Here is a 215,420-nt window from a genome sequence, read left to right as displayed (position 1 = left end):
CCTCGGATGACACTCGGCTGGGACAGCCCCGCCGAACGCATGACACAGTTACTCACCGTCTAGCAGCAGTGTTGCAACCACCGCTAGAAACCGCCTCCCCAAGGGGGGCGTCCCCATCCCAGTCTACCGGCGGGGGTCGGCGAAAACTGTGGTCGAGGCCGCGGGAGGCCGAGTTGTCCACAGGGGAGTCGAGTTGTGGATAAGTCGGGGGTTCAGGCGGAGGTGGCGGAGGGGCCGGGCGTCGGCGGCACTAACCTGGGGGGCGTGAACAGCAGCAACAGCAGCACGGAACCCCCCCGCTTCGAGCCGGTCTCCGATGCCGACCGGGAGATCATCAAGGAGCAGCTCCGGCGGCCGCCGCGTGCGTTGCGGGCCGTGGCGGCGCGGTGTCCGAGCGGGCACCCGTCGGTGGTGCAGACGAGCCCGCGGCTCGAGAACGGCACCCCGTTCCCCACGCTCTACTACTTGACGTGCCCGCGGCTGACGTCGCTCGTCGGCACGCTGGAGGCGTCCGGCGTGATGAAGGAGATGACCGCGCGGCTCGAGACCGACCCGGAGCTCGCCGCGGCGTACCTGCGCACGCACGAGACCTACCTGGCCGAGCGCGACGCCATCGAGTCCCTCGGCACGCAGGTCACCGCCGGCGGCATGCCGGGGCGCGTGAAGTGCCTCCACGTCCACCTCGCCCACACCCTCGCCGCAGGCCCGGGCGTCAACCCCTTCGGCGACGAGACCCTCGCCTGGCTCCACACCCAGGGCTGGCCCTCGGGCGAGTGCGCCGCTGCCGAAGAGGAGTAACGCGCCCGTCTCGTGTGCAGATAGTCCAGACAGGCGGGCAGTTACTGCATCTGTGGGTTCCCGTTCGGGTGGCCCGCCGCCAAGCTGAGTACGGAATCTTCACACGACGTAGGCAACCATCGGGCTCATCACCGGGTGACCCCGAGGAGGGTTCGGACCATGCGGGCGCCACGCGGACTCGGGCACATCGCCCGAAAGCTCCGCAATGGAACCCACGGCGACGCCCCTCGCGATGAGGCTTCGGCCGCAGTCGAGGCGAGCGATGGGGACGGTCGCGGCCACGACCTCGGCGAGGAATCTTCCATGACAGAGACCGCCGGCCAGGGCTCGACCGAGCCGGCCGCCGGCAAGGCTCCGGCCGACGAGATCACGGGCCAGGCCGACAGTTCGGCCGAGGAAGCCCAGTCAGAGCTGGGCGCTGCCGAACACGCCGCGATCGCAGACGTGGACGATGAAGAACCACCGGGTGAGGAGGGCCGCGAAGACGCCGTAGACGCAGTCGCGCGCACCCTGCGCGAGGCGAATGGCCCGGACGACGCCGCCGACAACAACGAGCACCCGGCAGATCACGAAGGTGCGCCGGGCCCGGGGAACGCCGCCGAGGCCGAAGATCTGGCTCGGATCGCTGGACGCGAATCGGATGTGCCAGGCGATGACGCCCCAGAGGGCAGCGCCCAAGCCGGAACGGCCGAACTTAAGACGGCAGACGAGGCCGAGGCGCAAGAGCCTTGGACCGAAGCCGCCGAAGATGCCGCCGCAGCAGCCGACGAAGCTGAAGTGCGAGTCGAAGCCGCTGAGGCTGTGCGAGCCGACGAAGGGCAACGAAGGCAGGCCGAGGAGGGTGAAGGTGGCGCGGCTGAAGCCGACGCGCGCGGTGAAGCTGCGGCCCAGGCTGAAGGAGTTGGGGCCGAGAGCGCTGGGGAGGGCGGAGCGGCCCAGGCTGAAGCGGGCGAGATTGACGAAGCGCACACCGAGGTAGCCGGCGGAACCGAGGTCGTGACGCCCGGCGCCGAGCCAGAAGTGCAGGTCGGTGTGGCTCAGACCGGAGCAGGCGAAGTCGCCGAAGCTGGTGGAGAAGGCGAAGTTGGTGCCGCTGCCGAGGTCGGCGAAGGAGCCGAAGCCGGTGGAGAAGACGGAGCCGGAGCCGCTGCCGAAGTAAGCGAAGCGGGCGAAGCAGAAGCAGCTGAGGCTGAGGCCGAGGCTGAAGAAGGCCAAGACAGACCCCGCCGCTGGTCACGGCCGGATCAAGCCCCACCGAGGCGCAGCCCGAGAGCGCTGCGGATCGCGACGAGGAAAGCCCGGTACCGCGGCCGAAAGGTCACCGCAAAGCACCGGAACGCGTTCTCCGTCTCCGTCGGGATCCTGGCGGTCGTGCCGGCGATCGCCGCAACGCTGGCCATCGGGGCGTGGACGGCCGGCCTGCCGACGGCCCACACCAAGGACGTAGCCCTCGAGCAGGGTTACGACCCCCAGAACCCCCAGGTGGAAAAGGTCGCCGTCGACGGCAGCCTGCCCGACTCCCCCGTCCCGCTGCCGTTGCCGGCGTACGAGTTGCCCAACGGGCCCCTTGGGATCCCGACCACCGCCTTGGCCGCGTATCACAACGCGGCCGACATCCTGGCCCACGAGCAGCCGAACTGCCACATCGACTGGGCGCTGGTCGCCAGCATCGGGCGGATCGAGTCCAACCACGCGCGGGGTGGGTACGTCGACGCGGCGGGCACGGCGCTCGAGCCGATCCTCGGCCCGGAGCTCAACGGGACCGGGCCCTTCGCGGCGATCCCGGACACCGACGGCGGCGTGCTGGACCACGACACCGTCTGGGATCGCGCGGTGGGGCCGGCGCAGTTCATCCCCGCGACGTGGCGCGAGTACGCGTCGGACGGGAACGGCGACGGCACCGCCGACCCGGAGAACCTGTTCGACGCCTCGCTCGCCACGGCGCGTTACCTGTGCTCCGGCGGCCTGGACGTCGCGAACCCGGACCAGCTGCGCACGGCGATCTACCGCTACAACAACTCCGACGTCTACGTGAACACCGTCATCCTCTGGGCCGAGGCTTACCGCAACGGCGTCGCGCCGCTGCCGGACAGTCAGATTCCCGTCGGGGCGCCCAACGCGGGCGTGAACCCGGCGCCGCCGGCTGTGCCGCCGCCACCGGTGTCCGGTAAGCCGCCGAGCGGGCCGCCGCAGATGTCGTTGCCGCCGAGTGGAAGCACAAGCAGCAGCACGTCGACGGACACCGCCACCACCACCAGCACCACGCCGACCTGCGAAACCAGCACGACGGCCGACAGCACGCCGGTGACCACACCAGACAGCCTGAGCAGCAGCCCCAGCAGCAGCCCAAGTCTTCCCCCGTGCGGTGAGCCCAGCTCGACGGCGCCCGGGGACAGCAACTCCGCACCACCGAGCCCAACAGGCGACTCCCCGTCCCCCTGACCTGCACCCAGTAAGGTCGACGCCATGCCTCGTGTAGCCGCGATCGACTGTGGGACCAACTCCATCCGCCTGCTCGTCGCCGAGCTGACGCCGCGCCACGACGGCACGGTGGACCTGCGCGACCTGCACCGCGAGATGCGCATCGTGCGCCTCGGCCAGGGCGTCGACGCCACCGGGCGCCTGGCTCCGGAAGCGCTGGAGCGGACGCGAAAAGCCCTCGCCGACTACACGATCGCGGCGCGGCGCAAGGGCGTCGAAAAAATAAGGATGGTCGCCACCTCCGCCACGAGGGACGCCAGCAATCGCGACGAGTTCTTCGCCATGACGCGCGAGACGCTCGGCGTCGAGGCCGAAGTGATCAGCGGCGACGAGGAAGCGCGGCTGTCCTTCACCGGCGCGGTCGGGGAGCAGGACCCGGACGATGGTCCCTTCTTGGTCGTCGACGTCGGCGGCGGCTCGACCGAGCTCGTCCTCGGCATGTGGGACGGGCAGCGCGCTGAGGTGCTCGCGGCCAAGTCCGTGGACATCGGCTGCGTCCGCATCACCGAGCGCGACCTCAAGGGTGATCCGCCCACCGACGAAGAAATCGCCCGGGCGAAAACCACCGCCGAGACCATCCTCACCGAGGCCTTCGACGTCGTCGACGTGGCCAAGGCCAAGACCTGGATCGGGGTCGCCGGCACGGTGACCACGTTGTCAGCGGTCGCCCAGGAGCTGCCCGAGTACGACTCCGAGCGAACGCACCTGTCGAAGCTCTCCCACGCCGAGATCGACCGCCTCGCGACGAGCCTGCTGGCGGCCGACCGGGCCACCCGCGCGGCCAACCCCGTGATCCATCCGGGCAGGGTGGACGTGATCGGCGGGGGTGCGGTGATCGTGCAGGTGCTGGCCGAGCAGCTCGCGAAACGCGGTGGTCCGGACCAGCTGATCGTGAGCGAACACGACATCCTCGACGGAATCGCGCTGTCCCTCGCCTGAGCGGAGCAGCGCAGACACACGCGGTGATCAACAAGACCTTGGTCGTGCTCTGCCCGGGTGAGCGACAAGGTTGTCACTCTTTTGCAACCGAGCGATCTGGTTACAAACCGCCAATAGCCCGATAACCTCCATCTCACTTTTCGGGAACATGAGATGGAGGGGAACGATGCGGCGTTCACGCAGGCTCTGGGGAGCCGCCGCGGTGGTGACAACCTTGTCATTGGTCCTGGCCGCGTGTGGTGGTGGCTCCAGCAGTAGCGGGTCGTCCGGCGAGGTGGATCCCAACGGGACCTTCACCGTCTACGGCACCGAGCCGCAGAACACGCTGATCCCCACGAACACCAACGAGCTGGGTGGCTCGAAGGCCGTCGACGCGATGTTCGCCGAGCTGGTCGCGTTCAAGGGTGACAACGCGCAGCCCTACAACCAGATGGCCGAGTCGATCACCACGACCGACTCCAAGGTCTTCGACATCAAGATCAAGCAGGGCTGGAAGTTCCACGACGGCACCGAGGTCAAGGCGAAGAACTTCGTCGACGCCTGGAACTACGGCGCCTACTCGCCCAACGGCCAGATCAACAGCACGTTCTTCGAGAACATCCAGGGCTACGACGACGTCCACCCGGCCGACGACAACGCCAAGCCGACCACGGACAAGATGTCCGGCCTGGTCGTGAAGGGCGACTACGAGTTCCAGGTGACGCTGAAGGCGCCGTTCTCGGTCTTCGCCACCAAGATCGGCTACACGGCCTTCGCGCCGCTGCCCGACGTGTTCTTCAAGGACCCCAAGGCTTTCGCGCAGCACCCGATCGGCAACGGCCCGATGAAGTTCGTCAGCCGCACGCCGAACGTCGACATCAAGCTGACGCGCAACGACGACTACAAGGGCCAGGACAAGGTCAAGTTCAAGGACCTGGACATCAAGATCTACGCGAGCCAGGAAACCGCGTACCAGGACCTGCTGAGCAACAAGCTCGATTTCATCGAGACGCTCCCACCCAGTGCCCTGGCCGGCAGCAAGTACAAGACCGACCTCAAGGACAACCTGGTCGTCGGTCACCTGCTCGGCATCAGCACCATCGCCGTGCCGTACTACGTGCCCGGCTACGACAACCTCGACCTGCGCAAGGCCATCTCCATGGCGATCGACCGCGCGCAGATCACCAAGACCGTCATGAACGACACCTACGTGCCGGCCGACGGCTACGTCTCGCAGGGCATCGAGGGCTACCGCCCGGCCGTGTGCGAGTTCTGCAAGTTCGACCCGACGGCGGCCAAGGCGGCGTTCGCGAAGTCCGGCTTCAAGGGCAAGCTCACCATCGCCTCCAACGCCGACGGTGGCCGCAAGGAGCCGCTGGTGGCCGCGTGCAACAGCATCAAGAACGTGCTCGGCGTCGAGTGCGACTTCGTGCCGGCCACGGACTTCGGCCAATGGCGCAGCATCGTGACGGGCCACAAGCTGACCGGCATGGGCCGTTCGGACTGGTCGGCCGACTACCCGTCGATCGAGGACTTCCTGAACCCGATCTACCGCTCGGGTGCCTCGTCGAACGACTCGGTCTACTCCAACCCGGCCGTCGACCAGCTCCTGGAGCAGGCCGACTCCACGCCGGACAAGGACGCCGCGATCAAGATCTACCAGCAGGCCGAGGACGCCATCGCCAAGGACCTGCCCTCGATCCCGGTCTGGGACGAGAAGGGTGTGGCCGCGAAGTCCAAGCACACAAAGACCGTGACGCTCGACTTCCGCCGCCGCGCCGACTACTCGTCGGTCGAGGTCACCAAGTGACGCGCTGAGAAGACGTCCCACCACCAAGGCCGCCGCGGACCGTCTCAAAAGGACGGTCCGCGGCTCGCCCGGCGCGCACTCCTAGGAACTGACGCATGATTCGCTACGTCCTGCGACGCCTGCTCCAGCTGATCCCGGTGTTCTTCGGAACGACCTTCCTGATCTACGTGCTGGTGTGGGCCGTCCCGGGTGATCCCTTCTCCGGCAAGTGCGGTCAGACGGCCTGCCCCCAGGCCTACGTCGACCTGATGACCGAGAAGTTCCACCTGAACGACAACCTGATCCTCCAGTACCTCAAGTACCTCGGCAGCCTGTTCACGGGCGACTGGGGCGAGACCTTCAACGGCACCTCCGTCGGCGAGCTGATCGCCACCTCCTACCCGATCACGCTGCGCCTGGCGCTCGTCGCGGTGCTCATCGAGGCCGTGATCGGCCTGACCGCGGGCGTGCTGACCGGCCTGCGCGGCAAGGGTTTCCTCGACAACCTCGTGCTCGTCTCCACCACGTTCCTCATCTCGCTGCCGGTGTTCGTCACCGCGATCGTGCTGCAGCTCGTGCTGGGCACCGAGCTCGGCATCATCGACACGAGCGTGTCGGACAACCCGGGCTTCGGTGAGCTGATCGTGCCCGGCATCGCGCTGGGCAGCCTCTCGATGGCCTACGTCGCGCGGCTCACGAGAACGTCGATCGCGGAGAACCGCCACGCCGACTACATCCGCACGGCCATCGCAAAGGGCCAGCCCAACAGCCGCGTGGTCGGCGTGCACCTGCTGCGCAACTCGGTGATCCCGGTGCTGACGTTCCTCGGCACCGACCTGGGTGCGCTGATGGGCGGCGCGATCGTGACCGAGGGCGTGTTCAACATCAACGGCCTCGGCGGGCTCATCTTCCGCGGCATCCAGAACCGCGAGAGCGCCACCGTCGTGGGCGTCGTGGTGCTGCTCGTGCTCGTGTACCTGCTGATGAGCCTGATCGTGGACCTGCTCTACGCCGTTCTCGACCCGAGGATCCGCTATGACTGACCCCAACCTCGTCGGAGGCACGGCTGTCGACGCGGCGGAGCTGTCGCGCATCGACGACTCCGCGACCGAGACGAAGAAGCCCCGCAGCCTGTGGGGCGACGCCTGGCGCCAGCTGCGCCGCAAGCCGGCGTTCGTGATCTCCGCGGTGATCATCGTGTTCATCGTGCTCATCGCGGTCGCGCCGGGCCTGTTCACGCACGTCGACCCCGGGGCCGGCGACCTGACGAAGGCCAACCAGGGCCCGTCGGCCGACGCCTGGTTCGGCTACGACAACCAGGGTTACGACGTCTACGCCCGCACGATCTACGGCGCCCGCGCGTCGCTGCTGGTCGGCGTGTTCGCAACGATCCTGACCGTGGTCTTCGGCTCGCTCGTCGGCATCCTCGCGGGCTACTACGGCCGCCTGATCGACAGCCTGCTCTCACGGCTCGGCGACATCTTCGCCGGCCTGCCGTTCGTGCTCGGCGCGATCGTCATCCTCACGACGTTCAACGCGCCCGGCTCCAACCCCGGCGCCGTAACGATCATCGTGCAGGTGGTCTGCTCCATCGCGGTGCTGACCTGGCCGGTCGCCATGCGCATCATGCGCTCGGCGACGCTGGTCGCGAAGCAGCTCGACTACGTGAAAGCCGCTCGTGCGCTCGGCGCCAGCACGCCGCGCATCGTGTTCCGGCACCTGCTGCCCAACACACTCGCGCCGGTGCTGGTCTACGCCACCATCGCGCTCGGCGCGGCCATCGGCGCCGAGGCGACGCTCGCGTACCTCGGCATCGGCGTGCGGCCGCCGGTGATCTCGTGGGGCGTGATGATCAGCGACTCGCGCGACTACTTCCGGGCCGACCCGCACATGCTCTTGTTCCCCGGTGCGTTCGTCACCATCACCGTGCTCGCGTTCGTGATGCTCGGTGACGGGATCCGCGACGCGCTCGACCCGAAGTCGAGGTAGCGGCCGATGACCGATACACGCAACGATCTGCTGCTCGAGGTCGAAGACCTCCAGGTGGAGTTCCGCACTTCCGACGGCGTCGCCAACGTGCTCAACGGCGTGAGCTACTCCGTGCACGCCGGCGAAACCCTTGCGGTGCTGGGTGAATCCGGCTCCGGCAAGAGCGTGACCGCACAGACCATCATGGGCATCCTCGACATGCCGCCCGGCGTGATCACCGGCGGTTCGATCCGCTACCGCGGTGAGGACCTGCTCACGGCCACGCCCGAGCGGCGGCGCGAGCTGCGCGGCACCGAGATCGCGATGATTTTCCAGGACGCGCTCTCGGCGCTGAACCCCGTGTTCACCGTGGGGTTCCAGATCGAAGAACAGCTGCGCGTGCGCCAGGGGATGTCCAAACAGGACGCCCGCAAGCGCGCGATCGAGCTGCTGGACCTGGTGCGCATCCCGGCCGCCGCGCGGCGGGTGAAGGACTACCCGCACCAGTTCTCGGGCGGCATGCGCCAGCGCGCGATGATCGCGATGTCGCTGGCACTCGACCCCGTGCTGCTGATCGCGGACGAGCCGACCACGGCTCTCGACGTGACCGTGCAGGCCCAGATCATGGACCTGCTGGGCGAGATCCAGCGCGAACGGCAGATGGGGCTGGTCCTCATCACCCACGACCTGGGTGTGGTCGCGGAGGTCGCCGACCGGATCGCCGTGATGTACGCGGGCCGGATCGTGGAGCAGGCCGACGTGCACGAGCTGTTCAAGTCACCGGGTCACCCGTACACGGCGGCGCTGATGGACTCGTTGCCGCGCCTGGATCTCAAGGGTCAGACGCTGGAGACGATCAAGGGGCTGCCGCCGAGCCTGCTCCACATCCCTTCGGGCTGCCCGTTCCACCCGCGGTGCAAGCGGGCGGAGCAACGCTGTTCGGAGGAACGGCCGTCGTTGCACAGCCTCGGTTTCGGCCGGGTCAGTGCGTGTCACTTCGCCGAAGAGGTGGTGGAAAGCCGTGTCTGAGCCGATTCTCAGCGTCCAGGAGCTGGTGAAGCACTTCCCGGTGCGCCAGGGCGTGCTGTTCAAGCGCACGGTCGGGCACGTCAAGGCCGTCGACGGCGTCTCGTTCGACCTGGCGCCGGGCGAGACGCTCGGCGTGGTGGGCGAGTCGGGCTGCGGCAAGTCGACGCTCGCGCAGGTGCTGATGCGCCTGGAGGAGCCGACCGCGGGCGGCGCGACGTTCGAGGGCCGCGACATCTTCAAGCTGCGCGGCGGCGAGCTGCGGCGGCTGCGGCGCGAGATCCAGATCGTGCTGCAGGACCCGTACACGTCGCTGAACCCGCGGATGACGGTCGGCGACATCGTCGGCGAGCCGTTCGAGATCCACACCGAGGTGGCGCCGAAGGGTTCGCGCGCGCAGAAGGTGCGTGAGCTGCTGGAGGTGGTGGGGCTCAACCCCGAGCACCTCAACCGCTACCCGCACCAGTTCTCGGGCGGGCAGCGCCAGCGCATCGGCATCGCGCGGGCGCTCGCGCTGCGGCCGAAGGTGATCATCTGCGACGAGCCGGTGTCCGCTTTGGACGTCTCCATCCAGGCGCAGGTGATGAACCTGCTCGGCGACCTGCAGACGGAGTTCGGGCTGTCGTACGTGTTCATCGCGCACGACCTGTCCGTGGTACGCCACCTCGCCACGCGGGTGGCCGTGATGTACCTGGGCAAGATCGTGGAGATCGGGACCGAGGACGAGATCTACGAGCGGCCCTCGCACCCGTACACGCAGGCGCTGCTCTCGGCCGTGCCCGTGGCCGACCCGGAGGTGCGCGGGCAGCGGCAGATCATCCGGCTCGAGGGCGACCCGCCGAGCCCGCTCGACCCGCCGTCGGGCTGCCGGTTCCGCACACGGTGCTGGAAGGCGCAGGACATCTGCGCCACGGAGGTGCCGGAGCTGTCGCCGCGCACCGACGGTCACCTCTCGGCGTGCCACTTCGCGGAAGCCCGGTCCGTGGTGCCCTGACTTTAGTCGGGTTCCTCCTCCTGACGATTGCTGCGACGTGTGTCCGGTATGTACGTTGCAGTGTCGGTTTTCGCGTTGGAGGAGGACTCGTGAAAAGACCCAGACTGCTTCTCGCCGTGTTGGCGGTACCCCTGCTCGGTGCGGCTTCCTTCGTACCCGTCGCGTCGGCAGGGGTGTCCGGCCCGGTCACGGAGTTCACGGTGCTGGCGCGTTCGGACGTCGGCGCCGCCGTGGCCGCGGTCGAGGCCGCCGGTGGGACGGTGGTGGCCCGCAACGACGCCGTCGGGCTGATCACGGCTTCGGCGCCGGCTTCGGGCTTCGTGGCGCGGGTGTCTTCCAGCAGCGCGGTGTTCGGCGCGGCCCGGTCGAAGGCGATCGGGTCGGCGCCGCGGGACGGCAAGAAGGTGAAGCACGACGCGGTCGAGAAGGAGGGCCGGGGCAAGGCTTCCGGTGCCAAGCGTGGTGCTTCCGGTACAGACCCGCTGGACGACCAGCTCTGGAGCCTGAAGTCCACCCGGTCGGACCTCGCGCGCACAGTGCAGCCCGGTGACAAGCGCGTGAAGGTCGGCATCATCGACACCGGCGTCGACGCCAGTCACCCGGACATCGCACCGAACTTCGACCGCGCCGACTCGCGCAACTTCACGCGCGACATCGTCGCCGACGTCAACGGCGCGGTGGTGGACGGCCCGTGCGAGTACCGCGGCTGCGTCGACGCGATAGACCACGACGACAACGGCCACGGCACCCACGTCGCCGGCACGATCGGCGCGGCGGTGAACGGCTTCGGCGTCTCGGGCGTCGCGCCGGGCGTCTCGCTGGTGAACATCCGCGCCGGCCAGGACTCGGGCTTCTTCTTCCTGCAGCCGACTGTCGACGCGTTGACCTACGCCGGTGACGCGGGCATCGACGTGGTGAACATGAGCTTCTACACCGACCCGTGGCTCTACAACTGCCGCGCGAACCCGGCCGACTCCGCCGAGGAGCAGGCCGAGCAGCGAACCGTCATCGAGGCAACCACGCGGGCGCTGAACTACGCGCACCGCAAGGGCGTCTCGATGGTCGTCGCCCTCGGCAACGAGCACACGGACCTCGGCGCGCCGTTGCCCGACGCGACCAGCCCGGACTACCCGAGCACCTCGGCGCACCCGCGTCAGATCGACAACGCGTCCTGTCTGACCATGCCGACGGAAGGCCCGCACACGATCGGTGTCGGCGCTTTCGGTCCCTCGCAGGCGAAGGCGGACTACTCCAATTACGGGACCGAGCAGATCTCGGTTTCGGCGCCGGGTGGGTATTACCGGGACGGCTTCGGGACGCCTTGGTTCCAGAAGGTGGAGAACGAGATCCTGTCGGCTTACCCGCGCAACGTGGCCGTGGCCGAGGGGAACGTCGACGCGGCCGGCAACGTGACTGCGGCCGGGGCCGCCGCGGGTGTGCAGAAGGCCGTCGCTCGTGACGGGCGGGTCGGCTACTACCAGTGGCTGCAGGGGACTTCGATGGCGACGCCGCACGCTGCCGGCGTGGCGGCGTTGATTGTTTCCGAGTACGGGAAGAAGTCGGGTTCTGGCTTCGGTATGGACCCCGATGCTGTGCAGCGCGTCTTGGAGGGGACGGCTTCGCCGGTCGCGTGCCCGGTGCCGCGGACGGTGGACTACCTGGACGAGGGCCGGGACGAGTCGTTCACGGCTACGTGCACGGGGAATGCTTCGTTCAACGGTTTTTACGGACATGGTGCTGTGGATGCTTATGCGGCTGTGCCGCATGGGGCCAAGTACGTGAAGCAGTAGTTCTCGCGGTTGACGGCCCTGTGTCAAGGTTTTCGCGCCTTGACACAGGGCTGTTTCGCGCCAAGTGGTGAATCGCGAATGGGGGCATTGACACCGCAAACCGGCGCGCCCAACGATGGAGGCGGCGCGTCGAGTGCCGCGCCTTGGGGGTGGGGACTGTGCGTTGTGGTGGGTGGACCAAGGCGGCCGTGGCCGCGGCCGGGATGGTCGTAGCAGGGCTCCTGGCCGGGGCCGGGGCGGCGAACGCCGCGACGACCGTGCCGATTTCCGCGCCCGGCGGGTACGCGAGTGATCCGTCGAGTACGCCGGCCACCGGGAAGCACACGCGGGCGCTCGGGGCGGCGGTCACGGTGCCGGCCGGGGAGACGCGGTACGTCAGCAGCAAGCTGAACGTGGACGACGCCGCGCAGGTCACGGAAGTTTCGCACCTCGTGTACTGCCGGCGGCCTGGGCAGACGGTGAACGCGGCGCAGCTCGTGAGCGGGCAGAACGTGCTCGCGAACACCGCGACGACGTTGCTCACCCGCGGATTCGTCACGGCGCCGGCGGACAGTGCGCTCACCTGTTCGGTGTATGCGCAGTTCGTGAACCACGCGGCGAACGTCAGCGGGCAGATCTCGGTGCTCGCCTCCTCGTACCTGCAGGACGTCGACGGGCCCATCGCGGCCGTGAAGCAGACGTTCAACGGCAAGGTGCTGGTGAACTCCTCGGCGACCGCGAACTCCGTGTCGTTCACCGCGCCCGCCGGGGCGACGGTCGTGCAGGCGATCGGGGACGTGAACATCACCGTCTGCTACAACGCGGACAACGGCCTCTGCAAACGTTCGGCCGGCGCGCGGATGGACGGCGCGAACTCGCTGGTGGGTACGCAGCTCGTGGTGAACCAGCTCGATGCGAACGGCAACCCCTGCAACACCACGACCAACGGACCGCTGGCGGGCGTGACCGTGACGAACACCGTCCACCACTTCAAGATCAACACCTGGGTGACGAACGTCCCGATCGTCGCGACGTGCTCGCGGAACTTCGTGGTGTACACCAGGGTCACGGCCAACGCAGCGCACAACTCGTTCCTCATCGAGGCCAACAACGAGAGCGTCGGCGCGGCTTTCGTGCCCTGAGCCGAGCGCTGCGGCGACCGGCGGGCGGTTGCACACTGGCGGTATGCGCATCGGCATCGGTATTCCCAACACCATTCCCGGCACCGACGCCCGGCTGCTGCTCGACTGGGCGCGGCGGGCGGAGGCTCGCGGGTTCGCTTTCGTGTCCACGATCGGGCGCGTCGCGTACCCGTCGTGGGATTCGTTGACCGCATTGGCCGGCGTCGCGGGGGCGACCACGGAGATCGGGCTGCTGACGAACGCCGTGCTGGGGCCGACGTACCCGGACGCCGTGCTGGCGAAGGTGGCCGGAACCGTGGCGGCGCTGTCGGGTGGGCGGTTGACGCTCGGCCTCGGCGTCGGCGCGCGGGAGTCGGACTACCTCCCGGTGGGGCTGGATTTCGCTTCACGAGGCGCGGCTTTCGATCGGCAGCTCGGTTACCTGACGCGCGCGTGGCAGGGCGCGCCAGTTGAAGCCGGCGACTTCGACGGCGAGCAGCGCCCCGTGGTCGGCGACGTGCCGGGCATCCCGCTCCTCATCGGCGGGCACAGCAAACGCGCGGTCCGCCGCACGGTCGAACACGCTGCCGGCTGGACCGGCGCCGGCGGCGGCCCGGCGCGCGCCGAGCCGACCGTGAAGGAAATCCGGGCCGCGTGGTCCGCCGCCGGCCGGCTTGGCGAACCGCGGTTGCTGGGCCTGGCGTACTTCTCGACATCTGCTGCCGACCGTGGTGACGACTACCTGCGCTCCTATTACGCCTACGCGGGCCCGCACGCCACCACGATCGCCGAGGGCGCCGTCCGTACGCCGGACCGCATCAGGGCGATCGTGCGGGAGTTCGAGTCGGCGGGCCTGAACGAACTGACCTTCACGCCGACCGTCGCGGAGGTGGAGGAGGTCGACCGGTTGGCCGATCTTGTCCTGTGACCCCCCGAGCGCGACCGTGCGCCCACGAAAGCGGGTCGAAGCCGACTGCACGAACTCGCCACTCTGAATCCGAACACCGGCCGGATCGGTGATCGGCAAGCGCTGCGGCACCTGGCGGTTCTGGATCAAGAACCGCCGTGGGACCTGCGGTTGGCGTTGATCTGCTCGCGGTTGGCCATCGCCCACTCCGCGAGGGCCATGACCCGCGGAACGAGCGTCCGGCCGAGTTCGGTGAGGGCATACTCGACGCGTGGCGGGACCTCCGCGTAGGCGGTGCGCGTGACCAGGCCGTCTTCTACCAGGTGCTTGAGCGTCAGGGTGAGCATTCGCTGGGAGACGCCGGTGACGGCCGTGTGCAGATCGCCGAACCGGAGGGGGCCGGTGCGCAGTGTGCCGATCACGAGCAGGCTCCACTTGTCGCCGATGCGGTCCAGGACCTCGCGGACCGCGCCGCCGTCGGGGATTTCCGGTGTGATCTTCGCCATGCGCGGGACTCCTTTCCTGGACACATACATCGATGTGCCTTTTGCAGCCGGCCCCCGTTGCGCCGACTATCCAGCGACAACGGGCAGCGGAATGGGGAATTCGGTGAACATCGCACTGTGGGTCGTCCAGGGTCTGCTCGCGGCGGTCTATCTCGCCGCCGGAGGGCTCAAGGCCGTGCGGCCGCGGGAGCGGCTGGCGGCGTCGGGAAACCTCGACTGGATGAAGGACGCGTCGGACGTCGGGGTGAAGGCGGTCGGCCTGGTGGAGATCCTCGGCGCGTTCGGGGTGGTCCTGCCGTGGCTGACGGGGATCGCCTCGGTCCTCACCCCGGTCGCCGCGGTCGGGCTGGTGGTGGTGCAGGTCGGGGCGCTTCGGGTGCACGTGGTGCGCGACGAGCGACGGCCGTTGCCCGCCAATGTGATCCTGCTGCTGCTCGCCGCCTTCGTGGCGGTCGGCCGCTTTCCGGGCTGAGAAAAGCGTGGGGCACGGCCGAAAGTGACCGTGCCCCACTACAGCGGCTACCGGTTCGAAGCCGACTTCACGAACTTCCCCAGATCCTTCGACTGCTGGATCCGCGTCGGTTCGTGCACGTACATCATGTGCCCGGCCGGGTAGTAGGCCGTCTCGATGTTGTCGCGCAGTTCGTCCGGGATCTGCAGGTGGGCGAGCACGTGCTCACTCGCGAAGTACGCCGTGGCGCCGTCGTAGTGACCGAACGCGACGTGGACCTTCAAGTGCGGGTTCGCGCGCATGGCGGCGCTCACGGAGTCCACGACGGACACGAACCGGCCCTCGAAGTCCTTGTACGACCACGCCTTGAAGACATCGCCGGACAGGATCTCGTACGGCAGGTCGTTCTGGTACCCGAGCTCGTCGCGGATGAAGTGGTTGAAGCCCGCCGAGTACGCGCCGATGATGCGCGAGATCGACGCGTCGTCGCTCATGTGCTCGCGGCCGCCGTCGACCTCCCACGTGGTGAACCGGCCGTCCATGCGCCCGACGAGCAGGCCGCGGTCGCGCAGGAGTTCCGTGAAGAAGCGCACGTGCTCGATCCGCAGGTTGACTCGGTCCACATAGGACTCCGAAAGCCCCGTCAGTGAAGCCAGCGTGGCCACGGTCTCCGCGCGGTCCTGAGTGGACAGCCGCGCACCTCGCGCCAGGGCCCACGGCAGTTCCTTGGCGGCGAAGTCCTCGGCGTCGGCCAGGACGTCGTCAAGGGGACGATCGCCGTGGAAGCCGTGGTAGTGCGCGATGGCCGCGTAGGTGGGCACGTAGAGCGAGTACGGCAGGTCGTTGCCCTCGTGGAAGCGCAGCGTGCCCATGTCGAGCACGGACGAGATGAGCAACAGGCCGTTGAGGTACAGGCCGTAGCGGTCCTGCAGGTGTCCAGCCAGCGCGGCCGCCCGCAGCGTGCCGTAGGACTCGCCGGCGAGGAACTTCGGCGACAGCCAGCGTCCGTTGCGCGAGATCCACAGCCGGATGATCTCGGCGACCGACTCGATGTCGCCCTGGAACCCGGTGTAGTCCTTCGACTCGCCGCCCTCGGTCACGCGCGAGTAGCCCGTGGAGACCGGGTCGATGAACACGAGGTCGCTGTGCTGGAGCAGGGTCTCGCTGTTGTCCTCGAGGCCGTACGGGGGCGCGACCAGAGCGTCGACGTCACCCGAGAGCACCCGCCGCGGGCCCAGCAGGCCCATGTGCAGCCAGATGCTGGACGAGCCGGGGCCACCGTTGAACGCGAACGTGACCGGGCGCGAGCCCGGCTCGGCGTCGTCGAGCGTGTAGGCGGTGAGGAACACCTCGGCCTTGGGCTTGAGGCCCTCCGACTTCCCGTCCTTCAGCACCTCCTGGCGCAGCACCACGCGCCCGGCCTGCGCGGTGTAGGCCAGTTTGCGGCGTTTGACCGTGAGCGTGTGGTGCGTGGTCACAAGGTCGTCGACGGGCTCCGGCGGCTTCTCCGCCGTGGCCGGCTTTTCGGGGGTCTCTTCGGTGGTGTCCGACATGGATCCAACTTAGCCAACCGTGCTGGGGAAGGCTGTGGAAAGCTGGCGCAATGCGCTGGCCCGCCACGATTCCCGAGGCCCGCGAGGTCCAGGATGCGCTCCGCGGCCGCGTGGACCTCACCGACGCCTGCCCGGCGCCGGCGACGGTGACCGGCCTCGACGTCGCCTACGATCCAGCCGGCACGCGCATCGCCGCCGCCGCGGTCACGCTGGCCCTCGACGACCTGCGCGTGGTCGAGGAACGCGTGATCACGGGCGAGGTCACCTTCCCGTACGAACCGGGCCTGTTCGCCTTCCGCGAGCTGCCGCCGCTGCTCGACGCCATCGCGGCGCTCGCGCACCCGCCCGAGGTGTTCGCGTGCGACGGCCACGGCCTCGCCCACCCGCGGCGCTTCGGCCTCGCGTGCCACCTCGGCGTGCTCACGGGGACCCCGGCGTTCGGCGTCGGCAAGACGCGGCTCGTCGGCACGCACGAGGAGCCCGGCCCGGAACCCGGCGACACCGTGCCGCTGCTGGACGGCGACGAGCAGCTCGGCGCCGTCGTGCGCACGAGGCCTGGTGTGAAACCGGTTTACGTGTCCGCGGGGCACCTGATCAGCCTCGACCACGCCTGCCGGCTGACGCTCGCGTTGACCCCGCGCTACCGCCTGCCCGAGACGACGCGCGCGGCCGACCACCTGTGCCGCGCGGCTCTGGCCGGCCGCTGATGGACACCCTCGCGGAGCTCGACGCCGCCGTCACCGGGTGCCGCGCGTGCCCGCGGCTGGTGGCGTGGCGCGAAAAGGTGGCGGTCACCAAGCGGGCCGCCTTCCTCGACGACGAGTACTGGGCCAGGCCCGTGCCCGGCTTCGGGCCGGCGGACGCGGCGCTGGCCGTGGTCGGGCTCGCGCCCTCGGCGCACGGCGGCAACCGCACCGGGCGGATGTTCACCGGCGACCCGTCGGGCGACTTCCTGTTCCGCGTGCTGCACGAGGTGGGGCTGGCGTCGCAGCCCACGTCCACCGACAAGCACGACGGCCTCACCCTCCGCGGCACCCGCCTCGTCTCACCCGTCCGCTGCGCGCCGCCCGAGAACAAGCCGACGCCTGCCGAGCGCGACACCTGCCGCCACTGGCTCGCCGACGAGCTGAGGCTGCTGCGCCCGACCTTGAAGGCCGTCGTGGTGCTCGGCGCATTCGGCTGGCAGGCACTGCTGCCGGTGCTCGCCGAGGCGGGGTGGCCGGTGCCGGCGCCGCGGCCGGCGTTCGGGCACGGGACCGTCGTCGAGCTCGGTGACCTACAGCTGCACGGCTGTTACCACGTGTCACCCCGTAATGTCCAGACGGGCCGTGTGACTCACGCGATGGTGTGTGACGTGTTCGCCTCCGCGGCCAGGGCCGCCGGCCTCTTCTGAATCGTTACCGCCTGCATGGCGATGCTGGTCACAGCAGGGCGGGGTACCCGAGCGATACGGCTCGGCAAGTGCGACTATGGAGTCATGGCTGCTAAGTCGGAACCGACTCGGATCCTCATCCTCGGTGGTGGTTACGTCGGCCTGTACACGGCGTACGGGCTCCAGAAGATGCTGCGCGCCAACGAGGCCTCCGTGACCGTCGTTGACCCTCAGCCGCACATGACCTACGCGCCCTTCCTGCCCGAGGCGGCGGCCGGCGCGATCGAACCCCGTCACGTGGTGGTGCCCCTGCGCCGCGTGCTCAAGCGCTGCCACGTGCTCACCGCGCGCGTGACGAAGATCGAGAACGAGCGCAAGGCCGTCACGGTCGAGGCCGCCGACGGCCACATCGAGACGCTGAACTACGACGTGCTCGTGGTCGCGCTCGGCGCCGTCGCCCGCATCCTCCCGATCCCGGGCCTGGCGGAGCAGGGCATCGCCTTCAAGACCATCGGCGAGGCCATCTACCTGCGCAACCACATCATGACCAAGCTCGACGAGGCGGCCAGCACGCTCGACCCCGAGCTGCGCAAGCGCCTGCTGACCTTCACGGTCGTCGGCGGCGGCTTCGCCGGCATCGAGGCGCTGGCCGAGCTCGAAGACATGACCCGGTTCGCGGTGGACAACTACTACCCGAACATCAAGCCCGCCGACATCCGCTGGGTGCTCGTCGAGGCCGCCGGGCGGATCCTGCCCGAGGTGCGCGAGACGCTCGGCGTGTACACGGTGCAGCAGCTGGAGAAGCGCGGCATCGAGGTCTACCTGTCGACGGCGGCGAAGTCGTTCGAAAACGGTCACGTCGTGCTCTCGGACGGCACCGAGTTCGACACCGATACGCTCATCTGGACGGCCGGCGTGAAGGCCAACCCGGTGCTCGCCGACTCCGACCTGCCGCTCGACAAGCGCGGCCGCGTCGAGGCCACCGCCGCGATGCAGGTCGTGGGCCACCCCGAGGTGTGGACGGCGGGCGACAACGCCGCGATCCCCGACCTCTCGCGAACCGAGCAGGACCCGACGGCCACGTGCCCGCCCAACGCGCAGCACGCCGTGCGCCAGGCGACGCTGCTGGCCAAGAACATCATCAAGGTCCTGCGCGGCGGCCAGCCGAAGGACTACTTCCACAAGAACCTCGGTGCGGTCGCCAGCCTCGGCCTGCACAAGGGTGTCGCCGACGCGCTGAACCTGAAGATCAAGGGCTTCCCGGCCTGGCTCTTCCACCGCGCGTACCACCTCAAGGCGATGCCGACGTGGAACCGCAAGACCCGCATCCTGTTCGACTGGATGCTCGGCGGCCTGTTCCGCCGTGAGGTGATTTCGCTCGGGCAGATCAACAACCCGAAGGAAGAGTTCGCCCGGGTTTCGAAGGGCTGAGTTGGTTTTCCGCTGAAGCCGGACCTCCTGTCGGGAGGTCCGGCTTCTGGCGTTTTCGGTTACTGGACGAGGCGGTAGCGGGCCATCATGCAGTCGTCTTCATGGTCGAGGATGTGGCAGTGCCAGACGTAGCCCTGGAGGTCCATGTCCATGTCGTGCTCGGCCATCGTCATGCCGGACATCGCGTGCCGGGCCGGGGTGAACGTCGCGTCCGGGTCGAAGCCGAGTTCGTCGGCCGTCGGGAAGTGCACGAGGAAGCGCGTGACGGTGTTCTGCGGGCAGTTCACGGTGTCCTTCGGCCCCGCCTCCCAAGGCGCGGGCGGCTGGGGTGCGCCGAGGAGGAACTCGTCCGGCGGCGGCGCCCACTCCGTGTGCATCGGCGGGCGCGGGTTCGCCAGTGAGTAGGCGACCGGGTCGAACATCTGTCGGTTGAGCAGGTGCAGGTTCACCAGGTGCAGGTGCACGGGGTGGTCCTCGACGGTGAGGTTCACGACCTCCCACAGCTCCGTGGTTCCCTGGCGTGGCAGTGCGATCGGATCGTCCTCGAAGCAGAGGTTGTTGAGCGACATGCCGACCGGCGGCCAGCGCGTGAGCTTGAGGTCCTGGGTGAGCGTGACGACGCGGCGGCGGTCGGGTGCCGACGGCTTTTTCGTGACGCGCAGCCGAGTCGGCAGCGCCTGCCGGTGACCTTTCGCGCCCGTGCTGGTGAAACGCACGACGTCGGGCAACGGCTGCGCACCCGTGACGAGGGCGATGAGCGCGGCTTCGCGTTGGTCGTTGACGAGGTCGACGTGTTCGCCTTTTTCGAGGTCCGAGAAGTCGACCACGAGGTCGGCGCGCTCGCCGGGGGTGAGGCGGACGTCGGTGGTGACGACGGGGGCGTCGAGCAGGCCGGCGTCGTTGCCGATCACGTGGAAGGGGCGGCGGTCGCGGAAGAACAGGTGGTAGGAGCGGAAGTTCGATGCGTTGAGCACCCGGAACCGGTACTGGCCGCGGGCGACGTTCGTGTACGGCGAGACCTTGCCGTTGACCGTCATGCGGTCGCCGATCTGGCCGCCGTCTCAGTGACCCTGCGGGACGAGGGTGAGGGTGCGGTAGTTGAGCGAGCCGTCGGCGTGGAAGCGGCGGTCGGCCAGGATCAGCGGTAATTCGAACTCGCCGCTGGGCAGGTGCCACGCGTTGGTGCGGTCGCCGGTGTCGCCTTCGTCGCGCAGGAGGTACATGCCGGCGAGCCCCGCGTGGACGTTCAGGCGCGTGAGGCCCATGCCGTGGTCGTGGTACCAGAGGCCGGCGGCCGGCTGGCGGTTTTCGTGGCGGTAGGTGCGGTGCTCGCCGGGGAGGAAGACGTCCATCGGGTGGCCGTCCATCTCGGGCGGCGTGACGGCGCCGTGCAGGTGGACCGAAGTGTGGGGTTTGGTGCGGCTTTCCTCGGACGCGCCGTCGAGGGTCGAGTCGACGTCTTCCGCGAAGAGGTGCCGGCCGAGCTTGTTGTCGAACGTCAGCTCGAGGCGCTGGTTCGCGTGGGCCTCGATGGTGGGCCCGAGGTACTCGGCGCCGCCGTAGGACCAGGTGGGCGCGGGGGCGAGGTCGCGGTGGAAGCGGTGGGTGGACTCGGCCATGGCGAGGCGGTGGTCGCCGCGGATGGTCTGCGGGATCGGGAGCTCGTCGACGTAGGGCGGGAGGTCGGGCGAGGGGAAGGTGCGGAGGTCTGCGTCGGTTTGGGGTCTGGCTGCTCTGGTCGGGATTGCCGCGGTCGCTGCGGTGGCCGCGGTCGCTTTGAACAGCCGTCGACGGGAGATGCCTTCTGCCATGGGAGGTTCCTGTCCAAGTGATAGTGAGCTATCAGTTGGTAGTGTAGGGCATGCCCCCGCAGCCGCTGCGTGCCGACGCCGCCCGCAACGCCCGCCGCATCATCGACGCGGCCTACTCGGTCTTCGCCGCCGGCGGCGTCACCGTGCCGATGGAGGAGATCGCCGCCGCGGCCGGCGTCGGGGTCGCGACGTTGTACCGGCGGTTCCCGCACAAGCAGGACCTGGTGCGGGCGGTGCTGGAGGCGCGGTTCGACGAGGTGATCGTGCCGGTGCTGTCTCGCGCTGCTTCGGCGGCTCCGCGCGACGGTGTTTATCTCGCGTTGGAAGCCGCAGTGAGTTTGGCGGCGGTTGAGCAGCCGTTGTTCGCCGGGGCCAACAACTTGGGTGCGTTGACGATGGATCTGGCCTGGCGCTTCTTCTCGCCGGTGGCCGCACTGGTGGCCGCCGGCCAGGCCTCGGGGGTGTTCCGCGCGGACCTGGTGGCGGACGATGTCCCGCGCCTGGTGTTGATGCTGGTGGGGACGTTGCCGTCGTTCCCCGCCGACGCTTCGGAGGGGTGGCGGCGGTATCTGGACCTGCTGATGGATGCGCTCTCGCCGCTGGGCGCCTCGGGGCTGTCGCCGGCGTCCGCTGTGGCGGATCACACGCCGCGCATCTGACGGGCCGCGAGGGTCCCGCTAAGGTGTTCGTGCCCCCGTAGCCCAATTGGCAGAGGCAGTCGACTTAAAATCGACCCAGTGCGGGTTCGAACCCCGTCGGGGGCACTTCCGCCTCGCCTGCTCGGCCCGATCGGACCGGGTGGCCGGTCATGGACGCACGGTGACGACGGGGAAGTCCCGCGGCTTCCTCGACGGGACTTCCCCGGTTACCGGATTCGAGGAGAACCTGGCGTTGCGGCGAGCAGGCCTTCAATGAGCTGACCCGGTCGTTCAAGTTGTATTTCGGTCCGAGCGGGCCCTCCCATTCGACGGCGATTCGCAGCGACTGGCCCTGGTAGTCGCTGTTTTCCCAGAGGCACTAGATTTCCGTCGTCCGGTGGCGCCGTCGTTCTCCCATGCGCAGAAGCAGTCGACGTCGCAGTCGGCCCCTTCGCCATGTTCCCAATCGGGTCGGAAGACCTCAGGAATAGTGCGCGCGTGAGTGTCCACTGTGGCCACGAATGACGTCAGGCAATCGGTTCGGGGTCAGGGAAGTATGCCGCTCGCAAAGCCGGCGAAGTGGTGACCCACTCTAGGAGGTCGAAGGGCCACGGCTGGCGAACACCCGGGTAAACGTGTCCAGAAGCTTCCGTGGCCCCGAGATCTTCACCAAGCCGCACTTGATGGCCTGCACCAGCTCCAGGTAGGACGGCAGTTCCTCGGGCTGGAGGGTGATCACGAGGTCCGCGCCGGAGGGGGCGGGGCCGACGCCGGCGTCGAGTTTGCCGTTGGTGACGATGGCGTGGACGGCGAAGTCGGGGGTGTGGATTTCCCAGGCCGCGGTGACGTCGGTGGCGCCGGAGGGGTCGAAGGCGGCGCGGAGTGACGTGGCGAGGGATTCGGGCGTGACGATCTCGCCGGGGCGGGGCTCGCCGAGTTGGGTTGTGCCCCAGCGGCCGAGGGCGTGGATGGCCGGTTCGAGCTCGTGGCCGAGCGGGGTGAGGGCGTAGACGACGCCGCGGCGGGGAGCGGGCGCGATCTGGCGTTCGACGATGCCGGACTGTTCGAACTCTTTCAAGCGCGTGGCCAGCACGTTGGACGGGATGCCGGGCAGGCCGTCGAGGAGATCGGTGTAGCGGCGCGGGTGGATGGCCAGGTCGCGGATGATCAGCAACCCCCAGCGTTCGCCGACGAGCTCCAGGGCTCGCGCGAGGCCGCAGTACTGCCCGAAATCACGCCGTTTCATGTGTTAAGTGTAGCACCGTCCCGGAATGAGACTAGACTCTTCCAAAAAGACTGTCCTTGTAAAAATGAAGTGATCGGATTACCGTCCTCATCGTGGCCACGAAGGGGCCACGCAACCTGAAGGGGAATCAACGATGACTGCTCTGCAGAACGCGACGGTGTGCGTGACGGGCGCGAACGGTGGGCTCGGGTCCGCGTTCGTCCAGGCCGCGCTGGATCGGGGTGCGGCCCGTGTGTATGCGGCTGCCCGCAAGGAGAAGGCGTGGGGTGACGAGCGGGTCGTGACCGTCGACCTGGATCTGACCGACCGGGGCTCGATCGCGCGGGCCGCGGCGAAGCTGGGCGACACCACGATCCTCGTCAACAACGCGGCGATCTTCCCGCACAGCGACCTGCTGACCGCCCCGATCGAGGAGATCGAGGAGGTGTTCGAGGCCAACCTGCTGGGCCCGCTCGTCCTGACCCGCGAGCTGGCGCCGGCGCTGCGCACGGCCAAGGGCGCATTGCTCAACGTGGGGTCGGTGCTGAGCTGGTTCGCCATCGGCAAGGCGCACAGCGTTTCCAAGGCCGGGCTGTGGATGGCCACCAACGCCCTGCGGCTCGAGCTTGCGCCCGCCGGCGTGCAGGTCCTCGGGGCGTTCTTCGGCCCGACCGACACTCCAATGCAGGCCGGCAACGACACCAGCGGTATGAACAAGCCGGCCGACGTCGTCAGCGCGATCTTCGACGCCCTCGAAGCCGGCGAGCACGAGGTGCTCGTCGACGACATGACGAAGAAGGTCCACGCCGGGCTCGCGGCCGACGTCACGGCGCTCTACCCGGCGCTGGCCGGTAGGTGACTATGTCCACTTCAGACAGAAGAGTGCTCGTCACGGGAGCGGCCGGTGGCACTGGAGGGGCCGCCGTCCGCGAGGCCCTGGCGCTGGGGCTGACCGTGCGGGCGATGGTGCGCACGGTCGACGACCGCGCGCGAGCGCTGGCCGAGCAGGGGGCGGAGGTCGTCGCCGGTGACTTCCAGGACATCACCACGCTGCGGCTGGCGCTCGAGGGCACGGACGCCGCGTATTTCGTCCACCCGATGCGGCCGGGCCTGATCCAGGCCACGGTCAATTTCGCTCAGGCGGTGAAGGAAACCGGCGGCCCGGCCGTCCTCAACCTCTCGCAGCGCAACACCAGCCGCGAGTCCACGGGGATCTCGACGCGGGAGACGTTCCTGTCGCAGGAGGTGTTCACCTGGTCCGGTGTGGACGTCGTCCACCTGCGCCCGACGATGTTCCTCGAATGGTTCCTCTACCCGTGGATCCTGCCGAACCTGCGCAAGGGGAAGCTGTGGATGCCCGCGGGGGCGGGCACGTCGTCGATCGTCGGCACCGAGGACCTGGGGCGCGCGATCGCCGCGCTGCTGAAGGAGCCTGGAGTCCACATCGGTCGGACGATTCCGCTGTCCGGCCCGGCTGAGCTCGGCCAGGCGCAGATGGCGGCCGAGCTGTCCGAAGCGCTGGGCCGGGAGATCGTCTACGAGGACTGCGATCTGGACGAGTTCGTGGCCACGATAGCCGCGTTCGGCGTGCCCGGGTACCTGGTCGGGTCGATTCGCGGAATCATGATCGACTACCGCGCCGGACGGCTCGGCGGTGCCGACGACACCATCGAAAAGCTCACCGGGCGGCGGCCGATGTCCGTCGCCGAGTTCGCCCGCAAACACGCCGCCCTGCTGAACGGAGTCGAGTGATGACTGAAGTCGTGAACACTTTCGTCGAGCGGAACCGGAAGTTCGCCGAGACGCGGTTCGATCCCACGTTGATCATGCGGCCGAGCCTGCTGACGAGCGTCATCAGCTGTTTCGACCCGCGGGTCGACCCCGCTGTCGTGCTCGGCGCGGAGCCGGGGGAGATCGGGGTGCTGCGCAACGTCGGCGGACGGGTCACGCCGGACACGATCGAGCAGCTGGTGATGTTGCAGCACGTGGCCGCGGCCGCGGGGGCGGGTCCCGGTGGGTGGAACGTCGTCGTGCTGCAGCACACCGGCTGCGGCATCACCCTGATCCAGGACCGGCCCGGCCTGCTGGCTCCGTACTTCGGGTCGTCTGAGGCCGAGCTGCCCGACGTGGCGGATCCACGGGTGGCGGTGGCTCGTGACGTGGCATTGCTGAGGGCCGAGCCGCGTCTGCCCGGGTATCGGGTGTCGGGTCTTGTTTACGACGTCGGTACCGGTTTGGTGGAAACCGTCGTCGGGCCGTAGGCGACCCTCCACTGTGGACCGGCTGGTGCCGGCTCGTTGACGAACGAGGGTCCGTTGTCAACGAGCCGGCATCTCGGTCAGCAGGTTCGCCGTACTACTTCTTGGCGGCGGCGACCTTCTTGCGCGCCGGGCGCTTGCGGGCCGGCGCGGAGGGCTTGGCGGCTTCGAGCTCGGCCTGCTCGTAGGCGCTCACGACGTCGGACGGGATGCGGCCGCGCTCGGAGATCTGGTAGCCATTTTCGTTGGCCCACGCGCGGATCGTGCGCGAGCGCTCGCGGTCGGCCGGGGTGGCCGCCGTCGGCTGCCCCGCGGCGACGCGCACCTTGCGGCCGCCGGTCTTGCGGCCCACGCCGATGTAGCGCGCGAGCTCGTCCCGCAGGGCGGCGGCGTTGTCGTCGGACAGGTCGATCTCGTAGCTGACACCGTCGAGTCCGAAGGGGACTGTCTGGGTGGCCGGGCTGCCGTCGATGTCGTCCAGCATTTCGACGAGAACCTTCTGGGCCATGAGTGCTCCTTGAAATTGGCGTGCATGCTGACCGTGACCAGGCGCACGAATGTGGCGATCGATTGCGATCGTAGCATCGAATGGTCGGGGAAATGCAGGCGCCGAAACTGTGCGGAAAACTCGAGGTGCGGTCGAGGCGGTGCCGCGGGTCAGGAAACGTCGACGGAAGGTGACCAGAAGGCCTCGAACTGTTCCGTCACACCGTAGTACCGGCCGACGCGAAGCTGGGCCTGGAGCGACGGCCGGCGGTCCACTGTCGGATCGGACTCGGGGTAGCGGGTCGGCTCGAGTTCCTTCCGGTTCCTGCGAGCAAGGTGGCGCGGCGTGCCTTGGTCGGCTGCCGAGTCCTCGCCATATTGGGCGGCCTCCTGCGCGATCAACCGTCGAGTTGTGGAGAGCACGGCCGCTCACATTACTGGTACGCAAACACGTTTCCGCCGAGATTGCCGTCTCAGCCGGACATGACCAGCGCGCAAGCCATTCCGAGGCTCATGCCCGCGCGGGACAACGCGCGGGTGGGGTCCGTGTGCCACGACGGGACCGAGCGGGCGGCGTCGAGGAGGAACCACGCGGCCGCGGCGAAGGTGATGGGTGTCCACCAGCCGTGGCCCATGGCGGGCATGGTGAGCCACGGGCCGTGGTCGGCGGCGGAGTGTGGCATGGCGGTGAGCATGAACAGCATCGTCGCGATGGTGGCGAGGTGGTGCGGGCGCCGGGTCGAGAGGGACCAGCCGAGGATAACGAGCAGCACGGCCTGCCAGCCGGCGGCGGGGATGGGGGCGCCGACGGGAGAGGTCATGGCGATCATCGCGGTGCAGAGGACGAGGTCGGCCACGGAGTCGGCGCGGGTCGGCACCCGGAGCGGCGGAGGGGCGTTGGCGGGCAACGACGAACCGGCGGAGAGTGGTGCCTGGCCACGGTGGACATCCACTGGAGACCCACGCCACTCGGCAGCGTCCGTCGGCGAAGCGGCAACCCCACGCCAAAGGTGCGCCAGTGGCACCCACGTCAGCACGGCGAGCGCTGCCGTCAGCAGCCAGGAGACGGACGCCGGCACGAGAGGGGTTCCTTCCGCCGAAGCGAGCGAAGCGAGTACCCGGTAGACCACGCACAGTCGCGATTCGTGACAACCGACGGGAAATGCCCCCGGACGAGACAGGAATTGTCGAAAACGAAAGGGCGGCCCGGTTGCCCCTCGGGCCCGCCGGCCGTGACCTGCGTCTCAAGGGCGCGCGACGTAAGGCAGCCGACGTGAGCAGGCCACCTGGTGTTCGCGTTGGCTCAAACAGCCGTGAATAGCGTCCGGGGAGCTCGAGAATTCTCCCTGGAAACCTGAATGAGGTAGACCATGCGCGAAAACCAGGTGGGCCCGAACCGACGGTCCTTCCTGCGCAACGCGGGACTCGCCGGCGTCGGCGCCACGGCGCTGGGTGCGCTCGGCGTCGCGCCGGCCGAGGCCGACACCGCGAACGCCGCAAACAGAGGCAGCGGCAGATGGAACCCGGACGGCGAGAGCCTCCAGTTCACCGTCGCCGTGATGCCGGATACCCAGTACCTCTACTGGGGCAGCCAGAACAGCATCAACCCGGAGCCGCAGGAAGCCTCGTTCCGGTACGTGATCGAGAACAGCGGCACGCCGAACAACAACATCGTGTTCATGGCGCACCTCGGTGACGTGACGCAGGACGCCGACGTCACGTCGTTCCAGGCCGTGGACAAGACGTTCAAGATCCTCGACAAGGCGAACGTCGCCTACAGCGTGCTCGCCGGCAACCACGACGTGTCCGGTGACGACACGCGCGGCAACACGCCGTACCTGCAGGCGATGGGCCCGCAGCGGTTCACGGGCCAGAAGTCGTTCGTCGGCTCGGACGCCAGCGGCTACAACACCGCGCACACGTTCCACGCGGCCGGGCGTGACTGGCTGCTGCTGGCCATGGACTGGCGCACGTCGGCGGCCGGGTTCGCCTGGGCGAACCAGGTCATCAAGGCGCACCCGAAGATGCCGGTGATCCTCACCTGCCACGAGATCGTCGCACCGACCTACGGCGACGAGGTGTACCCGTACGAATCGGGCGACCCCGAGAACAACGCCGAGATCACCAGCTACGGCCAGACCGTGTGGGACTCGCTGATCAAGGACAACGACCAGATCTTCCTCACGCTCAACGGCCACTACTGGCCCTCGGGCCGCATCACGAAGAAGAACGCGGCCGGCAACGACGTGCACCTGCACATCACGAACTACCAGAACCGCTACATGAGCGGTGGCGGCATGCTGCGCCTGTACCACTTCGACCTCGAGCGCAACACCATCGACGTCGAGACGATCTCGCCGTGGATCCTCGAGAAGGACCCGGCCAAGCGCAACCGCCTCGAGGTCATGGAGTCGCGGCTGACCACGGCCGTCGACCGGTTCTCGATGCCGTTCGACTTCGAGCAGCGCTTCTCCGGCTTCATCCCGGTGAAGACGCGCGCGGCTCGCGCCGCCAACAAGGTGCTGCTGCCCGGCACGCTCGCGTACTGGCGCTTCGACGGCAACCACGCCGCGCCCGGCAGCCCGGTCACCACGACCCAGAAGGTCAAGGACCTGTCCGGCAACGGCAACGACCTCACGCTGGCCTCGGTGCCCGGCACCGTCCCCGGCGCGCTGACCTGGTCCGACGACCACCACCCGGACCAGCCGGCCCACGCCAGCCTGCGCTTCGTCGGCGGCAAGAACCCGCTGCACGGCGCGTACCTCACCACCGCGGCGAAGGCGGCGCTGAACACCGAGCAGTTCAAGCACGGCTACACGATCGAGACGTTCGTGAAGATCCCGCGCGACTGGGACGGCGGCAACAACGGCAACATGCCGGTGCTGGTCCGCCGCGGCGCGGCCGGCGACGCGGGCAAGCACGGCAAGAACACCGACCCGAAGGAGCCGGTGGCCCAGCTCATGACCACGAACAACGGTCGTGAACTGCAGTTCAACTGCTACCCGCTCAGCCAGACCTACCCGACCACCAACTGGAGCCACGGCATGCCCGAGGACCAGTGGTGGCACCTCGCGGTGGTCAACGACGGGCACCACACCACGGCGTACATCGAGAGCGCGCCGGTGGCCGACAACCCGTCGACCGACTCGGTCGGCATCGCCTCGCTCGGCCTCACCTGGCTGCTCGGCGGCCACGAGTACGGCGGCGCGATCGACAACGTGTTCCACGGCTGGATCGGTGACGTCCGCATCGTGAACCGGGCGCTGCGCCTGGACGAGTTCCTGACCAAGTGATCCACCGGCAGCGGGTGGTCATCAGTGCCCACCCGCTGCCGTCCGCGGTCAGGAACTCCTTGCGGCGGCGAGAAAAGCTCGAATCAAAGCCTGGTCCTTCACGCCGCGGGCGGACTCGACGCCGCTGGAGACGTCCACTCCCCACGGCCGGACGGTGGCGAGGGCGTCGGCCACGTTGTCCGGGGTGAGGCCGCCGGCCAGGAGCCAGTCGCCGTCGGGCGTCTCGGCCGACCAGTCCCAGGTCTCGCCCGAACCCGCGCTGGGGGAGTCGAGCAGGAGCAGGTCCTCGCCGTATTCGCCGACGGCCGGGACCTCGCCGTTCTTCAGTGACGTGGCACGGATCAGCCGCACGGGCAGATCGCGCAACGCCGCGAAGTCGGCCGGCAAGTACCCGGAGCCGTGCAGCTGAACGGCCCGGATCCCGGTCTCGGCCACAGCGTCGCGGACCTCCGGCACCGGCACGCCCTTGAACACGCCGACCGTGAGCACCTCGCCGGGCACACCCGCCGCGAGCTGCGCGGCCTCGGCCCGGGTGACCTGCCTGGGGCTCTCGCACAGCAGGAACCCCACGGCGTCGGCTCCCGCTTCGACCGCGCACGCCACGTCGGCCGCTGTCTTCAGGCCGCAGATCTTCACGAACACGTCCCGACCCTAACCTCCGCCGGCCGGTGACGAGCGGGCATCACGCGCGCACCGGCATCACCGGACGTGACGGATCGGATGCCCGGGCGGCGGCTCGGATGTGACTATGGGTCGACTTCCGCCCGACAAGGAGCTCGCACGATGGTCACGGGTCCGCTCGGCAAGGCCCATCCCGGTGGATACGACGAGGGCCGGCAGCTGTACGGGATGACTGCCGCCTCGATCCGCCGCTGGCGCTGGAAGCGGGCCGCCGCCGTCGCCGGGACCGGTTCGGCCAGGTACGCGAAGATCGGCGATTCCATCAGCGCCGGCCAGGGACTCCAGCCCGCCACGCAGTCGCCGCCGGTGGTGATGGGCGGCATGCTGGCGGCTCGGGGCTTCCCGGTGCGGGGTGCGTCGGTGATCCTGAACCCGCGGACCATGACGGCGGATTCGAGACTGACGTTCACCGGGTCCTGGTCCGAGTTCGCGCCCGGTGCGCTGACGACGTTCGCCTCGTCCGCGACGAGCGGCGGCTCCGTCTCCCTCACCGCCTTCGTCGCGGAGGCCGGCGACTACTTGGCTCGCGTCATCACCACGCAGGACTCGCGCGAGTGCGCGATCGCGATCGACGGTGGCGAACCCGGCCCGGTCCGGCTGAGCGGTGCGGCAGGCCTGGCGACACACCTCGTCGCGCTCCCCAAGCTGGCCGCCGGACGGCACACCGTCACGATCACCGTGGCCGGCGAGGCCGGTGAACTGCGGGTCGGCAGCATCGGGATCGAAGCGCTCGACGGCATCACGATCGGCGACTTCGGCATTTCGATGTCGACGACCACGGACTGGGTCGCCGGTGGTGAGGGGTACTCGGCGCTGAACCACGTGGTGGCCTGGTCGCCGGATCTCGCCCTGATCGCGTTGATGACGAACGACGCCAACGAGCAGACGGCGGTCGCGCCGGACCGGTACGCGGAAAACCTCGAGACGATGGTGTCCGCGCTGGAGAAAACCTGCGACGTGGTCCTCGAGGCGCAGATCCCCGGCGATCCGGCGTGGGTCGACTTGTCCCCGTATCGCGACGCCATGTACGACGTTGCGAACGCACATGGCGTGCCGGTGCTCGACCTCTTCGATCGCTGGGGCAGCTACGCGGCCGCGGCCGGCGCGAGGTTGATGAACGACGCCTTCCACCCGAACGCGGCCGGTGCGGCGGACATCGTCGCGGCGGAGTTCGGTGTGGTTTCGGCTTGAGGGACACGGGTGGGCCGGTGCCGTCGAGATCGACGGCTGCCCCGACGCGCGCGTGCGGCCGCACGCCGCGGGTCCGCGGTCGCTCGGTGACGGCGTCGCGGCGGTGGCTGAGGCGATGGGAAATCGACTGAGGATCAACGACAACCTCGGCAGGCTCGGGGCAAGTTGGATCGCGGAAACTCCGCGGTCACCCGGGAGACCGCCGGGGCCTTGCTCGCACGCAAGGACACCGCCGGCCTGCGCTGCGTACTGCCGGCCGGCAGCCGAGCTGTCGAGTTCTGGACCAGAGATGCGCTCGTGGCCGCTTTGGACTGCAACCCCGAGTGGATGACGACCGCAGGCGCGGATCGACTGATCCAGGAGCTGCACGAGCTCGCGGCCGATGACAAGGCCGGGGTCCGCGACGAGGCCCAGGGAATCCTCTCGCATCCGCGGCCGCGCAAGGAACAGGCCCGAGACTCGGACGAGCAGCTCTGATCCGACACAACAGACAGCCGAGTCCTCATCGGCGGGTCCATCACTGACGGGGTCGCTGTGAGCCGGACGCCAGGGCCGACTCACTCCGGAAGCCACCTCGTTCGCGGAGTGCTCGGACAAGGAGTTCTGCAAGTGCGCCGGCCCTTTTCCTGGCCAAGAACCGCCAGACCGGCTCCCCGCAGGAGTGCCACCGCCGCCGCGGTCTTCGGGTCCGCTGGACAACGGCGAGCGGGGATGTTGTCCTGAGGCACAACGCACCGGGAGGCGGCATGACAGCAGCGCAGCTCGCGGCCGGGCTGGCCGAGGTCTCGCAGCACGTGCTCGCGTCCAGCGGCGATCCCGACGAGGTCACGCAGGCCTGCACGCAGGCGTTGCGCCCGCACCGGCTCGTGGTGCATTCGCGGCGAGCGCGGCTTTCGACCCGGTTGGAGCACCTCTCGGCGGGCCCGATCTCGCTCAACCGCCTGCGCTACGGCGCCGACGTCACGGTCGCTCCCGCCGTGCCCGAAGAGGACAACTTCCTGCTGACGCTGCCCGTCGCCGGGTCCGCGAAGTTCACTTACGGCCGCGACACGGCCGAGCTCGCGCCGGGACGGCCCGCGATCGTCGGGCCGTACCGCGAGTTCAAGCTGGACATCGACAGCGCGTTCGACCAGCTGATCGTGCGGATGGACCGGCGCTGGGTCGAGCGCACGGCCCGCCGGATCCGCGGGGTCGCGACCGCCGGCCCGGTGGACCTCTCGCTGTCGCTGCCGGAGCAACCCGCGTTCCTGTATCGGCTGCTGGAGAGCGTGGTCAGCCTGCCGACGCTGGGGCCGAGCGTCGCGCGGCCGGAGGTGGGGCAGCAGCTGGGTGAGCTGGTGATCGAATCGTTCCTCCTCACGCAGCTGCGCGAGGAGGACGCCGAGCGCGGCCGGGTGCCGTCGGCCCAGGTCAGGCGGGCGATGGAGTACCTGCTCGACCACCTCGCCGAGCCGATCAGCCTGTCGGAAGTCGCGCGGCAGAGCGGGACGAGCCTGCGCAGCCTGCAGGCCGGGTTCCGGCGCGACCTCGACACGACGCCCGGGCAGTGGCTGCGCGGTCAGCGGCTCGAGCGGGCGCGCCGACTGCTCGCGGCCGGTGAGCGGGGGACCACGACGGTGACCGGCGTCGCGGCGGAATGCGGGTACTTCCACCTGGGCGAGTTCGCCGCGCAGTTCAAGACGCGGTTCGGAGTCACGCCGTCGGCCGTGCTGGGCCGCCGCTGAGGGTTTGCGCGAATCCGATGCCCGCGCGTCGCTTCGCCGATAGTCCTTGCCGCTCGCCGACAGCAGCATGTGCCGTACGCACTCAACGGCGAGAACGGAGCGGCGCATGCGATTCGTACTGGCGCACGGAGCGTGGCACTTCGGGGAGCTGTGGGACCCGGTCCGCAAGCACTTGGAGGACGCGGGCCACGAGGTCCACACCCCGACGGCCGGCGGCCTCGGCGAGAACGACGACAAGCACGTCGACCTGCGCGGGGCCGCAGCGCCGATCGTCGACTACATCCGGGAGCACGACCTGACCGACGTGGTGCTGGTCGGGCACAGCTGGGGCGGTTACGTGATCTCCCGCGTGGCGATCGAGCTGCCCGAACGGATGCGGCGGCTCGTCTACTTCGCCGCGTTCGTGCCGGCGCACGGCCGGGCGCTCGTCGACGAGATCCCGCCGCACCTCGTCGCCGCGCTTCAGGCGAGCTACGACGAACGCGCCGACGGCGGTGTCGTGCTGCCGTTCCCCGTGTGGCGCGACGCGTTCTACGGCGACGCCTCGGCGGAGGAGGCCCGGCGCGTGTACGACGTGCTGCGCCCGCAGCCGTGGAGCGCCTTCACCGACCCGGCCGACATGACGGGCTGGGACAAGGTGCCACAGGCGTTCAGCTACCTGGCGCCGTCCGAGGACAACGACATCACGCAGGGCGAGTGGGGCCGGCACCCGCGGCTGTCCAACCGGCTCGTGATGTTCCGGCTGATCGGGATGGAGGGCAGCCACGAGGTGCTGCTGGCGAACCCCGAGCTGACGGCGCGCAAGTTCATCGAGGCGGGGCGGGACTGACCGTCCTTTGAGGAGTGAAGTGACGAGTGAGCTGATTGTGGTCGGTTCCGGTGCGACGTTCTCGATCGCGCCGGAGCGGATCGTTGTCGCGGGTTACACCGCCAAGGACGAGGCCGCTGTGGAGCACCACATCGCGGAGCTCGCGACGATCGGCGTGCCGCGGCCGGCTACCGTACCGGCGTACTACGTGCTTTCGCCTGTGCTGTTGACTACTTCGCCGGTGGTCGAGGTGGGTTCGGCGACGACGTCGGGCGAGGTCGAGCCCGTGGTGATCCGCCACGACGGGCGGTACTACCTCGGCGTCGGCTCCGATCACACGGCCCGGGAGCTCGAACGCGTCGACATCGCGCGGAGCAAGGCCGCGTGCCCGAAGCCGCTCGGCTCGCACGTGGTGGAGCTCGGGCCGGATCTGTCAGTTGTGGACTGGAATGGTCTGGTCGCAGAGTCCAGTGTGGACTCGTCGACGTATCAGAGCGGCAGCGTCGCGACCCTGCGCCACCCGTCGGACACGCTCGGCCGGATGCCGTCCGGACTGGACGACGGTGGCGACCTCGTGCTGTTCTGCGGCACGCTTTCCCTGCTCGGCGGGAAGTTCGTGTACGGCTCGCGCTGGCGCGTCGACCTGCGGCTGCCCCGCGGCGAAACCCTGACCCACGTGTACGAGACCCAGCGAAGGAGGGCTTGATGCGCACCGGATCGCAGTACCTGAGCGCCATCGATGACGGACGTCGCGTCTACCTCGACGGAAAGCGGGTGGACGGCGTGGCCCGCCATCCGGCATTCGCGCCGATCGCGAAGACGGTGTCGGAGCTGTTCGACCTCGCCGCCGACCCCGCGTCCGGCATGACGCGGCCCGGCCCGAACGGCGAGGTGGTGAACCGGCTTTTCACCGCCCCGCGCAGCCGCGAGGACCTCACCGCGTTCCGCGAGGCCGCCACCACGTGGGCGCGCCACACCCACGGCTGGGTGGGCCGCAGCCCGGACCACGTCGGCGCGTTCCTGGCCGCGTTCGCCTCGCACCCGGACGTGTTCGGCGATTACGCGGCCAACGTGACGGCGTTCCAGAAGCGCGTCGTCGAGGAGGACCTGTACCTGTCCTACGCGATCATCCCGCCGCAGGTTTCGCGCGCCACCACGGCGAGCGCGTGGGACGGCGACCTCGTGCAGGTCGGCGTCGCCGAGGAGCGCGCCGACGGCATCGTGGTGCGGGGCGCGCAGATGCTGGCCACGGGCGGGCCGGTCGCCGACGAGATCTTGGTGTCGTGCATCAAGCCGCTGACGCCGGAGGACACGGACTTCGCGCTCAGCTTCGTGCTGCCGGTGGACACTGAGGGCCTGAAGCTCTACTGCCGCCGCCCGTACGCGCCCGCCGCGACCAGCCACTACGACTACCCGCTCACCACGCGCTTCGACGAGACCGACGCCCTGCTGGTCTTCGACGACGTTTTCGTGCCGTGGGACCGCGTGTTCGTCTACCGCGACGTCGCCGGAGTGCGCAACCAGTTCTTCGCGACGGGCGCGCACGTGCTGGGCAACTGGCAGGCGCAGATCCGGTTTTCGGTGAAGCTGCAGTTCCTGGCCGGCCTGGCGCGCAAGGTCGCGGCGGTCAACGGCGTCGACAAGTTCCCCGGCGTCGTGGAGAAACTCGGCGAGCTGGCCAGTCTGGTGTCCCTTGTGGAGTCCGCCGTGCTGGCCGCCGAGTACACCGCCGAGCCCGACTCGGCCGGCCTTTGGCGCCCCGGCAGCCGCGCTCTGTACGGCGCCATGGGCCTGCAGTCGGAGCTGTACCCCCGCGTGCTGGCCATCCTCCGCGACCTCGTCGGCGGTGGTGTGCTGCAGGTCCCCTCCAGCGTCGCCGACATGACCAGCCCGGAGACGCGCGCGGACATCGACCGCTACATCTACAGCCCAGGTACGCCCGCCGCCGACCGCGTGAAACTGTTCAAACTCGCGTGGGACGCCGTCGGCAGCGAGTTCGCCGGCCGCCACCACCAGTACGAGCTGTTCTACGCCGGCGCGCCCTTCGTGGTGAAGGGCTACTCCTTCGGCAACTACGGCTTCGACGGTCCCCTGTCCGAAGTGGGCCGTTTCCTGGCCGGCTACTCCGAGGAGAGCCAGTGAGCAAACCCGAACGCGAATTCTTCCCGGTGACTGAGGTCGACTTCACAACCTGCAAGGGCGACGACCCGCTCATCACCGAACGCGTCCTGTCCACGGACGAGGTCTCTGGCGTGGCCACACGCATCCTGCGGTACGCGCCGGGCGCCGACTCGTCACCGATGGGCGCCCAGGCGCACGACTTCTGGGAGGAGGTCTACATCCTGGAGGGGTCGTTCACCGACCTCACTCTGGGGGAGACCTTCAGCGCCGGGATGTACGCCTGCCGTCCGCCGGGCATGCCGCACGGCCCTTGGCGCACCGAGGAGGGTGTGCTCACCTTCGAGGTTCGTTACCGCGCATGACCACCATGCCCCCTGACTGCACGCCCGGCTCCGGCCCGGTCGACGCGTTGGCGATGCGGACGGCGATGGGCCGGTTTGCGACTGGGGTCGCGGTGGTGACTACCAACGTCGGCGATGTTCCCCACGGGATGACGGTGAATTCGCTGACGTCGGTGTCGCTGTCCCCGCCCTTGGTTCTCGTGTGCCTGACGACCGGTGCGCGCACTACCGAGGCTGTCGTCTCGGCAGACCGCTTCGCGCTGAACGTCCTGTCAACGCGGCAGGAACAACTCGCCCTCCGCTTCGCGCGGCGCGGTGAGGACCACTTTTCGGGTTTGCCGGTGAAGACGGGATCGCATGATGTTCCGGTGATCCCGGATGCGCTGGTGCACCTGGAGTGTTCGGTTCATCGCGCGTTGACGGCTGGTGATCACGAGATTGTGATCGGTGAGGTGGTGAAGGTGTGTTCGCGGGGAGGGGAGCCGTTGGGGTTCCTCGGCGGGCGGTTCAGTGACGTGGTGGACCGGGGGCTCGAGCCGGTGCCTTGGTTCTTCTGAGGCCGGACGGGGTTGGCTGGTGGTGTCTGGCGAATTGATCTACCGTCAGTGGGTGGCGCCGTTTCCGTATCGCACCTTCACGACCTGTGGGTTGGGTGAAGCGCGCCGGTTTGCGTTGTGGGAGCAGCACAACGAGGAGACGTTGGTGCGTCTGGCCTGTCGGACGCTTTCGCAGGAGTCGTTCGCCGGCTGGGAGACCTCGCTGCGGGTCGGCGAGTTCAAAATCGCGAACATCACCGCGACGGCCCACGTCGTGGAGCGCGATCGGCGGCTGATCCGGCGCGACGAGAGCGACCGGGTGGCGCTGTACTTCACCCTGTTCGGCGAAGCGTTCTTCTACCACGGCAAGGGGATCCAGCTGCAGCAGCCGGGCATGCTGCTGGTGTGCGATCTGGACCAGCCGTTCCTGCGCGGATTCGCCAAAGGGCTGCGCGAGTACGTGCTGATGGTCCCGAAACCCACGTTCGAGGAGCTCACCGGCTGCGCCGTGCCATCGGCCCCGATGACCCGCCGGTTCTCGCTCACCGAGACCGCCGGCAGCCCGGCCGCGGAGTTCGCACGCCTCCTGCGTGACGTGCTGGCCGCGCCGGTGCAGGCCGGGCCTGGCACGGAGGCGCGCATCCGCACCTTACTGACAGACCTGGCCGAAGAGCACCGCCGCCCACTGGCGGCCGAGCACCGCCGCCGAGTGCTGGCCCACATCGATGAGCACCTGGCGGACCACGGGCTCACGACCTCGACGGTCGCGGCCGCCGTCGGGCTCAGCAATCGCCAGCTCACGCGCGTGTTCAGTGAGGGCGGTGGCGTCGGCCGGGTGATCCGGGAGCGGCGGCTGCGGTCGGCCTACGAGCAGCTCACCGCTGATCCGGCCGCGCCGATCTCGCGCGTCGCGCACGCGTGCGGGTTCGCGTCCCATGCGCACTTCTCCCGCGCGTTCCGGGAGCGCTACGGCGTGCCGCCCTCGGAGATCCGCGCCGTTTGACCGGGTCGGCCGTCTTCTTGCCCGCCTCGGCCGCGGCACCGGCGCCCACCGCGCGCCGCCGCGATGCTGGTGTTCGGTACCCGAGAGAGGACACCCCATGAGTGAAGCGGTTTCGCCCGGCCAGGCTGGGCTCGAAGAAGGCCTGGTCGAGCAGGTCGTGGCGTCGTTCGCGGACGCGCCGAGCGCGCGGTTGCGCGAGGTGATGACCTCGGTCGTGCGCCACCTGCACGCGATCGTGCGGGAGACGCGGCTGACCGAGCAGGAGTGGAATTCGGCGATCGAGTTTCTCACGCAGGCCGGCCACATCACCGACGATCGCCGCCAGGAGTTCATCATGCTCGGACGTGCTGGGCGTTTCGATGCAGACCGTCGCCGTGAGCAACCAGCTCTTCGGCAACGCGACCGAGGCGACCGTGTTCGGGCCGTTTTACCACGAGGGTTCGCCGGAAGTGCCCAACGGCGGCGACATCGCGGCCGGCGCGCACGGGCAGCCGTGCTGGGTCGAGGGCACGGTCACCGACACCGACGGGAAGCCGCTGCCGGGCGCACGGCTCGAGGTGTGGGAGAACGACGAGGACGGCTATTACGACGTCCAGTACACCGACGACCGTGTGGCCGGGCGCGCCCACGTCTTCGCCGACGAGAACGGCAACTACCGCTTCTGGGCGCTCACGCCGACGCGCTACCCGCTGCCCGTGGACGGTCCCGTCGGCCGACTGCTCGAAGCCGCCGGCCGCTCGCCCTGGCGCGCCGCGCACCTGCACTTCATGGTTACCCACGAGGGCCATCGCCGGCTCGTCACGCACATCTTCGTGCAGGGCGACGACTTGTCCGACGTCGTGTTCGCGGTGCGGGAGTCGCTGGTGCTGCCGTTCGACCAGCAGTCCGTGGGTACGCCGACACCGGACGGGCGCGACCTCGGCGACGCGACTTGGAGCCGCGTGCGATTCGACGTGGTGTTGGCGCCGGAGGAGTAGGCGGGTCCGACCCGGACGGGCACGCCGCCTTCCCGAACCTCCCCGTCGCTCCGGAGATCGGGTGTGCTCGGGCCGGGCCGCTGTCACGGTCATGGGCATGCGATTGCCCTCAGCGAACCGGAAAGCCGTGTGGCGAGTGGCGCTGACCGCCGTCCTCGGCTTGACGCTCGCGGCCGGGAACGCCGGCGCGGCCACGCCCGCTCCTGGGGTGCGATCCTCGACCACGCAGCCGCCGGACGTTGCCGTGCCGCCGCCTGGTTCGGTGTACGCGTCGTGGACCCGCTCGCACGACGAGCTCGCGGCCCTGGTGCCGAGGCCGCGTCCGTCCGATGTGTCCTCGCCGCGGGCCATCGTCACGGCGTTGCACGAGTCGCTGAACGGTCCGAAGGGAACTTGGAACAGTGCTCGGCTGCGCTCACTCGTCGTGCCCAACGCGGTGTTCATGTCGCTGGGGCAAACCGAGGCCGGCGCGACGACGATCAGCAACAACTCACTCGCCGACTTCCTGAAGGCCGTGCAGGACGTGCACAGCCAGTCGGGTTGGTACGAGTACGTCACCAAGATCATCGACGTGTCGACGGTGGCCAAGAAGGGCGGCGACCTGGCGATCGTCCACTACGCCGGCACCGCGTCGACCACGCCCCACGGAAAGCCCGTGGAACTAGGTGAATCCCAGGCTTCTTTGATGTTCGACGGCGTCCGTTGGTGGGTTGTCAGCGACACTTGGTGATGAGCCAGGGAACCTCGGAGGCCTGAGTTCAGATCCCCACCCGGCGACGGTAATAGTCGTGGGCGAGCTCCCGGATCTCGGCCACGACCCGCTCATCTCCGCGGGGGTCGAGGCTGAACGCGAAGTCCCACAGCGCGCCGACCATCTCGATCGCGATCCGGCAGCTCATCGCGTCGACCGGCTCGCCTTTGAACTCCGAGGCCTTCTGCTGCCACAGCTCGGTGAGCGTCTCGCGGTAGTGGGCGTGGATGAGGACGACGTTGTCCGAGGCGTGCCGGTCGAACCACAGCTCGCGTAGGCCCGGCCATTTCGCGAAGTGCTTGCGGTACGAGGTGATGTTGGCGTCGAGCAGGTCGTGGAACGAGTCGTAGTGCTTGCCGTGCACGCGTTCGACGGCGGCGAGCAGGTCTTGCATGTACTGGGCGGCGACGGCGGCGATCACGGAGTCGACGTCGGGGAAGTAGTGGTAGATCGTGGCCGCCGAGGTGCCGGCACCGTCGGCGATGGCGCGCAGCGTGACTTCAGGGCTGTGCGGACCGTGTTGGTCGATGAGTTTCGTGGCCGCTTCGACGATCTTCGCGCGGCGAGCTCGCCCGCGTTCCTGAGGGGGCAGCTGCTGCTGCCACGGCTGCTGCCCGGCGGTCACGCGGCGAGTTTACACAGCTGGAGCGCTTGACACGGCCGCCTTCCGTGACTGAAACTCAAACCCGATTCGAGTTCGAGTATGGAAGGTTGGTGATCAGTGGACGTCTACGAAGCGCTCTACACCACGCGGGTCATGCGGCGGATGAAGCCCGACCCGATCTCGCTGGAGAGCCAGTGCCGCATCCTCGACGCCGCGATCCGGGCGCCCAACGGCGGCAACGCCCAGCCGTGGCGGTTCGTGGTCGTCGACGACCCGGGTTTGAAGACCAAGCTCGCGGACGTCTACGCGCGGTGCCGCGAGCGCGAGTACGCCGACCTCGTGGCTGGTCGGCTCGGTGTACTGAAGTACGAGGAGCGCGACGCGTGGTGGGAAACCATGCGGACGCAGATCAAGCGTTCGGGTGACTACTTCGGGGAGCACTTCGCGGAAACGCCGTTGCTGGTCTTCCTCTTCACGGCCGAAGCGCACTACGGCGCCAACGTGTTCCCGGCGGTGTGGAGTGCGATGCTCGCCGCGCGCGCCGAGGGTATCGGCGGGGTGCTCAGCACGTTGCTGCGGTTCGAGGAGTCCACGGTGTACGAGCTGCTGGGCGTTCCGGCCGGCGAGGGCTGGAGCCTCGGCGCGATGCTGGCGTTCGGCTACCCGCTCGGCCGCTGGGGCGTCGCGGCGAAGCGCCGCCCGGTGCACGAGGTGGCGCGGCGCAACGGCTGGGATGGGGCGTTCGGCGTGGAGGTCCCGGAACCCTTGTGGGCGCCGGAGTCCTGAGGTTTCGCGGGGGTTTTCGGTCGCCAGGGGGGCCTGGTCGTTCGGAGGCAAGCTGTGCGGTTCAGAGCTCTGGTCCTGTCCTTTTTCGCGGTTCTCGTCGACGGGTTCGACACGGCCGCGCTGTCGTTTTCCATCCCCTCGCTGGCGCACGAGTGGCACGCGACGGCCGCGGCGTTCACGCTGGCGATCGTGGCCACGAACGTCGGCACGGTCGTCGGCTACCTCGCGGCCGGCCGGCTGTGCGCCCGCTTCGGCCGGCGGGCCGTGCTGCTGACCGGCGTCGGCCTGTTCGCCGTCGGCACGGTACTGACGGCGATGGTGCTGCCGGCGCACTCCATGGCGTTGCTGGCGGTGATGCGCCTGGTCTCGGGGCTTGGCCTCGGGGCGGTGCTGCCTGCTGCAGTGTCGTTCGCGGTTGAGCATTTCGCTCCGGGGTACCGGTCGCGGGTTTCTGTCGCGGTTACGTTGGGACTTGCCGCGGGGGCCACCCTGGGTGGGTTCTTCGGCGGGAAGCTGATCGCCGGAGTGGGGCCGACGGGTGTCTTCTGGCTCGCCGGCGCGGCGACGGTGCTGGTGTTCGTGGCGATGGTCGTGGGGCTGCCGCCTGCGGTTGCTGTCGCTGTTTCTCCGCGCGGGGCTTCGGTTCTGCGCTTGTTCGGTGTGGAATTGCGTGCGAATACTGGCCTGTTGTGGGCGTACTTGTTTCTGGTGTTCGCCTCGTCGTACACGCTGATCTCCTGGGCGCCGACCCTGCTGACGAGCTACGGGTTCACCCGCACGCAAGCCCCGCTGGGCCTGGCGTTCGTGAGTTTGGGCGGCATCATCGGCGGCTTGGTGCTCATGCCGGTGGCCGCCCGGATCGGGATCATGCGCGCGCTGGTGGTGCTTCCTGCTCTCGGTGTGGCTTTCATGATCGTCGCGGGTATGGCACATCTATCGGGTGTGGCGCTCTTGCTTGTGCTCACCGCCGCCGGCGTCGGGATCATCGCGGGGCACATCGGACAGACGGCGCTCGCTGTTGCGCTGTATGACCTCGACGCTCGAACTACTGGCGTTGGATGGTCCGCGGCGTTGGGCCGTCTTGGCTCGGTCGCGGGCCCGGCGGGCGCCGGGTTGTTGCTGGCGTTGGCCTTGTCGGCCGGCTCGATTCTGCTACTGGCGACAATTCCCGCTTTGGTGGCGATCGGGTGCGCGTTTGTGCTGTGGAGACGGAATCGGGATTCGCAGGTGGTAAGGGCGGCGGCAGAGTCGAGCGTTTGATCGACGTGGCAGGCCGGTTTTCGACTTTTCTGAACCATCTGCCTGCTGCTAGCCGATGCCATCTACCCAGCAGCCGGCGGGTGGCAAAAACCCTCGCTTCTCTCAACTTTTCCCCCGACCTTTCCCCGGCCGGCCCCCGATAAAAGGTAAGGACACGGTTCGGGGTTGCTTGTCAAGGTGCTCTTTCCAGCCTTGGCAAGTGACCCCGAACCGTAGTGACAGGAAACCTCGACTTCACGCGCGCCTGGCTCGACCTGGTCCGGCATACCCACCGCCAAGCCCGGGAGTCCGCACATCGGGTACCGCCCCGCGAAGACCTGCTCGCGTCGATCAGCTGGATCGCCCAGTCCGATCTGGCATCGCGGCGGTGATCCACTCCACCGTGTCCTCTAGCGTCATTTCCTCCCCCAGAACAATCTCGCCCTGCACACCCAGCCGATCATCCGGCAGATACCACTCCAGCATCTCCTCCGGAGTGAACTCGGCAGCCTGAGGTCGAGTCGCCTGTCGGCGGACGGTCTCCGGAAACGGCACGTAACCCGCACCGAGCGCATGCCGGCACATCACATCGATGAGCCCGATGTTCACCCCGCCAGGCACATCACGCTCCCGCAAGACATGGCGGCGGACGACGTCCTGCTGGATCAGTGCGGTGCCGCGGCCCCAGCGGGAGCGCAGGGTGAGGGCGGTTGTGGTCTTGCCCGCGCCGGAGGGGCCGCGGAGGAGGACGAGGCGAGGGGAACCCACGACGAGAGTATGACCGTTCAGACATGGCACGGGCTCGGATCGGCATTGGACGGGTATGGCTCGGCCCGCGACTATGGGTTGACCATCATCGCTGGTCAGAGGCGGTGAAATCGAGGAGGACGTCCGTGGGAACTCCACGCAGCACCTACGCCCCCACCGATCCGCACGCGTTGAAGTTCCGGCGGGCGTTGCGGCACTTCCCGAGTGGCGTGTCGGTGGTGACGGTCGTCGACGGGGACGGCGGGGTGCACGGGATGACGGCGAGTTCGTTCGCGTCGGTGTCGCTGGATCCGCCGTTGTGCGCGGTGAGTGTGAACAAGCCGGGGCGGATGCACCAGCTGCTGCATGGCACGGATGGGCACTTCGGGCTGAGCATCCTGGGCCAGGACCAAGGGGCGATCGCCGATTTCTACGCGCGCCAGCCGTGGAGTGTGGCGGTAGACGTGGAGATGGATCTGCGTCACGGGTGCCCGACGGTGGGTGGTGCGCTGGCGTGGTTCGTGTGCCGGAAGTGGGCCGTGTACGACGGTGGCGACCACACGATTTTCGTCGGCGAGTCGCTGGACTACGGGTCGACGGCGCGGGAGGACCTGCAGCCGCTCGTCTGGCACAAGTCGGCCTACCACGACCTCGGTGACCAGCTCGAACGTCCCCGGGTCACGAAGCAGGGCTGAACCGGCGCGTCACCTGCACGGCCTCGGCCACGAGCTTGTCGATCAGCGCGCTCGCCGACGGGGTGGGTTTGCTGGACGCGGGCATGGTGATGCCGACGCTGTGGCCGATCGGCTCGAGCGACAACGGCAGGCGCGCGATCCCCGGGTCCTCCTCGGTGATCAGGCGCGGCAGCGCGGCCACGACGTCGGTGTCGCGCAGCAGTTGGCGCACGGTGAGGAACGAAGTCGCCTCCACACGGTTGGCGGGCAGGAGCACGTCGTTGTTGTGGAACAGCTCCTCGAGCTCACGCCGCAGCGCCGTCTCCGGGCCGGGCAGGATCCACGGGTATTCGGCGACCGTGGCGAGGTCCACGGTCTTCGCGCCGGCCAGCGGGTGCGAGGCGCGGACCACGAGGACCACGGACTCGTCGTAGAGCTTGCGGCGGAGGAACCCCTCGTCGGAGATCTGCGTGAGCCGCCCGACGATCAGGTCGAGCCGGCCCGCGCTCAGCTCCACCAGCAGCGACTCAGGGGTCCCATCGCGCACGGCCACGGTCAGGTTCGGCCGTTCCGCCTTCAACGCGGCGATGGCCCGCGGGAGCAAGACGTTCGAGCCGAACAGATGCGTCCCCACCACCACGGTGCCGCGTTCGGCGCCCGCCAGCTCCACGACGTGGCGGGCGGCCTGGCGGGCCTGGGCGAGGATCGCGCGCGCGTGCTCGGTGAAGGCTTCGCCGTAGACAGTCGGCGTGAGGCCGCGCGGGCCGCGCTGGAACAGCTCGACCTCCAGGATTTCCTCGAGCTCCCGTAGCCCGCGCGTCGCCACGGGCTGGGTCACGTGCAGCTCGGCGGCCGCGCCGACGATCGTGCCGCGCCGCGCGATGGCGTCGAGCAGCACCAGGTGGCGGAACTTCATCCGGCCGTCGAGCAGTCGCGGCAGCTCACGAGAGGTCATACCGAGCCACTATAGCCATATGCACATATCAACTTAAGACTTTGGCATTTGTCAGGCATAGCTGGAGGTAGCGACGATGAGCAGGGACCACAGCCACGCGGGAAGGCGGACATGACGGTGCTCAAGAGCTTCGTGGACGGGCGGTTCGCCGACAGCGGCGGCGAGCTGTTCGACAAGGTCAGCCCGGTCGACGGGACCCTCGTCGCCCAGGTCGAGGAGGCCGACCAGGCGGTGGTCGACCGCGCGGTGCGCGCCGCGCGGGCCGCGCTCGACGGCGCGTGGGGCCGCACCTCCGACGCCGACCGGGCGCGGGTGCTCAGGAAGATCGCCGACCGCATCGACGAGCGGTTCGACGACCTGCTCGCGGCCGAGGTCGCCGACACCGGCAAACCGCTCGACCTGGCCCGCCGCCTCGACGTCTCGCGCGCCGCCGCCAACTTCCGGGCCGCCGCCGACACGATCGCGTCGGCCGGGCTCGACTCGTTCCTCACCGAAGGCCCGGCCGGGCGCGCGCTGAACTACGCGCTGCGCAAGCCGCTGGGCGTGGTCGCGGTGATCGTGCCGTGGAACCTGCCGCTGTTGCTGCTGACCTGGAAGGTCGCGCCGGCGCTGGCCGCGGGCAACGCCGTGGTGGTGAAGCCGTCGGAGGAGACGCCCTCGAGCGCGACGCTGCTGGCCGAGCTCATCAGCGAGGCCGGTGCGCCCGACGGGGTGTTCAACGTCGTCCACGGTTTCGGCCCCGGTTCGGCGGGCGAGTTCCTCACGAGCCACCCGGGCATCGACGGCGTCACTTTCACCGGCGAATCCCGCACGGGCTCGGCGATCATGCAAGCGGTGGCGCCGCGCGTGCTGCCGGTGTCATTCGAGCTCGGCGGCAAGAACGCGGCCGTGGTGTTCGACGACGCGGACCTCGGCAAAACCGTCGACGGCCTCGCCCGCTCGACGTTCACCAACACCGGCCAGATCTGCCTGTGCACCGAGCGGATCTACGTGCAGCGCGGCATCTTCGACGAGGTCGCCGCCGGGCTCGCCGAACGCGCCGAAGCCCTGCGCTTCGGCCGCCCGGACGATCCGAACACCACCACAGGACCGTTGATCTCGCGCCAGCATCGCGAAAAAGTCCTCTCCTACTACGAGATCGCCGAGCAGGAGGGCGCGAAGCTCCTGGCCGGCGGCGGGATCCCGGACCTCGGCCCCGATCTCGAAGGCGGTGCGTGGGTGCGCCCCGCGGTGTGGACCGGGCTCGGCAACACCCACCGCGTGCTGCGCGAGGAGATCTTCGGCCCGGTCGCGGCCCTCGTGCCGTTCGACACCGAGGACGAGGCGATCCGTCTGGCCAACGACAGCGACTACGGGCTCGCCGCCGCCGTGTGGACCACGGACCTCGAACGCGCCCACCGCGTCGCGGGCGCCATGCGCGTCGGCATGTCGTGGGTCAACACGTGGTACCTGCGCGACCTGCGATCGCCCTTCGGCGGCAACGGGCTTTCGGGCATCGGCCGCGAAGGCGGTGTGCACTCGCTGCACTTCTACACGCAGCCGACCAACGTGTGCGTGGCGCTGTGAACGCCCGGGTCGACGCGGCGATCGACACCGCGGTCTCCCGCCTGCAGCGGGCCGAGCGTGACCGCACGCCCGTGCAGCCGGTGCGCGAATTCCTCGGCGAAGACGACGTCGACGCCGCCTACGAGGTGCAGCGCCGCATCATCTCGGACAAGGTCGCGAGCGGCGCGCGGGTGGTCGGGCGCAAGATCGGGCTGACGTCGGAGGCGGTGCAGCGCCAGCTCGGCGTCGACCGGCCCGACTTCGGCGTGCTGCTCGACGACATGGTGTTCGGCGACCGCGCGGAGATTCCGCTCGACCGCTTCTGCCAGCCGCGCGTCGAAGGCGAGGTCGCGTTCGTCCTCGGCGCCGACCTGCCGAATGGCGCCACGGTGGTCGATGTCCTGCGCGCCACCGACTTCGTGCTGCCCGCGATCGAGATCGTCGACTCGCGCGTGGCCGACTGGAACATCCGGATCACGGACACCGTCGCCGACAACGCGTCCAGCGGCGCTCTGGTGCTGGGCACGCGGCCGGTGAAACTGTCCGAAGTGGACCTCGCCGGGCTTGGCATGGTGCTGGAACATGCCGGCGAGCCGATCTCGACCGGCGTCGGCGCGGCCTGCCTGGGCTCGCCCGCCGTCGCTGTCGCGTGGCTGGCGCAGGAAGTCGCTCGCCGCAGCGAGCCGCTGAGAGCGGGGGAAGTGGTGCTGGCCGGCGCGTGGGGACCGATGGTGCCCGTGACGGCGCCCGGGAGCTACGTGGCCCGGTTCGAAGACATCGGAGAGGTCCGCGTCGGGTTCACCGCCGGGCCGGACGGAGGGAAACGCGCATGAGCACCCCGGTGGCGATCATCGGGTCGGGCAACATCGGCACCGACCTGATGTTCAAGGTGAAACGGCTTTCGAGTGAGCTTGAAGTCGCGGCGATGGTCGGCATCGACGCCGCCTCCGACGGGCTCGCGCGGGCGCGCCGCCTCGGAGTCGCGACGTCGCACGAAGGTGTGGCCGGGCTCGTCGCCATGCCCGAGTTCGCAGACATCCGGCTGGTCTTCGACGCGACCTCGGCCGGCGCGCACCGGCACAACAACGCGGTCCTGAGCGCCCACGGCAAGCAGCTGGTGGACCTCACGCCTGCGGCCGTCGGGCCGTACGTGGTGCCGACCGTGAACCTCGACGAGCACCTCGGCGCACCCAACGTCAACATGGTCACCTGCGGCGGCCAGGCGACGACGCCGGTCGTGGCCGCGGTTTCGGCCGTGGCGCCGGTGGCGTACGCGGAGATCGTGGCGACGATCGCCGCCAAGTCCGCCGGTCCGGGCACGCGGGCGAACATCGACGAGTTCACCGAGACGACCGCGCGGGCGCTGGAAACCGTCGGCGGCGCCGGGCGCGGCAAGGCGATCATCGTGCTCAACCCGGCCGACCCGCCGATCACCATGCGGGACACGGTGTTCTGCCTGGTTGAAGAATCCGAAATGGACGAAGCCGCCGTCAGCGCGTCCGTCGAGGCGATGGTCGCGCGCGTGCAGGACTACGTGCCGGGTTACCGGCTCAAGCAGCGGGTGCAGTTCGACCGGGTCGACGAGCCGTTCCTGCCCGCGCTCGGGCGCCCGTTCTGCGGGGTGAAGGTGGCGGTGTTCCTGGAGGTCTCCGGCGCCGGGCACTACCTGCCGGAGTACGCCGGGAACCTCGACATCATGACCTCGGCCGCGCTGCGGACCGCGGAACGGCTCGTGCAGGTCGCCGCGGAAGGAGCCCTTCGATGACCGGCAAGATCTACGTGCAGGACGTGACGCTGCGCGACGGCATGCACGCCATCGCCCACCGCTACAGCGTCGAGCAGGTGCGCACGATCGCCGCCGCGCTGGACGCGTCGGGCGTGGCGGCCATCGAAGTCGCGCACGGCGACGGCCTGGCCGGGTCGAGCGTGAACTACGGCCACGGCGCGGCCACCGACGCGGGCTGGATCGCCGCGGCCGCCGACGTGGTGAAGAACGCGAAGCTCACCACGCTGCTGCTCCCGGGCGTCGGCACGATCGAAGACCTGCGGGCCGCGCGCGACCTCGGCGTCGGCAGCGTCCGCATCGCCACGCACTGCACCGAGGCCGACATCGCGATCCAGCACATCGGCTGGGCCCGCGACAACGGCATGGACGTCGCCGGGTTCCTGATGCTCAGCCACATGAACTCGCCCGAGGACCTCGCCAAGCAGGCGAAGATCATGGAAGAAGCGGGCGCCCACTGCGTCTACGTCACCGACTCCGGCGGCCGCCTGACCATGCGGGACGTCGCCGAGCGGATCGACGCGTACCGCGAAGTCCTCGACCCGGAAACGCAGATCGGCATCCACGCGCACGAAAACCTGTCGTTGTCGGTGGCCAACAGCGTCACCGCCGTCGAGCACGGTGCCTACCGCGTCGACGCTTCGCTGGCCGGCCAGGGGGCGGGCGCGGGGAACACGCCGATCGAGGCCTTCATCGCCGTCGCCGACCTGCTCGGCTGGGACCACGGCTGTGACCTGTTCGGCCTGCAGGACGCGGCGGAGGACCTCGTCCGTCCACTTCAGACTCGACCGGTGCGCGTGGACCGCGAGACGTTGACACTGGGCTACGCCGGCGTCTACTCCAGCTTCCTCCTCCACGCCGAACGCGTCGCCGGCCGCTACGACCTCGACGTCCGCGCGATCCTCCTCGAAGCCGGCAAGCGGGGCCTCGTCGGCGGCCAGGAGGACATGCTGGTCGACGTCGCGCTCGACCTCGTGGCCACCCGAGAGGCGGCCCCGGCATGATCGAGGACTTCGCGGCGCGGCTCGACCAAGCCGCCACCACCCGCAAGCCATGTGCACAGCTGTCCACGGACCACGAACTGTCGTTGGACGACGCCTACGCCGTCCAACGAGAGCTGGTCGAACGCCGCATCTCCCGAGGTGAGCGCCACTTCGGCGTCAAGCTCGGCTTCACCAGCAAGGCGAAGGCCGCGCAGATGGGCGTCGACGACGTGATCATCGGCCGCCTCACCTCGGGCATGGTCCTTGCCGACGGCGACGAGCTCGATCTGAACACTCTCATCCACCCTCGCGCCGAGCCCGAGGTCGCGTTCCGGCTCAGCCGCGACGTCGAGCCTGGCGAAGTGCCGGGCCCCGACCTCGTGGACGCCGTCGCCCCCGCGATCGAGGTGATCGACTCCCGCTACCGAGACTTCAAGTTCTCCCTTGCCGATGTGGTCGCCGACAACACCTCGGCCGCCGCCGTCGTGCTCGGCCGGTGGCAGCCGCTCGAAGCCGGCCTCGACAACCGCGGCGTGGTGTTCGAAGTGGACGGACGCATCGCCGGCGCCGGCTCGACCGCCGCCATCCTCGGCGACCCGCTGCGTGCCATTCCCGCCGCCGTCCGCATGGCCCAGCGCTACGGCCTCCCGCTCACCGCGGGCACGGTGCTGCTCGCCGGCGCGGCCACCCCGGCGGTGGCTCTCGAAGCCGGCACCCACGTCAGCGCCACCGTCTCCGGCCTCGGCCGGGCCCGCTTCTCCGTCGCAGAACAGGGAGAACCCCGATGACCGAAGCCAAAACGCTTGCGGACAAGGCCAAACCCCGCGGCCGCTTCCCCCACGTGAAACGCGCGGGCGACTTCGTGTTCGTCTCCGGCACGAGCAGCCGCCTGCCGGACAACACGTTCGCCGGCGCCGAGGCCGACGAGTTCGGCACCACGACGCTCGACATCCGCGTGCAGACCGCCGCCGTGCTCGACAACATCGCCGACATCCTGGGCTCCGTCGGCGCGAGCCTCGCCGACGTCGTGCAGGTCACCAGCTACCTGGTCAGCATGAACGACTTCGGTGGCTACAACGAGGTCTACGGCCGCTACTTCGACGAGAACGGCCCGACGCGCACCACCGTCGCCGTGCACCAGTTGCCGCACCCGCACCTGCTCATCGAGATCCAGGCCGTCGCCCACGTGCCGAACGAACGCACCGAAAGGAACTGATCACCGTGACCGACATCAATCCCGTCTTCAACTTCGCCACGTGGGTCTCCGAACACCAGCACCTGCTCAAGCCGCCGGTCAACAACAAGCAGATGTGGGAACGCACGGGTGACTTCATCGTGCAGGTCGTCGGCGGGCCGAACCAGCGCACCGACTTCCACGTCGACCCGTACGAGGAGTGGTTCTACCAGGTCAAGGGCGACATGCACGTCAACGTCATGACCGACAAGGGCCAGCAGACGGTCCACGTGCGCGAGGGCGACATGTGGCTGCTGCCCGGCAACGTGCCACATTCGCCGCAGCGCCCCGAAGCCGGCTCGATCGGTGTCGTGATCGAGCGCGTCCGCGAAGAGGGCACGCTGGAGAAGTTCCAGTGGTACTGCCTCGACTGCGAGCACCTCGTGCACGAGGTCGAACTGCAGGTGCGTGACATCGTGGAGGACCTGCCGCCGGTGTTCGAGCAGTTCTACGACGACGAGTCCCTGCGCAAGTGCGCCAACTGCGGCACGGTGCACCCCGGAAGGTCCGCGCTCTGATGCCACAGGTGATCGACGTCCACACGCACTACGTCCCGCGCGGCTGGCCGCAGCTGGGCGCAGACGGCACGGGTCAGGAGAGCACTCTGCCGTGGCTGCGCGTCGAGAACGAGCGCGAGGCGACCATCATGGTCGGCTCACGCGAGTTCCGGCGTATCCTCGCCAACTGCTGGGACGCCGGCGAGCGGCTGCGCGAGATGGGTGAGGACCAGGTCGACGTGCAGGTCGTCTCGCCGACACCGGTGTTCTTCTCCTACGACCGCACGCCCGCCGAGGCCGTGCGGATCGCGAAGGTCTTCAACGACCTCGCGCTGGAGATCTGCGAGCCGGCCTCCGGACGGCTGCTGCCGTTCTGCCAGGTTCCGTTGCAGGACCCGGATCTCGCGTGCGAGGAGCTCGACCGCTGCCTCGCCGCCGGTCACCGTGGCGTCGAGATCGGCAACCACGTGGGGGATCGCGACCTCGACGACGCCGGCATCGTGATGTTCTTGCAGCACTGCGCGGCCAAGGGCGTGCCGGTGTTCGTGCACCCGTGGGACATGCCGAGCTCGCCGCGGCTGGGCCGCTGGATGTCGCAGTGGCTCACGGGCATGCCCGCGGAGACGCACCTTTCGCTGCTGGCCATGATCCTCGGCGGCGTGTTCGACCAGGTGCCCGAGACGCTCAAGATCTGCTTCGCGCACGGCGGTGGCTCGTTCGCGTTCTGGCTCGGCCGGCTCGAAAACGCCTGGCACGAGCGCCACGACGTGATCGGCGGCTCGGCCAACCCGCCGTCGAGCTACCTCGGCCGGTTCTCCGTGGACAGCGTGGTGTTCGACCCGTCGGCGCTGCGGCTGCTGGTCGACGTCCTCGGCGTCGAGAACATCCTGCTCGGCAGTGACTACCCGTACCCGCTGGGCGAACGGCCGGTGGGCCAGGTGGTGCGAAAGGCACAGTTCCTGTCCGAAGCCGAACGCGACCTTTTGCTCGGCGGCAACGCCGCCCGGTTCCTGTCCCTGCCCGAGGAGGTCACGAGATGACCGCGTACAACTCCTACCTCAGAGCCGACGTGCTGCACACGCTGCAGGAGCCGGTGACCGACCTGGAGGGCGAGCGCTCGTTCCTCGTGGTGTGCCAGGTGCAGGAGCTCTACTTCGGCCTGATCACCACCGAGCTGCGCTTCGCCGCGCAGCACTTCCGCGCCGGCGAGACGCCGTCGGCCGCGGCTGCCCTGCGCCGGGCGGCGGACCACTTCGTGGGGCTCAACGCGTCGTGGAAATCGCTGGAGTGGATGACGGTCGGCGACTTCCTGCCGATCAAGAACGGCCTCGGCTCCGTCCACGGCAAGTCTTCGTCGCTGCAGTCGTGGAAGTACCGCGAGCTGGTGTTCCTGCTCGGCATCCGCCCGCACGCGCTGGCCGACCCGGTGTCGTCGATGCCGGACGAGCACTCGTCACTGCTGACGACCCTGCGCGAGCCGAGCGTCTACGACGAGGCGCTCGCGCTGCTGAACCGGCGTGGACTGTCCATTCCGGACTCAGTCGTGAAGCGTGACCCACAGGAGGAACACGAGTCGCACCCCGACGCGGTGCGCGCGTGGACCATGGTCTTCTACGGCGGCGACCCCGCGCTGGTGGACCTGCGGTTCTGCGGTGAGGCCCTGATGAAGATCGCGGAGGGCTACGCCGAGTACAAGCACCTGCACCTCGTGGCCACGCGCCGCTCGTTCGGCCACCGGCCCGGCTACTACGGCTCCAGCGGCCTCGACTGGCTGGCGCAAACGGCGATCGAGGTGCCGTTCCCCGAGTTGTGGTCCATGGACCCGGAAGATTCCTGACTGGAGAAAACCCTTGTCGGACTTGACGATCCTCGCGCTGTCGGGAAGCCTGCGCAAGGATTCCCTCAACACGCGCCTGCTCACGGCGGTCACGCAGCTCGCGCCGCCCGAGCTCACCTTCGACGTCTTCGGTGACCTGGCGGCGATCCCGCCGTTCAACGAGGACGACGAACACCCGGCCCCGCCCGCCGTCGCGCAGCTGCGACACCGGATCCGCGCGGCCGACGGGGTGCTCATCGCCACCCCTGAGTACAACGCGGCCATGCCCGGTGTGCTCAAGAACGGGCTGGACTGGCTTTCCCGCCCCGTGGACGAAGGTCCGGTGCTGGAATGCAAGCCCGTCGCGATCATCGGCGCTTCGCAAGGGCCGCTGGGCACCATTCGCGCGCAGCTGAACCTGCGCTCGGTGCTGCACAAGATGAACGCCGACGTGGTGGGCCAGCCCGAGTTCGTGTTGCCCCACGCCCACCAGGCCCTCGCCGACGGCGAGCTGCCGGCGGGTTCGCCGTCGACGGCGATCCTCACCGCCGTGGTCGACGGCCTGGTCGACCTGATCGAACACCGGCGCGCCCTGGCCTTACTCGGTCGGTGAAGCGCTTTCCCCGCCCCGCGAACAACCCCGTCCCCCGAACAACCCCCGTCCCCTGAACAACGGAGTTCCCCCATGACCCAGTTGTCCCCGCCGCCCCGGCCGATGAGAAAGAACATCCTCGTCAGCGTCGCCGGTTCGGCCATCGAGTGGTACGACTTCTTCATCTACGCGTCGGCTTCGGCGCTGGTGCTGAACAAACTGTTCTTCCCGTCGGTCGATTCCGTCGCGGGCACGCTGCTCGCGTTCAGCACGTTCGCCGTGGGGTTCCTGATCCGGCCGGTCGGGGCGGCCGTGTTCGGGCACTTCGGTGACAAGTTCGGCCGCAAGCCGGCGCTGGTCACCGCCATGATGATCATGGGTGCGGCCACGACGGCGATCGGCTTGCTGCCGTCGTACGCCACGCTCGGCGTGGCTGCGCCGATCCTGCTCGTGGTGCTGCGCCTTGTCCAGGGCCTGGCGCTGGGCGGGCAGTGGGGTGGTGCGGTGCTGCTGGTGACGGAGAGCGCGCCCGAGGGCAAACGCGGCTTCTACGGCAGCTTCGCGCAGCTCGGGGTGCCGATCGCGTTGATCTTCTCCAACGTGATGTTCCTGATCCTCTCGGCCGCGCTGTCGCAGGACGCGTTCCTGGCGTGGGGCTGGCGGATCCCGTTCCTGCTCAGCATCCTGCTCATCGCCGTGGGGCTCTACGCGCAGTCGCGGGCGTCGGAAACCCACGCGGCGCCTTCCGAGGAGCCGGCACGGCGGCGTGCTCCGCTGATGGAACTGTTGCGCTCGCACCCGAAGCAGATCCTGCTCGCCGCCGGCGCGACCGTGATCAACGGCGGCGCCTACTACCTGCTCACCGTCTACATCCTGTCGTACGCAACGCAGGCGCTCGGTCTTCCGCGCGGCACGATCCTGGTTGCCGTGCTGATCTCCGCCGTCGCCTCGGGGCTCACGATCCCGGCAGCCGCCGCATTGTCCGACCGCATCGGCCGCCGCAAGGTGTTCCTGAGCGGTGCCGTGGGGCTGGCGGTGTGGGGCTTCCCGATGTTCTGGCTCGTGAACACCGGCTCACCCGTGCTGATCACCGTGGCGCTCGTCATCGCGCAGGTCATCTTCAGCCTCACCTACGGCCCGTGTCCGGCTTTGTTCTCCGAGATGTTCGGCGCGAGTGTCCGCTACTCGGGTGTCTCGGTGGGCTACCAGATCGGCGCGGTCGCCGGCGGTGCGCTGGCGCCCATCATCGCGACGTCGTTGTTCGCCGAGTTCCGGACGGCCAACGCGATCGCGTTGTACCTGGCGCTGATGGCCGCCGTGTCGTTCGTGGCGGTGTTCCTGGTGACGGAATCCGTTCGTCGCAAGAGGACAGTCATCACTCCGCTCGCCGCCCCGGTGGACTGACGAGCCGCCGGCGGGCGGCGCGCACACCGCGCCGCCCGCCGGGTCTCAGCTCAAGCGCACCAGGGCGCTGCCCTCGGCGGTCTGCTCGCCGAGCTGGTTGCGCGCGGACAACGCGATCAGTACGTCCCCGTTGTCCCGCACCTCGGTCACCTTGCCACCACACCAGACTGTGTCGCCGAAGATGTCGGGGCGGCGCAGGCGCACGGAGAACTCCCGCAGCGATCCGGCGTCACCCATCCAGTTCAGCACCGGGTGCGCCATCCAGCCGCACTTCTGCGGGCCGTTGTTGTACGCGCCGGGCATGCCGATCTCCTTGGCCACCTCGGGGTCCTGGTGCCCGAGGCTGGGCAGTACGCGCTCGCTGAAGTAGGTGGGGTCGTAGTTGTTCGGCAGCCGCTCCGGCTCCTCCACGGCCCAGGTGCGGTACAGCCAGGACATCTCGGCCGCCTTGTACCCGGGCGAGCCGATGCAGCCGGCGTAGTAGGCCGTCATGGTGATCTGGTCGATCGGCCCCTTCACGACCTCGGGGACCACGTCGCCGACCCGGACTTCGGCCGGGTTGCGTGGTTCCGCGCCCCGGCGTTCCTCCGTGGTCGCCCAGCGGCGGATCTCCTCCAGCTCCTCGTCGCGGTAGACGTGCTTGTCGCGGGCCTGATACGACAGGCCACCGGACGCCGACGCGCGAGGCACGCGGAACGTGCTGGCCAGCGCCTCGGCGAGCAGCACCCCGTCGCTCTCGCGGCGGTACTCGGTGTGCACGCGCTGGATGGCGAACCGGTCGGAGTGGCGGCCACTGTGCACGGTCACCTTGCCGAGCCGGGCCTGGGGCAGGATCCGGTCTCCGCGGCGGATCGTCTCGTGGAACACCCACTCCGTGCCCGCGTAGATCGGCTGCACGCCGGGAAAACCGAGGCCGACGGCGCCGTCGTAGCTGGAGTACAGGAACGTCGGCGGGGCGATCACGTCGCCGTGCGCGCTCGCGGCCGCGTACTGCTCGTCGTGGAACAGCGGGTTGGGGTCGCCGAGGCCCCAGGCGTAGTGGCGGATGGTGTCCAGCGTCGCCTCGTTGTTCCACGGTTCGACGCGGATCTCCTGACCTTCGAGCGCTGCCGCCTCCGACAGCATCTCGTCGGTGATCTCGGTGCTGAACTCAAGACGCGTGGTGGCCATTGGTGCTCGCCCCCTCTTCCTCGAAGTCGTTTTCCCAGGCCGCCCACAGCTTGTAGCCGACCTTGCCCCAGCCCGACACACCCAGCACGAGGAACGCGATCTGCAGCGACTCCCGCAGCTGCTCGGCCGTGAGCCCGGCGCGTTTGGCCGCGCGCAGGTGGTTGATCGCACCGCCGGCATTGCTCACGGCCAGGTCGAACATGACCAGCAGCAGCTCCTTCATCGCGAGCGAGAGCCCGTCGGCGTGCTGGGTGTAGATCCGCTCGCGGATGTCGGTGTAGTCGCCGGCGAACCCCTCGTCCATCGCGAACATCGTCGAGATGGCGGGCGGGATGTTGCCCAGCGACTCCTGGTAGTGCTGCAACCTGTCTTGTGCGGTCATGCTCTTCCCTTCACCCTTCATTTCCGCCCGATCGCGTCGATCGCGCGGACCCCGTCCGCCAGCACGAGCACGGGGTTGAGCTCCACAAAGGACACCGGCTGGTCGGCCAGCGCCGTGAACAAGGTGGTGATCGCGGTGTTGAGCGCCTCGACGTCACTCGCCGCCTGGCCGCGGTAGCCGGACAGGAGCACGCCGAGCCGGGACTCGCGCAGCGTCGCCAGCCGTTGCCCGGCGGGCCAGCCGTGCCAGAGCACGACTTGGTCGTCGAGCAGCTCGGCGTTGACGCCACCCGGCCGGAGCACGGCGGACAGGCCGTACTCCGGGTCGCGCACCACGGCCACCAGCACTTCCTGCCCCGCCCCGACGCCTTGCTGCACCACGACGTCGTCGCCGTGTTCGGCGCACACCTTCGCGACCCGCTCGTACGCCGCCGCCAGGTCGTCCTCGCCGCGCACGACCGCGACGGCGCCGAGCTCGGACCGGTGCGCGATCGTCTGCCCGGCCGCCTTGACCGCGACCGGGTAGCCCCAGCGTCTTGCCGCCTCCGCCGCGGCCTCCCGGTCGGGGGCGGAAACCCAAGGGGCCCAGGGGAAGTCCGCGGGCAGCAAGGTGGCGATGTCCGGCAGGCCGAGGTACCCCGTGAGGTCTTCGGCGGGTTCAGTCGCGGCTTGCGCACCCGCGTCACCGGCCAGCAGGTCCAGCGCTTGCACCGCCCGTTCCGGCGTCGGGACCACGGCCACCCGCGCCGAGGCGAGCCGTGCGAGGAGGGTTTCCGGGATCGGATCATCCTCGCTGAGGTGGCTGAGCACGACCGGACTCGCGGTGGGGGACCGGGCGGTGAGGACCTCGGTCAGCACCTCACGATCGTGCGCGAGGCTCGATTCGACGGCCACGACGACGTCCGATTCCGGCGCTTCGGACAACGTGGCCACCGTCCGCGCGAACGTCTCGGTCTCGCCGAGGAACGGCACGTCCATGGGGTTGTGCAGCTCGACCCGATCGGCCAGCACTTCCCGCAACTGCCGCCGCGTCGCCGTACCCAACGCCGGCAGCGACAACGCCGGCGCCTGCTGCACGCGGTCGGCCAGCACCACCGCCCCCGCTCCCGACACCGACGCGGCGGCGATCCGCGGCCGCGCGGGCAGCTCGCCGACCACCTGCGCGGTCACCAGGCAGTCGGCCAGCTCGGCGATCCCCGGAACCCGCACGAAACCGGCCTGCTTCAGCACCGCGTGGGAGATGTCGCTGGACCCCACCACCCGCCCGGTGTGCCCGCCCGCGGCGAGCTGCCCGAGATCGCTGTCGGCGATCTTGACCAGGAACACCCGTTTACCGGTGCGCGCGATGGCTTCCGTGGCCGCCGGCAGCCAGTCGAGGTCGGTGATGGCTTCGAGGAACAGCCCGACCGTGCGCACGTCGTCGCGGGCCAGGACGCCGACGAGCAGTTCGAGGGCGCCGACATCGAACTCGTCCCCGGTGCTGAACCAGTGCGCGATGCCACCGCCACGGCGCAGGATCGACATGAGCAGCCCGTTGCCGCTCGCACCGCTCTGCGTGATCATCGCGACCGAACCCGCGCGCGCCGGGCCGCGGCCCAGCACGCTCGAGAAGTTCAGGTGCGCGCCGGAAACCACGCTCATCGTGCCCACGCAGTTGGGGCCGATCACGCGCAGCCGCCGGTCGGGCGAGGCCAGGAACCGGTTGAGCTCCTGGCGCGGCGCGCTGTCCGGGCGCTCGAAGCCGCTGCCGATCACGACCGCGATTCGCACACCGCGGCTGTCGAGGTCGTGCAGCGCGCTCGGCACCTGCTCGGCCGGCAGGTTGACGATGGCGGCCTCGGCCGCGTCGACGGGGAGGTCGAGCACGGCCGGCACGGCCGGGTAACCGCCGACGACGGAGTGACGGGGGTTGACGACGAACACGTCACCCGTGAACCCGTAGCGGCTGAGGTAGGCCAGCGGCCGGCCCGCGGGCTTGGCCGGGTCGGCCGACGCGCCGACGACGACCACACTGCGGGGCGCGGTGACGAAGTCGACCAGCGCGCTCCCCGTGGCGAGCTCCGCCATCACGCGGCCCCGGTCACGGTGCCGGTCCACGCGTGCCGCAGCACGCCCAGCACCGCACCGGCGTCGGGAACTCGCTTGGGGTTGAAGAACAAACCACGGTCCTGCATGACTTCCCCGGCCACCCGGTCCAGATCGGGCTCGGCGAGGCCGGTGTCCGCCAGCGTCCGCGGCACACCCGCGCGCCGCTGCACGGTCGCCGCGAGCACGGCCGCGCTGCCCGTCTCCCCGAGCCCTTCGCCGAGCGCCCGGGCCAGGATCGCCTGCTTGGCCTCGGTGTGGTCGTGGTTGTACTCCAGGACGTACGGCAGCATCACGGAGTTCGCGACCCCGTGCGGCACGCCGTACGCGGCGCCGAGCACGTGGCAGACGGCGTGGTGCAGGCCGACCCGCGCGTTGCTGATGACCAAGCCGCCGATGGCCGCGGCAGTGAGCGCATCCTCCAGCAGGTCGACGGGCAGTGGTCCGGTCGCGCCGCCGATCCGGGGCAACGTCTCGGCGAAGCGCCGCGCGCCTTCGGCCGCCAGCGCGTCCGTGAACGGCGACGCGGACTTGGAGTACAGGGCCTCGGCGCAGTGCGCGAGCCCGTTCATGCCGGTGGTCAGGAGCAGCTCGGCCGGTACGTCGGTGAACAGTTCGGGGTCGTACACCACCACGCGCGAGGCGACCTTCTGGTCCCAGAACACGCGCTTGATGCCGCGAGCGTCCGTCGCGCCGCCGCCGGGCGTGACTTCCGCGCCCGACAACGTCGTCGGGATGGTGAGCACGGGGATCTTCGGCTGGTTGAGCTGCACGTGCTTCAACACGTCGGGTGGGGTGAACGTGCTGCACTTGGCCTCGAGCGGAAACCCTTCGGCCAGCAGGATGGAAAGCGCTTTCGCGGTGTCACTCACGCTGCCGCCGCCCACGGCCACCAGCGCGTCGGGCGGGTCGTCGCGCAGCTGCCGCGCCATCGCCTCGGTGTCGGTGATCGGCGCGTGCGGCGCGATCTTGCCGAACTCGTGCCGGACGTCGAAGCCACGCAACGCTTCGCGCGTCGCCTGTCCGGCGGCCGACGCGAGTGAACGCGGGCTGCCGACGAGGCACACCGAACGGGCGGACAGAGCGGCGAGCTCGTCCGGCACCGTCGCGATCGTGCCGGCCCCCACGGTGAGCACCTGCCTTGCCTGGTCGTAACGGAACACGCGGTTCAGCTCCTTTCCCCGGGCCGGTCGGTCCGGAAACGCGCCAATGCGGCTTCGTCGATCTCGAACCCGAAGCCGGGTTCGGCAGGCACCCGCAGCACGCCCTCCCGGATTTCGGGCGGGGTGACCACGAGGTCGCCGTCGAGGTTGAGCAGGTAGGCCAGCTCCGCCGGGTGCTGCGCGGTCACGGGGCTGGCGGCGGCGAACGCGGCGCTGGTGTAGGTGCCGATCGCCGAATCGCCCTGGCTGCCCACGATCGCCTGCGCGCCGACGGCCGCGCAGAACTCGCGGATCCGCGTCGAGGCGCGAATTCCCGTGCGGGCCAGCTTGATGCTGATCATCGTGCAGCGCCGGGCCAGGATCTCGGTGGCGACCTCCCGCGGCGTCGTGCAGCTCTCGTCGCCGAGCACGGGCACGGTCGACTTGGCGACCACGTCGGCGCGGCCGAGCACGTCCTCGGCCGGGCACGGCTCTTCGATCCACGCGAGCCTGTGGTCCTTTGTGGACTCCAGGAAGGTCATCGCGTCGGCCGCGGAGTAGCCGTGGTTGGCGTCGACGTAGATCAACGCGTCGGGGTGCTCTTGGCGCAGCTGCGCAACCAGCCGCACGTCGCGGTCGAGGTCCAGACCGATTTTGACCTTGTAGCTGGTGATGCCGTGCTCCGCGCGCAGCGCCGCGGTCTCGGCCACGACCTCGTCGATCGTGCCCGCGCCGAGGATGGCCGTGCAGCGGACCTCCCGCGCATAGCCGCCGAGCAGCTCGTGGCACGGGACGCCGAGCGTTTTGCCCAGCGCGTCGAACATCGCCAGCTCCACCGCGCCGCGGGCGGTCGGGTTGCCGGCGAGGTGGCGCAGCCGGTGGCCGAGCTCTTCGGTGCCGAGCAGGTCGAGCGACTGCGCGGCCGGGGCGATGACCGTGTCGATCACGTGCGCGATCGACACGGTGGTCTCGCCGTAGATCATCGGCCGGGGGATGGCCTCGGCCAGGCCGACCACACCGTCGGCCGTGCGCACGCGCACGAGCAGGTGCTCGGCGTGGGTCAGCCGGCCCGTCGCGAACTTCACCTCGTGTTTCAGGGGAATCCGGAACGGGATGACGTCGATCGAGGAGATCTTGCTGGTTGTCACCTGTCGCACACCTCCGAGGGAGTTTTCACAGGAACGCGTTCTCGATGACCGAGCGGGTGAGCACCGCGGCGGCCGGGCCCCGCTCGACCTCGCGGCCGAGGTTGAGCACCAGCACGTCGTCGCACAGCTCCCGCACGACGGTGAGGCTCTGCTCGGCGATGACCACGGCCATGTCACCTGTGCGCGCGAGCCGGGTCAGTGACTCGACGAGCCCGCTGACCGCGATCGGGGACAGGCCGAGGGAGGGTTCGTCGAGCAGCAGCACCCTCGGCTGGGACACCACCGCCCGCCCGACGGCCAGCGACTGCTGCTGGCCACCGGAGAGCCGGCCGGCCGCGCGGCGGCGCAGGTCGCGCAGCACGGGGAAGAGCTCGTACGCGAACTCGGTCCGCTCCGCGCGCTTCGCCCGGCCCCGCACTCGCAGGCAGCCTGCGTGCAGGTGCTCTTCCACGGTCAGGTCGCCGAAGAGCTCACGCGACTCGGGGACGAACGCGAGTCCGCGGCGGGCGCGGTCCCACGCCGGCACGCCGGTGAGGTCCTCGTCGCCGAGCCGGATGGTCCCGGCGTGCGGCGTGACGACGCCGGACAAGGCCTTGAGCAGCGTGCTCTTGCCCGCGCCGTTGGCGCCGACGATGCCGAGATACCCACCCGCGGCGACGTCGAAGCAGAGGTCGTGCACGACCGGGATCCGCCCGTACCCGGCGTGGATCCCCTGCGCGGAGAACGTCATCGCAGTGCTCCTTCGGCTCCGGGGCCGATGTAGGCGGCCAGCACGTCCGGGCGCCGCAGCACCTCTTCCGGGCCACCGTCGGCGAGGATCTCGCCCTCGGCCAGCACCACCGTGCGGTCGGCGACCCGCCGGACGAACCCCATGTCGTGCTCGACGAAGATCACCGTCGCGCCCGAGGACCGGACGTAGTCGAGCACGCGGTCGGCCACCATTTCCTTGTCCTCCACGGGCATTCCCGCGCTGATCTCGTCGAGCAGGAGGAGCTCCGGCCGGCTCATCAGCGCGCGGCCGAGGTCCACCAGCCGCCGTTCGGGCGCCGAGAGCAAGTCGACGTTCACCGCGGCCTGGTGCTCGATCTTCAGCTGCGCCAGCACTTCGTGGGCCCGATCGACAAGGTGCTTCTCGTCGGTCAGGAAGCCGCGGCCGCGGAGCACGGCGCCGAGGAACCGGCTGGGTTTTTGCTGACCCGCGAACGCCCCCGTGGCCAGCTGGTCGAGCACCGGCGAGCCGGCCACGAGCCGAGAGTCCTGGAACGTGCGTCCGATGCCGAGCCCGGCCCGCCGCCACGCTCCCACGCGGGTCAAGTCGGCAGAGCCCCGCGTGGTCTGCAAGGTGATCGCGCCGCCGGTCACGGGGACCAGGCCGCTGATCGCGTTGAACAGTGTGGTCTTGCCTGCGCCGTTGGGCCCGACCAGGCCGGTGACCGAGCCGCGCTCCACGGAGAAGCTCACGCCGCCCACCGCGACCAGCCCGCCGAAGCGGACGAGTACGGAGTCGAGGTCGAGGATCGCGTCAGCCACGGCTGCCGCCAGACGAGCGCAGGTTCACCAGCGAGCGCAGCCCACCGGGCCGCAGCACGAGGATCACGAACAGCAGGCCCGCGTTGAGGTAGCTGCCGAAACTGCCGCTGCTGGCCAGGAACTGCTGCACCACCACCATGATCAGCACACCCGTGACCGTGCCCCACACGCTCCCGACGCCGCCGATCACGATCATCGTGAGCAGCAGCAACGTCAGCTCGAGCGTGAAGTTCGTCGGCGTGATGAACGTGAGGACCGCGCCCAGCAGCACGCCGCCGAGCCCGCCGAGCAGGCTGCTGAACGCGAACGCCAGCATCCGCGTCAGGGGCACATTCACGCCCATCGTCGCGGCGGCCTTCTCGTCGGTGCGCACGAGGGCGAATGCGCGGCCGATCTTCGAGCGCGTCATGCGCTGCACCACGATCAGTGCGACCGCCGCGAACACCACGGCGACGAGGTAGGCCTGATCACCGCCGAGGTCGACGAGGATCCCGTTGTCGCCTTGCGTGGGTGGCCACAGCTGGATCGCGAGCAGCGCGGCCTGGGAGAACGCGAGAGTGAGCAGCGCCAGGTACAGATCACGGGTGCGGATGATGGCGACTCCGATGATCGTGCCCGCCACGGTCGCGGCCACGGCGCCGATGATCAGCCCGCCCACGGGGCCGAAGCGAGGCTCGGAAACCGCGTACCCGTAGGCGCCCAGGGCCATGAACGCGTTCTGGCAGAAGGCGAACTGCCCCGCCTGCCCGAGCACGACCGTGTACCCGAGCGCAGACACCAGGTACGCGGCGAACAGGCCCACCACGGTCTGGATGTACCCGCCGCCGACGTCGGCCCACACGGCGACGACCACCGCGACAAGCACGACCCCGGCTGTGGTCCACAGCGAACCGACGTAGCGCTTCTCGCCGGCCGGCGACGTCACCGTGCTGGGTGTCGGAACTCGCAACCGGCCGAGCCACTTCTCCACCGGCAGCGCGGAATCGCGGACGGCGGCCCGCACTCGGCGGGGGACATTGACAGTGGTCATGCGCGTGCTCCGAACAGTCCGGTGGGCCGCGTCAGCAGGATCACGAGCATCACGCCGAGCGACACGAAGGCGCTGTAGCTCGCCCCGATCGACCCTGACACGACCGACTGCACGACCCCGATCAGCACCCCGCCGACGGCGGCGCCCGGCAGGCTGCCGAACCCACCGAGGACCACGGCGGCGAAGCTGTCGAACGTGTACTGCTGCCCGAGGTCCGGGGACAGCAGGTAGGTCGGGAAGATCAGCGCGCCGCTCAGCGCCGCGAGGCCGCCGCCGACGCACCACGCCAGCGTGGAGACCCGCGCCGGGTTCACGCCGACGACCGTGGCGCCGAGACGATTGCTCGCGACCAGCCGCATCCGCAGGCCGGCCGACGTGCCGCGCAGCACCAGCGTGAGCCCGGCGACGAGCACGAGGCTCACCACCATGAGCACCACGTCGCTCGCCGACCAGCCGAGCCCCGGCACGATCGGCGAGCGGCCCGCGTACGGCGTCATCGTCTTGGCCTCGGCCCCGAACGACGACAGGAACAACCCGCCGGCGACCTCGGTGACCGCGATCAGCACGATGATCTGGGCGAGCAGGCTCGCGCCGCGCAAGGGGCGCAACGCGATCTGGTCGACGACCACACCCGAGGCGACGCCCGCGGCGACGGCGCCGAGCATGACCACCCACGCGGGGAACCCGTGCGAGCCGAGTTCCCACGCGACGTAGCCGCCGAGCACCATCTGGCTGCCGTTGGCGAAGTTGACCACACCGGTGGCGCGGTAGACGAGCGTGAAACCGAGAGAGACGAGGGCTAGGGCGAATCCGTTGACGATTCCGGTGCCGAAAGTGGCGGTGGTGACCATCGATCAGTCCTCACTGGGGCCAGGTCAGTTCGCGGTGAGCTGGTTCTGGGTCGTGTCGCTGCCGAAGAACGAGACCTTGCCGCCGGAGATGCCGTAGAAGTTGGTGCAGGAGTTGCCCTTGTGCGAGGTCGTGGAGAACGCGATGGGGCACGGCAGCTCGGGCGTCTTGAACGGCTGCATCGTCTCCAGGCCGGTGACCAGGCCTTCGGGGGTGGTGTCCTTGGCGTTGCGCAGCCCGGCGATGAACGCCTTGGCCGCCGCGTAGGCCTGCACCGTCCACACGATCGGCTCGGTGGTCGGGTGCTCCGCCTTCCACGCCTTCATGAAGTCGGCCGTGCACGGGTCCCCGACGGCACACGCCAGCGGGGTCAGCGCGTAGTACCGCACCTTCGGGTCCGATTTCGCGAGCTGGTCGAGCGAGGTGTTGGACCCGGCGAACGTGACCAGCGGCAGGTAGGTGGCTTGGTGGATCTCGGCGTTGATCACCGCGGCCATCGGCGGCGCGGTGATACCGAGCAGCACGGCGTCGACTCCGGCGTCTTTCAGGCCCTGCACCTGGCTGGTGGCGTCGGTGGCGTTGGCGGCGATCTTCTGCGTGGAGTCGACGGTGAGGCCGTACTTGGCGAGCGCGTCCTTGGCGCCGGACAGCGCGGCGTCGCCGTACGCGTCGGACTCCACCATCATGCCGATCTTCTTGGCGCCCATGGAATGCACGAGCTTCGCGATGCCCGTGGCGACGTCGTTGGAGGAGAACGCCGGGGCGAACGTGTACTTGTTGAGTGGCGAGGTGAGCTGCGGGTTGATGCTGCCCGGTGTGTAGAACGGGGTTTTCGTGCTGCTCGCGACCTGCATGGTCGACAACGCGGTGGGCGTGAAGGCGGGCCCGTAGAGCACGGAGACCTTGTCCTGCGTGATGTACTTGCGCGCCACCGTGACGGCGGTCGCCGGGTCGCTCGCGTCGTCGGCGTAGAGCAGTTCGACGGAGTGGCCGTTGACGCCGTTCTTGGTCAGGTCGGCGAAGGCGAGCTTGGCGGAGTCCTGGTAGACCGCGTCGAACGCGGCGTCGGCCCCGGTGAGACCGAATTGCACGCCGATCTTGATGCTGTCGCTGCTCGATCCGCTCGAGCCGCATGCCGTGAGCACCGAGGCGGCGGCAGCGACGGCGGCCACCAGCGCGAGTTTTCGGTGCCGCCTGGGAAAAGTCATCATCATTCCTCCGCGTCATTGGTTCGGATGATTCGAGACGACGACGCCGGCGGCGGGGACCAGATCCGCAGGAGGCGCACTGTGAGTGCAGATTTTTACTGTCAACTCAGTCCAGTGTCAAGGCTCTCGCCGTTGATCTTTGCGCCGGTCAGTGGCATACATCCTGCTCACGTGGGATGCAACGGTCGTTGCGGGATTGACATCGGGGCCGATTTCGATCTTGGTTGGGGATGGTTGATGTTTTACTGGTTGAACTGAGGGTAAAACTTGTAGAGTGGCGTTTCACCGTCCGATCGAGTTCCGCCAACCCGACCCCCGCCGGCGCAGGAGCGACACATGGCCTCACCCCCCGAGCAGTCCGACGAGCCGCGCAGCACTTCGGAGGGCGTGCACATCGGCTCGAAGCTGCGCGAATGGCGCCACGAGAGCCGGACGACGCTCACGGAGGTGTCCGAGGCGGTCGGGCTTTCCGTCGGCTACATCAGCCAGGTCGAGCGCGGTCGCGCGAACCCGTCGCTGGAAGCGTTGAAGCGGCTGGCCGACGTGCTCGGCCACACCGTCGGCGAGCTGTTCAGCAACGAGGCGCCGCCCGCGAACCCGTTGCGGTACTCGGTTTCCAAGAGCGGGCAGCGCAAACGCATCCAGTACCCGGGCTCCGGGATCATGAACGAGCTGCTCAGCCCCGACCTGCAACACCAGATGGAAGTGGTGTGGGTCGAGGCGCCCGTGGGCGCGACCAGCGGCGGGCACCCGCATTCGCACGTCGGCGAGGAGTGCGGCATCGTGCTGTCCGGCGTGATGATCTTCTGGATCGGCGACGACGAGGTGAAACTCGAAGCGGGCGACGCGATCTACCTCGACTCGACGGTGCCGCATCGGTGGCATGTCGGGGAAGGCGAACCGCTCAAGGCGGTCTGGCTGATCACGCCGCCCACGTTCTAGGCGGGGGCTGCTGGAGTTCTGGCTGGTGCAGGGCTGAGCTCGGTGCGGAGGTCGTACCGGTCTCGGTGTCGGGTGTCTACTGTGGACTTGGTTGCGTGGTTGTCCACAACTCGAGCCCGCTGTGGACAACTGAGCAGATCGGCGGGTTTTGGCGGTGTGGTCCGATAGAATGGGACTAGGGCCGCCCCCGGGAGGGTGGGGGTTTGTCGTCGCGGGGTTGGCGGCTGGCGCTGGGTGGTGCGGGGAGCGGCAGGGCGGTGCTCAGAGCCGGATTCCCGCCCACTGTGCGAATCCGGCGAGTGAATCCGTTGTGCGCCGCTCGGCGGCCACGAGTGCGCGCACGGTCTCCGCGACCGACGGGTGGCGGCGGGTGGCGTTGGGTGCGACTGTGCGGGCGGCGTTCAGCTCGGCGAGTGTCTTCTCTCGGTCGCCGTTCAGCATCCAGGCGCGGGCCATGTCGATGTGGTGGTGCCCGACGCGCTCGGGCCGCCGCGAATCGACCACGGCCACCGTCGCGGCGCGGCGTACGGCCTCGCGGGCGTTGTAGTTCTCCACGGGAACGGCGCACCAGTGCACCACGATGTTGGTCGTGCTGGCATCCACGTTGTAGTACGGCGTCTCGGGCGGCGCGAACTCCTCGGCGAACGCGCGAGCCTCCGACAGGTATTCGTCGGCCTCGTTCGGGTCACCGGCTCGCGCGGCGAGGACGGCAGAGCGCAAGTCGAGCTGGATCGCGACCGCCCGGTCGTCGGCGCCGTCCTCGACGTATCGCCGTGCCCGGTCGAGCAGCCGTAGTCCGGTGCGGTAGTCGCCGTGCTGGAGGTAGCGCGTGCTCCGGTGATAGGCGCTGATGGCGACGCGCAACGGGTCTCCGGTGTTCGGCGCGAGCTGGATGTGGCGCTCGGACGCGATGGCCGCGAGGTCGGCTTGCCGGAAGCGCCCGGCCACCGTGGCCGCCATGCGGTAGGCGTCGTGCAGCGCCGCGCGCGCCAGTTCACCGGCGTGGTCCTGCTCTTCGGCGAGCACGTAGAGGTGGTGAAGCAGGTGCGGCAGCTCCGCGAGTACCTCCGCGTTGCGCAAGGACTGGACCCGAGTCGCCATCGACGCCAAGCGCACCGTGACGGCGCCGAGAGGAATCGGATCACCCTCGGGCCGAGGGTCGTCGTAGGCGTCGAGCGCACCACGCAACTCGGCGACGCCCGCTGATTCCTGGCTCGGCTCTTCGAGCACCTCGTTTTCGCGGGTGCCGTAGAGAGTCGACACCTTGATCCCGAGCACTCGCGCGGCGCCGGCCACAAACGCCGCACTCGGCGGCTTGCTGCCCTGCTCCACCTTCTTGACCAGCGACTGCGAAAAGTTGGTGCGCTGAGCCAACTGCAGCTGGCTCAGGCCCGTTAACTTGCGGGCTGCCTTCAGCCGATCGGCGACGCTGTCGCCCGGAAGCGCGGGCACGTGCATTCGCGGTGCTCCTGCCGTCGGCCGGTGTCCCTTCGGTGTCCCTCCAGCCTACCAATCACTTTTAGCCTAAGGACTGTCACTATCGGCAACAAATCGGACGGAGGCGCGCGCGATGACCGCCCTGATCCAACGATCCGCGCTCGACCAGCTTGACGCCGTCGCCGCGCGACTGGACGAGGTCCGCGTCGCCGAAGGATGGACGCTGCGCGGGGCCGGGCGCGTCCTCGGCATGGCCGCCGGAAACATCCTGGGCCTGCGGGTCCGGGCAGGCACCAGCACCACGCTGCCGCTGCTGGATGCTTACGCAGGTCTGCTCGGCTACGATCTGCACGTGCTGCTCGTCGAGGACGATCCCGGCGTCCGGCGGCCCGGCTGGCGGGAGCGCATGCCCCACGGCGACGTCACCGGCGACGACCTTGCCATGTCCGAGCCGTGGCACCTGCAGCGCCACCTGCACACCCTCCATCGGCAAGCGGGTCTGACTCGCGGCGAGGTCGCCGAAGCTCTGGGCATCGCGGTTCTCGCGTTGTGGCGCTTGGAAACCAACCCCGTCGCGATCGACGCGGCGATGATGAACGTGCTGATGTACGCGCGTTTCTTCGGTTACACCGTGCGTTTGCACCTCGTCGAGCCGTTGGAGATGTCAGCCGTGGGCAAGTGGATAGGCGACGACGGAGCTGTGGTCTACGACGGAAAACCCGTAACCGGTGACGATGAAGACCACCCCGACGTCGAATGAACTCCCGGCTGCCGCGTGCTGACCCCGACCAGTCGCGGCGGCCGGGTTCCAGCCGCTCACCCGTCAGTGCCTGCCCCCGTCGATCGGCGCCCGGAAACGGTGAAGGGGGCGTTCGCGAGGAACGCCCCCTTCATCAAGTCAGCGCAACTCAGTCCGTGCCGGACTCCATCGCGGCACTGTCCAGAAGTTCGACGTCGTCGGTCTTGCCGCGGGAGGCGATGGCCTGGGCGCCGCCCTCGGGCATGGCGCCGATGAGGCCGGTGGAGGCGGCCTGGGCGGCGCCGATGAGGGCCGGGTGGGAGCCGCTGCCGACCATGCCGAGGCCCGCGTACTGCTCGAGCTTCGCGCGGGAGTCGGCGATGTCGAGGTTGCGCATGGTCAGCTGGCCGATGCGGTCGACCGGGCCGAACGCGCTGTCCTCGGTGCGTTCCATCGACAGCTTGTCCGGGTGGTAGCTGAAGGCCGGCCCGGACGTGTCGAGGATCGAGTAGTCCTCGCCGCGCCGCAGGCGCAGCGTGACCTCGCCCGTGATGGCGGTGCCGACCCAGCGCTGCAGCGACTCGCGCAGCATCATGGCCTGCGGGTCGAGCCAGCGGCCCTCGTACATGAGGCGGCCGAGGCGGCGGCCTTCGTTGTGGTAGCTGGCGACGGTGTCCTCGTTGTGGACCGCGTTGACGAGCCGCTCGTACGCCGCGTGCAGCAGCGCCATGCCCGGGGCCTCGTAGATGCCGCGGCTCTTGGCCTCGATGATGCGGTTCTCGATCTGGTCGGACATGCCGAGCCCGTGGCGGCCGCCGATCGCGTTGGCCTCCAGCACGAGGTCGACGGACGTCGCGAACTGCTTGCCGTTGATCGACACCGGCCGGCCGAGCTCGAAGCCGATGGTGACGTCCTCGGGCTCGATCTCGACGCTCGCGTCCCAGAACCGCACGCCCATGATCGGCTCGACGATCTCGATGCCGGTGTCGAGGTGCTCCAGCGACTTGGCCTCGTGGGTGGCGCCCCAGATGTTGGCGTCGGTGGAGTAGGCCTTCTCGGTGCTGTCGCGGTAGGGCAGCCCGTGGGCCACCAGCCACTCCGACATCTCCTTGCGGCCGCCGAGCTCCGTCACGAAGTCCGCGTCGAGCCACGGCTTGTAGATGCGCAGGGCGGGGTTGGCCAGCAGGCCGTAGCGGTAGAACCGCTCGATGTCGTTGCCCTTGTAGGTGGAGCCGTCGCCCCAGATCTGGACGTCGTCTTCGAGCATCGCGCGCACCAGCAGCGTGCCGGTGACCGCCCGGCCGAGCGGCGTGGTGTTGAAGTAGCTGCGGCCGCCGGAACGGATGTGGAACGCGCCGCACGTCAGCGCCGCGAGCCCCTCCTCGACCAGCGCCTCCTTGCAGTCGACCAGCCGCCCGAGCTCCGCGCCGTACGACGTCGCACGCCCCGGCACCGACTCGATGTCGGGCTCGTCGTACTGCCCGATGTCGGCCGTGTAGGTGCACGGCACGGCGCCTTTGTCACGCATCCACGCCACCGCAACGGACGTGTCGAGGCCACCGGAGAACGCGATGCCGACCCGCTCGCCGACGGGAAGGGAAGTGAGCACCTTGGACATGGGTATGATTATGCATCAGGATGTATGACTGTGCATAGTCGGGGCGGGAAGTCGTGACGCAGATCGCTCCGGAGAGCCTCGCGGACCTGGCCCGACACAGAAGACGGGTGCCATCCCCACGAAGAGGATGACATCCGCGGTTGTGGCGAACTCGCAGACATCACGCTGGCGGTTCGCTCGGGCTGAAGGTGCACTCAGGCGAGTGGACTGATCGGCAAGTCGACTCCGCGCCGGGGTTGCGCCGGGTCGGCGGAAGATCGAGGCTCCGCCTGTCCTCAGCAGGCGCCGCTCTTGATGAGAGTCGGTCCTGGTGCGGAATCGGCTCATCGGCGTTGGACGGGGCCGATCCGGCCAGGCGTGGCAACCGGCGCTGCGGGTTACCCGGAAGCGAAGACGGGTGCCACCCCCACGAAGAGGATGGCACCCGTCCTTCAGCACAAACCCTCAGGCCTCACCCACGCGGATCGAACGGAATCCCTGCCGGCAGCGAGGCCGCCAGCAAGTCGTTGTACCGCGCGTCGTTGATCTTGATCGTCGCCGAGCCGAAGTCGGCGGACATGAGCTTGTCGCGCAGGGCCGTGGAGGGGTAGCCGTCGTAGCCGACGAGCGGGGGGTAGCGCCAGTTGTGGTAGTGGTTCTCCGGCGGTTCGTCGTTGTCGTTGGCCAGGCGGAAGAAGTGCGTGCCCAGGCCGTCCTTGTGGTAGACGACCTTCGGGTGCGAGCCGTCGAAGCGGACCTGGGAGCGCGGGTACGTGACCTGGCTGCTGTGCTGCGTGGTGGTCACGAACTCGACCTGGTTGCTCGCCTGGTTGATCCAGGAGATCACGTGCTCCCAGTCGTGGCGGTGGCCGCCGAGACCGCTGCCGGCGACGGCCTGGTCCTTCTCGAAGTAGCTGGCGTAGACCACTGCGCACCAGCCGTTGTTGCACTTCGAGCGGGAGTAGGTCTGGGAGTTGTCGAGGTCGGACTGGTCGTGGCAGCTTCCGTTGACCGCGCCGGTGGTGTTGAGGCCCGGGGCGAGCGTGCCGTCCGGGCCGATGGCCGGCGTGGCGTAGCAGCCGTCGCCGTCGTAGTCGTACGCGGGCGAGAACGACTGGTCGTAGCCGCCGGCGTTCTGGGGGAGGTTGTGCGGGGGATCGGCGTACGCCGCGGCCGCCGGGATCACCAGCGCCAGCACGGTGGCGCCGAGGACCGCACCGAGCCGTTTGAAGGTTCGCATAAAGGTCGACCTTCCGAATGGGGACAGGGCGTTGATCATGCTGGCGCACCCGGCCCCCGGGGAGAAGGAGTTGGACCCGAAAAGCCCGCGACGAAGGTGGGTCGCGGGCCTTTCGGGCCGGTGAACACTCACTCCGCGCGCAGAGATTCCACCTTGGTGACCTGGCGCAGCAGCGGAATCGTGCACGCGGTGACCATGAAGACCGCCGCCACGGCCGCGCCGGCCATGCTCGCGATCAGCCCGACGTCGAGCTTCAGCGGGATGTCCGCGGCCCGCAGGATCGGCAGCGTGAGCCCGGTACCCGACAGAACCGCCAGCACCACGCCGATCAGCACCGGCAGCGCGGTCTGCGCGAACGAGCTGCGGGCCAGCACGCTCAGTGGAACACCTGAAGCTGCCAACGCGGCCAATGCCCGGCGCCGCTCGGTGATCTGCTCAACCGCCAGCATCAGCAGGCTCAGCGCCGCGACCGCGAGCACGAACAGCGACGCCGTGAGCAGTACCGCGCGGATCGTGGCCAGGACCCCGGCCGGTGCGCTCGGCCGCTCGTCCGTGTCCACCACGACGTGCCAGGTCAGATTCGAGACGGCGGCCGCCACGAGGTCGGCCACGGCCGCGGGTGTCCCCTGGCCCGTCACGTACACCCTGGGCAGCCCGGTCGGCTGCGGAAGACCGGCGACCGCTCCTTCGGTGACCAGCAGTGTGTCCTCCAGGCCCCGCGCCGCCGAAGTCGCCGGTACCCGCACCACATCTGCCGGGGCCGTCCACATCGGACCTCCGGAGACCGAGGAGGACGTCGTGAGCCGCACCGGTCCGGTCGGCACCCGCGTGTCGCCGATCGCGAACACGCTTCCGTCCACACAGGACGTTAGCTGCGCCCGCATCGCCAGTGCGGCACACGAACCGACCTCCATGCCGGTCCACTGGTCGCCGGAAACCGCCGACACGCTCCGGATCGTGCCCACCCGCGTCAGCCCGGCCACGCTCGAAACGCGCTGTTGCGCCTCGGCGGCCGTAGCCTCGTCCGCGATCACGCTCACGTGTGCCGCGCCCGGCCACGACGGATCCGTGTTGGCCTCGGTCGCCTCGGCCGCGAGCAGGGAGTTGAGGACGACCTGCAGCAGGATGCTGCCCGCCACTACGACGACCAGCCCCGACACGACCCGGCTCGGCGTACCGCTGTCGAGCTGCAACCGCCGCACGGCGAGCTGCCACGCGGGCGACCCGCCGCGCAGGCGGCCGGCGATCCCCTCGACGATCCACGGCAGCAGCACGGTCACGCCCACCAGTAGGAAGACGGATCCCACGGTGAGCGCGATCAGCACGCTGTCGCTGCCGTGCCCCGGTTCGGTCGCATACGCCGTGCCGATGAGCAGCACCCCCAGGCCGGTGATCACCCAGCGCCACCACATTCGCCGGCGCACCGGTTTGGCCTGGCACACCACACCGAGCGGTTCGACGATCGTGCGCCGCAGCCCGAACAACGCCGCCCCGACGGCCAGCGCGGGCACGAGCACCAGCACCAGGACCGCGAGCGGCCACGGCGGCACGAAGTCCTCGCCGAACACGCGGTAGCCGAACAGGCCGAGAGACCCCAACGTCGGTCGCACCGCGAGGAACAGAGCCACGCCGAGCACCAGGCCGATCGTCGCGCCCAGCAGCGACTCCCCGGCCGCGACCCAGCGGATCTGCCGTGCGTCCACGCCGAGCAGCCGCAGCGCGGCCAGGCGTTGATCGCGTTGCGCCGCACCCATGCGCGACGCCGTGGTCACGAAGATCAGCAGTGGCAGCAGGAGCGCCACCACCACCGGTAGCACCGCGATGAGCAGCGAGGTCGCGACGGCCAGCCGCGGCGGTTGCCCGCCGCCGTAGCCGTAGATCGTCCGCACGTCCGGGCTCGACTTCGCGTCCTCGACCGTGGTGCCGTACCAGGCCGTGATCTCGCCCGCGTCGACGAGCCCGGGTTTGGCGATCGTGCCCGCCGGCGCCGCGGGCATCCGGGCCCGCAGACTGGCGCCGTCCGGGCCGGCGAGCAGGCGCGCGAGCTCGGGCGACACGATGAGCTCGCCGGGCTTCGGCACCGCGTTGAGCCCGGGTGGCACCGGCGCGTGCGGTCCACCGGCCGCGACCGAGCGCAGGTCCACGAAGTGGTTTCCCTGGATCGCCGACCACTTGACGACGTACAGCGGGTCGACGCCGGGCTTCGGCTGCGTGCTCTCCGCGGTCGCGGCCGCGCGGTCCTCCCGCGCGTCGACGACCGAGCTCACCGACGCCGCCGGCAGCAGCACCGCCACCACGAGCCCGATGCCCACCGCCGTCATGGCCAGGCGTAGCAGCGCCTGTCCCGACATCCGGCCGCCCCCGACGGCCAGCCGGAGGCCGAGAAGGAGGTTCGCGATCACTGCGCGAACTCCCGGTCCGCCACGCGCCCGTCGCGCACCACGATCTCGTGGTCCGAGTACGCCGCGACGCGTGCTTCGTGCGTCACGAGCACGACGGCCGCGTTGGTCTGCCGCGCGGCTTCGGTGAACATGCGCATGACCTTCTCGCCGTTGAGCGAGTCGAGCGCGCCCGTCGGCTCATCGGCGAAAACCACCTTCGGCTGGGTCACGAGCGCGCGCGCCACGGCAATGCGCTGCCCCTGCCCGCCCGAGACGTCGCCCGGGCGCTTGTCCGCGACGTCGGACACCTGCAGCCGCTCGAGCCACTCGCGCGCGACGCCCTCGGCCTTGCGCCGCGCGACCTTCGCCAGGCGCAGCGGCAGCGCGACGTTCTCCAGGCACGTCAGCTCCGGCACGAGCTGCCCGAACTGGAAAACGAAGCCGAACTCCGTGCGCCGCAACGCACTGCGCTCGCGGTCACTCATGGCGACGAGGTCGCGGCCGCCGTAGGTGATGGTGCCGGCGTCGGGGCGGACGATGCCGGCGAGGCAGTGCAGCAGCGTCGACTTGCCGGAGCCCGACGGGCCCATGATCGCGAGCACCTCCCCGGCCGCGACGGACACGCCGGCGCCGCGCAGCGCCTGTGTCGGGCCGAACGCCTTCTCCAGGCCATCGGCGACGAGCAGGGGTTCCGTCATGACCGCACCTCGCTCGCCAGTTCGTCGAGGCGCGCGGCCGTGAGCTCGAGCCAGCGCAGGTCGGCTTCGAGGTGGAACAGCGCGTGGTCGCAGATCAGCTGCGTCGCGAGGTCGCCCTCACGCTTGCGGCGTGTGAGCTCGCGCATCATTTCGAGGTGCTTGCTGCGTTGCGCGTCCAGCACGGTCGTGGCGCTGCGTCCGGACAGCAGCGCCAGCACGACCTTGGTGTAGAGCGTGTTCTGCAGGTACGGCTCGGGGTTCTCCGGCGTCGCGAGCCAGTGTTCGACGTCGGTGATGCCGGCGTCGGTGATCGTGTAGCGCTTGCGCTCCGGCCCGTCGCCGGCCTCGACGCCCGCGACCTCCACGAGGCCGTTTTTGAGCAGGCGCGAGAGTGTGGCGTAGACCTGCCCGTAGGCGAGTGGCCGGTCTTGGCCGAACTGTTCGTCGTACGCGCGTTTCAGGTCGTACCCGTGCCGCGGTCCTGGCTCGAGCAAGGCGAGCAGGGTGGTCCCCACTGACATGTCTGGTCCCCTTCGGATGATCGCTATACATCGAGACTATACATTGCGTGTATACGCAGGTGATCGGGGTGTGTCCGATTTGCTCGGTGGCGGTCCGTGAACGGCTTGGTGACGCCCAGGTGGACGACCCTTGCGGTGGTGGGGACCACCGTGGGTGGGCGTGTGAGCTGTCTGTATGCTTCCGCATCGCTTGACTGGGTGGATTCTCACCTGATTGGTGGCCGTCGTGATCGGGGTGTGTTTTCTCACGCGGCTCCGACTTTCTGGTTCGGGCTTGGATGGGAGAACAGATGCAGGTCAGGTCAGGTCTGGTGCGAGGCGGGATCGCGGCTGCCGCCGCGGCCGTCGCGCTGATGGCGGCCGCTCAGGGCGCCACCGCGGACACCGGCACAAAGGCTGAAGACGGCGCGGCTCGTGGGCGTCTCGTCCCGGGCGCGTTCACCAACGGTTTCGGTGTCAACCTGAACGAGAACGGCAAGGACCACTACTACGACACGGTCCTGTTCGGTCTCAAGCTCTCCGACGGCAGCACGCTGAAGCTGTACTGCGTCGAGATCGAGACGAACATCGACGAGCAGCAGGACATGCTCGAGACGCCGTGGGACAAGTACCCGAACCCGGACTCGCCGTTCAACAAGAACAACGCGAAGATCAACTGGGTCCTGCACCACGGCTTCCCGACCGAGGACCTCAAGGGCATCGAGGCCGAGTTGAAGGGCGTCACGCTGCACGACGGCCTGTCACAGGCCGAGGCGATCGCCGCCACGCAGGCCGCCGTCTGGCACTTCAGCGACGGCAAGGAGATCGACCGCGACAAGCCGGTGCAGTTCGGCAACGCGGACAACGGCGCCGACGTGCTCGCGCTGTACGACTACCTCACCGGCAGCGACAACGTCGGCATCGGCCAGCAGCCGAAGCCGTCGCTGAGCATCACCCCGGCCTCGGCCAAGGGCGAAGCCGGTACCAAGATCGGCCCGTTCACCATCGCCACCACCGGTGACATCACCGACCTCACCACGCAGCTGCCCGACGGCGTCAAGCTCGCCGACGCCGACGGCAAGGCCGTGACGGAGGGCGAGGTCAAGGACGGCACCAAGCTGTACCTCGACGTTCCCAAGGACGCCAAGGCCGGCACCGCCGAGCTGGCGCTCAAGGCCGTCGGCCACCTCGACACCGGCCGCCTGTTCGTGGGCGAGAACTACGCCAAGCACCCGGCGCAGTCGCTGATCGTCGCGGAGTCGCAGAAGACCACGGTCGACACCTCGGCCACCGCCACCTGGACCGAAGCCGGCGTCACCCCGCCGACCACCCCGGCGGCGCCCGCCACCACCCCGGCCGCCCCGGCCGGCGGCTCGGCACCCCTGGCCAACACCGGCGTGGACGCCTCGCTGCCCATCGGCATCGGCGCGGCCCTCGTCCTGGCCGGCGGCGCGATGCTGGTGCTGGTGCGCCGTCGTCGTAGCAACGCCTGAGTGTTCTAGCTGAACGAAGAAGCGGGGCCGGTCCATTGTGGACCGGCCCCGCTTTTGTGTGGTCAGGGGATTTTCAGCCGACGATCACTTCGGTGATCGCACCCTCGTTCGCCACCAGGCGCACGCGGTTGTGCCGCATCGCCGCGTGGCGGTCGTGGGCGCCCGGCTGCTGGATGAGGAAACCGTGCCGGGTCAGCTCGATCACGGCCTTGCGGATCGGCAGCCCGACGACGTCGGACGGGCGAAAGTTCGGATCGCGCGGTGGTCCGCCGTCGCGGATGCCCTTGTGGCCCATGGAGCCACGGTACTCAGAGCCGGTCCGCGTCGACGATCGCTTTGGTGAAGTCCGCCGGGGCTTCCTGGGGGACGTTGTGGCCGATGCCGGGCAGGACGCGGTGGTCGTACTTGCCGGTGAACTGCTTGCGGTAGCCCGAGCCGTCGGCGGCGGTGCCGTCGAAGTCGCTGGCGACGGTGATGGTGGGCAGGGCGATCTTGGGGCTTTGCTGGAGCTGGGCTTCGAGCCGGTCGTACTGCGGTTCACCGTGGGCGAGGCCCAGGCGCCAGCGGTAGTTGTGGACCACGATGGCCACGTGGTCCGGGTTGGTGAACGACTGGGCGGTGCGCTGGTAGGTCGCGTCGTCGAAGTCCCACTTCGGGGAGACGGTCTGCCAGATGAGCTTGTTGAACTCGGCGGTGTTACGCGTGTAACCGAGCACCCCACGTTCGGTCGAGAAGTAGTACTGGTACCACCAGCCGAGCTCGGCGGCGGGTGGCAGCGGGTCACGCTGCGTCTTCAGGTTGGTGATCAGGTACCCGCTCACGAGCACCAGCGCCTTGCACCGCTGCGGCCACAGCGCGGCCACCGCGCCGGCCGTGCGCGAGCCCCAGTCGAAGCCGCCGATCACGGCCTTGGGGATCTTCAGCGCGTCCATCAGCGCGATGACGTCGGCGGCGACGGCGGACTGCTGGGCGTTGCGGAACGTCGAACCCGAGCGGAACGTCGTGGTCCCGTAGCCGCGCAGGTACGGCACGATCACGCGGTAGCCCTGAGCCGCCAGCGCGGGCGCGACGTCGACGTAGCTGTGGATGTCGTACGGCCACCCGTGGAGCAGGAGCACCACCGGTCCGTTCGCGGGGCCGGCCTCCGCGTAGCCGATGTTCAGGACACCGGCCCGTACCTGCTTGAGCGGCCCGAAGGACGGGTGCCCAGTGGCCGCCGCAGCCGGAGACGCGACGCCGGCGACCGATGCCGTTGCCACGCCGGCGGCGAGTACCTGCGAAAACTGTCTCCTGCTGATCATCCGAAAACACTCCTGAGCTCGGAACCTTCTTCCGCGTTGTGACGGTAGGCAGTGGCGGGGTGGCTTCGCGCCCGTCAGATGACGCCGTGGGTGTACGTCATCCCTCGCGGCGCAGCGCGGCACCCAGCTCGCCGCGGGCGCTGATGCCGAGCTTCGGGAAGATCCGGTGCAGGTGCGTGCTCACGGTCCGGTGCGACAGGTACAGCCGCTGCCCGATCTCCCGGTTCGTGAGCCCCTCCGCGGCCAGGTGCGCGATGTTCAGCTCGTGCGCCGTGAGGTCGCCCAGCGCGTCCGGCTCGCGGTCCGGCGTCGCCTCGCCCGCGGCGCGCAGCTCGCGAGCGGCCCGATCGCTGGACGCCGTGACGCCCAGTGCGTCGAACGTCTCCCGCGCCGCCCGCAGCACCGGCCGCGACTCCGCCGCCCGGCGACGCCGTCGCAGCCACTCGCCGAACGCGAGCTGCAGCCGTCCGCGTTCGAGCGGCCAGCCCGTGAGATCGGCCTGCAACGCGACGCGGAACAGCTCCTCCGCGTCCTCGTCGGAGGCGAGTACGGCGCGGGCGTAGCGCAGGCCGTGGTGCAGCGCGGGGGACGTCGTCGGGGCCTGTTCGAGCTCGGCGATCAGATCGCGCACCACGTCGGCGCGATCGCAGTGGACGGCCGCCTCCGCCAGCTCGGCGACGACGTAACAGCGCAGCGCCAGCTGGTACGCGGGGTCTGCGGGATCGAAGACGCGCAACAACGCGGCCACGGCGTCCGCGTGCCGGCCCGAGCCGAGGGCGGCCAGACCGCGGGCGAGCTGCACCGTGGCCAGCACCGGCCGCGCGCCCGCCGCGAGGCCCACGCGTTCTGCCTCCGCGGCGAGCTTCTCGGCCAGATCGTGGTCCCCGCGCAACGCGGCGATCTCCGCCTGCACCGCCCTGGCCAGCCCGACCATGTACGGCTGGCGCGTTTCGTGCGCAAGCCGGCCGGCTTCTTCCGCGGCGGGCAACGCGGCCGCCAGATCGCCGAGCCGGGCGTGGCTCCAGGCCTGCACGGCCAGCGCGCGGCTCAGCAACCCGAGCCGGCCTTCGGCGCGGAGACCTGGTTGCGCGGCCAGGGAGAACCGGGCCGCGAGGTCGAACGCGCCCACCTGCAGCGCGGCGCTGCCGAGGAACCGGATCACGGTCGGGTCGGTGGTTCGGTCCACCAGCTCTCGCAACGCGGCCACCACCTGCGCCCCGCGCGCCAGCGGCGTCACGTACGCCGCGATCGCCACCATCCGCGGGTCGGCCGGGTCGACGGGCAGCTCGTCGGCGATCGCGGTGATGCGTTCGCGCGCCAGCGCGCCGGGCTCGATCCAGAAGCAGCGCATGGCGGTGCTCCAGAAGATCCGCATGGCCAGGTCGAGATCACCGTCCCGGGCGACCGTGCCTGCCAGCGTCGCCAGCTCCGACGCTCCGGCGGCGCCTTCGCGGACCCCGTCGTCGAACCCGGTTGGCAGCCAGGTGACCAGGGCTCTTTGTCGTGGCGTGAGCTCCATTGTGGACACCGATGCCAGCAGCCGGTCGACCACGTCACGTCGGCCGGATTCGACGGCGAGGTCGGCGGCTCGGAGCAGCCGATCGGTGCGGCGTGTGTCGGTTTCGCTGAGGCGCGCGGCTTCTTCCAGGGCCGAGATCGCCGCCGCGACGCCACCCCGGCGTCGGGCGTCACCCGCGGCCGCGTCCAGTTCGGCCGCGACGGTTTCGTCGGTCCCGGTGGTCGCCGCCGCCCGGTGCCAGGCCCGCCGTCCGGGCTCGGTCAACGTCGCGGCCAACGCGTGGTGCGCGGCGCGACGGGCGGCGGGTGTCGCCGACCGGACGATGGCGGCTCGGGTCATCGCGTGCCGGAACGTCACGTTCGTCGAGTCCACCTTGACGAGCCCCGCGGCCGGCCCGATCGCGTCGGTGCCGGTGGCCTTGAGGGTTTCGGCCAGCGAGGTGCTGTCGTTGAGCGCCGCGACGAGGAGATTCGTGCGCGTCGCTTCCGGCAGTTCGGCCACGCGGGCGGCGAAGGCGTGGTCGAGCGGGCCGGTGCGGGCGGCGGGCAGTTCGGTGAGCGCGAGGGGGTTGCCGGCGGCGTCTTGGAGAATCCGTTTGCGGGCTTCCGGGGCGAGGTCCGGGGCGACGTGGTCGAGGAGCTCCTCGGCGTCCTCCGGCGGCAAGGGGGCCAGCGTGAGGGAAGGGAGGTCGTCGAGGCGGGTGGGTTCGTCGTCGCGGGCCGTCGCGATCAGGACGACGGGCTCGGACTCGACGCGGCGGGCGAGGAACGCGAGCACGTCCTGGGTCGCGCGGTCGAGCCAGTGGACGTCTTCCAGCAGCAGGACCAGCGGCGTGGCAGCGGCTGCCTCGCTGAGGAGGTTGAGCACGGCGAGGCCGACGAGATAGGTCTGCGGCGCCGGGCCGTCGACGAGGCCGACGAGATAGGTCTGCGGCGCCGGGCCGTCGACGAGGCCGAGCGCGGTGCGCAGAGCCGTGCGCTGGGTGGCCGGGAGGGCGGTCGTGGCGTCGCGGAGGGGGTAGAGCAGCTGGTTGAGACCGGCGTAGGGGAGGTGCTGCTCGGGTTCCGCGCCCGTTGCGGTCAGGATCGTCGTGCGTGAGGGGCCGAGCTGCCGGCGGACGGTGGCGACCAGAGCGGACTTGCCGACGCCCGGTTCGCCCCGCACCAGCAACGCGCCGCCGCGTTCGCCGACGCCGTCGACCAGCTCCGCCAGGCGCTTCTGCTCCAGCTCCCGTCCGAACAGGACCGAATTCCTTTCCTCGACCACGCTAGGGCAACGGCTCGTCGCGGGCGGTGATCCACAGGCGGTACCACTCTTCGTGGGTGAGGGCCGGCTCGCGGTTCACGGCGTCTCCGCAGGCGCGGATGCGTTCGGGCCGGGTGCTCCCGAGCACCGGGGCGATCCGCGCCGGGTGGCGCATCAGCCACCAGAGGACGATGGTTTCCGGAGTTGTGTCGTGGTGGGCGGCGAGTTCCTTCACCAGCTGGGCGGTGGCCTCTTCGACCGGCGTGGCCTGGCGTTCTGTGTAGACACCCTGAGCCAGGGAACCCCAGGACTGGAGCTGAATTCCGTGCTCGACGCAGTATTCGAGGGTGCCGTGGGGAAAGCCGTTGGCGGCGGCCGCCGAGGTGTTCACCAGCACGCCCGACTCGACCCAGTCCCGTCGGGCGAGGCTCATCTCCAGCTGGTTGGCCACCAGCGGAAAGTCCACACGCGACCGCAGCGCGGAGATCTGGGCGGCACTCATGTTGGACACGCCGAAGTGCCGGACCAGCCCGTCCTCGCGCAGGCGGTGCAAAGCCTGCGCGACCTCGCCGAGGTCGGCCAGCGGGTCGGGCCGGTGCAGGAGCAGCACGTCGACGTACTCGGTGCGCAGCCGTTCGAGGCTCTGCGCGACGCGCGCCGTGATGCTCGCGCCGCGCAGGTCGTAGAAGCCGCCGTCGAGCCGGATTCCGCACTTGGTCTGGAGCACGATTCGCTCCCACAGCCCCGGCGTGCGCGCGAGCACCTCGCCGAACACGGCCTCCGCCTTGCCGTGGCGGTAGATGTCCGCGTGGTCGAAGGCGGTCACACCGATGTCGAGCGAGGCGGTGATCGCCGCCTCGGCGGCATCGACGTCGGCGGGCGCGTATGGTGCCGGGTCCCAGCTGCCGCCGAGACCCATGCAGCCGTACCACGCCGGGGGCGCGGGGGCGGTGATCGTGTCCACCCGCGCGAGTGTAATCAGCGAAGGAAGCGGAACGCCGCGCGAAGTTCTTTCGAGAACAGCTCCGGCTGCTCCCACGCGGCGAAATGGCCGCCGTTGTCGACCTGGTTGTAGTAGCGCAGGTCGTGGTAGGCGGCGCTCGGCCCAGCTGCGCGGCGCGCGGTAGAGCTCGCCGGGGAACACGGTCACGGCGGCGGGGATCGAGACGTCGACGGCGTTGAAGTTGTTCGCGTTGTTCTCCCAGTAGAGCTGCGAGGACGACACGGCCGTGTTGGTGACCCAGTAGAGGGTGATGTCGTCGAGCATCTCGTCGCGGGTGAGCACCTTCTCGGGCACGCCGCCGCTGTACGTCCACGCGGCGAACTTGTCGTACATCCACGCCGCGAGGCCTGCGGGCGAGTCGGCCAGCCCGAAGCCGACGGTCTCCGGGCGGGTCACCATCATCGCCGAGTAGCCGGAGCCGCGCGTGTAGAGGGTGTTGAGCGAGTCGAACGCCACACGCTCCTCAGTGGACAGACTGGCCGGCGCGGGACCACCGTCGGTGAGGATCTTCGCGATCTCCGGCGGCACGGTCGCGGGCATGTTCACGTGGATGCCGAGCAGCCCGGCGGGCTTCTGCGCGGCGAGCACGTCGGAGACGACCGAACCCCAGTCGCCGCCCTGCGAGACGTACTCGTTGTAGCCCAAGCGTTTCATGAGCACGTCCCACGCCCTCGCGATCCGCGCCGGGCCCCAGCCGGCGGCGGTGGGCTTGCCGGAGAAGCCGTAGCCGGGCATCGAGGGGATGACGACGTGGAACGCGTCGGCCGCACTGCCGCCGTGGCGCGTCGGGTCGGTCAGCGGGCCGATCACCTTGAGCATTTCGAGGACCGACCCGGGCCAGCCGTGCGTGATGACGATCGGCAGCGCGTTCTCGTGCTTCGAGCGGATGTGCAGGAAGTGGATGTCGAGGCCGTCGATCTCCGTGGTGAACTGCGGGAGGGAATTGAGCTTCGCCTCGACCTTGCGCCAGTCATAGCGGGTGGTCCAGTACTTGACGAGGTCTTGGACGCGTTGGAGCTGCAGGCCTTGCGAATCGTCGGCGACGGTCTCCTTTGTCGGCCATCGCGTGGCGCGCAGCCGGTTGCGTAGGTCGGTGAGGTCGCGCTGTGGTACGGCGATGCGGAAGCGGCGGATGGCGCTGGTACTTGCTTTGGCGGTCGCAACGGTCGCGGCGTTCGCGGTCCCGGCCAGCAGCGTCGACGCGCAGGCCGCAACGGCCAATGCCCCCGCCGACGTGGCGAGGAATTTCCGCCGAGAATGCTCGGACGTGTTCTCGGACATCACTGTTTCTCCTCGACGGGAAAGAATGCGGGCCGGACGGCCGTTTCCGACGCTAGCCGTTCTTGATCATCGCGGCCAGCGCCCGCATCCCGCCGAGAAAAGATGGCGATTTCTGTTGCTTTTCTGGCGTTATTCGTGGGTGGGTATTACGGAGTTCTTGCGCCGTCGAGGCCGAAGGCGCCGGAGGGGCTGAGGTCCGCGAAGGAGACCGCCAGGGTGAGCGTTCCGCACCTGACGCGACGGCAAAGCCCGAGACCCTCGGATCCCGCCCGGAAAGCCCCGCCCGGCGCCAAGTTTCCCCGGCGCCGGGCAAGAGAACCTCAGATCAACCCGAGCTGCGACAGATCCGCCGCGTACTTCCGGATCAGCTCCACGGTCACGTGCGGGATGTCCTTGTCCGCGCCGATGCCGGCGTCCTGCACCGCCGAGCGGAAGTGGTCGGTCGGGATGCCCGCCCCGTCGACAGGGGAGGCCGGGGCCGAGAATGCGTGCAGCAGGGGCAACAGCGAGTGCTGCTTCTGCTTCTCCGGCAACCCGCGGATGGCCGTCTCGAAGCGGGCGAACCACTCGGCGTAGTCGTCGATGCGCTTGATCGGATAGCCGGCCGAGACGAGCCAGCCGACGTAGGTGTCGAGGGAGACGCCGTCCTCGTGGGGGTTGAGGACGTTGTAGGTGCGGTAGCCCTCGATCGCCTGGGTGCCCAGGGTGGTGATGGCCTCGGCGGTGAAGTCGGCGGGCAGGCCGTCGTAGTGGGCGGGCGCGGTCGAACTGTAAAACGATCCGGGCGCGATGCCCGTGACGATGAGGCTGAGCAGCAGCCGGGTGAACATGTCCGGGACGTTGAGCTGGCCGGAGTAGCGGCTGTGCGCCAGGATCATGTCGGAGCGGAACGTGGCGACGGGCAGGCCGAAGGCGTCGTTGGCCTCGCGCAGCAGGACCTCGCCGGCCCACTTGCTGGTGGCGTAGCCGTTGGCGTAACTGTCGTCGAGCACGCGCACGGGGCTTGTCACGCGGATGTCCGACACTTCGTCGGCCGAGGAGGCCTGGTCGGCGATCACGGCCACTGTGGACAGATAGGTGATCGGCTTCATCCGCGAGGTCAACGCCATCCGGATCAGCTCCGCGGTGCCCACCACGTTGGGGCCGAACAGCTGGTCGTAAGGCAGCACGTGGTTCACCAGCGCGGCCGGGTGCACGATGAGATCCACGGTGTCGGCCAGCCGGCGCCAGGTCGCCTCGTCGAGGCCGAGGTCCGGCTCACCGATGTCGCCCGCGAGCACCTCCAGGTGGTCGGCGGCCAGGTCGCGGAAGTGGCGCAGCAGCTTGGCGTCGCCGCTGTCGAACGCGTCCTCGAGCCGCCGGTGCGCGGCCTCGGCGGAGCTGCCGCGAACGAGGCAGATGAGCCGGCCACCCGATTCGGCCAGCCGTTCCAGCCACTCCAGGCAAAGGAACCGGCCGAGGTAACCGTTGGCGCCGGTCAGCAGCACCGTGCCGACGGTGCCGGTGGGGCGCGCCAGCGTCGAGGCGCCGTCCAGGGTGGCCGCGTCGAGGAACTTGTCGAGCGTGAGCGCGTCGGCGCGCGCCTCGGTGCTGCCCGCGCCGTGGACCTTGGCGAAGGAGGGCCGCTTGGCGCCCGACTCGCGTGCGTCCTCGATGTACGACGCGAGCTTGCGCAGGTCGGTCGCCGGGCTGATGACCACGCCGACCGGCACCTCGACGTCGAAGATCTCCCGCAGCAGGTTGGAGAACGTGAGCGCCGACAGCGAATCGCCGCCCAGCTCGACGAAGTGCGCCTCGGGGCTCAGCTCGCTCGAAGACGCACCGAGCAGCGCCTGCGCCGCCCGCACGACCGTGTCGAACACCGGCTGCGAATGCCCGACCTGCCGCAGTTCGCGCAGCTCGCTCGACTCGCGCTCGGCGATCTCGCGGTAGAGCTGTTCGAGCCGCTCGCTGTAGTGCTCCTTCAGCTTCGGCCGCGACAGCTTGCGGATTCCCGTGAGCAGCCCGTTCTCAGGACTGAACGGCTCGGTCTCCACGAGGAAGTCACGCGGGATCTCGTACGAGTTGAGGTCCGACTCCTTCGCGATGCTCTGCAGCGATTCACTCAGCTGGGCCTTGAGCTTTTCGCCGTCGGCAAACGCTTCCAGCGCGTCCGGCGTCGGCACGATCACCGCCAGCAAGTACGCGCGTTCACTGCTGCCGTACAGGTAGATCTGCCGGATCGACGGCGCGGCCGCGAACTCGGCCTCCAGCCGCGACACGGCCACGAACTCGCCCTGCGACAGCTTCAGCACGTTCTTGCGCCGGTCGAGGTAGTACAGCGTGTCCGGCGCGGTCTCGACCATGATGTCGCCGGTGCGGTAGTAGCCGTCCTCGTCGAACACCTCGGCCGTGGCGTCGGGGCGCTTGTAGTACCCGGGGACCATGGACTTCGCCTTGAGCAGGAGTTCGCCGCGCGGGTGCGGGGTGTCCGTGGAGAAGTAGCCGAGTTCCGGGACGTCGTCGAGCTTGTAGTCGAGCACGGCCGGGCGCGACAGCTTGTGGTCCCACTGCACGATGCCGGCTTCGGTGGACCCGTAGCCGTCGTGCAGCCGCAGGCCCAGTACCGACTCGATGAACGCTTCCATGTCGGCCGAAAGCGGCGCGGAACCGCAACCCGCCCACACGATCCGGCCGCCCAGGAAGTTCGCGCGCAGGTCGAGCTTGACCTCGGTTTCCAGCTCGGCGGAGTAGCCGGCGCCGAGCGCGCGGCGGTCGAGTTCGCTCTGGTAGTGGTGGAAGATCATGTCGCAGATGCGGGGCACCATCACGAGGTCAGTGGGCCGCGTGAGCGAGAGGTCCTCGAACAAGGTGGACAGATCGCTCTTCGCCGCGAAGTGCACAGCGCCACCTTCGGCCAGGGTGCCGACGAGCAGCGCCCGGCCCATCACGTGGCTCAGTGGCATGAAGTTGAGGTTCATCACGGGAAACGAGGGGCGCCCGGGAAACAGGCCGTGCCACAGGTTGGCGACCAGGCGGTCGGTGTACATCGCGCCCTTGGGCGTGCCGGTGCTGCCGGAGGTGTAGATGAGCAGCGACAGGCGGTCCGGCTCCGCGTCGGACACCGGCGCGGGCGCCGTGGTGGCGCCGCCTTCGAGCACCGCACTCAGCGGCTCGACGACGATCGGGCTGTCGGCCGAGGCGAGCCGCGCCTTGGCGACCTCGAACGTCTCGCGCTCGGCGTCGACCTCGGGGTGGTAGTCGAACACCACCAGGCGCCGCACGGTCGTGCTGTCGAGCACGAGGTCCACGGCGGTGTCGAGGTTGTCCACATTGGACGCGAGGAGCTTCGGCCCGGTCTCGGTGACGATCGGCTTGAGCGTGCCCGCCGTCGCGCCCGCCTGCAGCGGCACGGACACCACGCCGGCGCGGACGCAGGCGAGGTCGATGATCGCGTATTCGGTGCTCGTGAAGCCCAGCGTGGCCACGAAATCACCGGCCGCGACGGAGGCTTCGGCGTGGTGGGTCCACTCGCCCGCGATGGCGCACGCGCGCTGCCACGCTTCGCGGTAGGTCACGGTGTCGAACCGCGGCAGCAGCCGGCGCGTGGTGCGGCCCGTCGCCGGGTCGATCACCGCCTCCGTGGCCCGTTCGGCGAAGGCGGCGCGCTCGGCGTAGCCCGTCATCACCGTTTCGATCAGCTCGACCAGCGGCAGTCCCGGCCGTCGGATCGCTTCGGTGATCATGGCGTCGGGGGCGACGTTCCGCAGCTGCGGCTCAGCTGCCAGCAGCTCCTCGACTCGGTGCTCGGTACTGGTGATCTCGGTCGGCGGGGTCGCCAATGCTCAGCCCTCCCTGGGTCGGCGTTCGTCCAGCGGGAGGCGCCGTCGGCTCCTTTTGGGCTAGTTGTTTGCGTCCCCTAAGTTTACTGATCGTGGTCGGCCGGACACCTGGTGGTGTTTGTGATCATGAACGCGTTGTGCTGTCTCGGTCACGCCTGGTAGGAAAACGGTCAATGGCAACAAGAGTCCCACGTACCCCGAAATTCTCTGACGTCGGCGAACCGCGCAAACCGGATCAGGAGGGATGTCCGTTGCGCAGGAAGAAGTACGCGTAGCGCTCGTCCAGCTCGTTCTTCGGGACCAGGTGCACGGCGAGCGGCTGCAGGCCGCAGCGCGTGGTGGTCTGCCAGAACGTTTCGATGCCGTATGTGGTCATTTCGGCCAGCCCCGTGCGGTAGGCGCGGCGACGGGGTCCGGTGCGCCACGAACCGGGGTCGTACTTGATCTGGATCATCGCCAGGCCGTCGGGAGTCAGCAGCTGCCGGGCGATGTGCAGCAGGCGTTCGCCGTACTCCGGAGTGGGGATGAACTCGAAGACGTAGCAGGAGAAGAAGACGTCGACAAAACCGCCGACGGCTTCGAGCACTTGTTCGGGATTTGTGACGTCGATCGAGATCGGCAGGAACGGCGTGTCACACGCGGCTTTCACCTGGCGTTCGCATTCGTGCAACGTTTCCGCGGCGATGTCGACGCCGATGAATTCTTCCGCGCGCGGAGCGAAGTGGATCGCGTTCGCGCCACCGCCGCAGCCCCATTCCAGAACGCGGTGCCACGGGCCGGTGAAGCCCGCCATCCGGGCGCCCGCGTCGAACAGTTCGAGATGCTCGCGGCCGAGGTGCGACCACAGGTCGCTGCCCTGGCACGGACGCGTCGCGCCAATGTGCGTTGGCCTGCCAGCGATCCCCGCTCGGCCGGCGCCAGTAAGTCTGCGAGTCGGCAGAGATCCGCGATTCCGGCTGGCGGGCACCGACGGTCGCGAGCACACGCTGCGCGAACTCTTCGGCACTCGCGGCCACCCTTTTCGCGTTGGCCACCGAAAAGTGGTTCAGCAGGGTCTGGAAGTTGGCCGTTTTCTGTCTTTCGGACATGGCGGGAAACCCTTTTCGCCGTCGATTCGCTTCACTCGCTCAGTCCGAAACAGGGGAGTGAGCGTTACCGAAGCGCGCGAAATAAGAGCAATTCCCAGAATGCCCAAAAACGATTTATCGGGATGAAAGGGACTCAGTTCACGCAGGGGACGCCGTCGCCGGTGATCGCCGGTGGGGTCTGCGCGGGCGCGGGGCTCACATACGCCGCCGGGTGCACCTGAGGCGCTCCGCCGGTGCTCGACGAGCCGCTGGAGTCCTCGTAGTCCTTGCCCAGGAACACGCGGAAGTGGTCGTTGTCCAGTGAGGAGTCGGGGCTCACGGCGATCCCGCCGAGCGTCTTCGCGATCTGCGTCGCCTCGGTCTTCTGGCTGTGGCCGTAGAAGACGATCGACATCTTGCGGGTGGTCGCGTTGGCCACCGTGCCCTTGGTGTACCCGGCGGCCGCGAGCTTGTCGGCCACGCCCGCGGCCAGGCCACTGGTGTCCGACGCGTTGCGCACGTCCACGGTGTACTGGCTCAGGCTCGAGTCGCCCGGCGCGGCGGGCGCGTCCGACGAGGTTGCCGGCGTGCCCAGCTGCTGGCGCACGAACTGCTGCACCTGGTCGGGATCCACCTCCACCGCGTCGCCGTCCGACGGCGTCTTGAGCGAGATGTTCACGACCGGCACGGTGACGAACTTCAGCGCGCCCGCGCTCATCCCGTGCAGCTGCTGCGCGAACCCGACGATGTCCCAGCCGGAGTCGACCACCACGGCCTTCTTCACGGCCGTGATCAGGTTGTCCAGCTTGCCCGGGTCGGCGAGCGTGCCGGCCGACAGGATCGTCTTGGCCATGCTCGCCATGAACACCTGCTGGCGCTTGATGCGGTCGAGGTCGCCGTTGGGCAGTCCGTGACGCTGGCGCACGAACTGCAGCGCCTTCGCCCCGCCGACGCTCTGCGGGCCCGCCGCGAAGTTCGCGCCCGAGTACGAGTCGTGCACGGCCTTGCTCAGGCACACCGGCACGCCGCCGACGGCCTCGCTCAGGTAGTAGAAGCCGGCGAGGTTCACCGCCGCGTAGTGCGTGATCGTGAGCCCGGTGAACTGCTGCACGGTGTCGATCGCCGTCTTGGCGCCGGCCTGCGCGGAGTCCGTCTCCAGCTGGTTGCCGGACACACCCTGCGCGACCAGCTTGTTCTTCTCCGCGACAAGCCCGTAGGTGTACGCGGAGTTGATCTTGTGCTTGCCGTAGTCGCCGGCGATCTTCACGTAGGAGTCACGCGGGATGGAGATCGCGGTCGCCTGGCCGCCACCCGCGGGGATGTGGATGACGATCATGGTGTCGGTCGTGTCGCCACCGTCGTCCGCGCCGCCCGCGTGCAGCTGCGAGAGCACGTCGGCGGGCAGCGGATTGCCCTGCGCGTCGGTGCGCGTGTCGAGGCCGACCATGAGGATGTTCTGCTCGCCCAGCGGCGGCTGGTCGGTGCCGGTGATCACATCGGCCCTGGTCAGGCCGTCTGTGAGTGACTGCAGGGTCGACCACGCGTAACCGGTGCCGCCCAGCACGAGCAGGGACACGACCACGAGCACGACTTGGGCCGCGCGCAGCGGACCGGAGGCCTTGGTGCGACGCATCAGGGCTCCTCTTCTGCAGTTTCTCCGGCATACCGGGGCCCGACGCCGTCCGGTGCTCGAAATGCCAACGGTAGCGGCCCCGTTTCCGGCCTCGGCCGGGGGGCGTTTCCGATGTCGTAACGGGAGCGGACAAGACCGGACAAAGGTCTGTACCGGTGATTATTCGCGGTGGGCGCATAGTGTCCGCGCGGACACGCGAAATCGCCGCCGCGAGGACACGGGGTCTCCTCGCGACGGCGATCCGTCCGCTGGGTGCCGCTCAGCGGAGCAGCTGGGCCTTGACGTCCGTCTTCAGCACCTTGCCCACCTTCGACCGGGGGAGGTCGGGCCAGATCTCGACGACCTTCGGCGTTTTGACGCTCCCCAAGACTTCCTTCACGACGCCGCGCAGCTCGTCCGCGGACGCCGAACGTCCTCTGTGGAGCTGCACGACCGCCGTGACCTGTTCGCCCCATTTCTCGTGCGGCAGGCCTACGACGGCGCAGTCCTGCACTGCCGGGTGTGTCATCAGGGCCTGCTCGACTTCGGCGGAGTACACGTTGAAACCACCCGTGATGATCATGTCCTTGGCGCGGTCGACGATGTGGAGGTACCCCTCGTCGTCGAGGTAGCCGATGTCGCCGGTGTGGTGCCAGCCGTAGCGGCTGACGTCCTCGGTCGCGGCGGGGTTCTTGTAGTAGCCCGGCATCACGAGCGGCCCGCGCACCACGATCTCGCCGCGCGCGCCGGACGGCAGCAGGGATCCGTTGTCGGACATGATGGCGACGCGCGTGAGCGGCGTGGGCCGGCCCGCGGAGGTGAAGCGTTCGCGGGCAAGGGAACCGTCGGCGTGGAAGTGCTCGGCCGGCGCCATCGTCGAGATCATCATCGGTGCTTCACTCTGGCCGAAGAGCTGGCCCAGCACCGGGCCGATGCGCGTGATCGCCTCTTCGAGCCGCGCGGCCGACATCGGAGCGGCGCCGTACCACAGGCATTCCATCGAGCTGAAGTCCGTTGTGGACAGATCCGGGTGATCCAGGAGCAAGTAGATCAACGTCGGCGGCAGGAACGTGTGCGTGATGCGGTGCCGGTGAACCAGCGCCAGGAACTCGCCCAGGTCCGGCTTCGGCATCACGACGATCTCGCCGCCCAGCGTCAGCGCCGGGAAACACAGCACGCCGGCCGCGTGCGTCAGCGGCGCCAGCGCGAGATACCGCGGCCGCGGCGAGAACGGGTAGCTCATGAGCGTGAGCGCCGACATCGTCTCGACGTTGTGCCCGGTCAGCACCACGCCCTTCGGCCGGCCGGTGGTGCCGCCGGTGCCGACGAGCATGGCCACGTCGTCGGGCGGCGCGGCATCGAACGGTGACGCTTCCAACCCGTCGAGCCACTCCGTCAATGACACCGCGCCGGGCAACGACACCGCACCCGGCATCGAACCGTCCAGGCACACCACCGTTTTCACCGCCGGCAGGTCCGGCAGGATGCGGGAGACGAGCGATGCGAACGAAGACTGCACCAGCAAGCACGTGCAGTCGAACAGGTCGAGCAGCTCCCTGTTCTCGGCCGCCTCGTTGCGCGGGTTGACCGGGCACCAGACCGCCCCTGCGCGGCTGATACCGAAGACGCAGCCGAACGAAACCGGGTCGTTCCCCGAGAGGATCGCGACCTTGTCGCCCGGCCGCACGCCCGAGCGCGCCAGCGCCCGCGCGACCCGCCAGGACAGCTCCTGGACCTCGCCGTAGCTCAGTGAAACGCCGTCCTTCGTCAAGCCGCTGTAAGTCAGGCACGGCGCCGAAGCGCCCAGCGAGGCGCCCTTGTCGAGGTAGTCGATCAACCGCACCGCTCGTCTCCCCGGCTCACGCGTGCACGGTCAGCACGGGGTTGGACACGAGCCCGAACGACCGCAGCACCCCGAGCAGTTCCCGGTGCCCGAACGCCTGGCACGCCGACGCGAACCCGGCCCGCCGCGGCGGCTGCTGCAACAGCGAGTACGCGGCGTACGCCTGCAGCAGGCCCGTCTGCTTGTAGTTGCACGTCCCGTGGATCACGCAGTGGGCGCGGCCCAGCGGACCGGACGCGTGCACCGAGTCCAGCGACGTGTTCAGCCGCTGGTTCTCCCGCGGCGGCATCTCGTCGCGCACGGCGGCGGCCTGCTCGTGCAGCACCTTCAGCTTCTCTGCCTCCGGCAGGTCCTTCAACTGCTCCAGCACCGCGGCCACGATCATCGGCACGCCCTGCACCAGCGCGCGGTCGAACACGCCGCCGATGGCTTTCACGTTCGCCACGCGCGGGTCGCGCTTGAACCACACCGGGTGCGAAGTCCCGCCCCACGGCAGCGCGAGACCGGTTTCGTGGTGACCGGGCACGACGACGTCGTGCAGACCGCCGTCGGCCGGCCACTCCTGGTACTCGTTCTGTTCCAGGTAATACGCCGACGAAAGCGCCGCGTTGACGAGAATGGTGCGAGTCGACGCGACAGTCGGGTAGCCCTTCCAGAACACCAGGATGTCCAGGGTGTCCAGCCCTGGCGTCTCCAAGCAGATGTTCGCGGCGATCTCGCCGGTCGTGTACATCTGCGCGATACCCGGCGACAGCAGCAGCCCCCGGGCCGCCATGTCGGCGCCGTAGCGCTCCTCGGCCGAGATCAGCCAGTCCTGCTCACCGGTCGTGTCGAGGTAGTGCGCCCCCGACGCCAGGCAGGCCTGCACGACCTCGTGGCCGTACTCGCTGAACGGGCCGACGGTGTTGCACACCACCGACGCGCCCGCGAACAGCTCGGTGAGCGGGCCGACCTCGTGGGCCACCTCCACCACCTCGTGGTCCACGGTGTCGAGGCCGGGGATGTGGTCGAGCGACTCCAGAAGCCGCGCCTTGTCTCGCCCCGCGGCGACGAAGGGCACGTTGTACTCACGCAGGTATTCGCAGATCAGGCGCCCGGTGTAGCCGGAAGCGCCGTAGACGACGACGGGCTTGCTCACGACGGTTGTCCTTTCGCAGAGGTCGCTGGGGTCGCTGAGATCAGTGATTTCGGCTCGGGTTTCCGGTCACATGCCCATGCCGCCGTCGACCGGCAGCCCCGCGCCGGTGATGAACCGGGCGGCGTCGGAGGCGAGGAACACCACGGCGTCGGCCATGTCGGCCACCTCGCCGAGCCGGCCCGCCGGCGTCTGCCCGACCACAGCGCCGATCGCTTCCTCGACGCTGGGGAACAACCCCACCTCGACGACGTCGTTGGCCAGCTGGTTGCCCATCTGCGTGGGCACGAGGCCCGGGTACACGCAGTTCACGCGCACGCCGTAACCGAGCTTCCCGGCCTCCATCGCGGCCACGCGCGTGAGCCGGTCGACGGCCGACTTCGTGGCGGAGTAGCCCGCGATCCCCGGGAACGCGATGGTCGCGGCCACCGAGGAGATGTTCACGATCGAACCGCCGTTGCCGGCCGCGCCGCCGGGGCGCATCGCGCGGAACGCGTGCTTCACGCCGAGCACGGTGCCCAGCACGTTGACCTCGAGCATCTTGCGCACGTGGGCGGGGTCGAGGTCGGCGACGAGGCCGGTGATCTCGACGCCGGCGTTGTTCACCAGCACGTCGAGCCCGCCGTACTCGCCGACGACCGCGCTCACGGCCTGCTCCCAGCCCGCGTCGTCGGTCACGTCGAGGCGGACGAAGCCGGCCGTCGCGCCGGTCTGCTTGATCGAGTCGGCCGTCGCGCGGCCCAGCTCCTCCTGCACGTCGGCGATGACCACGGTGGCCCCGGCGTTCGCGAGCGCTTCGGCCATCCCGGCCCCCAGGCCCTGTGCCCCACCCGTCACCAGCGCGGTTCGCCCGCTGAGGTCGTACGAAACCATCGACATCTCCTCCTTGAGACATGCGGCGTACGTCACGGTAGCTAACTTTGGACAGTCGTCAAGATTTTCTTGGACAGTCGTCAAGGAATTTCCGCACCGGGCCCCGGGCCGCGCTAGACTCCCGGCGTGACGCAGGCAAAGGAGCGCATCTCGCGCCGGGGCGTGGACAAGTTCGCCCAGCGGCGCGAGCAGCTGGCGGAATCCGCGCTGCAGGCGCTCGCCGAGCTGGGCTACGCCCGCACGAGCCTGCGCGAGATCGCCCAGAAATCGGATTTCTCCCACGGCGTGCTGCACTACTACTTCGCCGACAAGGTCGAGCTGCTCACCTACGCGGTGCGCAAGTTCGAAGAGGTCTGCGTGACGCGCTACGACGACGTCGTGGCCGAGGCGCACACCGCCGAGGAGCTCGAACGCGGCTTCGGCGCGGCCATGGCGGCCACGCTGCGAACCGACGCCGTGATGCACCGCCTCTGGTACGACCTGCGCAACCAGAGCCTGTTCGAGGAGTCCTTCCGCGCCGACGTGCTCGAGATCGACGAGCGCAGGCAGGCCATGATCTGGCGCATCGTCGAGCGCTACGCCGAGCTGGCCGGCGCCGTGCCGCAGGTGTCCGAGGCGGTCGCGTACGCCACGTTCGACGGCCTCTTCCAGCAGTTTCTGCTCCGGCACCTGGCCGGGCGGGAGACCGCGGCCGACGAGCTCGGCGAGGCCGTGCCGCGCGTGGTCAAGCAACTGTTCTGCACGGCCTGACGGCGCGGGTTTCCCGGCCGTGTGAGTGCGGCGGGCGAATCCGGCGCGCCAGGCTAGGATTTCGGCGTCGGTTGTGCAGGCAGGAGGGCCAGTGATCGAGAAAGCGCGCTGCGCTGGGGGTGCGTGGTGACGGCGTCTGCTTCAGCCGAGCTGCCGCCGGAGCCGCAGCAGGTGGTCGGCCCGCTCACGCGCGCGGCGATCTTCCTGGTGGTCCGCGTGAACCCAGGCGGCGAGTCCGTGGCGAAGGACCTGCTGGCCGATCTGGCCGGATTGCAGCGTTCCGTCGGGTTCCGGTCGCTGGACGGTGGCCTCACGTGCGTGGCCGGCGTCAGCTCGTCGGCGTGGGACCGGATCTACGGCTCGCCGAAGCCGGCCGAGCTGCACGACCTGCCCGTGTTCGCCGGGGACAAGCACACCAGTGTGACGACCAAGGCCGACCTGCTGTTCCACCTGCGGGCCGAGCGCATGGACCTGTGCTTCGAGCTCGAGTCGCTGATCATGGCGCGGCTCGAGGGCGTGGTCACGGTCGTCGACGAGGTGCAGGGTTTCCGCTACTTCGACGCGCGTGACGTGCTCGGGTTCGTCGACGGCACCGAGAACCCGACCGGCCGCGGCGCCGTCGAGGCCGTGCTGGTCGACGACGACGAGGCGTTCAACGGCGGCAGCTACGTGATCGTGCAGAAGTACCTGCACGACATGACGGCGTGGAACAAGCTCACCACCGAGCAGCAGGAGCTGGTGATCGGCCGGCGCAAACTGTCCGATGTGGAGCTGTCCGACGACGAGAAGCCCGGCGACTCGCACATCGCGCTCAACGTGATCGAAGACGAAGACGGCAACGAGCTCGAAATCCTGCGCGACAACATGCCCTTCGGGCGCCCCGCGTACGGCGAGTTCGGCACGTACTTCATCGGCTACGCCAAGACGCCCTCGATCATCGAAACGATGCTGGAGAACATGTTCGTCGGCTCGCCGCCCGGCAACACCGACCGCATCCTCGACTTCTCGACACCGCTCACGGGCGCGTTGTTCTACGTGCCCACGGCGGAGTTCCTGGAAGACCCGACCGTCGCGGCTGTCCCTGCCGCGGCGGAAGAATCCGAGTCCGAGCCGGAGTCTCCGGCACCCCAGCCCGGCACCTCGCTGGGCATCGGCAGCCTGCGAAGGAGTCCCCGGTCATGAACAACCTGCATCGCGAACTCGCCCCGATCTCCGACGTCGCCTGGTCGGACCTGGAGGACGAGGCCCGCCGCACGTTCGCCGAGTTCGCGTCGGCGCGCAAGGTGGTCGACGTGGTCGTGGCCGACGACGTGACGCTCTCGGCCGTGGGCACGGGGCACGTCGAGGGCGTCGAGAGCCCGCTGGCGGGCGTGACCACGCGGCTTCGCACGGCGCAGCGGATCGTGGACCTGAAGGTGCCCTTCACGGTCTCGCGCGAGGCCGTCGACTCCGTGGAGTGGGGCGCGAAGGACCCGGACTGGCAGCCGGTGAAGGACGCCGCGCAGGCCATCGCGTACGCCGAGGATCGCATCGTGTTCGACGGCTTCGCGGGCGCCGGCATCGCGGGCATTCGGCCGGCGTCTTCGCTCAGCCCGGTCGCGCTGCCCGGCGAGGCGCGCGCGTACCCGAAGGCGATCGGCGACGCGCTGGCGAAGCTGCGTTCGGCCGGCGTCGCGGGGCCGTACTCGGTGCTGCTGAGCAACGCCGCGTACACCGCCGCGATCGAGGCCGCCGACCACGGTTACCCGGTGCTGGAGCACCTGAAGCAGATCGTGGACGGCGACCTGATCCTGACGCCGGCGATCGAGGGCGCGTGTGTGCTCACGACCCGCGGCGGCGACTACGAGCTGCACTTCGGGCAGGACCTGTCGATCGGCTACACGAGCCACGACGCCGACAGCGTGCAGCTGTACTTCCGCGAGACGCTGACGTTCCTGGTCAACACGGCCGAGGCCGCGGTCGGTCTGACTGCCTGATTTCGAACGGGGAAGCCGCCTCGCGTGGGCGGCTTCCCCTTCGTTTCAGAGCTTTTCCGCTGCTTCGTAGAGGTTCTTCGCGTCCGCGCCGAGCGGGGCGCCCTCCAGGCTGAGGGTCTTGGACTCGCCGGTGGTCTCGTCGTAGTCGAGCTCGCCGCGGCTGGTGACCGAGAAGATCTCGCCGTTGCCGGTCCAGCGGTTGAAGCCGTCGAACCACGGGCCCCCGCTGGAACCGCCGGCCATGTCGCACGTGGACATCCAGTGGTCGGACACGGTCGGGTCCTGGTGCGTGGGCAGGTCGCACCACATCAGCGCTTCCCCGAAGTACGCCTTCGAACCGGGGTAACCGACGATCGCGGCCTGCGTGGTTCCCTTGTGGTCGAAGGAAATCCGCTGCGTGCCCGCGACCTGGGCGACGTGGCGGCCCTGCTGCTGGTCGAGCACGACCATGGCGACGTCGGGTTCGCTGCCCGTGGTGTAGGAGTGCCGGAAGGCGAGCGCGCGCGTCGCGAATACCCCGTGCGGACGGCGGCCCTGGTCGTAGCCGGGCACGAACACGGAGTTCTTGATCGGGGTCACCTGGTCCTCACGGTTCAGCCCGGCGTACGCGCAGTGCCCGGCCGTCACGAGGACGTCGCCACTCGTGCTCGGCACGGCGGTCGCGGTGCACCAGGTGTCCAACGGCGCCTCGCCTGGCGAGACCTCGGTGAAGAACAGCCGTCCGACGCCCTGCGGGCCCGGTCCTGACCAGCGTTTCGCGACCTGCTCCACGCGGTCGATCGTGTCGGCGCCGGCGGCCTTCATCTTCTCGGGTGTCCAGTACGCGAGTGCGGCCGCGCGGTCGGCGGTGCTGAAGGCGGTCACGTCGTTCTCACCGGCAGCCGAAGCGGCGGTGGTCGTCGTGGCAGCTGTGGCGGCGGTGGCCACCACGGCCGCGAGGGCCACCAGGGTGCGGCGGATCGTCAAGATCGTCATGACCAGGAGACGGCCGGGGACGCGGGCGGTTCCGACCCGGTCCGGTGAATTGCCCGGTCGTGCGACTGTGTCGATCGTCACTAATCCGATCACAGTCACGGCCGAATGGCTTCGTAGCGACGGTTACGTGCCCGCGTGGGGGGTCGGCCTACTTTTGGCCGGATTAGTAAGGAGGGTGCCGCCGAGGGCGTCGAGGATCTTCTCGCACGTCGCGGCGAAGCGGGCGGCTTCGGTGGGCGAGACGACGTCGAAGAAGAGCCTGCGGACCTGCGCCACGTGGGCAGGGGCGGCGTCGACGATGGCCTGGTGCCCGGCGGGGGTGAGGCAGAACTCGGGGGAGCGCGCGTTGTCCGTGGGCTCACGGCAGACGAGGCCACGGCGTTCCATGCGCTTGAGATGGTGGGAGAGGCGGCTTTTCTCCCAGTCGGTCGACTCGATGAGCTCGTACGCGCGCATCCGCCCGTCCGGGGCTTCGGACAGGGTGACGAGGATCAGGTAATCGGCGCCGGAGAGGCCGAACTCGGTCTGCAAGTGGCGCGCGAGGGCGTGGTCGAGGCGCTGGCTCATCGCGAGAAACGAGCGCCAGGCACGCTGCTCGCCGTCGCCCAGCCAGCGCGGTTCTGTCATGAGGGGCGATGGTACCGGTGCCGGTTTCGCACCAGCACCGGCAAGGCGGCGAGCAACGCGAGACCGCGCACGGCGCCGGCGACGGGGTAGGGAACTCGCAGCCCGAAGGCCGCCGCGAGGAAACCGCCGGTCAGCGTGCCGAGGGGGATGAGGCCCCAGCCGAGGAGCTTGTAGACGCTGGTGACGCGCCCGAGCAGCGGCGCCGGGACGAGGTCTTGGCGGAGGCTGACGGTGACGACGTTCCAGAGCGTGGTGACGAAACCGTTGAGGGCGAGGAAAACGCCGAGGACGGCGGCGTTCGGGCTGAGGCCGATGGCGGCGAAGACCGCGGCGTTCGCGGCGAGGCTGGTGACGAGTGCGCTGAGTGGCCCGATTTTCGCGACGATCCGGGCATTGACCAGACCACCGGCGACGCTGCCGACGGCCGCGGCCGCGAGCAGCGCGCCGTAGCCGCCGGGGCTGACGTGGAGGGTCTGGGTGGCGAGGAGGACGAGGGTCGCGGTGGCGAGCTGGCCGCAGAAGGTGTTGACGCCCAGGAGAATCGCGAGGGTGCGCAGCAGCCGGTGGTGCGCGAGCCAGCGGAGCCCTTCGGCGATCGGGGCTTTCTGCGTGAGACGGTGCGTGCGGCGCGGCAGCTTCGCGACGAGCGCGGCGGACGCGGCGAAGGAAACCGCGTCGAGCCCGAACGGGAGGGCCGCGGCGAGCGCGAACAACGCGCTGCCCAGCGGCGGGCCGGCGAACTGGACGCCCACCGTCTTGACGACCTGAAGGGAACCGTTGGCGTGGGGCAGCAACGGTTTCGGGACGACCTCGGGCAGAAACGCCTGCGCAGCGGTGCCGAAGACGACGTCGCCGGCACCGAGGGCGACGGCCGTGAGGACCAGCAACACGATCGTCGCCTGGTGGCCCGCGACGAGCAGCGCCACGGCACCGGCGACGGCGGCTTGCGCGAGCTGCGCGCGCGTCATGAGCCGGACGCGGTCGTGCCGGTCGGCCCAGGCACCCGCGGGCAGCGAGAGCAGCAACCACGGCACGTACTCGGCGGCGGCCACGAGCGACACGAGCCTCGGATCGCGCGTGACGGTGACGGCCAGCAGGGGCATGGCCGTGACGAAGGCGCCGTTGCCGACGTTGTCGATCCCGTTGGCCCACCACAGCTTCCGGTACCCCGCCGGCAGTTTCGTCACGACGGGGATCTTGGTGGCGCTGCGCCGGCGGCGACATGATTTAGCTTCATGCTACATACTCGGTGGCGTGGCGGACATCGTCGAGGTGGGCGTCGCCGAGCTGGCGGCGACGCGGTTCGCCGTGTCGCCGTTGTCGGAGACGGTGGCGGCATTGCTCCAGGTCATGGGGCGCACCCGGGGGCCGCTGCACCAGCCGTGGTTGCGGTGGGTGGCCGACGAGCTCGCCCGTGAGCCGCTCGACGTGCCGCTGGTCTGGGCTTTGCTGACCGCCAAGGGGTTGGGCTGGCCGAACTTTCTCGTCCCCGCTCCGGCGCACGCGACCAGCACGATCGACGACGATCTCGCCATGCTCGGGCGCACTGCGGCGCGCCAGGTGCGGGCCAGCATTTCGCGGGTTTTCGGGGACGATCCGCCGCCGATCGTCGCGGAGTTCGTGGCGCGTCCGGCCGCGGGGTTGCGCGTGCTGGCGGCCGAGTTGCGCGTGGCTTACGTTCGGCTGGTGGCGCCGCATTGGCCACGGATCCGGGCCGTGCTGGACGCCGACGTCGTCCACCGGGCGCGGCAGCTGGCGGTCGGCGGCGCGGAACGGCTGTTCGCCGATCTGCATCCGGAGCTGAGCTGGTCGGCGGGATGGTTGCGCCTCTCCGGGACGGGCCGGGACGTGGTCGTCAACCGGGGCCCGGGTGGTCTGGTGCTGATGCCGGTCGTGCTCGGCTCGCCCGACGTGCTGATCAAGCGCAACACCGCCACGCAGACCACCGTGCGGTATCCGGCACGCGGGGTCGGTGCACTGTGGACAGTCGGTGCCGCACCGGCCGGGGACGCCCTGGTCCGCCTGCTGGGCCGGGCGCGGGCCGAGCTGCTGGAAGCCTTGCGGTCGCCCGCGACGACCACGGATCTGGCGGTGTCGCGCGGTGTTTCGCCGAGCGCGGTGTCGCAGCACCTGCGCGTGTTGCGGGAGAACGGCCTGGTCGCGGGGCAACGGTCCGGGCGTTCGGTGCTGTACCTGACGACTCCGCTCGGCGAGGCGCTGCTCGGCCGGCGCGCTGTTACGTGATCCTGCGCAGCTGTTACGCGGCGCGGACATTCGCCTGACGGTCCGGGGACACGCGGGTTGCACCGTGGTCCGGGTGATCGTCGTGGGGTCATCCGGGAGTGGGAATGCCTGAAATGCGTGCCAAGTTCGTGCTGTTGCTGCTGCCCGCGGTGCTCGTCGCGGGGTGTTCGACGGCGGCGGCGGAGTGGCCGACGGGCGTCGCCTCGGGTTCTTCCGACCCCGACACCGATCCGGCGCAGGGCGGAATTCCGTCCGGGAAGTACCTCACGCCGTTCGACACGAGCTATCCGGCCGTGTCGAAGCTGGACCCGAACCTGCTGAAAGCGGTGCAGCAGGCGGCGACGGACGCGCGGGGGCGGGGGATCGAGTTCAAGGTGACTTCGGGGTGGCGGAGCAAGGCGTATCAGCAGCGGCTGCTCGAAGAGGGGATCCAGAAGTACGGGAGCCTCCAGAGCGCGCGCCAATACGTGAACACGCCGGAGAAATCGACGCACGTCTCCGGCAAGGCCGTGGACATCGGCCCGACCGACGCCGACGACTGGCTCATCCGCCACGGCGACGACTACGGCCTCTGCCAAGCGTATTCCAATGAGCTGTGGCATTTCGAGCTGCTCACGACGCCGGGTGGCACGTGCCCGGCGCCGTTGCCGAACGCCGCGGGTTAGCTTTCCTTGGTGCGGCGGCGAAACGTGTCGAGCAGGAAGCACGCGACCGGGTCGCCGCCGCGTTCCGGGGTGCCGAAGCCGGGTCCCGGTGGGGTGACCACGCGGCCGTTCGACGTGGTGAAGGCCGTGCCGGTGGCCGACGCCGTGGCCGGCACCGTCTCGAACGCCAGCGAGCCGCCGATCACGGCCAGCGCCGCGACCCCCTTGCCGATGGTCCTCATCCGCTCCTCCTCCGGTTCGTGACACCGAGCTTGGCACGCGAATTCGTCACCGGTCAAACAGGTTATGCATGAGGTAATACTTCGGTCAGGTCTTCGGCGCGCAGTCATCCTCCCGCGACGTTCACTACCTGGTGGACGCCTGTGGTTACTCAAGGTTGCTTTCGTGGGGGCAATCCCACTTCGAGCGGTAATCCGTCCGTGGTGTGGGCATATTTCGAGTGAGCGGGCCAGGCCGGTGAATGAATCACCGGCGGCCGCGCTCCGCGGCGGATCGTCCGCTCGCGCACAGGGAGGGAGCCACCCCATGACCAGCACTCTTCGCCGGGCCGCCACCATCACCGCTCTGGCCGGCGCGGCCGCCGCCTCCGTCGCGTTCATCAGCGTGGGCACGGCGTCGGCCATGCCCACCGACTTCCGCTGCACCGCGGCTCAGGTCGACACCACCATCGTCGCCGGCGACCCGGGCGCCGGCCAGCGCTACGCGAACGTCGTGTTCACCGCGAAGCCCGGCGAGTCCTGCAACTTTTAGGGCGCTCTGCCGGTCTCCTTCACCGGCGCCGACGGCGTCACCGTCACCCCCGAGGCCGGCTCCTCGGACGCGCCCCTGGTGACCATCGCCGACGGTCAGCAGGCCACCATGCTCCTGCACTGGAGCGGCATCGAGGCGCCCGAGCACCAGGTCCAGCCCACCGCCGTCACCATCACGGCCCCCGGCACCACGACCCCTCGCGGCGACACCAGCGACCCGCAGATCACGCTGCCGTGGGACCAGTCGCCCCTCGACGCTTCCGCCGAGGCCCACAATGTCACGGTGGGACCGGTCATCGCCGCCTGACGCCGGGGCTCGTCGCACGGCCCGAGGGGTGCTGACGTGCCATGATCGGGCCACGCGGCGTCGATTCCTGGAGATGGCATGACCACAACCGGCCGGCGGGAGGCTGAGCTCAACAGCGGGATCCTCCCCGGCAACGTGCACGTGGACGACTGGGTGATGTTCGTGCTCGCCGTCGTCTCTGTCGGGGGCCTGGGCTACCTGCTGCTCGGCCCCCCGCCGCCGGCGGAGCTCGACGCGTGGTTCTTCGGCGTCGACTGCGTGGTCTGCGGCATCTTCCTGCTCCACTTCCTCTGGCGGTGGCGCAAGGTCGCCTGGCGAATGGCCTTCCTGACGCGCAACTGGTACGAGGTCTTCGCGATGATCCCGGTCGCGTACCCGCCGTTCGTCGCGCAGCACCACCTGATCGCCGGGCTGCTGCTGCTCATCCGCATCGGCCGCGCGGCCGACCGGGCCGTCGGGGAGCAGTTCTTCTACCGCCTGGTGGAGAAACTTTCCGACCCGATCGTGCGCGCCATCAAGAAACCCGTGACGATCGCCGTGCTGGACGAGGTCGTCAAGGTCCTCGAGACGGGCAACTACCCGGAGAACCTCGCGAAGTCCCTCAGCGAGAACAAGGTGGAACTCCGGGCCATCATCACGGAAAAACTCGCCGCCGACCCGCAGCTCGGCCGCCTGCGCCGCCTGCCTTTCCACGACGAGATCCTCCGCGCGGCCGTCGACGCTTCCTTCCGGGTCTTGCTGGAGGTCCTCCTGGACCCCCGCATCGACGACTTCTTCTCCGCCGTGGTGAGGGAAAACCGCGAACAGATCCGCCGCGCCGTTGCCCTCGGCCTGAACGAGTTGGACGACTCCCCGGACGAAGGCCTGCTCCGCACCCGGCCACAGCGCACTGCGGCACGGGAGTACGACCTCAGCCATCCCCGTCCGGAACCGACCAAACCGCCTGAGAAGCGGTGGTGACCGGAGGCGGCTGCTGGGGTGTGGCCGTGTCCAGCGTGCACCCGGTCAGCACGCCGCCCAGCGTCGCGCCGGCGGCGAAAGCGAGCGTGACGGCGCGGACCGCGTAGCCGGCCGTGCAGTGGATCTCCATGTCGACCCCATTCATGTCGATGTGACGATTATGGGATTCACGGTAGGCCTGACCGCCTTTAACGTCAAGGTGACGAGAATTTCGTCAGGAGCTGCGCAGCATCGCGGGGTGCAGGATGGTGGCCGGGCCGCGCCGGAACACGGCTGCGGGGCGTCCGGCCTGGCGTGACACCCGTTCACCGGTCGGTACCAGAAAACCCGGCACACTCATGATCTTGCGGTGGAAGTTTCGGGGATCGAGGGTTTCGCCCCAGACGATCTCGTAGACCTCGCGCAGGTCTGTCACGGTGAACTCGGGACCGCAGAACGCCGCCGCGAGCGTGGTGTACTCGAGCTTGCTCCGCGCGCGTTCCACGGCATCGGTGATGATCTTCTTGTGGTCGAACGCGACCGTCGCCCGCGGTCGCAGCACCTTGTCCACGGGCATGAGCACCGCCTCGCTCGCGTCTCCGCCCGCTGCGGGCTCCGGCAGGTTCGGCGAGAAGCCGAGGTAGCACACGGTGACGACCCTGCGACGCGGATCGCGCCCCGGTGTCCCGTACGTGCGCAGCTGCTCCAGGTGCAGATCCTTCGCGTGCAGCCCGGTCTCTTCTTGCAACTCGCGTGCGGCAGCGACGTCGAGGTCCTCCTCGGTTGAAGCGAGGAATCCGCCGGGGAGTGCGAGCGTCCCCTCGTAGGGCGGGATTCCACGCTTCACCAGCATGATCTGCAGCGCTCCGTCGTGGACTGTGAGCACGGCGAGGTCCACGGCGACGGCGACCTCGGGCGGGGTCCAGTCCTCGTCGTCAGGCATCGTCGGCGCATTCCGCGGCGCCCGGGCGAGTGTCCATAGTGCACAGTGTAGCCGCCGGGAAAATATTCGTCGTATTGACGAGAATGCGCCGTGCGGTCTACCGTGCAACTTGCACTCATCACCTCCCGCCGCCGACCCCGTCCGACCGGGCCGCCGGTCACCCCGTGCTGCCCGGGAGGAAACGCCATGACGGAAACGATTCGGAGCGACCCCATGATCGTCATCCTCACCGCGCTGGACATCGAGCACGGAGCGGTCCGTGCCCGCATGACCGGTGTGGAGCAGCGCAGCCACCGGGCCGGCACGCTGTTCGACGTCGGCACGCTCGACGACTGGCCGGGGTGCACCGTGGCCCTCGCGGTCACGGGCATGGGCAACGACAAGGCCGCCGCGCTCGCCGAACGCGCCGTCGCGGAGTTCTCCCCGGCGGCGATCCTCTTCGTCGGTGTCGCGGGCAGCCTGCGCGAATGGCTCCAGCTCGGCGACGTGGTCGTGGCGGACAAGGTTTACGCCTACCAGGGCGGCCGCAGTGTCGACGAAGGGCTGCTGAGCCGGCCGCGGGCCTGGGAGCTGTCCCACTGCGCGGACCAGATCGCGCGCTCACTCAAGCGCGACGGCACCTGGAGCCGTTGTCTGTCGGAGGAGATCCGGGGCAACACCCCGCGTGTCCACTTGGGACCGATCGCGGCCGGCGACGTGGTGCTCGACTCCAAGCTCTCCGACGTCGCGGACCTCTTGCACAAGAACTACAACGACGCCGTGGCCGTGGAGATGGAGAGCGCCGGCCTGGCGCTGGCCGGTCACCTCAACGCGAACATCCCGGCCGTCACGATCCGCGGTATCAGCGACCACGCCGGCGGCGAAAAGGAACTCACCGACCGCGAAGGCTGGCAGGGGCCGGCTTCCCGCAACGCCGCGGCCTTCGCCGTCGCACTGGCCGCTGCCCTCGACGACGGGCGAGACGGTGAGGGCAGCGCGAAGGAGGAGCCGGCGGTGCTGCCGAGTCCGGGGCCGACCCTGATCGCGCGGGACAACGCCCGCGTCCGGCACCAGATCGGTGTGATCAACGGCGGCGCGAATTTCGGTGGTGAGAAGTAATGAACCTCCCACCACAAGAGAGCGGCCCCATCGCCCAGGGCGACGCTCAGGTCGGCTACCAGATCGGCGCGATCCACGGTCCGACCACTTTCCACGACAACGGGACCTATCACATCAACCAGGAGGATCCGCCGGATCGGAAGTTCAAGGTCGCTCTCAACCACCTGCGGGGTGGTACCGCGCGTGCCGCCGAATCGATCTTCGCCGAACTGCTGCGGAACGGACACGCCGGCACCCAGATCGCCTACTACTACGCGCTCTCGGTCTTCAGCGAACGCTCGCTGAACGAGATGGGCGACGAAATGTACTCGCGGTACCAAGACGCGAACCGCACGGCGGCGCGGTTCCCGGACGACGAGTGGCGGGCCGCGCTCGCCGTGGTGGCCGATCTGCTTTCGTGCGTGTGGGGGCAGGAAAGCGGGGAGGCTCTCGAACAGACGGCGCTGACCAAGGCCATCGACAACTTCAACGCCCTGCCCATCGGCCGTCAGATCGAGATCACCCGGCACCTCGACATGATGCTCGGCGGGGCGATCCAGGACCACCTCGACGTGGTCGAAGCCGAGCGGGTGGCGAAGGCGCGACTGGGTGGTGGCAGAACGAAGCGCGCGTGGAAGTTCTTCGAGCCCACCCCGGCCAAGCCCAGGGTCCTCGGTGTGCCGCCGGTGAACGTTCCCGCGGCGACGTGGGCGCGGATCTGGCTGGGTGTCGCGGCGTTCGTGATCGCGGTGATCGTGGCGCTTGCTTCGATCGGTTCGGGAAACACGGCGCTCGGACTGGTCGCCCTGGTCATTTTCGGTGCCGGTTTCGGCGGTGCCCTGCGGTTCGGGCTCGACCGGGAGTTCCGGGCCAGGAAGCTGGCGTGGCTGGACGCCGAGCACGGATACACCTTGCAGCGACAGGCGATGGTGTCACCGGGGCACTGGGTTTCGACCGACTTCGTCCGGCAGATCCACGAGCAGGTGGACGCGCGGTTCTCCGAAGCCCGGCCGCACGTCGAAGGTCCGTGGCAGGCGGCGACCGAAGGGGTCCGCGAGTACCTCAAGTGGCGGTTCGTCACCCTCTACGGAAACGCCCAGGTCAAGGCCACCATGGTGAACTGGCTGATCCGGTGGCACGCGAAACGCGTCGCGGACGGCTGGCTGACCGGCACGAGGTTCGGCTATCGCGCGGCCTTGCTGCCGTCCTCGCGAACGGTCGCGCTGTTCCGCGTGGGTGCCGCGGCAGCGGTCGCCGGATTCGTGGGAATGGCGAGCTCGCAAGCCGGGTACGTCGGCGGCGCGGTCTTCGCGGCGGTCGGCGCGTTTCTCGTGTGGCGTCCGGTTGTGCAGGTCTATGCCGCGCGGCAGTTGCAGACGGAGCAGGAAGCGGCCGGCCGGCGATTGTTCGCCGAGGAGCAGCAGGGCTACGACGCGTGGCTGGCGGTGCTCTCCGATCGGCCGACGGACGCGGAGATGGCCGTGTGGCTGGACCTCGACAAGTCCCACCTCAAGACCGCGGCACTGCGCCGGGTTTCCCTCGCGAACCGCGACGTCGTCGCTCACGTGGTTCTCACGGAAGGCGATCCCTCCGCGCTGCGCGCCCGCGAATTCGGCGGGCCGATGCGGTACTCGAAGTACGTGGTTCTCGTGTTCCTCCTGACGCGCAGCGGCGTGCGGGAGATCGAGGTGGATCTCGACTTCCTGAACGCGAACGTCCACGACGAGCGGCGGACCTCTTTCCGGTACGACGCCCTGGCATCCGCGCGGGTGTCCGAGGTGGGCGTGCGCTACGCCGACAACAAGCGCTACATCGTGCGGTCCGACGACACCGCCGCGCACCTGGACAAGCACACCCTGCGTAAGCGGGCGTTCCGGCTGCGCCTGCTCGACGGGGACGACATCTCGGTGGTCGTCGAGACCTACCGCCGTCAGGTCGACGTGACCGAGGAAGAGGACGAGGCCCGGCTCAACTTCTTCGCGCTCGAGGCGTCCGGCATCGTCGGTGCGCTGCACGTGCTCGAAGCCGTCGCCGCCGAAGGCCGGGACTGGATCGCGCGGGAGCAGGAACGCCGCCGGCGACGGTCCGAGGACTGGCGCCGCGCCGGCGGGCCGAGGTTGCTAGCCGACGGGCTGCGTGACCCCTTCGGTGAAGACGGCCCGGAGGCGGGACCGCAGGTCCCCGAGCCACGATGACCCGGGGGAGGGAAACCCGGGGGCGGTCTTCGGGCCGCCCCCGGGCCTCGGCCGGCGGCGCCGTCAACCGCTGAACGAGTGCTGCACGCCCCGGCCCGGGCGGCCGACGGGCGGGAGTACGCTGAAGTCCTTCGTTGTCGTTGCTGCACAAGGGTTGTGTTGGCGCGCACACGGGGTGTTCCGATCGTTTCCGAGGCAAGCTGGGGAGCGTCGGGAGCCGAGGCGCGGGTTGGAGACGTGAACGTGGTTGATAGTGGGCAGCAGGTGCAGCCGTGCCGACGGCAGGAGTGCTCGGAGGACTCGCTGTGGCGCGGGCTGTGCGCCGCGCACTGGAGCCGGTGGCAGCGTGGCCAGGACGCCCTCGAACTGGCCGACGACGACGTGCCGCCGCCGCCCGCGCAGGTGTGGTGGCCGCCGGAGCGCCAGGCGTTGCCGTTGAGCAGCCGGGTGCTGCCGGGGTCCTGACCTCGGAGGGGGATCAGCTCTGATCCGAAGGGATCTCCACCTCGGCCCACAAACTGGGCAGGTTCACCACGATCCCCTCCTGGCTGCTGCGCGCGATGATCACCACGGCGTCCTCGCCCGTGGGGTTCTCCTCGCGGTGCGGCACGTACGGCGGCACGAACACGTAGTCGCCCGGTGAGGTTTCCAGGCGGATCTCCGAAGGGCCGTCCGCGAAGACGAACACCGGGTGGCCCGACTGCACGTAGATGGCGGTCTCGGCTTCGCCGTGGTGGTGGTCGCCGGAGTTGGTGTGGGGCGTGACGTGCGTTTCGCCCATCCAGACCTTCTGCGAGCCCACCGTTTTGCCCGAGATGGCCTCGAGCCGGCGCATCCCGGTGGTCTGGTTGGTGTCCCCGGTCAACGAGCCGCCGCGGATGTGGCGCAACGGCTGGTGCCACTGGTCGGTCATCGGGCCTCCACAGTCGATTCCACCACCGTAAGGCGAGCCGGGCCCACGCGCAGCACGCCGTCGTCGAGCGGGACGCAGCGCACGCCGCCGCGGCCGCGCAGGCCGCGGAAGGCGCCGGGGGCGACGGAGACGTCCATCCAGGCACACGGGTTCGCCGGGCGGCGGGCCTGGAAACGCACGGGGCCGTCGCCGCTGTCCAGGGTGAACACGGCTCCCGGATGTGAGCGCGTGGCGGCGAGGTCGTCGACGCGGAAGCCGCGCAAGACGATGTTGCGGCGGGTCAGCAGCGGGTCCACCGGCCCGAACGCGTCGAGCGCCGCGACATCGAACACCGTCACGGCGGCGTCGCGGTGCGCGGCGTGGTTGAAGTAGCGGTCGCCGACCAAACCCAAGCCCGCGCGCACTTCCACGCACGAGCGGGACACCGGCCCGGGATCCGGCCGCGGGCCGTCGGACGGGCGGCCCTCGAACGCGTGCACCGGTGATACGAGCAGCGAAACGATCTCCACCGGCGTGCCGTCCACGCCCCGACCCTACCCGCGCCAGGATCACACGCCCTCCGAGCGCATCCGGGAAAAGGACAACCAGGATCAAACGGTGGTAGCGTCTTCCGCCACCAAACACGGGGGAGACTGCCGTGACCTGGTACGACCGCGTCTTCGTCGACACCGGACGCGCCGCCGCGATGTGGGCGGTGGTCGGGTTCCTCGTCACGTTCGTGGTCGTCCGCGGCATCACGCGCCGCATCCGCGCGAAGCAGCGAAAACCCCAAGGTAAAACCGGCCTGATCCGCGATATTCACATCGGCGGCGTCCACGTGCACCACCAGGTGTGGGGCATCCTGCTGGTGCTGGTCGTCGGCGCGCTCGAGTTCCGGTTCTCGCCCGACGCGCCATGGGGTGAGATCCTCGCCGCGCTGTTCGGGGTGGGCGCCGCGCTCGTGCTCGACGAGTTCGCGCTCTGGTTCTACCTCGACGACGTGTACTGGGCCGAAAACGGCCGCAAGTCCATCGACGCCGTGCTCATCGGCGGGTCTTTGGGCATCCTGCTGCTGCTCGAAGCGTCGCCGATCGGCGAGACGCGCGGGGAGTCGGCGATGTGGTCATACCTGCTGGGCATCGCTGTGCACCTGGTCACGGCACTGGTCTGCCTGCTCAAGGGCAAGCTCGCCACGGGCGTGCTGGGTGTCGTCGTGCCGCTGATCGCCCTGGTCGGCGCGCTGCGGCTGGCGAAACCCGACTCGGCGTGGGCCCGGCGCCGCTACGCCGGGCGCAAGCTCGACCGGTCGCGCCGGCGGTTCGGCGCCCGCTACACCGCGCGCCACAACCGCCTGCGGGACCTCTTCGGCGGAACCCCGACCCCGGACCTGAAGAAGAAACGCGTCAGCGGGAACGCGGGATCCGGCCGTCCGCACTGAGCATCCGCTGCAGCCGCGCACGCGCCATGCGGTGCAGCATCTCGCCGAGCTCCTCCGTCGCGATGCGGCCTTCGAGGTCCCGCCGCGTCGCGCGCACCACGTCCGCCACCGTCGTGGCGGGTACCCGTCCCGAAAACTCACCGGTCAACCAGACGCCGACCTCTTCCACCGCGTCGTGGCACTGAACGGTCATCGTTTTGCCTCGCTTCTGCTCGTGGGCTGGCCCCGACGTGGATTCGACGACCGGCCCCGCGAGCCATGACGGCAAACCGCGAGAAGTTCTTCAGAACAAGAAAAACCGGTGGGGAGCAAGGAAATCGCTCCCCACCGGCCTTGGTGAAACCGGAGGAAAATTACCGACTCAGAAGGACCACAACTGGTTCGCTGCTCCCGTGCACGTCCAGATCTGCAGCGGCGTGCCGTCGGCTGAACTGGGCCCGGTCGCGTCGAGGCACTTGCCGGAGCCCGTGTTCACCAGCTCGCTGGCCGAGTTGTGCGTCCACTGCTGCGCGGCCGTGCCGTTGCAGTCGTAGAGCCCCACCTTGGTGCCGTTGGTGGTGCCGGCCGCGGCGACGTCCATGCACTTGCCCAGCGCCTGCAGCGTCCCGCCGGTGGAGGTCCACTGCTGCGCGTTGGTGCCGTTGCAGGTGTAGAGGTCGATCTTCGTGTTGTTGGCGGAGTTGGCGCCGGCGACGTCCACGCACTTGCCGCCGTAACCCGTGATCTGCGTGCCGCCGGTCGGCGGTGGGGTGGTGCCGCCGCCACCGCCGGTGATGGCGTTGAAGATCCGCGAGTACGCGTACCCGGTGGCCCGGTCGTAGTCCTGGAGCTCCCAGAACGACAGCTCCTGCACGCCGTTCTGCGCCGCGAACGTCTCCAGCTGCTGCGCGTCCGACTGGCTGAACTGCGCGCCGTCGTCGTTGCGGCCGGCGATCGGCGTGAGGCCCATCTTGGCGTAGGCCGCCGACGTCGAGATGCCGTAGAGGCTCGCGAGCTGGCCCGCGGCCGTGCGCGCCGACGCGAGCGCATCCCCGAGCACCGGCTGGCCGTCGTAGAAGTCCATCACCATCAGGTTCACGACGCTGACGTTGAGGCCCTTGTTCTTGGCGTCGCGCAGGATGTCCATCTGCGTGGAACCGAGGCCACTCGGGTCGACGGCGAGGGTGTAGTCCACCTGCACGCTCGGGTTCTGCTGTTGCAGCGCCGCGAGCGCGGAGTTGCGGCGCGCGTTGGCCGCGGTGTCCTTGATGGTGTCTTCTTCGATGTCGAAGTCCAGGCGGGGCGTGCCGTACGTGTTGACCACGTTGGCGTAGGCCGCCGTGAGGCTCGAGGTGTTGGTGCACGTCTGCGCGATCTCACCGCCGGCGGCGCCGCCGAACGACGGAATCACGTTGCCGCCCGCGGCCTGCAGCGAGCTGATCTGCGATTTGAACGAGCCGACACCCGTGCCGTTGGCCTCCCACAGCTGGTTGCAGCCGGAGGAGGGCGTGAGGAACGCCAGGGTGTAGAACTTCGTGCCGGTCGCGTTCATGTCGGCGGCCATCTGACCGATGTCGCCGTCGCTGACCTGCAGGTACGGGGCCGAGTAGTGGGCGGGGAAAGCCGCGCCCGCGGCCGGGGCGGCCTCGCTCACGGCGGGGCTGACGGTGGCCATGGCGACGCCGGCCAGCACGGGCAGAGCCGCGGCAGCGAGCGTTCTGAGTTTCGAAATGCGCATTCCGTGAACTCCAGGGGGGACGGGGAGGGAGAATTGCGCGCACGATTACCCGCGTCCGGCCGAATTGGCGAAAACGGCAGGGCCGGGTACGGGCGGGCAATTCCGGAGAAACGGTGGGGGACCGAATTGCCAGCCACTTCGTGCGTGTTGTGAAGAAAGTTATACCGGTCGTCCCAGTCCTTGGCAACGGGTTGCGGAGCGATCACAGCAGGTCATGGCCACATCCTGTCCGACAGGTTCAGACCAGACCGGGCCAGTGGTGCGCCCGGTGTCCACAAGGGTGAACACCGGGCGTCCTGTTTGTCGCATTGGTCTCTTTGGTTGTTCCGGTGAATGAAGCTTTGCGCTTTCCGGGTGAAACGTATTCGGGGCGGGGAAAGCCGGGTTAATTCACGCCCACGCCGCCGCGCGCGATCACTTCCGAGTACCACTGCGCGCTGCGCTTGGGCGTCCGCCGTTGTGTCGCGTAGTCCACGTGAACCAGGCCGAAGCGCTTGGCGTACCCCTCGGCCCACTCGAAGTTGTCCAGCAGCGACCAGTAGAAGTAGCCGCGCAGGTCCACGCCCTGGGCCAGCGCGTCGTGCGCCGCGCGCAGGTGCGCTTCGAGGAACGCGACGCGATCGGCGTCGGCGATCTCGCCGTCGTGCAGCACGTCAGGGTAGGAGGCGCCGTTCTCCGTCACATAGAGCGGCACCGGCCGATAGTCGCGGTGTACCTGCAGCAGCGACGTGGTGAGCCCGGCCGGCTGCACCTCCCAGCCCGAGTCCGTGAGCGGCGCGGTCGGGTCGGGGACGAAGTGCACGTCGGCCGCGCCGAGCCACTCCAGGCCCGCGGGTGAGCTGCCCCGCCGAGGAGAGCCGGCGACGCGGTAGCCGCGGTAGTAGTTCACGCCGAGCCAGTCGACCGGCGCGGCGATCACGGCCTCGTCGCCGTTGCGCACCACGTCGGCGAACCCGAACGGCGCGAGGTCCGCCACCACGTCGGCCGGGTAACCGCCGCGCAGCACGGGGTCGAGGAACAGCCGGTTCTGCTGCCCGTCGACGCGCCGCGCGGCTTCGGCGTCCTCGGGCGAGTCCGAATCCGCCGTGACCGGATACAGGTTGAGCGTGATCCCGGCGGGTACGCGAGGGGCGTCGCGGCGCAGCACGTCCATCGCCAGTCCGTGGCCGAGCAGCAGGTGGTGGGTCGTGGCGGCCGCGGCGGTGGCCGAAACGCGGCCCGGCGCGTGGATCCCCTTCGCGTAGCCGAGCATCGCCGCGCACCACGGTTCGTTGAGCGTCGACCAGCTCGCCACGCGGTCGCCGAGCACGCTCACGATCGTCTCCGCGTACTCGGCGAACCGGTAGGCCGTGTCACGCGAGGTCCAGCCGCCGAGGTCCTCCAGCCGCTGCGGCAAGTCCCAGTGGTACAGCGTCGCCCACGGCTGGATCCCCGCCGCCAGCAGCGAGTCGACCAGCCGGTCGTAGAAGGCGATACCCCGCACGTTCGGCACGCCGCCGGGCCGGATCCGCGGCCACGCCAGGGAGAACCGGTACGCGCCGAGGCCCAGCGAGCGCATCAGCTCCACGTCCTCGCGCGCACGCCGGTAGTGGTCGGCCGCCGGCTCGCCCGTGTCGCCGCCGCGGATCGCGCCCGGCCGGGTGGTGAAGGTGTCCCAGACGGACGGTTCGCGGCCGTCCACAGTGGTCGAACCCTCGACCTGGAACGCCGCCGTGGCAGCGCCCCAGACGAACCCGGGCGGGAACGCGAGGCCCGTCTGCGCGCACGCGGACAGGAGTTCGGCGGACAGGGGTTGTGGGGGCATGGTCACCCTTTCACGGCACCTTGCATGATCCCGGCCACGATCTGGCGGCCGAGCAGGAGAAAGACGATGAGGATCGGGATCGTCGCGAGCGTGGTGCCGGCGAGCACGAGCGAGTAGTCCACGTAGTAGCCGCTCTGCAGCTTCTCCAGCGCCACCTGCACGGTCGGGTTGCCGACGTCGAGCACGACCAGTGGCCACAGGAAGTCGTTCCAGGACATCATGAACGTGAACATCGCGAGGATCGCCGCCGCCGGGCGCACGGCCGGGAGGCACACGTTCCAGAAGATCCGGATCATGCTGCAGCCGTCCACGCGCGCGGCCTCGATGAGCTCGTACGGCACGGCGTCCACTGTGTACTGCCGCATCCAGAAGACGCCGAACGCGGTCACCAGGTTCGGCACGATCACCGCCTGCAACCCGCCGGCCCAGCCGAGCTTCGACATCGCGATGAACAGCGGGATGATGCCCAGCTGCGTGGGCACCGCGAGCGTCACCACGATGAACACGAACAACGCGTTGCGGCCGCGGAAGCGTAGCTTGGCGAAGGCGAACCCGGCGAGCGAGGAGAACAGCACCGTGGTGAGCGTGACCGTGCCGGACACGATCACGCTGTTGGCCAGCGCCTTCCAGAACGGCACAGTGTCGAACACCCGCGCCGCGTTGGCGAAGAAATTCCCGCCCGGCAGCAGCGGCGGCACGCGTTCGGTGAGCATCCCGTTGTCGCGGCTGGCGACTAGGAACGACCAGTAGAACGGGAACAGCGAGCCGAGCACGAACACGGCCAGCACCCAGTAGGTGGCCTTGCGCGGCTTGCCCAGCCGGCTCACCCGCGTGGTCAGCGTGGTCATTTGCCCCTCCGAGGGGTACGCGCGATCCGGCCGGTGAGCAGGTAGTTCAGGCCCGCGATGAGCACGATGATCAGGAACAGCACCCACGCGATCGCCGACGCGTAGCCGAGGTCGAAGTTCTCGAACGCCGTCTGGTACAGGTACAGCGTCACCGTCTGGAACTGGTGGGTGGAGCCGCCGTTGTTCGAGCCGGGCATGGCGTCGAACAGCTTGGGCTCGGTGAAGATCTGCAGCCCGCCGATCGTCGAGGTGATGGTGACGAAGATCAGCGTCGGCTTCAGCAGCGGCAGAGTGACGTGCCGGAACCGCCGCACGGTGCCGGCACCGTCGATCAGCGCCGCCTCGTGCAGCTCCTTCGGGATGGCCTGCATCGCGGCCAGCACGATCAGCGCGTTGTAGCCGGTCCAGCGCCAGTTGACCATGATGGCGATGGCCACGTGGCTCGCGAACCGGTTGGCCTGCCAGTCCACAGGGGACAGTCCGATGGTCTGCAGGAGACCGTTCACGAGGCCGTACTTGGGGCCGAACAGGTTGGCGAAGATGATCCCGAGCGCCACCAGGCTCGCCGCGTACGGCAGCAGGATCCCGACGCGCCAGCCGGTCGCGCCGCGCAGCCGAGTCGACAGCAACGCGGCCAGGAGCACGGCGATGATCAGCTGCGGCACGCTGGAGAGCAGGAAGATGCTCACGGTGTTCTCCAGCGAGTGCCAGAACTGCGCGTCGGCGAAGAGCTCCTTGAAGTTGTCGAGGCCGATGAAGTCGGGGTTGTCGTCGCCGGCGTCCCAGTGGAACAGCGAAACGTACGCGGTGTAGAGCAGCGGGAACAGCCCCACGATGCCGAAGACGATGAAGAACGGTGCCACGTAAAGGTAAGGCGACGCCTTCACGTCCCACCTGGACAGCCGGTCGCGCAGCCCCGGCCGGGGTGCGGGTCGCCGCACCCCGGCCTGCGTGCCCTCGCGCGTGACGGTGGTCGTCACCGCGCGAGCTTCTTCGCGCCGTCCACGAGCTGCTGCCAGCCGTCGGCCGGCGACTTGCCCTGCTCCACGGCCTGGAGCGCGGGAGCCGTGACGTTCTCCTGGATCTGGCCGTCGTTCGGGCCCTTGTACTGCGGCTTCGCGACCTTCTTGGCCTGCGCCACGAACAGCTCGCCGATCTTCGCGCCGCCGAAGTACGCGTCGGTCTGGTTCAACAGCTCGGGGCTCTCCAGTGCCTTGACCTGGCTCGGGAACGTGCCCTTCGCTTGGAAGGCCTTGAGCTGCTGCTCCGGCGCCGTCAGCCATGCGGCCAGCGCCGCGGCCTCACGCGGGTGCTTGCTCTGCGTCGGCACGGTCAGGTACGAGCCGCCCCAGTTGCCGCCGCCACCGGGGAACGCGTCGGTGACCGCCCACTTGCCGGCGTTTTCCGGCCCGGCCTGCTCCTTGACCACGCCGAGCATCCACGCGGGACAGACCTTCGTGGCGAACGCGCTCTGGCGGAAGCCGGAGTTCCACTCGTTGCTGAACGCGGTGAGCTTCGCCGACTCGCCCTTCCCGACGGCGTCGGTCACCTTCGCCCACGCGTCCTTGATGCCCTGGTTGGACTCGACAGTGAGCTTGTCGTCCTTGTCGAGGTAACCGACGGGCAGTTGGTTGACCATCGCGTTGAAGTTCTGCGCGGCCGAGTCGAACCACGCCTTGCCGGTCTTCTGCGCGTACTGCGCACCCGCCGCGAAGTAGCTGTCCCAGGTGGCGAACATGGTCTTCACGGACGCGTCGTCCGTCGGCAGGCCGGCCTGCTGGAGCAGGTCCTTGCGGTAGCACATCGCGTCGGGCCCGATGTCCGTGCCGTAGCCGATGAGCTTGCCGTTCTTGTCCTTGCCGGCGTCGTACTTCCACGACAGCCAGCGGTCCGGGCTCGCGTCGGCCGGGCCGATCTGGGTGAGGTCGTAGAACTTCGACGACTTGCTGAGGATGTCGGAGAGGTGGCCTTCCTCCACGGCCTGCACGTCGGCGAGGCCCGAGCCCGCCGCGAGCTTGGTCATCATGTCCTGCGCGTACGGGCCGCCCTGGCCCGTCTTGCGGTGGGTGATCTTGATGTTCGGGTGCAGCCGCTCGTACTCCGGGATCAGCGCTTCGTAGCCGAACTCCGTGAACGTGGCCAGCGTGAGCTCCACGTGCTCGTCCGGCCCGGCCGCCGCCGGGATGTCGCTGCTGCTGCCACCGCCGCCACCGCACGCCGCCACGGCGAGCGCCGTCATCGTGATGCCCAGCGTGAGTGCCAGGCCCTTCCGGAACGTTGTCACCGTCGTCAACCCCTTGAAGGTTCAGTTTCTGGGAGCGCTCCCAGACGGTTGACGAGTGTGGGTCCGCTGGAGTTCCATGTCAAGGGTGGTTATCGGAGCGTGCCCTTCCGGGAGCGCTCCCTGAATCGTGCGGCTAAGCTGTCCGGCGATCACGAGTGGAGGGGTGGTGCAGTGGCGCCTCGGTCCGAGGACGAGCGCCCGACGCTGGAAGACGTCGCGGCGTTCGCCGGTGTGTCGCGCTCCACCGCTTCGCGGGCGTTGAACGACGACACCTACGTCAGCGCGCGGTCGCGCGAAAAGGTGCTCGCGGCGGCGCGCGATCTCGGCTACTCGCCGAACCAGGCCGCGCGGTCGCTGGTCACGCGGCGGACGGGCGCGATCGCCGTGGTGCTGTCGGAACCCGAGGCGCGGCTGCTCGACGACCCGTACCGCACGGCCGTGATGCGCGCCGGCTACCGCGAGCTGGCCGACGTCGGCTGCCAGATGGTGCTGATCTTCAGCGACACCCGCGAAGACCTCACACGCACGGTGCGCTTCCTCGAAGGCGGCCACGTCGACGGGGTGCTCGTGTTCGCGCCGCACCGCGCCGATCCGCTGCCCCGGGCGTTGCGGCTGCTTCGCGTGCCCGTCGTCTTCGGTGGTCAGGCGGCCGACCTGCGCCGCGGCGTGCACGTGGTCGACTTCGACAACGAGGGCGGCGCGCGCCTCGCCGTGCAGCACCTGGTGTCGGCCGGCCGCCGCCGCATCGCGACCATCGCCGGGCCCCAGGACCAGGGCGCACCCGTCGACCGCCTCGCGGGCTGGCGCAAAACCCTCGTCGACGCCGGCCTCGACCCGGCGGACCTCGCGGAGGAAGCCGACTTCACCCTCGCCGGCGGCGCCCGCGCCATGGCTTCGTTGCTCGACCGCGTGCCCGACCTCGACGCCGTGTTCGTGGCCAGCGACATGATGGCCGTCGGTGCCCTGCGCACGCTTTCGTCGGCAGGACGGTCCATTCCGGACGAGGTCGCCGTGGTCAGCTTCGACGACAACGCCACGCTGGCGCCCGAGATGACCCCGCCGCTGACCTCCGTGCACCAGGACCCGCGCGAGCAGGTGCACGCGATGGTGGAGACGCTGATGAACCTGCTCGACGGGAAGGAACCCCAGCCGCGTCAGCAAATCCTGCCGGTGTCGCTCACCGTCCGCGAGTCGAGCTGAAGTCCGTCAGGCCGACGAGGTAGGTGCGGTCCGCGTCGAAGCGCACGACGAGCTGGACACCGTTCGTGCCTTTCGGCATGTACGCGGTAACGGGCGAGCCGTCGAGGTTGTGAGCCGCCGACGCGGCCGCGACGAGCACGGCCCCCGTGCGGCCGAGGCCTCGTGGCCGGAGCCGCGCTCGGGCGCCACGGGGTGTCGGGCACGGTGCCCGCCCGCGCAAGGTGGCGGCGTCCTCCAGCTGGGAACGGCCGGGACGTTCCGGCTGATCGCGCAGGTCAGCGTTCATGCGGGCCGTCCTTCATCCGGCGTCGGAGGGTGGCCAGGGCGCGGTGGGCCGTCGACTTCACGGTGCCGGGTGGCACGCCGAGCGTGCGCGCGATCTCGGCCTCGCCGCGTCCCTGGCGACGACGATCGGCCCGGATCTTTCTGGTGCTCATGCGGGGTATCACGCGTTGGGTGTCGGCAGGCTCCACCGGCTTCCGGTGACCTGGGTCACGTCCACGACGTGGCAGCAAGAGGACGATCGGGACCCCTCCCGGCGACCTCGGCCTAACTTCTGCGCCATGGGTGCGAACGAGAGCCGCGGGCGGGCCGCGGCCGGGCGGTTGCGGGCGATCGCGACGCCGCAGCTGTACCGGCGCAACCCGTTCCGGATCACGGGGCTCAACGCGACGGCGTCGCGGCGGACCGTGCGCGAGCAGCGGCTGCGGGTGCTCGGCGTGCTCGACGTCGGCGGCGCGCGGCCGACCGGGGTGCCGGCCGACCCGACGCCGGAGGAGATCCGCGCGGCGTTCGACGCGCTCGGCAACACCGAGCACCGGTTCGTCGACGAGCTGTTCTGGACCTGGGGCACTCCCGAGGACTGCGGGTGCCCGCCGCAGTTGCACGACAAGCACGACCTCGCCGTCGCGGCGCACTCGGCCGCGCTCGAGGCCGAAACCGAGCACACCGAGGACCACCAAGCGCCGCTGTGGGACGAGGCCGCGCGCAGCTGGGCCGTCACGCTCAGCAGCGAGGCCTTCTGGGGGCACCTCGCCCACCGCGTGGAGAGTCTCGGCGACCGGCGGCTCGACGAGTCCACAGTGGATGGTATTCGCGGCGCTCTGCCGGGCGCGCTCGTCGCCCCGCTCGTGGCGCTCACGGCCGAGTCGAGCGAACCCCACCGGCTCGTGCGGTACCTGCCGCTCTTCGGCGGCGACAAGCACACCGTGGCCGACGCCCGCAGCGAAGCCGCCGAACCCACCTACCAGCGCGTGGAGAGCCTGCTGAAGGAGCTGCGCACGCTGCTGGACCAGGGCAAGGCGCGCACGGCGGCCGAGCGCGCGCTCGCGGAACTCCCCGCGCCGCTCGACCGGCTCGAAGACCTGGTGCCGCGCAAGGACTTCCGGCGCACGGCGAGCGTCACCGAACTGGCGGCGGTCTCGCTGAACAACATCGGCGTCGCGCTCGCCGATTCCGCCGGCGCGCACCACGCGCTGACGAAGGACGTCTTCGCCCTCGCGACGCGATACAGCACGGACCCGGACACGCTCGCCACCGTCAAGCGCAACCGGCAGGGCGCTCTCGGCGCCGGCCGGGTCAGCGCCCCCGTCGACGTCGGGCACCTGTGGAACACCGTGACCGGCTACATCAAGCGCGGCCGCTACAGCGACGCGACCCTCGTGCTGAACACGATCATCGAGGTCGCGCCACGCTCCGAGGACCGTGAGCAGGCTCGCCGGATGATGGTCCAAATGCGACAGCTGCAGGACGGCGGACCTCCACGACGCTACGTCTCCGCGTCACGGGTGTTCCTGGCGCTGCTCCACGTGGCCTTCGGCGTCACCCTGCTCGCGACGCTGCTGACCTCGCCGTTGCTGCCGGTGTTCCTGATCGGCGTGCCCGGCCTGGTCGGGGCTCTCGGGCTGGCCACGGACGCGTCGGCGGGCCGCGGGCGGCTGCCGGGCCTGCTCGTGACCGATGCGGTGGCGGGGCTGGTGCTGTGGCTGGTGGATTCGACCGGCACGCCGATCCCCGCGTGGATCACGGTGGTGACCGCGGTGCTGCTGCTCGTGGTGGGGACCGTACGCGTGCGCACGGAGAGGACAAGGGTGTGACGAACACCGAAGACCGGCGCCAGCGCCGGCACCACCGGGAGTTCCGCATCGAGGAACCCTTGTGGGGAGCGGAAGAGCGGGCTCGGCTGCGAGAGCTCGCTGACCAGGTCTCGGCCCTGCTCACGGCCACGAAGGGTTCTGCCGCTGAACCGGCGGGGCCCCGGCTGTCCGAATCGGACCTGGCCGTCGCGGCGACGGCGTTGTGGCGGGCGCGCAAGAAACTCACCGGAGTGCACGACCGTGTGGCGAAGCAGGCGGGCCGGTACCTGTCGGCGAGCCAGGAGGCCCTCGACGCGGCGGGCGTGCTGATCCAGGACCACGACGGGGACCCGTTCGACTCGGGGCTCGCGCTGGAACCGCTGGTGTTCCAGGACGAACCGGGCCTCACGTCGGAGCGCGTGGTGGAGACGGTGCGGCCTTCGGTCTACCTGGCGGGGCGGCGGATCCAGATGGGGCAGGTCATCGTGGGGTGCCCGGTCGCCCCCGGCACTACGGCGGAGGAAGCTGATGCGGGACACCCGTGACACCATTGATTTCGGCATCGACCTCGGCACGACGAACAGCGCGCTCGCCGTGCTGGACGGCGGCCAGGTCTCGGTGGTCAAGAACAACGTGCAGGGCGACTACACGCCCTCGGCCGTGTGGATGCCCAAGCCTGGCCTGATCCAGGTCGGCGCGGCGGCGAAGAGCCGCCGGGAACGCGACTCGGACAACGTCCAGATCGAGTTCAAGCAGGCCATGGGCTTCGCCGACGCCCGGCGCACCTTCGCGCGCGCCGGCGTGTCGATGACGCCGGTCGAGCTGTCGGCCGAGGTGCTCAAGTCGCTGCGCGGCGACGCCGCCCGCCGGTTCGGTGAACCGCCCGCGGCCGCGGTCATCACCGTGCCCGCCGCCTTCGCGCTCAACCAGACCGAGGCGACGAGCGAAGCGGCGAAGCTCGCCGGCTTCACGGTCCCGTGCCCGCTGGTGCAGGAGCCGACGGCGGCCGCGTTCGCCTACGGCTTCCAGAACGAGAGCCGCGGCGCCTACTGGATGGTGTTCGACTTCGGGGGCGGGACGTTCGACTCGGCGGTGGTCAGCACAGTCGACGGCGAGCTGTCGGTGCTCCACCACGCGGGCGACCTCGGCCTCGGCGGCAAGAACATCGACGCGGCCATCGTGAGCAGCCTGCTCGCGCCGGCCGCCGCGAAAGCGTTCAAGCTGGCCGACTTCACCATCGAGAACCCGCGCTGGATCCGCAACTTCGCGTTCCTGCGCGCGGCCGCGGAGTCGGCCAAGATCGCGCTGTCCTCGACCGACCAGGCGCAGATCATGGCGGAGCTGGACCTCGGCGACGGCGTGCTCGAGCTGTTCGAGTACACCCTGCGGCGCGAGGACGTCGACCGGCTCGCGTCGCCGTTCTACCTGCGCGCGGTCCATCTGTGCCGCGAAGCGCTGGCGAAGGCGAACCTGCGGCCCTCGGACATCGACCGCCTGCTGCTCGTCGGCGGCCCGACCCTGGCCCCCGGGCTGCGCGAGCTGCTCGCGGATCCGGCCGACGGTCTCGGCATCGAGCTCGACCACAGCCAGGACCCGAGCACGGTCGTCGCGCGTGGCGCCGCGATCTACGCCGGCACGGTGGCGTTGCCGCGTGCGAAGGTCGTGCCGAAGCGTGGTGAGTTCTCCGCGACCCTGTCCTACCCGAAGACCACGAGCCTGCTGTCCGTCCCGGTCTCGGGCCGGTTCGAGACGTCGGGTGGCGCCGACTGGAGCCGCTTCCGCGTGGTCCTGAGCGATTCGCAGCGGCAGCCGCAGTACCGCAGCGCGGAGATCACGCTGTCTCCCGAAGGCACGTTCACCCTCGACGTGCTGCTCAAGGAGCTGGTCTCCAACCGGTTCGAGGTCGAGCTGATCGACCCGGTGGGGGCGCGGGTGCCGGTGAACCCGCCGGGGTTCACGATCACCCACTGGGCGAACGAGATGCAGGGCCAGACCGTGGTCAACAGCGTCGGCCTGACCGAGGCCGACGGCACGTTCACCCCGATGCTGATGAAGAACCGGCCGCTGCCGGCGGAAACCACGCAGGTCTTCTTCTCGACCGCGAGCGTGCACCGCGCGGAGGCCGGTTCGGTGATCCGCATCCCCATCGCCGAAGGAGAGTTCCGGCGCGGCGAGCGCAACAAGCAGGTCGGGCTGATCGAGATCAAGGCTCAGGACGTGCGCCGCGACCTGCCGCGCGGCAGCGAGATCCAGGTGACCTTCGAGATGGACGAGTCGCGCCTGGTCTCGGTCACCGCTTTCGTGCCGTTGCTCGACGCGGAGTTCGAGGCCGCCGTCGAGCTCAACAAGACCGCGGTCCCCGAGGCGCCGGCGCTGCGCCGTCAGCTCAACGAGCTGGAGGCCCGCCACGAACAGCTGCGGTCCGAGGCCGAGACGGCGCGCTCGGATCGCGCTCGCGGCCTGCTGACGCGGCTCGACGAGCGGGGCACGGTCGCGGCGGTGCGCGAGGAAGTCACCTCGAGCGCGACCGACGAGGGCGCGGCGGTCGCGGCCGAGCAGCGGATGCGGGAGGTGCAGGCCGAGCTGGACGACATCGAGGAGGAACTGCGCATCCCCGACGTGATGGCCCGGCTGCGCGACCAGATCGCGCACTGCCGGGAGCTCGTCGAGCGCGTCGGCTCCGAGGAGGACCGCACCGAGCTGGCCGACATCGAACGCCGCTACGAGACCGTGCGCGACAGCCGCGACGCCGCGGCCGCCGAACGCCTCTCCGACCGCGCCACGGACCTGCAGGTGGTGCTGCTGCGGCGCGACGGCTCGCTCGACGAGGAGATCTTCAACGCCCTGCGCGCGGCGCGCAACCGGATGACCGACCCCGCCCGCGCCCGTGAGCTCATCCGCGAAGGCGAGTACGCCGTCAATACGAGCAACTGGGCGGCGCTGACGGACGTCAACCGCCGGCTGCGAGCGCTGCTGCCGCCTGACATCCAGGGCAGCGCCGACGGCGGCATCCTGCGTCAGGAGCGTCCGTGATGACGGTGTTCAGCGGGCTTTCCGAGGAGCTGACGCTCGCGGAGGCGGCCGACCTGGCCCGCATCGGCGAATACGCGGCCGCCGCCGAGATGTTGCAGCGCGCCGCCACCGACGACGTGGCGCGCTTGGATCTGCTGGCCCGCGTCCACGCCCAGGCCGGTGATCTTGAGCAGGCCGACGCCGCGTGGGCCCGCGTGCTGGAGCTGGCGCCGGAGTCCGAGCCGGCGCTGGCGGGACGGCGGCTGATCGCGAAGATCCGTTCGGGGCGGCTGCGCAAGCGTCCGGTCGGCCGTCGGCTCGCGGTCGCCGGCGCGGCGGTGGTCGTCGTGGCCGGAATGGCGGTGATCGTGGCGACGCTGCCGTGGTCTTCCCCGGAACCCGCGCCGACGGCCGCACCGCCCGCGACGACCAGCCCCGCCGTGCAGGCCGAGCTGGACCGGTTGCACGCGTCGCAGTCGAAAGCGGCCGAGGCGGAGCCGAGCCGTCAGCAGAGGCTCACCGCGCTGGCGTCGCACCTCGGTGGCGACGGCGTGCAGGTCACGACCGGCTCGGCCGTCACCATCACCTTCGACCGCGGGCTCTTCGGCCCCAACGCGATCAGCCCCAGCGCCGACGGCCGTCGCGAACTGGAGCGGTGGGGCGCCGTCCTCAAGGGACAGGACGTGCGGGTCACCGTGATCGGCCACGGCGTCGCCGTGTCCGGTGGCCCGGCCACGGGCGGCTCGTCGACCGCACTGGCCCGCGCGGCTTCGGCGGCCCGTGTGCTGGCGACGGCGAGCGGCCTGCCGCTCACGACGTTCGCGATCACCAGTGCCGACCAGGCCACGCCCGTGCACGAGGGCACGGACGCGGCCGCGAACCGGACGGTGACGCTGGAGGTGACCCCGGCGTAGTCAGACGCCGATCGCGTCGAGCTCGGCCACGACGTCGGCCGGCAGCTCGAGCGCGGCGGCCGCGACGTTCTCCCGCAGATGCGCCATCGACGACGTGCCCGGGATCACGGCGATCGCGGGCGAGCGCTGCAGCAGCCACGCCAACGCGACCTGCATCGGCTTCGCGCCGAGCCGCGCGGCACAAGCGTCGAGCGCCGCGGACTGCAGCGGGCTGAACCCGCCCAACGGGAAGTACGGGACGAACGCGATGCCGAGCGCGGCGCACTTGTCCACGAGGTCGTCGTTCTCGCGGTGCGCGAGGTTGTAGGCGTTCTGCACGCACACCACCGGCGCGATCTCGCGCGCGACGTCGAGCTGCGCGCCCGTCACGTGGCTCACGCCGAGGTGACGGATCAGGCCCTGGTCCCGCAGCTCAGCCAGCACTGAAAACGGTTCCACGATCGACACGTCGACGGGGTAGCCGCCCGTTTCGTCGCCCAGGCGCAGGTTCACGACGTCGAGCGCTTCGACGGCCAGGTTGCGCAGGTTGTCGTGGACGGCGGAGATCAGCTCGTCGCGCTTGAGCGCGGGCGGCCAGCCGCGGTCGGCGCTGCGGCGCGCGCCCACCTTTGTCACCAGCACCAGCTCGTCCGGGTAAGGCGCGAGATTGGTCCGGATCAGCTCGTTGACGGTGTGCGGGCCGTAGTAGTCCGACGTGTCGATGTGCGTGATGCCCAGCGCCAGCGCCTCGCGCAGCACCGCCGACGCCTCGGCGAGGTCCTGCGGCGGCCCCCAGACCCCCGGGCCGGCCAGGCGCATCGCGCCGAAGCCCATCCGGTTCACGGTCAGCTCGCCGAGCTGCAGGGTGCCGGCCGCCGTGGCGTCCGTCGTCATGTGGTGCTCCTCCCGGGACGGTGATCCGGCCGCTAGCGTAGTCCGGAGTGGACTGCGATCAGGTGCATGCGTGCTTCGACTTCAGCACCCGCTTCACCGACGCCGCCACGCGATCGGCGGGCAGCTCGCCGCTCGACACCGCCTTCACCAGCCGGTCGAGCACCGCGCCGACGTCGCCGTTGCCCGAGGAGAACAACGCCTCGTCCGCACCGGCCTGAAGCGCCTTCAGTACGGCGTCGGGCAGCGGGTACTGGTCTGTGATCGCCTTCATGCCGCCGAGGTCGTCGGTGATGATCGGGCCGGTGAAGTGGTAGTCGCCGCGCAGCAGCTGGTAGGCGGCGGGGGAGATGGACGCGGGCACGCCGCCGGTGAGACCCGGCACGTCGAGGTGGCCCACCATCACTTCCACGGCGCCGTAGTCGGCGATGTTCTCGTACGGCTTGAGGTCCACCTTGCGCAGCTGGTCGAGCGGCGGCGTGGTGACCGTGCCCTTGTGCGAGTCGCCGGAACCGTGGCCGTGGCCGGGGAAGTGCTTGAGCACCGGCGTCACGCCGCTCTGGCGCAGGCCCTCGGCGAACGCCATCGCGTACTGGCGCACCTTGGCGGGATCCGAGCTGTACGAACGGTCTCCGATCACCGCGTCGTCCGGTTCGTCGCTCACGTCGGCGTCGGGCGCGTAGTCGACGGTGATCCCGCGCGCGTGCAGCTGCTTGCCCCGCTGCACGCCCAGCGCGCGGACTTCGGCGGGCGTCTTCGTGGCGGCCAGCTCGCGCGCGCTCGGCATCGAGCCGTCGAGGTCGTCGATGCGCTGCACGCGCCCGCCCTCTTCGTCGACGGAAACGGACACGGGGATCTTCGCGACCTTCTGCACGGCGTCGAGCGCGTGGTTCTGCAACAGCGTGGTTTTATTGCCTCCCACGAAGAACCCGCCGATCTGCTGCTGCTGGACAAGTTTTGTCACCGCCGCCGGATCGGCGGCGTCGACACCCGGGACGACCAGCTGCGCCACCCGCGTGCGTACGTCGAGTGAAGCGATCAGTGAGTCGCATGAAGACGGTGAAGCCGGCCGTGAAGACGGTGGCTGCGCCGGCTCCGAAGACACCGTCGGCGCGGCGCTCGTGCTCGGCTGAGCACCCGGTTCCGTCAGCGCGGTACCGGAAACCGTGTGGGCGGAAGCACATCCGGCGAGGGCGCCGGCGACCAGCACGGCGCCGCCGATCGCCGCAGGTAGCCGCTTCCGTGCGGGCATCTTCATGAATTCCTTACATGTTTGTTCCCGGTGTCGACGCGACGCTAGCGGAACCCCTGGTGGGAGCCCAACTTCACGTCGTGAAGAATGACTTCATCGCGGCTAGAGAATTCGTGAAGCCGCTGTCTCCAGACTGGCAGACACGGGATGAGTGTTTCTTCAGGGAGGTAGCAGCGATGGATCAGGTCAGGGTGGCGGCGTGGGCTTCGGATCCCATCGCGCTCGCGGGGCTCATCGACCACTTGCAGGCGCGACCCGAGGTGCAGGTGCTGCCCGGCCCGCGGCGCGGGGAAGCGGCGGTGCTCGTGTTCGCCGCCGGCCGCGTGACGCCGGAGCTGAAGGCCGCCCTGCGCGCGGCCGCCTCGGAGACGCCGGCCGCGATCGTCCTCGTCGCCGGGTACGTCGACGCCGACGAGCTGCCGGAGCTGGCCGCGTGCCACGTCGTGGCCGTGCTGCCGCGCGAGGCCATCGCGGGCGAGGCGCTCGTGCGCAGCATCACCGCCGCCGCGTCGGGCCGGGAGACCTCGCTGCGCGATCTGCTGGGCCAGGCCGAGAGCCTGCAGCACACCGCGGGCGGTGCCGCGCTGTCGCCTCGCGAGGTCGACGTGTTGCGGCTGATGGCCGAGGGCTGGGACACCGCGGAGATCGCCGGGAAGCTCTGTTACTCGGAACGGACCGTGAAGAACGTCATCTACGGGATGACCAATAGGCTGAAGCTGCGCAACCGACCGCATGCCGTCGCCTACGCCCTGCGCGCAGGTGTTATCTGAGGGAAGCTCACCCCGTGCGAAAGCTGACCCGGCGCCCGGCCGTCGCCGTCCTGACGACCGCGCTCCTCCTGCTGGTAACCGCTTGCAGCGGCGGCTCCGCCGCCGAAGGCGGGAAGATCAAGCTGACTGTGGCCACCTTCGGTGAGTTCGGTTACGGCCCGCTCTTCGCCCAGTACGAGAAGGATCATCCGAACATCGAGATCCAGAGCCGGGTCACCGACTTCGACACGCACTTCAAGACCCTCGCCACGCAGCTCGCGGCCGGCCACGGCGCGGCCGACATCGTCGCCATCGAGGAGCAGCAGATCCCCAAGTACCTCGGGGTGAAGGACAAGTTCATGAACCTCGCGGACTACGGCGCCGACCAGCTGCAGAACCAGTGGGCGGCGTGGAAGTGGGCCCAGGGGACCAAGGACGGCGACGTGCTCGGCCTCGGCACCGACATGGGCAGCCTCGCCATGTGCTACCGCCGCGATCTCTTCCAGCAGGCCGGCCTGCCGACCGACCGCAAGGCCGTCGCCGCGCTCATGCCGACCTGGGACGCGTACGCCCAGCTGTCACAGCGCTTCACCGACAAGCTGCCGAAGGTGAAGTTCGCCGACTCGGCTGGAACCGTTTACACGGCGATGCTGAACCAGTCGCCGGAGAACTACTTCTCCTCGCGCGACGATTCCTACATCGCGGACAAGAACCCCGCCGTGCGCAACGCCTTCATGCTCGCCGGCACCCTCGCGCAGAAGGGCCAGACGGCCGGCGCGACCACCTACACGCAGGCCTGGAACGTCGCGATCAAGCAGGGCAGTTTCGCCACCATCGCGTGCCCGGCCTGGATGCTCACGCAGATCAAGGAAGCCGGCGGCGACGGCAACACCGGCAAGTGGGACGTCACGACCGTCCCGGGCGCCAGCGGCAACCAGGGCGGCTCGTTCCTCTCGATCCCGAAGCAGAGCGAGCACCCCAAGGAGGCCTACGACCTCGCGAAGTGGCTCACGGCGCCCGAGCAGGAGAAGAAGATCTTCCTCTCCGACGGCATCCTGCCGAGCGAGCCGGGCGTCTACAAGGACCCGCAGGTCGTGGCCCACACCGACCCGTACTTCTCCGGCGCGCCGATCGGCCAGATCTACGCCGCGTCCGCCGATACCCTTCGTCCCAACTACCGCGGCCTGCACGACGCCGACGTCCGGCCGGAGTTCGGCCGGGCGCTCGGGCGGATCGAGGACGGGTCCGAAAAGGTCGACGCGGCCTGGGCGGACGCCGTGAAGCTCGGCCGCGAGGCGATCAAGTAAGGCCCCGCATGCGCGGCCCCCTGTCGGCGCGTTGGGACCGCAAGGTCACGCCGTTCCTCTTCATCGCCCCGTTCTTCGCGGTGTTCGTGGTGTTCGGGGCGTTCCCGCTCGTCTACACGGCCTGGGTGTCCCTGCACGACTGGGACCTGCTCGCCGGTGACCAGGGCGGGTTCGGGCTCGCGAACTACGCCGAGCTGTTCACCGACGGCCGCTTCTACAACGCGCTGTTCAACACCACGAGCATCTTCCTGCTCGCCGCGATCCCCGAGTTCTTCCTGGCGCTCGGGATCGCGGCGCTGCTGAACCGGCCGCTGCGCGCGGCGACGTGGTGGCGCACCGGCGTGCTGCTGCCCAACGTGGTGTCGGTCGTGGCCGTGGGGCTTGTGTTCGCGCAGCTCTACAGCCGCGATTGCGGCGTGGTCAACGAGGTGCTCGGCTGGTTCGGGATCGACCCGATCTCGTTCCAGGCGCGCAAGTGGTCCTCGCACCTGGCCATCGCGACGATGGTGATGTGGCGCTGGACCGGCTACAACTCGCTGATCTACCTGGCGGCGATGCAGGCCGTGCCGCAGGACCTGTACGAGGCGGCGGCGCTCGACGGCGCTTCGCGCTGGCGGTCGTTCTGGTCGGTGACGGTGCCGGGCATCCGGCCGACCATCGCGTTCACGGCCGTGGCGGGCACCGTAAACGGGCTGCAGTTGTTCGCCGAGCCGCAGCTGTTCGACGCGACGGGCTCCAGCGGCACGGGCGGTAACGACCGGCAGTTCCAGACGCTCACGATGTACCTGTACGAAAAGGGTTTCGGCAAGTTCGACGCGGGCTACGCGTCGGCGCTGTCGTGGGTGATGTTCGTGTTCTGCGTGCTGTTCGCGTTCTTCAACTACCGGCTGGTGCGCCGGTTCGTGAGCGCGCCGTGATGCCGCGGCGGCGCGCGGGCGCGTGGGTGTACGTGGTGCTCGTCGGTGTGGTCGGTGCTTCGCTGTTCCCGCTGTACTGGTCGTTCGTGATCTCCACCCGCGACAACTCGGCGATCGGGGAGACCTCACCGCTGCTGCTGCCGGGCGGGCACCTGTTCGAGAACATCCGGCGCGTGTTCGACACCGTCGACTTCTGGCTGGCGATCGGCAACTCGCTGATCGTGGCCGTGACGGTGATGGTGTCCAATGTGGTCCTCGCGAGCCTGGCCGGGTTCGCGTTCGCGCGACTGAGGTTCCCTGGCCGCAACAGTCTTTTCCTGTTCGTGGTCGGCTCGGCGATGGTGCCGGCGCAGCTCGGCGTGATCCCGCTGTACCTCGTGGTCGGCGACTTCGGCTGGTACGGGAAGCTGGAGGCGGTGATCGTACCGGCGCTGGTGAGCGCGTTCAGTGTGTTCTGGATGCGCCAGGCGTGCGAGGGCGCGGTGGCCAGCGAGCTCGTGGACGCGGCCACTGTGGACGGTGCGTCGGTGGTGCGCACGTTCTGGCACGTGGCCCTGCCCGCGATCCGGCCGCAGGCCGCGGTGCTGGCGATGCTCACGTTCATGGCCACGTGGAACGACTACTTCTGGCCGCTGGTGGTTCTCGACCCCAACGAGACGCCGACCGTGCAGGTGGTGCTCTCGCAGCTGGCCAGCGGCTACTACACCGACTACGCGCTGATGCTCACGGGCGCGACGCTCGGCGTGCTGCCGGTGATCGCGCTGTTCCTGGTTCTGGGGCGTTACATCGTGCGGGGAATCCTGAAAGGTGCTGTCCATGGCTGAGCTCGAGTTCCCGTCCGGCTTCTGGTGGGGCGCGGCGACCGCGTCGTACCAGATCGAAGGCGGGGTGACCGAGGGCGGTCGCGGACCGTCCATCTGGGACACCTACAGTGCGACACCGGGCAAGGTTCTCAACGGCGACACCGGTGCGGTCGCGTGCGACCACTACCACCGGTATGGCACGGACGCCGCGTTGTTGTCCGAGCTGGGCCTGCCCGTTTATCGGTTCTCGGTGGCGTGGCCACGCGTGATGCCCGACGGCCGCACCCGCAACGCCGAGGGCCTCGCGTTCTACGACCGACTCGTCGACGAGCTGCTGAGCCGCGACATCCTGCCGGTGCTCACGCTGTACCACTGGGACCTCCCGCAGGCCATCGAGGACGCGGGCGGCTGGCCTTCGCGGGACACGGCCTACCGGTTCGCCGACTACGCCGCCGTGGTCCACGACGTCCTCGGCGACCGCGTGCCCCAGTGGACGACCATCAACGAGCCGTTCTGCGCCGCGTTCCTCGGCTACGGCAGCGGCGTCCACGCGCCGGGCATCCAGGACTACGACACGGCGTTGGTCGCCGCGCACCACCTGCTGCTGGGCCACGGCCTGGCGATGCGGGCGTTGACGGAACAGGCCCGTCCCGGGCAGGACTTCTCGGTCGCGTTGAACTTCGCGCCCGCGCTGGCCGACGGTGATACCGATGCCCACCGCGAAGCCGTGCGCAAGTTCGACGGCATCCACAACCGCTTTTTCCTCGACCCCGTCCTCGGCCGCGGCTACCCGGCCGACGTGATGGCCGACGTCGAACACCACGGCGGCCGGTTCGCGGCGTCCATTCAGGACGGTGATACCGACCTCATCGCCGCCGCGATCGACTGGCTCGGCGTGAATTACTACGCCCCCGCCCGCGTCGCACCGCTGGACGACCCGCTCGCCACGAGCAACTGCCCGCTGCCCGGCCTACGAGGCATGGACGTCCTGCCCGCCCGCGGCCCGCTGACGTCGTTCGGCTGGGAGCAGACGCCGTCGTCGCTCACCGATCTGCTGGTGTGGCTGAACTCCCACACCGGCGGCCTGCCCCTGGTCGTCGCCGAGAACGGCGCCTCCTTCGAGGACACCGTCGTCGACGGCCGCGTCCACGACCCCGCCCGCGTCGCCTACCTCGACACCCACATCCGCGCCGTCCACGACGCCATGGCCCAGGGCGCCGACGTCCGCGGCTTCCTGGCGTGGTCCCTTCTGGACAACTTCGAGTGGGGCATGGGCTACACCCAGCGCTTCGGCGTGATCCACGTGGACTTCGACACGCAGGTCCGCACGATCAAGGACTCGGGCCGCTTCCTGGGCGAGGTTGCGAAGCTCAACCGATTGCCGTCCTGAGGAACGACGCCAGCGCCCTTCGCTGAACTGCAATGCTGGTTCGGGGATCGATCGTGCCGATCCTGAGCCACCGCGTCCGAGGATCGGCGGGCACCTGCGGGAGGATGGCCTGGACGTCGGTGAAGCTGTAGTGCACGGCGTCGGGCAGGGTGGCGTCCGGCTTGGGGCCGGTGGTGTTGTCCCACAACAGCTTCCACGCCGGCGCCGTGTGGTGGTTGCGTGGGGTTCCGTCCACCGCCCCCACGGCGCTGCGCCGGCCCGGGCGTGCGCGGCGATCCTCTTCCACTCCACAGTGCCGGCCTCGATACCCAACGCCGGCGCCGCGCCCTGGTCGAAGTAGCCGGCCGCCACGGCCGGCAGGTAGGGCGCCCTGGGCTCGGCCCAGGGGCGGCGGGATACCAGACACTGATCATCAGCTCGCGCCCGCCGCGCGCGGGGGCGACCAACCGCACGTCGCGCTCGCCGATCGCGCGGGGCCCGCCGGGTTCCGGCAACCGGACCACCATCTCCGCCCGGGCGGGAGCAACCGTCGCGGCCATCGCGAGCAGGCTTACCAGGAGCACCAAGGTTTTTCTCATGCCGCCTACCCTGGTGGCCGGGTCACCTGCGGCGCTTCACCCGACAGTCCACCCGGATCCCCGACTTTCGTCGACCCTCAGCCGATCCGCCGCGCCACAGCATTCGCGACACCGGACCGCGACGGCGACTCCAGCTTCCCCAGCAATCGCGCCACATGCGCCTGCACCGTTCGTCGCGGCAAAGCCAGCTCCGTCGCGATGTCCGGGTTCGACCGGCCCTCCGCCACGAGCGTCGCGATCCGGACCTCCAGCGGCGACAGCGAATCCCACCCACGCCCCGGCCGGGCGGCGGCCACGAGCCGCCCCCCGCGGCGGACGCCGAGTTCGCGCAGGCGCTTCTCCGCCCGCTGCAAGTCCCAGCGGGCCGACAGCGACACGTACAGCTCCGCGGCCTCGTCCAGCGCCGCGTGGGCCGCGGGCAGGTCCTCGGTCCGGGCGAGCAGCACCGCCGCGTCCTCCAGCGCCGCGGCCAGCTCCGGGCGGCGTCCGACCGAGCGGAAGTGCTCCACGGTCCGCAGCACCGGTGCCGGGTCGCTGTCGATCAGGCCGCGGCACCAGTCCATCGCCGCGTGGGCCCGGGCCGGCTCGCGTTCCTTGGCGGCCTCTTCCTCGCACACCGCCAACCCGCGCAACGCGAGCGCCTGGTCGCCGGCCTCCAACGCCAAGCCGACGAACATCGGCAGCCACTGGTGCCGCAACATCATCTGGGCGTACGTCGGGTTGAGGATCGGCTCGAGGACGGCCAGCGCTTCCTTGATCTCCCCGCGCTGCCACGCGACCACCGAGTTGGCCACCAGCAGGAAGTCGAAACTTTCCCGCTCGGCACCGGTCGCCGGCGCGTACTCCTCCGCCGCGTCCAGATGCGCCGCGGCTTGGCCGCGCTCGCCGCGCCGGGCGGCGATCAGCGACGCCACGCCGTGCAGCAGCAACGCCGCCGCGCCGGGCTCACGCAGGCCGTAGAAGGTGATCGCCGGTCCGTCTTCCGTCACGGTGTCGAGCTCGACCAGCGCCTCGTCCCAGCGCCCTTCCCAATACCGGTGGACCGCCACCGACACCTGCAAGCCGATCGGCATCGAATGCCGCTGCGCGATCTCGCCCGCCGCCTGCAGCGTGCGGTCCGCCTCGCCGAGCCGGTCGAGGTTCTGCAGCGTGAACACGCGGTTGTCCAGCAGATCCAGGTGCAGGTCGGCCAGCTCGTGTTCGTCGCCGACAGCGTCGACGGCCTCGTCGATGTGCGCCAGCGCGCTTTCGTGGTGGCGGCGCACGGAATCCACCAGCCACAACGTCTGCAAGGCGTGCGCCGACAGGTACGGGTCGCCGTCGGCCTCCGCGAGGGCCTGGTGCGCGCTGGCCTCCGCGACGTCGAGGTCGTCGAGCCCACCGCGGCGGAAGTTCGCCAGCAGGTGCCGGCGCCGCACGTGCCAGATCTCGGGCAGCGCCGGATCGTCCTCGGCCTCTTCGAGCGTCTGCACGGCGAACGCGACCGCCCCGCGCCGGAACCGCAGCGTGGCCAGCAGGTGCCGCATCTCGGCGACGTTCTCCGGATCCTGCGACAGCTCAAGCGCTTGCACGGCAAGGGTTTCCGGGTTGCGCTCCAGCCGGAAGAGCACCTTCGCCAACGCGGTGATCAGCGCCTCGCGCCGCGGGTCGGAGGCCGAGCACGCGGTGAGCGCCCGCTCCAGCAGCTCCACGGCGATCAGCGGCGCCCGGTTGGTCACGGCCGTCTGGTTCTCCGTGAGCCAGTCCAGCACCCATGGGTCCACAGTGGACGGCGCCGCCACGAGCTGCTCCGCCACCCGCTTCACGGGCGCGCCGATCCGCGCCAGCGCCTCCGCGGCCTGCCGGTGCAGGGCTGCGCGAGTGCCCGAAAGCAGCCGGTTGTAGAGCGCCTGGCGCAGCAATGGGTGCCGGAACGCGAGCTGCGTGCCCGTGTCGATGAGGACGTTGGCCGCCACCGCTTCTTCCAACGGCCCCAGCAGGTCCGACGGCCGGATGCCGAGCACCGCCGCGATGTCGCCCACCGCGAACTCCATGCCCAGCAGCGCACCCCAGCGCAGCACGTCCTGCGTCTCGGCCGGCAGGAAGTCGAGCCGCCGGTCGACGGCCGCCACGAGCGAGCGCGGCGTCTCGAACTCGGCGGGGTCGTCGACGTCGGCGTAGCCGCTGTCCACCTCCACCGCACCCGCGCGCACGAGGACGTCGACCATTTCCTTGACGTACAACGGGTTTCCCGCGGCACGAGCGGCCAGCTCACGCAGGCCGGGGCCGGGATCCGCGCCGAGCAGCCCTTCGATCAGCCGCACGACGTCGTCCGACACCAGCGGTTCGAGGTCCAGCACCACACCGTCGCGCGACTCGACGCCGCGCCGCAGCTGGGCGAGCTCCGCGCGATCGGGCGCCGGCCGGGTCGCGGCCACGAGCAGCAACGGCAGCTGCCGCGTCGCCGCGCACAGCCGGTGCCACACGAGCACGCTCGACTCGTCGGCCCACTGCAGGTCGTCGATCACGAGGACCAGCGGGACGTCGGCGCACAGCTCGTCCACCAGGGACAACAGCCGGTCGACCGCTCCGAGTACCGGGTCGCTCGAACCCCACGCGCGTTGCGCCGGCCCCTCGCCCACCAGCTCTTTCGCCACACGCGCGCGTCGCGGATCCGGTGAGGCGGCGTCGATCGCGAGGCACTCCAGCATCACCTGCAGCGGGAACCGGGTGCTCAGCTCGTCCGCCGCGACCCAGGCGAGCTGCAGCCCGCCGCCGGTGGCGTGGCTGAACACGCGGGTGAGCAGCTCCGACTTCCCGATGCCCGGCTCGCCCTCGATCCACACGGCCCGGCCCCGCCCGTCGCGGACCTCGGCCAGCAGCTCGCTCAGCTGCGCGGACTCGGCTTCGCGGCCGTACAACGGGCTGTCGTCCCCGTCGTCCAGCGCCCGGCTGACGCGCGGTGGCAGCACGGAAATCGGCTCGGGGCCGGCCGCGGGCTCCGGTGCCTTCGCCTTGGGCAGGTCCAGCGCGGGGTCCTGCTCCAGCACGCGCTGGTGCAGCTCCCGCAGCCGCGGCCCGGGCTCCACGCCGAGCTCCGCGCGCAGGGTGGCGCGGGCGTCGCGGAACACGTCGAGCGCGTCGGAGTGCCGGCCGCTGCGGTAGAGCGCGAGCATCAGCGGCTCGCGCACCGCCTCCCGTAGCGGGTGCTCACCGACCAGCACCGTCAGCTCCGCGATCAGATCTTGGTGGCCGCCGAGCTCCAGGACGGCAGCGGCGCGGCGCTCCAGCGTGTCGAGCCGCAGCTCGGCCAGGTGCTCGCGGTGGCGCTCGGCGAACTCGCCGGGCACGCCGGACAGCGCTTCGCCGTGCCAGAGGGCGAGCGCGGCGTCGTACTCCGCGGCGGCCTTGTCGTGATCACCGGCGGCGGCGTGCTGCTGCGCCTGCTCGCGGTGACGTTCGAACATCGCCGCGTCGAGGCCTTCGGGCTCCAGCGCGAGTGAATAGCCTCCGGCATCGGACACGAGCACGCCCGAGGCCGCCCACTTCGTGCGCTCGGGATCGAGCGCACGCCGCAGCCCCGAGACGTAGGTGTGCACGCTGCCCTCGACACTGGCGGGCGGCGAGTCGCCCCACACCCCCGCGATGAGCTCCGCGCGCGGCACGGAGCGGCCGGCGTTGACCGCGAGCATCGCGAAGATGGCACGCTGGCGCGCTGGCCCGAGCTTGATCTCGGCCGGACCCCGCCAGGCCCGCAACGGGCCGAGCACGTCCACCCGCAACCCGCTGTGCGCATCCCCTGGCATGCCGTTCCATTCGACGTACCGGTCTGACTCGACGAGCTTACCGGGAGCCGGTGATCACCCGGCATCGTACGAGTGGCCAGTTCCATCCGGGCCCAACGGCCAGTCCCGCTCAGCGGAGCGCTGTGGTGGCAAAAGCGGGATCATTCCCCCGCCGCGCGGCTGCGCACGGGGTTCGCGCGGCGGATGCCGTGCGGGTGCATCCGGGTTTCGGCCCGGCGCACGTCCCACGCCGCGCCGAGCGTGGTGTAGCTGGTGAGCGCCGCGCGGAACGCCGAGCGGGCTTCGTCGAGGCGGCCGTGTTCCGCCAGCAGGATCGCGGCGTCCTCGGTGGCGCGCGCGTGTTTCAGCACCCGGCCGGCGGCCTCGTAGTGCGCGGCCGCGCCGAGGATCGCGTCGGGATCACCCGCGACCAGGCCGCGGCAGTGGGCCGCGGCGGCGGTGTGCGCGGGTGGGACGTCGGAGCCGTCGGTGTCACCCATCAGCCGCAGCGCCTGGTACGCGTAGTGCGTCTCGCCCAGCTGCATCGCCAGGCGCACCAGGTCCGGCAGCCACTGCTGGCGCGCCGAAGGCGGATAACCCTGGTCCAGCAACGGGGTCAGCGCGGCGAGCGCCGCCTCCGGGTTGCCCTCCAGTTCGGACAGCTGCGCCTCGGCGGCCAGCAGGTAGTCGCCGCCGTTGGGCTCCAGGCCCTGCGGCCAGTGCTGGTGCGCGGCGGCGTCGAGGTGCGCGCTCGCTTCTTCCGGCTCGTCGCGGTGGCTCGCGATCAACGCGCCGACGCCGTGCACGAGCAGTGCGGAACCGGGGCTGCGCAACACGTACGACGCCGTCTCGGCGCCGCCCTTGATCACCGTGTCGAGCTCGGCCAGCGCCTCGGGCCAGCGGCCGCGCCAGTAGTAGTGCACGGCGCCCGCGAGGTGCATCTCGCCGGGCACGGCGCGGGTCGCGGCCAGCCGGCGCGCGGTGCTCAGCGGTTCGGCGGCGTCGTCGAGGCCGTCGAGCACACCGAGTTCCGACAAGTCCGGTTCGGACGTTTCGTCCACGGCCAGCCGTTCCAGCGTCGCGCGCAACGTCTCGTGCCGGCCGCGCCACATCTCGGGGACACCTCTGTCGGCGAGCGTGCGACGGACCTCTTCGGACGCTTCTGCAAACTCGCCGCGGCGGTAGTAGATGTAGGCGAGGATCCAGCGCATCTCCGCGGCCTGCCTGCTGTCCTCGGTCCGCGCGACGACCGAGCGCGCCTCGGCTTCCGGTTCGCGGCCGAGCCAGAACAGCAGCCGCGCGAGCGTGGCCGTGAGCGGTTCGCGGGCGTCGGCGGGCAGCGAGGCCTGGGTGACCACGTGCTTGAGCAGATCGACGGCCATGCGCGGCGCCTCGGTGGCGACGGTGCCGATGTGCTCGGTGAGCCAGCCCGTGACCCACGGGTCGACCTGCACCGGCGCGGCGGCCAGCTGCTCGGCCACGCGCTCGGGCGACGCACCCGCGCCCTGGAACGCCTCGGCGAGCTGGCGGTGCAACGCGACGCGCATTGCGGCCGGCGTCTTTTCGTAGAGCACGCGGCGCAGCAGCGGGTGGCGGAAGGCGAGCAGCTCGTCGGACTCGGTGAGCACGCCTGCCGCGAGCGCCTCCTCCACGGCGCCGACGAGCGCGGTCGCCTGCCGCTCGGTGGCGATCGCGATGTCCGACAGCGAGAACTCCTTGCCCAGCAAGGCCGCCCAGCGCAGGACGTCGCGCGTGCCGCTGGAGAGGAAGCTCAGGTACAGCGTGATGCGCGAACCCAGCGGCGCCGGGATCGTGCGGCAGCTGTTGCCATCGACGATCGCCTGCGCGCCGTCGAGCAGGATCATCGCGTTGGAGAGCAGCGTCTCCACGATTTCCTTGGCGTAGCGCGGGTTTCCCGACGCGAACGAGATCAGCGTGCGCAGCACCTGGCCCGGCGGGGCGCCGGCGAGATCATCCGCGAGGTCGCGGATCGCGCTTTCGGGCAGCGGCCCGAGCGTGAGCAGCTCCGTGCCGTCGGCCGCCAGCTCCGCGCGCAGGCCGTCCAGCTCGGCGGGACGGGGGACCGGGCGGCACGCGCCGATGAGCAGCAGCGGCAGCCGCCGCGTCTCGCGGCTCAGGTAGCGCCACACGCGCACCGTCGTGTCGTCGGCCCACTGCAGGTCGTCGACCACGAGCGCGAGCGGTTCGTCCGCGCACAGCTCGCGCACGAGCCCCAGGATGCCCTCCAGCGGGTCGGCGCCGGGGTTCTCGGCGAGCGCGACGGCGAGCTCCGCGCGTCGCAGATCCGACGCGCGCGGGTGCACACCCAGTGCGTCGAGCAGCGGCCGCAGGGCGAAGCGCTGGTCGAGCGCGTCGGCGGAGGCGAACAGCGGTTTGACGCCCGCGTCCTGGGCCATGAACAGGGTTTCGGCGAGCAGCGCCGTCTTGCCGATGCCGGGTTCGCCCTCGACCCACACCGAACGGCCGAGCCCGCCGGCGAGACCGGCGACGGTTTCGCGCAGCAGCAAAGTCTCGCTCGCGCGGTCGAAGAAGACTTCCGCGCGCGGCGGCAGCACCGGCAACGGGAAGCGCGGCACGCGGGCGGGCGGCGGCGCCGGCCGGGGCGCCGGCGCCGGGGTCTCCACCGCGGAACCGCCGCCCAGCAGGCGCTCGTACAGCTCGCGCAGCGCCGGCCCCGGCTCGGTGCCGAAGCCCTCGATCAGCTTGTCCTGCAAGTCCGTGTAGACGGCCAGCGCTTCGGCGCGACGGTCGCCGAGCGCGAGCGCTCGCATGAGCAGCCCGTGCAGTGGTTCGCGGAACGGGTGTTCGCGCGCCGACTCGAGCAGTTCGTCGACCAGCTCCCGGTGTCCGCCGTTGTCAAGCACGACCTCCGCGCGACGCTCGACCGTCGCGAGGCGCAGCTCCTCCAGCCGGGTGCGCTGCGACGCCGCGAACGGGCCGGGCAGGTTCTGCAGCGGCTCGCCGTGCCACAGCGCGAGCGCTTCGTCGAGCTTCGCCAGCGCCGGGCCGCGTTCGCCGGCCGACAGGTGGCGCTGAGCCTGGTCACGCAGGGCCTCGAAGTGGTGCACGTCGATGGTTGCGGGCTCCACGCACAGCGAGTAACCCGACCCGATGGACGCGAGCAGTTGCGGCCCGGTGCCTTTCGCGCGGCCGGGTTCGAGCGCGCGGCGCAGGCCGGAGATGTAGGTGTAGATGCTGCCCTGCGCGCTGGCCGGGGGCGAGTCGCCCCACACGGCGTCGATCAGCTCTTCGCGGGAAACGGTGCGGTTGGGCGACATCGCCAGCACCGCGAGAACTGTGCGGCGGTGGGCGGAGCCGAGATCGAGCTCGGCGCTGTCGAGTTCTGTGCCGCCGCGCCAGGCGCGGACCGGGCCGAGCAGCCGGATCTTCGGCGCGGTGATACCGCCTGCCGCGCCGTCCGCTGCCGACATCGGTCTCCCTTCACGCGTTGACGGATCGTCACACGCCGGATGCCAGTGGTGATCTTACGCCCGAACGGGTGGTGGAGCGGGCCGGGGCCGGGTCTCGCCGGTCGCCCTGACCGTCAGTCTCGGGGCGCGGTGTAACGGCCACTCGGCGTAACGGCGAACACCCGGGAAACTCCGCTGCCGAGGCGCCGGTGGAACGGCAGGCAAGGATATCCGAAAATCGGGCATACCACCTGGTCTCCGGTTTCGCCACCCTCCGTTGGTGGGTCACGCTCGCATGAGCAGGCCGCGCGGCACGGGCGCGGGTTCTGGGGACGTGGTGGTGAGGAGAGCGTCGTGAAATCGATCCCTCCGACGGTGGTGCCGGACGGTATGCGCGGTGCGGCGGGTGAGTTCGCCCGCGCCATAGACTCGGCCAACGCACATTTGAGGCGGGTCAACAGCGAGATGGCGGCGCTGCAGGCGTCGTGGCGGGGCGACGCTTCGGTGCGCTTCGGCCAGGCGATGAACGACTGGGAACAGCAGTACGACCTCATCCTGGGCCGGCTCGCCGACCTGCTCACGGTCACCGGCGGCGCGGCGGACGCGCGCCCGGCCGCCGACGAGCGGGCGACGCCGTGGACGGGTGGCCTGAGCGGGATATGAGCCCAGGGCGTTTCGACTTCACCGACGCCGACGAGATCCTCGACCGGATGGGCAGGACGACCGGCGGGATCCGGGCCGTGCTGGCGGAGCTGGAGTCCACTGTGGAACGAAATCTGGCGGGCTGGACGCCGGAGGCGCAGGCGCGCTACTGGGCGGCCAAGCAGGCCTGGACCGAGGCCGTCGGCCGCATGCCCGACTGCGTCGAGCGGGCGCGGGAGGCGTTCCGGGAGATCGCCGGGAACTCCGGCGCGGCGGGGCCGAACGCATGCGGGGTGTGCCGGGAGGCGTGAAGGCCGGCGTGAAGCCCGGGCCGACGGGCGGCTCAACCCTGCCGTCAAGACCTTCGTGAAGCAGTGCGTAGAGGACGTTGACCTGCGATTATAGGGATATGCTTCACGATCGCGGCGGGCGTGAAGAATCTTGGTAAGAAAACGTGAAGTCGTCCGCGCGAGACTTATCACCGTCAACCTGGAGTGGTGGTAGGAGATCTCGTGAAGCTCGTCAAAGTCGCTGTTCTCGCCTCGGACCCGATCACCAAGGCCGGCGCCGCGAGCCTGCTGGGTACCCGCGCCGAGCTGCAGGTCCTCCCCGAGGACTCGGCCGCGCAGGCCGACGTGGTCCTCGTGATGGAGGAGCACGTGACCGATCGAGTGCTGTCGCGGGTCAAGGAGCTGGGGCGCGAGTCCGAGCAGTTGGCCGGACCGCACCTCGTCATCGTCGCCGACCACTTTCGGGAGAGCGACCTGATGACCGCCATCGAGTGCGGCGTCGTCGCGATCCTGCCGCGCCGCGAGACCGGTGGCGCTGAACTGGTGTCCGCCGTGCTCGCCGCAGGCGACGGCACCGCCAGCCTGCCGCCGCGGCTGCAGGGCGCGCTGCTCGGCCAGGTCCAGCGCATGCGCCGCGACGTGCTCGAGCCCAACGGCCTCACCCTGTCCGGCCTCGCCGCCCGCGAGTGCGACGTGCTGCGGCTCGTCGCAGAGGGCTACGGCACGGAGGAGATCGCGACGAAGCTCTGCTACTCGGAGCGGACCGTGAAGAACGTCCTGTACGGCCTGATGACCCGCTGCGGCCTCAACAACCGTGCCCACGCCGTGGCCTACGCCCTGCGTGCCGGCGCCATCTGAACCACTCTCGCCGGGCGGCGACCGGGGCGGTGCCGCCGCCCTTGCTTCGGGCCTTCTCCTTTTCGTGGGGAAGGCCCTTTTCGTATCTGTCCGTGGTGGTTCAGACGTCCAGGACGCGCAGGCAGAGGCGGCGAAGGGTGGCGCGCAGGTCGTTGTCGGAGAGGTGGTCCAGTCCTCGCAGCGCGGGGCCGAGTTCGGTCGCCGTCCAGTAGGCGGCTGTCTGGTCTGGCGTCGGGTGGTCGCCGAAGAGCAGGCGCAGGCCGCGCCGGGCCTGGTCGTCGAGCGCCTGGCCGATGCTCTCGTGCCGCCGTGCGCCCGGGTCGGTGCGGTTGAGCGGAGAGACGGACCGGTGGGCCACGACCTGGTCCACGAAACCGTCGACAAGCAGCTCGCGCCGCTGCTGTCCGGTTTGGACCTCCGCGGCCGCTTCGAGGAGTTCGTCGAACGCCGTGATGCTGCTCTGTAGGAGAGCCGCGAGAATGTCGGCCTTCGAGCGGAAGTAGTAGTAGACGTTGGCTTTCGTGACGCCCATCGTGTCGGCGATCAGCTGCAGTGACGTGGCGTCGAACCCGTGCTCGGCGAACAGCTCCTGCGCCGTGGCGAGCACGGCCCGCCTGGTCTTCTCGGCCTGTTCAGTCCGGGTGGGTGACACCCGGCGATGCTAACCCACGGCGTTCGGTGCGGGGATGGGCTACGGTGGTTTCATTAGCCGAATGGCTAATGAACTTCGAGGAGAGACACATGCGCGTACTGGTGACCGGCGGGACCGGCTACGTCGCCGGCTGGTGCCTCGCCGAGCTGCTGCGGCGTGGCTACGACGTGCGGACGACGGTGCGTTCGGCCGCCAAGGAAGCCGCGGTGCGCCGCGCGGTCGGCAGCGAGATCGACCCCGGTGACCGGCTGGAGGTCGTGGTCGCCGACCTGACGTCCGACGCCGGCTGGGCCGAGGCCGTGGCCGGCTGCACCTACGTGTTGCACGTCGCTTCGCCGCTGGGCGGCGATGGTTCGCGCGACCCCGACGCGTTCATCGGCCCCGCGCGCGACGGTGCCCTGCGGGTGCTGAAGGCCGCGACCGAGGCAGGGGTGTCGCGAGTCGTGATGACGTCCTCGCTGGCCGCCGCCGCGCCGCCGATCGGCACGCGCAGCGCCGAGGTGTTCGACGAGACCCTGTGGACCGACCCCGACGATCGCCGCCTCAACCCGTACCGCCGTTCCAAGGCCGTGGCCGAGCGCGCGGCGTGGGACTTCATCGAGTCCGCCGGCGGTGGCACTTCGCTGGCGACGGTGCTGCCGGGCGCGATCCTCGGCCCGGTGCTGGAAGGCCAGGCGCTCGGCTCCGTGCAGCTGATCGGCGCCCTGCTCGACGGCCGCCTCCCCGGCGTCCCGCGGCTCGGCTACAGCGTCACCGACGTCCGTGACCTCGCCGATCTCCACCTTCGAGCCATGCTCGCGCCCGAGGCCGCGGGCGAGCGGTTCGTCGCCGTCGGCGAGTTCCTGTGGCTGCGCGAGGCGGCGCGCGAGATCCGCGCGAAGCTCGGCCCCGACGCCGCCAAGGTGCCCACGCGCGGTCTGCCCGACTTCGTGCTGCGCGGCTTCGCGCTCGTCAATGCCGGCGTGCGCGAGGTGGCGCCGGACCTCGGCCGGAAGAACGTGTACACCTCGGCCAAGGCGCAGAAGCTGCTCGGCTGGCAGCCCCGGCCCGCGGCCGCGACCGTCGTCGACTGCGCGCGGAGCCTTGTCGCTGTCCACTGAGGACGGTTAGGGTGCGCATCATGGTGCAGACTGCGGTGGAGATCGCGCGCGCGGTGCGCGCCGGTGAGCTGGATCCCGTCCAGGTGACCAAGGAAGCCCTCGCCCGCATCGCGGCGGCCGACGGCGTGGTCGGCGCGTTCCGGCGCGTGCGCGCGGCGGAGGCCCTCGCGGAGGCGGCGGAGGTCGCCGCCCGCCCGGACCTGCGTGATTTGCCGTTGGCGGGTGTTCCGGTGGCGGTCAAGGACGTCACGGAGGTCGCCGGCGAATACGCGGGCTGGGGCTCGGTCGCCGGTCCGCGGACGCCGTTTTCTTCCGACGGGGTGATCGCCGCCCGCCTGCGCGCGGCGGGCGCCGTGATCGTCGGTCTCACCCGCGTGCCCGAGCTCTGCCTGTACCCGATGAGCGACGACCCCACCGGCGTCTCCCGCAACCCGTGGGAACCCGCGTACACGGCCGGCGGCTCCTCGGGCGGCAGCGCAGCCGCCGTCGCCGCCGGCCTCGTCCCCATCGCCCACGGCACCGACGGCCTCGGCTCCGTGCGCCTGCCCGCCGCCATGTGCGGCCTCGTCGGCCTCAAGCCCGGCCGCGGCGTCGTCCAGGAGCCCACCGAGGGCTGGTACGGCATGTCCACGCACGGCCCGCTGGCCACCACCACGGCCGACGCGGCCCTGCTGATGTCCGTGCTGGGCGAGCAAACTTCGCTGGCCGAGGTTCCGGTGCCCGGCCCGCAACGCATCGCCTTCTCCACCCAAGTCCCCGTCACGCGCGCCCCGCTCCCGCGCCCGCTCGGCCAGGCCGTCACCCAAGCCTCGACGTTGCTGACCGGTTTTGGTCATTCGCTGACGGAAGCCACCCCGGCCTACGGCTTCGACACCATGCTCGCCCTCGTCGCCCGCTGGTTCGCCGGCCCCGCCTCCCAAGCCGACGCGGAGTTCACCTTCCGCCACCTCCAGCCCCGCACCCGCACCCACGTCCGCCTGGGCCACCTCACGCGCGCCTTCGTCCGCGACCGCTCCCGCACCACGTGGATCTCCCGCGCCGAGGCGTTCTTCGCCTCCCACGACGTCCTCATCACCCCGACGCTCGCCACGCTGCCCCCGAAAGCCCAGCGCTGGCACCGCCGCTCCTGGCTCGCGAACGCCCTGCCGGCCGTCCGCGTCGCCGACTTCACGGGCTTCTGGAACCTCGCGGGCTTCCCCGCCCTCTCCGTGCCCGTCGGCCACCACCCGCCCCTCGACCTCGCCACCTCGGTCCAGCTCATCGCCCCACCCGGCGGCGAATCGCTACTGCTGGGCCTCGCGGCTCAACTCGAGGCGGCAAACCCCTGGCCCCGCAGCCGCTGACCCTCGCCCCGGTGGCATGGCCCCGCCCTCCCAGGGGGGCGTCCCACGTCCAGTCTATCGGCCACCCCCGACAAAACCCGCTGGTAGCAAGGGAATCCGGCATTTCCTGTGGATAGGCGGCTGCCTGTGGACAACTGCGGGGCGGGGGTTGACAGACGCTCGCGCGGCCACCGTAAGAAACGACGAAGGCCGCTTCCCCGTGGAGGGGGAGCGGCCTTCGGTCGTGAAGTGCGGGTCAGGAGTTGGACTTGCCGGCCACCTGGGAGACCGGCTGAGGAGTGGAGCCGTTGGCGTTCCCGGTGGGCTTCGCGGCGGTGGCGGCGTTGCCGTTTGCCGGTGCGGGCTTGGGTTTCACCGTCGGGGCCGGGGTGGTCGGGGAGTCGACCGAGACGACCTCGGGCTTTGGCTTCGGGACCGGAACGGGCTTCGGCGCGGCAGCGGGCTTGGCAGAAGCAGCGGGTGCCGGCGCGGCAGCGGGCTTGGCAGAAGCGGCCGGGGCAGGCGCAGGCTTGGCAGCAGGCGCAGAGGCAGCAGGCTTGGCCGACACAGAAGAAGCAGCCGGATCATCCCCGCCCACCAGTTTCGACGCCGACGGGATCACCGACTCCACCGGAAGCGCCGCCAGCAGGGTCTCGCTGCTCTTCAGCACCTCGTCCGCCATCGCCAGGTTCTTGCGCGCCTGCTCGCGGATCTCGGCGAGGCGTTCGACCTTGCGGGTCGCCGCGGTGGTGCGCTGGGCGGCCTGAGTGGTGGCTTCGTCGAGGCGGCGCTTGGCTTCCGCGGTGGCGTCGTCGACGCGGCGCTTGGCCTCGGCCGTCGCCTCGGCGATGCGGCGTTCGGCCTGGTTCTTGCTCGCCGTGCGCTGGTCGGCGATCAGCTTCTCGTGCGCGGTGCGCTCGGCGGTGATCTTCGAGTCGAAGTCGCGCTCGATCTTGCGGCGCTTGCGCTCGGCTTCGTTGTCGAGGAGTTCCCGGCGTTGCGCCGCCTCGACGGTGAGCCGCTGCACCTCGGCGCGCGTCTCCTTCAAAGCCTCTTCGTGCTCGGAGTGCAGCGCCTCGGCCTGCTTGTCGAGCTCCGAGACCAGACGCGTGTAGCGCTCGCGCAGCTTCGTCGACGCCTCGGTGGACGAAGCCCAGTGCTTCTCCGCCGCCACCTGCGCGCGCTTGGTGATCTCGTCCGCGCGCGCCTGCGCGAGCTGCACCGTGCGCTGCATGCGCTCGTCCAAGTCCTCGAGCCGCTCGGGCGGCTTCATCAGCTCCTCGACGCGGCCCTGCAGCTTGGTCACCTCGCCGCGCGCGGCCTCGAGCTCGCGCGACAGCGTGGCGACCTGCGTCGCCGCCGCGTCGCGATCACTGAGCAGCCGGCGCAGCTGCGCCTCGATGTGATCGAGGTACTGGCGCACCTCGTTGCGGTCGAAGCCGTGCCAGGCTTGGGTGTACTCGCGCCGCAGGGGCAGGAGGCCGTTGTCTCGCTCGGGAACCATGGGCCCGACGGTACCCGCGCACATTGTGTCGTCGGCGTCAGGACTGGTGATTCACCGCCATGTGTCGGGCCCTACCTGGTGATCGTCGCCTGAACGGCCTCACCCCGGAAACGCACCGTGACTACCAGTGGAACCCGCGCGACAGCCGCGCAAGCGCCATCGCAGCCCGAGACAGGTGTTTCTCGCCACGGCCGATCTTGAGCCGGCCCGAACCGCCGGCCGCCGTCGAGTCGGGGAAGATGCGGAAACCCTGGTACGCGATCGCGTCAGTGAGGCCCGGTGCCAGCGTGTAGGTGAGCCCGATGGCCTGCCCCGCCGGGGTGCCGATGTGCTTGGGCCGGTCGATCAGCGCCTTCATGACCATGTCGGCCGCCTGCTCCGGCGACTTCGTGGGGAACGCGTCGTAGATCTTCGTCGGCCGGATCATCGGCGTGCGCACCAGTGGCATGTGGATCGTGGTGAACGTGATGCCGTCACCGTGCGTCTCCGTCGCCGCGATTCGCGAGAAGTAGTCGAGCGCGGCCTTCGACGCGGCGTACGCGGAGAACCGCGGTGCGATGCCCTGCACACCGATCGACGAAACATTCACGATGTGCCCGAACTTCCGCTCCGACATGTGAGGCAGCACCGCGAGAATCAGCCGCACCGCGCCGAAGTAGTTGATCGCCATCGCGCGCTCGTAGTCGTGGATCCGGTCGTACGACAGCTTGATCGACCGGCGGATCGAGCGCCCGGCGTTGTTCACGAGCATGTCGATCCGGCCGTGCTCGGCCAGCATCGCGTCCACGGCCTTGTGCACCGACTCCTCGTCGGTCAGGTCCGCCGGGTACACCGACGCCGTGCCGCCGGCCGCGATGATCTCGTCGCGCACCTCTTCCAGCTCGTGCTGCCGCCGCGCCACCAGCAGCGGCACACCGCCCGCCGCCGCGACCTTCAGCGCCGTCGCTCGCCCGATGCCCGAAGACGCGCCGGTGATGATCACGCGCCGCCCGTCCAGCTCACCGCGCGGGCCGTGCTTGCGGGCGCGGAACGGGTCGAGGTGCTCGCGCCAGTAGCGCCACAGCGTGGCCGCGTAGTCCTCGAGCCGCGGCACCTCCACGCCCGTGCCCGCCAGCGCCTTGCGCGTCTCGGTCGACGCGAACACCGACGGGAACGCCATCGTCTCCAGCAGCACCGGCGGGATGCCGAGGCGCTCCATCACCGCGTCGCGCGCGATCGTGAAGCCGGGGATGTGCTCGCTGAGCTTCACCAGCCCGACGAGCCCCTTCGACACGCCCTCGCCCAGCTGCACCGTGATCGTCGGCGCGCCCGCGGACCGCGCGAACGCGTTGTACACCGACACCACCGGCTGCGGCTCGGGGTTCACGAGGTGGAAGGCGCGCCCGTCGAGGCCTGGCGTGGTCACCAGCTCCAGCAGCGCCTTGGCCACGTAGTCGACCGGCACCACGTTGGTGTCGCCGAGGTCCGGCCCGACGATCGGCACGTCGGGCAGCCCGGCGAGCTTGCTGATGGCCGGGAATAGGTAGTACGGGCCGTCGATCTTGTCCATCTCGCCGGTCTTCGAGTCACCGACCACGACGGCGGGCCGGTACACGCGCCACGGCACCTCGTGCTGCTCGCGCACCAGCTTCTCGGCCTCGAACTTCGTGCGGTGGTACGGCGTGATCAGCCGCTGCCCGACGTCGAACATGTCCTCGGTGAACAGGCCCTCGTGATCACCGGCCACGGCCACCGACGACACGTGGTGCAGTCCGCCGGCGCGCAGGTCCGCGGCGAGGTCGACGACGTGCTGCGTACCGTCCACATTGGCCTTGATGCTGATCTCGTCGTCGGCGGTGATGTCGTAGAGCGCGGCCAGGTGCACCACGTGGTCGACACCGCGCAGGGCGTCGCGGTCCTCCTCGGACACACCCAGCATCGGTTCGCCGAGGTCGCCGGTCACGAGCGTCACGCGGTCCGCGTGCGGCCACCCGTCGACCAGCTTCGCCAGCTTCTCCCTCGACGACGCGCGCACCACGAGGGCGACGCGTTCCGCGTCCGGCCGCATGAGCAGCAGCCGGGTGAACTGGCGGCCGATCAACCCGGTCGCACCCGTCACCAAGAACGTCGCCATCTCCATCACCCTCCGCCGTACAACGCTGGACCCTTGCCGCATTCTGCTGCATGGAAGCCGCGCTGACCACAGCGCGCCCGAGTGATGTTACTCGCTAGTAACTTGCGGTGAAACCCGGGTCCCGCAGGTCGGAGGCACCTTTTCCGGCGACGGTGTCCCGATGGGCGGTACGAAGTGACCGTTCGCGACACCCGCCGCGCGGAGCGAACGGTCCCCTCGCATCAGGTGAACTGCACGCCGTTGCCTGCCACGCAGGAGAAAAAGGCAGAAAAACCGGTGCCCCGGCGAAATCCCGCCGGGGCACCCTCGTCGAATAGCACGGCGCGAAAAGCGCGGTGAAAACTCGGTGGAAGGATCAGACCGGATCCGCGATGACGACCCGGTTCTCCTCGTACCCGTCGGTCCCGCCGACCCACCGGCCGCCACAGGTCACGAGCACCACCCGGTGTGGCCCAGCCTGCCCGAAGAGGTCGTCGGCGCGGGCCGGCAGATCGTCCTTGTGCACGGTGACCAGTTGCGAGATCCGGTATTTCGAGCTCTTCCCCGAACTGTCCACAATGGTCACTTCGCCGCCGATACGCTCGTTCCACAGCTCGGCGAACGGCCCCGTCGCGCCCTTCCAGTTCACGTGCCCCGCGAAGACGCTGGCGCCGCTCACCGCGTCGAGCGCGGCGCCCCACCAGGCCGCCTGCCCGATGTCCGAGGGCACCGGCAGCGTGTTGCCCGGCCCGAGGCTCTGGCGCACCATCGCGGCCGTCCCGCCGCCGGGCAGCCGGAGCGTGCCCGGCTTCTGCGGCGCGAGCGGGGGCTGCTTGTGCTCCACCGGCGCGGCGGGCGGCGGCCCGGCCGGCGCGGTGGACGGTAGTGAAGGCGGCGCCGAAGAAGAAGGCGCCTCCGAAGGCGCAGCCGGCCGCAGACCCGCGAGGGCGGCGGCGGCCGGCTGAGCGCTGCCGGCCACCATCGCCATCGGGGGTGCGCTGATCACGACGGTGGCGAGCTCCACCACGAGAACGCTCGCCGCGCCGAGGACGAAACCGGTGATCAACCGGCTCTTGCTTGCCATACCCGTTCCGCTCTCACTACCTCCGGGACGCGCGCCGCGCGGCGAACCCGACCAGACCCGAACCGACGAGCGCGAGCACCGCGAGGCCGATCAGCCCCGGCGCGGAGAAGCTCGTCTCGACGGCGCCCTTCGCCATCGCCACCGGCTGGTCGCCCGCGGGGATCGCGTGGGGGACCTCGTTCGGCGTGTTGGCGAGGCTGAGCGCCAGTGTCTCGCCCGGCTTCAGCGAGCCGCACACCGAGGGCGGGTTCTTCGGGTCGAACGCGTTCTCGTAGCCCGGCGGTGCGTTGACCTCGACGACGCAGATGTCCTGCGGCGCCAGCAGGTTGTCCACGGTCACCGCACCGGTGTCGCCGGCGGTCGTGACGACCACGGGCTTGCCGTCGGGGCCGCTGAGCGGCTTGCCGTCCTGCCCGGTGGCGGCGGTCTTCTTGTCCTTGCCGGTGATCCGCAGCGTCGCGCCGCCGATGCCCTTGCCGGTCTTCGCGTCGGTCTTGGTCACCTGGACCTTGCCCGGCTTCGCGACGGCGACGACGCCTTCCGCGGTCAGCGTCTTCTCGCCGCCGGTGGAGACCACGTTCTGGATGCCGGTGTTCACCGGGTTCTGCACGTACGGCCGGTCGGCCGGGGCCGAGAGCGACGTCGCGAGCTTCGGCTGGTCACCGGTCGGCGTGAGCTTCACCGAGATCGTGCCGTCGGCGCCCGTCTTGAGCGTGGTCTCCGTCTGCGCGCCCTGGACGGTGGCGCTGCCGCCGGCCGTGTCGGTGGCCTGGGCGTCGTCCTGCGAGTCGGAGTCGGTGCCGGTCGTCAGCGTCGCGTCGGTGGCGTCGAGCTTGACCGCGACGTCCGGGACGCCGGTGCCCTTGGCGTTCTTCACGGTGACCGTCCAGGTCGCCGCGCTGCCGAGGTGCTGGTCCTCCTTCGGCGGCGTGACCGACGCGGTCCACGGGCCGCGGTTGGCCTCGGCGTCGGTGGTCAGCTTGGCGACGTCGTCGTACGCCGTGGGGGCCTTGTCCTTCAGCCCCTGCAGGTGCATGTCGATGTCGTAGCCGATCTTGTCCGCGGGCAGCGCCTGGTTGAGGTCGTCGTGCCCGGGCCGCGGCGCGGAGGTGTACGAGTGCAGCAGGTGCGCCAGCGCGGCGGCGATGTTCGCGTCCTTGGTGTCGCCGTAGCGCAGCAGCAGGTACGAGATGTTGGCCGCCTTGTCGGCGGGGATCTCGTCGCCCCACTTGGTGAGCAGCTTGTCGCCGGGCTTGTACTTCTCGTTCGAGTCCGGTGCCTTCAGCTGGAAGCTGACGCAGAACACCTGCTTGCCGGCGACGAGGTAGGACCCGAGCCAGTTGCCGCTGTGGTCCTTGTTGTCGAACCGTTGTGCCGGGACCTCGACGCCGATGCCCTGCTGGGTCGCGGCGTCGGCGGCGGTCGGGCCGAGTGCGGTGAGGGAGAGTGCGCCGAGCACGGCCGTGGCGACCAGACCGGCGGCCGCGCGCAGGCGAGCGCGCGGGCGTGAAGACCACCCCATGGTGTGTTGACTCCTTCAACATGCTCTGCAGTGACGCCTTTGCGTCGACGCAGGTCACACGATCGAACAACTCCCCGACACGCGTTCGGTCACATTCCGAACACGCGAAGTGAAGGTTCGCGGCTGATCACCCGGATTGTCTAGGGGGCCATCGGGTGACCTGCGGTGAACGGTCGTGATCTCAGTCGCATACGGTGTAGCCCGGCGCGGGTCCGGTCCCCTGATCGGGCAAAAGGGTAAAGTCTCCTTTACTCGACCGTCTCGACGGGAACCAGCAGGCCCGAGCGGTCGTTGAACCCCATGCAAGGTGCCAGCAGATCCAGGAGGATCAGGTGCGTTCCAGTAGCAACCCGGCGTTCCGCAACCTGTCCCGCGGTTCGGCCGCTTCAGGGCAGTACGGGCCGAACGTGGGCTTCGACCAGCGGCCCTACGGCACTCCGCAGGGCCAGGGCGGTGTGCCCGGCTACGGTCCCGGGCAGATGGCCGCCGGTTCCGCCGACCGTCCGATGACGGTCGACGACGTCGTCGTCAAGACCGGTCTTTCGCTGGGCACCGCGCTGGTGTTCGGTGTCGTCACGGCCCTGTGGGCCCAGACCCAGCTGGTGACCGACGCGCTCGGCCGCGTCACCGGCATGAACGGCGCGCTGCTCGGTGCGCTGTTCGGCGGCCTGATCGTCGGGCTCGTGCTGTCGCTCGTGATCATCTTCGGGCAGAAGGCGAGCGGTCCGCTCACGCTGGCCTACTCGGCCGCCGAGGGTATTTTCCTCGGTGCGCTCAGCGGGCTGTTCGAGCTGCTCTACCCGGGGATCGCGCTGCAGGCGCTGATCGGCACGGCGGGTGTGTTCATCGCGATGCTGGTGGTCTACAAGACCGGCGCCGTGAAGGTCACGCCGAAGCTGACCAAGTGGATCGTCGGCGCCGTGGGCGGCGTCGTGGTCCTGATGCTGGTCAACCTGCTCACCGCGCTGTTCTTCGGCTTCAACCCGCTGCGCGACGGCGGGCCGATCGCGATCATCTTCAGCCTGGTGGTCATCGGCATCGCGGCGTTCAGCTTCCTGCTCGACTTCGACCAGGCCGACCGCATGATCCGGTCGGGGATGCCGGCCAAGTGGGCGTGGTTCGCGGCTTTCGGCCTCATGACCACGCTGGTGTGGCTGTACCTCGAGATTCTGCGGCTGTTGTCCTACCTGCGCGACTAGTACTCGCGTAGGACTCCCGAGAAGGCGCTCCGTGTACTACGGGGCGCCTTTTCTGTGTACGCGTTCTGTACGCGGAGAAATGCTCTTCGCGCGACGGAGCGCGTACGCAGAGTGCTTGTGCGAGGCCAATTCCTGGCCGTGTCGGTGCAGGTGGAGGACTTTCCGCAGGGGCGCCGAGAACGCGAAAAGCCGCCTTCGCCGTGCTTCGGGCGAAATCGATGGCTTTTTGTCGGTGGCGTCCTCTAGCCTCGACGGCGTCACGCAAGGGGGACCCGCTGCCGTGGGCTTGCGTGCCTTTTTTCGCTCTCGACGATGGGGATGGTCCACCGCATGTCCGAACAACCGAGTCCGGCCGCGCCGGGCGCAGCCGGGCTCGACGACAAACTCGACCGTGGCGTGCTCAAGATCGCCTCCGTGGTGGTGCTCGGCGCCATCATGGCGATCCTCGACACCACGGTCGTCAACGTCGCGCTGCAGAAGCTCACGATCCAGTTCTCCACGTCGTTCGACACGATCCAGTGGGTCGCCACGGGCTACATGCTCGCGCTGGCCACGGTCATCCCGGTCACGGGCTGGGCGTCGGACCGCTTCGGCACCAAGCGGCTGTACCTGCTGGCCATCGGCACGTTCCTCGTCGGTTCGATGCTCGCGGGGCTCGCGTGGAACGTGGAGTCCCTGATCATCTTCCGGGTCGTGCAGGGGCTCGGCGGCGGCATGCTGATGCCCGCGGGCATGACGATTCTGACGCGCACGGCGGGTCCGCAGCGCATCGGCCGGGTGATGTCCGTGCTCGGCGTGCCGATGCTGCTGGGCCCGATCTGCGGCCCGATCCTCGGCGGCTGGCTCGTCGACGCCGTGAGCTGGCGCTGGATCTTCTACATCAACGTGCCGATCGGCGTCATCGCGTTCGTGCTCGCGCTGCGCCTGCTGCCGAAGGACAAGGCGACGAAGTCGGGCCGCTTCGACTTCGCGGGCCTGCTGATGGTGTCGCCGGGCCTGGCGGCCCTGATCTTCGGCGTCTCGCGCATCCCGTCCACCGGCACGGTCACGGCGATCCAGGTGTGGCTGCCGGCGGTCGCGGGCATCGTGCTGCTGGTGAGCTTCGTGCTGCGCGCGCTGCGGGTGGCGGACCCGTTGATGGACCTGAGCCTGTTCCGCAACCGGACGTTCTCGGTCTCGATGATCACGCTTTCGGTGTTCTGCATGGGCTTCTTCGGCGCGATGCTGCTACTGCCCACGTACTTCACCCTGGTGCGCGGCGAATCCGCGCTGCACGCCGGCCTGCTGCTCGCACCGCAGGGCTTCGGCGCGATGATCATGATGCCGATCGCGGGCCGCTTGTTCGACAAGTTCGCGGCCCGCCGCATCGTGCTGCCGGGCCTGGCGCTGATCGTAGTGGGCATGGTGCCGTTCACCCAGGTCACGTCGACCACGCCGTACGCGCTGCTGCTGTCGGCCGCGTTCGTCATGGGCCTCGGCATGGGCTGCACGATGATGCCGATCACGTCAGCCGCCCTGCAGACGCTGCGCTCCGAGGACATGGCCAAGGCCTCGACCACCACGAGCATCCTGCAGCAGACGTCGGGTGCCATCGGCTCCGCGATCATGTCCATCGTTTTGGCCGCCCTGCTCGGCTCCCGCTTCAGCGTCCCGACGAGCCAGGGCCAGCTGGCGGCCACGGTGGCCACCCTGAACCCCGCCACGCACACCGCCGCGTCCGCCCTCGCCGCCGGCGCCTTCGCGACGCCCTTCTTGATCGCCACGGTGATCCTCGCCGTGTGCCTGGTGCCCGCCGCGTTCCTGCCGAACCGACGCTTCGTCCCGTCGCCCCCTCCGGCACGCTCGGACGACGCGGCGGCCCCGATCCCGGTGGCGCCGCTGCACTGACTGGGTTTGCTTCACGCGAGAGGGCCGCTTCGCGCTTGCCACGGGCGGCCCTTTTCTTCGCGTGACCGGGCTTGCTTGGGCTGCGCCGTCGTGCTGCCTCCGAATATGGCCGTCACGGTGGCGCGTCGTCCGGCGACCGGTTTCCCGGCTGTCGCGGGATCATCGCGAGAACGGGCGCTCGCCACTCATTTTGCGGCCGACTTCAGCACTCTCGCGGAATCGCGCCAACGAACAAGTTGTGAGCAGCCTTTCCCGTCGGCGCTCGGTTTGCTTCGGCGGAAGGCGGCTTCGTCGACTATGGCGAGCACGGCCGGAGCCCGCAAGCACTGCGAGGAACCATCGAACGACCGTCGCGAGTCGCGAACGCGCCGTTGCCCGCGACCTGTTCATCCAGCAGTGCCCGAAGCGGCAAAAGGGCCGCCCGCAGCCAAAGTCGCGGGCGGCCCAAGCGCGCTACCTCAAAAAGCGGTCTACTTCAGGAAAGGCGCTCCAGCACCATCGCCATCCCCTGCCCGCCACCAACACACATCGTCTCCAGTCCGAACTGCTTGTCGTGGTGCTGCAGAGAGTTGATCAACGTCGACGTGATGCGTGCCCCCGTCATGCCGAACGGGTGGCCGACCGCGATGGCGCCGCCGTTGACGTTGAGGCGATCGAGGTCGATGCCGAGGTCGCGGTAGGACGGGATGACCTGCGCGGCGAACGCCTCGTTGATCTCGACGAGGTCGATGTCCGAAATGGACAGACCCGCGCGAGACAGTGCCTGCTTCGAAGCCTCGACCGGGCCGTAGCCCATGATCTCCGGCGACAGGCCCGTCACGCCCGTCGACACGATGCGGGCCAGCGGCGTGAGGCCGAGCTCGCGCGCCTTGGTGTCGGACATGACGATCACGGCGGCGGCGCCGTCGTTGAGTGGGCAGCAGTTGCCGGCGGTGATGCGGCCGTCGGGGCGGAACACGGGCTTCAGGCCGGATACGCCCTCGATGGTCACGCCGGCGCGCGGGCCGTCGTCCTTGGACACGACGGTGCCGTCGGGGAGGGTGACCGGCGTGATGTCCTTGGCCCAGAAGCCGTCGGCGATCGCCTTCTCTGCGAGGTTCTGCGAGCGCACGCCGAACTCGTCCATCTCCTCGCGCGTGATGCCCTTGAGCCGCGCCAGGTTCTCGGCGGTCTGGCCCATGGCGATGTAGACGTCGGGCACAGCGCCCTCACCGCGCGGATCGGTCCAGGTGTCCGTGCCCGACGAAGCGGTCGCCACGGTGCGGGCCTCGGCGTCGGCGAAGAGCGGGTTGTGCGTGTCGGGCCAGGAGTCCGAGCTGCCCTTCGCGAAGCGCGACACGGCCTCGACGCCCGCGGAGATGAAGACGTCACCCTCGCCGGCCTTGATCGCGTGCATCGCCATGCGGGTGGTCTGGAGGCTGGAGGAGCAGTACCGGGTGATCGTGCAGCCGGGCAGGTGGTCGTAACCGAGCTCGACGGCCACCGCTCGGCCCATGTTGAACCCCGACTCGCCGCCGGGCAGGCCACAGCCGAGCATCAGGTCGTCGATGTCGGCGGGGTCCAGCTGCGGCACCTTGTCGAGCGCCGCCCGGATCATCTGCACGGCGAGGTCGTCGGGGCGCATGCTGACCAGCGAGCCCTTGGCGGCACGGCCGATCGGGGAGCGGGCGGTGGAGACGATTACGGCTTCGGGCATGGCGTGACACTTCCTCGGGTCGGTGGCAACGGGCGGGCGCTAAGCGGTTGCTCACCATAGTGCCGCCTGTCACGCCTCCCGCAAAGCCCAACGCGACGCGGACCACTATCGGGCGCCGGCAGGATCTCCGCCGTGACCGGTCGGAACAGGGCACTGCGCACGAGCACGATCGTGTGGTGGGGAGCCGGCCTGATCCTGGTGGCCGTGGCTGCCGCCTTCCTCTGCGGGCCACGCTCGGCGGCGGCACCCCACAGGACACCGCCCGGCTCGACGCCCTGCGCACCGCCGCGAGCGTCGTAGGCACCGGCGGCGCGGCCGCCCTGCTGCTCGCCGCCCGTCGCCGGCGCTCGGCCGAGCTCGACCTCGAGCAGAAGGACCACGACGCGACCCAGCGCCGCATCACCGAGATGTGCGGCAAGGCCGCCGACCAGCTCGGCAGCGAGAAGGCCCCGGTCCGCCTCGCCGGCCTCTACGCGTTGAAGCGCCTCGCCCAGGAACACCCGCTCCAGCGCCAGACGATTGTCAACCTGCTCTGCGCCTACCTGCGGATGCCGTTCCGACGGCGGTCCGGACGAGCGGCAGGTCCGCAAGGTCGCGCAGCGGATCCTGACCCTGCACCTCCGCCCCGCAGAGGACGGCGACAGCTGGTTCTGGCCGAACGTCGACCTGGACCTCACCGGTGCGAAGCTCGTCGACCTGTCGCTGAAGTACTGCCGCGTCCACGTCGGCGGTGTTCGCCGACGTGGAGTTCACCGGGGCCACGACGTTCCGCTACACCAGCTTCGCGACCAAGGCGGATTTCACCGCGGCGACGTTCGCCGAGCCGCCCGACGCCGCGGGATCGAGCGCCGCCCGGAACGCCCACCCCGGGCGGGACTGTCACCGAAGAGTCGAGCCGCCCCGCCTGAGTGGACCGCGCCGCAGGTCCAGCGTTTAGGCTGGGCCTCGCCGCCGAGATCCGGCGCGGAAGGGCAGGAGCGCAGTCGTGGAGTACGCCGAGCACATCGTCGACCTCGTGGGGAACACCCCGCTGGTCAAGCTGAACTCCCTCACCAAGGGGCTCAAGCCGCTGGTGCTCGCGAAGGTCGAGTACGTGAACCCGGGCGGCAGCGTGAAGGACCGCATCGCGCTGCGGATGATCGAGGCCGCCGAGGCGTCGGGCGCCCTCAAGCCGGGCGGCACGATCGTGGAGCCGACGTCGGGCAACACCGGCGTGGGCCTGGCGATGGTCGCGCAGCGCAAGGGTTACAAGTGCGTGTTCGTCTGCCCGGACAAGGTGAGCGAGGACAAGCGCAACGTCCTGCGCGCGTACGGCGCGCGCGTCGTCGTGTGCCCGACGGCCGTCGCGCCCGAGCACCCCGACTCCTACTACAACGTCTCCGACCGCCTCGTCCGCGAGATCGACGGCGCCTGGAAGCCCAACCAGTACGCCAACCCCGCTAACCCCGAGAGCCACTACCTCTCCACCGGCCCGGAGATCTGGCGCCAGACCGAGGGCAAGGTGACGCACTTCGTCGCCGGCGTCGGCACCGGGGGCACGATCTCGGGCACCGGCCGCTTCCTCAAGGAGGCCAGCGACGGCCGAGTGGAGGTCGTCGGCGCCGACCCCGAGGGCTCCGTCTACTCCGGCGGCAGCGGCCGCCCGTACCTGGTCGAAGGCGTGGGCGAGGACTTCTGGCCCGAGACCTACGACCGCGGCATCGCCGACCGGATCATCCCGATCTCCGACGCGCACTCGTTCGACACCACCCGCCGCCTCGCGGTGGAAGAGGGCCTGCTGGTCGGCGGCTCGTGCGGCATGGCCGTCGCCGCCGCGCTGAAGCTCGCCGAGAGCCTGACCGAGGACGACGTCGTGGTCGTCCTCCTGCCCGACGGCGGCCGCGGCTACCTCACCAAGGTTTTCAACGACGACTGGATGTCGTCCTACGGCTTCCTCCCGCCCGACTCCTCGGGCGCGACGGTGGGCGACGTGCTCACCAAGAAGAGTGGCTCCCTGCCCAGTCTCGTGCACACGCACCCGAACGAGACCGTGGCGGAGGCCGTCGCGATCCTGTCGGAATTCGGCGTGAGCCAGATGCCCGTGGTCAGCGCGGAGCCGCCGGTCATGGCCGCCGAGGTGGTGGGCGCCGTCAACGAGCGCGACCTGCTCGACGCGCTGTTCACCGGCAAGGCCCAGCTCGCCGACAAGCTCGAGACGCACATGTCGCCGCCGCTGCCGACGATCGGTGCCGGCGAACAGGTCGGCTCCGCGATGAAGGCGCTCGAGGGCGCGGACGGCGCGTTGGTCTTGATCGACGGCAAGCCCGCGGGCGTCGTCACCAGGCACGATCTGCTCGGGTTCCTCGCCGGGCGCTGAGGGCGACACTGCGCTCTTCGTTACCGATCCGGCCACAGTCACGGCGGGGAAGGTTGCCGGCTGCGGCACCGTCCGGACAGGTTCCCGCCTGCTTCTGGTCGGATCGGTAATTGGCCTACCTGGGCCGGGGCGTTCCGAGCGCCCTGCCCCGCTATCCGATAGCGTGGGCGCGATAGAACTTTTTCGCGTCCTCGTCAAGGGGGTTCAAGACCCACATGAGTGCTCCGCAGCCACCGAACCAGCCCGGGGACGGCGGCGAGCAGCCGCCGCAGGGCCCACCGAGTGGTCCCACACCTCAGCAGGACAGTCCTTTCGGCGCGTCGGAGCCGACCCAGGTGGTCCAGCCGGGCCAGCCGTACCCGTCGGCCCCGTCTTCGGGTGATGGCGGACTGTTCGGCGAAGCCCCCGAGCCCACGCAGGTCGTGCGGCCCGGTGACGCGAACGCCGGCGGCGAAAGCCACTTCGGCGCCGAGTCGACGCAGCTCGTCCCGCCCGGCTCGCAGCCGCCGGCCATCCCGTACTCCCCGCCGCCGAGCGCGGCCGACAACCCCGCTGCCATGGGCGGCGGGTTCGGCCAGCAAGGCTTCGGGGGACAGCCCGGTGCTCCGGGTTCTCCTGGTGCTCCTGGTGGCTTCGGCCAGCCGGGCCAGCCGCAGGGCTTCGGCGCCCCGGGCGGGTTCGACCAGGGCCAGGGTGCCTTCGGTGCCCCGCCGCAGGGCGGTTTCGGTCAGCCGGGTCAGCCCGGGCAGCCGGGTCAGCCGGGCGGTTTCGGAGCGCCCCCGGCCTTCGGTGCCGCGCCTGTCGCGTCCGGTGGCGGCAACAGCATGTACGGCTTCATTGCCGGTGGCGTGGTGGCGCTGCTGGGTGTGCTGTCGCTGATCTGGTCGTTCCTCTACATGGGCGACGCGAGCGACTACTCGTCCAGCCTCGACCAGGCCCGCCAGTCGGCCGGTGACGCGAAGGTCGACGAGCTGCTGGGCCAGTCCGGCCTCGCCTCGCCGGGCGCCATCTGGTTCTACGTGATCATGGTCCTGGTCGGCGCGGTCGTCTCCATCGCGGGCGGCGCCGGGCTCATCCTGGCCGGCCGCCTCGGCGGGATCAAGAAGATCGTGCCGATCGTGGTCGCCGTGGGCGGCGTGCTTCTGGGCGTCTTCGGCGTCCTGCTCATCGCCGGCTCCACGCCGAACCAGGAGCTCCTCGACCAGGCCGGCGGCAACGGCGCCGACAGCATCGGCATGCCCACGCTCATCTTCGGCATCCTGATCTTCATCGTCGGGCTCCTCGGCCTGATCCCGCCCACCGCCCAGTTCGTCGGCCTCGGCGGCGGCACCCCGGGCGGCGCGGGCGGCTTCGGCGGCCCCGCGGGTGGTGCCGGTGGCTTCGGCCAGCCGGGTCCCTTCGGCCAGCCGCAGCAGGGCTTCGGTCAGCCGGGCCCCTTCGGCCAGCCGGGTCAGCCCGGTCAGCCGGGTCAGCCTGGCTTCGGCCAGCCCGGCGAGCAGCCCCCGTTCGGCCAGCCCGGCTTCGGCCAGCAGCCCAACCCGAGCAGCGGCGGCTTCCCCCAGCCCGGCGGCTACGGCCAGCCTCCGCAGCCCGGCTACGGCCAGCCCGGCGAACAGCCCGGCAGCGGCGGTTTCCCGCAGCCGGGCCAGCCCCAGCCCGGCCAGGCCCAGCCCGGTTACGGCCAGCAGCCCCCTCCGGGCTACGGCCCGCCCCCCGGTTACGGTCAGCCCCAGCCGGGTCAGCAGCCGCCCCCGGGCTACGGCCCCCCGCCCGGGCAGCAGCCCCCGGGTTACGGCCAGCCGCCGCAGCAACAGCAGTGGTGACCAGCTGAGCTTCACGTGAAGGGCCCCTTCGGTGCATGGCATCGAAGGGGCTTTTTGCTGTCCGGCGGCTCTTCGGCTCCGCAACTGGTCGGACCCGCGCTCGCTTTTTGCGTCGCCGCCGGGCGATCGCTGCGGCCTGTCGTCTCGCCGGTCGCACGGCGGCCCGCGCCGCGCGGTGGCGGACCGTCGCGCTTGGTTGGCGCAACGGACTCCGCGGGGCGCAGGAGCATGGCGTCGAAGGCGCTTTGCCGCCGGCGGGTCTTCGGCTCTGCAGCTGGTCGGACCCGTGCTCGCGTTCGCGCCGCCGCCGGGCGATCGCTCGTGCCTGTCCTCTCGCAGGTCGCACGGCGGCCCGCACCGCGCGGCGGCGGTCCGCTGCGCTTGGCTGGCGCGATCGACTTCGCGGGGCGGCGGAGCACGGCATCGAAGGGGCCTTTTGGGCTGCTCGGTGGCTCTTCGGCTCTGCAACTGGTCCGACCCGCGCTCGCTTTCGCGTCGCCGCCCGGCAATCGCTGCGGCCGCTCTTTCGCAGGTCGCACCGCGGCCCGTGCCCGCCCGAGCCCGCCCGCGCCGCTCGGTGGCGGACCGTCGCGCTTGGCTGGCGCGATCGACTTCGCGGGCGGCAGAGCACGGTATTGAAGGGGCTTTTGCTGCCGGCGGCTTCAGCTCTGCAGCTGGCTCGACCCGTGCTCGCTTTCGCGCTGCCGCCGGGCGATCGCTGAGGCCTGTCCTCTCGCAGGTCGACGGCGGGCCCGTGCCCGCGCGCGGCGCGGGAGTGGCGGACTGGCGCGATTGGTTGGCGCGATCGGCTTCGCGGGGCGGCGGAGCACGGTATTGAAGGGGCTTTTGCTGCCGGCGGCTTCAGCTCTGCAGCTGGCTCGACCCGTGCTCGCTTTCGCGTCGCTGCCGGGCGATCGCTGCGGCCGCCCTTTGGCAGGTCGCACGGCGGCCCGTGCCCGGCGCGCCGCGCGGCGGCGGACCGTCCGCCTGGTTGGCGCAATTGGCTTCGCGGGGCAGCGGAGCACGGCATCGAAGGCGCTTTCGCTGTCCGGCGGACCATTGGCCCTGTAACTGGACCGACCCGCGCTCGCTTTCGCGCTGCCGCTCGGCGATCGCTGAGGCCTGTCCTCTCGCCGGTCGCACGGCGGCCCGTGCCGCGCGGTGGCGGATCGTGGCGCTTGGCTGGCGCAATCGACTTCGCAGGGTGGAGGACCAGGCTGGGCACCAGCGCGGCGTTGCGGAGAAGCAGTGAGCCGCGGAGTTCCGCAGGCCGCGATTGACCTCGCGGCGCGGAGGACGCGGCCAGGTCTCGCTCGTCGGGTTCGGATCGGCGATGCGCCCCGCCATAAAGGGCGAGCCGTGATGATTGGGAACCCGCGAAGCGTTGCTGCCTACAGTCGCCTCCGCGACCCTGCACCCGTTAGCCGGATCCCGGCACGGTTCGGGTTTGCGACCTTGGCCGCGGGCGGTGGCACGCCCGCCTTGATGAACTGCCGGACGTTGCCACCAACCGCCGACCTTTCGTGACCGGAAGACTGGTCGGCCCGTCGAATACCACTCGGTATCGCGGTCTGCTCCGGCCGAATCAGTCCGCACCCCACCTCCGCGGGCATTTCCCCACTGTCGGCACTTCTCCCGTTGCGCTCCGGGAGCGTGGAGCCGCAACACGGCCCCCCGGTCACCCACACAGCCGATCTTTGCGAAAAATTGAGAAATGCTGTTTTTCGGTAACGCTTCACCCTCCTGATCTTGAACTATTACCCGACCTGGGCGAAACGGGCACTGGTTGTTCATCGCTTCACCATTTCTCGTCCATGATCGCGATTTCCGGGCTAGGGTGAGCCGTTCGTTTTCGCCTTCGGCCCGAGGGAGAGCAGAGTTGAGCGGCCCGTACGGATCTCCAGCGCAGCAGCGGTCAGGTCCCGCGCACGGGGAACCGCCTGCGCGGCGCGGCCGTCCGTCCGGGGCGACGGCGTTGGTCGCGGCGCTGCTGGGGCTCGTGGCGGCTGGGGCGGCGGGCTACTTGCCGGTGACGTTGTTCATCGACATCCCTTCGGGGTTCAGCCTCGGCGACCTTCCTGTGTGGACACTCGTGGACCTCGGCGGCTACCTGGGTGCCGGGCTCTTCCTGCTCGTCGGCGCGCTTGCCACGATCTTCCGCGCCACCGCCGGCGCCGTACTGCTGATCCTCGGCGCGGTGATCGCCATCGGCGCGATTCTGCTGGAGCCGACGCTCGGCAACGGCGGCTACGCGGCCTACTTCGAGGTCGTGTTCGCGCTGAACGGCTTCGCGGCCGTCGACCGGGCCGTGCTGGTGGTGCTGGCGCCGCTCGTGCTGGTGCTGGCGGCGCTGCGCCCGACGTTCTCGTATCTCAGGTACCGGGCGTACGTGCCCGGACAGTGGTGATTTTCGCCCCGAAAACGGCTCCGGCCTGGCACGATACGAGGACATCTCCCCGCAGCCGGTGGGGGCCGGATTCCCGAGGACTTCCGTGAGCTATCCCCAGAACCCCGGCCAGGGGCAGAATCCGCAGCAGCCGTACGGTCAGCAGCCCTCCGGCCCACAGCCCATCCCCGGCCAGCAGCCCTACGGTCAGCCGTACCCGGGCCAGCAGCCGGCGCCCTACTCCGGTCCGCAGCCGATGCCGGGGCAGCCGTACCCGGGCCAGCAGCCCGTGCCCGGCCAGTACCCCCAGCAGTACGGCCAGCCGAGCCAGCCGTTCCCCGCGTACCCGGGCGGCCCGGGCGTGCTCCAGCAGAAGCCGGGCGGCGGAACCGCGATCACCGCGGCCGTGCTGGCGATCCTGGGTGGCGTCGTCGCGCTGATCGGGGTGATCGGCTCGATCGTCGGGCTGTCGGCGCTGCGCGGTACCGAGGTGCTCCTCATCGTCTCGCTGGTCGTCGAACTCGCGCTCGCCGGTCTGCTGCTCTACGGCGCCATCGCGCTGATCATGCACAAGCCGGCGGGCCGGATGTGCGTGATCATCGGCTGCGGCGTCTCGATCGCGTTCTCCGTGATCTCGGTGATCCTGACCGCGGCCGGCGCCACCGCTCTCGGTTCGTCGGCCGAGTTCCTGGGCTACGGCGTCGCGAGCGGCCTCGTCGCGCTCATCCCGCCGGTGGCCACGCTGGTCCTGGCGATCGTGAAGCCCACCCAGCTGTGGGTCGGGCTCGGCGCACCGGCGCAGCCGCAGTACCCGGGCACCTACCCTCCGCAACAAGGCTGGTGACGGGCCGGTCCCGCCAGGCGCAATCGCCGCCGGGTGGGACCGCACCGGCGGGACCTGCGGTGACGGGTGGCAGCAGGCGTGAATTCCATCCCACCTGGCGGGATTGTCGGTACCGGGCCGTACCCTGGAACCATGGTCGACGACTACTCCGTGCTGGGCTTCGAAACACGCGCCATCCACGCCGGGCAGCAGCCCGATCCGCGGACGGGCGCCGTCATCGTGCCTATTTACCAGACGTCGACCTACGCGCAGGACGGCGTCGGGGGCACCCGCGAGGGTGACTATGAGTACTCGCGCACGGCGAACCCCACGCGCACCGCGCTGGAGCAGGCCTTGGCCTCGCTGGAGGGCGCTCGGCACGCGCTGGCGTTCGCGTCCGGGATGGCGGCGTCCGACGCGGTGCTGCGCACGACCCTGCGCCCGGGCGACCACCTGGTGCTGGGCAACGACGCGTACGGCGGCACGTTCCGCCTGATCGACAAGGTGCTGAGCCTCTGGGGCATCGAGCACACCGTCGCCAACCTCGCGAACGTCGACGAGGTCCGCGCCGCCCTGCGACCCGAGACCAAGCTGATCTGGTGCGAGACGCCCACCAACCCGCTGCTCGGCATCGCCGACATCGCGGCCCTGGCCGGCGTGGCCCACGACGCGGGCGCGCGCCTGGTCGTCGACAACACCTTCGCCACGCCGTACCTGCAGACGCCGCTGGCCCTCGGCGCCGACATCGTGGTCCACTCCACGACCAAATACCTCGGCGGCCACTCCGACGTCGTCGGCGGCGCCGTGCTGACCAACGAGGACGAGGTCCGCGAGCAGCTCTTCTACCTCCGCAACGCCGCCGGCGCCGTCCCCGGTCCCTTCGACGCGTGGCTCACGCTGCGCGGCCTGAAGACGCTGGCGCTGCGCATGGAGCGGCACAGCGACAACGCCGAGCTGATCGTGCAGACGCTCGCCAAGCACCCGAAGGTCTCCAAGGTCTACTACCCGGGCCTGCCCGAACACCCCGGCCACGAGGTCGCGGCCAAGCAGATGCGCCGCTTCGGCGGCATGGTGTCCTTCCGCCACGCCGACGGCGAGCAGGCCGCGCTGGAAGTCGCGTCGCGCACCAAACTCTTCATCCTGGCCGAGTCCCTGGGTGGCATCGAGTCCCTCGTCGAGCACCCGGGCCGCATGACCCACGCCTCCACGGCGGGCTCCACGCTCCAGGTCCCGGCCGACCTGCTCCGCCTCTCCGTCGGCATCGAGGACGGCACCGACCTGGTCGCCGACCTCACGGCTGCGCTGGGCTGAGCCCTGCGTTCTTGCGAAACCCCCGTGCCAACTGGTTGTGGCGCGGGGGTTTCTGTTGTGGCCCTCGCACCACAATCAGGTGGCACAGAGCCCTCGACTGGTGGACAGAGCGGTCGTCTGGTGGAGAGACGTCCGGTGGGCGGAGCGCTTGCCGGTGGACAGAGCGCTCGCCTGGTGGAGAGACGCCCGGTGGGCAGAGCCCTCGCCGGTGGACAGACGTCCGGTGGGCAGACGTCCGGTGGGCAGACGTCCGGTGGGCAGACGTCCGGTGGGCAGACGTCCGGTGGGCAGACGTCCGGTGGGCAGACGCCCGGTGGGCAGACGCCCGGTGGGCAGAGCCCTCGCCCGTGAACAGAGCGCTCGCCCGGTGGAGAGACACCAGGCGGACAGACCCCCGCCCTCCTCGGGGGGACTGCCCTGCTCCAGTTTATCGAGGTCACGGGCCTCAAAACGGTGGTCTGGAAATCTGTGGACAACTCAGGGTCGGCGGGATCTGCTGTGGATAACTCGGACGGACCGCGGACGGACCCCGGACGAACTTCGGACGGCGGGTGCCTGGACGTGGTCGCGCGCCGATGAATCGGGCGGACCCGAACACACAAGAACCCCGCACGAACTTCGAGGTGCGGGGTTCGAAGGACAGGTCTGGACCAGTCAGGGCCGGTAGCTGCTCGGCTGCGGACCCGCCGTGTGCATCGAGTGGTGGACCGCCTCCTGTTGCTCGGCGGGCGCGGCCGGGAGCTCGGAGCCGTCGATGCAGCCGCCGACGAGCTCGACGTGGTTGTCGTGGCGGATGTATTGGGGGTGGGCGCCGCAGCCGGCCGCGTCGACGGTGAAGTAAGCGGCGCCGGTGAGGGCGACGGCGGAGGCGACGCCCAGCACGACGGGCAGGACTCCGGCCGAACGGGTCGCGCGCGTCCCGCGAGGGGTCGTCGCGTTTTTCGCGCGGGCCATGGTCGCACTCCCTGATCACGTGAGGTTGCCGTTATCAGAGTACCGGTCCCGCGGCCGTGGCACCTCGGCCATCCGTCGGTGGCATCATCGCGACCTATGGAACTGGTCAGCATCGAGCGGATCGAGGAGGCGCGCAAGCTCCTCGAGGGCATCACCAGGGTGACCCCCATGGAACACGCCCGTGACCTGCGGCGCTTACACGGCGGCCCGGTCTACCTCAAGTGTGAAAACCTGCAGCGCACCGGCTCGTTCAAGATCCGCGGCGCCTACACCCGCATCCACGGACTCACTCAGGAGGAACGAGCCCGTGGCGTCGTCGCGGCCAGCGCCGGCAACCACGCGCAGGGCGTGGCGCTGGCGTCGTCGCTGTTGGGGATCTCGTCGACGGTCTTCATGCCGCTGCGCGCGCCCCTGCCCAAACTCGCGGCCACCCGCGGCTACGGCGCCGACGTGCACCTCCACGGCGCCGTCCTCGAAGAGACGCTGGCGGAGGCCATCGCGTTCTCCGAGCGCACCGGGGCGGTGTTCATCCACCCGTTCGACCACGTCGACGTGATCGCCGGGCAGGGCACCGTCGGCCTGGAGATCCTGGAGCAGGTGCCCGGCGTGAAGACCGTGCTCGTGGCCACGGGCGGCGGCGGCCTGGTCGGCGGCGTCGCGGCGGCGGTGAAGGGCCTGCGGCCAGACATTCGCGTGGTCGGCGTGCAGGCCGAGGATGCCGCCGCGTACCCGCCTTCGCTGGCCGCCGGCTCGCCCGTGCGCCTGCGTGAGTTGCACACGATGGCCGACGGGATCGCGGTCGGCGAGCCGGGCCCGGTGAGCTACGCGCACGTTTCTTCGTTGGTCGACGACGTCGTCACGGTCAGCGAGGAGTCGCTGTCCCGCGCGGTGCTGCTGTGTCTCGAGCGGCGCAAGCTCGTGGTCGAGCCTGCCGGCGCCGCGACGGTGGCGGCGCTGATGCAGCACCCGGGCGCCTTCGAGCCGCCCGTGGTGGCGATCCTGTCGGGCGGCAACGTCGACCCCGTGCTGCTCCAGCAGATCATCCAGCACGGCATGACGGCCGGCGGCCGCTACCTCAAGCTCCACCTGCGCGTGCCCGACCGGCCTGGCTCGCTTGTCTCCGTGCTGACGTGCGTGAAGGAGCTGGGCGCCAACGTCCTCGACGTCGAGCACTCCCGCATCTCCGGCAGCCTCGCCCTCGGCGAGGTCGACGTGGCGCTCGCACTGGAAACCCGCGGCCCCGAACACTGCAAGGAGGTCGAGGCCGCCCTCGCCGACGCCGGGTTCACCATCGTCCCGTGACCGTCCTCAGTGGACTGGTTGTTCCCCGGTGACCGCCGCCAGCGCCAGCTCTCGTGCCGGCTCACCGACCTCGGGCACCTCGAACCGCCGCCCGCGGATGTGGCTCAGCAGCTCGGGGTCCGGCGCCACGGCGTGCTCGCGCAGGTAGTACGCGACGGCGCCGGGCCACACCCAGCTGCCATCGGTTCGGAACGTCAACGGCACCACGTCCGCGCGCCCCGGATCGAACGCGTCGACGTCGAAACTCCGCGACGCCAACACGGCGGGAGCGGATTCGAGGTAGGCCAGCACCCGCTCGCGCTCCGCCTCGGGCAGCGCCTCCCGCTCCACCACGGGCCGCCCGGCTTCGTCGAGCCCGTCGTAGACCCGCGGCGTCCGCATCTCGGCCGCGGTCGTCGCCGGCGGATCCGCGACGCCGGGCTCAGCCGGTGCGACCGGGCTGGCTGCTTCCTCGGGTGGTGCGACGGGGCTGGCTGTTTGCTCGGGTGGTGCAGCGGGGCTGGCCGCTTCGTTCGGCGGTGCCGTGGGGGCAGCGCCACTTTCCGGTGCCAACGGAATGTCCTCTGGCGGCGCGACGGTTGCCGCCTCGGCCGCCGGTACGGGCGCGGTCGAGTCCTGCTGCTGAGTTGCGGGCGTTGCGCCCGTGTCCGGGCGCGGTTCAGTGCCGCTCTCGGTTGGTATGGAGGCTGCCATGCCGGCCGTGTCTCGCTGCTGTGCTATGGGGGTGCCACCGCTCGCCGGCGCCGCGGCGGTGTTCTCCTGTGGCGAGGCGGGGGCTGCGCTTCCGTTCGTCGGCGCCGAAGTGGCGGCATCCTGTCTCGGCGTGGCAGGTGCGTCGGTGTGAATCGGCGGCACAAGGGGCGGTGGCGCCGCGCTCTGCGGTGCTGAGGTGCCTTCTTGCGCGGCTGCCGTGCGCTCGTCCGTCGGCACTGGCGCGGTGGTGTTTGTGCTGCTGCTCGCCGGCACTGCGGTGGCGTTGAGCTGCGGCGCGGCGGGTGCGACGCCGCTCGCCGGTGAGGCGGGCGCGTCGGCGTGAGGTAGCGGCGCAACGGGCGGAGGTGCCGCAGCCGGTCCGCCTTGCGGAGCTACCGCGCGGTCGGGCGGCGGAGGTGGTGTGTCAGGCGTCCACGGCGCCGGAAGTGGCGGCAGCCCCGCGCGGGTCCGCAGCCAAGGCGGGATGAAGGCCTCCGAGCGCGGGAAGAACCGCAGCTCGTCCTGGAAGCCGAGTTGCGGGGGCGGCCGGCGCCAGATCGGCTCGACGTCCGGGCGGAAGTCGAGGCGCGGTGGCTGCTGGGGGGTGAACAGGAGCGTCGCGCTGAGCCAGGTGCCGCGGCCGCGGCGGTACATGCCGCCGCGGAGGACGGCGAGGAGACGGACGGCCTCGGGGTGCGGGCGGGCCGGGTAGTCGCGCCCGTCCGGGGCCGTGGTGACGACGTCGGCCTCGACGTGCCGCCCCACGGCCCGGTACTCGACCCGCAGCTGCCGCCACCCGGGCGGCACGGCCGAGGCGCACGCGTGGCCGATCCGCTGGACGAGGTCCTGCTGCTGGGCCGGGCTCAGGGATACCGGCGGTTGGCTCAATGCGTCTCCCCGCGGTGAGGTCAGTTGCCGGCGGCGGCGAGCCGCTCGCGGAACCAGTCGGGCATGAACTCCTCGGCGCGGGGAAACCGCTCCTGCTCGATCGCGAACTGCTCCGCGGCCGGGTACGGGTCGAAGTCCGGCTCGTTGCGCCAGTTGTACTGGATCGTGAACCGGCTCGGCGGCTCGATGCCGAAGCGCGCGGAGAACCACGTCCCCTCGCCCTCGGTGTACATCCCGCCGCGCAGGCGCTGGAACATCTTCCACACGTCAACCGGCGGGTCCCACGGGCGGAACGTGCCACTGGGGTCCTTGACCCCGACCGCGACGTCGACGTTGCGGCCGACCATGCGGTAGTCGATCATCACCTGCTGCCAGCCCGGCGGCAGGGCTTCGACCACGGCCGTGGTGATCTCACCCAGCAGCTCGTTCTGCTGGATCGGGTCCAGCTCCGGCCACTTGAACGGCATCGGTCGTGTCCTCCTGATCGTTCGGACTTTTCGGGCGGGCCCATCATGGCACGGGCCCCGCGGTCACTCCTGGGCCCGCAGGCGGTCCTGCTCGCCGCCCTCGTCGAGCAGCTTCCGCAGCCACGCCGGCACGTGCTCGTCGTCGCGCGGGTACGCCTCCAGATCACGCGTGAACGCGCTGGGGTGCAAGGGCGGCCACCAGTTCGGGTCGAGGTCGAGGTCGTAGGTGAACTCCGGCGACGAATCGGGGCGCAGGACGACCTTCGCGGAGAACCACGTGCCACGGCCGGGTTCGTACATCTGGTCGCGCAGCGCGCGGAACGCGGTTTTGACGGGCGCGGGCAGCTCCATCGAGCCGGGGGAGCCGTCGCGCATCCGCACCTGCAGCGCGAAGTCGTTGGCCACCACGGTCGCCGACACCGTGAGCGCGATCTCCGCCCACCCGGGCGGCGCGGCGTTCCCCAGCGCCGTCGCGATTTCAGCGGGAACGGGATCGGTCACTGTACTGCCTGTTCTTTCCGAAGTTGATGTCCGCGGGGTTGTTCGGGAACTCGCGCTCCTTGGTCACGCGCGAGATTTCGACGGGTTTCCCGTTTTCCAGGACGAGGTGCCCGCCGGCGTCGGTCTTGTAGACCACTTCCTGCCAGCGCATCGTGACGCTCTCCGGCACGCCGTTGCTCTCGCCGTGCATGGCCACCTGGTAGTTCTGGATGTCCTGGCCTTCGGTGTTCGCGAACTTGCCGAGCTCTGTCTCCTGGTTGCGCCACGAAGCCTCGTGGATCCAGCCGTCGCGGTAGTTGCCGCTGTTGGACGCCGCCATCTGCGGGTGCATGTTGACGTACTCACCCGGGCCGCCCATCTCGTTGGCCGCGAGGTGACCGCCCGCCCAGCGCACCTTCTCGTACTTGTCGCCGTATTCGGGGTGGTCGGCGAACGCCTCCTTGCCCTCGCCGCCGGAGCGGTTCTGCGAGTTGGTGTCGCGGAAGGTGTCGTTGCGGCCGTCGAAGCTCGGGTCGCCCGTCATCGCGTCGGGCTTGCCGTTCTCGCCGATGTGGAACGTCCACGACTTGTCCGCGTCGTGGAAGTTCGGCACGCGGTACTGCGCGCCCGGGATCAGCGGGTAGCGCAGGTCGGGGTTGTGGTTGGGCGAGGAGGTGCCGGGCGTGGCCTCGACGTGCGTGACGTGGCCGTCGGCGTCGGTGTAGAACCGTGTGCTGGCACCGTTTTCGTAGGACACGTGGTACTCGGCGTGGCCCGCCAGCGGACGCTCGCCGTGCAGCGTCTGCGGCACGCCGTCCGGGTCCGGGTCGGCGTTGCTGGTCCGCGCGGGTACGTCGTCGATGTCGCGCGGCGAGTCGATGTCCGGGTGGCCGTCGCGGTGGCGCGGGCCGGCGAACTCGGAGTCGTCGGGCCGGTCCCAGTCCACGAACCGCCGGTCGAACTCCGGCGAGTCCGGGTTGTACGTGCGGGTCGCCGGAGGAAGGTCGAACTCCTCCTCGGGGATGTCCGCGGCGTCGTCGTCTCCCCGGGCGTGGGCGCTTTCGGCGTCGACGTCGTGCGGGTCGTGGTGGTGCGACTCGGGCGCGAATCCGTCCTGGCCGGCGTGGTGCGACGTGCCGTCCGGGTGGTGCACGGACCACTCGCCGTCCGGTGGGATCCGCGGCCGCATCCGGCCGTCCGGCCCGATCTCGTAGTCGGACGAGAAGACCCGGCCGTTCGAGTCGGTCCAGGCCGGTTTGGTCGGGGCCATGACGTCGGTGTCGAGCTCGCGCGAGAGCCGGTTGGCGAAGTCGTTGGAGCCGGCGTCGCAGCCGATCAGGCGGATGGGACGGCCGTCGTAGTCCGCGTTGTGGCGCAGGACGTCGGCGAACTCCTCCGGCGTGTAGTGCCGGTCGCCGATGCGCGCGTGCCCGTCTGCTGTCACGTGCACGTCGACGGTGTAGCGCCCGTCCGGATCCGGCTGCACGCGGTGGGGGAGGTCGCCCAGGTCCGTGTCACCGCGGTGGTACGAGCTGCCCGCCGGCGTGCTTTCGGAGTGGTGCTGGTTGACCTCGTCCGGCGTCAGCGGTTCGTCGTCGTGGTGGTGCGGTCCGCCGTCGTGATCGGGCGTGTCGTGGTGATCGGCTGGGCCGTGGTGATCGGGATTGTCGTGATCGGGCGTGTCGTGGTGGTCGGGTGAGCCGTCGGTGTCGTGGTGAGGTGCCCTGTCGTCCGGCTCGTTGTGATGGGGAGCGCGGTCGTTCGGCTCCCCGTGGTGCGGGATCCCGTCGCCCGGCTTGCCGCCGGGCGTCCGATGTGGACTGTCGGCCTCCGGGCGGGTCGCGGCCGGCGAGCCGCCACGCGCGATGGGCTCCGGCGTGTCGCTCGGCCGCCGCGGTCCGCCCGCAGCCGGGTCGCCCGGGCGGCGCGAGCCATCGGGGCCCTGGGGTGAGCGCGTGTTCGGGTCGCTCGGGCGGCGCGGTGAACCCGAGTCGGGTCGTCGCGACGAGGGCTCAGGACCCTCACCGGGCCGCCGTGACCAGGGCCCGCGATCGGGGCCGGTGCGAGGACCTGAGGGTTCCGGAGTGCGCGCGCCCGGGCTGCCCGGCGTGCCCGTCCAGCCACCGCCGCTGCCGGGCCGAGCTGCCGGTGTGCCACCGGGGACACCGCCCGAGGGCGAACCCGCCGGAGCGCCACCACCCTGCGGCGGCATCCCACCGGCGACGGGCTGATTCGGCGTGGCGGAGCCCGACGGGCTTCCGCCATCACCGGTGCGCGGAGCGGGCGCGCTGGGCGCCGGCTCGTCGACCTTCGGCGGCGCGTAGCCCGACGCCGAGGTCGAGCTGTCTCCCGAGCTTTGATGCGCGGACGGCGAGCTGCTCCCGGAAGAGCCGCCGCCCGAGTGGGCCGGTGCGCCGCCTCCGGACCCGCCGGTGCTGTGGGGTGCGGAGCCGCCGGACGGCGAGCTGCCGGCGTGTGACGAGCTCGGCGCGTCACCGGTGTGGGCGCTCGGCGCGTCGCCCGTGTGCGAGGGCGCGGAACTGCCGCCACCGGACGGCGAAGAGCTGCCCGCGTGGCTCGGCGAGCTCGGCGAAGAACCGGCGTGACTTGGCGACTCGCCACCGGACGGACCGCTGGTGCTGTGCGGCGCAGAGGTGCTGGAGGAAGGGGAATCGCCGCTGAACGTCGACGCCGAGTTGTCGCCGCCGGCCCCGCCCGTGTCGCCGTCGTGGGTGCCGTTGCCCGTGCTGCGGCGCGACGAGTCACCGGAAGAACCGTCCCTTGTGGAGGGACCGCCACCGTCGGGGCTCGACGACGCGGAGTCACCGTCACCGGAGTGCGAGCTGCCGGAATCCGAGCCGTCGGCGTCCGAGCCATCGGATTGCGAGTCGCCGGAATCAGAGTCGCTGGACCGCGAGCTGCCGGAGTCCGGATCACCGGAGTGGGAACTGTCGGCGTCCGAGTCCCCCGAATGCGAACTGTCCGAGCCATCCGGGCTGTCCGAACCCTCGCCGCTGGGCGAGTCCCCGTCACCGTCGGAACCGCTGTGGTGCGAACCGCCACCTGAGCCGCCACCGCCCGTGCGGTGCGCGAACCCGCCGGCCTTGATGTTCTTCGTGCTGATCACGTCGAGGCCCGTGACCTTGCCGGCCAGCTTGCCCAGGATCTTGATGATCTTCGTGAAGACGTCGGCCAGCTTGCCCAGCAGCGGCGACACCCGGCGCATCGTGTCGCACAGCTTGGTCAGCAGGCCGCTGATCTTCTCGCCCCACTTGGAGATCGCCGTGACGGCCTGCGCGACAACCAGCGGCGTGCCGAAGCCGAGGGAGAAGACCTCCTCCATCACCCACGAGATCAGCTTGCCCACCAGGTCGGCGATCAGCTGCCGCACGGTCTCCCGCACGAACGACACGACCTGGCCCATGATCATCGTGACGGTGCCGATCGCGCTCGCCACCGTGGCGGCTCCGCCGAGGGCCTCCGCGCACTCCGCCGCGCCCTTGCGGTACGCGTCGGCCGCGTCGCCCGTCCAATCCGCGGTGCCGGTCTTGACCGCGTTGGTGTAGTCGGCCTGCCTGTCCTGCAACGATTTCGCGACGTTGCCCCAGGTGTCCGCATAGGACTGGATCACGGGCGGGTTGCCCGCCACCGAGTCGAGCATGTGCTTCAGCGGCTGCACGTGCTCCATGAGGAACGACGCCACCGACGACATCAGGTAGCCGAACGGGTCGATCGCCGCGCCCGCGATCTCTCCCGCGAGGCTCAGCACCCCGAGGCCGCCCGAGACCCAGTCGCCGTCCTTGATGCCGTTGAACGCGTCCATCGCCGACTCGGCCACGCCGATGCCCGTGGCGTAGCCGTAGTCGCCGTTGCCCGCAGTGAGCGGCCCGGGGCCGTCCCCGTCCTGCTTCGCCTGGACGACGAGCGGGTTGCCGTCGGCCATCAGTCGGGGACCTTCGTGGAAGCGATGGCGTCGGTCGTGCCCGTTTCGTAGGTCTGGTACGCCTGTGCGGCATTGCGGACCTTCTGCGCCTGCGCGTCCATCGCCGTCACGGTGTTCTGCAACGCGTTGATGCCGAACTCCTCCACCGGGTCGAGCATGGCCCGGAACGGCTGGCAGAGGATGCCGTACGCGTCGGTGGGCATGCTGACCTGGTTCGCGGCGTCGACGGCCTGCCGCAGCCCGTCGCTGATCCCGTCGAGCTGGCCCGCGTGTGCCTCGAGGTCGCTGCCGACCTCGTATCCCTTAGGTGCCATGGTGTTCATCCCCCAGGATGGCTGTGTAAAACCGGAATCAAGACAGGATCGAGCCGCCGAAATCGTCGTCATCGTCGGACGTCTCGGCCCGGCGACGACGCGGTGGTGGCGGAGGCGGCGCCTGCTGCCGCGGCGGTGCGGCCGGCGGCGGGGGAGGCGGGTCGGAATCCTCGGGTCCGAACCGGTGCACCGGTGCCGGCGGCGGAGGTGGCTCTTCCGGCGGCGGCGCGGGGAACGTGCTCTTCGCGTCTTCCACGAGCTTGTCGCCGGTGGCGTCGCTGCCCAGCGTTTCGCTCGCGACCTGTTGCAGCAGCTCGGGAATCCGCGCCTGCGCCTTCTGCACGAGCCGCATCACCTGTGCCGACACCTCGGCCATCCGCTTGCCGCCGGCGGACTCAGAGATCACCAGGTTCTTCAGCAGTCCCTTGGCATCCACGGTCACCGTGACCGAGCCGTCCTTCGCCCGCTCGGTCACGGTCTGGCCCTGCATGCGGTCGGCCATCGCCTGGTAGCGCGCAGCCGTCTCCTGCAGCTGCCGGGTCCACCCGTCCACCATCCGCTGACTGGCGTCGACGCCGTCCGACATCGGGCCCCCGTTCCTCTCGAGCCGACTTCCCCACAGTGATATCCCCACAGTGACGGATCCGGTCCGCCCCAGGTTCCGGTGCCGTCCGAATTGATCCGATCGGCCCAGTTTGCCATCCGGGTCAACCGGTCTCTCCGGCACCTGAATCGACTGTACGTGCTCGCACCGACACAAAACGTGGCAAGCGGCCCGCCCGCGACGTTTTGTCGCGAACGGGCCGCTCGCACCACTCAATCCTTGACAAGCGCGCCGATCGAGGGTTTCCTGTGGCGCTGCAAGGGCGTCAGAGATTGCCCCGGCGCTCCTGCTCCCGCTCGATCGCCTCGAACAGCGCCTTGAAGTTCCCCTTCCCGAAGCCCAGCGAACCGTGCCGCTCGATGAGCTCGTAGAACACCGTGGGCCGGTCGCCGATCGGCTTCGTGAAGATCTGCAGCAGGTACCCGTCCTCGTCGCGGTCGACCAGAACCTTGTGCTCCTGCAACGTTTCGATCGACACGCGCACCTCGCCGATCCGCGCGCGCAGCTCCGGGTCCTCGTAGTACGAGTCAGGGGTGTCGAGGAATTCGACGCCCGCGGCCCGCATCGCGGTGATCGTCGCGATGATGTCGTTGGTGGCCAACGCGATGTGCTGGCAGCCGGCGCCCTCGTAGAACTCGAGGTACTCATCGATCTGCGACTTCTTCTTCGCCACAGCGGGTTCGTTGAGCGGGAACTTCACGCGGTGGTTGCCGTTGGACACGACCTTGCTCATCAGCGCCGAGTAGTCGGTGGCGATGTCGTCGCCGACGAACTCCGCCATGTTCACGAAGCCCATCACGCGGTGGTACCAATCGACCCAGTAGTCCATCTTGCCGAGCTCGACGTTGCCCACACAGTGATCCACTGCCTGGAACAGCCGCTTCGGCGCACCTTCAGGCCGCGTCACCGTGCTCTCGCGCGCCTCGAAGCCGGGCAGGTACACGCCGTCGTAGCGCGACCGGTCGATCAGCGAGTGGCGGGTTTCGCCGTACGTCGCGATCGCGGCCATCCGCACGGTGCCGTGCTCGTCGGAGACGTCGTGCGGCTCCTCGAGGATCGTCGCGCCCTGCGCGCGAGCGTGCTCCACGCATTTGTCCACGTCGGTCGTCTCCAGCGCGAGGTCGCTCACGCCGTCGCCGTGGCGGCGGTGGTGGTCGAGCAGCGGTGAGTCCGGCCGCACGCCGCCGGTGATCACGAACCGCGCCGAGCCGGACTTGAGTACGAACGCCTTGCGGTCGAAGCGGCCCGTCTCCGGCCCGGAGTACGCGACGAGCTGCATGCCGAACGCGACCTGGTAGAACCACGCGGTCTGCGTCGCGTTGCCGGCGACGAAAACCACCGCGTCGAGAGCCTTGACCGGGAACGGGTCGTTGGTGGCGTCGTGCTCGACGAGCCCCACGAGCTGACGGAGCTGGTCGAAGCTGACGTCGTCGAGTGCGCCCTGCGGATCCATGGTGTGGGTCATGCCCTGAAGCATGGGTCCGCCACGGCAAGATGAGCAACGGTCACCGAATTTGCTGGACAATCTGCTCAGCGGCAAGCCGTAAGCTGCGGTCAACATGGACAACCTGCGCAGGGAGGAAACCGTGCTCGACGAGCTCGACGCCCGGCTGTTGCTGCTGCTCACCGACTCGCCGCGCCTCGGCGTACTGGAGTGCGCGCGCCGCCTCGGCGTCGCGCGCGGCACCGTGCAAGCGCGCCTGGACCGGCTCACCGAACGCGGCATCCTCGGCGGTTTTCCGCCCGAGCTCGACCTCGCCGCGATGGGCTACGGGCTCACCGCGTTCGCCGTGCTCGAGATCGCGCAGGGCCGCCGTGGCAGCGTCGCCGAGGCGCTTGCCGCCATCGAGGAGGTGTGCGAGGTGCACGCCACCACCGGGCAGGGCGACCTGTTCGTCCGCTTGGTCGCGCGTGACAACGACGACCTGCAGCGCGTGATCGACGAGGTGGTCGGCGTGGACGGGGTGCTGCGCACGTCGACGTCGATCGCGCTGTCCACGCCGGTGCCGCCGCGTGTGCGTCCGCTGCTGGAACGCACCGCGCGCGGTTAGAACGCCTCGAGAGCGTGAGCCAGGTACCGCTTCGCCGAACGCTGCACGACCTCGTGCCCGTCGCTGCGCACGATCCGGTCCCACCACGCGCCGTAGATCGCGTCGAACGCGTAGGGCTCCAGCAGCTCGGCCGCGCGGCGCACCACGCTCGGGCGCTCGGGGATCAGGTTCGGGTAGCTGTACATGAAAGCGACGTGGGTGCGGTCGGGGATGACCTGCACGATGTCGCCCGACAGCAGCGCCCCGCGGCCCTCTTCTCCGGCCGGCCAGTGCAGCACCGTGCCGCCGGTGAAGTGCACGCCGAGGTTGATCAGTCGCAGGTCGTCGGCCACGTCGAGCGTGGTGCCCGACCAGAGCCGGATCGACGGATCGGGCCGCCCGATCCACTCCTGGTCGGCTTCGTGCAGGTAGATCGGCGCGTCGAACGCCTGGGCCCACTCGACCATCGTCGAGTAGTAGTGCGGGTGGCTGATCGCGATGCCGGTGATGCCGCCGAGGTCGTTGACCTGCCGCACCAGCTCGTCGTCGAGGTAGGCGGCGCAGTCCCAGAGGAAGTTGCCGGATTCGGCCCGTACGAGCAGTGCCCGCTGGCCGATCGCGAAACCGGGTTCGGAACCGATGCCGATCACGCCCGGCCCCTGCTCCTCGACGCGTGGGCGATACTCGCCACTCGATCGCAGCGTCGCGAGGTCGGTCCACGCCTGGCCGGTGAGCGGGACGTACTGGCGTTCGTCCTCGCAGATCGGGCAGTCGTCACGGGGCTCGGAGTACTGCATCGCGCAAGTGCGGCACATCGGTTCGGTGCTCATCGTGGCCTCCCAGTGGTGTTCAGGAGCCACGCTAGTCGCGTACCCGGCTCACGCGAGCCGGGTACGCGAAGACCGCGGTGGGTCAGGCCTCGCTGTAGGGCACTGCCTTGACCAGCGTGACCTGCTGCGTACGGCCGTTGGGCAGCTCGTACTCGCGCGACTCGCCTTCCTTGGCGCCGAGCAGGGCCTTGCCCAGCGGCGACTCCGGGGAGTACACGTCGAGCGCGCCCTCGGCGCCCTCTTCGCGGGTGGCGAGGAGGAACTTCTCCTCATCGTCGTCGCCCGCGTATTTCACAGTGAGGACCTTGCCCGGACCGGCGGTGCCGTCGTCCGCGGGGGCCTCGCCGACCTTCGCCGAACGCAGGAGTTCCTGCAAGTGGCGGATGCGCGCCTCGGCCTGGCCCTGCTCTTCGCGCGCCGCGTGGTAGCCGCCGTTTTCCTTGAGGTCTCCCTCTTCGCGGCTGTCGTTGATGCGCGCAGCGATGACCGGACGATTCTCGATCATTTCGTCGAGCTCGTGCTTGAGCCTGTCGTAGGCATCCTGGGTCAGCCAGGTCACCTTGTCGCTCACGGTCACCATCTCCTCGTCGGGCCTGCCAGGCTTGGGTGTTCAAGCCGGCCTCCGCACGGGCTCACTGCGCCCGCACGGCTGGGATAAAGGAAAAACACGGCCCGCCTCGGGCCGTGCTGGTGTGTCAGCTTATCACGGCACGCTGCAGCGACGCCGGTCCATTCCACGTCGCGCGGACACTCGCCGCGCATTTCACCCCGTTGGCCGCTATGGGGTTGACATGTAACGTGGTATGGAGTACGAGCAGCCGTACACGTCGGCCGTCACCGGTTCCCCGATGCTCTTCACGACTGTGCTCACTCGGCTGTGGCCGGCCCCGGCGGGAACCAGCACCTCTCTCCGGCCGCTCTCGGAGCCGGACCTGTCCTGCACCCGCACAACGCACACCCCGGCCTTGTCGGGGTCGTCACGCGTGACGTTGATGGTGATCTCCATCGCGTTGCCCGGGCGGGGTTCGAACGCCACGCGCTCGGCGTCGATCGACGTCTGGCCGAGGTTGACGTAGGCGATCCACGCCACGCCGAAGCTCGCGACCACGGCGACCGCACCGAAAACCCGGCGCTTCCAGCGCTTCGACCCGGTCTTGGCGGGCGAGCCGTACCGGTCCGCGGGCGGCGCCGGGCGGGCGTCTCCCTCGGCGGTTGCGGTCTCTCCGGTCTGCAAGTCCGGGCCTCCGGTCGTTCTTGTCGTACCCGTGGGGACAATGGGTGGAGCCCGACTGGGGGCACCACCTGTCGTCGAGTATCCGCGAGCCGTTCCGGTGGCGTGGAGCCGGGGCAGGGTACGACGGAATAACGGACCACGAAAGGGTCGTTCGGAACATGGTGCGAGCTGACGAGCTGACGACGAGCGACCGTATCTCGAACCTGCGTCTCATGGCGGTGCACGCGCACCCCGACGACGAGTCGAGCAAGGGTGCCGCCACGATGGCCAAGTACGTGGCCGAGGGCCACGAGGTCATGGTCGTGACGTGCACGGGCGGTGAGGCGGGCAGCATCCTCAACCCCGCCATGGACCGCCCCGAGGTGCTGGCCAACATGACCGAGATCCGCCGCGACGAGATGGCGCGGGCCGCGAAGATCCTGGGGGTGCAGCACCGCTGGCTCGGCTTCGTCGACTCGGGGCTGCCCGAGGGTGACCCGCTGCCGCCGGTGCCCGAGGGTTCGTTCGCCGTGGTGCCGCTGGAGGAGTCCACCGAGGCGCTGGTGAGCGTGGTGCGGGAGTTCCGCCCTCACGTGCTGATCACCTACGACGAGAACGGCGGGTACCCCCACCCGGACCACATCCGCACCCACGAGGTGTCGATGGCGGCCTTCGACGCGGCGGGCGACCCGAACCGCTTCCCGGACGCCGGTGACCCGTGGCAGCCGCTCAAGCTCTACTACGTGCACGGCTTCTCCAAGGCCCGGATGACCGCCTTCGACACCGCGCTCAAGGCGGCCGGTCTGCCCTCGCCGTACGAGGAGTGGCTCAAGTCCTGGGACCCCGACCGGGCCGACATCATGGAGCGGGTGACCACCCGGATCGAGTGCGGTGAATACTTCGAGGTGCGCGACGAGGCGCTGAAGGCGCACGCCACGCAGATCGACCCGACCAGCCGCTGGTTCGCGGTCCCGCTCGAGATCCAGCGCGAGACGTGGCCGACCGAGGAGTACGAGCTGAACCGCTCCCTGGTGGACAGCACGCTGCCGGAGGATGATCTGTTCGCCGGCATCAAGGAGAAGGTGAGTCCATGAGTTTCGGTGTGCCGGCCGTCGCGGTCGCCCCGCTGACGGCGTCGGCCCTGTTCCTGGCCCAGCAGCCCGACAGCGGCGACAACGGCGGTCAGGGTGAGGACTTCGGCAAGTCGTCGCCCGTCGGCTTCCTCGTGCTGATCCTGTTCCTGATCGCGGTCGCGTTCCTCATCCGGTCGATGAGTAAGCACCTGAAGAAGGTGCCGGCGAGCTTCGACAAGGAAGAGCCGTCCTCGGATGCTTCGGGCGAAACGCCGGAGTCGGACGGCGCGGGCGAACGGGCCGAGGTGAAGGCCGCCGAGCCGGCCGACCCGGCGCGGGCCAAGTCCGACTGACCTCGCCCGCCGGGCGGGTTCGCCGACGCGCCTGACTCGCCTCGGCGAGCGCCATGTCACCCTGGAGGCATGGCGAACCGACTGGCGGACGCGACCAGCCCGTACCTCCTGCAGCACGCGGGCAACCCTGTCGACTGGCGTGAGTGGGGGCCCGAAGCGCTGGCGGAGGCGCGGCAGCGCAATGTGCCGATCCTGCTGTCGGTCGGCTACGCGGCGTGCCACTGGTGTCACGTGATGGCCCACGAGTCCTTCGAAGACGAGGGCACCGCGGCGCTGATGAACGCGCACTTCGTGAACATCAAGGTCGACCGCGAGGAGCGGCCGGACATCGACGCGGTGTACATGTCCGCCACCCAGGCCATGACCGGCCAGGGCGGCTGGCCGATGACCTGTTTCCTCACGCCCGAGGGCGAGCCGTTCCACTGCGGCACCTACTACCCGCCGACGCCGCGGCCGGGCATCCCGTCGTTCGGGCAGCTGCTCGTGGCCGTCTCGGAGGCGTGGGCCGAGCGTCCCGAAGACCTGCGCGAGGGCGCGCAGCGGCTGATCGGGCACCTCACCGAGCAGAGCGGGCCGTTGCAGGCTTCGGCGGTGGACGCCGGCGTGCTGGCCGGCGCCGTCGAGAAGCTCGCGGCCGAGGTAGACCCCGTTCACGGCGGGTTCGGCGGCGCGCCGAAGTTCCCGCCGTCGATGGTGCTGGAGTTCCTGCTGCGCCACCACGAGCGCACAGGCTCGGCCGAAGCGTTGGTGCTCGCTTCGTCGACCGCGGAGGCCATGGCTCGCGGCGGCATCCACGACCAGCTCGCCGGCGGCTTCGCGCGGTACTCCGTGGACGCCGAGTGGATCGTGCCGCACTTCGAGAAGATGTTGTACGACAACGCTTTGCTGCTCCGCGTTTACGCCCATTTGGCGCGGCGGGGGTCTTCATTCGCTCTGGGTGTCGCCGAGGGGATCGTCCGGTTCCTGGAGGCGGATCTGCTGACCGCGGGGGGCGGCTTCGCGGCGTCACTGGACGCGGACACCGACGGCGTCGAGGGACTCACCTACGTCTGGACGCCCGCCGAGCTGCGCGAAGTGCTCGGGGACGAGGACGGCGTGTGGGCGGCTTCGGTGTTTTCGGTGACGGAGTCCGGGACGTTCGAAAAGGGCTCTTCGACGCTGCAGCTGCCGGGTGCGCCGGAGTCTGCCGACCGGTTCGAGCACGTCCGCCAGACGCTGCTGGCCGCGCGGGCTTCGCGGCCGCAGCCGGCGCGCGACGACAAAGTGGTGGCCGCGTGGAACGGCCTCGCCATCACCGCGCTCGCCGAGGGGGGTGTCGCGTTGGAGCGTCCACAGTGGATCGAGCTGGCGCGTGGGGCGGCGTCGCTGCTGCTTTCCACTCACCTCGTGGACGGCCGATTGCGGCGCAGCTCGCGAGACGGCGTGGTCGGCGTGCCGGCGGGCGTCCTCGAGGACTACGCGTGCCTGGCCGACGGGCTGCTCGCGCTGCACCAGGCCACGGGGGAGCCGCGGTGGCTGGAGGAGGCCTCGCGGCTGCTGGACCTGGCGTTGACGCACTTCGCTTCGGACGCCGTGGGCGCGTATCACGACACCGCGGACGACGCGGAAACGTTGGTACAGCGGCCATCCGACCCCACGGACAACGCGAGCCCTTCGGGGGCTTCAGCGTTGGCGGGCGCGTTGCTGACGGCCTCGGCGTTGGCCGGGTTCGAGCAGGCCGCGCGGTATCGTGACGCGGCCGATGCGGCGTTGCAGCGCGCCGGCCTGCTCGTGGATCGGGCGCCGCGCTTCGCCGGGCACTGGCTTTCGGTGGCTGAAGCGGCGCAGTCGGGGCCGGTGCAGGTGGCCGTCGTGGGGGAGGCGCGAGCGGAGTTGGTCGCGGCGGCCGCGCGGCAGATCCACGGCGGCGGCGTGGTGCTGGGCGGCGCTCCGGATGCGCCCGGCGTGCCGCTGCTGGCGGACCGTCCGCTGGTGGACGGCGCTGCGGCGGCGTACGTCTGCCGCGGTTATGTCTGCGATCGCCCGGTGACCTCGGCGGAGGACCTGCTGGCGCAGCTCTGAGTTCCGCCCCTGGTGAACAGTGCCCTGTCTGACGTGTATTCGGCGTAGCTTGAGTAGCGAGGTAATCATGTAATCGCCGAGGCGAACATGTACACGCACGCACTTCAAGGTGGTGGGACACATGGGACGAGGTTGGAAGGGCCGCGGCGGCTGGCAGCAGGCCGAGGTGCCGTCGGCCGAAGACGCGGCCGCCTGGTTCGGCGGGCGCCTCCCGGACGGCTGGTTCACGGGCGACCCGGAGGTCACGGTCGACCGCGAGGAGATCATCATCGTGGGCGAGCTGCCCGCGCTGACCGGCGAGTTTGCCGACGACGCGGCCCGCGCGGCCGCCGAGGACGGCCGCATCAGCCGGTTCCGCGAGGACACGCGCGACGAGCGCATCGAGATCGCCCGGCAGGCCGAGCACCGCTACCAGCGCAAGGTCGCGTGGGGCGCCAAGCTGGGCGGCACGCAGGTGCTGTTCACGACGCTGTCCGCGCCCGTGATGACGCGCCTGCGTCAGCCCGAACGGCTGGTCCTCGACACGCTCGTCGCGGCCGGGGTCGCCCGCTCACGCTCCGAGGCGCTGGCCTGGGCCGTCCGGCTCGTGGGCGAACACGCCGACACGTGGCTCGCCGAGCTGCGCGACGCGATGACCAAGGTCGACGACCTGCGCTCGAAGGGCCCGGACCTGAGCTGACGGCCGGATATCGGCGGGGACTCTCGTGCTTCGGCGCGAGAGTCCCTTTCGTGTGTGTGGGGGCTTCGTGTGTGTGGGCGGCCGACGAATGCGCCCGGCCCGCGCGGGCCGTGGTCGGTGTGGGGTTGGCCTACGGAGCGAAGGTCCCCTTCGCGCGTGAGCCGAGCACCATCCGTCGCCGACGCTCGTTTGTGTCCGCAGCGACGCCGCGGCGCACAGCTTCTCGCCGCGGTGCAAAAGTCCCTCGTGCACAGGGGTCGCGCGCGTTTGTCGGCTGGGGTCGGTCGCCCGAACGTCCCCGTCCGGCCCGGGAACGCCACTGTCCCGGCAGAGTCCGCAGATCTGTCCGGGCCGGCCACCCGCCCGAGTCCCGCCGCCCCAGTACCCGCCGTGGTTGAGCGGCGGTGACTGACGAACTCATCGCCACGCGCTTTCCCCACCGGGACAGCCACCAAACGATCGAGTCGTCTTCGTCACCTCGACCTGCGACGACGCGGCGGCGCGGGCAGGCTTACCAGTGAGTAGCCGCCAGCCGCATCGGAGGAATCGTGGACATCCCTGCCGTTCCCGCGAAGGTGGACCCGGACGCGCTCACCGCCGTTCTCGACGGCCGCTGGGCCGAGCTGCGCCGCGGCGTACGCGTGCAGATGTCGGGCGAGGAGTTCCGCGACCCCGTGGACCTCGATGTGGAGGCGCACCGCGCACAGGTGCTCGACCAGCTGCGCGAACTCGCCGCCACGGACCGGCCGGCGCTCGGGTTCGACCGTGCGTACGGCGGGCAGAGCGACATCGGCGGTTCGGTGGTGTCGTTCGAGATGCTCGGCCTCGGCGACCTGTCGCTGATGGTGAAGGCCGGCGTGCAGTGGGGGCTGTTCGGCGGCGCCGTGCAACTCCTTGGCACGCAGCGCCACCACGAGAAGTACCTGCGGCGCATCATGGACCTCGATCTGCTCGGCTGCTTCGCCATGACCGAGCACGGCCACGGCTCCGACGTGCAGCACCTGCACACCACAGCGACGTACGACCCGGCGTCGCAGGAGTTCGTGGTCCACAGCCCGGATCCCGGCGCCACCAAGGAATACATCGGCAACGCGGCGCGCGACGGCCACGCCGCAGTGGTATTCGCGCAGCTCGTGACAGGCGGCGACTCCCGCGGCGTGCACGCGTTTTTCGTGCCCATCCGCGACGACTCCGGCGCGCCGATGCCCGGCGTCACGATCGAGGACTGCGGCCGCAAGGCGGGCCTCAACGGCGTCGACAACGGCCGCCTGGCGTTCGACCACGTCCGCGTCCCGCGCGAAGCGTTGCTGAACCGCTTCGGCGACGTCGCCGAGGACGGCACCTACTCCAGCCCCATCGAAAGCGACGGCCGCCGCTTCTTCACGATGCTCGGCACGCTCATCCGCGGCCGCGTGAGCGTCGGCGGCAGCGCAGGCAGCGCCACGAAACGCGCGCTGACGCTCGCCATCCGCTACGGCGAGCAGCGCCGGCAGTTCAAGAGCCCCGACGGCGAGGAGGTCGTGATCCTCGACTACCTCGGCCACCAGCGCAAGCTCCTGCCGGCACTCGCGAAGACGTACGCGCTGCACTTCGCGCAGGAAGAGCTCGTCGCGAAGCTGAACGACATCGCGCCCGACGCGCCCGAAGAGGAACAACGCGAACTGGAATCCCGCGCGGCCGGCCTGAAAGCCGCCAACACCTGGCACGCAACCGCCACGATCCAGGCCGCCCGCGAAGCCTGCGGCGGCGCCGGATACCTGTCGGAAAACCTGCTGGCCGGCCTCAAAGCCGACACCGACGTCTTCACCACCTTCGAAGGCGACAACACGGTGCTGCTCCAGCTCGTGGCCAAAGGCCTTCTCACGCAATACAAAGAGCACTTCGCGGACCTCAGTCCACTAGCGACCGCGCGCTTCGTCGCCGAACAACTCATGGACGTGGTCCTGGAACGCACCTCCGCCCGCAAGTTCGTGGAACGCCTGACGGAATTCGACGACGCCAAGGTGCTCTTCGACCGCGAATGGCAGCTGCGCCTCTTCGAGGACCGTGAGGAACATGTGCTGGACGGCGTCGCGAACCGCCTGCGCAAAGCCGGCGACGACCCGTTCGGGGTGTTCAACGCCGCGCAGGACCACGTGCTGCGCGCCGGCCGGGTGCACGTGGATCACCTTGTGCTGTCGGCGTTTGCGCGCGCGGTGGACGCTTGCTCCGATCCGGAGGCCGCCGCTTTGCTCTCGCGGGTGTGCGATCTGTACGCCCTGTCGGCGATCGAGGAGGACCGGGCTTGGTTCCTCGAGCACGGCCGCCTCACGACTTCGCGGTCGAAGGCGGTGAGCGCCGCGGTGAACGGTTTGTGCGCTGAGCTGCGTCCCCACGCGGGCACCCTCGTGGACGCTTTCGCGATACCTTCGCAATTCTTGGCCGCACCTATGCTGCGGGACTGACGCTCGGTAGTCCTTGTCTCGACGAGCGGCCGATCGGAAGCCACCTGATCGGCCGCTCGCTCACGCCGGGGTACCGTCGCTATTCTTGCGGCCTGGCACCATGGTGCGCCGGGGGGTTTCGCAGTCCGCAACCACCGGAGGTCCTGGCCTTGACCGCCACACGGGGGACCACTTTGTTAGCCGCCGCCACTGCCGGTTGGGCTACAACCTTTCGCTACGCCCTGCTGGTGCTGATCACCCGAGGAACTGTCGGGGCGGCGGTGTTGTTGTTGGTGCGGTAATCGGCGGTGACCAGCCGGCTGCCGAGCCGCGCCCGACGCAGGAACCCTGGTGGACACGTTCGCGGTCCCGTCCCCATTCCTGCCCGCATCTACGCCGCGGGACTGAGCCGGTATTGCCCGGGCGCGACGCTGAAGTGGCGTTTGAACGCGTGGGAAAACGCGTACGGAGAGCCATAGCCGACTTGGTGCGCGATGGCGGGCAGCGGACGGTCGCCGTCGCGTAGGAGCCGAGCGGCGGTGGCCATGCGCCACCACGCGAGGTAGGCCATCGGTGCGCGCCCGGTGAGGGTGGTGAAGCGGCGGGCGAGCGTCGCGCGGGAGAGGCCGACCTCGTCGGCGAGGTCTTCGAGCCGCCACGCGCGGGCGGGATCGGTGTGCAGGAGGTCCAGCGCGGCGGCGATTTCGGGGTCCGCCAAGGCTTTCGGCCAGCCCGCACCAGGGTTTTCGGCGAACCACGCGCGCAGCAGGTACACCAGCAGGAGGTCGAGCAACCCGGCGACGGCGGCGTCGCGGCCCGGGTGGGTGCCGTTCACCTCGCCGCCGAGCAGCGTGATGGCCGCTCCCAGTTCGCGGTGCGCGCCGACGCGCGCGGGCAGATGCACGAGGTCGGGGAGACCCTCGACGAGGAAGTGCGCGCGTGAGCGGTCGAAGCGGTACTTGCCGCACAACAGGTCGGTGGGGCCGGAGGGATCGTCGACGGCCGTTTCGAACGGGACGGCGCGGCGGTCGTCGGGCGTGGCCGACAGCACGTGGGTGGCGCCGTGGGGCAGGAGGACGGCGTCACCGGGGCTGAGCTGGACCGGCTCGCCGCCGCCGAGCAGCCAGCCCGTGCCGCGGAGCACGACGTGAAAGCCCGCGCCGGCGTAGGGCGCGAACCGGTAGCACCAGTCGCCGCCGACGCGCAGCCGGTTCGACGACGGCTCACCCGTGCGCATCACGGCGATCGCGTCGCTGAGGACGTCCATGCGGCACAGTGTACTCCGGTGAGACTTTCGAGCATCAAACAGCGCATCTGACGCATTGGAATGCTCACAGGTGAGGATTACCGTCGAACGCATGAAACTCGGTGAAGTCGAAGTGACCAAGGTCGTCGAATGGGCGGGTGACATCGCGCCCATCCGGTCCGTGCTGCCGGACACCCCGGCCGAGCTCTGGCGCGACAACCAGAGCTGGCTCGCGCCGCGCCACTGGCACCCGGAGGCCGACGCGTACCACGCCGCCGTGCAGACGTGGGTGCTGCGCAGCGAGGGCAAGGTGGTGCTCGTGGACACCGGCGTCGGCAACGACCGCGCGCGGCCGCAGATCCCGCTGTTCGACCACCTGGCCACGGACTTCCTGGCCGGGCTGGCCGCTGTGGGTGTCCGCCCCGAAGACGTGGACGTCGTGGTCAACACCCACGTGCACTACGACCACGTCGGCTGGAACACCCGCCCCGACGGCGACGGCTGGGTGCCGACCTTCCCGAACGCCACGTACCTCATTCCGCGCGCCGACGCGGAGTGGTTCGATCCGCGCAACGCCCACCGTCGCGCCGGCGTCGACCCGCTGCGGCTGCGCGGCAGCCACCTGGTCTACACCGACAGCATCACGCCGGTCCTGGACCGCGCCGTGCTGTGGGAGGACTCCCACCGCATCGACGGCAACCTCGTCCTCGAGCCGGCACCCGGCCACACGCCCGGCTCTTCCTTGCTGCGCCTGACTTCCGGCACAGACCGTGCGGTGTTCGTCGGGGATCTGCTGCACAGCCCCGTGCAAATCCTGGAACCCTCGTACAGCAGCTGCTTTTGCGAAGACCGCGCCCTGGCAGCTTCGACGCGCACCCGCGTGCTGGGCCGCGCCGCCGACCTGCACGAACTGGTCATCCCAGCGCACTTCGCGGAGGCTTCGGTCGCGGAAATCGAGCGCTCCGGTGACCGCTTCGCCATCCGCGCCTGGCGCGACGACGCCTGATCAGCCGCTCGCCGCAAACCGGCTACGCGTAGAGCGCCAACCAAATCGCCACATAATGCGACACCGCCGCCAACACCGTGCACGCATGGAAGTACTCGTGGTACCCGAAAGTCTCCGGCCAGTGGTTCGGCCACTTCACCGCGTAGAACACCGCGCCCATTGTGTAGAAGAGGCCGCCGACGCAGATCAGCACCAGGGCGGTGACGCCGGCGTGCTGGGCGAGCTCCGGCATGACGAAGACCGCCACCCAGCCCAGGGCGATGTAGATCGGCACCCCCAGCCAGCGAGGCGCGTTCGGCCACAGCATCTTCATCGCGACGCCCAAGATTGCGCCGCCCCAGACGATGGCCAGGATGATGTAGCCCGTGGGCTTCGACATGGCCAGCAGGGTGAACGGGGTGTACGTGCCGGCGATGAACAGGAAGATCATGGAGTGGTCGGCGCGCTTCATCCACTTGTACGCGCGCGGGCCCCACAGGCGGCGGTGGTACAGCGCGCTCACGCCGAAGACGCCGAGCACGGTCAGACCGTAGACGGACGTCGCGAGGGCGGCCAGGGGCGAGACGGTCGACGCGGCGAGGCTCACCAGAGCGGCGGCGCCCACGAGGGCACCGAAGAAGGACCAGAAGTGGATGTGGCCGCGCAGGCGCGGGCGGGTGTCCACAGGCGTCGGGCCGGACGGTGGGGGTTCGGTCGTCACGCTCACCCGGCCAAGGCTACGGGAGCGTAGGTTTTTCGCCACCCCCCGTGGCGCGTCACACGTGTGGCGCGGGGGTGCGTACGCTCAGCCGACGTGAGCCTCCGGTCCTTCCTGTCCGACGTCGTCTACAGCGTCTACGGCCGCCGCCTGATCCAGCAGGCGCGGGGCCGCCATCCGCGGCACATCGCGATCATGCTCGACGGAAATCGCAGGTGGGCGCGGGAAGCCGGGTTCGCCGACGTGGCCGACGGGCACCGTGCGGGTGCCAAGAAGATCGCTGATTTCCTCAGCTGGTGCCGCGAGGCCGACGTCGAGGTCGTCACCATGTGGCTGCTCTCGACCGACAACCTCAACCGCGACCCCGACGAGCTGGAGCCGCTGCTCAAGATCATCACCGACGTCACCGACGAGCTCGCGGGTCCCGCCGTGCCGTGGCGGCTGCGGATCATGGGGGCGCTGGACCTGTTGCCACTGGACGTCGCGAAGAAGCTCACCGCCGCCGCGGCCCGCACGGAGGACCGGACGGGCATGGAGGTGAACATCGCGGTCGGCTACGGCGGGCGGCAGGAGATCGCCGACGCCGTGCGCAAGCTGCTGCTGCAGCACGCCGACGAGGGCACGTCGATCCGCGAGCTGGCGAAAATCCTCGACGTGGACCACATCTCGGAACACCTCTACACGTCCGGCCAGCCGGATCCCGACCTTATTATCCGAACGTCAGGAGAGCAGCGGCTTTCCGGATTCCTGCTTTGGCAGTCGGCGCATTCGGAATTCTGGTTCACAGAGGCTTACTGGCCCGCGTTCCGGCGGGTGGACTTCCTTCGCGCGCTTCGCGATTACGCGTGGCGCCACCGCCGGTTCGGTACCTGAGCCACCCGAGCCGCACTGGACTGGACATGAACGCAGCAGAAAGGCCCCGGAGTCGAGACTCCGGGGCCTTTCCATAGCCGAGATCGGCTATCAGCCGTGGTGCTCCAGCGAGTGGAGGACCAGCGCCGGGGTGGTGGCGATGCCCGTGTAGGCACCGGCGACCAGCGAGGCCGCGCCGAAGCCCAGGGCCCCGCCACCCTCGATGAAGGTCGCGTAGGCGTCGCCGAACGTCGGGTCCGGGGTGTAGCTGTGGTCTGCCGGCGAGGCGAACGCCGTGCCGCCGATCATCAGCAGGCCTGCGGCGGCACCGGCGACGATTCCAGCCTTCTTCAGCACTTCGCACACTCCTAGGTAGAGATATCTGGGATCCGGGGCACCGAAGTTTCCGGTGGTGTGTCCCGCAGTGAGAAAATTACCCGCTCCGAGGCCGAAATGAATGCCGGGTACGCCCATTGTGTGAGGCCGAAATCGCGTGGTTCACCCGGTCCGGTCCTGTCTTCAGGACGCGAAATGCATTCTCGTCCACCCCGTGGTACAAGCCTTTGCGCTGATCTTTCGAACGCGTTCGGTGATCTTTTTTCCATGATCACGCGACCGCGTGATCACTCGATTGCCAACTTGGTGACGTAGCGTGACAGTGACGGGGCGTCGATGTCGGACGACCTACGGTGAGATGACGAATGAGCGAATCACCTGTGTGGCTGCCTGCACGAACCGCGATCCGTCGGTACCTTCCGGAAGTGAGGGCACGCGTTCCGTGCGGGTCCTCACGGGAGGCCCTGGTCGTGGCGTTGATCGAGGGGGCGGCACAGCCGCCCACACGATGCACGAGGGGGCCGGCACCCGGCCCTCGTGGCCGCGCGCGCTGACGTAGCCAACGTCAGGGAGTGCGGACCCAGCCAGGGAGGTGCCCGGCCCAGCGAGTGCGGGCGTGGGGTGCAACACGCCCTCGAGGGAGATGCCGTCGTGACTGCGCAGCGTTCACCCCGCAAGGCCTCTGGCCGTTCTTCGACCGGTGCCTCTGGCCCGGAGAAAGCCTCGATCTCGCCCGAATCCGGGCAGTCCACTTACGTGCTCGACACGTCTGTGCTGCTCTCCGACCCGTGGGCGGTGACGCGGTTCGCCGAACACGCGGTCGTGCTGCCCCTGGTCGTCATCAGTGAACTGGAGGCGAAGCGCCACCACCCCGAGCTCGGCTGGTTCGCCCGCGAGTCGCTCAGGTTGCTCGACGACTTGCGGCTCAAGCACGGCCGACTCGACGCGCCGATCCCGATCGGCGAAGAGGGCGGCACCCTGCAGGTGGAGCTCAACCACACCGATCCGTCGGTGCTGCCCGTGGGCTTCCGGACCGACTCCAACGACCACCGCATCCTCGCGTGCGCGCTCAACCTCGCGGTGGAACGGCCGTCGGTCACGCTGGTGACGAAGGACATCCCGCTGCGGGTCAAGGCGGGGGCCGTGGGTCTGGCCGCCGACGAGTACCGCGCGGGCGAGGTCACGCCGTCGGGCTGGACGGGCATGGCCGACGTGGACGCCCCTCAGGAACTGATCGACAGCCTCTTCTCGGGCGGCACCGTCGACCCGGTCGAGTACGGCGTGCCCGAGGTGGGTGAGCTCCCGTGCCACACCGGCCTGCGGCTGCTCGCGGGCAGCTCCAGCGCCCTGGGCCGCGTCACGGCGGACAAGCGTGTGCGGCTGGTGCGCGGCGACCGCGAGGCGTTCGGCCTGCACGGCCGCTCCGCCGAGCAGCGCGTGGCACTCGACCTGCTGCTCGACTCGGACGTCGGCATCGTCTCGCTCGGCGGACGCGCGGGCACCGGCAAGTCGGCGCTCGCGCTGTGCGCCGGCCTCGAGTCGGTGATGGAACGCCGCCAGCACCGCAAGGTCGTGGTGTTTCGCCCCGTTTACGCCGTCGGCGGCCAGGACCTCGGCTACCTGCCCGGGTCCGAGAGCGAGAAGATGCAGCCCTGGGCGCAGGCCGTGTTCGACACCCTCGGCGCGCTGGTCAGCCAGGACGTGCTCGACGAGGTCTTCGACCGCGGCATGCTCGAGGTGCTCCCGCTGACCCACATCCGCGGACGCTCGCTGCACGACTCCTTCGTGATCGTCGACGAGGCACAGTCACTGGAACGCAACGTGCTCCTCACGGTGCTCTCCCGCCTCGGCACCGCGTCACGCGTGGTCCTCACCCACGACGTCGCCCAGCGCGACAACCTCCGCGTCGGCCGCCACGACGGCGTCTCGGCGGTGATCGAGAAGCTGAAGGGGCATCCGTTGTTCGCGCACGTCACGCTGACGCGCTCGGAGCGGTCGCCGATTGCGGCGCTGGTCACGGAGATGCTGGAGGATCACGGCTGATCTGCTCGCGAGCCTGCCCGTCCCGATCTGGGGCGGGCAGGCTCCGGGCGGTGTCGGCCCATCGCTGGCGATTGCCCTGAGAACGGGCTTCCCGTGGCGCTGATTTCGGAAGTTGCGTGGCCGAGCACCCCGGCCGGGGTGGCGGTGACCCTCGGTCTCACCAGCCTGAAGGAAGCGGCCGCCCCTCCGCGAACCCCGCAGCCGACTGCACCCCGAGCAACGCGCGCTCGTGGAATTCCTCCATCGTGCGCGCGCCGGCGTAGGTGCAGGAGGAGCGGACGCCCGAGCAGATGGAGTCGAGCAGGTCCTCCACGCCGGGGCGGTTGGGGTCCAGGGCCATGCGCGACGTGGAGATGCCCTCTTCGAACAGCGCCTTGCGGGCGCGCTCGAAGACGTTGTCCGTGCGGGTGCGGGCGCCGACGGCGCGCTTGGACGCCATGCCGAAGGACTCCTTGTACGGGCGGCCCTGCTCGTCGTAGCGCAGGTCGCCCGGGGATTCGTGGGTGCCGGCGAACCAGGAGCCCACCATGGCGGCCGAGGCGCCCGCGGCGAGGGCCAGGGCGACGTCGCGCGGGTGGCGGACGCCGCCGTCGGCCCAGACGTGCTTGCCCAGCTCGCGCGCGGCGGCGGCGCACTCGGCGACGGCGGAGAACTGCGGCCGGCCGACGCCGGTCATCATGCGCGTGGTGCACATCGCGCCCGGGCCGACGCCGACCTTCACGACGTCCGCGCCCGCGTGGATGAGGTCGCGGGTGCCCTCGGCGGTGACGACGTTGCCCGCCACCACCGGCACGCTCGGCGAGATCGTGCGGACGGCCTTCAGCGCGGCGATCATCTTCTCCTGGTGCCCGTGGGCCGTGTCGACGACCAGCGTGTCGACGCCCGCGGCCAGCACGGCCTCGGCCTTCGCGGCCACGTCGCCGTTCACGCCGATCGCGGCGGCCACGCGCAGGTGGCCGCCGGCGTCGGTGGCGGGGGTGTAGACGCCCGCGCGCAGTGCGCCGACGCTGGTCAGCACGCCGGCGAGGCGGCCTTCGGCGTCGAGGCCGAGCGCGAGGCGCCCGCCGTGGGTGTGGAGCAGGTCGAAGACCTCGCGCGGCGGCGTGTCCAGCGGCACGGCGACGGTCGCGGGCTCCGCGATCTCGGCCAGGCGCGCGAAGCGGTCGACACCGGCGCACGCGGCTTCGTCGACAACGCCGACGGGGCGGCCTTCGCCGTCCACGATCACGACGGCGCCGTGGGCGCGCTTGTGGACCAGGTTGAGGGCGTCGGCCACGGCGTCACCGCCGGTGAGCACGAGCGGGGTGTCCCACACGGTGTGGCGGCTCTTCACCCACGTCACGATCTCGGCGACCGCCTCCGTGTCCACGTCCTGCGGCAGCACCACCAAGCCGCCGCGGCGGGCCACCGTCTCGGCCATCCGCCGTCCGGCGACGGCCGTCATGTTGGCCACCACCACGGGGATCGTCGCACCGGTGCCGTCCACAGTGGACAGGTCGACGTCGAAGCGGGACTCCACGTCCGAACGGTTCGGCAGCAGGAACACGTCGTCGTAGGTCAGGTCGTGAGCGGGCACGTGCCCGTCGAGAAAGCGCACGAGTCCCCAGACTACGTGCCTGACGCCGCAGACGCGAACCCGGCGTGACCCGTGGAACAATGCCGTTATGAACGGCCGTGACCGCGACGAATCGGGCCGAGCGCGCAACGCCCGCCCGCGCGACGGCCTCGGCCGGCCCCTGCCGTACGGCGCCGACGGCGTCGCCCGCCAGCCGGAAGGCGTGGTCCGTACCCCGGGCGAGACGCTCGCCGAAGCTCAGCTGCTCCTCGACGAGGGCCGTCCGTTCCACGCCCACGAGGTCTTCGAGGACGCGTGGAAGGCGACGGACAGCCCCGAACGCGAGCTCTGGCGCGGCCTGGCGCAGCTGGCCGTCGGCATGACCCACGCCCTGCGCGGCAACGGCACGGGCGCCGTCGCGTTGCTGGAGCGCGGTGCGGCGAACCTCGAGCCGTTCGCGGCCGCTCCGCCGCATGGGATCGACGTCCCCGGCTTGCAGGCGTGGGCTCGCGGGCTGGCCGGCGAGGCGAAGACGCGCGCGCGGGCCGAACCGGTGGCACCGCGGCTGATCGGCTGATCCCTGTCGGTGCCGGCCGGCACACCGCTGCCGTGCTGACCGCTGTGGGTGCCGCGATCATCGCCGCCGTCGACGGCGGGCGTGACGCTGGGGGCTTTCGTGGAGCCGGTGAAGCTGCGCGCGGCCGACGCGCGCGGTTGCTGCAGGACCGCGCCGACCGTTGCGCGGGGTTGTTCCGGCCTGCTCGGGATGAGGGCGACTACATCGGGGCCGAGGCCTCGGCGTGCTTGCGTACGTGGGGGACATCGGCCGGTGCCGCAGCGGAGCAGTGATCCTGCCGAGCGAGAATCGAACCGGGCTCACCTCGGCAGGAGGAGCGGTGTTCCGGGCTCGATGACGCGCAGCGCGTGCTGGGGCACGGTCACCTCCACCTCGCCGTCGAACCCGTCCAGCCCGTCGAGGTCCCGGTGCAACACGAGCGCGGTCAGGGGTGGTGTGGTGGCGAGCAGAACCCGGGCGAGCGGGAGCGTGCGGACGACCTCGACGACCTGGGTCCACACCCGCAGCGCGGGGGACGAGATCCGGTCCGGACCACCGATGAGGACTTCTTCCGGTCGATAGAACACCGTTCCCGGAGTCGCGGCGTCGCCGCGGACCGCCGGATCGATCGGCAGGTTGCCGACGCGCAGGCCTTCGGGGCCGCGGGCCGCGGGGCCGAGTTCCGCCCAGCCGAGCAGGCGGGCGGTGACCGTGTCGGTGGGGTGGCGGGTGAGCTCGTCGGTGGGGCCGGTCTGGCGGAGGGTGCCGGCGTCGAGGATGGCCAGGTCGTCGGCGAGGCGGAGTGCTTCGTCGCGGTCGTGGGTGACGTGGATGGCGGGCACGGCCAGGTCCCGCAGTGTCGCCCGGAGCACTTCGCGCAGCTCTTCGCGGACGGGTTGGTCGAGTGCCGAGAGGGGTTCGTCCAGGAGCAGGGCGGCCGGTCGGGCGGCGAGGGCGCGGGCCAGTGCGACTCGTTGCCGCTCGCCGCCGCTGAGCGAGCGTGGCGCTCGGTGGGAGAGGTGCGTGATGCCGAACCGGTCGAGCAGCTCGTCGACTTCCGGGCTGCGCCGGCGGCCACGCAAGGCGGGTGCGAAGCCGACGTTGCCGCGAACTGACAGGTGCGGGAACAGGGCCGCGTCTTGGAACACCACGCCGATCCGGCGCTGGTCGGCGGGCCGGCCGGTGATGTCCTGACCGTCAAGGAGCACGCGGCCGCGTCCGGGGGCGCGGAATCCGGCGATGGTGTCGAGCAGCATGCTCTTGCCCGCGCCGGAGGGGCCGAGCACGACCAGGACGCGGCCCGGGGACACGGTGAGGTCCACGGGGCCGAGCCGGAATGATCCCGCCTCGGTGCGCAGGTCGGACACGATGAGCACGAGTCACCGCCGCGCGCGGGTGTTCCCCGCGACGAGCCAGCCCGAGGCGAGAGTGCGCAGCACGAGGAACGTGGCCAGGGCGACGAGCAGGAGCAGTACCGCGGCCGACGCGGATTCGGCGAGGCCCGAGGAGAGGAACAGGTTGTAGATCGTCACGGGGGCGGTGGCCGGGTAGTAGGCGAGGATGACGACGGCGCCGAACTCGCTGATCGAGCGGGCGTACACGAGCACCGCGCCGGTCAGGACTCCACGCCAGGCCAGCGGGAGGCTGACTCGCCGGAACGTCTGCCCGGCCGAGGCGCCCAGACTCCGCGCGGCGCGTTCCACGTTCGGGTCCAGTGCTTCGAACGCAACGCGTGCGCTGTTCACGGCGAATGGCGCGCTGACGAACAGCATCGCCACGATGATCCCGGCCTGCGTGCCGTAGAAGGACAAGCCGGTGGCCTGCAGCGGGGCGCCGAGCCAGCCCGTGCGGCCGAACACGAACAGCAGGGAGATCCCGGCGACGGTGTGCGGGACGGCCAGTGGCAGGTCCACGATCGCCTGTACGAGTGCGTGCCCGGGGAATCGCCGCGTCGCGAGCAGGTAGGCCAGCGGGACACCGAGCACCGTGGCGATCACCGCGGTGATCGCGGCGTCCTGGACGCTCAGCAACAGGGCGTCGCGGATCTCGTCGTTGGCCGCGGCGGCTCGGAGGCCGCCGGGCGAGGTGGCGGTGACCAGGCCGAGCACAGGCAGCAGGATGAACCCGAGCAGCAGCCCGCCGGCGACCCACAGCAGTGCCGGGAACAGCCCGTGCACCCGCCGGGGCACCACGCGTTCGGCCTTGTCGCTCATTCAGCCCCCGGACAGCTTGGCCGGAACTGTCTGCGGCTGCACCGACGCGGGCAGCTGCGCGCCGTTCGCGGTTCCCGCGACCGCCGGGTTGACCACGGTGAACCCGTTGTCACTCATGATCTTCTGCCCTGCCGGGGAGAGCACGAACTCGACGAACCGCAGCCCCGCGGCGGAGTTCGGTGCGTTGGTCGGCACGGTCAGCGCGTACACGATCGGCTTGCCCGTCCGCGGCCCGGACGACGTCGGCACGCTGACGGTCGCGTACGTCGCGGCCAGCGCGGGGTCGGAAAGGTCGATCTGTGCGGGCAGGTCCAGGAATTTCAGGTGGTGCTGCAAGGCGTCGGAGCGGTAGATCCCGAGGTAGTCGATCTGCCCCGAGGACACCGCGGGCAGCAGCTGCGTCTCGGTGCCGACCATGGTCTCCGGCGGAGAGTTCGCCAGCACCCCGGCCGACAGGTTCGGCTGGTGGTAGTAGGCCTGCGCCAGCGCGAGCATCTGCAACGTCTGGTAGCCGGACGGGTCGGTGTCCGGATTGGACCGGCCGACTTTCACCCCCGGCTGCGCGAGCACCTGGTACCAGTTGTCCGCGGTCAGGCCGGCAGCGCCTTTGCTCTGGTCGGTGTAGGCGAAGGTGATGCGGTTCGAGGCGAACCCGACGTACCAGTTCGCGAACTGCGTGCCACCGTTCGTGCCGTACATCTTCGACGGGATCAGCGAGTAGTCCGCCACGCCCAGCACGTCGACCGGGTTGTGCAGCTCGGTGATGCCCCGCACCACCTCGACACTCCCGGCGAACCGCGACTGCACCGTCACGCCCGGGTTCTGCGCCTTGAACGCCGCGATCATCGCCGCGAACGGCTTGGCCAACGTGCCCGCCCCGTTCACGATCAACGTGCCGGTGACCGGAGGAGCGGGCCCACTCGCCGGCGCCGCCGGCGACGACCCACACGCGGTCACCACCGCCGCCACCGCACCGATTGCCAGCACTCTGAGCCCGAAGCCCCGTCGCACCGTGCTACCTCCTGCCTCGTCGCAGAGTAAGCAAGGCTAGCGACCGTGAGGTATGGACGACAGCACCGAACAGCTCACGCGCCACAATCAGGACACTCGCGACGGCCTCGCTCGGCGGCCATCCCACCAGGCGCCTGGTGGACTGCCTCTGCCGCAAGCTGTCGCGGTCGCGCGACGACAGGAAGGGCAGCAGTGAGCTGGTCGACGGAGGTGCTCGCGTTCCTCGCGGGCCTGATCATCTCGACGGTGACCACTCCCGCCGGCGTGTCCGGTGCGGTATTCCTCCTTCCCGTGCAGGTCAGCATCCTCGGCGTCCCCAACCCGGCCGTCACCCCGACGAACCTGCTGTTCAACGTCGTCGCCGGCCCCGGAGCCCTCGTCCGGCACCGCCGGAGCGTGCACCTTCGCGGCAGGCTGACGCGTCTGCTGCTCGCCGGCACCGTGCCCGGGGTTGTGATCGGAGCTGTCATCCGCGTGTTCGCGGTGCCTGGCCCGCAGGTGTTCCGCCTCCTGGCCGCGGCCTTCCTCCTGCCCCTCGGCCTGTGGATCTGCGTCCGCACGCTGCACCCTCGCCCGCAGCGCTCCGACACACCACCGTCGCCGCGCGCGACCGTCGCTCTGGCGCTCGTGGTCGGCATCGTGGGCGGGATCTACGGCATCGGCGGCGGCTCGCTGCTCAGCCCGATCCTGGTCAGCCGCGGAGTCCCCGTCACCACCGCCGCCCCGGCCGCACTGGCATCGACCTTCGTCACCTCGCTCGTCGGCGCCGCCTCGTTCGCCGTGCTCGCGATGACCTCGACCGGCGACATCGCACCCGACTGGCTCGTCGGCCTCGCCTGCGGGCTCGGCGGGTTGCTCGGCGGCTACCTCGGCACCCGCCTGCAGCCCCGGTTACCCGAAACCGGGCTCCGCCTCCTGCTCGGCATCCTCGCCATGAGCATCGGCGCGCTCTACCTCATCGAAGCCACGCTCGCCTGATCCGACGGGCGAGAGTGCGCAGCTGATCAGGCGTTCGGCGTTTCGACCACAACGGTGGTCGCTTTGATCACCGCGACGGCCGGCGACCCGGGTTCGAGGCCGAGTTCCCTGACCGCGTCCGTGCTCATCAGGGAGACCACGCGGTCGCGGCCGCATTGGATCTCGACCTGGTCGGCGACGATCGACGTGACCAGCCCGACCATGCGGTTACGCGCCGAGCTCCCCACCGAGGTCGGGTCAGGCGCGGACTCGCCCTGGAGGCGAGCGAACTCGGCGAGTTCCGCACCGTCGATCACGGACCGGTTGACCTTGTCCTTGGTCGCGGCGAGCGTTCCGGCGTCGATGTGGCGCCGGACGGTGTCATCGCTGACGCCGAGCAGCCTCGCTGCCTCGGAGATCCGGTACTGCGACACCTCGGCAGCATAAACGGGCGGACGACCACGACACGGAATTTCCGAAGCGATAGAGAGCCACCTCGCCGCCCGAAACGGGGTGCGTTCACGAGCCCGGCGGCACACGTCCTGAGGTCACCAGGGCACGGGGCCGTCCTCGTTGAGGAACGTCCCGGTCGGCGCCCCGGCGCCCTGCGCGACCAGCTCGAGGACCACGCGCGCGCCCTGTTCGGCGGTGCGGGGGCCGGTGTGGCCGTTGAGATCGGAGGCGATGAAGCCGGGGGTGACGGCGTTGACGCGCAAGTGCGTGTACGCGGGGTCGGCGCGGAAGGTGGTCGCGTAGCGGATGGTGAGCATGACGAGCGCGGTCTTCGACGACGAGTAGGCGATGGTGTCCGTCGCGGCCGCGAACTGCGAGCCCTCGGCGGTGGTGAGGGCCAGCGACGCGGAGGTGCTGGCGACGTTGATCACGTGCGGAGCTTGCGCGGCTCGCAGGAGGCCCAGCATCCGGTGCGTGACGGCGGCGACGCTGAAGAGGTTCGTTTCGTACGCGCGGCGAAGGTGGTCCGCGGTCAGCTCGGCGGGCTCGACGGAGAAGCGGGCACCGGCGTTGTTGACGAGGACGTCGAGCTTGCCGTGGTGGGTTTCGAGGTGGCGGGCGACGTCGTCGATGTCCGCTGTGGACGTCACGTCGAGCCGGACCGGTGTCACGGCCAGGCCTTCGGCGCGGAGTTCGGCGGCGGTCTTCTCGCCGAGGGCGAGGTCGCGGCTGCCGAGCAGGACGGTGGCGCCCCGGCGGGCCAGACCGCGGGCGATTTCGCGGCCCAGACCCTTGTTGGCGCCGCTCACGAGGGCTGTGATCATGGCCCCAGCGTCGTCGCAAGGGCCGACGGTCACCAGGCCGCGACAGGGCCACCCGCGGTTAACCTGGGGAGATGAACGCCATCGGCGAGTTCCTGCGCGCCCGGCGGGCGCTGGTCAGCCCCGCCGACGTCGGCCTGCCCGATGACGGCTCGAGGCGCGTGCCGGGCCTACGGCGCGAGGAGCTGGCCGCGGTGGCGGGCGTGAGCGTGGACTACTACGTGCGCCTCGAGCAGGGCCGCGACCGGCACCCGTCGCCCCAGGTGCTCGACGCGCTGGCCCGCGCGCTCCGCCTGGGCGACGACGGCGCCGCCCACCTGCACCGGCTCGCTTCGCCACCCCGGGTCACCGGCGGGGAGCTGCCCGCGGGCGTGCGCGAGCTGGTCGAGCTCGGTGGCGCCCCGGCGCTCGCGTGGGGGCGGCGGATGGACGTGCTCGCCGCCAGCCCGCTCGCCGTCGCACTGGCGCCGATGTACCGCCCGGGCACGAATCTCGCCCGCGCGTTTTTCCTCGACCCCTTGGTGCGTTCGCTGCATCCGGATTGGGCCACGATGGCCCTCAACGTGACCGCGATGCTCCGCGCCCGGACGGCGTTGCGCGTTCCGGCGCTGGACACCCTCGTTGCCGAGCTGCTGGCCGCCAGCCCGGACTTCGCTCGGCTGTGGCCCCGCCACGACGTGCGCACGAACGCCGCGCCGCGCAAGGTTTTCCGCCACCCGGTGGTGGGCGAGTTGTCGTTGGGGCGTCAGGTGCTGACGGTGCCGGGCGGGGAGTGGGATGTGCTGATCTACCACGCCGAACCGGGCAGCCCTTCTGCCCACGCGTTGGCCCGGCTGGCTTAGCTTTCGGCCGGTGGCCGTGAATTGTCGCTGGGCTGCGAGTGGCCAGGCGGGGTGCCGACTGCCACGCCGAGCAGGGCGGTCCGTTCGGCCCGGCGCGCTCGCGGTCGGCATGGCTTCCGGGTGGCCTGCCGTGCGGTGGTCGGCGAGCTGTCGTTGAGGCGCCAGGTGCCCAGCGCGCCGGGGTTGCGCGCGCGGTTCAGCTTGCCGGCCAGTCCTTCGACGCCGACTTCTCCTCGCCGATCGTCGTGCCCTCGCCGTGGCCGGTGCGGACGGAAGTGGCGTCCGGGAGGGAGAAAAGGCGTTCGCGAATGGACTTGACGATGGTGGGGTAGTCCGAATAGGACCGTCCGGTGGCGCCGGGGCCGCCGTGGAACAGGGTGTCGCCTGTGAACAGGACGGAGAGGTCCGGGGCGTGCAGGCAGACGGCGCCGGGGGCGTGACCCGGGGTGTGGATCACCTTGAGGTCGGTGCCGGCGACGGTGATGGTCTGACCGTCGGCAAGGTCGCCGTCCGGGGCGCGGTCCGGGTGCGTCAGGTTCCAGACGACGCGGTCGGCCGGGTGCAGCAGGATCGGCGCGCCGGTGCGCTCGGCGAGGGCGGGCGCGGCGTTGACGTGGTCGTTGTGGGCATGGGTGCACACGATGGCGCGCAGCGCGCGGTCCCCGACCACGTCGGCGATCGCGTCGGCGTCGTGCGCCGCGTCGATCACGATCACCTCCGAGTCGTCGCCGACGATCCACACGTTGTTGTCCACGTCCCAGCTGCCGCCGTCGAGCTCGAACACGCCTGACGTGACCAGGTTCTGCACTATCGCCGTCATGGTCTGCAGACCCTAGTGCCCACGCGCCCGTCCAGCAGACATACCGCCGGTATCTACTTCCGAGTAGACTTACTAGCGGTAAGTTATCCGCGAAGACGGGAGCGCCCATGACCGCCGCTCGGGATCTGCTGGCCGAACCCCTCAAGCTGCGCTGCGGCGCTGTGCTGCCGCACCGCCTGGGGAAGTCGGCGCTGAGTGAGCAGCTCGGCGACCGCCGCAACGCCCCGACGCGTGAACTCGCCGAGCTGTATCGCACGTGGGCGCACGGCGGGGCGGGACTGCTCGTGACCGGCAACGTGATGGTCGACCCCGCAGCCCTCGGCGAACCCCGCAACGTCGCCCTGCCCGCCGTCCCCGATCCCGCCGCGTACGAGCAGTGGGCGCGCAGCGTGGCCGGCACCGACGCGCAGCTGTGGGTGCAGCTCAACCACCCCGGCCGGCAGAGCCCGCGATTCCTTTCACGCCAACCGGTTGCGCCGTCTGCGGTGCCGTTCGGCGACCGCGGCGTCCGGACCGCGTTCGCGGCACCGCGGGCGCTGACCGGCGACGAGATCGAGTCGATCGTGGACCGCTTCGCGTTGGCAGCGCGAACGTTCGTCGACGCCGGGTTCACCGGCGTGCAGCTGCACGGCGCCCACGGTTACCTGATCTCGCAGTTCCTCTCGCCGCTCACGAACCTTCGCGACGACGAGTGGGGCCGCGACCGCAGCCGTTTCCTGCTGGATCTCGTGCGCCGCGTGCGCGCGGCGGTCGGCGACGGCGTGCCCGTGTCGGTGAAGCTCAACAGTGCCGACTTCCAGCGCGGTGGCTTCGACGAGGACGAGTCGCTGCGTGTGGTCCGCGCGCTGAGCGACGCGGGCATCGACCTGCTCGAGATTTCGGGCGGTACCTACGAAAAAGCCGTGATGATGGGCTCCGGACGCGAGAGCACCATGCGGCGCGAGGCGTACTTCCTCGACTACGCGGCGAAAGCGCGGCAGGTCAGCGACGTCGCGCTGATGGTCACCGGCGGCTTTACCACGGCCGCCGGGATGGCCGAAGCGTTGCGGTCAGGGGCCTCGGACGTGATCGGGCTGGGCCGGCCGCTGACCGTCGACCCGGATCTGCCGGCGCGGTTGCTCGCCGGCGACGACGTGCGCGCGGAACGGCTGTGCCCGCACATCGGGATCCGCCTGGCCGACAGCCTGCTCGAAGTCCAGTGGCATACGCAGCAGCTGCACCGCTTGGCCGCGGGCAAACCGGCGGATCGCAGCCGCGGCGCGTGGCGCGCGCTGGTGCACACAGGGATCAACGATCCGCTGAACGCGTTTCGGCGGGTGCGTGCGTGAGCCAGCCGTCGAGGACCTTCGCGACGCTCGCCAGCGCGACGAACAGCACGGCGATGAGCACGCAGTTCACGGCCACACGGCCGTAACCGAGCTCGGCGGCGTTGACGAACGGGTACGGGTAGAAGCCGCCCTGCGCGCCACGGATCAGCGTGAACGCGAGCCACGCCAGGGGCCAGCACGCTGACCAGGCGACCGTGCGCCATCGCAGGATGCGCGGCGAAGCGACCAGGAACCCGAGCACGGCGATGATCGGCGCCACGGTGTGCAGCATGACGTCGGCAAACAGGGCCGCGCCGCTCAGATCGAGCAGCCCCGACAGCGCGACGTGGTAGACGACGCCGGTCACCGCGATGCCGACCAGCGCGTCGAGCCACAGCACGCGTACCAGCCCGTCGGCCCGCGCGCCCGCCACGAACGCGACGGAAGCCAGCAGCACCAGCACGTTCGACTCGATGGTGAAGTACGCGAACATGTTGGCGACGCGCGCGCCCGCCGACGCGTAGCGGCCCGGCGTTCCGGCGCTCACGAAGCCCTGCGTGACGAGGCCGATCAGCACGACGAGGGCCGTCACCCCGAACCAGATCCGGGTCAGTCGCGTCGGTGGCATGCGGTGAGATTACGGTTCCGGCCTGCTCGGACCCAGCCGAAACGGCCCGGTGTCACCCCGTCGGGGTGCTCAGGCGGGAGGCTCGCGCAGGCGTTGCGTGACCGTGCGGAGGGTGTGCAGCTCCGCGGCGGACAGCCGGGAGGTCACGAGCCGGCGGACGCCGTCGAAGTGGGTGTCCATCGCCGTGGCGAGCAGCGCCTCGCCGGTCTCGGTCAGCTGCGCGTCGACGGCTTGCTGACCGGGCTGCGACACGCGGGCCACGAGCCCGCGGCTGCGGAGCCGGGTGATCAGCTTGGTCACCCCGCCGCGGCTGACCAGCAGTTTCTCCGCGAGGTCCTTCATGCGGCACCGGCCGCCGGGCTGGAGCCACAGCTGGTAGAGCGTGTCGAACTCGGCGACCGACAGGTCGTGGTCCGCGCGCAGCTCGGCGTCGAGTACGCCGAGCACGCGTGCTTCCAGTTCGAGCAGTCCACGCCAGGCGAGCAGCTCGTCCTCCGAAAGGTGGGGCACCGGGCGTTCCCCGTGCGTCGCGGTCACGTCCTCACCGTAACCGAGCGTGCGCGCGTTGGGCCGGCAGGGTCCTTTGCGGAAATATTGTTGACGTGGAAACAAGATTGCGCGTACTGTCATTCTCACATCGCCGGGAACAGTGAGAGGAATCGTCATGGGGATTCGGACGACCGGGTGTCACCACATGGCTTTCGTGACCAACAACATGGAAGAAACCGTGAAGTTCTACAATGGAGTGCTGGGGTTTCCCATTGTCGTGACGCTGCAATTGCCGGACCCGGACCCGTTCCCCGGTGCGGTGCCGGGGAACCTTGCCGGCAGCAGGCATTACTTCTTCCGCATCAGCGAGCAGGACACGATCGCGTTCTTCGAGTTCAAGGACGTCGAGATCGCCGCGGACAACTCGTTGCTCGGAGCGGGAAACCACCTCGCGATCACGGTGCCTTCCGAGGGTGAACTGCAGCACGCGAAATCGGTGCTGGAGGAGAACGGGATCAAGGTCAACAGCGAACTCGACCACGGGTTCTGCCACTCGATCTACTTCGAGGACCCGGTGAACAAGATCGCCCTGGAGTTCGCCACGTGGCAGCACCCGTGCGACGTCGCGCAGCCCTTCCTGCAGGACCCCGAGCCGGTGCCGGCTGCGCTGGCCGCGATCGGCTCGGACGTTTACGGACACCACCTGCTGCAGTACACGCCGGATGGCCACGGTGGCGCGGACCGCTGAACCCGTCCGCCGGTCCCAGGACGCCGCGCCCGAGCAGAACCTGGTGTGGGGCAGCGGATCCCTGGGAGAACTCCCGGAGGTCGCCAACGCCCTGGGTTGCCACCGCGTGCTGGCGGTGGCTTCCCGGTCGGCGGACCCGGTCGTCGCCCGGCTGCCGGGTCTGCTCGGCGGGCGCTACCTCGGCCGGTGGTCGGACGTGCCCGCGCACGTGCCGGCCCACCAGGCCAACCTCGCCGTCGGCTCGGCTCAGGAAACGCACGCCGACGCGGTCCTGGCCATCGGCGGCGGCTCGGCGATCGGGCTGGGCAAGATCGTTTCGCTCGCGCTGCGGCTGCCGCTGATCGCGGTCCCGACCACCTTCTCCGGCGCGGAACGCACATCGCGCTACTTCGTCACCACCGACCGCGGCAAGGAAACGGGCACGTCCGGCCGCGCACTGCCCCGCGCGGTGCTCTACGACCCCGACCTCGTCGGGGGGCTGCCCCGCGAGGTGGTGGCGAGCAGCGGCATCACCGCCGTCGCGCACTGCCTGGAGGTGCTGTGCCATCCAGCGAGCGAGGAAGCGCTGGCGTCGGCTCGCGAAGGCCTGCTTCTGCTGTGGAGCAGCCTCGCCCCGCTCGCGGCCGGGGATCTCGCGACGTGCCAAGACGCGTTGGCCGGCGCCGCCCTGGCGGGCCACGCACTGCACGAACTGGGCCGGCCCGGTGTGGTGCACCAGGTGTGCGACCTGGTGTCCACGCGGCGTGGGCTCGGGTACGGCCGTTCGCACGCGCTGTTTCTTCCGCTCGTGCTGCGGGCGCACGGCGAGGCCGCCGCCGGGGCGCGCGCGGCGCTGGCGGAGCTGCGACCCGGAGTGCCGGCCGAGCAGGCGGTGGCCGAGTTCGCGGTGACGATGGGGCTGACCGCGGAGGTCGACCCAGGGCGGATTGCGGGCGCGGTTGGCCTTGGCGTAGCGGAGCTTCGGGTGTTGCTGGCGGAGTTGTCCGTGGTGGCGGCGGCGGATCGACCGGAGGCGGAGGTTTTCGAGCGGCTGGTTGCGGGCTGTTGACTTGCCTCGGCGGCAAGCGCGGGCCGCGCCGTTCGTTGAGTGGTTCAGCGAATAGCCGCCGCCGGGGCCGCCGGCACGAAGACGGAGGAGCCGGCGGCCCCGGCCGCTCGTGATGTGAAGGCCGACAAGACGCGAGGTGCCGGCGCCCTCGGCCTCGCTGTGAGCGGCGGCCATTGTTTGGCGAGTGGCTGTAGCGGAGGGCGGGGCTGCGTCTGAGGTGCTTGAGCAGTTGGTTGCGACGTGCTGGCTTGTCTCGGTGGCGCAGCTTGGGCTGCGGCGTTCGGTGGTTGGTTTGGTGGCGGTTGTTGTTGGGCGAGTGGCTGTAGCCGCGGGCGGGCTGCGTCTGAGGTGCTTGAGCGGCCGGTCGCGACGTGCCGGCTTGTCTCGGTGGCGCAGCGCGGGCTGCGTCGTTCGGTGAGTGGTTCGGCAGCGGTCGTGCTCGGCGCGTTGGCGGCCGTAGCCGGGGGCCGGGCTGTGGTGGAGGTGCTTCAGCGTCGCGTAGCGGGCTGTTGATTTGCCGGGGCGACAAGCACGACGAAGGGCGCGGCCCGTAGGTCGCGCCCTGCGCAGTAGTTGTTCACCAGCCGCGTCAGCGAAGCGCCTTCACCAAGGCGGGGACGAAGACCGACGCGTCGACCGTGCCCCAGCCGCTGGCGATGTCGAAGCCCGGGGCCGCGGTGAAGCCCTCGACGCCGTCCTGGCTGTTGTCGCCGGTGGTGACGTCGACGATGCCGGCTTTGGCGCCCTTCGGGCCGAGCTTTTCGTAGAGGGCGGGGTTGATCTGGCCGAGCTTGCCGTGGTTGGCCTGGACCGCCAGGGCGAGCACGCCGGCGAACAGCGGTGCCGACTGCGAAGTGCCCTGCACGCCTTCCATGCTGATGTCCGGGAACGAGCGCATCTTGCTGCCGGTGATCTTCTTGACGCTGTCCTGCCACGACGGGCGCGCGTAGGCCTTCGACAGGCCCGCGCCTTCGCCGAAGCCGTTGTCGGCCACGTTCACCAGGTCGTCCGGCTTCGTGCGGGTGCCGGTGGAGTCGAGGTGCAGCTGCGTGCCGCCGAGGGTGGTCACGCGCGGGTCGCTGGCCGGCCAGCTCGCGACGCGGTACGGGTAGTTGCCCGGGCCCTGCAGGAAGCCGCCGGTCGGGCCGTCGTCACCCGAGGACGCGACCATCGTGATGCCCGCCTTGCTCGCACGTTCCAGCGCCGGGTCGAGCGTCTTGATGGACTGGAACGACGGGAAGTTCTCCTCCGTGGTGCCGAAGCTCATCGAGATCACGTCGGTGAGCTTGTGCTTCGTGAGGTAGTCGACGGCGTTCATCATCTCGGGCAGCCCGGTGAAGCCCTGCGTCTCGGCAACCGGCGTCGCGGCGACGATGATCTTCGCGTTGGGCGCCATCGCGTGCATCATCGTGACGTCGAGGTCGGTCTCGCCGCCCCAGGACTCGCAGGTCGCCGTGTCGACGCCCGGGTCGGTGCACGCCGGGACCGAGCCCGACGGCTGGAGGACCTCGACGTTGGCCGGCGGCAACCCGTGGCGCTGGGAGTACTCGTCGAGCACCTGCTTCACCTGGTCGTCGCCGAACGACACCAGCGTGGTGACGGTGGCGCCCGCGCCTGTGATGCCCTGATTCCACAGCTTCGTGGCGTTGTACGCGACGCTTTCCCTGGGCAGCGCGGACATCGCGGCGTCGAGCTTCGCGACGCGGTCGGCCACCGTGCGGGCGCCGATGAACGACTTCGCCGCCGCCGAGAAATGGTGCAGCGCGGGAGCCGGCGCGTTCGTGGCCGCGCCGGCCGGAGCCGCCACGGCCGTGACGGCCAGCGCAACACCCGCGAGCAGGGTCATCGGCCGGACGGCGGACCGAACCCGAAAAGTCATGTCGTCTCCCCAGTGGTGAGCGGTGCGGTACAGCCCACTCTCATGCATCACCGGAGGGCACAACATCGACTTTCGTCTGGCCTTTCGGCCTCGGCCGGGCGAATTGGCCGCTGGTGTCCGGATGTCATTCGGCCCGATCACCGCGCAGCAGACCGCGCACGGTGTCGATCGTGTCGGCGTCGGCCGCTTCCTTGTCCGGCCGGTACCGCACCACGCGCGCGAACCGCAGCGCCAGCCCGCCGGGATACCGCGTGCTGATCTGCGCACCGTCGAGCTCGATCTCCACGACCACCTCGGGCCGCACGTACACGGTGTAGCTGTCGCGGTGGGTCTCGATCTCCTGGAACCGCTTCGTCTGCCACGCGAGCAGCTCGTCGGTCATGCCCTTGAACGTCTTGCCCACCATGATCGGCGGCCCGCCGTCCGGGTCGCGCGCGCCGAGGTGCAGGTTGGACAGCGTGCCCGTGCGCCGCCCGTGCCCCCACTCCACCGCGAGCACGACCAGGTCGATGGTGTGCACCGGCTTCACCTTCAGCCACGCCCGGCCCCGGCGCCCCGCCGCGTACGGCGACGCCAGGTCCTTCACCATCACGCCCTCGTGGCCACCCGCCATCGCCGCGTCGAGCACCGCCGCCGCGTCGGCCGGCTCCACCTCGCCGGGGATCACGTGCTCGCCCGCGACCTTCCGCAGCGCCGCGTTGCGTTCCGACAGCGGCGCGTCGAGCAGGTCCACACCGTCGAGGTGCAGGCAGTCGAAGAAGTACGGCCGGAGCAGCAGCGCCCGCACCTGTTCCTCCCGCGTGCTGCCGAAGCGGCTCATCGTCTCCTGGAACGGCCTCGGCCGGCCGTCGTCGGTGAGCGCGAGCGTCTCGCCGTCGAGCACCACCGACTCGCACGGCAGCGCCCGCACGAGGTCCACCAGCTCGGAGACGCTGGACGTGATCTCCCGCAACGTGCGCGTGTAGACGTGTACTTCCTCGCCGGCCCGGTGCACCTGGATGCGCGCACCGTCCATTTTGTACTCGACGATCGCGTGCTCGTGTTCCGCCACCGCCTCGTCGAGCGATTCCGCGGGCGACGCGAGCATCGGCTTGATCGGGCGCCCCAGCGTGAGCCGGAACTCGGCCAGCCGCGCCGCACCGCCCGTCATCGCCGCATAGCCCGTGACGGAAAGCTTGCCGGACAACATGAACGCCCGCCGCACGTCCGCGGCATCGACCTCGGCCGCCGCCGCGACGGCGTCGACCATCACGCCCTCCAGCGCCCCCTGCCGCAGCTCTCCGGTGACCAGCCGGAAGAGAAACTCCTGCTCGCCTCGAGTGAGCCGCGTGAACAACGCCGTGAGCACCTCCGCGCGCCGCTTCACCGACCCCGCCCCCGAAGCCGCCGCGACCTCCGTGAGCGCCTCGTCGACCTCCCGCACCTCGACGCTCGGCTCCGGGGCCGGCTCGACGGCCAGCTCCGCGAGTGTGCGCCACCCCGCGCCCAGCCGGTCCTGCGCCGTCTGCCCCGTGAGGTACGCGATCACCGCCGGCAGCTCGGTCGTCTCGGCGGCGCGCAGCACCGCGGCGAGGGTGGCGATCTTCGCCTTCCTCGACCGGGTGGCCGCCAGCTCGGCGGACGCGGTGACGATCTGGGTGAGCAGCACCCGACCATCATGACCCGAGGCACCGACAGTTTCCCGGTGGAATGGTCCTGAACTGGGAAAACACCCTCAGGTGGGGTACGGCTCGGCCTCGCGCGCCGTCCTCAGCGCGCCCGCCCACCAGGCCAGTTGGTCGAGCATCGTCTTCGCGTACGCAGGGGCCTGCGGGTCGAGCGGCCGGCTGGCCTCCCATGCGGTGAAGTAGTTCGGGAAAGTGAGGCCGTCGCGAATCGTCACCGCGTGCAGCTCGGTCAGCACGTTCTCCAGGTGGAGCACGGCGTGCCGCCCGCCGGCCGCGCCGCCGTAGCTCACGAATGCGACGGGCTTGGCCGTCCACTGCGAGAAGTGCCAGTCGATGGCCGCCTTGAGCGACGCCGGGTAGCTGTGGTTGTACTCCGGGGTGACCACGATGAACGCGGCCGCGCTCTCCAGTGCCGCCGTCAGCGTCGCCATCCCGGCGGGGCGCGGGTAGCTGCCGCCGGCGTACTTGGGGGATGCCTCGGGCAGCGACAGCTGGATCTCGACGTCCACCAGGTCGACGACCTCGACCTCGAACCCGCCGTGTTCCCGGGCCTGCTCGGCCACCCATGAGGTGACGGTGGGGCCGAACCGGCCGTCGCGGACGCTGCCGACGATGATCACGAGTTTGTTCGCCATGGTCACCACCGTGGGGTTCAGCCGCGCCCGCAACCAGACCGCGCTCAGGCTGGCCCCCTTACGGCCACGCTGAGCACGCCGGAATCGGCTTATGCTCGGTGACATGGGGACACCGCTGGGGGACTTCATCCGGGCCAAGCGCGACAGCACCCAGCCGGACACGCTGGGCCTGCCCTCGCACGGCCGTCGCCGCTCGCCCGGCCTGCGGCGGTCCGACCTCGCAGCGCGGGCCGGCGTCAGCGTCGAATACCTCACGCGAATCGAGCAGGGCCGCGACCGCAACCCCTCCGTATCGGTTGTGAACGCCCTCGCCGACGCGCTCAGCCTGGCCGCCGTCGAACGCACCCACCTGCGCTACCTCACGAAGATCACCGGCGGGGAGTGCACGGCCCACGTCCGGCCCGAACCCGTGCGGCGGGACGTGCGTGCCCCGGTCCTCCAAACGCTCCGGCTGCTCGAACCCGGCATCGCCGCGGTGACCAACCGGCTGGGCGACGTCCTCGCCCACACCAGCGGCTTCGCCGCGGTGACGAGCGGAACGGGGCTGCTCGACGCCGAGGCCCCGAACCTCACCCGCTACGTCTTCACCGACCCCCGTGCTCGCGCGTTCTTCGCCGACTGGGCCGAGGTCGCGGACGAGCGGGCGTTCGACCTGTGGCTGGGCCCCGCGGTCGAGAACTCGGAGTGGCTCACGGTGGAACTCGCGCCCGTCGCCGGTCCGGAGTTCACCAGCCGGCTGAACTCGACCGTCGTGCCACCACGTGGAGTTCTGCGGCTGAACCACCCGGGCGGACGTTCGTTGCGGCTGAACAGGGAGACGCTGGAACTCGCGGAGGACGCGCAGCAGCTGGTCGTCTTCCTGCCGGACGACGAAGAAACGGCTCGGGCGGTCGCGGAACTCCGCCTCCGGCCACCGGAGCGGCTCCGGGTCATCTCCTGAAACATTCGGGCGCCCGCCGGCGTGCGCCGACTCGACCAGGGTCGCGGCTTGCCCGACGGACCAGGGCGTGCCAATCGCCGGCGGGTGACCCGGTCTGGCCCGCCCCGCGTACGAGGTTTTCCTTCGCTCGTGCCGATCACGAAGGGCTGTCACTTCGAACTGTAGGAATGCTTGCCGGTCCCGGCAAGGCTGCCTCCTTCGACGATCAGGTACTCGTCGCGGATCGGGTGGCCCGCGAAGTAGCACTCGAGGATTTCTCGCGTCCCGGCGGCATACCTGGCCTGCGCCGACAGCGAGGTGCCGGACGTGTGCGGGGTCATGCCGTGGTGCGGCATCGTCCGCCACCGGTGGACCTGTGGCGCGGGCTGCGGGAACCACACGTCGCCGGCATACCCGGCCAGCTGACCGGATTCCAGGGCCCGCACGACCGCGTCCCGGTCGCAGATCTTTCCCCGCGCCGTGTTGACCAGGTAGGCGCCCCGCTTGATCTGGCCGCTCCTCCGGGAGCGGTGCCGGTCGGTGTAGTGCACTCGGACGTCGAACGGCTTCAGCCGCCGCAGCACCGCGGTCCCGATCCGACCCGCGGCGACAGTGCCGACGTCCATTGCCTCGAGGTCGTAGGAGCGGGCGACGCAGTCGGCGATGTTCCCGCCGCCGTCGAGCACCCGCTGGTGCGCCGGAAGGTAGTTGCGCACCAGGGAAAGGATCATCATCACGACGTGTTCGGACACGCTGACTCTGTTGGAGTAGGTGACCTCCGCGACCGTGATCCCGGTCGATCGCGGCGGCGAGGTCGACGTGGTCCGAGCCGATCCCCGCCGTGATCGCGAGCTTCAGCTTCGGCGCATTCGCGGTGCGGACAGGTACGCCGGCCAGAGGTTCCCTTCAGCCCAGCCGAGTGACCGGACAGGTCACGGGGTTTCGGTTTGCCGCTGGGGGTTGCTGGAGGCCGCCATGGCGTGTTCGCGGTGCGCGCGCCGCAGGTGTTCCTCAGGGGTGACGACCTCCGCGGGCGGCACCCACTCGAAGTACTTCGACGTGCCCTTCAGCAGCACGAACGTCAGCGTCCCGAAGACGAACGGCAGGGTGAGCGCGGGCAGGCCCCACGGCACGAAGATCGACCCGATGCCGCCGAAGAGCAAGGCGGTGAAGATCGCACACAGCACACCGAGTATTGCCGAGCGCCAGGTCAGCACGTAGAACACACCGGCAATCGCCAGCGCGGCGTCGAACGAGTTGAAGCCCCACAGGCCGTTGTAGATCAGCACGCCGTCGGCACCGAGGGCCATGCCGGTCAGCATCCCGACCGCCGAGCCCACCAGCGCGAAGATCGCCGCGATCCGCGAGCAGAACGCGATCCCGACGATGATCAGGACCCCGGCCAAAATGCTGTTGCAGAAGAACAGCTGGCCGATGCCGCGGAAGATGGCGTTGATCACGGCCACAACGTCGGTGTTGCCGACCGCGTCGGCGCTCGCCCGCAGTGACGTCCGCACAGCGGGCCCGTTTACCTCGGGCGCCGCCGGGGTGATCGCCTCGCCGAGCCGCCCACGCGTGATGTGCAGTGCAGTGATCAGGAACAGCAGCGTGATGATGTTGAAGGCCAGTGTGAAGGGGGGCACGCCCCACGCGCCGCCGAACGCCGCTGCGAGCGCGGCCATCAGGATCGACGACGCCGCGCTCAGCACGATGATCCACACGATGACAATCGCGTCCCATTCGGGTGCGAGGAACAGCGCGAGCCCGAGGCCGACGAGCACACCGTTGAACCCGTAGAGACCCGCGTGGATCGCGTCTCTGTCGAACCCCAGTGCCAGTGCGGCGAGGGTCGAGGCCAATACCCCCACTGTGGCGCCGAATCCGAGCCACGGCTCCTGGAGCCACGTGGCCAGCAGGATGAACGCGCCCGTGATCGGGCTGTTCATGAACACCACCTGCCCGATCCCGCGCAGGCAGTACTCGACGAACCCGACTACGGGCACCTTCAGCGCCCGTTCGTCGACCTCGGGCATGGTGCCGTTGATCCATCGCCACGGCCCGTGGTGGCCGCGTTCAGGTGGTGCTGTGGTCATGACCGCCTCCTCCGGCGGGTGGAGTGCTTTCTCGACGTGCCGGACCGGGCGGGAGACAGGCCGCCTCCCGCCCGGTCACCGAGCCGGTGCGGGCGTCAGAAACTCGCCGTCGGCACGCTCATTCCCTGTTCGACCTGCGCCGGGCCGGAGGCCGAAGGACGCACGTCGATGTCGAAGATCGCAGTGGGCAGATACACGGTGGAGCACGAGTTCGGGATGTCGACCACGCCCGAGAGCCTGCCCTCGATCGGCGCGGAGCCAAGGATCATGTACGCCTGGATCGCGCTGTAGCCGAACTTCTGCAGGTAGTCGATGGCGTGCAGGCAGGCCCGCTGGTACGACAGGTGCGAGTCGAGGTAGTGCTGGGTTCCGTCGAGCGTGACCGAGGTGCCGGAGAATGCGAGCCACTGGCTGTACAGCGGTTCCACGTTGCCCGGCATGAAGATCGCGTTCTCGGAGACGCCGTAGGTCTCCATCCCGCCCTTGATCAGGTCGACGTGCAGGTCCATGAACCCGCCCATCTCGATGGCGCCGCAGAACGTGATTTCGCCGTCGCCCTGCGAGAAGTGCAGGTCGCCCATCGAGAGTTTCGCGCCGTCGACGAAGACCGGGTAGAACACCCGGGTTCCCTTGGTGAAGTTCTTGATGTCCTGGTTCCCGCCGTTCTCCCGCGGCGGTGCGGTGCGTGCGGCCTCCGCCGCGACCCGGTCGAAGTCGGCACCGGTGAGGCTGCCGAGGATCGCGGAATCCGGCAGCGGGGGCAGCGCCAGCGGTGGCACCCGGTCCGGGTCGGTGTCGATCAGCGCCTGTTCGCGCGCGTTCCACTTGGCGAGCAGCTCACCGGAAGGAGCCGTGCCCATCAGCCCGGGGTGCACGATGCCGGTGTACGAGACCCCGGGGACGTGCCGCGAGGTGGCGACCCCGCCCATGAAGTCCCAGACCACCTTGTACGCGTCGGGGAACCACTCCGTGAGGAAGCCGCCGCCGTTCTTGGTGGCGAAGACGCCGGTGTAGCCCCAGCCCTGGCCGGCGAGCGGTCCCGAGTCCTCCTGCGGGATGGGGCCGACGTCGAGGATGTCGACGATGAGGAGGTCGCCCGGCTGTGCGCCCTCGACCGCGATCGGCCCGCTGAGCACGTGCACGGTGGGCAGCGGCGCGTTCAGCACGTCTTCGGCGGAATCGTCGTTGTGGATCGCGCCGTCGAACCATTCGCGGCAGTCGACGCGGAACGAGTCTCCCGGCTTGACCTGAACCTGGGCGGGAATATCCCCGTGCCACCGGTTGTGGCCGACAATTGCTTGTTCAGAGAATTTCTTTGTGGAATCGAGTGAGAAAACAACTTGCGGCATGGTATCTCCCGACAGCTTGGTGGGTGACCGACCCGGCAATGTGCGTGCTGCGCGCCTCCGCAACGCGGAGCGTGGCGGCTCCGCAGAGCACTCCGGGCATCAGCCGCAAATTGTTCTTCGCCGGCCCAGCGAGCGGGCCATTGCCCGGCAGGGCGCAGGCTGGGCCGCGTTCGCCTACGGTCTCGGCAGACGTCGCAGCGCGGGGTTCGAAGTCGGTGCCGGCCCGCGCGACCGGCCACGAGCGGGAGGTATCGCGGACACCACAGCCGGCTCGTCGCGAGTTTTCTCGGTCCGGTCGATGGCCGTGACCAGCTCACGTGGCGCCAGTGACAGCATCGGCGCGCAGTAGTTCCGGGCCGCTTCGCCACCGCAGGCCGGACACGGTGAGCTCGGTGAGGCCGTCCCCATCGGCAGGCGCACCTCGAAGACACCGTCCCGGGCGCATCGATATTGATACGTCGCCATCGCAGCCTCCCAACTGCTTGCTCTCTCTTCGCGGCGGAATTGATCAAACTGCGCTGTGATCAAACTGCGCTGCGGAAAAGGAAATCAGAGCGGTGAGCGACGTTACCAGCCCTGTGTTTCACGCACAATGAAGCGATACGCCGGAATGAATTTGTGCGTAGAGATACGCCTTGTCCACTTGCGGTGACGGTTCGTCGGCCGCACAGCGCGGTGAAACGACTAACGGCCCGCTTCCCGGAAGAGCCGGGAAGCGGGCCGTAAGGCGGAAATCCCTACTTGCCGCCGCGCGCCATGCGCAGGACGTCGAGAGCTTCGTCGAGCTGCTCTTCCGTCAGCTTGCCGTCCTTGACGAAGCCACGTTCGATCACGACCTCGCGAATGGTCTTGAGCTCCTTGAGTGCCTGCTTCGCCACCGCCGCCGCGGCTTCGTAGCCGATGTAGGAGTTCAGCGGAGTCACGATGGACGGCGAGCCTTCGGCGTATTGCCGGGTGCGCTCGACGTTGGCGGTGACACTGTTGAAGACCTTGTCCGCCAGCAGGCGCGAGACGGCGGCCAGCAGGCGGGCCGACTCGAGGACGTTGCGGGCGATGACGGGCAGGTTCACGTTGAGCTGGAAGTTGCCCGCCGCGCCGGCGAAGGCGACGGCCGCGTCGTTGCCGACGACCTGGGCCACGACCTGCAGCGTGGCCTCCGGGATGACCGGGTTGACCTTGCCCGGCATGATCGAGGAGCCCGGCTGGAGGTCCGGCAGGGCCAGCTCGGCGAGGCCGGTGCGCGGGCCGGAACCGAGCCAGCGCAGGTCGTTCGCGATCTTGTTGAGGGACACGGCGATGGTGCGCAGGTGGCCGGACGTCTCGACCACGCTGTCCTGCGTCGCCTGCGCCTCGAAGTGGTTGCGGGCCTCCGTGAGCGGCAGGCCCGTCAGCGCGGCCAGCTCCGCGGAGACGGCCGCGCCGAAGCCGTCGGGGGCGTTGAGGCCGGAGCCGACGGCGGTGCCGCCGATGGGCAGCTCGCCGAGGCGCCCGACGCCGGACTGCAGGCGCTCGATGCCGAAGCGGATCTGCGCGGCCCACGCGCCGGCTTCCTGGCCCAGCGTGATCGGCACGGCGTCCATCAGGTGCGTGCGGCCGGACTTCACGACGTCGGCCCACTCCTGCGCGCGCGTCTCGATCGCGCCGGCGAGGTGCTCCAGGGCCGGGATGACGTCGGTGAGCACGGCTTCCGTGGCGGCCACGTGGATGGTCGTCGGGAACGTGTCGTTGGACGACTGCGAGGCGTTGACGTGGTCGTTCGGGTGCACGTCGCGGCCGAGGGCGCGGGTGGCGAGCGTCGCGATGACCTCGTTGGCGTTCATGTTCGACGACGTGCCCGAGCCGGTCTGGAACACGTCGATCGGGAACTGGTCGTCGTACTTGCCCTCGGCGACGCCGTCGGCGGCCGCGGCGATGGCCTCGGCGACGTCCGCGTCCAGCACGCCCAGCTTCTGGTTCACGCGCGCGGCGGCGGCCTTCAACAGGCCCAGCGCGCGGATCTGAGCGCGCTCGAGACCGCGGCCGGAGACGGGGAAGTTCTCCACGGCACGCTGCGTCTGCGCGCGGTAGAGCGCGTCGACCGGGACGCGGACCTCACCCATCGTGTCGTGTTCGATCCGGTATTCCTGTTCTGCCATACCCTCGATTCTGGCCCTGTTTCGCGCATCCGGCGGGGTGGCGTCGCCCACCTCGATCCGGTAATTCACCCGCCGGATAGCACTAGGATGGCTGTGTTCTCGATCACCGCCAACCACCACTGGCTGGAGCGAGCTAAATGGACTACGACCTCGTGATCATCGGCGCCGGGCCCACCGGGCTGTTCGCCGCCTACTACGCGGGATTCCGCGGCCTTTCCATGGCCGTGGTCGATTCCCTGCCGGAGCCGGGCGGGCAGATCACCGCGATGTACCCCGAGAAGATGATCTACGACGTGGGTGGCTTCGCGGCCGTCCGCGGCCGTGACCTGGTGCAAGGCCTCGTCGACCAGGCCGCGCCGTGGAACCCGGCGTACCTGCTGGGCCGCAAGGCCGAGAAGCTGGAAACGGTGGGAGACCGCGTCGAGCTGACCCTCGACGGCGGCGACGTGCTGAGCGCCGGCGCCGTGCTGATCACGGCCGGGATCGGCGAGTTCACGCCCCGCCCGTTGCCCGCGGGCAACGGCTGGCTGGGGCGCGGAATGGTTCATTTCGTGCCGTCGCTGCAGGTCCACGCCGGGCAGCACGTGGTCGTGGTCGGCGGTGGGGACTCGGCGTTCGACTGGTGCCTGGCGCTGCACCCGGTGTCGGCGAGCGTGACGCTGGTGCACCGGCGCGGGAAGTTCCGCGCGGCCGAGTCGATCGTGCGGCAGGTGCGGGAGCTGGGCGTGCCGCTGGTCACCGACGCCGAGGTGACGCGGTTCGTCGAGTCGTCTTCGGGTGCTCTGGAGGGCGTCGAGGTGTCGGTGAAGGGCGGCGAGGACCTCACGCTGCCGGCCAACGCCGTGGTCGCCGCGCTGGGGTTCACGGCCGATCTGGGGCCGATCGAGAGCTGGGGCCTGGAGATCGACCACCGTGCCATCACGGTCGACTCGACGATGGCGACGGCCCGCTCGCGCGTGTACGCGGCCGGGGACGTGGCTCACTACCCGGGCAAGGTGAAGCTCATCGCGACCGGCTTCGGCGAGGCGGCGACGGCGGTGAACAACATCGCCGTGGCGCTCGACCCGGACGCGCATCTGTTCCCGGGCCACTCCAGCAACGCCGAGTGACTCAGCCGGTCTTCGACGCGATCCACGGCGCGTACGCGGGCACCGACGTGTAGATCGACGGGGCCGTCGCGCACGTCGGGGAGCCGTTGCCGGGGCGGCTGGTCACGCCGATGAGGGACCAGCGGTCGCCGTCGCGGGTGAGCTCGGGGCCGCCGGAGTCGCCGTAGCAGGAGCCGGCCTTGCCGGACGGGTTGTCGGTGCAGAGCTCGGCCGTGCCGTCGAAGGACGACGTGCACTTGGCGCCCTCGACGAGGTGCGTGTCGAGCTGCCGCAACGTCGGCACGGGGCCGCCGCAGCCGGGAGTGGCGCAGGTTTGGCCCCAGCCCAATACCCGGGTCGGGGTGCCCGGCGCGGCGGCGCCTCCGACGGTGATCGGCGCCGTCTTCGCGGGCGCGGCGAGGCGGACGAGCGCGATGTCACCCGTCTGCGTCGAGGCGTTGAAGTGCGGGTTGAGCACGATCTCCGCCGGCTGGGCCGTCTCGCCGCCGGAGTCGCTTTCGTTGGTGCCCAAGCGGAACGTGAGCGTCGCCGGGTCCTTTCCGGACACGCAGTGGGCCGCGGTTACCACCCACGTGGGTGCGATCAGCGAGCCGGCACAGAAGAGCGTGCCCGATTCGGTGTGCATCGACACCGCGAACGGGTAGGGCTCGTCGGCGCCGGTCCCGCCGACGATCGCCGGCCCGGCGGTCGCGCTGCCGGCGGCGAGCGCCGCTGCGGTCAATGCCACTGCGGCGAACAACGTGAGCAGCAGCGCGAACAACCGCTTGGGCACCTGGCGACTCCTTGGGGTCAGGGCAGAGGCGGGACGACGTCTTCGTCCTCGCGCACGTCGAGGTTGCCGTCGAAGTTCACGGACGAGTAGGCCCGCAGCTTCTCCAGCCGGTGGTAACCGTCGATCATTCTGACGGTGCCGGACTTGGACCGCATCACGATCGACTGCGTGGTGGCGCCGCCCGCGCGGTAGTGCACGCCGCGCAGCAGGTCTCCGTCGGTGACGCCGGTGGCGCAGAAGAAGATGTTGTCGCCGCGCACGAGGTCGTCGTTGGTGAGCACGCGGTCGAGGTCGTGGCCCGCGGCCAGCGCCTTCTCGCGCTCCAGGTCGTCCTTGGGCCACAGCCGGCCCTGCAGCTCACCGCCGAGGCACTTCATCGCGCACGCGGCGATGATGCCTTCCGGCGTGCCGCCGATGCCGATCAACATGTCGACACCGGTCGTCGGGCGGGCCGCGGCGATGGCGCCGGCGACGTCGCCGTCGGAGATGAACCGGATGCGCGCGCCGGCCTCGCGGATCTCCTTGATGATCTGCTCGTGGCGCGGCCGGTCGAGCACGCACACGGTCACGTCGCCGACGCTGGAGTTCTTGGCCTTCGCCACGCGCCGGATGTTCTCGGCGATCGGCGCGGCCAGGTCCACCTTGCCCGCGGCGTCCGGCCCGACGGCCAGCTTCTCCATGTAGAACACGGCCGACGGGTCGAACATCGCCCCGCGCTCGGCCACGGCCAGCACGGCCAGCGCGTTGGGCATGCCCTTGGCCATCAGGGTGGTGCCGTCGACGGGGTCGACCGCGACGTCGCAGTCGGGGCCGTCGCCGTTGCCCACCTCTTCGCCGTTGAACAGCATGGGCGCTTCGTCCTTCTCGCCCTCGCCGATGACGACGACACCGCGCATCGAGACGGTGGAGACGAGCTGGCGCATCGCGTCGACGGCGGCTCCGTCGCCTCCGATCTTGTCGCCGCGGCCGACCCAACGGCCGGCAGCCATCGCCCCGGCTTCGGTCACGCGGACCAGCTCCATGGCGAGGTTGCGGTCGGGTGCTTCGCGACGTGGGTCACTGGCGGTGCTCATGCGGGCCTCCCGGATCGCGGAATTCGGCGGGAGAACAGTGTCTCAGATGATCGCGTCACCTGAACGATTCAGTCGCGCATGGTGCACATCACTGTGCGTCGTCGGAATTCTCAGTGTTCTCGACGGACGCCAACGCGGCCTCGATCCGCTCGCGCGCGCCCTCCAGGTGGCGTTCGCAGACCTTGGCGAGCTCCTCGCCCTTTTCCCACAACGCTAGTGACTGCTCCAGGGACAGTCCGCCGGCTTCGAGCTCCCTGACCACCTCGACCAGCCGGTCGCGCGCCTGCTCGTAACCGAGTCCGGCGGTTTCGCTGCCTGCTTCGCTCACGCTCGACGCTCTCCGATGTTCCGATGCACAGGGCTGTCCGGGCACAGTACCGCGCTGGTGTCGGTCGGCGCTGGACCGCTACGCCGGCTGGACACGGCCTCCCGCCTGCAGACACCGCTTGAGACCAGGCGCTGGTGCGAGCGGAGCGACTTGTCCCGCATGTGCACGGTGGGTGGTCGGCGGGAAGCCGTACGCGATCCCGGCCGGCGCGTCCGACCACCCGCTGGGCG

At 70.0% G+C, this 215,420-nt stretch carries 198 protein-coding genes, 1 tRNA gene and 2 pseudogenes; 102 read left to right on the top strand and 99 right to left on the bottom strand.

Annotated elements, in window-relative coordinates; translation table 11 throughout:
- Positions 1-264: 264 nt before the first annotated feature.
- Positions 265-798 carry a DUF501 domain-containing protein gene (locus AB0M56_RS09020; RefSeq protein ID WP_364172591.1) on the top strand — a complete coding sequence of 178 codons (534 nt, stop codon included), beginning with the start codon at positions 265-267 and terminating at the stop codon, positions 796-798.
- Between the two features lie 405 nt (positions 799-1,203).
- On the opposite strand, the gene AB0M56_RS09015 is transcribed toward AB0M56_RS09020, so the two are convergent.
- The gene (locus tag AB0M56_RS09015) at positions 1,204-2,013 is read right to left on the bottom strand and encodes a hypothetical protein (protein WP_364172588.1); all 810 of its coding nucleotides are present in this window, start codon (positions 2,011-2,013) and stop codon (positions 1,204-1,206) included.
- A 156-nt stretch (positions 2,014-2,169) separates the two neighbouring features.
- Between AB0M56_RS09015 and AB0M56_RS09010 the strand changes: the two genes are divergently transcribed.
- From AB0M56_RS09010 to AB0M56_RS08965, 10 genes are all read left to right on the top strand, one after another.
- Entirely contained in the window at positions 2,170-3,240 is a 1,071-nt protein-coding gene (locus AB0M56_RS09010; protein WP_364172585.1) for a lytic murein transglycosylase, read from the top strand.
- Positions 3,241-3,264: 24 nt separating this feature from the next.
- A complete protein-coding gene (locus AB0M56_RS09005) occupies positions 3,265-4,218 on the top strand; it encodes a Ppx/GppA phosphatase family protein (RefSeq protein WP_364172583.1) in 954 nt (317 codons plus the stop codon).
- 166 nt (positions 4,219-4,384) lie between these two features.
- On the top strand, positions 4,385-6,007 hold the full coding sequence (locus tag AB0M56_RS09000) for an ABC transporter substrate-binding protein (RefSeq protein ID WP_364172580.1): 1,623 nt from the start codon (positions 4,385-4,387) through the stop codon (positions 6,005-6,007).
- Positions 6,008-6,102: 95 nt separating this feature from the next.
- Positions 6,103-7,029, top strand: a complete 927-nt coding sequence (locus AB0M56_RS08995; RefSeq protein WP_220244268.1) for an ABC transporter permease — start codon at positions 6,103-6,105, stop codon at positions 7,027-7,029.
- On the top strand, positions 7,022-7,975 hold the full coding sequence (locus tag AB0M56_RS08990; protein ID WP_364172577.1) for an ABC transporter permease: 954 nt from the start codon (positions 7,022-7,024) through the stop codon (positions 7,973-7,975). Before AB0M56_RS08995 ends, AB0M56_RS08990 begins: the two co-directional genes overlap by 8 nt.
- Positions 7,976-7,981: 6 nt before the next feature.
- Positions 7,982-8,983 (top strand): ABC transporter ATP-binding protein, encoded by a 1,002-nt coding sequence (locus AB0M56_RS08985; RefSeq protein ID WP_364172574.1) that lies wholly within the window; start codon positions 7,982-7,984, stop codon positions 8,981-8,983.
- The gene (locus AB0M56_RS08980) at positions 8,976-9,974 is read left to right on the top strand and encodes a dipeptide ABC transporter ATP-binding protein (RefSeq protein ID WP_364172571.1); all 999 of its coding nucleotides are present in this window, start codon (positions 8,976-8,978) and stop codon (positions 9,972-9,974) included. The genes AB0M56_RS08985 and AB0M56_RS08980 overlap by 8 nt, the downstream gene beginning before the upstream one ends.
- Before the next feature lie 89 nt (positions 9,975-10,063).
- Positions 10,064-11,764, top strand: a complete 1,701-nt coding sequence (locus AB0M56_RS08975) for a S8 family serine peptidase (protein ID WP_364172568.1) — start codon at positions 10,064-10,066, stop codon at positions 11,762-11,764.
- A 158-nt stretch (positions 11,765-11,922) separates the two neighbouring features.
- The gene (locus tag AB0M56_RS08970; RefSeq protein ID WP_364172565.1) at positions 11,923-12,885 is read left to right on the top strand and encodes a hypothetical protein; all 963 of its coding nucleotides are present in this window, start codon (positions 11,923-11,925) and stop codon (positions 12,883-12,885) included.
- A 43-nt stretch (positions 12,886-12,928) separates the two neighbouring features.
- Complete coding sequence (locus tag AB0M56_RS08965) at positions 12,929-13,792, top strand: LLM class flavin-dependent oxidoreductase (RefSeq protein WP_364172562.1); 864 nt, start codon at positions 12,929-12,931, stop codon at positions 13,790-13,792.
- A 125-nt stretch (positions 13,793-13,917) separates the two neighbouring features.
- Here AB0M56_RS08965 and AB0M56_RS08960 read toward each other — a convergent pair whose 3' ends face one another.
- The gene (locus AB0M56_RS08960) at positions 13,918-14,277 is read right to left on the bottom strand and encodes a helix-turn-helix domain-containing protein (RefSeq protein WP_364172559.1); all 360 of its coding nucleotides are present in this window, start codon (positions 14,275-14,277) and stop codon (positions 13,918-13,920) included.
- A gap of 103 nt (positions 14,278-14,380) precedes the next feature.
- Here AB0M56_RS08960 and AB0M56_RS08955 point away from each other — a divergent pair, with 103 nt between their 5' ends.
- Positions 14,381-14,749: a DoxX family protein gene (locus AB0M56_RS08955; RefSeq protein ID WP_364172556.1), complete on the top strand. Its 369-nt coding sequence runs from the start codon at positions 14,381-14,383 to the stop codon at positions 14,747-14,749.
- A 47-nt stretch (positions 14,750-14,796) separates the two neighbouring features.
- Here AB0M56_RS08955 and AB0M56_RS08950 read toward each other — a convergent pair whose 3' ends face one another.
- Entirely contained in the window at positions 14,797-16,281 is a 1,485-nt protein-coding gene (locus AB0M56_RS08950) for a peptidase S10 (RefSeq protein WP_364172553.1), read from the bottom strand.
- A gap of 50 nt (positions 16,282-16,331) precedes the next feature.
- On the opposite strand from AB0M56_RS08950, the gene AB0M56_RS08945 reads away from it, so the two are divergent.
- The 3 genes from AB0M56_RS08945 (at position 16,332) to AB0M56_RS08935 (ending at position 19,084) form a co-directional block, all read left to right on the top strand.
- A complete protein-coding gene (locus AB0M56_RS08945) occupies positions 16,332-16,988 on the top strand; it encodes an endonuclease V (protein WP_364172550.1) in 657 nt (218 codons plus the stop codon).
- Entirely contained in the window at positions 16,988-17,674 is a 687-nt protein-coding gene (locus tag AB0M56_RS08940) for a uracil-DNA glycosylase (RefSeq protein ID WP_364172547.1), read from the top strand. Before AB0M56_RS08945 ends, AB0M56_RS08940 begins: the two co-directional genes overlap by 1 nt.
- Before the next feature lie 84 nt (positions 17,675-17,758).
- Entirely contained in the window at positions 17,759-19,084 is a 1,326-nt protein-coding gene (locus tag AB0M56_RS08935) for an NAD(P)/FAD-dependent oxidoreductase (RefSeq protein ID WP_364172545.1), read from the top strand.
- A gap of 59 nt (positions 19,085-19,143) precedes the next feature.
- On the opposite strand, the gene AB0M56_RS08930 is transcribed toward AB0M56_RS08935, so the two are convergent.
- Both AB0M56_RS08930 and AB0M56_RS08925 read right to left on the bottom strand, forming a co-directional pair.
- On the bottom strand, positions 19,144-20,121 hold the full coding sequence (locus tag AB0M56_RS08930; protein WP_364172542.1) for a multicopper oxidase domain-containing protein: 978 nt from the start codon (positions 20,119-20,121) through the stop codon (positions 19,144-19,146).
- 24 nt (positions 20,122-20,145) lie between these two features.
- On the bottom strand, positions 20,146-20,895 hold the full coding sequence (locus tag AB0M56_RS08925) for a multicopper oxidase domain-containing protein (RefSeq protein WP_364172541.1): 750 nt from the start codon (positions 20,893-20,895) through the stop codon (positions 20,146-20,148).
- A 50-nt stretch (positions 20,896-20,945) separates the two neighbouring features.
- Between AB0M56_RS08925 and AB0M56_RS08920 the strand changes: the two genes are divergently transcribed.
- Both AB0M56_RS08920 and AB0M56_RS08915 read left to right on the top strand, forming a co-directional pair.
- The gene (locus tag AB0M56_RS08920) at positions 20,946-21,554 is read left to right on the top strand and encodes a TetR family transcriptional regulator (protein ID WP_364172538.1); all 609 of its coding nucleotides are present in this window, start codon (positions 20,946-20,948) and stop codon (positions 21,552-21,554) included.
- Positions 21,555-21,585: 31 nt separating this feature from the next.
- Positions 21,586-21,659: transfer RNA gene (locus AB0M56_RS08915), tRNA-Leu, on the top strand.
- 466 nt (positions 21,660-22,125) lie between these two features.
- Here AB0M56_RS08915 and AB0M56_RS08910 read toward each other — a convergent pair.
- Positions 22,126-22,779, bottom strand: coding sequence for a helix-turn-helix domain-containing protein (locus AB0M56_RS08910; protein ID WP_364172535.1), 654 nt, complete (start codon positions 22,777-22,779; stop codon positions 22,126-22,128).
- A 133-nt stretch (positions 22,780-22,912) separates the two neighbouring features.
- On the opposite strand from AB0M56_RS08910, the gene AB0M56_RS08905 reads away from it, so the two are divergent.
- Genes AB0M56_RS08905 through AB0M56_RS08895 form a run of 3 tightly spaced genes read left to right on the top strand, consistent with a single transcriptional unit; the run spans position 22,913 to position 25,019 of the window.
- Positions 22,913-23,617 (top strand): SDR family oxidoreductase, encoded by a 705-nt coding sequence (locus AB0M56_RS08905; protein WP_364172532.1) that lies wholly within the window; start codon positions 22,913-22,915, stop codon positions 23,615-23,617.
- Positions 23,618-23,619: 2 nt separating this feature from the next.
- Positions 23,620-24,510, top strand: a complete 891-nt coding sequence (locus AB0M56_RS08900; RefSeq protein ID WP_364172530.1) for an NmrA family NAD(P)-binding protein — start codon at positions 23,620-23,622, stop codon at positions 24,508-24,510.
- Positions 24,510-25,019 carry a carbonic anhydrase gene (locus tag AB0M56_RS08895; RefSeq protein WP_364172528.1) on the top strand — a complete coding sequence of 170 codons (510 nt, stop codon included), beginning with the start codon at positions 24,510-24,512 and terminating at the stop codon, positions 25,017-25,019. Before AB0M56_RS08900 ends, AB0M56_RS08895 begins: the two co-directional genes overlap by 1 nt.
- 94 nt (positions 25,020-25,113) lie before the next feature.
- On the opposite strand, the gene AB0M56_RS08890 is transcribed toward AB0M56_RS08895, so the two are convergent.
- The 3 genes from AB0M56_RS08890 to AB0M56_RS08880 all read right to left on the bottom strand — a co-directional run bounded on the left by AB0M56_RS08890 (position 25,114) and on the right by AB0M56_RS08880 (position 26,581).
- Positions 25,114-25,524: an Lsr2 family protein gene (locus AB0M56_RS08890; RefSeq protein ID WP_285972437.1), complete on the bottom strand. Its 411-nt coding sequence runs from the start codon at positions 25,522-25,524 to the stop codon at positions 25,114-25,116.
- Positions 25,525-25,673: 149 nt separating this feature from the next.
- Positions 25,674-25,904, bottom strand: a complete 231-nt coding sequence (locus AB0M56_RS08885) for a hypothetical protein (protein WP_364172525.1) — start codon at positions 25,902-25,904, stop codon at positions 25,674-25,676.
- Positions 25,905-25,975: 71 nt separating this feature from the next.
- Positions 25,976-26,581: a DUF5134 domain-containing protein gene (locus AB0M56_RS08880; protein ID WP_364172522.1), complete on the bottom strand. Its 606-nt coding sequence runs from the start codon at positions 26,579-26,581 to the stop codon at positions 25,976-25,978.
- 291 nt (positions 26,582-26,872) lie between these two features.
- On the opposite strand from AB0M56_RS08880, the gene AB0M56_RS08875 reads away from it, so the two are divergent.
- Positions 26,873-28,795, top strand: a complete 1,923-nt coding sequence (locus tag AB0M56_RS08875) for a LamG-like jellyroll fold domain-containing protein (RefSeq protein ID WP_364172519.1) — start codon at positions 26,873-26,875, stop codon at positions 28,793-28,795.
- A gap of 48 nt (positions 28,796-28,843) precedes the next feature.
- On the opposite strand, the gene AB0M56_RS08870 is transcribed toward AB0M56_RS08875, so the two are convergent.
- Positions 28,844-29,437 (bottom strand): phosphoribosylanthranilate isomerase, encoded by a 594-nt coding sequence (locus AB0M56_RS08870; protein WP_364172516.1) that lies wholly within the window; start codon positions 29,435-29,437, stop codon positions 28,844-28,846.
- A 141-nt stretch (positions 29,438-29,578) separates the two neighbouring features.
- Between AB0M56_RS08870 and AB0M56_RS08865 the strand changes: the two genes are divergently transcribed.
- The 12 genes and pseudogenes from AB0M56_RS08865 to AB0M56_RS08810 all read left to right on the top strand — a co-directional run bounded on the left by AB0M56_RS08865 (position 29,579) and on the right by AB0M56_RS08810 (position 38,907).
- Entirely contained in the window at positions 29,579-30,667 is a 1,089-nt protein-coding gene (locus AB0M56_RS08865) for an SGNH/GDSL hydrolase family protein (RefSeq protein WP_364172513.1), read from the top strand.
- Positions 30,668-30,877: 210 nt separating this feature from the next.
- Positions 30,878-31,144: a hypothetical protein gene (locus AB0M56_RS08860; protein WP_364172510.1), complete on the top strand. Its 267-nt coding sequence runs from the start codon at positions 30,878-30,880 to the stop codon at positions 31,142-31,144.
- Between the two features lie 269 nt (positions 31,145-31,413).
- A complete protein-coding gene (locus tag AB0M56_RS08855) occupies positions 31,414-32,391 on the top strand; it encodes an AraC family transcriptional regulator (protein ID WP_364172508.1) in 978 nt (325 codons plus the stop codon).
- A gap of 106 nt (positions 32,392-32,497) precedes the next feature.
- The gene (locus AB0M56_RS08850) at positions 32,498-33,220 is read left to right on the top strand and encodes an alpha/beta fold hydrolase (RefSeq protein ID WP_364172505.1); all 723 of its coding nucleotides are present in this window, start codon (positions 32,498-32,500) and stop codon (positions 33,218-33,220) included.
- Positions 33,221-33,239: 19 nt separating this feature from the next.
- On the top strand, positions 33,240-33,905 hold the full coding sequence (locus tag AB0M56_RS08845) for a DUF2848 family protein (RefSeq protein WP_364172502.1): 666 nt from the start codon (positions 33,240-33,242) through the stop codon (positions 33,903-33,905).
- A complete protein-coding gene (locus tag AB0M56_RS08840) occupies positions 33,905-35,341 on the top strand; it encodes a 4-hydroxyphenylacetate 3-hydroxylase N-terminal domain-containing protein (RefSeq protein WP_364172500.1) in 1,437 nt (478 codons plus the stop codon). The genes AB0M56_RS08845 and AB0M56_RS08840 overlap by 1 nt, the downstream gene beginning before the upstream one ends.
- Positions 35,338-35,682 carry a cupin domain-containing protein gene (locus AB0M56_RS08835; protein WP_364172497.1) on the top strand — a complete coding sequence of 115 codons (345 nt, stop codon included), beginning with the start codon at positions 35,338-35,340 and terminating at the stop codon, positions 35,680-35,682. Before AB0M56_RS08840 ends, AB0M56_RS08835 begins: the two co-directional genes overlap by 4 nt.
- Complete coding sequence (locus tag AB0M56_RS08830) at positions 35,679-36,218, top strand: flavin reductase family protein (protein ID WP_364172494.1); 540 nt, start codon at positions 35,679-35,681, stop codon at positions 36,216-36,218. The genes AB0M56_RS08835 and AB0M56_RS08830 overlap by 4 nt, the downstream gene beginning before the upstream one ends.
- Positions 36,172-37,200: an AraC family transcriptional regulator gene (locus AB0M56_RS08825; protein ID WP_364172491.1), complete on the top strand. Its 1,029-nt coding sequence runs from the start codon at positions 36,172-36,174 to the stop codon at positions 37,198-37,200. Before AB0M56_RS08830 ends, AB0M56_RS08825 begins: the two co-directional genes overlap by 47 nt.
- Positions 37,133-37,480: pseudogene (locus tag AB0M56_RS08820) on the top strand (dioxygenase); the annotation flags it as partial. The gene AB0M56_RS08825 and the pseudogene AB0M56_RS08820, both read left to right, overlap by 68 nt.
- A gap of 64 nt (positions 37,481-37,544) precedes the next feature.
- Positions 37,545-38,177: a hydroxyquinol 1,2-dioxygenase gene (locus tag AB0M56_RS08815; protein ID WP_364172488.1), complete on the top strand. Its 633-nt coding sequence runs from the start codon at positions 37,545-37,547 to the stop codon at positions 38,175-38,177.
- Positions 38,178-38,274: 97 nt separating this feature from the next.
- The gene (locus AB0M56_RS08810) at positions 38,275-38,907 is read left to right on the top strand and encodes a hypothetical protein (RefSeq protein ID WP_364172485.1); all 633 of its coding nucleotides are present in this window, start codon (positions 38,275-38,277) and stop codon (positions 38,905-38,907) included.
- A 28-nt stretch (positions 38,908-38,935) separates the two neighbouring features.
- Here the strand turns inward: AB0M56_RS08810 and AB0M56_RS08805 are convergent, their stop codons facing one another.
- The gene (locus AB0M56_RS08805) at positions 38,936-39,553 is read right to left on the bottom strand and encodes a TetR/AcrR family transcriptional regulator (RefSeq protein WP_364172482.1); all 618 of its coding nucleotides are present in this window, start codon (positions 39,551-39,553) and stop codon (positions 38,936-38,938) included.
- 96 nt (positions 39,554-39,649) lie between these two features.
- Here AB0M56_RS08805 and AB0M56_RS08800 point away from each other — a divergent pair, with 96 nt between their 5' ends.
- Both AB0M56_RS08800 and AB0M56_RS08795 read left to right on the top strand, forming a co-directional pair.
- Positions 39,650-40,318, top strand: coding sequence for a nitroreductase family protein (locus AB0M56_RS08800; RefSeq protein ID WP_364172479.1), 669 nt, complete (start codon positions 39,650-39,652; stop codon positions 40,316-40,318).
- A gap of 54 nt (positions 40,319-40,372) precedes the next feature.
- Positions 40,373-41,578 carry an MFS transporter gene (locus AB0M56_RS08795; RefSeq protein WP_364172477.1) on the top strand — a complete coding sequence of 402 codons (1,206 nt, stop codon included), beginning with the start codon at positions 40,373-40,375 and terminating at the stop codon, positions 41,576-41,578.
- A 330-nt stretch (positions 41,579-41,908) separates the two neighbouring features.
- Here the strand turns inward: AB0M56_RS08795 and AB0M56_RS08790 are convergent, their stop codons facing one another.
- Positions 41,909-42,325 carry a kinase gene (locus AB0M56_RS08790; RefSeq protein WP_364172474.1) on the bottom strand — a complete coding sequence of 139 codons (417 nt, stop codon included), beginning with the start codon at positions 42,323-42,325 and terminating at the stop codon, positions 41,909-41,911.
- 125 nt (positions 42,326-42,450) lie between these two features.
- On the opposite strand from AB0M56_RS08790, the gene AB0M56_RS08785 reads away from it, so the two are divergent.
- Positions 42,451-42,999: a flavin reductase family protein gene (locus tag AB0M56_RS08785; RefSeq protein ID WP_364172471.1), complete on the top strand. Its 549-nt coding sequence runs from the start codon at positions 42,451-42,453 to the stop codon at positions 42,997-42,999.
- Here AB0M56_RS08785 and AB0M56_RS08780 read toward each other — a convergent pair.
- On the bottom strand, positions 42,983-43,933 hold the full coding sequence (locus tag AB0M56_RS08780; protein WP_364172468.1) for a LysR substrate-binding domain-containing protein: 951 nt from the start codon (positions 43,931-43,933) through the stop codon (positions 42,983-42,985). The two genes, AB0M56_RS08785 and AB0M56_RS08780, sit on opposite strands and share 17 nt — an antisense overlap.
- A 111-nt stretch (positions 43,934-44,044) precedes the next feature.
- Here AB0M56_RS08780 and AB0M56_RS08775 point away from each other — a divergent pair, with 111 nt between their 5' ends.
- From AB0M56_RS08775 to AB0M56_RS08725, 11 genes are all read left to right on the top strand, one after another.
- The gene (locus tag AB0M56_RS08775; RefSeq protein ID WP_364172465.1) at positions 44,045-45,499 is read left to right on the top strand and encodes a 2-hydroxymuconic semialdehyde dehydrogenase; all 1,455 of its coding nucleotides are present in this window, start codon (positions 44,045-44,047) and stop codon (positions 45,497-45,499) included.
- A complete protein-coding gene (locus AB0M56_RS08770; RefSeq protein ID WP_364172462.1) occupies positions 45,496-46,311 on the top strand; it encodes a fumarylacetoacetate hydrolase family protein in 816 nt (271 codons plus the stop codon). Before AB0M56_RS08775 ends, AB0M56_RS08770 begins: the two co-directional genes overlap by 4 nt.
- Positions 46,308-47,243 carry an acetaldehyde dehydrogenase (acetylating) gene (locus AB0M56_RS08765; RefSeq protein WP_364172459.1) on the top strand — a complete coding sequence of 312 codons (936 nt, stop codon included), beginning with the start codon at positions 46,308-46,310 and terminating at the stop codon, positions 47,241-47,243. Before AB0M56_RS08770 ends, AB0M56_RS08765 begins: the two co-directional genes overlap by 4 nt.
- Positions 47,240-48,265 carry a 4-hydroxy-2-oxovalerate aldolase gene (gene dmpG / locus AB0M56_RS08760; RefSeq protein WP_364172456.1) on the top strand — a complete coding sequence of 342 codons (1,026 nt, stop codon included), beginning with the start codon at positions 47,240-47,242 and terminating at the stop codon, positions 48,263-48,265. The genes AB0M56_RS08765 and dmpG overlap by 4 nt, the downstream gene beginning before the upstream one ends.
- Positions 48,262-49,032 carry a fumarylacetoacetate hydrolase family protein gene (locus AB0M56_RS08755; protein WP_364172454.1) on the top strand — a complete coding sequence of 257 codons (771 nt, stop codon included), beginning with the start codon at positions 48,262-48,264 and terminating at the stop codon, positions 49,030-49,032. The genes dmpG and AB0M56_RS08755 overlap by 4 nt, the downstream gene beginning before the upstream one ends.
- Positions 49,029-49,460 (top strand): RidA family protein, encoded by a 432-nt coding sequence (locus AB0M56_RS08750; protein ID WP_364172451.1) that lies wholly within the window; start codon positions 49,029-49,031, stop codon positions 49,458-49,460. Before AB0M56_RS08755 ends, AB0M56_RS08750 begins: the two co-directional genes overlap by 4 nt.
- 5 nt (positions 49,461-49,465) lie before the next feature.
- Positions 49,466-49,996 (top strand): 3-hydroxyanthranilate 3,4-dioxygenase, encoded by a 531-nt coding sequence (locus AB0M56_RS08745; RefSeq protein ID WP_364172448.1) that lies wholly within the window; start codon positions 49,466-49,468, stop codon positions 49,994-49,996.
- Positions 49,996-51,015 (top strand): amidohydrolase family protein, encoded by a 1,020-nt coding sequence (locus AB0M56_RS08740; RefSeq protein WP_364172445.1) that lies wholly within the window; start codon positions 49,996-49,998, stop codon positions 51,013-51,015. Before AB0M56_RS08745 ends, AB0M56_RS08740 begins: the two co-directional genes overlap by 1 nt.
- Positions 51,012-51,812, top strand: coding sequence for a tryptophan 2,3-dioxygenase family protein (locus AB0M56_RS08735; RefSeq protein WP_364172442.1), 801 nt, complete (start codon positions 51,012-51,014; stop codon positions 51,810-51,812). The genes AB0M56_RS08740 and AB0M56_RS08735 overlap by 4 nt, the downstream gene beginning before the upstream one ends.
- 13 nt (positions 51,813-51,825) lie before the next feature.
- Complete coding sequence (locus AB0M56_RS08730) at positions 51,826-52,404, top strand: NAD(P)H-dependent oxidoreductase (RefSeq protein WP_364172439.1); 579 nt, start codon at positions 51,826-51,828, stop codon at positions 52,402-52,404.
- 72 nt (positions 52,405-52,476) lie between these two features.
- Positions 52,477-53,787, top strand: coding sequence for an MFS transporter (locus AB0M56_RS08725; protein WP_364172436.1), 1,311 nt, complete (start codon positions 52,477-52,479; stop codon positions 53,785-53,787).
- A 45-nt stretch (positions 53,788-53,832) separates the two neighbouring features.
- Here the strand turns inward: AB0M56_RS08725 and AB0M56_RS08720 are convergent, their stop codons facing one another.
- Genes AB0M56_RS08720 through AB0M56_RS08675 form a run of 10 tightly spaced genes read right to left on the bottom strand, consistent with a single transcriptional unit; the run spans position 53,833 to position 64,330 of the window.
- On the bottom strand, positions 53,833-54,957 hold the full coding sequence (locus AB0M56_RS08720) for a MaoC family dehydratase N-terminal domain-containing protein (protein WP_364172433.1): 1,125 nt from the start codon (positions 54,955-54,957) through the stop codon (positions 53,833-53,835).
- Complete coding sequence (locus AB0M56_RS08715) at positions 54,938-55,339, bottom strand: carboxymuconolactone decarboxylase family protein (RefSeq protein ID WP_285972464.1); 402 nt, start codon at positions 55,337-55,339, stop codon at positions 54,938-54,940. Before AB0M56_RS08715 ends, AB0M56_RS08720 begins: the two co-directional genes overlap by 20 nt.
- Before the next feature lie 17 nt (positions 55,340-55,356).
- A complete protein-coding gene (locus tag AB0M56_RS08710; RefSeq protein WP_364172429.1) occupies positions 55,357-57,435 on the bottom strand; it encodes an acetate--CoA ligase family protein in 2,079 nt (692 codons plus the stop codon).
- A complete protein-coding gene (locus AB0M56_RS08705; protein WP_364172426.1) occupies positions 57,405-58,586 on the bottom strand; it encodes an iron-containing alcohol dehydrogenase in 1,182 nt (393 codons plus the stop codon). The genes AB0M56_RS08710 and AB0M56_RS08705 overlap by 31 nt, the downstream gene beginning before the upstream one ends.
- A 5-nt stretch (positions 58,587-58,591) precedes the next feature.
- Positions 58,592-59,713 (bottom strand): mandelate racemase/muconate lactonizing enzyme family protein, encoded by a 1,122-nt coding sequence (locus AB0M56_RS08700; RefSeq protein ID WP_364172423.1) that lies wholly within the window; start codon positions 59,711-59,713, stop codon positions 58,592-58,594.
- Positions 59,714-59,738: 25 nt separating this feature from the next.
- On the bottom strand, positions 59,739-60,443 hold the full coding sequence (locus tag AB0M56_RS08695; RefSeq protein WP_364172420.1) for an ABC transporter ATP-binding protein: 705 nt from the start codon (positions 60,441-60,443) through the stop codon (positions 59,739-59,741).
- A complete protein-coding gene (locus AB0M56_RS08690; protein WP_364172417.1) occupies positions 60,440-61,243 on the bottom strand; it encodes an ATP-binding cassette domain-containing protein in 804 nt (267 codons plus the stop codon). The genes AB0M56_RS08695 and AB0M56_RS08690 overlap by 4 nt, the downstream gene beginning before the upstream one ends.
- Complete coding sequence (locus AB0M56_RS08685; RefSeq protein WP_364172414.1) at positions 61,236-62,273, bottom strand: branched-chain amino acid ABC transporter permease; 1,038 nt, start codon at positions 62,271-62,273, stop codon at positions 61,236-61,238. The genes AB0M56_RS08690 and AB0M56_RS08685 overlap by 8 nt, the downstream gene beginning before the upstream one ends.
- Positions 62,270-63,124: a branched-chain amino acid ABC transporter permease gene (locus AB0M56_RS08680; protein WP_220244206.1), complete on the bottom strand. Its 855-nt coding sequence runs from the start codon at positions 63,122-63,124 to the stop codon at positions 62,270-62,272. Before AB0M56_RS08680 ends, AB0M56_RS08685 begins: the two co-directional genes overlap by 4 nt.
- Positions 63,125-63,148: 24 nt before the next feature.
- Positions 63,149-64,330, bottom strand: a complete 1,182-nt coding sequence (locus AB0M56_RS08675) for an ABC transporter substrate-binding protein (RefSeq protein WP_364172412.1) — start codon at positions 64,328-64,330, stop codon at positions 63,149-63,151.
- Positions 64,331-64,666: 336 nt separating this feature from the next.
- On the opposite strand from AB0M56_RS08675, the gene AB0M56_RS08670 reads away from it, so the two are divergent.
- Entirely contained in the window at positions 64,667-65,272 is a 606-nt protein-coding gene (locus AB0M56_RS08670; protein WP_220244204.1) for an XRE family transcriptional regulator, read from the top strand.
- A gap of 261 nt (positions 65,273-65,533) precedes the next feature.
- On the opposite strand, the gene AB0M56_RS08665 is transcribed toward AB0M56_RS08670, so the two are convergent.
- A complete protein-coding gene (locus tag AB0M56_RS08665) occupies positions 65,534-66,730 on the bottom strand; it encodes a helix-turn-helix transcriptional regulator (RefSeq protein ID WP_364172409.1) in 1,197 nt (398 codons plus the stop codon).
- 112 nt (positions 66,731-66,842) lie between these two features.
- Between AB0M56_RS08665 and AB0M56_RS08660 the strand changes: the two genes are divergently transcribed.
- Positions 66,843-67,469 carry a hypothetical protein gene (locus AB0M56_RS08660; protein ID WP_364172406.1) on the top strand — a complete coding sequence of 209 codons (627 nt, stop codon included), beginning with the start codon at positions 66,843-66,845 and terminating at the stop codon, positions 67,467-67,469.
- Positions 67,470-67,617: 148 nt separating this feature from the next.
- Here AB0M56_RS08660 and argG read toward each other — a convergent pair whose 3' ends face one another.
- The 5 genes from argG to AB0M56_RS08635 all read right to left on the bottom strand — a co-directional run bounded on the left by argG (position 67,618) and on the right by AB0M56_RS08635 (position 73,885).
- Complete coding sequence (gene argG, locus AB0M56_RS08655; protein ID WP_220244201.1) at positions 67,618-69,066, bottom strand: argininosuccinate synthase; 1,449 nt, start codon at positions 69,064-69,066, stop codon at positions 67,618-67,620.
- 451 nt (positions 69,067-69,517) lie between these two features.
- Positions 69,518-70,285 (bottom strand): NPP1 family protein, encoded by a 768-nt coding sequence (locus tag AB0M56_RS08650; protein WP_364172403.1) that lies wholly within the window; start codon positions 70,283-70,285, stop codon positions 69,518-69,520.
- A 128-nt stretch (positions 70,286-70,413) separates the two neighbouring features.
- A complete protein-coding gene (locus AB0M56_RS08645; RefSeq protein WP_364172400.1) occupies positions 70,414-72,687 on the bottom strand; it encodes an FtsX-like permease family protein in 2,274 nt (757 codons plus the stop codon).
- A complete protein-coding gene (locus AB0M56_RS08640) occupies positions 72,684-73,364 on the bottom strand; it encodes an ABC transporter ATP-binding protein (RefSeq protein WP_364172397.1) in 681 nt (226 codons plus the stop codon). The genes AB0M56_RS08645 and AB0M56_RS08640 overlap by 4 nt, the downstream gene beginning before the upstream one ends.
- A complete protein-coding gene (locus tag AB0M56_RS08635) occupies positions 73,361-73,885 on the bottom strand; it encodes a PadR family transcriptional regulator (protein ID WP_220244197.1) in 525 nt (174 codons plus the stop codon). The genes AB0M56_RS08640 and AB0M56_RS08635 overlap by 4 nt, the downstream gene beginning before the upstream one ends.
- Positions 73,886-74,175: 290 nt before the next feature.
- Between AB0M56_RS08635 and AB0M56_RS08630 the strand changes: the two genes are divergently transcribed.
- A complete protein-coding gene (locus AB0M56_RS08630; RefSeq protein WP_364172394.1) occupies positions 74,176-75,357 on the top strand; it encodes a thioester domain-containing protein in 1,182 nt (393 codons plus the stop codon).
- A 73-nt stretch (positions 75,358-75,430) separates the two neighbouring features.
- Here AB0M56_RS08630 and AB0M56_RS08625 read toward each other — a convergent pair whose 3' ends face one another.
- From AB0M56_RS08625 to AB0M56_RS08580, 10 genes are all read right to left on the bottom strand, one after another.
- Positions 75,431-75,652, bottom strand: coding sequence for a hypothetical protein (locus tag AB0M56_RS08625; protein ID WP_364172391.1), 222 nt, complete (start codon positions 75,650-75,652; stop codon positions 75,431-75,433).
- 13 nt (positions 75,653-75,665) lie between these two features.
- Positions 75,666-76,658, bottom strand: a complete 993-nt coding sequence (locus tag AB0M56_RS08620; protein ID WP_364172388.1) for an alpha/beta hydrolase — start codon at positions 76,656-76,658, stop codon at positions 75,666-75,668.
- A 97-nt stretch (positions 76,659-76,755) separates the two neighbouring features.
- A complete protein-coding gene (locus tag AB0M56_RS08615; protein ID WP_364172386.1) occupies positions 76,756-79,443 on the bottom strand; it encodes an AAA family ATPase in 2,688 nt (895 codons plus the stop codon).
- A gap of 1 nt (position 79,444) precedes the next feature.
- Positions 79,445-81,706, bottom strand: a complete 2,262-nt coding sequence (locus tag AB0M56_RS08610; RefSeq protein WP_364172383.1) for an aldo/keto reductase — start codon at positions 81,704-81,706, stop codon at positions 79,445-79,447.
- A gap of 320 nt (positions 81,707-82,026) precedes the next feature.
- The gene (gene car / locus AB0M56_RS08605) at positions 82,027-85,527 is read right to left on the bottom strand and encodes a carboxylic acid reductase (protein ID WP_364172381.1); all 3,501 of its coding nucleotides are present in this window, start codon (positions 85,525-85,527) and stop codon (positions 82,027-82,029) included.
- 235 nt (positions 85,528-85,762) lie between these two features.
- Positions 85,763-86,320 (bottom strand): class I SAM-dependent methyltransferase, encoded by a 558-nt coding sequence (locus tag AB0M56_RS08600; protein ID WP_364172379.1) that lies wholly within the window; start codon positions 86,318-86,320, stop codon positions 85,763-85,765.
- Positions 86,321-86,748: 428 nt separating this feature from the next.
- Positions 86,749-88,227 (bottom strand): LCP family protein, encoded by a 1,479-nt coding sequence (locus AB0M56_RS08595; RefSeq protein WP_364172378.1) that lies wholly within the window; start codon positions 88,225-88,227, stop codon positions 86,749-86,751.
- A 259-nt stretch (positions 88,228-88,486) separates the two neighbouring features.
- A complete protein-coding gene (locus tag AB0M56_RS08590; protein WP_364172376.1) occupies positions 88,487-90,049 on the bottom strand; it encodes an AMP-binding protein in 1,563 nt (520 codons plus the stop codon).
- A gap of 16 nt (positions 90,050-90,065) precedes the next feature.
- Positions 90,066-91,187, bottom strand: coding sequence for a DUF5938 domain-containing protein (locus AB0M56_RS08585; protein WP_364172374.1), 1,122 nt, complete (start codon positions 91,185-91,187; stop codon positions 90,066-90,068).
- A 66-nt stretch (positions 91,188-91,253) separates the two neighbouring features.
- Positions 91,254-92,057 carry an SDR family NAD(P)-dependent oxidoreductase gene (locus AB0M56_RS08580; RefSeq protein WP_364172372.1) on the bottom strand — a complete coding sequence of 268 codons (804 nt, stop codon included), beginning with the start codon at positions 92,055-92,057 and terminating at the stop codon, positions 91,254-91,256.
- 126 nt (positions 92,058-92,183) lie between these two features.
- Between AB0M56_RS08580 and AB0M56_RS08575 the strand changes: the two genes are divergently transcribed.
- From AB0M56_RS08575 to AB0M56_RS08565, 3 genes are all read left to right on the top strand, one after another.
- Positions 92,184-92,807, top strand: a complete 624-nt coding sequence (locus AB0M56_RS08575) for a TetR/AcrR family transcriptional regulator (protein ID WP_364172370.1) — start codon at positions 92,184-92,186, stop codon at positions 92,805-92,807.
- A gap of 126 nt (positions 92,808-92,933) precedes the next feature.
- The gene (locus AB0M56_RS08570; RefSeq protein WP_364172368.1) at positions 92,934-93,989 is read left to right on the top strand and encodes a Dyp-type peroxidase; all 1,056 of its coding nucleotides are present in this window, start codon (positions 92,934-92,936) and stop codon (positions 93,987-93,989) included.
- A complete protein-coding gene (locus tag AB0M56_RS08565) occupies positions 93,986-94,783 on the top strand; it encodes a family 1 encapsulin nanocompartment shell protein (protein ID WP_364172366.1) in 798 nt (265 codons plus the stop codon). The genes AB0M56_RS08570 and AB0M56_RS08565 overlap by 4 nt, the downstream gene beginning before the upstream one ends.
- Before the next feature lie 45 nt (positions 94,784-94,828).
- Here the strand turns inward: AB0M56_RS08565 and AB0M56_RS08560 are convergent, their stop codons facing one another.
- The 3 genes from AB0M56_RS08560 to AB0M56_RS08550 form a co-directional block, all read right to left on the bottom strand.
- Positions 94,829-95,758, bottom strand: a complete 930-nt coding sequence (locus AB0M56_RS08560) for a hypothetical protein (protein ID WP_364172364.1) — start codon at positions 95,756-95,758, stop codon at positions 94,829-94,831.
- A gap of 123 nt (positions 95,759-95,881) precedes the next feature.
- Positions 95,882-96,385 carry a MarR family winged helix-turn-helix transcriptional regulator gene (locus AB0M56_RS08555; protein WP_364172363.1) on the bottom strand — a complete coding sequence of 168 codons (504 nt, stop codon included), beginning with the start codon at positions 96,383-96,385 and terminating at the stop codon, positions 95,882-95,884.
- Entirely contained in the window at positions 96,382-97,572 is a 1,191-nt protein-coding gene (locus AB0M56_RS08550; RefSeq protein ID WP_364172361.1) for an MFS transporter, read from the bottom strand. The genes AB0M56_RS08555 and AB0M56_RS08550 overlap by 4 nt, the downstream gene beginning before the upstream one ends.
- 67 nt (positions 97,573-97,639) lie before the next feature.
- Here AB0M56_RS08550 and AB0M56_RS08545 point away from each other — a divergent pair, with 67 nt between their 5' ends.
- Both AB0M56_RS08545 and AB0M56_RS08540 read left to right on the top strand, forming a co-directional pair.
- Entirely contained in the window at positions 97,640-98,629 is a 990-nt protein-coding gene (locus tag AB0M56_RS08545) for an ArsR family transcriptional regulator (RefSeq protein WP_364172359.1), read from the top strand.
- Positions 98,630-98,733: 104 nt separating this feature from the next.
- On the top strand, positions 98,734-99,294 hold the full coding sequence (locus AB0M56_RS08540; RefSeq protein WP_364172357.1) for a M15 family metallopeptidase: 561 nt from the start codon (positions 98,734-98,736) through the stop codon (positions 99,292-99,294).
- Here the strand turns inward: AB0M56_RS08540 and AB0M56_RS08535 are convergent.
- On the bottom strand, positions 99,291-99,515 hold the full coding sequence (locus AB0M56_RS08535) for a hypothetical protein (RefSeq protein ID WP_364172355.1): 225 nt from the start codon (positions 99,513-99,515) through the stop codon (positions 99,291-99,293). The genes AB0M56_RS08540 and AB0M56_RS08535 overlap by 4 nt on opposite strands.
- A gap of 304 nt (positions 99,516-99,819) precedes the next feature.
- On the opposite strand from AB0M56_RS08535, the gene AB0M56_RS08530 reads away from it, so the two are divergent.
- The 3 genes from AB0M56_RS08530 to AB0M56_RS08520 all read left to right on the top strand — a co-directional run bounded on the left by AB0M56_RS08530 (position 99,820) and on the right by AB0M56_RS08520 (position 101,310).
- Positions 99,820-100,044, top strand: coding sequence for a hypothetical protein (locus AB0M56_RS08530; protein ID WP_364172353.1), 225 nt, complete (start codon positions 99,820-99,822; stop codon positions 100,042-100,044).
- A 78-nt stretch (positions 100,045-100,122) separates the two neighbouring features.
- On the top strand, positions 100,123-100,350 hold the full coding sequence (locus AB0M56_RS08525) for a hypothetical protein (RefSeq protein ID WP_364172351.1): 228 nt from the start codon (positions 100,123-100,125) through the stop codon (positions 100,348-100,350).
- 78 nt (positions 100,351-100,428) lie between these two features.
- The gene (locus AB0M56_RS08520) at positions 100,429-101,310 is read left to right on the top strand and encodes an ion transporter (RefSeq protein WP_364172350.1); all 882 of its coding nucleotides are present in this window, start codon (positions 100,429-100,431) and stop codon (positions 101,308-101,310) included.
- Positions 101,311-101,524: 214 nt separating this feature from the next.
- Here the strand turns inward: AB0M56_RS08520 and AB0M56_RS08515 are convergent, their stop codons facing one another.
- On the bottom strand, positions 101,525-102,232 hold the full coding sequence (locus AB0M56_RS08515; protein WP_364172348.1) for an NUDIX domain-containing protein: 708 nt from the start codon (positions 102,230-102,232) through the stop codon (positions 101,525-101,527).
- A 186-nt stretch (positions 102,233-102,418) separates the two neighbouring features.
- Between AB0M56_RS08515 and AB0M56_RS08510 the strand changes: the two genes are divergently transcribed.
- The 3 genes from AB0M56_RS08510 to AB0M56_RS08500 all read left to right on the top strand — a co-directional run bounded on the left by AB0M56_RS08510 (position 102,419) and on the right by AB0M56_RS08500 (position 105,969).
- Entirely contained in the window at positions 102,419-103,330 is a 912-nt protein-coding gene (locus tag AB0M56_RS08510) for a 5'-methylthioadenosine/S-adenosylhomocysteine nucleosidase (protein WP_364172346.1), read from the top strand.
- A complete protein-coding gene (locus tag AB0M56_RS08505) occupies positions 103,330-105,504 on the top strand; it encodes a hypothetical protein (protein ID WP_364172345.1) in 2,175 nt (724 codons plus the stop codon). Before AB0M56_RS08510 ends, AB0M56_RS08505 begins: the two co-directional genes overlap by 1 nt.
- A 237-nt stretch (positions 105,505-105,741) precedes the next feature.
- The gene (locus tag AB0M56_RS08500) at positions 105,742-105,969 is read left to right on the top strand and encodes a hypothetical protein (RefSeq protein ID WP_364172344.1); all 228 of its coding nucleotides are present in this window, start codon (positions 105,742-105,744) and stop codon (positions 105,967-105,969) included.
- Between the two features lie 13 nt (positions 105,970-105,982).
- Here AB0M56_RS08500 and AB0M56_RS08495 read toward each other — a convergent pair whose 3' ends face one another.
- Positions 105,983-106,417, bottom strand: a complete 435-nt coding sequence (locus AB0M56_RS08495; protein ID WP_364172342.1) for a cupin domain-containing protein — start codon at positions 106,415-106,417, stop codon at positions 105,983-105,985.
- The gene (locus AB0M56_RS08490; RefSeq protein WP_220244170.1) at positions 106,414-106,941 is read right to left on the bottom strand and encodes a molybdenum cofactor biosysynthesis protein; all 528 of its coding nucleotides are present in this window, start codon (positions 106,939-106,941) and stop codon (positions 106,414-106,416) included. Before AB0M56_RS08490 ends, AB0M56_RS08495 begins: the two co-directional genes overlap by 4 nt.
- 113 nt (positions 106,942-107,054) lie before the next feature.
- Here AB0M56_RS08490 and AB0M56_RS08485 point away from each other — a divergent pair, with 113 nt between their 5' ends.
- Positions 107,055-107,834, top strand: a complete 780-nt coding sequence (locus tag AB0M56_RS08485; protein ID WP_364172341.1) for a hypothetical protein — start codon at positions 107,055-107,057, stop codon at positions 107,832-107,834.
- Here AB0M56_RS08485 and AB0M56_RS08480 read toward each other — a convergent pair.
- From AB0M56_RS08480 to AB0M56_RS08455, 6 genes are all read right to left on the bottom strand, one after another.
- Positions 107,800-108,027 carry a hypothetical protein gene (locus AB0M56_RS08480; RefSeq protein WP_364172339.1) on the bottom strand — a complete coding sequence of 76 codons (228 nt, stop codon included), beginning with the start codon at positions 108,025-108,027 and terminating at the stop codon, positions 107,800-107,802. The genes AB0M56_RS08485 and AB0M56_RS08480 overlap by 35 nt on opposite strands.
- Positions 108,028-108,195: 168 nt before the next feature.
- Entirely contained in the window at positions 108,196-109,551 is a 1,356-nt protein-coding gene (locus AB0M56_RS08475; RefSeq protein ID WP_364172337.1) for a ricin-type beta-trefoil lectin domain protein, read from the bottom strand.
- Positions 109,552-109,936: 385 nt separating this feature from the next.
- Complete coding sequence (locus AB0M56_RS08470; RefSeq protein WP_364172335.1) at positions 109,937-111,355, bottom strand: GH1 family beta-glucosidase; 1,419 nt, start codon at positions 111,353-111,355, stop codon at positions 109,937-109,939.
- 2 nt (positions 111,356-111,357) lie between these two features.
- Entirely contained in the window at positions 111,358-112,203 is an 846-nt protein-coding gene (locus AB0M56_RS08465) for a carbohydrate ABC transporter permease (RefSeq protein ID WP_220244166.1), read from the bottom strand.
- Entirely contained in the window at positions 112,200-113,183 is a 984-nt protein-coding gene (locus AB0M56_RS08460) for a sugar ABC transporter permease (RefSeq protein ID WP_364172333.1), read from the bottom strand. Before AB0M56_RS08460 ends, AB0M56_RS08465 begins: the two co-directional genes overlap by 4 nt.
- Positions 113,180-114,487: an ABC transporter substrate-binding protein gene (locus AB0M56_RS08455; RefSeq protein ID WP_364172331.1), complete on the bottom strand. Its 1,308-nt coding sequence runs from the start codon at positions 114,485-114,487 to the stop codon at positions 113,180-113,182. Before AB0M56_RS08455 ends, AB0M56_RS08460 begins: the two co-directional genes overlap by 4 nt.
- Positions 114,488-114,658: 171 nt before the next feature.
- On the opposite strand from AB0M56_RS08455, the gene AB0M56_RS08450 reads away from it, so the two are divergent.
- Positions 114,659-115,687, top strand: coding sequence for a LacI family DNA-binding transcriptional regulator (locus tag AB0M56_RS08450; RefSeq protein ID WP_364172330.1), 1,029 nt, complete (start codon positions 114,659-114,661; stop codon positions 115,685-115,687).
- Here AB0M56_RS08450 and AB0M56_RS08445 read toward each other — a convergent pair.
- Together AB0M56_RS08445 and AB0M56_RS08440 are read right to left on the bottom strand one after the other, a co-directional pair.
- A complete protein-coding gene (locus tag AB0M56_RS08445; protein ID WP_364172329.1) occupies positions 115,665-115,973 on the bottom strand; it encodes a hypothetical protein in 309 nt (102 codons plus the stop codon). The genes AB0M56_RS08450 and AB0M56_RS08445 overlap by 23 nt on opposite strands.
- Positions 115,963-116,124 carry a sigma factor-like helix-turn-helix DNA-binding protein gene (locus tag AB0M56_RS08440; RefSeq protein WP_364172327.1) on the bottom strand — a complete coding sequence of 54 codons (162 nt, stop codon included), beginning with the start codon at positions 116,122-116,124 and terminating at the stop codon, positions 115,963-115,965. Before AB0M56_RS08440 ends, AB0M56_RS08445 begins: the two co-directional genes overlap by 11 nt.
- Positions 116,125-116,250: 126 nt before the next feature.
- Here AB0M56_RS08440 and AB0M56_RS08435 point away from each other — a divergent pair, with 126 nt between their 5' ends.
- Genes AB0M56_RS08435 through AB0M56_RS08420 form a run of 4 tightly spaced genes read left to right on the top strand, consistent with a single transcriptional unit; the run spans position 116,251 to position 121,688 of the window.
- Positions 116,251-117,783 (top strand): hypothetical protein, encoded by a 1,533-nt coding sequence (locus tag AB0M56_RS08435; protein ID WP_364172326.1) that lies wholly within the window; start codon positions 116,251-116,253, stop codon positions 117,781-117,783.
- Positions 117,780-118,307: a hypothetical protein gene (locus AB0M56_RS08430; RefSeq protein WP_364172324.1), complete on the top strand. Its 528-nt coding sequence runs from the start codon at positions 117,780-117,782 to the stop codon at positions 118,305-118,307. Before AB0M56_RS08435 ends, AB0M56_RS08430 begins: the two co-directional genes overlap by 4 nt.
- Positions 118,291-120,795 (top strand): Hsp70 family protein, encoded by a 2,505-nt coding sequence (locus AB0M56_RS08425; protein WP_364172322.1) that lies wholly within the window; start codon positions 118,291-118,293, stop codon positions 120,793-120,795. The genes AB0M56_RS08430 and AB0M56_RS08425 overlap by 17 nt, the downstream gene beginning before the upstream one ends.
- A complete protein-coding gene (locus tag AB0M56_RS08420) occupies positions 120,795-121,688 on the top strand; it encodes a hypothetical protein (protein ID WP_364172320.1) in 894 nt (297 codons plus the stop codon). The genes AB0M56_RS08425 and AB0M56_RS08420 overlap by 1 nt, the downstream gene beginning before the upstream one ends.
- Here AB0M56_RS08420 and AB0M56_RS08415 read toward each other — a convergent pair whose 3' ends face one another.
- Positions 121,689-122,561, bottom strand: a complete 873-nt coding sequence (locus AB0M56_RS08415; RefSeq protein ID WP_364172318.1) for an oxidoreductase — start codon at positions 122,559-122,561, stop codon at positions 121,689-121,691.
- Between the two features lie 58 nt (positions 122,562-122,619).
- The gene (locus AB0M56_RS08410) at positions 122,620-123,810 is read right to left on the bottom strand and encodes a glycoside hydrolase family 3 N-terminal domain-containing protein (RefSeq protein WP_364172317.1); all 1,191 of its coding nucleotides are present in this window, start codon (positions 123,808-123,810) and stop codon (positions 122,620-122,622) included.
- A gap of 176 nt (positions 123,811-123,986) precedes the next feature.
- Here AB0M56_RS08410 and AB0M56_RS08405 point away from each other — a divergent pair, with 176 nt between their 5' ends.
- Genes AB0M56_RS08405 through AB0M56_RS08385 form a run of 5 tightly spaced genes read left to right on the top strand, consistent with a single transcriptional unit; the run spans position 123,987 to position 128,976 of the window.
- Positions 123,987-124,580 carry a LuxR C-terminal-related transcriptional regulator gene (locus AB0M56_RS08405; protein ID WP_364172315.1) on the top strand — a complete coding sequence of 198 codons (594 nt, stop codon included), beginning with the start codon at positions 123,987-123,989 and terminating at the stop codon, positions 124,578-124,580.
- Between the two features lie 14 nt (positions 124,581-124,594).
- On the top strand, positions 124,595-125,866 hold the full coding sequence (locus tag AB0M56_RS08400) for an extracellular solute-binding protein (RefSeq protein WP_364172313.1): 1,272 nt from the start codon (positions 124,595-124,597) through the stop codon (positions 125,864-125,866).
- An 8-nt stretch (positions 125,867-125,874) separates the two neighbouring features.
- Positions 125,875-126,783 (top strand): sugar ABC transporter permease, encoded by a 909-nt coding sequence (locus tag AB0M56_RS08395; protein ID WP_364172312.1) that lies wholly within the window; start codon positions 125,875-125,877, stop codon positions 126,781-126,783.
- Positions 126,780-127,607 carry a carbohydrate ABC transporter permease gene (locus AB0M56_RS08390; protein ID WP_220244152.1) on the top strand — a complete coding sequence of 276 codons (828 nt, stop codon included), beginning with the start codon at positions 126,780-126,782 and terminating at the stop codon, positions 127,605-127,607. Before AB0M56_RS08395 ends, AB0M56_RS08390 begins: the two co-directional genes overlap by 4 nt.
- On the top strand, positions 127,600-128,976 hold the full coding sequence (locus AB0M56_RS08385) for a GH1 family beta-glucosidase (protein WP_364172310.1): 1,377 nt from the start codon (positions 127,600-127,602) through the stop codon (positions 128,974-128,976). Before AB0M56_RS08390 ends, AB0M56_RS08385 begins: the two co-directional genes overlap by 8 nt.
- On the opposite strand, the gene AB0M56_RS08380 is transcribed toward AB0M56_RS08385, so the two are convergent.
- From AB0M56_RS08380 to AB0M56_RS08370, 3 genes are all read right to left on the bottom strand, one after another.
- Positions 128,957-129,211 (bottom strand): hypothetical protein, encoded by a 255-nt coding sequence (locus AB0M56_RS08380; protein ID WP_364172308.1) that lies wholly within the window; start codon positions 129,209-129,211, stop codon positions 128,957-128,959. The genes AB0M56_RS08385 and AB0M56_RS08380 overlap by 20 nt on opposite strands.
- A gap of 420 nt (positions 129,212-129,631) precedes the next feature.
- Entirely contained in the window at positions 129,632-133,339 is a 3,708-nt protein-coding gene (locus AB0M56_RS08375; RefSeq protein WP_364172307.1) for a BTAD domain-containing putative transcriptional regulator, read from the bottom strand.
- A gap of 140 nt (positions 133,340-133,479) precedes the next feature.
- Complete coding sequence (locus AB0M56_RS08370) at positions 133,480-136,770, bottom strand: BTAD domain-containing putative transcriptional regulator (RefSeq protein WP_364172305.1); 3,291 nt, start codon at positions 136,768-136,770, stop codon at positions 133,480-133,482.
- Between the two features lie 333 nt (positions 136,771-137,103).
- Here AB0M56_RS08370 and AB0M56_RS08365 point away from each other — a divergent pair, with 333 nt between their 5' ends.
- From AB0M56_RS08365 to AB0M56_RS08355, 3 genes are all read left to right on the top strand, one after another.
- Positions 137,104-137,412 (top strand): WXG100 family type VII secretion target, encoded by a 309-nt coding sequence (locus AB0M56_RS08365; protein ID WP_364172303.1) that lies wholly within the window; start codon positions 137,104-137,106, stop codon positions 137,410-137,412.
- The gene (locus AB0M56_RS08360) at positions 137,409-137,702 is read left to right on the top strand and encodes a hypothetical protein (protein ID WP_364172301.1); all 294 of its coding nucleotides are present in this window, start codon (positions 137,409-137,411) and stop codon (positions 137,700-137,702) included. The genes AB0M56_RS08365 and AB0M56_RS08360 overlap by 4 nt, the downstream gene beginning before the upstream one ends.
- Before the next feature lie 201 nt (positions 137,703-137,903).
- A complete protein-coding gene (locus tag AB0M56_RS08355; RefSeq protein ID WP_220244148.1) occupies positions 137,904-138,539 on the top strand; it encodes a response regulator transcription factor in 636 nt (211 codons plus the stop codon).
- A gap of 100 nt (positions 138,540-138,639) precedes the next feature.
- On the opposite strand, the gene AB0M56_RS08350 is transcribed toward AB0M56_RS08355, so the two are convergent.
- A complete protein-coding gene (locus AB0M56_RS08350) occupies positions 138,640-139,191 on the bottom strand; it encodes a TetR/AcrR family transcriptional regulator (RefSeq protein ID WP_364172299.1) in 552 nt (183 codons plus the stop codon).
- 89 nt (positions 139,192-139,280) lie between these two features.
- Between AB0M56_RS08350 and AB0M56_RS08345 the strand changes: the two genes are divergently transcribed.
- Positions 139,281-140,291 (top strand): NAD-dependent epimerase/dehydratase family protein, encoded by a 1,011-nt coding sequence (locus tag AB0M56_RS08345; RefSeq protein ID WP_364172297.1) that lies wholly within the window; start codon positions 139,281-139,283, stop codon positions 140,289-140,291.
- 20 nt (positions 140,292-140,311) lie between these two features.
- Entirely contained in the window at positions 140,312-141,634 is a 1,323-nt protein-coding gene (locus AB0M56_RS08340; RefSeq protein ID WP_364172295.1) for an amidase family protein, read from the top strand.
- Between the two features lie 235 nt (positions 141,635-141,869).
- Here AB0M56_RS08340 and AB0M56_RS08335 read toward each other — a convergent pair whose 3' ends face one another.
- From AB0M56_RS08335 to AB0M56_RS08320, 4 genes are all read right to left on the bottom strand, one after another.
- Positions 141,870-143,117, bottom strand: a complete 1,248-nt coding sequence (locus AB0M56_RS08335) for a cell division protein DivIVA (protein WP_364172294.1) — start codon at positions 143,115-143,117, stop codon at positions 141,870-141,872.
- A 121-nt stretch (positions 143,118-143,238) separates the two neighbouring features.
- The gene (locus AB0M56_RS08330) at positions 143,239-145,230 is read right to left on the bottom strand and encodes an SDR family oxidoreductase (protein WP_364172292.1); all 1,992 of its coding nucleotides are present in this window, start codon (positions 145,228-145,230) and stop codon (positions 143,239-143,241) included.
- 355 nt (positions 145,231-145,585) lie between these two features.
- Entirely contained in the window at positions 145,586-146,293 is a 708-nt protein-coding gene (locus tag AB0M56_RS08325) for a class F sortase (RefSeq protein ID WP_364172290.1), read from the bottom strand.
- A gap of 16 nt (positions 146,294-146,309) precedes the next feature.
- Positions 146,310-147,815, bottom strand: coding sequence for a hypothetical protein (locus AB0M56_RS08320; protein ID WP_364172289.1), 1,506 nt, complete (start codon positions 147,813-147,815; stop codon positions 146,310-146,312).
- 332 nt (positions 147,816-148,147) lie between these two features.
- Here AB0M56_RS08320 and AB0M56_RS08315 point away from each other — a divergent pair, with 332 nt between their 5' ends.
- Both AB0M56_RS08315 and AB0M56_RS08310 read left to right on the top strand, forming a co-directional pair.
- Positions 148,148-149,014, top strand: coding sequence for a Bax inhibitor-1/YccA family protein (locus AB0M56_RS08315; protein ID WP_364172287.1), 867 nt, complete (start codon positions 148,148-148,150; stop codon positions 149,012-149,014).
- 330 nt (positions 149,015-149,344) lie between these two features.
- Positions 149,345-150,901: a DHA2 family efflux MFS transporter permease subunit gene (locus AB0M56_RS08310; RefSeq protein ID WP_364172285.1), complete on the top strand. Its 1,557-nt coding sequence runs from the start codon at positions 149,345-149,347 to the stop codon at positions 150,899-150,901.
- Between the two features lie 475 nt (positions 150,902-151,376).
- On the opposite strand, the gene AB0M56_RS08305 is transcribed toward AB0M56_RS08310, so the two are convergent.
- Positions 151,377-152,597, bottom strand: coding sequence for an acetyl-CoA C-acetyltransferase (locus tag AB0M56_RS08305; RefSeq protein ID WP_364172283.1), 1,221 nt, complete (start codon positions 152,595-152,597; stop codon positions 151,377-151,379).
- A gap of 985 nt (positions 152,598-153,582) precedes the next feature.
- On the opposite strand from AB0M56_RS08305, the gene AB0M56_RS08300 reads away from it, so the two are divergent.
- The 5 genes from AB0M56_RS08300 to AB0M56_RS08280 all read left to right on the top strand — a co-directional run bounded on the left by AB0M56_RS08300 (position 153,583) and on the right by AB0M56_RS08280 (position 161,296).
- Positions 153,583-154,953: a cystathionine beta-synthase gene (locus AB0M56_RS08300; protein WP_364172281.1), complete on the top strand. Its 1,371-nt coding sequence runs from the start codon at positions 153,583-153,585 to the stop codon at positions 154,951-154,953.
- A 215-nt stretch (positions 154,954-155,168) separates the two neighbouring features.
- Positions 155,169-156,776, top strand: a complete 1,608-nt coding sequence (locus AB0M56_RS08295; RefSeq protein WP_364172280.1) for a hypothetical protein — start codon at positions 155,169-155,171, stop codon at positions 156,774-156,776.
- A 1,879-nt stretch (positions 156,777-158,655) separates the two neighbouring features.
- Positions 158,656-159,183 (top strand): hypothetical protein, encoded by a 528-nt coding sequence (locus AB0M56_RS08290; RefSeq protein ID WP_364172278.1) that lies wholly within the window; start codon positions 158,656-158,658, stop codon positions 159,181-159,183.
- Between the two features lie 85 nt (positions 159,184-159,268).
- Complete coding sequence (locus AB0M56_RS08285; protein WP_364172277.1) at positions 159,269-160,006, top strand: hypothetical protein; 738 nt, start codon at positions 159,269-159,271, stop codon at positions 160,004-160,006.
- A 132-nt stretch (positions 160,007-160,138) separates the two neighbouring features.
- Positions 160,139-161,296, top strand: a complete 1,158-nt coding sequence (locus tag AB0M56_RS08280) for a cystathionine gamma-synthase (RefSeq protein ID WP_364172275.1) — start codon at positions 160,139-160,141, stop codon at positions 161,294-161,296.
- A gap of 654 nt (positions 161,297-161,950) precedes the next feature.
- On the opposite strand, the gene AB0M56_RS08275 is transcribed toward AB0M56_RS08280, so the two are convergent.
- A complete protein-coding gene (locus tag AB0M56_RS08275) occupies positions 161,951-162,250 on the bottom strand; it encodes a hypothetical protein (protein ID WP_364172273.1) in 300 nt (99 codons plus the stop codon).
- Between the two features lie 96 nt (positions 162,251-162,346).
- Here AB0M56_RS08275 and ilvA point away from each other — a divergent pair, with 96 nt between their 5' ends.
- On the top strand, positions 162,347-163,552 hold the full coding sequence (ilvA, locus tag AB0M56_RS08270; RefSeq protein ID WP_364172272.1) for a threonine ammonia-lyase: 1,206 nt from the start codon (positions 162,347-162,349) through the stop codon (positions 163,550-163,552).
- A 6-nt stretch (positions 163,553-163,558) separates the two neighbouring features.
- On the opposite strand, the pseudogene AB0M56_RS08265 reads toward ilvA, so the two are convergent.
- The 7 genes and pseudogenes from AB0M56_RS08265 to hppD form a co-directional block, all read right to left on the bottom strand.
- A pseudogene (locus AB0M56_RS08265) lies at positions 163,559-163,942 on the bottom strand (ferredoxin); the annotation flags it as partial.
- Between the two features lie 1,211 nt (positions 163,943-165,153).
- A complete protein-coding gene (locus AB0M56_RS08260; protein WP_364172271.1) occupies positions 165,154-165,600 on the bottom strand; it encodes a hypothetical protein in 447 nt (148 codons plus the stop codon).
- A gap of 63 nt (positions 165,601-165,663) precedes the next feature.
- The gene (locus tag AB0M56_RS08255) at positions 165,664-166,101 is read right to left on the bottom strand and encodes a hypothetical protein (RefSeq protein ID WP_364172269.1); all 438 of its coding nucleotides are present in this window, start codon (positions 166,099-166,101) and stop codon (positions 165,664-165,666) included.
- On the bottom strand, positions 166,079-170,023 hold the full coding sequence (locus AB0M56_RS08250; protein ID WP_364172267.1) for a hypothetical protein: 3,945 nt from the start codon (positions 170,021-170,023) through the stop codon (positions 166,079-166,081). Before AB0M56_RS08250 ends, AB0M56_RS08255 begins: the two co-directional genes overlap by 23 nt.
- On the bottom strand, positions 170,023-170,337 hold the full coding sequence (locus AB0M56_RS08245; protein ID WP_220244127.1) for a type VII secretion target: 315 nt from the start codon (positions 170,335-170,337) through the stop codon (positions 170,023-170,025). Before AB0M56_RS08245 ends, AB0M56_RS08250 begins: the two co-directional genes overlap by 1 nt.
- 37 nt (positions 170,338-170,374) lie before the next feature.
- Positions 170,375-170,923, bottom strand: a complete 549-nt coding sequence (locus AB0M56_RS08240) for a YbaB/EbfC family nucleoid-associated protein (RefSeq protein WP_364172265.1) — start codon at positions 170,921-170,923, stop codon at positions 170,375-170,377.
- Between the two features lie 283 nt (positions 170,924-171,206).
- Positions 171,207-172,406: a 4-hydroxyphenylpyruvate dioxygenase gene (gene hppD / locus AB0M56_RS08235; RefSeq protein ID WP_364172263.1), complete on the bottom strand. Its 1,200-nt coding sequence runs from the start codon at positions 172,404-172,406 to the stop codon at positions 171,207-171,209.
- Between the two features lie 94 nt (positions 172,407-172,500).
- Here hppD and AB0M56_RS08230 point away from each other — a divergent pair, with 94 nt between their 5' ends.
- The gene (locus AB0M56_RS08230; protein WP_364172261.1) at positions 172,501-172,992 is read left to right on the top strand and encodes an Lrp/AsnC family transcriptional regulator; all 492 of its coding nucleotides are present in this window, start codon (positions 172,501-172,503) and stop codon (positions 172,990-172,992) included.
- Here the strand turns inward: AB0M56_RS08230 and AB0M56_RS08225 are convergent.
- The 3 genes from AB0M56_RS08225 to AB0M56_RS08215 form a co-directional block, all read right to left on the bottom strand.
- Positions 172,989-173,801 carry an MBL fold metallo-hydrolase gene (locus tag AB0M56_RS08225; RefSeq protein WP_364172259.1) on the bottom strand — a complete coding sequence of 271 codons (813 nt, stop codon included), beginning with the start codon at positions 173,799-173,801 and terminating at the stop codon, positions 172,989-172,991. The two genes, AB0M56_RS08230 and AB0M56_RS08225, sit on opposite strands and share 4 nt — an antisense overlap.
- Positions 173,802-173,883: 82 nt before the next feature.
- Entirely contained in the window at positions 173,884-174,381 is a 498-nt protein-coding gene (gene greA / locus AB0M56_RS08220) for a transcription elongation factor GreA (protein WP_354864320.1), read from the bottom strand.
- Positions 174,382-174,579: 198 nt separating this feature from the next.
- Complete coding sequence (locus tag AB0M56_RS08215; RefSeq protein WP_364172257.1) at positions 174,580-175,035, bottom strand: DUF4307 domain-containing protein; 456 nt, start codon at positions 175,033-175,035, stop codon at positions 174,580-174,582.
- A 158-nt stretch (positions 175,036-175,193) separates the two neighbouring features.
- On the opposite strand from AB0M56_RS08215, the gene mca reads away from it, so the two are divergent.
- The 5 genes from mca (at position 175,194) to AB0M56_RS08190 (ending at position 181,624) form a co-directional block, all read left to right on the top strand.
- Positions 175,194-176,108: a mycothiol conjugate amidase Mca gene (gene mca / locus AB0M56_RS08210; RefSeq protein WP_364172256.1), complete on the top strand. Its 915-nt coding sequence runs from the start codon at positions 175,194-175,196 to the stop codon at positions 176,106-176,108.
- A complete protein-coding gene (locus AB0M56_RS08205) occupies positions 176,105-176,440 on the top strand; it encodes a hypothetical protein (RefSeq protein ID WP_364172254.1) in 336 nt (111 codons plus the stop codon). Before mca ends, AB0M56_RS08205 begins: the two co-directional genes overlap by 4 nt.
- 69 nt (positions 176,441-176,509) lie before the next feature.
- Positions 176,510-178,501: a thioredoxin domain-containing protein gene (locus tag AB0M56_RS08200; protein WP_364172252.1), complete on the top strand. Its 1,992-nt coding sequence runs from the start codon at positions 176,510-176,512 to the stop codon at positions 178,499-178,501.
- A gap of 121 nt (positions 178,502-178,622) precedes the next feature.
- Complete coding sequence (locus tag AB0M56_RS08195; RefSeq protein WP_360592192.1) at positions 178,623-179,180, top strand: hypothetical protein; 558 nt, start codon at positions 178,623-178,625, stop codon at positions 179,178-179,180.
- A 548-nt stretch (positions 179,181-179,728) separates the two neighbouring features.
- A complete protein-coding gene (locus AB0M56_RS08190) occupies positions 179,729-181,624 on the top strand; it encodes an acyl-CoA dehydrogenase (protein WP_364172250.1) in 1,896 nt (631 codons plus the stop codon).
- A 370-nt stretch (positions 181,625-181,994) separates the two neighbouring features.
- Here the strand turns inward: AB0M56_RS08190 and AB0M56_RS08185 are convergent, their stop codons facing one another.
- On the bottom strand, positions 181,995-182,870 hold the full coding sequence (locus AB0M56_RS08185) for an AraC family transcriptional regulator (RefSeq protein WP_364172248.1): 876 nt from the start codon (positions 182,868-182,870) through the stop codon (positions 181,995-181,997).
- Positions 182,871-182,961: 91 nt separating this feature from the next.
- Here AB0M56_RS08185 and AB0M56_RS08180 point away from each other — a divergent pair, with 91 nt between their 5' ends.
- Positions 182,962-183,855, top strand: coding sequence for an MBL fold metallo-hydrolase (locus AB0M56_RS08180; RefSeq protein WP_364172246.1), 894 nt, complete (start codon positions 182,962-182,964; stop codon positions 183,853-183,855).
- A 22-nt stretch (positions 183,856-183,877) separates the two neighbouring features.
- Here AB0M56_RS08180 and AB0M56_RS08175 read toward each other — a convergent pair whose 3' ends face one another.
- On the bottom strand, positions 183,878-184,561 hold the full coding sequence (locus AB0M56_RS08175) for a hemolysin III family protein (RefSeq protein WP_364172244.1): 684 nt from the start codon (positions 184,559-184,561) through the stop codon (positions 183,878-183,880).
- 87 nt (positions 184,562-184,648) lie between these two features.
- Between AB0M56_RS08175 and AB0M56_RS08170 the strand changes: the two genes are divergently transcribed.
- A complete protein-coding gene (locus AB0M56_RS08170; RefSeq protein ID WP_220244116.1) occupies positions 184,649-185,425 on the top strand; it encodes an isoprenyl transferase in 777 nt (258 codons plus the stop codon).
- A gap of 90 nt (positions 185,426-185,515) precedes the next feature.
- Here the strand turns inward: AB0M56_RS08170 and AB0M56_RS08165 are convergent, their stop codons facing one another.
- Complete coding sequence (locus tag AB0M56_RS08165; RefSeq protein WP_364172242.1) at positions 185,516-185,761, bottom strand: hypothetical protein; 246 nt, start codon at positions 185,759-185,761, stop codon at positions 185,516-185,518.
- Positions 185,762-186,496: 735 nt separating this feature from the next.
- Here AB0M56_RS08165 and AB0M56_RS08160 point away from each other — a divergent pair.
- Positions 186,497-187,783, top strand: a complete 1,287-nt coding sequence (locus tag AB0M56_RS08160) for a PhoH family protein (protein WP_364172610.1) — start codon at positions 186,497-186,499, stop codon at positions 187,781-187,783.
- A gap of 157 nt (positions 187,784-187,940) precedes the next feature.
- Here the strand turns inward: AB0M56_RS08160 and AB0M56_RS08155 are convergent, their stop codons facing one another.
- Entirely contained in the window at positions 187,941-189,380 is a 1,440-nt protein-coding gene (locus tag AB0M56_RS08155) for a GuaB1 family IMP dehydrogenase-related protein (RefSeq protein WP_364172240.1), read from the bottom strand.
- A gap of 67 nt (positions 189,381-189,447) precedes the next feature.
- Between AB0M56_RS08155 and AB0M56_RS08150 the strand changes: the two genes are divergently transcribed.
- Complete coding sequence (locus tag AB0M56_RS08150) at positions 189,448-189,915, top strand: DUF309 domain-containing protein (protein ID WP_364172238.1); 468 nt, start codon at positions 189,448-189,450, stop codon at positions 189,913-189,915.
- A gap of 299 nt (positions 189,916-190,214) precedes the next feature.
- On the opposite strand, the gene AB0M56_RS08145 is transcribed toward AB0M56_RS08150, so the two are convergent.
- From AB0M56_RS08145 to AB0M56_RS08135, 3 genes are read right to left on the bottom strand one after another with little or no spacing between them, the layout of a single operon-like run.
- Positions 190,215-191,270, bottom strand: a complete 1,056-nt coding sequence (locus AB0M56_RS08145) for an ABC transporter ATP-binding protein (RefSeq protein ID WP_364172236.1) — start codon at positions 191,268-191,270, stop codon at positions 190,215-190,217.
- A 3-nt stretch (positions 191,271-191,273) separates the two neighbouring features.
- Positions 191,274-192,107, bottom strand: coding sequence for an ABC transporter permease (locus tag AB0M56_RS08140; protein WP_364172234.1), 834 nt, complete (start codon positions 192,105-192,107; stop codon positions 191,274-191,276).
- Positions 192,108-193,118 (bottom strand): extracellular solute-binding protein, encoded by a 1,011-nt coding sequence (locus AB0M56_RS08135; RefSeq protein WP_364172232.1) that lies wholly within the window; start codon positions 193,116-193,118, stop codon positions 192,108-192,110. It abuts the gene before it with no gap.
- Between the two features lie 192 nt (positions 193,119-193,310).
- On the opposite strand from AB0M56_RS08135, the gene AB0M56_RS08130 reads away from it, so the two are divergent.
- Positions 193,311-194,096, top strand: a complete 786-nt coding sequence (locus AB0M56_RS08130; protein ID WP_364172231.1) for a sulfite exporter TauE/SafE family protein — start codon at positions 193,311-193,313, stop codon at positions 194,094-194,096.
- A gap of 26 nt (positions 194,097-194,122) precedes the next feature.
- Here the strand turns inward: AB0M56_RS08130 and AB0M56_RS08125 are convergent, their stop codons facing one another.
- Together AB0M56_RS08125 and AB0M56_RS08120 are read right to left on the bottom strand one after the other, a co-directional pair.
- Complete coding sequence (locus AB0M56_RS08125; protein ID WP_364172229.1) at positions 194,123-194,509, bottom strand: helix-turn-helix domain-containing protein; 387 nt, start codon at positions 194,507-194,509, stop codon at positions 194,123-194,125.
- Positions 194,510-194,623: 114 nt separating this feature from the next.
- Positions 194,624-195,352: an SDR family NAD(P)-dependent oxidoreductase gene (locus AB0M56_RS08120; protein WP_364172227.1), complete on the bottom strand. Its 729-nt coding sequence runs from the start codon at positions 195,350-195,352 to the stop codon at positions 194,624-194,626.
- A 71-nt stretch (positions 195,353-195,423) separates the two neighbouring features.
- Between AB0M56_RS08120 and AB0M56_RS08115 the strand changes: the two genes are divergently transcribed.
- A complete protein-coding gene (locus AB0M56_RS08115) occupies positions 195,424-196,191 on the top strand; it encodes a helix-turn-helix transcriptional regulator (RefSeq protein WP_364172225.1) in 768 nt (255 codons plus the stop codon).
- Between the two features lie 196 nt (positions 196,192-196,387).
- On the opposite strand, the gene AB0M56_RS08110 is transcribed toward AB0M56_RS08115, so the two are convergent.
- The gene (locus tag AB0M56_RS08110) at positions 196,388-197,011 is read right to left on the bottom strand and encodes an MBL fold metallo-hydrolase (RefSeq protein ID WP_364172223.1); all 624 of its coding nucleotides are present in this window, start codon (positions 197,009-197,011) and stop codon (positions 196,388-196,390) included.
- 107 nt (positions 197,012-197,118) lie between these two features.
- Here AB0M56_RS08110 and AB0M56_RS08105 point away from each other — a divergent pair, with 107 nt between their 5' ends.
- Positions 197,119-198,339 carry an NADH:flavin oxidoreductase/NADH oxidase family protein gene (locus AB0M56_RS08105; RefSeq protein WP_364172222.1) on the top strand — a complete coding sequence of 407 codons (1,221 nt, stop codon included), beginning with the start codon at positions 197,119-197,121 and terminating at the stop codon, positions 198,337-198,339.
- On the opposite strand, the gene AB0M56_RS08100 is transcribed toward AB0M56_RS08105, so the two are convergent.
- Both AB0M56_RS08100 and AB0M56_RS08095 read right to left on the bottom strand, forming a co-directional pair.
- Positions 198,299-198,946 (bottom strand): Pr6Pr family membrane protein, encoded by a 648-nt coding sequence (locus AB0M56_RS08100; RefSeq protein WP_364172220.1) that lies wholly within the window; start codon positions 198,944-198,946, stop codon positions 198,299-198,301. The genes AB0M56_RS08105 and AB0M56_RS08100 overlap by 41 nt on opposite strands.
- Positions 198,947-199,015: 69 nt before the next feature.
- Positions 199,016-199,483, bottom strand: coding sequence for a MarR family transcriptional regulator (locus AB0M56_RS08095; RefSeq protein ID WP_364172218.1), 468 nt, complete (start codon positions 199,481-199,483; stop codon positions 199,016-199,018).
- Between the two features lie 157 nt (positions 199,484-199,640).
- On the opposite strand from AB0M56_RS08095, the gene AB0M56_RS08090 reads away from it, so the two are divergent.
- Positions 199,641-200,183, top strand: a complete 543-nt coding sequence (locus tag AB0M56_RS08090; protein ID WP_364172216.1) for a VOC family protein — start codon at positions 199,641-199,643, stop codon at positions 200,181-200,183.
- Positions 200,167-201,231, top strand: a complete 1,065-nt coding sequence (locus tag AB0M56_RS08085; protein ID WP_364172214.1) for an iron-containing alcohol dehydrogenase — start codon at positions 200,167-200,169, stop codon at positions 201,229-201,231. Before AB0M56_RS08090 ends, AB0M56_RS08085 begins: the two co-directional genes overlap by 17 nt.
- Before the next feature lie 589 nt (positions 201,232-201,820).
- Here AB0M56_RS08085 and AB0M56_RS08080 read toward each other — a convergent pair.
- From AB0M56_RS08080 to AB0M56_RS08070, 3 genes are all read right to left on the bottom strand, one after another.
- Positions 201,821-203,110: a S53 family peptidase gene (locus tag AB0M56_RS08080; protein WP_364172213.1), complete on the bottom strand. Its 1,290-nt coding sequence runs from the start codon at positions 203,108-203,110 to the stop codon at positions 201,821-201,823.
- A 124-nt stretch (positions 203,111-203,234) separates the two neighbouring features.
- The gene (locus tag AB0M56_RS08075) at positions 203,235-204,758 is read right to left on the bottom strand and encodes an ATP-dependent DNA ligase (protein ID WP_364172212.1); all 1,524 of its coding nucleotides are present in this window, start codon (positions 204,756-204,758) and stop codon (positions 203,235-203,237) included.
- Between the two features lie 66 nt (positions 204,759-204,824).
- Positions 204,825-205,412 carry an NAD(P)H-dependent oxidoreductase gene (locus tag AB0M56_RS08070; protein WP_364172210.1) on the bottom strand — a complete coding sequence of 196 codons (588 nt, stop codon included), beginning with the start codon at positions 205,410-205,412 and terminating at the stop codon, positions 204,825-204,827.
- A gap of 103 nt (positions 205,413-205,515) precedes the next feature.
- Between AB0M56_RS08070 and AB0M56_RS08065 the strand changes: the two genes are divergently transcribed.
- Entirely contained in the window at positions 205,516-206,352 is an 837-nt protein-coding gene (locus tag AB0M56_RS08065) for a helix-turn-helix domain-containing protein (RefSeq protein ID WP_364172209.1), read from the top strand.
- A gap of 149 nt (positions 206,353-206,501) precedes the next feature.
- Here the strand turns inward: AB0M56_RS08065 and AB0M56_RS08060 are convergent, their stop codons facing one another.
- The 5 genes from AB0M56_RS08060 to AB0M56_RS08040 all read right to left on the bottom strand — a co-directional run bounded on the left by AB0M56_RS08060 (position 206,502) and on the right by AB0M56_RS08040 (position 211,908).
- The gene (locus AB0M56_RS08060) at positions 206,502-207,083 is read right to left on the bottom strand and encodes an NAD(P)-dependent oxidoreductase (RefSeq protein ID WP_364172207.1); all 582 of its coding nucleotides are present in this window, start codon (positions 207,081-207,083) and stop codon (positions 206,502-206,504) included.
- 180 nt (positions 207,084-207,263) lie between these two features.
- On the bottom strand, positions 207,264-208,424 hold the full coding sequence (locus AB0M56_RS08055; RefSeq protein WP_364172205.1) for an urea transporter: 1,161 nt from the start codon (positions 208,422-208,424) through the stop codon (positions 207,264-207,266).
- 95 nt (positions 208,425-208,519) lie between these two features.
- Positions 208,520-209,773 carry a formamidase gene (gene fmdA, locus AB0M56_RS08050; RefSeq protein ID WP_364172203.1) on the bottom strand — a complete coding sequence of 418 codons (1,254 nt, stop codon included), beginning with the start codon at positions 209,771-209,773 and terminating at the stop codon, positions 208,520-208,522.
- Between the two features lie 174 nt (positions 209,774-209,947).
- A complete protein-coding gene (locus AB0M56_RS08045; protein WP_364172201.1) occupies positions 209,948-210,238 on the bottom strand; it encodes an FmdB family zinc ribbon protein in 291 nt (96 codons plus the stop codon).
- A gap of 272 nt (positions 210,239-210,510) precedes the next feature.
- A complete protein-coding gene (locus tag AB0M56_RS08040) occupies positions 210,511-211,908 on the bottom strand; it encodes a class II fumarate hydratase (RefSeq protein WP_364172199.1) in 1,398 nt (465 codons plus the stop codon).
- Positions 211,909-212,045: 137 nt separating this feature from the next.
- Between AB0M56_RS08040 and AB0M56_RS08035 the strand changes: the two genes are divergently transcribed.
- Positions 212,046-213,017 (top strand): NAD(P)/FAD-dependent oxidoreductase, encoded by a 972-nt coding sequence (locus AB0M56_RS08035; RefSeq protein WP_364172197.1) that lies wholly within the window; start codon positions 212,046-212,048, stop codon positions 213,015-213,017.
- Position 213,018: 1 nt separating this feature from the next.
- On the opposite strand, the gene AB0M56_RS08030 is transcribed toward AB0M56_RS08035, so the two are convergent.
- The 3 genes from AB0M56_RS08030 to AB0M56_RS08020 all read right to left on the bottom strand — a co-directional run bounded on the left by AB0M56_RS08030 (position 213,019) and on the right by AB0M56_RS08020 (position 215,190).
- Complete coding sequence (locus AB0M56_RS08030) at positions 213,019-213,789, bottom strand: serine protease (protein ID WP_364172196.1); 771 nt, start codon at positions 213,787-213,789, stop codon at positions 213,019-213,021.
- Positions 213,790-213,806: 17 nt separating this feature from the next.
- Complete coding sequence (gene glpX / locus AB0M56_RS08025; RefSeq protein WP_364172195.1) at positions 213,807-214,862, bottom strand: class II fructose-bisphosphatase; 1,056 nt, start codon at positions 214,860-214,862, stop codon at positions 213,807-213,809.
- A gap of 88 nt (positions 214,863-214,950) precedes the next feature.
- On the bottom strand, positions 214,951-215,190 hold the full coding sequence (locus AB0M56_RS08020; protein WP_354864395.1) for an exodeoxyribonuclease VII small subunit: 240 nt from the start codon (positions 215,188-215,190) through the stop codon (positions 214,951-214,953).
- Between the last annotated feature and the right edge of the window lie 230 nt (positions 215,191-215,420).

Source organism: Amycolatopsis sp. NPDC051372 (assembly GCF_040682095.1).
Taxonomy (GTDB): domain Bacteria; phylum Actinomycetota; class Actinomycetes; order Mycobacteriales; family Pseudonocardiaceae; genus Amycolatopsis.
The sequence above is the reverse complement of the archived record's forward strand: the minus strand, read 5'-3'. Positions and strand labels throughout refer to the sequence as shown.

Coding starts and splice junctions, on each gene's coding strand:
- AB0M56_RS09005 (WP_364172583.1), top strand. CDS start 3,265: ATGCCTCGTGTAGCCGCGATCGACTGTGGGACCAACTCCATCCGCCTG.
- AB0M56_RS09000 (WP_364172580.1), top strand. CDS start 4,385: ATGCGGCGTTCACGCAGGCTCTGGGGAGCCGCCGCGGTGGTGACAACC.
- AB0M56_RS08995 (WP_220244268.1), top strand. CDS start 6,103: ATGATTCGCTACGTCCTGCGACGCCTGCTCCAGCTGATCCCGGTGTTC.
- AB0M56_RS08990 (WP_364172577.1), top strand. CDS start 7,022: ATGACTGACCCCAACCTCGTCGGAGGCACGGCTGTCGACGCGGCGGAG.
- AB0M56_RS08985 (WP_364172574.1), top strand. CDS start 7,982: ATGACCGATACACGCAACGATCTGCTGCTCGAGGTCGAAGACCTCCAG.
- AB0M56_RS08965 (WP_364172562.1), top strand. CDS start 12,929: ATGCGCATCGGCATCGGTATTCCCAACACCATTCCCGGCACCGACGCC.
- AB0M56_RS08960 (WP_364172559.1), bottom strand. CDS start 14,277: ATGGCGAAGATCACACCGGAAATCCCCGACGGCGGCGCGGTCCGCGAG.
- AB0M56_RS08950 (WP_364172553.1), bottom strand. CDS start 16,281: ATGTCGGACACCACCGAAGAGACCCCCGAAAAGCCGGCCACGGCGGAG.
- AB0M56_RS08945 (WP_364172550.1), top strand. CDS start 16,332: ATGCGCTGGCCCGCCACGATTCCCGAGGCCCGCGAGGTCCAGGATGCG.
- AB0M56_RS08940 (WP_364172547.1), top strand. CDS start 16,988: ATGGACACCCTCGCGGAGCTCGACGCCGCCGTCACCGGGTGCCGCGCG.
- AB0M56_RS08935 (WP_364172545.1), top strand. CDS start 17,759: ATGGCTGCTAAGTCGGAACCGACTCGGATCCTCATCCTCGGTGGTGGT.
- AB0M56_RS08930 (WP_364172542.1), bottom strand. CDS start 20,121: ATGACGGTCAACGGCAAGGTCTCGCCGTACACGAACGTCGCCCGCGGC.
- AB0M56_RS08925 (WP_364172541.1), bottom strand. CDS start 20,895: ATGGCAGAAGGCATCTCCCGTCGACGGCTGTTCAAAGCGACCGCGGCC.
- AB0M56_RS08920 (WP_364172538.1), top strand. CDS start 20,946: ATGCCCCCGCAGCCGCTGCGTGCCGACGCCGCCCGCAACGCCCGCCGC.
- AB0M56_RS08910 (WP_364172535.1), bottom strand. CDS start 22,779: ATGAAACGGCGTGATTTCGGGCAGTACTGCGGCCTCGCGCGAGCCCTG.
- AB0M56_RS08905 (WP_364172532.1), top strand. CDS start 22,913: ATGACTGCTCTGCAGAACGCGACGGTGTGCGTGACGGGCGCGAACGGT.
- AB0M56_RS08900 (WP_364172530.1), top strand. CDS start 23,620: ATGTCCACTTCAGACAGAAGAGTGCTCGTCACGGGAGCGGCCGGTGGC.
- AB0M56_RS08895 (WP_364172528.1), top strand. CDS start 24,510: ATGACTGAAGTCGTGAACACTTTCGTCGAGCGGAACCGGAAGTTCGCC.
- AB0M56_RS08890 (WP_285972437.1), bottom strand. CDS start 25,524: ATGGCCCAGAAGGTTCTCGTCGAAATGCTGGACGACATCGACGGCAGC.
- AB0M56_RS08875 (WP_364172519.1), top strand. CDS start 26,873: ATGCGCGAAAACCAGGTGGGCCCGAACCGACGGTCCTTCCTGCGCAAC.
- AB0M56_RS08865 (WP_364172513.1), top strand. CDS start 29,579: ATGGTCACGGGTCCGCTCGGCAAGGCCCATCCCGGTGGATACGACGAG.
- AB0M56_RS08855 (WP_364172508.1), top strand. CDS start 31,414: ATGACAGCAGCGCAGCTCGCGGCCGGGCTGGCCGAGGTCTCGCAGCAC.
- AB0M56_RS08850 (WP_364172505.1), top strand. CDS start 32,498: ATGCGATTCGTACTGGCGCACGGAGCGTGGCACTTCGGGGAGCTGTGG.
- AB0M56_RS08840 (WP_364172500.1), top strand. CDS start 33,905: ATGCGCACCGGATCGCAGTACCTGAGCGCCATCGATGACGGACGTCGC.
- AB0M56_RS08830 (WP_364172494.1), top strand. CDS start 35,679: ATGACCACCATGCCCCCTGACTGCACGCCCGGCTCCGGCCCGGTCGAC.
- AB0M56_RS08810 (WP_364172485.1), top strand. CDS start 38,275: ATGCGATTGCCCTCAGCGAACCGGAAAGCCGTGTGGCGAGTGGCGCTG.
- AB0M56_RS08780 (WP_364172468.1), bottom strand. CDS start 43,933: ATGACCTCTCGTGAGCTGCCGCGACTGCTCGACGGCCGGATGAAGTTC.
- AB0M56_RS08775 (WP_364172465.1), top strand. CDS start 44,045: ATGACGGTGCTCAAGAGCTTCGTGGACGGGCGGTTCGCCGACAGCGGC.
- AB0M56_RS08765 (WP_364172459.1), top strand. CDS start 46,308: ATGAGCACCCCGGTGGCGATCATCGGGTCGGGCAACATCGGCACCGAC.
- dmpG (WP_364172456.1), top strand. CDS start 47,240: ATGACCGGCAAGATCTACGTGCAGGACGTGACGCTGCGCGACGGCATG.
- AB0M56_RS08755 (WP_364172454.1), top strand. CDS start 48,262: ATGATCGAGGACTTCGCGGCGCGGCTCGACCAAGCCGCCACCACCCGC.
- AB0M56_RS08750 (WP_364172451.1), top strand. CDS start 49,029: ATGACCGAAGCCAAAACGCTTGCGGACAAGGCCAAACCCCGCGGCCGC.
- AB0M56_RS08740 (WP_364172445.1), top strand. CDS start 49,996: ATGCCACAGGTGATCGACGTCCACACGCACTACGTCCCGCGCGGCTGG.
- AB0M56_RS08735 (WP_364172442.1), top strand. CDS start 51,012: ATGACCGCGTACAACTCCTACCTCAGAGCCGACGTGCTGCACACGCTG.
- AB0M56_RS08725 (WP_364172436.1), top strand. CDS start 52,477: ATGACCCAGTTGTCCCCGCCGCCCCGGCCGATGAGAAAGAACATCCTC.
- AB0M56_RS08720 (WP_364172433.1), bottom strand. CDS start 54,957: ATGGCCACCACGCGTCTTGAGTTCAGCACCGAGATCACCGACGAGATG.
- AB0M56_RS08715 (WP_285972464.1), bottom strand. CDS start 55,339: ATGACCGCACAAGACAGGTTGCAGCACTACCAGGAGTCGCTGGGCAAC.
- AB0M56_RS08695 (WP_364172420.1), bottom strand. CDS start 60,443: ATGACGTTCTCCGCGCAGGGGATCCACGCCGGGTACGGGCGGATCCCG.
- AB0M56_RS08685 (WP_364172414.1), bottom strand. CDS start 62,273: ATGACCACTGTCAATGTCCCCCGCCGAGTGCGGGCCGCCGTCCGCGAT.
- AB0M56_RS08680 (WP_220244206.1), bottom strand. CDS start 63,124: ATGGTCACCACCGCCACTTTCGGCACCGGAATCGTCAACGGATTCGCC.
- AB0M56_RS08675 (WP_364172412.1), bottom strand. CDS start 64,330: ATGACTTTTCCCAGGCGGCACCGAAAACTCGCGCTGGTGGCCGCCGTC.
- AB0M56_RS08670 (WP_220244204.1), top strand. CDS start 64,667: ATGGCCTCACCCCCCGAGCAGTCCGACGAGCCGCGCAGCACTTCGGAG.
- AB0M56_RS08665 (WP_364172409.1), bottom strand. CDS start 66,730: ATGCACGTGCCCGCGCTTCCGGGCGACAGCGTCGCCGATCGGCTGAAG.
- AB0M56_RS08660 (WP_364172406.1), top strand. CDS start 66,843: ATGACCGCCCTGATCCAACGATCCGCGCTCGACCAGCTTGACGCCGTC.
- argG (WP_220244201.1), bottom strand. CDS start 69,066: ATGTCCAAGGTGCTCACTTCCCTTCCCGTCGGCGAGCGGGTCGGCATC.
- AB0M56_RS08650 (WP_364172403.1), bottom strand. CDS start 70,285: ATGCGAACCTTCAAACGGCTCGGTGCGGTCCTCGGCGCCACCGTGCTG.
- AB0M56_RS08640 (WP_364172397.1), bottom strand. CDS start 73,364: ATGACGGAACCCCTGCTCGTCGCCGATGGCCTGGAGAAGGCGTTCGGC.
- AB0M56_RS08635 (WP_220244197.1), bottom strand. CDS start 73,885: ATGTCAGTGGGGACCACCCTGCTCGCCTTGCTCGAGCCAGGACCGCGG.
- AB0M56_RS08630 (WP_364172394.1), top strand. CDS start 74,176: ATGCAGGTCAGGTCAGGTCTGGTGCGAGGCGGGATCGCGGCTGCCGCC.
- AB0M56_RS08625 (WP_364172391.1), bottom strand. CDS start 75,652: ATGGGCCACAAGGGCATCCGCGACGGCGGACCACCGCGCGATCCGAAC.
- AB0M56_RS08620 (WP_364172388.1), bottom strand. CDS start 76,658: ATGATCAGCAGGAGACAGTTTTCGCAGGTACTCGCCGCCGGCGTGGCA.
- AB0M56_RS08610 (WP_364172383.1), bottom strand. CDS start 81,706: ATGTCCGAGAACACGTCCGAGCATTCTCGGCGGAAATTCCTCGCCACG.
- AB0M56_RS08600 (WP_364172379.1), bottom strand. CDS start 86,320: ATGGCGGGCTTCACCGGCCCGTGGCACCGCGTTCTGGAATGGGGCTGC.
- AB0M56_RS08595 (WP_364172378.1), bottom strand. CDS start 88,227: ATGCGTCGCACCAAGGCCTCCGGTCCGCTGCGCGCGGCCCAAGTCGTG.
- AB0M56_RS08580 (WP_364172372.1), bottom strand. CDS start 92,057: ATGGTTTCGTACGACCTCAGCGGGCGAACCGCGCTGGTGACGGGTGGG.
- AB0M56_RS08565 (WP_364172366.1), top strand. CDS start 93,986: ATGAACAACCTGCATCGCGAACTCGCCCCGATCTCCGACGTCGCCTGG.
- AB0M56_RS08560 (WP_364172364.1), bottom strand. CDS start 95,758: ATGACGATCTTGACGATCCGCCGCACCCTGGTGGCCCTCGCGGCCGTG.
- AB0M56_RS08555 (WP_364172363.1), bottom strand. CDS start 96,385: ATGACAGAACCGCGCTGGCTGGGCGACGGCGAGCAGCGTGCCTGGCGC.
- AB0M56_RS08540 (WP_364172357.1), top strand. CDS start 98,734: ATGCCTGAAATGCGTGCCAAGTTCGTGCTGTTGCTGCTGCCCGCGGTG.
- AB0M56_RS08535 (WP_364172355.1), bottom strand. CDS start 99,515: ATGAGGACCATCGGCAAGGGGGTCGCGGCGCTGGCCGTGATCGGCGGC.
- AB0M56_RS08530 (WP_364172353.1), top strand. CDS start 99,820: ATGACCAGCACTCTTCGCCGGGCCGCCACCATCACCGCTCTGGCCGGC.
- AB0M56_RS08520 (WP_364172350.1), top strand. CDS start 100,429: ATGACCACAACCGGCCGGCGGGAGGCTGAGCTCAACAGCGGGATCCTC.
- AB0M56_RS08515 (WP_364172348.1), bottom strand. CDS start 102,232: ATGCCTGACGACGAGGACTGGACCCCGCCCGAGGTCGCCGTCGCCGTG.
- AB0M56_RS08510 (WP_364172346.1), top strand. CDS start 102,419: ATGACGGAAACGATTCGGAGCGACCCCATGATCGTCATCCTCACCGCG.
- AB0M56_RS08505 (WP_364172345.1), top strand. CDS start 103,330: ATGAACCTCCCACCACAAGAGAGCGGCCCCATCGCCCAGGGCGACGCT.
- AB0M56_RS08495 (WP_364172342.1), bottom strand. CDS start 106,417: ATGACCGACCAGTGGCACCAGCCGTTGCGCCACATCCGCGGCGGCTCG.
- AB0M56_RS08480 (WP_364172339.1), bottom strand. CDS start 108,027: ATGACCGTTCAGTGCCACGACGCGGTGGAAGAGGTCGGCGTCTGGTTG.
- AB0M56_RS08475 (WP_364172337.1), bottom strand. CDS start 109,551: ATGCGCATTTCGAAACTCAGAACGCTCGCTGCCGCGGCTCTGCCCGTG.
- AB0M56_RS08470 (WP_364172335.1), bottom strand. CDS start 111,355: ATGCCCCCACAACCCCTGTCCGCCGAACTCCTGTCCGCGTGCGCGCAG.
- AB0M56_RS08465 (WP_220244166.1), bottom strand. CDS start 112,203: ATGACCACGCTGACCACGCGGGTGAGCCGGCTGGGCAAGCCGCGCAAG.
- AB0M56_RS08445 (WP_364172329.1), bottom strand. CDS start 115,973: ATGAACGCTGACCTGCGCGATCAGCCGGAACGTCCCGGCCGTTCCCAG.
- AB0M56_RS08440 (WP_364172327.1), bottom strand. CDS start 116,124: ATGAGCACCAGAAAGATCCGGGCCGATCGTCGTCGCCAGGGACGCGGC.
- AB0M56_RS08435 (WP_364172326.1), top strand. CDS start 116,251: ATGGGTGCGAACGAGAGCCGCGGGCGGGCCGCGGCCGGGCGGTTGCGG.
- AB0M56_RS08425 (WP_364172322.1), top strand. CDS start 118,291: ATGCGGGACACCCGTGACACCATTGATTTCGGCATCGACCTCGGCACG.
- AB0M56_RS08420 (WP_364172320.1), top strand. CDS start 120,795: ATGACGGTGTTCAGCGGGCTTTCCGAGGAGCTGACGCTCGCGGAGGCG.
- AB0M56_RS08415 (WP_364172318.1), bottom strand. CDS start 122,561: ATGACGACGGACGCCACGGCGGCCGGCACCCTGCAGCTCGGCGAGCTG.
- AB0M56_RS08410 (WP_364172317.1), bottom strand. CDS start 123,810: ATGCCCGCACGGAAGCGGCTACCTGCGGCGATCGGCGGCGCCGTGCTG.
- AB0M56_RS08405 (WP_364172315.1), top strand. CDS start 123,987: ATGGATCAGGTCAGGGTGGCGGCGTGGGCTTCGGATCCCATCGCGCTC.
- AB0M56_RS08395 (WP_364172312.1), top strand. CDS start 125,875: ATGCGCGGCCCCCTGTCGGCGCGTTGGGACCGCAAGGTCACGCCGTTC.
- AB0M56_RS08385 (WP_364172310.1), top strand. CDS start 127,600: ATGGCTGAGCTCGAGTTCCCGTCCGGCTTCTGGTGGGGCGCGGCGACC.
- AB0M56_RS08375 (WP_364172307.1), bottom strand. CDS start 133,339: ATGCCAGGGGATGCGCACAGCGGGTTGCGGGTGGACGTGCTCGGCCCG.
- AB0M56_RS08370 (WP_364172305.1), bottom strand. CDS start 136,770: ATGTCGGCAGCGGACGGCGCGGCAGGCGGTATCACCGCGCCGAAGATC.
- AB0M56_RS08360 (WP_364172301.1), top strand. CDS start 137,409: ATGAGCCCAGGGCGTTTCGACTTCACCGACGCCGACGAGATCCTCGAC.
- AB0M56_RS08345 (WP_364172297.1), top strand. CDS start 139,281: ATGCGCGTACTGGTGACCGGCGGGACCGGCTACGTCGCCGGCTGGTGC.
- AB0M56_RS08340 (WP_364172295.1), top strand. CDS start 140,312: ATGGTGCAGACTGCGGTGGAGATCGCGCGCGCGGTGCGCGCCGGTGAG.
- AB0M56_RS08335 (WP_364172294.1), bottom strand. CDS start 143,117: ATGGTTCCCGAGCGAGACAACGGCCTCCTGCCCCTGCGGCGCGAGTAC.
- AB0M56_RS08330 (WP_364172292.1), bottom strand. CDS start 145,230: ATGGCGACGTTCTTGGTGACGGGTGCGACCGGGTTGATCGGCCGCCAG.
- AB0M56_RS08325 (WP_364172290.1), bottom strand. CDS start 146,293: ATGGCAAGCAAGAGCCGGTTGATCACCGGTTTCGTCCTCGGCGCGGCG.
- AB0M56_RS08320 (WP_364172289.1), bottom strand. CDS start 147,815: ATGGGGTGGTCTTCACGCCCGCGCGCTCGCCTGCGCGCGGCCGCCGGT.
- AB0M56_RS08310 (WP_364172285.1), top strand. CDS start 149,345: ATGTCCGAACAACCGAGTCCGGCCGCGCCGGGCGCAGCCGGGCTCGAC.
- AB0M56_RS08305 (WP_364172283.1), bottom strand. CDS start 152,597: ATGCCCGAAGCCGTAATCGTCTCCACCGCCCGCTCCCCGATCGGCCGT.
- AB0M56_RS08295 (WP_364172280.1), top strand. CDS start 155,169: ATGAGTGCTCCGCAGCCACCGAACCAGCCCGGGGACGGCGGCGAGCAG.
- AB0M56_RS08280 (WP_364172275.1), top strand. CDS start 160,139: ATGGTCGACGACTACTCCGTGCTGGGCTTCGAAACACGCGCCATCCAC.
- AB0M56_RS08275 (WP_364172273.1), bottom strand. CDS start 162,250: ATGGCCCGCGCGAAAAACGCGACGACCCCTCGCGGGACGCGCGCGACC.
- ilvA (WP_364172272.1), top strand. CDS start 162,347: ATGGAACTGGTCAGCATCGAGCGGATCGAGGAGGCGCGCAAGCTCCTC.
- AB0M56_RS08260 (WP_364172271.1), bottom strand. CDS start 165,600: ATGCCGTTCAAGTGGCCGGAGCTGGACCCGATCCAGCAGAACGAGCTG.
- AB0M56_RS08250 (WP_364172267.1), bottom strand. CDS start 170,023: ATGGCCGACGGCAACCCGCTCGTCGTCCAGGCGAAGCAGGACGGGGAC.
- AB0M56_RS08245 (WP_220244127.1), bottom strand. CDS start 170,337: ATGGCACCTAAGGGATACGAGGTCGGCAGCGACCTCGAGGCACACGCG.
- AB0M56_RS08240 (WP_364172265.1), bottom strand. CDS start 170,923: ATGTCGGACGGCGTCGACGCCAGTCAGCGGATGGTGGACGGGTGGACC.
- hppD (WP_364172263.1), bottom strand. CDS start 172,406: ATGACCCACACCATGGATCCGCAGGGCGCACTCGACGACGTCAGCTTC.
- AB0M56_RS08230 (WP_364172261.1), top strand. CDS start 172,501: ATGGACAACCTGCGCAGGGAGGAAACCGTGCTCGACGAGCTCGACGCC.
- AB0M56_RS08225 (WP_364172259.1), bottom strand. CDS start 173,801: ATGAGCACCGAACCGATGTGCCGCACTTGCGCGATGCAGTACTCCGAG.
- greA (WP_354864320.1), bottom strand. CDS start 174,381: ATGGTGACCGTGAGCGACAAGGTGACCTGGCTGACCCAGGATGCCTAC.
- mca (WP_364172256.1), top strand. CDS start 175,194: ATGGTGCGAGCTGACGAGCTGACGACGAGCGACCGTATCTCGAACCTG.
- AB0M56_RS08205 (WP_364172254.1), top strand. CDS start 176,105: ATGAGTTTCGGTGTGCCGGCCGTCGCGGTCGCCCCGCTGACGGCGTCG.
- AB0M56_RS08200 (WP_364172252.1), top strand. CDS start 176,510: ATGGCGAACCGACTGGCGGACGCGACCAGCCCGTACCTCCTGCAGCAC.
- AB0M56_RS08195 (WP_360592192.1), top strand. CDS start 178,623: ATGGGACGAGGTTGGAAGGGCCGCGGCGGCTGGCAGCAGGCCGAGGTG.
- AB0M56_RS08185 (WP_364172248.1), bottom strand. CDS start 182,870: ATGGACGTCCTCAGCGACGCGATCGCCGTGATGCGCACGGGTGAGCCG.
- AB0M56_RS08180 (WP_364172246.1), top strand. CDS start 182,962: ATGAAACTCGGTGAAGTCGAAGTGACCAAGGTCGTCGAATGGGCGGGT.
- AB0M56_RS08150 (WP_364172238.1), top strand. CDS start 189,448: ATGAACGGCCGTGACCGCGACGAATCGGGCCGAGCGCGCAACGCCCGC.
- AB0M56_RS08140 (WP_364172234.1), bottom strand. CDS start 192,107: ATGAGCGACAAGGCCGAACGCGTGGTGCCCCGGCGGGTGCACGGGCTG.
- AB0M56_RS08120 (WP_364172227.1), bottom strand. CDS start 195,352: ATGATCACAGCCCTCGTGAGCGGCGCCAACAAGGGTCTGGGCCGCGAA.
- AB0M56_RS08115 (WP_364172225.1), top strand. CDS start 195,424: ATGAACGCCATCGGCGAGTTCCTGCGCGCCCGGCGGGCGCTGGTCAGC.
- AB0M56_RS08110 (WP_364172223.1), bottom strand. CDS start 197,011: ATGACGGCGATAGTGCAGAACCTGGTCACGTCAGGCGTGTTCGAGCTC.
- AB0M56_RS08105 (WP_364172222.1), top strand. CDS start 197,119: ATGACCGCCGCTCGGGATCTGCTGGCCGAACCCCTCAAGCTGCGCTGC.
- AB0M56_RS08100 (WP_364172220.1), bottom strand. CDS start 198,946: ATGCCACCGACGCGACTGACCCGGATCTGGTTCGGGGTGACGGCCCTC.
- AB0M56_RS08090 (WP_364172216.1), top strand. CDS start 199,641: ATGGCTTTCGTGACCAACAACATGGAAGAAACCGTGAAGTTCTACAAT.
- AB0M56_RS08080 (WP_364172213.1), bottom strand. CDS start 203,110: ATGACTTTTCGGGTTCGGTCCGCCGTCCGGCCGATGACCCTGCTCGCG.
- AB0M56_RS08070 (WP_364172210.1), bottom strand. CDS start 205,412: ATGGCGAACAAACTCGTGATCATCGTCGGCAGCGTCCGCGACGGCCGG.
- AB0M56_RS08065 (WP_364172209.1), top strand. CDS start 205,516: ATGGGGACACCGCTGGGGGACTTCATCCGGGCCAAGCGCGACAGCACC.
- AB0M56_RS08055 (WP_364172205.1), bottom strand. CDS start 208,424: ATGACCACAGCACCACCTGAACGCGGCCACCACGGGCCGTGGCGATGG.
- fmdA (WP_364172203.1), bottom strand. CDS start 209,773: ATGCCGCAAGTTGTTTTCTCACTCGATTCCACAAAGAAATTCTCTGAA.
- AB0M56_RS08045 (WP_364172201.1), bottom strand. CDS start 210,238: ATGGCGACGTATCAATATCGATGCGCCCGGGACGGTGTCTTCGAGGTG.
- AB0M56_RS08040 (WP_364172199.1), bottom strand. CDS start 211,908: ATGGCAGAACAGGAATACCGGATCGAACACGACACGATGGGTGAGGTC.
- AB0M56_RS08035 (WP_364172197.1), top strand. CDS start 212,046: ATGGACTACGACCTCGTGATCATCGGCGCCGGGCCCACCGGGCTGTTC.
- glpX (WP_364172195.1), bottom strand. CDS start 214,862: ATGAGCACCGCCAGTGACCCACGTCGCGAAGCACCCGACCGCAACCTC.